Here is a 230,686-nt window from a genome sequence, read left to right on the forward strand (position 1 = left end):
GAACAAGCACGAAATAGTTAAGGCGCTTTAAGGATTTGATAAATTGCACTCCATACGGAGTGCGACGAACCTTCTTGGCTTTGTCTTTGAACTTGTCCAAATTTCAATCCACGCACTCCATACGGAGTGCGACTCCAAACGGATGCTTGCGTTCCCCAACAGATAGTTATTTCAATCCACGCACTCCATACGGAGTGCGACAAGATCCGTTGCAGATCGTTATCAATGCCATCAAATTTCAATCCACGCACTCCATACGGAGTGCGACTATTAGTGGATGCTTATCATCGTGGTCATGAGGTATTTCAATCCACGCACTCCATACGGAGTGCGACCCGTATGGGTTTTGGTTAAGTCCTCAAAACAAAATATTTCAATCCACGCACTCCATACGGAGTGCGACAGCGAAAGCACACGTAATAACGTCATCAAGTTCAAACATTATCACGTATTCTCAATCATTATACCAAATTATAGAAACATTTGTGATAAAAAACATCCTTCAACGAACACAAGTGTTGCCAAAAGGTCACGAAAACGATGTTTTCGACAAAATTCGAGGTGCGAATCCCCCAGGGAAATCATGTGAGCTTGGGGTTCGCACCTGTATTTCCACCCTCACTCTACCGCCGTTCCACAAGACGTGTTGTCTGCTTCAGATCTTCAATCTGCCCTGCACCAATACCAAACATCACAGTACGCAGTTCAAACTCAACCTGTTCCAGCCGCTCATTCAGCGCATCATCGGAAGCTACTGCGGATTCGAGCAGAGATCGGCCAAAACCAGCCAGGTCCGCACCGAGCGCGAGGGCTTTGGCCGCATCCACGCCAGTGTACAGTCCACCGCTGCCAATCAGGGCACCAGTAGGATTCAGCGCTCGTACTTCCTGTATACACTCCGTTGTGGGAATGCCCCAGTCGGCAAAAGCTTCAGCAGCTGCCCGGCGTACCGGGTTATTGTTGCGGTACTTCTCTACCTGCACCCAGCTTGTGCCCCCTGCTCCGGCTACATCAATGAACGCGACACCCGCTTCATATAGGCGTTGAGCCGTCACGCCATCGATGCCAAAACCTACTTCTTTCACACCAACAGGTACGTCTAGCTCACGACACAAGTTTTCAATCCGTTGAAATAATCCACTGAAGTTGGTGTTACCTTCCGGCTGGAAAACTTCCTGCAACGTGTTCAGGTGAAGGACGAGCATGTCCGCACCCGCAATATCTACCGCACGCTGGAAATCAGCTGTGGTGAAGCCATAGTTCAGCTGCACCGCACCCAGGTTGGCAATGACCGGGATGTCCGGTGCCCAGCGCCGCACATCGAAGGTACTCGCAAGTTCCGGCTGTTCTACGGCAGCCCGGATCGAACCTACGCCGAGCGCCCAGCCTCTGGCGTTTGCTACTCGGGCGAGGCGCTCATTGATCGCGCCCGTTGTTTTGCTTCCACCCGTCATCGAACTGATGAGCAAGGGTGTACGTACTTTTTTGCCAATAAACGAAGTCTCCAGATGCACCTCTTCAAAATCCAGTTCCGGCAGTGGGTGATGGCGAAACGCAAACCGCTCCATACCGCTGGTTACCCCTTCTCCTGCCACATTCTCCTCAAGACAGAGGCGCACGTGCTCTAGCTTCCGTTCTCCCGTAGCCACTTCGGGAAGCAGCCGTTCGCCGGCTCGCTCTTGTTCATTCATGATGAGACCTCCTATGTGAGAATCGTGCGGATCGACAGGATAACCTGCCCGTTCCTTACTTCTATGTATATACGTCTTTTGCAAAAGACAAAAACATTAATCCTATAAGCATTGCAGCTCAGCAGTTTAACTCTATCCAGTATAACGTTCCAAACCGGCTATTGAAAGGATGCCCCGACACCAAATGTCTCACTTAAATCCCGGAGCACCACTATCTCATACCTACTCAACAGCACGGATCATCCGTAGCAACTTCAAAGTTAATTAGCAGAGACGATACACACGCACATAGATCAACAAAACACATTTTCACTCCATCATCTGCACAACAAACTTATCTCAAGATTTCCGATGCCAATTGCTCACCAACAAGCTGTCCGGACAACGTCACTATCGGGGTTCCGCCGCCTGGATGTGTCGTTCCGCCGACGTACCAGAGTCCTTGTACATCTTTGCTTCGGTTGCCTGGTCGCATAAAGGTCTGCTTCACCGAGTTGGACGAGATGCCGTAGATCGACCCTTGATGCGCCAAGGTATCCCGTTCGATATCTCGCGGTGTGTACCGGATCAGCACATCGGATTCATTCAACCCGGTGATTCCCCGTCCTGCCAACTGTTCCAGCACAAACGCTCCATAACGTTCCGTCTGTTGCTCCCAATTCCATGAATCCGACAAGTAGGGAGCATTGACCAGAATGAACAGGTTACTGGCTCCCGCCGGAGCCATGCCCGCTTCCGAATAACCGGAATAACAGATGTAGATCGTCGGATCTTCGGGCATTTTACGATCACGGAAAATATGGTCAAACTCCGGTTCATACCGTTCCGGGAAAAAGACCGTATGGTGTAACAACGCATCATATTGCCTTCGCACACCCGCTAGCGTCACAAATCCCGAAATGGACGGCTCATACTTCCGTATGCGCGCATCGCTCATCTCTTTCCGATGTTCCGGTGCGAGCAGCAGTCGATTTACGCTAAGCACATCTCCATTCGCAACCACTTGATCTGCTTCGCGGAAGCCTTGATCCGTATCCACGCCAGCCACTTTTCCATTCCGAACAACAATCTGCCGGACCTCTGTGCCGGTAATGATCTGTACACCTTTTTCCCGAGCCAGCCGGGTCATACCTTCGATCAGTTGATAGGTTCCACCTTTGACCCCGTAGATGCCCACTTCTGCTTCCACATGACCCATCATGGCAAAGATGGAAGGCGATTGATACGGCGATGATCCCACATAGGTCGCGTACCGTCCGAACATAGCGAGCGTATGCGGATGTTGGAAATACGAGCGTAGCAGCTTATCCAGCTTCACCGTTGGCCGCACGCGGAGCAAGCTGCGCAGCATTTGGAGATTGTATTTGTCAGAAGGAGACAGCAGCAACTTACCCAGAAAATGACGATTGGCTTCCGCATACAGTGCAGCAGACTCATCCATAAATGCATCATAACGAGTTGCATCCTCCGGACTGTACGCAGCGATCTGCTCCTTCATCCACCCGCGATTACCTGACAAATCTACCACTGTGCCATCTGCAAATATATTACGCGTGCGCGGCTCTAACTCATATAACTGTACGTAATCTTCCATTGCTACTCCAGCATGGTCGAAGACTGAACGAAAGGTCGATGGCATCGTGATTGTGCTCGGTCCACGGTCAAAATGATACCCGTCCCGCTCAATCTGCTGCAGCTTGCCACCTACATGTTGCTGCCGTTCCAAAATGGTTACCTGCACACCTTGAGAAGCCAGTCGGATCGCACACGACAGACCTCCAAATCCTGCACCGATTATAATGACGTTACCTCTCAACTGTACCGCCTACCTTTCCATACATACCCCTTGCCGGAGCGGCCTGCCTGCCAGGAAGCAAGTCCGATGGCAATGACACAGACCATGCTGACCGGTTGCAGAAGGGCGAGCCACCAGGGTTGTCCGCCAGCATGATCCGCTACTCTTTTCACAGCCATACCAAGTAATGTTCCTAACAATCCATACAGAACGGATATCGAACTGCCCATAAGGAGTCCAATAATCAATCCTAGTGGAGGCACAATATACATCAGTGTATACATTAACATCGTGCCAAGCAGCAGCACGTCTTTGCGCCCCATACCTTCGTACATGTTTTTCTTATATCCGTTCCATACTTCTGCACCGTTCTGATACATGCGGGTATTCGTTACGTCATGCACGTCTGTCAGCATCACCGGATGACCTGCACGCTTAACCGCTTTGGCGAGACTCATGTCATCCACCAGATGCGCCTGAATGGCAGCATGACCACCGGAAGCCTCGTAACTGGAGCGATGAATCAGCAAAAAAGCCCCCGTAGCGGCCACAAACATCGGACTGGATGATCTGCGTATCATAAAAATGGGCAGATGACTGATGATGGTGAAGACCATCATCGGTACAACAAGCTTTTCCATCCATGTCTTTGTTACCTGATAAGGAAAACCGGTTACCAGACCCCCGCTCTGCTCACACCCTGCCGCAAGCGTCTGCCGAATGGCACTTGGCTCCAGACGCACATCCGCATCCACGAACATATACCATTCTCCCTTGGCCTCCTGAACCAGCCTGTGACACGCATGGGATTTCCCCATCCAGCCCTCGGGAAGATCAACACCATGAAGTAGACGCACACGTGCATCGCGATCCGCAATCGCTTGTACCATGGCCGCTGTCTCATCTTCGGAGCGATCATCCAGCACCAATACTTCCATCCGGAATCCTGTTGTATCACTCGCGAGTACACTTTCAAGACATCCTTCGATATGTAGTCTTTCATTTCTGGCTGGAATCAGTACCGAGACCAGCAGGTCTGGTGGTTGTATCTTGTCTGCCCGGAATGAACGTACTTTGGGCAGACAGGAGACATTCCATAGAGCGAACAGCAACTGTATGCCCAATATGCAGGTAAGCACAATCCAGAAGATTTCAGATGCATTCATGCTAACGGTTCACCCGCTTTCGTGCCGCATCGTATTTTTCACTTGTCGAACGTACATGACGAATCAGTGGAATCGCATCTGGCAAACTTCCCTGCCCCATCCGTATAAGCTCTGATCTATGATCGTCTAACTGCTGTTCCAGCACATGGCCGAGTCTGGCGGCAATCTCTTCACTCTTCAACGCCTTCCAGTCTTCCATCACAGCCGGGCCCGCCTGCATCGATATTTCCGGTAAATCATGCTGGACCATCCCATGGCACAAGGTTACCGGTACAGCAATGGCATTTGGAGAACGACGAAGTAACAATCCGATGCCTGGACGGAACTGAATCGGTCTGGCCTCCTGATGCAATATTTCTCCTTGGGGAAAAATCCAGACCCTTTTACCTGAATCCAATAATTCACTGGTGTACTGTAGAGAGGTCCGAATACCGGACGCACTCTCCTTATTGATCGAATACGCACCCAATTTACGAAAAAAAGCATATTGCTGAAGCTGTTGCTCCTCCATCATCACATAATGATCACCCCGCGATGTCTGCCTGGCCGCATGATAGAGCAGCAGACCATCCCACCAGGAGCTGTGGTTCATGAAATAGATCACGGGACGAGTCGGTTCAATCGGGGAGTTGTCCCTGATGTCCACCTGCGGGTCCAGTGACCCTGTGAGCGTGAAGGAGCGGAAGCGCCGACGTAGCAGATAATAGTGATTGTATAAGGCAAAAATACGATTAAACGGTTTTGATTTTACGGCGCGAATCATAGAGCCAGCTCCCTTCGGCAAGAAGCACACCAGCAATGGCGATGATAAAACTGCCTGTAATCCCTTCCTTTAGAGCAAGCAGGCCGAACAGAAGAATAAACAGCTGATACAACCATTTTGCACGCAGCAATGAGCTACGGTCATTAGGCATGGCCGGAAGGAAAAGGGACAAGAATGCACCCATGATAAACCAGCTTATGTAATTGGTCCACGGAACACCGTAGAAACCACCTGGAGCCTGCCATTCCCAGAATCCTCTCGCATGTGCAACAGGGTCGAGTACCAGATCAAGAACAATCGCCCAGAACCCGGTCTTCACTGCTCGAAGCAGTCTGTCAGTCCACGTTGAACCACCGCCACTTAACAGCGCCGAGTTACCCACCACTGCGATCCAGGCGAAACCCAGCGTAACTGGCACACTGAACAGATGAATCCCGAAGAAGTCTGAGTAAGCATACTCACCGAAGGGCCAATGCGTATGAACGCCTACCCACTCTACGCCCATACCTCCAAGCCAGATAATCACAGAGGATATCCAGAGTCCGGGTTTCAGCCAGATGACTGACTGGTCGGACAGGCCTGTCCGATTACGCCCTTGATAGATCAGATCCAGCACATACAATGCGTAGAAGATTAGAAATAAACCATTCGAAAAAGATAATACGTCAGGCACACCGATCGTTAGCATCAAGGTTGCTCCAATGACATACCACGCCCAGTAAAGCCACTGAATCATCAGGATACCGCCGTTCGGGAGGCTTGATAGGCCAGCATCGGGTAACGTTTCACAATCGCACCCAGCATCTCCAGTTTCAATTCATCGCTAACATATGCCCGTTTGGTATATACGTCATAATCGTTGCGTTCAACCGCGTGTAGAATGGTGGAGTAAAAGGCTGCTGCCAGCTCGATGGAAAATGCACTTTCCGTTGGGTACGTATCCAGACGATCCATGCCAATACGGAACCAGTTCAATGCTGCAGCTTTTAATTCATGAACAATGGCAATAAAACGTTCGTCCACGACCCCGTCTTCAAAGTCCTGCTCGGTGTAACCATGCTTCTCCATGATCTCCAGCGGAACATACCGGCGCACTCTGGCCCGATCTTCACCAACATCCCGAATAATATTAACGATCTGCATTCCTTTACCCAAAGCAATCCCGTTCACGGCTACTTCTGCGCCATTATCATCTCTCAATACAGGCAACAACATCTCGCCTACGGTTCCGGCCACCAGATAACAATAATGCTCCAGTTCCTGCATCGTTGTATAATGCGTTACTTTAAGATCTGTGAGTTGCCCTTCCATCTGACGGAAAAATGGCCCCTTATCCAGATGAGGGAAACTGCTGAACAACCATCTCAGTGCGGGCCAGATAAAATGTCCTTCCGCGTCGTCTAGCCGATCAAACAAATCATGGATCTCGTGAATCGTATAAGGCGAATGTTCCGGCTCGTCTACACTGTCATCAATCATGCGGCAGAAGGCATAAATGACATATACCGCTTCCCGACGTGGACTAGGCAGCCCTCTAAAGGCCTGATAAAAAGAGGAAGAACCCTTTTGCATCAACTCTTCACACCTGCTCAAAATCGCTTCATTCATGTTCCCATCTCCTTCATGAGTTGATTGACGGCCATACGTGCACTCTGCATTACAATCGGCACTCCGCCACCTGGATGTACAGATGCTCCTGCGGCATATAATCCCTGTATATTGGGAAATGGTTTGGGTTGCGGTCGGTATACACCGGACTGGAACAATACAGGTGCTATACCAAAGCTTCCGCCCCCATAGAGCCCGTCTCGCTCTGCGTCAGCGGGTGTACGTACCTTTTTCCACTTGATCGCTGCACGAAGTCCCGGGAATCCACGTTGCTCCGCTTCTTCCAGTACACGTTCTGCCAATGCTTCACTCTCCTGATCCCAGTCGACACCTTCGGCATCTGGTACGGGAATGAGGAAATATAATACACTCTGTCCTTGAGGTGCTGCAGTTTCATCCAATGCGACCGGATTAAATACGTAAAATGAGGACTTTGCCGGAATGCGTCGCTGATTGAACACTTCCTGCAAACTGCCTTCAAGACTCGGTGGCAGGAAGAACTGGTGCGTCGTTGCATCTTCCCAGGTTTTGTCCACGCCCACATAGAGCAATACACATCCGGAAGAGGGACGATACGGTTTTCTTTTACGTGCTACCTCTGGTGATTGTCCAAGCAAACCTGATAGATGGGGGAAATCACCATTGTAGATAACTGCATCCACATTTTCTGCGCCTGCTGCCGTTTCTATACCTTCACACACACCATTTTTAATCTTGAGTCCGGTCACTTCCGAATTCAGCACGACACGCCCACCACGTGATATCAGTTCCTGTTCCAGAATAGCCGGCAATGCTGCATATCCACCTTTGACCATCCAGATGCCATATTCATGCTCTGCGTAAGGCAAAAGGGAATAGATACCTGGCGTTCCAAACGGTGATCCACCGATGTATAAACTTTGCAGAGAGTACGCATCAAGCAATTCCTCATGCTCAAAATAATCGCCTACCGCTTTCCGGACACTTTTGTGTGCACGCAATCTGCCCATGAGTGACATGAGCGAAGGGGTGAAGAAATCCCTTTTGCGCGGAAAAGCCCTTTCCAGAAACGCTGCCCGGCCTGCCGGAAACAACGTGTCCATATCTTTCATGAATCGTGTGAATCCCCGGCTCTCTCCCGGGAACAAACGTTCAATCTCCGCCGTCTGTTCTTCACGTGAGGTCATCTTGGTCATGACACGACCACTGTGGTAATGCACTCTGTATAACGGATCACAGCGAAGTAACTCAATCTTCGAACGATCTACGCCTGCTTCCTCCATTATGCCAAGTAACATCTCCGGCAGCAGTACGATCGTTGGCCCCTGATCGATCCGATACTCGCCTTCCTGCTCATATCCAATGCGTCCGCCAACGCGGGAACCCCGTTCATACACGGTGACATCCCAGCCTTGACGGTTCAATAACAGTGCCGAAGTAAGTCCGCCAATCCCTGCGCCTACAATAGCGGCCCGCTTCATGAATGCCCTCTGGCTTCTGCCGTCTTCACATAAGAGGATGGCTTGGAACGTGTGCGTGCGTCCTCTTCCTGAATCAGTCTGACACTGATCCGTGCCGATTCGAAAATCGTGGGCAACCCGCTACCCGGATGTGTTCCGCCGCCTACCAGCCATACACTTTTCAACTCTTCAAACTGGTTATGGGGACGCAGATACATCATCTGACCCAGATTGTGTGCCATATTAAACGTTGCTCCGCGATACACATCCAGTTCAGTCTCCCAATCAAGTGGAGTGAACAGCATACATTCTTCAATACGGCTGCGTATGTCTGCCAGCTCAGGAATGCCTTCCATGCGTTTCATCATGGCCTCCTGCACATTCTCCCGTTCTGCCTCCCAATCAATGTCTGCGGTAAGGTTAGGCGTAGGCATAAGAACATACAAAGCGGATTTCCCTTCCGGTGCCAGCGTCGAATCAAGTCTGGAAGGGTTATGAATATATAGAGATGGATCGGCTGATAACATTTTATGCTTTGTAATCTCATCAACGTTTAACCGGTAGTCCTCGGGAAAATAGATCGAGTGATGCGGCAGGTCCACATCACCATCCACGCCCAGATACAGCATTGCTGTAGAGCAGGAATACTTTTTGCGTTTCATTTTCTCCGGGGTATATTTCTTAAGCACGCCTGGTTCAAACAGATGGTTAACCGCATGTGCAAAGTCGGCGTTCACCACCACATGGTCTGCTTCGATGCGTTCACCGTTCTCAAGCAACACACCTTCTGCACGACCATTGCGAACGATGACCTGTTTCACCGGGGTGGAAGTATGTATGCGTCCTCCGTATTCTTCCACGACATCGGCCATGGCTTGGAAGATCCGATTCACGCCGCCAATGGGGTGGAACAATCCGTAGTGATGCTCAATAAACGATAATATGGTAAAGGTACCCGGACAATCCCAGGCAGACATGCCAAGGTATTTGGATTGAAATGTAAATGCCCAGCGCAGACGCTCGTCTGTAAAATAGCGGGACAAGATTCCATAGACTGTATTGTGGACATCAAGCTTAGGTAGAGCTGTTACCGCATCCTTGCGTAGATAGTCAGTCAGCTTGCCAAAAGGACGACGGAGCAGAGGCATGACTTTGCCAAACTTCACTTCTTCTTCTTGCATGAACCGAAGGTAATTGTCTTCATTGCCCGGAAACAATTCCTTAATCTGTGCAGCTGTATCTTCCCGATTACGAGAAGGCGTGAACACCTTATCACCAAAGTTCAGTGCGTACAGCGGAGTTAGCTCTTTCATATCCACATAATCGGATAATTTGCGTCCCACCACATCGAACATCTCTTCGATCAGCTGTGGCATCATCAAAAATGTAGCACCCCGGTCGAATCGATATTCACCCAGTTCCAATCTGGCAGAACGCCCCCCGATGACTGGCTGTTTCTCATACACATCTACCTCGTACCCCTGACCGGACAATAACATCGCTGCTGCAAGTCCACCCGGACCTGCGCCAATGACAGCTGCACGTTTGCGTTGTTGATTCGGTATCATGCCACTCACCTTTCTATGTAGGGAATTACTATAGTTCTCAAGCCCCTAACCTATTATTAAACCGCCCAAGAACACTTTAAGCGGTAACTAGTAAAAACATTATACAAATATAATACAAATATTATACGACCTTGTAAACCAAAAAATGACCCGTCGGTCAAAATACCTGGTAATCCATTTATAAATACAAAAAACACCCTTTGATCACTTTCGTCAAAGGATGTCCTTTATACACTAACCTATTCATATCATTTGAGATTATGTTTAATTATTGGCCTGTCCAAACCGTGCACCAGGTGACCGCTCGGAGAGATATTCACGCTCCATCCACGACTGCCAGTCCGCAGAACTCTCCGGCATAATCCATTGCGGATAACGTGCATGCTCTGCACGCTCATAGCCTTTACCTCCAAGTACAAAGCGAATATGCGGGAACTCGTTCATAATCCGCTCGACGAGCTGATCACACCGTTCAAGAAGCCCTGGACTTGTGATCGACAGGCAGACCAACTTGATCTTCTGCTCCCGGATAATCGGGAAGATGCCTTCCTCTGGCGTGTTCGCACCCAGATACAGTACTTCCGCTCCATTTTTGCGCATAAAGAGAGAGAACAGCAGCAATCCGACCTGATGATGCTCCCCCTCCGGACACAACGCCAGAACTTTGGGCAGATGCGGATAGATCGGGAACAGATGGAAAAACTGATAAAACCGCTGTGATATCAGCTGTGTCATGAAGTGTTCCTGAGCCACCGAAGCCCTACCTTGCTCCCATGCATCTCCAACCCGAACCAGAATGGGCACCAACACATGATAGAACATCGAGTCATACCCATACATGGTGAACCCAAAATCAATCAAACCATTGGCACGTTCACCCTGAAAGTTGTAGAGCGAGTCATAGATCTGATCTGCCATGCGTGCGTAGGCTTCTTCCATCGTAGGCACCGGAGCCATGATCGGCGTGGGTACAGCCTCGGGCGGATTTAATTTGTTTACTTTCAACATCCGTACCGCTTCCGAAATATTGGTCTGATGTAGCTCAACCTGTTCTTTCAACCAGCGCAGATCCGCAACATTCTCTTCGGTATACATTCGATAACCCGATTCCGTCCGTTCAGGGGTGACCGCACTATACCGATTCTCCCAAGCCCGGAGCGTCACCGTCGGGATACCGAGCATGGCAGCGACTTGTTTGATGGAATACACCTTATTACCCACTTTCTTTCCTAAATGTCCAGATTTCAAAGGTTATATCATTGGTTCCCCGTCCTTGTCAGGCATATGAAAACCCTAACATTCTACAAAAATAATACACTCATTATACACAACGCTCAGACACCTGTCGATTGCATAATGCCAATTTTGCCATATGCGTTTTACTGCTACATTCGTTATGCTAGCGGGTTCTCCTGCGTCAACGTTATCATCCGTGTGGTAATAGAAGTCAGCAAGTACAGAAGGGGGAGTCCACCGTTGGTCTCATTACGCCGCCATACATCAGACCGCAAGTCTTCACGCGGCAAATTTCCATACATACGAACAGGACTTGTCCTATTAGTCCTATGGCTCATCGCCGTCATGCTCTATCAGACCTACAAACCATTACCAGCGGGCATTTCCTACGAAAGTCCGGAGTATCGTGTGGATCAAGTCGAGTTCCTGCATGACCTCACTTATCCTTCCTCCGACGGACAGATGCAGCATGAACAACAGATATTCCAGCGCATGATGCAGATTGTCGAGGAAGCAGAGCAGTTTGTCCTGGTGGATATGTTCTTGTTCAATAATTATCAACATAAGGGACAGAACTTTCCTCCCGTGAGTACTGAATTCACCGAAGCGCTGGTCACCAAAAAAAATCAGCATCCTGATATGGACATCTGGTTCATTACAGATGAAGTAAATACCAACTATAACTCAGCACCCAATCCGTTGCTGGAACAAATGAAACAAGCAGGCATTCATGTGGTCATCACGGATGTGGACCCTTTGCGTGATTCAACTCCAGTATACTCTGCGGTCTGGCGGACCTTCTTCCAATGGTTTGGCCAATCCGGAGATGGCTGGATCAAAAACCTGATGGCCACGGATGGTCCGGATGTAACGGTCCGTTCCTATCTCAAGCTGCTCAACGTGAAGGCCAATCATCGCAAAGTTGTTGTTAGTGAGAAGACAGCGATTGTCTCTTCTGGCAATATCCATGATGCGAGTGCCTATCACTCAAATATTGCATTTGAAGTAACAGGTCCAATCATTGGCGATATTCTTCAGTCCGAGCAAGCTGTTCTCGACATCTCAGGCGGAGGCAAGGTTCCTGCCTACACAGCTCCTTCCTCGAATTCAAACACGGGAGATATACGAATACGCTATTTAACTGAAGGCAAAGTGAATGACGCTGTACTCCATGAGATCAATCAGGCTGGCAAAGGTGACACCTTATGGATGGGCATGTTCTATGTGGCCTCTCCGAAAGTATTGGAAGCCCTGCTGGAAGCGGCAAAACGAGGAACCGAGATCCGGCTTGTACTAGATCCAAATGAAAATGCTTTTGGTCAGGAAAAGATCGGGATTCCGAACCGTCCTGTCGCTGCTGAATTGCATGATAAATCGGACGGTAAAATACAGATCCGCTGGTATAACACCACCAAGGAGCAATACCATACCAAGATGATCTATCTTGCCAAAGCAACCGGAGATCATATTGTCCTAGGGGGTTCAACCAATTTCACCCCCCGAAACATGAATGACTACAATCTGGAGAATGATCTATGGGTTGCTGCACCTCCAGACAATAAGTTCACACTCGATATCGCGAATTATTTTGAGCGCATATGGAATAATAATGATGCCGAGTTCACGTTAGACCTGGATGAGTTCCAGGAGAAGACTACGTTTTTGAAAGGTATCCTATATAAGCTGCAACTGATTCTGGGTCTTACGACCTTTTGATCAGAAACCACATCCATACCTGTTATATCCGCCTGTACTCTACTGTGCAGGCGGATATTTTCATCTTGACAGGTGATGTAAAGTGTGGAAATATAATTACCTAACGACCGTTAGGAAGGTGATTGAATGACTGCACAATCCATTCGGGATGCAGCCCTGTTCCATTTTGCCAGAGATGGCTATGAGGGAGCTTCTCTGAGAGCAATTGCTGATGAAGTCGGGATTAAAAAACCGTCCATATATGCGCATTTTAGCTGCAAGGATGACTTGTTTTTACACACACTGGACTTTGCATTTCACGAGGTAACACGGCACACACTGGAATATTTCCGTGATCATGCGGATCTGCCATTGGAGCAGAGGCTGAAAGGCTTGTTGATCTGGTTCGAACAAGAATACAATGCCCATGCTTCGGCTCGTTTGATGTTGCGTAATTGTTTTTACCCCCCCCTTTCTCTGTATGGCGAAGTGATGGATCAAGTGTATCCGTTTATCGATGGTATGGAACGTGCACTGACTCGTTTGCTGCAAAGGGCAATGCGTAATGGAGATATTCCGGCCATTCCCGCGGAACAGGCTGCCATTGCATTCATGACGTTTCTGGACGGTATTACCGTGGAAATTATCTATGGAAGTTCCCGTCGGTACAAGAGACGGTTGGAAGCAGCCTGGCCTGTATTTTGGCATGGCATTCATCATTTGAACGACGAGGCGCACAGCGTTGTGCCGGAAGGAGATTTAACAACATGAATCGCAACTGGTTATATGTATTTATCGGCGGAATTATTGAGATTGTCTGGGTAAGCGGGCTGAAACATGCCTCGAATGCCTGGGAGTGGACTTTAACGGGGATTGCCATCGTGATCAGCTTTGGACTGATCATTGCCGCTTCCAAAAGGCTACCTGTGGGTACGGTGTATGCCGTCTTTACGGGAATTGGTACGGCGGGTACCGTCCTTACGGAAATGGTATTGTTTGGTGAGCCGTTCCGCTTGGCCAAAGTATTGCTCATCGGGTTGCTGCTCTGCGGCGTAATTGGACTGAAGCTGGTAACGGATCAGCAAGAAGCCAAAGGAGGTGCAGTATAATGGCTTGGATGGCAATTGTAGGTGCAGGGATATGTGAAATTTTCGGCGTAATCGGTATTAATGGTGCTTCCACCAAAAAAGGATGGCCATACATCGTACTTATGCTGGTGTCGTTTGTGTTCAGCTTCTCGTTGTTGTCCTACGCCATGACGTCCATTCCGATGGGCACAGCATATGCCGTGTGGACGGGAATCGGGACGGTCGGCAGTACGTTAACAGGCATGTTCCTGTTCGGTGAACGGAAAGAAGCGAAGCGTATCCTGTTTATCGCGATGATTTTGGTGGCAGCCGTTGGTTTGAAACTGATCACATAATGGAACGAAATGAAGTTACACTTTATATCTCCGGTGATAGCATACGCTTCCGAAGAAGCTTTCTTACAGAAAGCTTTAAGGCGAACACTTCGTTTCTTCAAGTCAGTTCTGCAATCTCCGTTATCGTGTAATTCTTAGCTTCCATTATGATATCTATTAAATTCTGTAATATAAAAAAGACGACTTCGATCAGAAAGTCGTCTTTTTTGGGGAATGATATAAATAGGGAACCTCTTTATACTTTGCCACGTAAGAAAGGATGTCGTAAATCATGAAAAAGTTATTGGCACGCATGGGCTCTTATACAGGGTATACCCTTCTGATCGGCATGGCCATTTTCTATCTCATCGCTCTAGTCGCCATTATTATACTCGCCTTGTACGCCTTCACTGGAGGAAACTAACTTAAACGTTCTTGATACCTTATCCATATCGTACATACAAGCTACGCCTTGTTACTTGCCGTCTCTCCTTCCCTTTGATCAGCCACTTTTCCCCATATACATTTTCCAATTTACTCCCATTTGAATTCCTTTAACCAGATCGTTTATACTTATTTTGACCTTAAAGTCAATTCAAGAACTCACAAGTTCCCTGATGAGGTGAATGTATCTCTAATGAACCCTATACATGAGATGAATGAGAAGAAAAAGCTCATCATTACTACAGCACTCAAGTTATTCTCATCCAAAGGCAGTGCTGCAACATCCATGCAAGAGATTGCAGAATTATGCGGGATGTCCAAAGGTAGCCTCTACATCATGTTCAAATCCAAAGAGGAATTAGAAGCCAGTACTCTGGAGTACTGCATGTACACGCTCATGGACGAGATGACACAGATTGAGCATGAAACCAGCCTTACCTCGCGTGAACGTCTTCACAAGCAAATTGAGACACTGTTGATCCATGTTGCCGAGCTCAAGGAATTTTTGCGAGTACAGATGCGCAGCATGATGATGGATGATGAACAGCAACGCAAGGAACAATGCCATCCGCTGCAAAGAGATCTGGAAGTCCGTACCTTACATTGGTTTAAGGATAAGCTGGAGGAGCAGTACGGATCGGAGATTGAACCTTATACGATTGACCTTATTTTGCTGACACAGGGGCTATTCCTTTCCTACGTCAAGATCTGGTTTACAGAGATGCCGTCCCTTACTGTTACCAAAATGGCAACAAATTTACTGCAAATGATGGATTATGCAGCGCACGGATTCCTTAAGCAGCGACCTTTGCCTTTGATTCCTTTGGAGGACTGGCCTGCATGGATTACCGAACCCCATCCGGATTCCACGGTGATGCGGCATCCTATTCATATTATCAAGCAAATGCAGGATATTGCTGCCTCCGAATTGCCTGCTGGGCAACCAAAGAATGATGTACTTGAGACCATTGCCATTCTACGGCAGGAGATGATGGAATTCACACCGCGGCGTGCCATTATTCTGGGCATGATGCACAATCTGGAGAACGTAACTGCCATTCAATCTTTGCACTCCGAGCTTCAGCATATTCTGGATGCCATGTATAGCCGGTTCATCCAAGCTGACTCGTCACACACATAAACAGGAGAAACAGAGAGGAGAAGAAACCATCGTATGAAAGGTATTATTAATTTTTCACTGAACAACAAGTTTGCGATTTGGATTCTGACGATTATCATCTCTTTCGCAGGTTTGTACAGCGGATTGACGATGAAACAAGAGACAATTCCGAACATCAACGTACCGTTTCTGAATGTCACTGCCATTGATCCGGGGGCTGCACCGGAGGGAATTGTTGAGGATGTCACGAAGCCGCTGGAAGTAAAACTACGCAATGTAGATGGCGTGAAGACGGTGACCTCCACTTCCATGGAGAACGCAGCATCGATCACACTCGAATTTGATTATGGAACAGATCTGACCAACGCAACTGCAACCGTTCGTGAGGCACTGAATGAAGTTCAACTGCCTGACAGTGTGCAGAAGCCGACCATTTCCAAGTTCAGCATTAACTCTTTCCCGGTTGTATCTCTGAGCCTGTCCGACAAGGACGGCGGTGACCTGGAACAATTGACACGACTGGTTGAATCGGATATTCAGCCTGCACTCGAAGACATTGACGGTGTAGCTCAAGTTCAGGTGTCCGGTCAATATGTGAAAGAAGTTCAATTGAAGTTTAACCAAGCCAAAATGGCCGAGCTGGGCCTAACGGAAGATACGGTAAACGGCATCGTTCAAGGTTCATCCATTCGTGTGCCCCTTGGACTGTTTGAACTGGATAAATCCCAGAAAGCCGTTGTTGTAGATGGTAACATCATCGACATCGATGATCTGAAAAACCTTACCATTCCAGTTGTACCCGGCGGTGCCGGTGCTTCCGCAGGCAATGGTTCAAACGTAGCCCCACAAGGCTCTGGAGCACCAACTGGTGAAGCTGGTCAAGGTACCGCTCCAGGTGCTTCACAAGGAACGGACCAAGCCGCTGGTGGTAATGCCGGTGTAGGTAGCCCTTCAGGTGCTGCCAACGCAGCTGGTATCCCGACAGTGAAATTAAGTGAAATTGCCAAGATCGAAGTCATCGGTCAAGCGGAATCCATTTCCCGGACAGACGGCAAGGAATCGATTGGTATTTCCATTGTAAAATCCAACGATGCCAACACGGTTGATGTCGTTAACGCAGTCAAAGATAAAGCGGAAGAGTTGCAATCGCAGTTCAAAAATGCTGATTTGACTGTCCTGCTCGACCAAGGTAAACCGATTCAGGACTCGGTGAACACGATGTTGGGCAAAGCCATTTTTGGCGCTTTGTTTGCCATCCTGATCATCCTGCTCTTCCTGCGTAATATTCGTTCAACCATTATCTCCATTATCTCGATCCCGCTCTCCTTGCTCATGGCATTGACTGCGCTCAATATGATGGATATTACTCTGAACATGATGACGCTGGGTGCGATGACAGTTGCCATCGGACGGGTTGTCGATGACTCCATCGTTGTTATCGAGAACATCTACCGCAGATTAACACTCAAAGGTGAGAAACTGAAAGGCCGTGAACTGGTTCGTGAAGCAACGCGCGAGATGTTCATTCCAATTCTTTCTTCCACCATCGTAACGATTGCTGTATTCCTGCCACTGGCATTGGTAAGCGGTATGGTCGGTGAGTTATTCACGCCATTTGCACTGACCATGGTATTCGCTTTGCTGGCATCCCTGATCGTTGCCATTACCATTGTGCCGATGCTTGCGCACACCCTGTTCCGTGGAGGGTTGAAGAACAAACAGAATCACGAAGAAAAACCAGGCAAAATGGCGGAAGGTTACAAACGCCTGCTGAACTGGACTCTGTCACACAAACTCATCACGGTCAGTATTGCAGTGATCCTGCTGGTCGGCAGTTTGTTCCTGTACCCGTTCATCGGTGCAAGCTTCTTGCCTGAACAACAAGATAAATATGTGACCATTACGTACAGCCCACAAACAGGAGCTTTGCGTGAAGATGTAGAAAAAGAAGCACTTGTTGCCGAGAAGTGGTTGCTGGAACAACCGGGTCTGGAGAAAATGCAATATTCCATCGGCGGAAGTAATCCACTGAGCAGCATGGGTGGCGGTGGTTCCAACTCGGCTCTATTCTATATTGAATATAACGAAGACACGAAAGACTTTACCAAAGTGAAGGAACAGCTTGTAGAAGGTCTGAAGAAAGAAGTTACCGTAGGTACCTGGAATGAGCTCGACATGTCCGGCGGTCTGGGTGGTAGCGGCCTGAGTCTCTCCATCTATGGCGATAATGTAGAGCAACTCAAACCTGTATCGGATGAAATTCTGAAACTGGTTGAAGCGGATAAGGATAATTTTGAAAAAGCAGATACAACACTTGCTGACACCTACGGGCAGTATACGCTCGTGGCGGATCAGGAGAAATTAAGTTCCCTGGGCCTGACTGCAGGCCAACTGGCGATGACGCTGAGCCCGGCACGGGAACGTCCTGTGCTTACGGAAGTCGATATTGATAACAAAACGTACAAAGTATATGTAGAGACAGACAACAAATCATTCAGCAGCATTAAAGAGATTGAGGATGAAACCGTCACTTCACCGCTTGGCATTGAAGTACCAATCAAAGATGTTGCCAAAGTGGAAGAAGGTACGTCCCCGAACTCCATTATGCAAATTGATGGTAAAGTTGTTGTACAAGTTACAGCCAACATCCTGGCTTCGGATGTAACGAAAGCTTCGAGTAACCTACAGGCTGAGATCGACAAACTGGATCTGCCTGATGGCGTTGAAGTGAAGTTCGGCGGTACAACCGAACAGATTAATGATACCTTTACTCAACTGGGTCTCGCCATGCTGGCGGCCATCGCCATTGTATACTTCGTGCTCGTTGTTACATTCGGCGGCGGATTGGCACCATTCGCAATCCTGTTCTCCCTGCCATTTACGGTCATTGGTATTATGGTAGGTCTGTTCATCGCTGGTGGTACGCTCGACGTCTCCGCCATGATGGGTGGACTGATGCTCATCGGTATCGTGGTCACCAACGCTATCGTGTTGATCGACCGTGTTATTCACAAGGAAAAAGAGGGTATGCCTACCCGTGAAGCCTTGCTGGAAGCCGGTGCAACTCGTCTGCGTCCAATCCTGATGACCGCTCTCGCGACCATTGGTGCCCTGTTGCCGCTGGTAACGGGTCTCGAAGAGAGTGCGGGTATCATCTCCAAAGGACTCGGAATCACTGTAATCGGCGGTCTGATCAGCTCCACGCTGCTCACACTGGTTATCGTACCGATTGTGTATGAGTTCCTGATGAAATTTAAAAAGAAAAGAATCGAAGATTAAGAAGTCGTTGATTGTACTCATGTAACGGTTCGAGTACAACTTAAATACAGACTATAATATTAGCTTCTCGCCCCTTAGCGCATATTGGAATGATTGAATTCCGATGTGATGTTAAGGGGCTTTTTTTTATGTAATTCACACGAGACATAGACTGACATATAAATTCTTTATTTTAATCAAAATCACAAAAAGAACAGTCCCATTTGTCATTTGAAACAAATGAACGTTAGATTTCAGCCCATTGGCTGTAAATAGACTTATAATATGGATTAATTATGTAAGTTGACGGATTCCAGACTCCAGATAGATCACATGTGATTGGGGAAGGATGGTGGTTGTGTGGGGGAGACAACGCTTCATATTCAAGTCAGAGACATGTTAAAACGTCCTGTGTTTCGCAAGGCAGAAGTCCTGGCCAGTGATCGTGCGCTGGAGCGGTATGTTCGCTGGGTTCATATCATGGAGGTTCCCGAGGTGGGGGACTTGCTCAATGGCGGGGAATTGGTGCTGACAACAGGCATTGGCTGGCAGGAGGGTGAGCAGCAAGGCCTGTCTTTTTTGCGTCAGTTAATTGCACGTGGGGCTGCCGGACTCTGTATGGAACTGGGGGATCACACCAAGTTACAGCTCGGGGCTATGAAAGAAATTGCAGTAGCAGCTGATTTTCCGTTGATCTGGTTTCACGAACAAGTCCGTTATATCGATATTACGCAAGACTTGCATTTCACCTTGATTCGCAGTCATCAGCGGATGATCGCTGAACTCGATAGTCTCACCACCTCATTTAACCAACTTCTTCTGAATGGAGACGGGGTACAACCCCTTCTTCGATTATTGTCACGAACAACCGGATATGCCGTGGCGTTATACCCACTTGAAGGGGAAGCAAGTGCCGTTCCCTACTGCCCTCCAGAGCAGCTGGAGACTCGTCGGCAGGATTGGTTTTTGCAGCGGAGTTTGGCCGGAGAGGATATTCCGAATGTAATGCAGCTGTCAGATAACACATTGGATGTGATCAGCATGCCTGTTCAGGCGTTGGACTACACCTTTGCCGACCTTGTGCTGATGCATCAAATGCTGACGGATCAAGATTCAAGCATACCGATCAAACCTTCGGATGAATTCGTCATTCAGGCACTGGAACGATGCGCGGCCGCGATTGCTCAGGACTGGATGCGAACCAAATACATGGAAGAGAAACGCCGCTACAAAGAAGATATGTGGGTCATTGATTGGCTTAACGGACATCACTACACGAAGGAAATCCATGAATATGTATCCACCGTTAATCCCCTTCTCGCAACGAGCAAAGCCACCATTATCTTATTCGACAGCAACCCCGCATACACAGACAGCCTCAGACTTCAGAAATTATTGATCCAACGCAACATCGTCGCCCGTTCCGTGTTCGCTCGGGAGAACTTCACCCTCTACAGCACCGTTCTGAACCACCAGATCATTCTTATCATTCTCGACCCACTACCTGGATCTCAGCGCAAAAGTAGTCTCTGGCGCTGCATCGAACAGCTACAGCAGCACGAGCAGGAACAGACCCACTGCCTCTTCTCAGGCTTGATCGGTATCAGTCATAACTGCACAGACCTCTCCCGTCTCAAGGATAGTCTGGAATCCGCGAAGGAGACACTGCGAATTCAGAAGGACATCGGTGTGATGCAGCAGCCCTTTTACAGTAATCTTCATTGTTACCGCATCATCGCTAGTATGAAGCAGAGTGGCAATCTGGATGATTTCATCGAAGAATATTTGGGGCCGCTCATTCGTTACGATGTGGAGAAAGGAGGTCAGCTGCTGCGGACCCTCAAGCAATATTTGGTCCTGTGCTGCTCCAAGCAAGAGACGGCCACCGCACTATATATCGTCAGACAGACACTGTATCACCGTTTGGACAAAATCGAAGCCCTTTTGGGAGAAGACTATATCCTCCCCGAGAAAAGGGTCGCGATCGAACTTGCCATCTACGCTTATGAGTACGTACACGGCCCGATCGCATGAAGAGCTTCAGTATGGTCTACGCTCCCCGTTGCTCCTGAAGCTGGCGAATCAGGATGTGACTGAACCACTTCCGTCCAGACGCCGTGCCTACGTATTGCTCTTGTTTCTCTTCGGGAAGATCCGGGTGCCCCCATATGACGTGAGCACCCTCCAGATGTTCCCGTACCGCATAGATCCGATAACCCTGTGCAACCATTCGCTCTATGGCGATCCTCTCGGTCTCAAACACATCATGATCCGACATCAGCTTCTCCCTCCATTCACTGCCGTCACAGGATGTTTCATCGGTATGGGCGCGCCTGCATCATACTTGTTGCGCTTCACATATTGGCCTGCCCCTGCTGTTCCGGTATACTGCCGATCTCGAATGACATACTCCCCGCGGCACAACACCGTCACCGGACATCCCTGTACCTGCATACCTTCAAATGCACTGTAATCCACGTTCATATGATGCGTATCTGCCGAGATCACCCTGTTTACAGAGGGGTCAAAAATAACGATATCCGCATCTGTCCCTACAGCCAGAGTCCCTTTCTGCGGGAATAATCCAAATAACTTGCTCGCTCTTGTCGAACATAGATCGACCCACTGATTGAGCGTAATCCGCCCCTTGACTACGCCTTCCGAATACAGAATACTGAGGCGATCTTCGATGACAGGCCCCCCGTTAGGAATTTTGCTAAAATCATCCTTGCCCAAGTCCTTCTGCCCCTTGAAATTAAACGAGCAATGATCGGAGCCAATCGTCTGCAACTGACCACTTTTCAATGCATTCCACAACACTTCCTGATGCGCTACTTCCCGCAGCGGAGGTGACCAAACATACTTTGCACCCTCAAAGTCCGGCTGATCCATGATCGATTGATCCAGTGTCAAATACTGAGGACAGGTCTCCCCCCAGATCCGGTAGCCCATTTCACGCATACGCGCGATCTGCTCCACCGCTTCCGCACAGGTCACATGCACGACATACAGCTGCGAATCCGCAAGTGCAGCCAGACGCGCCGCACGCCCTGTCGCTTCTCCCTCCAGCATGGATGGACGAGTCAGCGCATGATGAATCGGTTCCCTTCGCCCTTCGGCGAGCGCCTGTCGAACCAGCAGGTCAATGACATCCCCGTTCTCGGCATGAACCATGACGAGTGCACCGTACTCTTTTGCCTTTTGCAACGTCTGGAAGAGAATCCCGTCATCCGCCTGAAACTGGTTTTTATACGCCATGAACACCTTGAAGGATGACACACCCTCTTCTTCAATGATCTGCGGCAGCTCTTCCAGCACCTGATCGTTCATCTCGCCGATCATGAGATGGAAACCGTAGTCGATGGCGGCTTTATCCTTGGCTTTGGCATGCCACTCCTGGAGAGATTCCATTAATGGACGGCCTTTTTGTGTCAGACAAAAATCAATGATCGTTGTTGTTCCTCCAAAAGCTGCAGCTGTCGTTCCCGTCGCAAAATCATCCGCCGTTACCGTCCCACCGAAGGGCATATCCAGATGCGTATGCGGGTCGATCCCGCCCGGAATGACGTAACAGCCCGTTGCATCCACGACTTCCATTCGTTCGTCAGGGATGAGCCCAATGCCAATCTGTGTGATTTTACCCTTTTCGATCAAAATATCTGCTTCAAAGGTATCCGACGCCGTGACCAACACACCATTACGAATCAATTTGCGGGTACTCATGATATCGCCTCCTTGGTTGATTGATCTCTAACGGATTGCAACATCGCAATCGCAGACTGCCGTTCATTCCAGGTTACAGGTTCCTGCTCAGGTACAAGTTCAACCATCTCAATCGCCCCATCCACCGGGCAAACGATCGAACACAGATTACAGCCAACACAGTCCTCTTCCACCACTTCCAGATAGGAGCCAGACGGGTCGGTCAACATATCAATACATTGATGCGAGGTGTCCTCACAAGCAATATGGCATTTGTTGCAATTGATGCAGACATCGCGGTTGATGCGGGCGACCACTTTGTAGTTCAGATCGAGATTGCCCCAATCCGAGTAACGTGGAACCGTCTGACCTACCAGTTCTGCTACACTGCTCAGACCCTTTTCATCCAAATAATCGTTCAGCCCATCAATCATGTCCTCCACAATACGGAATCCATGATGCATCGCTGCGGTACATACCTGAACCCCTGTAGCGCCCATGAGCAGAAACTCTGCGGTATCCCGCCAATCAGATATGCCGCCTATGCCAGAGATCGGCACACCCACCTCCGGATTACGTGCACACTCCGCAACCATGTTCAGTGCAATTGGCTTCACAGCTGGGCCACAGTATCCACCATGCGCTCCTTTGCCGCCCACATGGGGCACGGTATTCCACGAATCCAGATCCACACCTGCCAGGGAGTTAATTGTATTGATCAGGGAGATCGCATCCGCGCCACCTCGTACAGCTGCCCGGGCTGTCGCCGTAATATCCGTGATATTCGGCGTGAGCTTCACAATCACCGGTGTGGTCGCCACTTCCTTCACCCACATCGTCTGTAGTTCGACCAGGTCAGGTTGCTGACCGGAGGCAGCTCCCATGCCACGTTCGGCCATGCCATGCGGGCAACCAAAGTTCAGCTCCAGGCCATCGACGCCGACAGCCTCCACCTTTTTCACAATCTCATGCCACTTCTCCCGCGTAGGTTCCACCATCAGTGAAGCGATAACCGCACGGTCCGGGAAGCGTTTCTTGGTCTCGGTGATCTCCCGCAGATTCACTTCCAGCGGACGATCGGATATCAACTCAATATTATTAAACCCCGCCACCCGTTGTCCGCCAAAATGGACCGCCGCGAAACGGGAGGATGTATTGATAATTGGCTCACCCAGTGTCTTCCACACCGCGCCACCCCAGCCCGCTTCGAACGCACGCTGAACCTGATATCCCGTATTGGTCGGTGGTGCAGAAGCCAGCCAGAATGGATTGGGTGATCGAATACCTGCCAGATTAATGGATAAGTCAGCCATAACGATCCCTCCTTGGTGTTGTTTGAACTTACTAGTTACACTGGACATTTGGTCGTGCTCAGGATCTCTGCGTAGTAATGGTGTTTCTAGATAGTACGCACCTAAATTCTAACGAACTGTACAGCTCTTATTGGGCTCATTATCGGCAATTTCAAAATCTAACGAATCGTAAAAGTCTTATTTGGCTGTAGTAGCTCATTTCGGCTTCATTTCAACAGGTGTTCGTCAACATAAGACGTGTGAGATTCGTTAGATTTTCCAATCCTCGGTAATTGCCACTATAAGGTGTGTAGGGTTCGTTAGCGTGTCAGGTACACGAGAATTTGATGTACCCACACTTCTTGCTCAGATCTGATCTACACCTATATCACTCTAGCAGTCCCTTGCGCCCTCCCACCCTCGCCTCTCCTTGTACTCTCTTCTTACACCCTTTCATTGCACGGTTTCCGTGTACTCTCCACTTTTCCTTGTCTCGCTCACAATTCACGCCGTCTCTTCCACCTGTCCAGGCAACGCCTTCATGACTGCGGCGGCAGCCAGCTTACCCTGCTGTGCAGCCGAGACAACCATCGCCTCACCCTGGCCCTGACCAAAAATGACATCTCCTGCCGCATAGATCTGAGGATGCGAGGTACGATACGTATGCGGTTCGATCTCAACGACGCCCCATTGGTGACGCAGCCCAAACGCTTCGATTAATGGTAATAACCGATGCTGCCCAATCGCCCGGATGACCGTATCACATTCAATCATGAACTCCGATCCCTCGACAGGCGCAGGCAACGCGCGCCCACCACCAGACGGGGTAATTAGCTCCATTTTCACACATTCCACAGCCTGAACCCGACCGTTCTCGTCTCCAATGATACGCTGCGGCATCGTAAACCAGCGGAACTCCACACCCTCCTGCTTGGCAAACGTATATTCAAACGCATACGCCGTCATCTGGCTTTCCCCGCGCCGATATAACATCTGCACCCGCTCGGCACCAAGACGTACCGAACAGGTTGCTGCATCTATCGCCGTATTGCCCGCGCCAATAACGGCGACCTTCAGACCATTCAGCGCGGGCGGAACACCTTGCTTGGTAGACTCCACCAGTTCAATCGCATCATAGACACCTTCGAGTGTCTCCCCTTCAATGCCCAGCATAGGTACTGAACCCATGCCACAGGCTAGAATGACCGCTTCATGTTGCTCCAGCAACTGCGAAGCAGGAATATCCACACCGATGCGCACCCCATAACGAATCTGCACACCAATTGCCTCCACCTGCTCCACTTCCCATAGCGCAACCGATTCGGGCAAACGGAAAGATACGATGCCGTACGTATTCAGCCCACCGCCTTTGGGTTTGGCCTCGTAGATCGTCACCTCATAACCCACACGCCCTAGTTCACGTGCCGCCGACAGTCCTGCTGGCCCCGCTCCCACAACAGCAACGGTTCTCCCATTGGCAGGTGCTGCCTGGAATAACGGCTCATTCTTCGCCCGCGCCCAGTCAGTGGCGTAACGCTGCAAGTCACCAATGCGAATCGGCTTCGACGATTCGTTCAGAACACATGCACCTTCACACAATTCCTCTGTGGGACAGACACGTGCGCAGCTGGCTCCAACCGGATTTGCATCCATGATGGTGCGGGCCGATCCTTTCAGGTGCCCTGTTGATATTTTGCTAATAAAAGAAGGGATATTAATGTCGGTTGGACAGGCTTTGATACAAGGTGCATCGTAACAGTACAGACAGCGGTTTGATTCCTCCATCGCTTCCTTGCCTGTCATGGCGGGTTTCATCTCGGCAAAACGACTCTCCCACCCATAATCGGATAACGTTGTTCCTGAGCTGTTCATCAATGTCATGCACCTCCTGAAGTTTGATCCGCGCAGCTTCCAGCTACTTTTACAGACTAACCAGATGTTCGTACGTTTCCGGCCTGCGATCGCGGTAGAACTGCCACACATTACGCACCTCACGAATCATCTCCGTATCCATCTCGCCAATGACGACCTCATCCTGATCCCGGCTGCCGATCGCTACCATTCTGCCTCGCGGGTCCACCAAGTACGACTGTCCATAAAATTCACCCATATTCCATGGCGCTTCCACGCCAACCCGGTTGATGGCCGCTACATAATAGCCGTTAGCTACCGCGTGAGCAGGCTGTTCCAGTTTCCACAGATATTCCGATGTACCCGCAACCGTAGCGGACGGATTGAAAACAATCTCTGCCCCCGCCAACCCGAGCAATCGTGCGCCTTCCGGAAAATGACGATCATAACAGATGTACACGCCGACTCTGGCGTAGGCCGTATCAAATACCGGAAACCCAAGGTTACCTGGTTTGAAATAATACTTTTCCCAGAACCCATTCGTGCCCTCACCTGCTTCCACATGCGGGATATGATGTTTGCGGTATTTGCCCAGATACGTACCATCCGCATCTATAACGGCTGCCGTATTGTAATACGAAGCAATGCCCTCCACCTCGTATACAGGTAAAATAATCACCACCGCAAGCTCCTTCGCCAGTTCCTGAAAACGTCTGGTCGTCGGTCCTTCCGGCACCGGTTCAGCGGATGCATACCATTTGGGATTCTGCTCTGTGCAAAAGTACGGCCCATAGAATACTTCCTGCAACCCGATGATCTTGGCGCCTCTTGTAGCCGCTTCACGGACCAGCGCAATGTGTTTCTGAACCGCAGCTTCTTTGTGTACCTCAACGGGAGCCGAACCTTCAATTTCATGAGAAGCCTGGATTAATCCGATGCTGATTTTGCTCATAACGTCACAACGCCTCCTCAGGTAAAATGATTGGTTGGTTCACTCCACTACACATCCTCCGAATGGTGCGATATAACACTTCCGTGCCGAGTCCAATATCCTCCGGGGAGGAATATTCGCTGGGATGATGACTGATGCCGTCCTTGCTGCGGACAAAAATCATGCCATAATCACACACAAGCGATAGGGCCAACGCATCATGGAACGGACCACTCATCAGTTCTGGCAAAGTAACCCCGATCTCTTCCGCGGATGAACGAATCACCGACTTGATTGGCTCTGCACAATACCGCGGCTCACTATTCGTATCCTCTGTCAGCGAGTAGGTTAGACCATATCGGAAACTCACGTCATCCAAAATGTTCATCAATCGGGCTTCAAGCCGGTTCCTGCGCTCCATCTCCATGTCTCGTAAATCAACCGTGAAGCTGACTTCCTCCGGGATGATGTTCCGTGAGTCTGGAAACACCCTCAAACTTCCCACCGTACCTACGGTTGGAGCTTCCGGGTCTTCTCTCACCATATCGTCAAAAGCCGCAATGACTTTGGCGCTGCCTACCAAAGCATCATGCCGCATCCCCATCGGAACGGAGCCCGCATGACCCGCCATGCCTTTCATTGTCACCGTAAGCCACAACGGACCCGAGATGCCCGTCACCAGACCTACTGGTGCATTCAACGCTTCCAGCACCGGCCCCTGCTCAATGTGCAACTCCAGATAACTGCCTATGGAACCTGGCGGATAGATCGCCTCTTCAAAATCCGAAGGAGAACAGCCAAAGGCTTCCAGCGCCTCCCGACGGGTCACTCCGTTTTTATCCTGCCGCTCCAGTTCGCCTTCTTCCAACTGACCGGTTATACCACGTGAGCCGAACAGGCCTTTGTTAAAACGGGAACCCTCTTCATCGCAAAAGGCAATTATCTCAATTGGCATATGGGGCTGAATGCCATTTTCGATCAGGCACTGCACGGCTTCGAGCGCGCCTAGCACACCAATCGCTCCATCATATCGACCGCCATAAGGCTGAGAGTCGATGTGGGAACCAATCATGAGGATCGGCAACGACTGATCCGCACCTTCCAGACGACCTATCAGATTACCGAAGGCATCAAGTCGTGTCGTCAGACCGGCATTTTCCATCCAGAGACGAACTTGTATGATGCCATCCATATCTTCCGGGGTCAGGGCAAGTCGGCAAACACCCGTCTCCGCGATTCGGCCAATCTGTGACAACTGCTCAATTCGCTCATTCAGCCGAAGCTGATTAATGACTTTGCCTGTTGTGGTCTGCATCCTTCCTCGCCTCCTTGCGCTTATTTTCGCGTAATGATATGAAAATTTTCATTTTGCTTGCTAAACCGTAAACGTCTGTCGTACCTGTGTATGGCAACTAACCTGCGTCCAGACTACGTAGCGCAATGAGCAAACTTCCAGCGATCAGATCCAACTCATCCTCGGTCGTGACAAATGGCGGAGAGATCGTCAAAATGTTTGCAAACCCCGGCACGGTATCGCCGTTCTTGCCAATCAGGATGCCATCCCTTTTACAACTGGCGAGTACCTTCATTACTTTGTCCGCCTCCGCAGGAGACCCGTCTGCTTCAATCAATTCAATGCCACAGGCGAACCCGAATGAACGGATATCCCCCACAATGGACAGCTCCAGCAATGGCTCCAGCTTCTCACGAAGCAGATGTCCCAGTTCTTCCGCGCGGCTGACCAGATTCTCTCGTTCCAGAATCTCCAGATTCGCCAGTGCAACTCGGCAGGACACCGGATTACCACCAAAGGTATTCACATGGCGAAAATGGGCATCCGGTCCGGGTTCGCGGAACGTGTCATACAGATCGGCTCGCACGGCCGTTGCCGATAGCGGCGAATAGGCACTGGTCATGCCTTTTGCCATCGTCACAATATCTGGCTGTACACCATAGTTCTGATGACCAAACTTCTGCCCGGAGCGGCCAAAACCACAGATTACCTCATCTACAATGAGCAGCACGCCATAGCGCTGACAGATCTCTTGCACGGTGCGCATATAATCCGGCGGGGGCACAATCATGCCGCCTCCTGTAATCACTGGCTCCATAATTACTGCGGCAACCGTCTCAGGACCTTCCCAACGAATCACCTCTTCATAGATGGTTGCACATTCGAGTCCGCATCCATCCTTGTTTCGTCCAAACGGACAGCGGTAACAATACGGTGGTGGAACATGAGAGAAACCTACGCCGAGTGGCTCGTATTTGATCTTGCGAGCGGCTTGCCCGGTGGCGCCCAGTGCGCCCATGGAGTTGCCGTGATACGCACGGTGACGGGAGATGAATTTATGCCGTGTAGGCTCACCATTCTGATGGTGATACTGACGGGCTATTTTGAAAGCCACCTCATTCGCATCTGAACCTGAGTTGGAGAAGAATATTCGATACTCCCCCTCCAGCCATTCATTCAGCTTCTCCGCCAGCAAAATCGCTGGTTCGTGACTCTGTGTCATCGGTACATAAGCGAGTGCTTTCATCTGTTCATAGGCACTCCGCGCAATCTCCTCACGGCCATGCCCCACATTCACACACCACAGTCCCGACATCGCATCCAGATAACGCGTACCATCCTGATCGGTAATCCAGCTACCCTCCCCACTCACTGCAATCATCGGATGATCGTTATGAGGCGAGATGTGATGCCATACGTATTTGCGATCCTTCTCCAGCCATTCTTCCTTCGTACTGCCAAGCGGCTGAGGCTGCTGATCCACAGAACTCATTCGTCATCCTCCTCCACGCGCTTATTTCACAGCTTCTTCATAGATGCTTTTCTCCAGCGCTTCATCCAGGTTGGCGGCTTTTTTGATCAAGCCATAGTTCAGTGCAATATCCGCAGTTCGGGTAAATGACTCATCCACAAAGCTGCCGACTTGCTGTTCCGTAAATCCTTCCGGGCGGATCAGCTTTGCAATCTCTTCGAGCATCGTGACCTGATGTTCACGGGTGGTGCTGCCATCCGTCACATTACTCATCACGATATCCACCGTCTCATCCTGTTGATCAATGGCGTAGTTCCAGCCTTTCAAAATGGCACGGGTCACTTTGACCGCAAGCTCACGGTTGCTGTCTACCCAATCCTTTTTGGCAATCAGCGTATCCTCCAGCATCCCAACACCGGCATCTTCAATATTGAATACATCCAGATCGGATTCTTTCATCCCACTTTCCAGCACCACGTGAAATTCGTTATAGATTGTTGCCGTCGCCACATCTACCTGATCGTTGAAAAACTGATCCATCGTGAACCCCTGCTTCACCAGTTCAATATCCTTCTTCGGATCCAGGCCATTCTTCTCCATAAACGCGAGCACCTGAAACTGCTGACTGCCAAACCAGGTACTGACCTTCTTGCCTTTCATCTGAGCCGGATCAGTAATACCTAAGGACTTCTTGGCAATCAAGCGATAGCTACTCTTCTGTGAGATCTGGGCGAGCGAGACAAGCGGCAGACCGTTATCCCGGCTGACCAGCAAACTGTCTACACCCGTAATGCCCACATCGGCCGCACCATTGACCACCTGCTGCTCTATCACGATATCCGGACCACCCGGAATAATCTCGGCATCAATGCCTTCATCTGCAAAAAAACCTTTTTCCTTCGCTGCATAGATCCCGGCAAATTGCGCCTGCGGCACCCATTTCAGCTGAATTTTCACTTTGGTTAACGGTTGATCTGCTTCTCCCGTCCCTCCTGAACTCGCAGCGGCAGGTTCAGCCGCCGGCTCGGACTTCGTAGAACATGCGCTCAGCATCATAACAACCAACAGGACCAATACCAGCAAACCCGGCTTCAACGTTTTGTACATGTACAGAACAACCCCCTGTTTATATACGATTTATCAAGCATCAGTCCGTGTTCAAAAAGTCTGCTTTTCAGTACCGTGGACTTTTTGAACAACCTCTATCAGGTATTACGATCTATGAATCTATGGTTGGTACCCTGATGTAAGTTAAGGATTTATGCGTGCACGATTCCACGGAATGAGTCGTTTTTCTGCCAGGACAACCGCTTCATACAACACAATGCCGAGCGCGGCTGCGATGACAATGCAGGACCAAGCCAAAGGCATGTTCGCCAGTCGAATCTGATCCGAGAGCAAGTACCCGAGCCCCTGAGAGGCGATGAAAAATTCACCCACAATGGCCCCGATAATACTGGTCGACATGTTGATCTTCAGACCGGCGAATAGGGAAGGCAGCGCGTGAGGCAGTCTCAGTTTCCAAAAAAACTGCATCCTGCTCGCGGCAAGGCCACTCAGCAAATCACTGTACTGCGGCTGAATGGAAGTCAGGCCTTTGAACAGGCTGACGGCCATGGCGGCCATTGTAATCACCGTGACAACAGCAATACGGGACCAGATCCCATCACCGAACCAATTATTCATAATCGGGGCAAGGGCCACGATCGGAACAGCATTAAGTGCAGACAGAACCGTAACCGCGGCCCTGCCGCTTGTTGGAAAGAACGATGCACCCGCTGCCGCCAGAGCACCCAACAATGAACCGAGCAAAAAGCCTCCCAGCATTTCGGTTCCGCTGTACATCGCATATCGAAAGAGCATATTGGCATTTTCCTGAATGGATGCCGCAATGGCGGAAGGCACGGGCAGTTGGTAGCTTTCCAACGAAAATATCCAATGAAACACCCTGAGCTGCCAGAGGGTGAGAAACAACACACCCGCACCCCAAGGAAGCATACTCAGTACAATTGAGCGCCTGCGAACGCTGGTACCCAATTTGGCCTTTTCGGCTTGTCCCTGTTGTCCGTGAATTTCTGATCCTGGAGCAGATGTTATCTGTGAACCCGTGAGGGGCGTAGCCGCGCCAGTTACAGCAGCAATAGCCACACCTTCATCACGCTTCCGTTGCAAAACTCTACCTTCACTCATGTGGCATCGCCTCCTTTGGCCCTGAATTCAGGCTGCCAGGGGGTTAGCCAACGTTCAGCCAGACTGATGGCCAGATACGAGATCAGGCCAATGCCAATGCTAAGCATGATGGTGGCCCAGAACATGCCAACTTGGGCATGGCCGTAATATAACGAACTGACCATCAGGACGCCGAGCCCGTCGGGGGCGCCCATCAATTCCACAACGATGGAGGAGGTCACCGCCAGCGGAGCGGCTATTTTCATACCAGAAAATAGTCCCGGCAGTGCTGAGGGTAGCAGACATTTGATATATCGTGCAGTCAGTGAAGCTCCACAGGAACGCATAAGTTCCAGATGCTCTGGTGCTGCACTTTTCAATCCTTTTAATGTATGGATGATGATCGGGAAGAAAGTGACATACGCGGCCATAACAATTCGGGCCCACTCCGCATTGTGGATGATCCCGTACACAATTGGTGCGAGACCAATAACCGGAACCATCTGTGAGGAGACAACATATGGAGATAACGTGCGCTCTAGCCAGACAGCCCCGCTCATGAGTAGAGCCAGACCCAGACCAAGCAACGTTCCCCCTCCAAAACCAATGGCTGCATTGCCAAACGTGACAGCCCCCTGCTCTGCGAGCGTACTCGAGTAACGAAACAAGGCTGCAAGGACTTCGTGCAGATAAGGAAGGCGAGACGCCGCCTGCTGGGGTGACAAGAACAGTTGGAGTATCCAGGCGATTCCTTCCCATAGCACCAATATGGTCATAATCCAGATGACAACCCAGGATCGATATCCCGGTTTAAAGAACCGCAGGGACATGAGATTCATCACGCTCCTCGTAGAAGCAGTTGCGAATGGTTGTAATCATGTGGTAGAAGGCTTCCGTTTCTCTCAGTTCACTATGACGTTCGGAAGGCAGATTGACGGAATGAATGGAATGTACTTGCCCCGGATGTGCCGAGAGCACGATGATCCGGTCGGACAGAAATACGGCTTCGGGGATGCTGTGTGTGACAAAGAGGAAGGTCTTGCCTGTTGAGCGCTTGATCTCAAGCAGCTCCAATTGAAGCTTTTCTTTCGTGAATTCGTCCAAGGCGGAAAAGGGTTCATCCATGAGCAGCAATGGCGGATCAAGTGCAAGTGCACGTGCAATGGATACACGTTGCTGCATCCCGCCACTGAGCTGCCATGGATAATGGTCTGCGAAGCGGGTTAACCCCACCATTTCAAGTAGTTCACCGCTAATGCGGCGGCACTCCTTCCGGCGGGTACCCAGCAGTTCCAAGGGCAATTCCACATTGTGACGAACGGTGCGCCAATCGAACAAGGCGGGTGTCTGAAAGACAATGCCGAACTGTCGCTGTAGTCGAGCCCGCTCAGGCTCCTGACCTGCGATGCGAACGGTGCCTGAGGTAGGTTGAAGTAGATCACCCACCAGCCGGAGCAAGGTCGACTTGCCACAGCCGGAAGGGCCCAGCAGAGAGACAAACTCATTAGACTGGATCTGGAATGTAACATCCGACAAGGCAGTCACTTGTTGTGTACCTGTACCAAAAACAACGGACACATGATCTACATCAATATGGCAGGCTTCGGGGACTGTGGCTGAGGATATGGAGGACATGGGCATTCTCCTTTGTGGGAAGTTGTTTTCATTACACACCAAGGCTGAATGGGAGGTTTATATACACAAACGTAACAGGTTTTGCTTGTTAGATAATACTATATCGCTTTGGGCGGGGATTACATTATACAGTGTGTTTTGAGTATGGACCTGTTCATGTTACACAATGTAAAATGAGACGGATTCTCAGATACATACATGTGAGTTTTCTTCGTAGATAGCTAACATTCATTTCACCTAACAACAAGCGCACAATCATTTGTATTTATTGATTAAATATTCGGAAAATATGACATATCCCCTCGTATTCTTGTTCGTTTTCTTGTATAAAGATTGAATATAGAATCCAGAAATCGGGGTGGTCATGATGTTTGATTGGCTGGGATGGAGAAAAGGATTGCCGCTGTGGCGATCCTATCGGTTGAACGCACATATAAAGGAAGATGTGGAACAGATTTTTGAGGGGATTGCCGAAACGAGACGACAGCTTATGATGGACTGGGCAGATGAACAATGGAATCACCTGGATCGTTTGCTTCAACAGATACAGTCGGTCCAATTACAGGATGTATTACAAGGTTCACAGCAACTAAGCAAACTAGATGCATGGTTTCAATCCAGTTATATTCGAGCCGTAGACAGTGCGGAGCTATTCATGCTGAACGAACAGAATCAGGTGGTATTCTCTACATATAAGAAACATATTGGACAGATCTATGAAGATTACGAAGCTTTAATTGGACCAGGATTGAAATACTCCAGAGCAGATCGTCATGGCAAAAAATGCTTATATGGCCCATATTCTGATCCACTGACGTTGGATATTGGTCCACGCTCGTCCGCTTTTCACGATGATGTCACCTTGCTGTTTATCTCCCCAATCCTGCAGGAAGGTCGATATGTCGGTTCATTATGCAGCCGTGTTCCCGGGGATGTACTCGGTGACCTGATCCAACGAGAATCTGGTCATATCTATCCTGATTCTGGTGACAATTACCTCTTTATGGCTGAGTCAATATTACGGCCCCATCTGCAACCAGGCACCGCCTTATCCCGAAGCCGCTTCGAGGACCGTACTTTTACACATGGGGAAAATCTCAAAGATGGTGTCACCACCGAATGGGGTATCGTTTCCGTTAAGGAGCATACCGAGTTGGAACTCATGTTCACTGACCCGTCGACCGGAGAACTACACCCCGGAGTAGCAAACACCATTCAGAATGGTTCCAATCTGTTCGTAGCCTTTCCCGGCTACTCGGATTACCGCCATATTTCTGTGATCGGCAAAGGCATCACCTTCCAGCTGCCACACTGTCCTGATCGCTGGGGCATGATGTGTGAAGGGGATCTGGAGGAAGTGTATCGGATACGAAGCATCGGCTGGCGCCAGTTCAAGCAACACAGTCTCTTCACGCTTTTGTCAGGCGTTGCAGGAGCAGCTCTTGTCTATGCCTTCACTGGTAGTGGTTGGAGCGCGGCAGCAATGGCCGCTTTTAACGTGTTATTTGGATTCTTCACTGCACTACAGCTGCATCGTAGCCAATATCAACGAGTTCATGAAGACTTGCGTCGCATCAGCCGATTTATTCGAATTAACGCCGAAGGCAGGGGTGATCTGACCCAGCGCCTGAACACGTCTGCTTTTGCCCAAGATGAATCAGGTGAACTGGCGAAGTGGATCAACAACATGATTGATTCTCTCGAAGGCATTATGCTGAAGGTACAACTTGCCACGGTAGACGTTATGGACAACCAGTATCAGATGCGAACCTCAACAGAGACAACCCAAGGCACGACTGAACGTGTGAACCACAAGCTTGGTTCGATGATTCAGGCCATTCGCACCCAACTGGAAGATCTCGACCAGGCCAAGATCGCTGCTGATCACATGCGCATAACGCTGCAACAACTGGAGACCTCTGCTACCGAACAGATCAGCGTGGCCCAGCAGGAAGTGGAACGAATCGGCGATAAAATGACCCAAATTTCAGGAGCGGTATCCGATACTAACCGTACCATCCTGTCCTTCATGGATACCATGAAAGAGATTTACCGTGCACTGGCTGTCATTGATGAAATTTCAGCTCAGACCAACCTGCTGGCTCTGAATGCTACCATTGAAGCCGCACGCGTGGGCGAACATGGCCAAGGGTTCTCGGTCGTGGCAGGGGAAATCCGCAAGCTAGCCGAGTTATCCCGCTCTTCAACTGAAAATATTCATCAGATTCTGGACCGAATCTCAACGGCAGCAGGAGCTGCATCTCAATTGATCACAGAGGGTGATCAGGTACTGGCTGAAGGAACAACACTGGTTCAGGCCGCTTCGCAACTTCTGCAAAATGCTACCGCCGAAGAACCTGAACGCACTCAAGTCGTGGATCAAGTGGTCATGTTGATGGAGAATATTGCTGCAATCAGCCATCAGAATCGGGCGACTTCCGCCGAGGTAGAAGCAGAGATGATGGAGCTGATCCGGGATATGTTGCAGGTTCAGCATTCTTCGCATAACGTGGAAGCCATTACGGTTTTTCTGCAACAACTCGTGGGACAATTCCATCTGAATCACCCCGCCAAAAATGCTGTCATCTGACGTCATCGTTGACGCGGATTGGAGAAATAGCTAAAATTTGATGCAACTGTTCCTTTTGAAATTGTCGTATCATTTATAATAGAAGATTTCCAATCTGAACCGATGAAAGGGTGGTCTGCATGGAACTGCTTCAGGATTCATTTGGCCGGATACATGACTACATCCGTATTTCTGTTACGGACCGCTGTAATTTACGCTGTGTGTATTGCATGCCCGCAGAGGGTATGGAGTTTGCTCCACATGATGAGATTATGAGCTACGAAGAGATTGCACAGGTGCTGAAAGTGCTTGCTCCGATGGGCATGCGTAAAGTTCGGCTCACGGGGGGCGAACCGCTGGTACGGAAGGATCTGCACAAGCTCGTCAGCATGATCTCGGCAATTGACGGGATTGACGATATTGCCCTGACTACCAACGCTCTTCTGCTGGACAAACAAGCTCAGGCGTTGAAAGATGCTGGGTTGAACCGGATTAACATCAGTCTGGATTCCCTGCGCGCTGATCGCTTCTCCATGATTACCCGCGGCGGAGATGTGAACAAGGTACTGAAAGGCATTGAAGCTGCAACAGCTACTGGCCTTGCTCCGATCAAGCTGAATGTTGTGCTGATGAAGGGTATCAACGATGATGAAATCAAGGATTTTATTGCAATGACGATTGATCAACCTCTTCATGTGCGTTTTATTGAATATATGCCGATTGGACAGGCTTCGGATTCATGGCGCAAATCCTATTTGCCGCTGGAAGCCGTGACTGATGTATGTGCTGAAGCAGGCTGGACGGTAGAAAATACAAAAGGCCCTGCGGGCAATGGCCCATCACGAAATATGAAAATTGTGGGCTCCGAAGGCACATTTGGATTGATTCATCCCGTAAGCGATCACTTCTGTGACAATTGCAACCGACTTCGGCTGACCGCTGACGGACATATCAAAGCCTGCCTCTACTGGTCGGATGAGTATAATGTTCGCCGCTTCGTGGATGATCCGAATGCCATGGCGGCACTTTTCCTCAAAGCGCTGGGTACGAAACCAAAGAATCATGAGATGGCTCTGGCTTTGGAACAAAAAATGCAATCGCACACGCCGACGGTACGCCGCATGTCCCAGATTGGCGGATAACAACAGTACGCAATATAACTCAACCGCGTATTCCTGCATATGGATATATATCTTTACCGTCAGGATGACCTCTTCACGCAACGGATGAGGTAACGCTGGCGCGGTGATCCCTTACGTAAATCAGTTTTCATAACGTGAAGTGGAGCGTGTCATAAGGCATAGGTGGATAGCCAAAGCAGACAAGAACATCATGTTCTTGTCTGCTTTTTCGTTATATTTTCATAAATTTCTGAAAATCATCAATTCCCCTGTTTCATTTGTTAAAAATTTAATTAATATACGTTATGCCCTTATCAGGCCTTCAAGATCAACCTCATTCTGACGATGTATACAATACATCTAGATGATACACATACATTATAGGAGCTGAACCTTATTGAACATCGTTGAAGCACTCGTTGCAGCAAGTCCACATTTTAAAATTATGCTGAAAGAACACGATATCATGATTGCAGTAACCGATACCGAGAAGTTCTGGTATTATGTACCGAGCAATGAACTCGATCTGGGCATCAAGGCAGGAGACCCCGTTTCCCTCGATGACCCTACACTACGCCGGGCACTTATACATGGGGAAACTTCAGCGAACCGTATTGATGCGAAATTCTATGGCACATCAATCAACTCGGCGGCCACCCCACTTCGAGATGAACAAGGAAATATCGTGGGCACACTTGCCATTGGTTTCTCTCTTCAGAACGAGGAAAAACTGGAGTACTTCACTGAATTGATCGGTGGTATCAGCGGAAAATTAACAGATATGGTGCAGACGGTAGCCGCCCAATCCGAGCAATTGACGGCATCTTCCACACAGATTTTGGATAATACCCGCATGGCTGTGCAGAACTCAGGCGAAGTGAACAAAGTCGCCGCATTCATCCGTGAAATCTCAGAACAGACCAATCTGCTCGGCCTGAATGCAGCCATCGAAGCGGCCCGAGCAGGTGAAGCAGGCGCAGGATTCAGCGTCGTTGCATCTGAAGTGCGTAAACTTTCTACAGGTACCAAAGAAGCTACGGTGAATATCGAACGTTCCTTGAAAGATGTTCAGCATTCCATTCAGCAGATGGAGCAGGAGATCACATCCATCTCACAGTCTAGCAACCAACAAGCGGTGCTGGTAACCGAGTTCAGCGAGGTCATTGATCAGTTGAACAGTGTAAGCCGTGATCTGAAAGTGTTTATTGAATCCATGTTGCTGAAGGCGGAATAGATCCGATTACGATGACCCTAATTCAAATGACCAACCATATATAAGAGACGCAATACCGATGCATTATCGAGCACTACATATTCCTACTCAATAACTAATTCAACAGGCTATGCTGATTACCAAATTCAGCATCCACATTGAACTCTCCGTGCGATTAACGTCACGGGGATTTTTTTTATTTTAACAAGTTGTGCCAGCCACATCACGGTCCTTCTATGAATAGATGAGCTTCCACAGCATCATACACGCAAGCCCAACCATGACCACAGCGGACAACCGATTAAACACCAGACTGATGCGTCCAGTTCGATCCGTTCTGCCAATCACCCTGCCTGCGCCTGCAAGTCCCAAGAACCATATCCACGATACAGCCGCGGCTGTTAGGGCAAAATAAATGCGCTCCACCCCTTCATACTGAAGTGAACTGGTGCCAATCACGGCAACCGTGTCCAGCAGAGCATGGGGATTGAGTAAAGATACGGATGCGGCGAACGCAATCTGTCTCCCTGCTGACATTACCGTCTGCGAACCTTCCACAGATTCGGACGACCTCCAAATACTCCATGCCATATATAGCAGAAACAGGCTTCCTACTGCATACAACACATTCGCCAGAAATGCCCATTGCAGCAAAATGAGCGACACACCTCCAACGGCTACCCCGATTAACAACGTATCACAGACCCCTGCCGTTATTACAGCAGGCAGGGCATGTATATAACGCCTCTGGCTCATGCCTTGGTTAAAAATAAATACATTCTGCACACCCAGTGGCAAGATCAGGCCAAACGCCAGAACCACTGCGTGAATAACAACCTCCATCGCGCTTCCCCCTTATCTCTGTATTCCATAGTAGGGCAGATGATGGCTGACGTAACCAACCACTTGGATGGCATCAGACCCAACCAAATGATATAGTGTTCGTTACAAAGAAAAACGGAGGTGATTCTGCCAGTTATGGAACGTTCTGATTCTCGGCTAAGCATGGGGTGGAAGCCGAACCCTTCTCTCGACTTGCCCTTATATCGCCAGATTGAAGCCTATATCCGGCAGAAAATCACAACGGGCGAATGGTCCGCAGGATATCGTCTCCCCTCACAGCGATTATGGGCTAAGTCCATGGGCGTAAACCGCAGTACATTGGTCACCGCCCTGGATAATCTGGCCGCCGCTGGTCTGATTGAAGGCAGGCATGGCGGTGGAACATATATTTCCGGCTCCGGTTGGCATGGCATGGCTCACGGAGCGATGCCCAACTGGAACGAAGCCATCGAGGAGGGCTGGTATTATCCCAACCTGCCCGAGATCCAGCAGATTAATCAGGCTGAATTCCGGCCTGGCATCATACGTCTTGGTACAGGGGAGCTTGCCCCGGAACTGATGCCTCAGGATGCTTTTAACGACATTCTGCACTCCCTGTCCCATCGTTCTCGTACACTCAACTACCTGGAACCTCAAGGAAGCCTGGCGCTTCGTGAGGCTTTATCCGTCCATTTGCAGACGAATGGCATTCAAGCCTCTCCAGATTCCATACTGATCGTATCGGGCTCTCTTCAGGCACTGCATTTGATTTCGGTCGGACTGCTCCCTCGCGGATCAGCGGTTCTGCTGGAAAAACCGTCGTATCTCTATTCGATTCACGCCTTTCAGTCAGCAGGGTTGAAAATGAGTGGTATCCCGATGGATAACGAAGGCGTACACATTGCACGTCTGGAGGACGCGGCGCAACATGTCAAAGATCAAGACCACATCTCGCTTCTCTACACGATCCCGAGCTTTCACAATCCCACCGGCTATGTCATGAGTGATCACCGCCGGGAAGAACTGATGACCACGGCTCGAACACTAGGCATCTCCATACTGGAGGATGCCGCCTACAGTGATCTGTGGATGGATACTCCTCCTCCCTCATCGCTGAAGGCGCGTGACCAGGAAGGACGGGTGCTGCATATGGGCACCCTGTCAAAGGCAGTCAGTCCTGGACTGCGCCTCGGATGGCTGGTTGGGCCAGAGCCGGTCATTCGCCGTCTCGCAGATATCAAGATGCAGACCGATTACGGCACCAGTTCACTCGCCCAAGAAGCTGCTGCCCTATGGTTCGCCGAAGGACATCACGCTGGACATATGGAACGCCTTCGCCCTGAACTACGCAGACGCAGAGACTTCATGCTGGAGCTGCTTCAACGTCGCTTCCATGGGATTGCGGAGTGGGAAATACCCGCTGGCGGGTTTTACATCTGGCTGCAATTCACTGTCTCTCCGCTCTCTATCCGCCAATTGTTCCATACCTGTCTGGAGCAAAATGTACTTATCCACCCGGGTTATCTGTATGACCGGTTAGATGCGAGTCATATTCGGCTGTCTTACGCTTATGCATCCCCCGATGAGATGGAGCGTGGATTACAATGCCTGGCAGAGGCTGTCCACAGGCTTATGGATTCTGGCTCCTGACTTCGACGAATGCTTTTTCCTGATTTCACAATCAAAAAAAAACAGCCTTGACCTTGAAGGACCACGTCCTTCAGATCAAGGCTATTTGCGTAAGTTTCGAAAGTTTGGCCGAATAACAGAACGGGCAAACACCAGATGCGCTGCGGGATTCCTTTGAACGTTCTATCCTTTGACCGCACCCTCTGCAATACCCTCCATGATGAACTTCTGGAAGAACGCATAGATCAGAATAACCGGAATCGCAGTCAGTACCAGGGAGGACAGAATCAATGGCCATTCCTTATTATATTCACCAAACAGCATGTTTGTGGACAGAATCAGCGTATAACGATTCACATCGGTCAGCATGAGCAGTGGCAACAAGAAGTCATTCCAGATCCACAGGAAGTCCAGAATCGCGATGGTGACTGTGATCGGCAGCAAGAGTGGGAAGATAATCTGGAAGAATGTCTGGAACTCATTACATCCGTCCATCTGAGCTGATTCTTCCAATTCACGCGGAATGGACTTCACAAACCCGTGATAGAGGAAGATTGCCATGTTCACGCCAAGTCCGATATAGATCAGGGCCAATCCGTACGTGCTTCCTTGCACCCCCATGCCTTTGGCTACCCGTGTCAGCGGAATCATGATCGAGTGGAACGGCACCAGCATGGATGCAACAAACAGGAAGAAGATCAGGTTACTCAAACGGCCGGAGGTACGTGACAACTTGTATCCCGCAAGTGAGGCACAGAAGACGATTCCCCCGATCCCCAGAAAGGATACAATTGCCGAGTTCATGGAACTGCCCAACAGATTGATTTTGTTAAACGCGTCCGAATAATTCTCCCAGTGCAACGTTGTTGGCAGCGCGAGAAAGGATTGGAACATCTCACCCTGTGTTTTGAAAGAGTTCACAACCGCCATGTAGATCGGCAGCATGGCGACGAGAGAGCCCAGAATCAGCAGCAGTCGAATCAGATAACTGTTCAGTCGTTGCATCCTCATGCTTCCACCTCTTTCTTCTTCATGACGGTGATCTGGATGAGTGTAAAGATGAGTACGATGATGAACAGCACAACCGATTTGGCACTCGCATAGCCGTATCTGAAGTTGTTGGAGAATGCTTCTTCATAGATGTTCATCGTGATCACCTGCGTGGCCCGACCCGGTCCGCCACCAGTCAGTCCATATACCACTTCAAACACTTTGAATGCTCCGTTCAGCGTCAGGAAGAAACAGATGGTCACGGCATGAGTTATCATCGGCAACACTACATTACGCAGTACCTGGAATGCGTTGGCCCCATCAATAACAGCCGCTTCTTTGAGACTTTTCGGCACACCCTGGAGAGCAGCCAGATAGATGATCATCATATACCCTACACCGTTCCAGAGCGATACGATCAGAATGGAGTAAAATGAAAACTTCGGATCACCCAGCCATTGCTGGTCGAGGAACGAAAAGGCCAGTTTCTCTGCGAGCTGTGGTAGCACCTGAGAGAAGATGAAGGTCCACATGAAAGCACTGATGATTGTACTGATCATGTTAGGCATGAAGAACAGCGTCCGGAAAAGCCCTTTGCTGCGCGTTCGTGACTCAATCAACACAGCGAGCAGCAAGGCAATTCCATTTTGCAGAATCAGCATAAATATTACATATTTCATCGTGAACCACAGAGAGTTCAGAAAGTCTGGATCTTCTTTGAACAATTCCACAAAGTTGCCCAGACCGATAAAGCTGTAATCCTGATTAAGTCCGTTCCAATCCGTCAGACTATAGAACATGCCAGTAAACGTGGGATACAGCAGGAAAATCGCATAGATGACAAAGGCAGGCGCAGTGAACGCGAGCAGTGACAGATACTTCTTGAACACATTCGTAGCCATTGGTTCTCCCCCTTTTCACTCGAAGCGGATGATTGTAAACGAGGGAACGAAGAACGTTCTGCCTGCCGTATCATCTGCTTGGAGACTGCGACGAAACAAAGTACCGCTAATTTGTTGACAAAACTCTCAGACCGTTGAGATTTGCCAACAAAAGCGGATACTCCATTCCTCACAGCTCCTTACTTGTTGACTTTGTTGTAGGATTTCCACGCCTTGTCGAGCGCATCGATAACCTGCTGTTGATTTAATTGCCCAGAGTAGTAGCCTTGCAACGCTTTGCCTGACTCGTCTTTCACCGCTTGAGGGAGGGATGGGTCCTCATAAGCTTTACCTTCACTCACATATTTCTGGGCATCGTCTACCCACGGGAAGCTCTTGAAGTCATGGATCTTGGCAATCGGATTGAATTTGAGCGCTTCGAAGAATGCACTTGAATCCTTGTCATCGAGAATGTAGTTCACGAAATCGAGTGCCACTTCTTTGTTTTTGCTAGATGACGATACTGCCAGTGAAGTGGAGGTGCTCAGATTGATTTTGGTATCATCCGGATTGTCATTGATCGGCATTGGTGCTACACCAAAGTTCAAGTCCGGGTTGGACTTCAGAATGGTTTCGGCAAACCATGGTCCCTGAATCCACATCGCGGCGCTTCCAGATGCGAAGGCTGCTGAACCATCATCTCCGCCCACTTCCAGCGCTTTGTCCGTTCCATTGGCATTGACGAGATCGAAGATATCGAACAATGCTTTCATATCGGAGAAGGAGCCCTGATCCTGATTCATCTTCTCCACGAAGTCTTTGTGCTCAGACTGAGTTAATGCACCCACGGTAAGTGGCAGGAATAATTGCGGAATCCAGGCTTCTTTGTAGGACAGTTCAAACGGTGTAATGTTGGCTGCTTTGAGTTTCTCCACGACCGCTTTCATTTCCGTTAACGTCGTTGGCACTTCCAGCCCTTGCTCTTCAAAAATATCTTTATTGTACAGATAGCCCCATGATACTGTTTCCAATGGAATAGCTACGATTTTACCCTCTGCATCCGTTATGGAAGGTTTAACCGAATCCAGCAGCTTATCAACAAAAGGTTGGCCCGAGAGGTCTTCCAGATATCCAGCTTTGCTGAACGGTGGGATCTCATTGACCGCATGCAAGGCGAACACATCCGGTGCATCATTGGAGGCGAGTCGTGTCTTCAGAATCTGAGGGGCATTGTCCGCTGGCGGCATCTCCAGTTGCACGTTCACCTCAATGTTTTTCTCTGCTTTCTCCTTGGCTTTGAACTGTTCTATATATTTATCGTAATGTTCTTTCAGCCGAGGTTGTGCAACGAATACTTTGAGTGATACCGTGCTGCCTGATGCGGATTCCTCCTGCCCATTGTCCGTTCCTGCATTGGAACCGCAACCTGCGAGCAGAACACTGACCAGTACCGCACTTGCTACGCTTTTCCATACTTTCATCTCTTATGACCTCCCGGTGTGTAACTGGTTTGTCTTTCATAGGCTCATTATATATCAGTAAATGAAAGCGCTTCATTGGACAAAATTAGACTTGTGTATTGGATTATTTTAAACCTTAATCCTGCCGCAAATGCTCTATCAAACGACTCATTCCGTGCTACTGGCTGAATTGCCTGACATACGAGGCTGTCCCTTACGCATCTCCCCTGGGGAAACTCCGAAATGCTTTTTGAAAACACGATAGAAGTAGGACACATCTTCATAACCCGCCATCTCGGCAACATGCTTGAACGGAATCTGTTCATCCATCACCCATTCTTTCGCTCTCGTCATACGTAATTGGACAACATAGTCGGTCACATTCACCTCATACTCTTTCTTGAATACCTTGCTGAGATATTCCTTACTAACAAAAAAGATCTGGGCGAGCTGCTCCAGCGTAATCATCTCCATACAGTGTTGCTCAATGTATTGCTTCACCTCATTCAGGTTCAGCTTGTTCTTGAATTTACGCTGCGCAATCAGCTGCTCCAAAGCTTGATAGTACGGACTCGAAATCCATGCGATCGTGGATTCAATGGAAGCCAGTGCAGCCGCAGGAGGTAGCGCCGTTGCTTCGGGCCGCTCGTACAAGCCATTGGAGACGCACAGTTCGTCCAGCAAAGCCTGTAATTCATGAGCCACCCTTCCAAGCTGCCGAGGTCTGTTAATCTCGCATCGTTCCAGCTTCTGCTGTAATTGCTGGAACCACTCCCGCAGACTCTGAACGTTTAGGTCATTAAACCGCAAGCGAGCCTGCTGCTGAAACAGGGAGAACTCACCTGCGAACGAAGATGGGTACGATTCCCACGATTCAGGTGCTGATTCAACCTTTTCCAACTCCTTTGCACATTTAGCAAGTACACCATTCAGTTCATCCGGATTCACCGGTTTGAGCAGATAATCTGCAGCCCGATGCCGGATCGCATGTTTTGCATAATTGAAGTCATCATATCCGCTCACCACGATCACCTTGATCTGTGGGTATTGTCCGCTAAGCGTCTGCAACAGCTCCACACCGTCTGTGCCGGGCATGCGCATGTCCGTAATGATAATGTGAGGCTGATGCTGCTTGACCAGTTGTATGGCCTGCTCACCATCCTCTGCCTCACCTGCAACGGTCAAGCCGAGTTCATTCCAATCTCCCAGGTTGCGCAAAATATCCCGGTTCCACGGTTCATCGTCCACCAACAGCACTCTGTACAGTTCCTTGTTCACAAGGCTTCGCCTCCTGTATTGCAGGGGATTCGTACCGTAACGCTTGTCCCCTGTCCGTATTCACTTTCTATGCTCATCCCATATTCAGGTCCAAAATGCATTACCATTCGTGAGGCCGCATTGACCAGTCCAATACTTGTACCTGAACTCCACACCCGATCAGCCTGCCGGGTAAGCCGCTCCAGTCTGGACTGCATCTCCGTTAGTTTCTCAGCATCCATACCCACGCCGTTATCACAAATTCGAATGGTTACATCTCTAGGTTCACAGACCACCTCAATGCCCAGCTTCCATTCGCCCTGTTTCTTCTCCAGACCATGCAAAAATGCATTCTCCACAATGGGTTGCAAAGACAACTTGGGGATATAACACGCCCGAAGTTCTCCGGTGATCTCCAGTGTATATTCAAGCCTGCCGGCAAAACGCTGCTTCTGAATCAGCATATAATGCTCCAGCTGGTCCAGTTCAGACTGTAGGGGTACAAGTCCATCCGGCGCTCGCACAATATAACGAAACATCTCGCTTAAGGCTCGAATGACCTTGTAACTGTCTGCCGGTTTTTGCGAGTAGACCATGCCGCCAATCATCTGCAACGTATTTTGCAGGAAATGCGGATGGATCTGGGATTGCAGTGCTTTGAGCTCGGCCGTCTGCTTCTCCAGATTCATCAGGTAGTTGTCGCGAATATGTTCCCGAATACGACTAGCCATGCCGTGCAGATTTTTCTCCAGCAGACCAATCTCATCTACCCGGCCGCTTCGCACCACTTCCCTGTCCTTGATCAGTTGAATACCCTTCATGGAATTCGCCAGTCTGACAATGGGTTTCGATGTACGCCAGGCTACGAGCGCAGCTAGTCCTACAGAAATGACGGTTGCCAGACCACCCACAACCAATCCGTATTTCATCGTTTCCAAGGCACTTTCGTTAATGACATGGGCAGGTACAATCTTGATCACACGCAGTCCTGACGGCTCAATGGAATGAAAAAATACGTATTCCTTGGCTGTACGAATGAAACCCGAACTTTCTTTTGTGCTTGCCAATTTCTCCAGTGCTTCCGCTGAAGGCTGAATATCCTGGTTTGGCTGATAGACCGGACTCCCCGTGCTGTCAGCAATGTATACCGCATAGTCACCCCGGCTATCCAGCAGCTCCAGGGTCTGGTTGAACTCAGCCCACTTGACCTCCAGACTGATGGCCCCGATCTGTGCCTGATCCTCGAAGCGGTTCATGCTGCGGGTCATGTGAAACTTTTGCGGATCGTCCGGATCATTGATAATCGTAAAATCTTTATGTTGTGCAAAAAGCTCATGATATCCTTCCGGTATTTCCGATACCGCTTTGATGCGAGAATCCATCGAGTTGAAGGTGAACAAGGTGTCCAATTCCTTCAGGTACAGTTCAACGCCAAATACATAATTGCCAGCAGAATAGTATACACTGTTCAGCATATTGAACATGGCCTTCTGTTCATCGAATCGACTGGCCGCCGGCGCTTCCTCGTTCAACGCCAGATATTGATGCAATTCGTCACTGATCTGAATCGAATAGATAATGTTGTTCATGCGCGCGAACTGTTCACCCAGATAGATGGAGGCCCAGTTCATATTGGCTCGGTTGGTCTCCATAATCTCCTCTTCCATGGAAGAGCGGGTATTCTCAGCAGCCATAGCGGTCATGGCAATGACGGGCAGAACGGCCAGCAGCGTCATGGTAAGAATCAATTTATTGCGAATGCTGCGTTTGAAAGGATCTATCAGCTTCCGATAACATTCGGTAAACACAGCGCATCCACTCCTGAGCTAAAATAGACAAACGCCCCAGCATGGAAGCTGAGGGCGCTTTGGTCTTTATATTCGTTTAGAAATGTTAAAATATCACGTTATACAATAGAATGAATGGTTACACGAGATCACTACGTGGTCAGAACAACCCTCTGATCGCTGTTATCACCGGATTTTTTTGATTCCCTTTTCTAAGGGGAAAATCCGTTGATAAAGGCGAACGCTCCGCTTCCTCAGGTTTCTTCTGCCCTCTCCGTTAACGTGTACTTGTTGAATTCAACTTATATACCTATATTTATTATTTCCTATTATTGTTCGATAATCCGTATGCCCCAAGGCTCCAACTCGATCTTCTCTCCCGTAGCAATCGGGGTTCCTGCCAGAAGTTCAGTTCCTTTTCGATAAGCATTCACGAAGGATGTTGCCTCATCTGCATAATTGAAATAATAGCGAATCGTGTTCCCCTGATCGTTCACACCTGTCTTCACAATGATCGGAAAAGCCAGCTCCTGATCAGCTCCCCATACGCCCGCTTCCTTCATGACACGTTCCAACACCTTACGGATCACCGCAGAACTGGTGTAACAGCCGACATAGGTTGCTTTGCCTTTTCCATAGGCATTCTGGGTAATTGCCGCATATTCACCCCAATGTGGATGATCATACCAAGCGAGTACTTCAGCCGTTGTTGGTGTAATCAGTTCCATCCAGGTGTGAATCTGGTTCTGCTCTTCACCAACTACAAATGGATCATCGCGCAGCGAAACATGTTTTGGCTCTACAAAAAGGTTATAACTGATCCCGCATGCCTCACTAATTAGCCCGGGCTGGCGGGTAGAGCGTACCTTGATATGCTCATTTGCAAATCCACTTTTGAACGAGTAGACGATATGTCCGCCATCCTCTACGAATTGATTCAATTTTTCCAGCAATGCATCCGAAGCAGCATACAGAGCAGGTACAACGAGCACATCATATTCCGCATAACTCTCAACCGATGGGTCGATGAGGTCACAGCCAATGTTCATCTTGTACAATTCATCGTACATCCAACGCACCACGTCATTGTAGTTCTTGTCACTGATGAAGTTAAAACCAAACCACTTGATGGATGTCAGTGCCTCATTGCTGAACAGCACAGCCACCCGATTCTTTTTCTTCAGATTCACAAGCTTAGGACTCAGTCTTGCAAAATCCCTGCCAATGGTCTTCGCTTCGTTGTACACCGGATTCGGTTCAAAGTCATGACTGAGCAATCCTTTCCAGTACGTCTCAAACGAATTGTGCAACGAATGCCAGTGCCAGTAAGCGACCATGTTAGCACCCGATGCCAGATGACTGAATGCCTGCAAACGCAGTTGTCCCGGATACGGAACCCAATGCCAGAACGCCTGCGCTTCGGTCTCCAGCACCAGATAGTTCGATTGTTTGGTTGAACGTGCCACATCCCCGCCGAATGAAATTTCAATGCCCGTCAGATCATCCTGGGAAGGATGGTAGATGTCCACACTGGTGATGTCAAAAGGTTTCGATGCGGCAAAATGGTCCACATCCCCTTGAATGCCGTAGGAATATCCACGCCAATCAAAGTCAAAATTCTGGGTAACAAACTGTCCTTCCTGTTTGTATTCATTCACGATCCCCACTTGCCAAGCCAAAAAGTTGGTTACCAGCTGCCGCTGGAACTTGGCAAATTCAGCGCCAAGACTACCGTTGATCGTTCCTACAACAGACGGGAAGTCTTCCCAGCTATTGATTCGATTGCTCCAGTAGTCGAGGCCAAATTCCTTGTTGAGTTCATCCAGAGAACTGAACTTGTTCCGCATGTATTTGACGAATTGCAGTTGTACATTATCTCCGGCCGTATTGTAATGCTTCGTCTCGTTATCTGTCTGATAACCGATGACCGCTGGATGTGTGCTTACCCGAGAGATCAGCTTGCGGATGATCCGTTCAGCATAGAATAGATAGGTTGGGTGTGTAATGTCCATGATCTGTCTTGCGCCATATTTGCCAGGTCCCTGTGAGGTTGTAGCCAGAACGTCCGGATGTTCCTTGACCATCCACGTTGGAACAGCATACGTTGGTGTGCCAACGATAATCTGAATCCCTGCCTCATGCATGGCATCCAACACACGGTCTACGGAAGAGAAGTCAAATACACCATTCTGCGGTTCATGGGTACTCCAGGTTGATTCTGCAATGCGGACCACGTTAATCCCTGCATCCTTCATCATCTGAATGTCTTTGTCCAATCTTTCGTAAGGCATATATTCATCATAGTAAGCTACGCCATATAATAATTTGTCCATGATTTAATCTCCTTTTTAGGTGGAAAATATAATGATCTTGACGTGTGCAAGAGTTGACATATTCCAATCCATAATGGTAGCGTTTACATTAATGTCGGTTGAAGAACTTGGATTGTTCAGCAACCATTTCAAACGCTGATGTGTTAAATGGATAAACCATGCTTACGTTAAACTGATTATAATGAAGTATACTACGGGTGCCGATTGTATAAGGCAAGTTGTTTTTACCCTTTTCCGAGGTGAATATGATGGATATCCGATCACAGCTCCGAGAAATGCCTCACCATACGCTGGCCCACTGGCTGCCTATTATCGACAGTAACATCAAATTCTATGGTGCGCACAGTCAACAAGTACCCTGTGGATGGACGATGCCGGAGGAATCACATCCGGGCTTTGAGATTATGTTGATCATCGAAGGTACGCAGGAGAGTGTGATTCATGGTTATACCTATACCGTGGAGGAAGGTTCCATTCTTCTCATTCCTCCCGGGTTCAAACATACAAATCAATGTGTATCCACGGAAGGCATGACTTATTTTAGCGCTCACTTTAATGTGGATGATCCCGTCTTCACCCTGAAGCTGATGTCACAGCATAGCCAAATCTACGCAGCAGGTACGGCAGATAATAGGAAGATGCGCGTTGTGCTGGAGAGTTGGATGGGGATGATTAACGTATCTGAAGCCTACACGTCCACTGACAAAATGATCATGCAGGCCCGCATGTTTGAACTATTCGCCCTGTTGTCCCAAGCCGCTGACAATGAACCGGAGTCCACCACTTCCGTTGCTGCTTCACATGCACCAGCTCCAACAGCCATGCATTATGCGGGAGCTATAGCGGAGGCGATCAAGCAGGCATTCCATGCCCAGCTTCGAACCAAGGAAAGCAGTGTATCCACGGTCAAAGTAGAGCAGATTATATCCTCGTTTGGCATCAGCCCGGGATATGGTTTGCAGGTCTTTCGCAAGGTGTATGGGCGATCGCCCAGGGCTTACCTGTCCAGCTTGAAGTTGCAGGAGGCCAAAGTGCTGATCGAACAGCCAGAGCTGTCGCTCGGGGAAATTGCGTGGAAGCTCGGTTACACCCATCTGTCCCATTTCAGCAGACAATTCAAACGTTGGACAGGCCAAAGCCCGCTTCAATATCGCAATCATCATGCAGATGCATCAGGTGATCCTGTATCCTACAGATCGGAATCGAGTCCAGAATCTTGATTACGGATACGTGCGTACTCTTCCGGCGTGTTCATATTACTCATTTGCATCGCTACTTGATGAACGCCAGCTCTCTCAAGCTCTTCCGCTTCGACATAACAGCATCCGATCTCTTCAAGCCATCGCATGACTCGAAGATGATCCTGTATCAGACGCTGCTCCAGATCAGGGAGCACTCGTATGTGGTAAGCCCCTGCAAGAGGGTGGACATGTCCATCCACGCGTGGAACGATAGCAGAATAAGAGTTATGCGATTCGACCAGTTTTTTTATTCCATCAAAGAAAGACGTTTGCATGAGCGGCATATCGCAGGCGCATACCAGATTCCAGTCTGTATCGGAAGCTTCCAGCGCCGCGTGAAGACCGGCGAGTGGCCCCTTCCCCGGATAGTGATCCTGAACGCAGTCGTAGCCCATTGCACTGTAGGTTGTCACATTGGGTCCGGCAGCCACGATGATACGGGATACGGCGGGTCTCATGGCTTTTGTGACATGTTGCAGTACAACGGAACCATTCAGTTCCAGCATGGCCTTGTTGGTCCCCATGCGACTGGATAATCCTCCTGCCAATATGATGCCTGTCCATTCACGCGTGTTCATGTTGTTATCCTCCCTCCTGGTAACGATATGTGTTTGACTACATCAATTTCAAAACGTTCGCTATGCATTGAATCCCCTTTCAACAAATGATACATTGAACAATATGCATTTGAAAGGAATGGCTTAATTGGACAGACCTGCACCCTCAAGAGGCAATCCCTCATTGGTTTCTCTGAAACTATATAACTTTTTCATATATGGAGCCATCTCCATCTTCGCCGGATTCCTGCAGCTTTACCTGCAAGAGATTGGTATGACCAAACTGGAGATTGGCAGTCTGATAGCGATTGGACCCTTTGTATCCTTGTTTGCCAACCCGTTCTGGGGTTTCTGGAGCGATAAATCTCGCAACATTCGCATCATTCTGATGATTATGATGGGAGGCACATTTGTGCTCGCCCAAGGTGTATTCTATGCGCCCACGTATACGTGGATCTATGTAGCCATGATTTTCTTTTATTTTTTTCAAAGCCCATTATTTGCTCAAACGAACAGTCTGATTCTCGGATATATCGATGGTACAACCCAAAAATTTGGGTCATTCCGGCTCTGGGGTTCACTCGGTTGGGCGCTGACTGCCGTCGCAGCCGGACCGCTCATTGACCGTTTTGGCATCGGCAGTGTATCCATTATATTTGCGTGCATGATTGCCACCGCCTTTGTATTATCCGTATTTCTACCCAGACAGCCGATCGCTTCGGATACACCGGTGGTTACTTTTCGGCGGTTTGGCAAAGTCATGTTCAATCCGTATTTTATGGCATTTATCGGCCTGGGTGTACTCGTATCGGTGCCTAATGCCATGAACAGTACGTTTATGTCACTATACATAGTAGAAATGGGTGGCGACAAACAGATGGTCGGCTGGGCCATCTTCACCTCATCCATTCTCGAAGTCGGCGTATTCCTGTTGCTCGATCGCTTACTCAAACGCAAAATGAGCATGCTCCTGGCATCTCTCATTCTGATCAGTGTGCTGTTTGCACTTCGCTGGCAGCTCATGGCACTGGCTAACAACCCACTGGAGATTGTATTCATTCAGTTGATGCACTCCATTACGTTTGGTGGGTACTTCTATGTGGGTACGCAACTGACCATGCTGTTCATTCCAAGACCTTATCGTTCTTCCGGTCAAGCGGTCTATACGATGGCCTGGGGAGGTCTCTCCGGCGTGATTGCCGGTCTGTTCGGCGGCTGGTTGTTCCAGAGCTTCGGTGCAGAAATCATGTATAGCATTGGCGTATTCTTCTCGCTCATCGGCGCTGTTGGATTTAGCATCATGTGGTTATCGAATCGACGTAACGGCTATCAGCCAGTTGTATTGACAGAGATGGGTAGTATAGATGAGGGCTAAGACTAGTGTTTATCTTGTAACTTTCGCACCCAGAATATCAACCTAAACCCTTGAAGGGTATCGAAATTCAATCATGATACTATCAATGACAAAAGAACCTTTCTTGTTAGGCTCCTGAAAGTGTGCCAACGAGAAAGGTTCTTAATGCTGCAATAAAATTGAATACCTAGACAATCTCAACTTCCAAACTTTTGCGACCCATCACATTCTGAAAGCCATCCTAGCCTGATTGCACCAAGATTTTATTCATTTATGATTAAAAACTATCCTTCCCTAAGATTGTTATCTTCAACATGAATGATACGATTAACAAATTCTTTGATATAGTTATCATGTGTGGCTATAATGACTGTCATCCTGTTCTCTTTCTGAATACGAGTTATCATCCTCATAACATCCTCAGAGGAAGCACTATCCAAATTTCCCGTTGGTTCATCTGCGATCAGTAACTTAGGCTTGTTAACAAGAGCCCTAGCGATTGCAACTCGCTGCTTTTGCCCGCCCGACAGCTCTTCAGGAAAAGCATTTCCCTTGCCCTCAAGACCTAAATCTTTCAATAAATTAGTTATGCGCACATTCCTCTCAGTAGTGGGTAGCTTTTCTTTGGAAAAAAGTAGTGGCACTTCTATGTTTTCATAAACTGTCATATCTTCGACCAATTTAAAGTCCTGGAATATATATCCTACATATTTATTACGGATAAACGCGTATTGTTCATCGTCCAATGAGCGGAGTTTCTTTCCTTCTAAGGTGATTTCACCTGATGTTGGTAAGTCAACAAGGCCAATCATATTCAGTAATGTACTCTTACCAGAGCCGGATCTTCCATAAATACCGATATACTCCCCCTCTTCAATTGTTAAATTTATGGAACGAAATACGACAGAATCAACTTTACGCCCAATATACGTTTTATTGATATCATGTAATTCCAATAGACTCATTTAGAATACTCCAATCAAATAGTTTTAGCATTAATCGTCACCGATGGAAGTGTCATAAATATTAAGATCACAATCAATAGGCCAATACTTATAAAAAATGAGATTACCCATGCCATTGCATTGAATAAAAACCATCCAACAAGCATAGAGAGAATTACAGCTAAGATATAAGATGGTCCTGTAAGATACACATTAATCAGAATAAATATTTTTAATATGTCTCTTTTCGTAGCACCAAAATGCCTGAACAAATTCACCCTTGCCACTTGATACTGATTTTGTAGTAAAATAAAGCTAATGATACAAGTCAAAATTAGCAGAAGTGATATTGTTGTAAAAAAGAGTAAGGACTTGGTATATATTAGATTAATCTCAGTTTTTTGCTCTTTATACTTGATTACCTGTCTTATATCGTAGTAATAGCCGGAGTTTAATTCACTCAACTCATTGCTTAAAGTTTTGATTTGAATTTGCGCTTCCTCAACACCAATTAAAAAAACTAATGGACTTCCAGATAAGTTATTTAAGGTATCCATCTCAATAATTTTTGTACCAGACTCTACAGATTCATTCAAAAGATACCCTAGGAGTTCAGTTGATGGATTTTTTCCATCTTGTACAAGAAATTTATGAATGACATCATTAACATATATTTGATTTAATGCTTCCTGATGTTTGGAAAGATAAATTAGTCCTACTTGGTCAGCATATTCCTCTTTCAACCAATTAATCTGTTCTTCTGTCCATTGGATATTAGAGGTTTTACTATTTTTAATAGTAGGACTGATCACCCAGCTTCCTCTTCCTATTTCTTCATTTAATACTTTTTTTTGCGATTGATTTTCAAATAGGATACTGCATAAAATTAATGTTAAGAGAAACATGAAAAAAAATTGAACACGTATTAACCAAATCATCCTTCGATTGCTCCGAAGCATACTTACAGCAACTTTCCATAGATCAAGCATGCTATACCTCACTTCAATAAGTTTCTTCTTAACTTGCGAAGAGTCATCTCTACGCTAAATAAGACCATAATAAGCAAAATTACCACGATCACAGATAAAATTGTATAATTGAATAAAAATGTAATTCCATCTACATTTAGAAATTTCACAATTGTTACGACACCGATAGCTGAGATTATTAATGCAACAATAGTCACAATCCCTGTTTCAATATATAAATAGGATTTTAAATCTTTACGAGTAGCACCATGAAGAAACAATATATCCCACTTGTCTTTTTCTTTATTGACTTTATAGCTGAACAACTGGACAAAATTAATAATCGAATAAAATATCAAGAATATAGTTATTATGCTGGCCAACACAAGAAAACTAATAAAACTTTGATATTTGGATTGAGAGCTTTGAGACATTATCTTCGGTTTGAATGACTCTAGATCTTTAAGAATTACTTTTGATGAAGTTTGATCTACCGATAACGAACCAACAACAACATCTCCCAAGTCTTCGTAAGCCTTGCGAAAATCAGCTAATGGTATATACACTCTATCCACAAGGCTCTTCTGTTCTATTGCTTTCACAAAATATTCTTTTCCTAGGATCTCAATCTTTTGATTATAAATATCCTTAGAAGCTACACTTGGAAAAATTCGTTTTGTAGCATTCACTGTTAACACCACTTCTCCTTCTTTAAGCCCATCAGAGGGAAACCCAAAGAAATAAGGATAGTCTCTATTAACAGCGAAAATTGGTAGGACAACCTCATCTAGCTCTGATTTGATTAGATCATCTGTAGAAACAATATATGAAAACCTGACCAATTCGCCTTTACTTCTCCATTCGTCTTCATATTTCACCAATTTCCCAAATGAAATTGGCATGCCAAGCAAAATTTCAGAATTCCCAACACTTCTATTCACTTGATCCTTAATTGTATGATATCCTGCATTTAAAAATGAAACAATGATACTGACAAGTATCAAAGAGATAGCCATTTGTAAAGTGAGTATACTGGTAACCGTTTTGTTTCTAATTAACGATGTAGACAGCAGCTTAAAATATATTTTCAATTTCATCAGCTATCCCCTTGATCAAATATATATATGGGATAAGAATCTATATCTTCTCCGTCGATCATCAAATCCATGGTGAAATTACCAGTATTTGTTATAACAACCTTCATTTTTATACTGGAATCTACTCCTGGCACTTGTTTATTTCCTCTTCTGTTATAAAGTATAAACTTGTCGGTATACCCAACAACTGTTCTATCCTCATTCCTGAATTGCACCTCCACCTCATAACTTTTATCTATTTCTATTCCTGATAACTTAATAAGTACATATATTTCTAATACCTTAGGTCTAGTAGAGATTTCAATTCGATTAATAACTTCTCCGAGTGTGTGACATAACCTGTCTTTGTTAAAATCTAAGTTCTTACAGCATATAAGATTCCCTCTCATTCACGCACCTCACCTAATGTAGTTTTAGAGCCAATACTGTCTACATAAAATGTGATGTCATCAGCATAGTTTATAATTCCTTTACTAAGCAAACTTCCTTCTTTACTGTAAATTTGTATTGTTGGTGTCTCAAAAACCTTGAAATACTCTCCCATATCATTATTATTTAAAGAAATTAAAGGAATATCCCATCCAAAGTGATCTGAAATGTCACGATTTTCCTCAACTTCACCATTCGTAACTACTATTAGTAGTAACCCATGTTGCTTTACTTTCTCTAAATCAGGTAACAACTCAATGCAGCGCTTACAGTATAGAGATAGAAAAACAATTAAAAGTTCTTTTCCACTCCAGGCCTCTATCGTCTTTATTGAATGACCATCTTGATTTAGAAGTTCTATATCGGGAAGCTTATCCATATGCAACCTCTCTTCCTTCTAATTGAAATGGACTGGACTGTCTATCCCAAAGTCTTTTATATATTCCGTTTTCATTTGACAGAAGTAGTTCGTGAGATCCTGCCTCTACAATATTTCCATCTTTCATGAATATAATATAATCAGCTAGACAAGCAATATTAATGCGATGGGTAATAACAACAACCGTTTTATTGACCTCTTTGAAAAGATTTTCAAGGTAAAGAACTTCGCTCTCGGCATCTATAGCTGCTGTTGGTTCATCTAATAATAATAGATCAGCTCCCTTATATAGAGCCCTAGCAAGAGCTAACTTTTGCCACTGTCCCCCCGATAAATTGACCGAATCTGATGTCAAATAACCTAAACGAGTGTCTATACCATTTGGCAAATTTCTGTAATCCTTAAAAGAGGCTATATTAAAAGCTTCCAGCATAAGTTCATCATTTAAATGATCACTGTTATTACCTAAAATAACATTCTCTTTTACTGTAATCATATATTTAGTAAAATCTTGAAATACTGTAGTTATTCCCTTAAACAAAGAGCTTTTGTCTAGGAGATGCTGGCTTGTGCCGTCATAAAAAATTGTATTCTCAGGAGCGGAATATAAACCACCAATCAATTTTAACAATGTTGTTTTCCCAGATCCGTTTTCCCCTAATATAACCAACTTTTGTCCTTTCTCTATACGAAAGCTAATATCGTTTAATACATTTTTTGTCGAGTTAGGATATTTAAAATAAAGATTTTTAATATCAATGCCATCTCTAAATTGATAAGGATAGGTCGTTCCATTTTCACTCTTTCTTCTCGGACGGACAAATTTATTAAAATCGTCAATATAGTACGTATCCTCAGCTCCTTGTGTAATATTTCGAACTAATGATGTAATATTGCTTTCAGCGAGATTCAAGGCTAATGTCAGAGCAAAATAGTCGCCCACGGTTAGACTTTGTTTACTCACTAAGATAATAATCATAACTATGACAGCAGCTAAACTTAATTGTGAAAATAAATTTTGACTAACATTATTTTTCAATTGCATTACAAGTAATTTCTTTCTTATACTATACATTTTGTTATTAGCTTGATTCCATTTCTCAAGGAAATAATCAGTGATACCATAAGATTTCAATTCTTTTTGTACCGGCACATCTATAAGTAAATTATAAAAATAATCCGGCTCACGTTGATGCTGTTGCAACTCCCTATTTAAATCAACCTTTTTATTAATAATTTTACTGATAATAATCAACTTAAAAAGTGATATTAAAATTACAGACAACCCAAGATAAATGGAATAGTTAACTAAAAAAAACAAAGAACTCACCGAAATAAGGAGACTCTCGATCAATTGAATGGAAAGACGAAAGTATCCGAAATACATTGTTATTCCTCTAGTAGCAATATTTTGTTTACTTTGAAAATCTGAATGTTCTTTTTCATATAATTCATACTCATCCAAACCTTTGATTAGACGTTTCTGATTAAATATTGAAATTTGAAAGGAGAATTCCTCATTTTTAAGTTGTTGATAGTCGTTCATTATGTTTTTAATCAAATTAAGAAAAGTAACTAACAGAAAAATTTGAATACAACTTTTAAAATCTGCACTATTCAAACTATTTATTAACCATTTAGAGGTATGTACCATGGTTAGTGACACAACAGAAAAATAAAGGCTAAATAATATCCCCATAATAACTATCCATCTGTTATATCGGTAAATAGTCATTATCACTTCTTTGACTGTTAACAGAAAGGTGCATCCAGATTTATAAAGCTTCTTCATAATAAACCTCAAGCAATGGGCGTATTGCCAGCTTCACAGTTTCAATAGAATCGAAAGCTTCTCCTGAAACGATCTGCCCTTCTGAATTTACAGCAATAGCAAAAGGTACTCCAGGCACCGCCAACTGACGAATCACCATAAAGACATTGGCATGTACTACTTTTATTCCGCTAAGTCTTTCTCTTAATTGTTCAACTTGTTCCGTGGTTCCATCCGTAAAAAGAACAAATTGAAAATTAGGAAAGATACCAGCAAGATCACGAGCCACCTCAGCATTACAAACGTTACATGAAAAACTTGTTATCAAAATTACTGAACCATTATATTCTTCACTTGACCAAACTGTATCATCAAAACATCTCTTTTCAATTTCAATCGGTTGCGGGACGTAACGTCCAATGTCCAATTGACTTATGAAACTATTTTTGAGAAACCTCATATGTGGCTTGTCTTTATGTTCATCATCCATAATCGTTTCTCCCTTCTAAGACATAATGTATAGGCTGAATAGGTAAAAGAAACCCCTATCAACCTATACATCGTTACACTAAGTATTAAAATAATTCAACGACTAGCAACATTGATCAAGGTTTTTGGTATTAGCGTATTCGTGAGATATTGCACCTGTACTGTTGTTTTTGCAAACATCGTACACGTGCTGTACTCTCGAACTTGAGCTATCCCACGGATACCAAGTGCACCAGCCGTTATTTGCGCAAAACGGAGTGCCGTATGTAGTATCAATGACCGTGCTTCCACCAGGACATGCCATGAATATCACCTCCTTTCTATGATTTTAATAGCATCTAAAAAAGATAAAACATTATTTATTTTGGTTACTTTTTCTTTTTTTTCAAAAAAAACAAAATTGCTTTTAACATCTTTTAGCCAACCTTTTAAATCAGCATATGGGATTACAATATGGTTGCTCCATTGTTTCTCCTTCATCCTTACATACCATAAAGGAGAATTAAGAATTACAATTAAGGGAATCTCACCTTCACTTAATACCTTTGAAATCTCCTCAAATGAATCCGTTTCCAATGACAAAAAGATTATCGGGAAGTTCGTATCAAAATCAATGTACCCATCTTGTTTTAAACGTAGAAACACTTGTTTTCTTTCAGTATTCAGCATTCTGCTTACTCTTTTTCTAATTAAACCCATCAAAACAAGTAAGCATGAAAGAAAATAGATAAGCATCATAATATCAAGTTTCTTTCACTAGAGTTAACGAAAGTCTGTACAAAATCCAGCAACATAATTATGACAATGATCAAGAGTAATTCTATCAACGATGACCTAATGTCCACACTTCTTTCTGCCATAGGAACTCTAAGCATCAAAAAACAAATAAGAATCAAATTTCTGGTTATAGGCATTTTATTTAACCACGCCACTTTACCAAAACAACTACATTTGTTATTTGCTTTATTATGCTTCTTATACAGTTGAGCGAATACAAAAAAGATAAAAAGCAAAGCTGTGAATAAAGATGCTTGTATTACATACTTCCCAAATATAAAACACATTGCCAAAACAGCTTCAACAATTAGAACAAGAATTAGAAGTCCTCCAGTGTATTTATATGATATAAAGCCATAAGAAAAAACTTCATATCTTGAATCTTGATAGTCAATCGCCTTCATATAAAGAGCCGTTAATAAAATGAAAGAAAATATGACATCAAATATGTACACCATTTAATCCACCTCTATAAATATTATCTTTTTTTACAAAATAGTAATTTTTTATACGTTTAACACCTCATGATGATTATTATACCAATATATCTCATTTTGTAAATAACAATATCACATTTTTATCATATTTTCCCTTTTTTATTTCGTTTTAGAGGCAAAGAATATTGGTTTTAAGAAAGATACTAGATTATCTTACGGAATCATAAAGCCAAAACTGAAGGAGTTTTGAAGATTATTCGGGCTCGGACAAAGAAGTAGTTTAGCAATTTAGAAGAATATACGACCTGAAAATGCATGAAGCATATCTAAAAAAAGTTCTCTCCCTAATTAAATGGGGAGAGAACGACAGTAATCATTTTTATTATCAACATTTTTTGCAGTAATTTCTCTGACTAAAGATAGTTATAGTTTCGTCTCTGTGTCATTAATGGTCGATAAATACGTGCGTTTACCTCGCTTGTATGTTAGATATGTAATATCAGTTAATAACACCGCTCCAGCTTGGGCTGGCTTAAAATTTGCTTATGTAATTTGCTTGGACATGTACGATGCTCTTTCGTTGCTTTTGATTACACGTACTGGATTAGCTTGCGGAATGGGACAGATGATCTCGAATTTCATCATGATCCGGCGAATACGCTTCATGTTTTACATTTTATTCATGTGATGAAAATCCTTAAATTTCAGTTTTGTTGCACTGATTATTTCATTTTCAACATCTACCTTTCTAGTAGATAGAGTTTTTAACAGTTCGTTTTCCGCTCGTAACAGTTGGTTCTTTGCTTCTAATCCTTTAATCTTCTCCTCCAGTGTCCATTCACCTTTGTTTCGCTTGATCCTGAAAGCCCTCTAACGCCGGCTTCCACAATATGAGGCAACCCAACGTTTTCGCAAGAACGGATACGCTCCAAATCAATACATTCAAAATCTAAGCCCGCTTCTTCAAAATTTCTCATGGCAGATTACCATTTCCATTTGAATTTTGTCTCAGTTGCTCTTGTTCTTTCTTAGTCAGTAAACTTTTAGTCAGAGCACTTCCGCTCCAATATCCTTTTATTATCATAAGCAAAATACCCTATAAGATGGTTTTTTTCAAAGTGACCATCTTATAGGGTACATACTAAAAATATACATCTCAAATTACTGTATAAGAAACTTTCCTCATCAGTATTTCATATACTTATTACATCATATTTTAGAGCCACTGGTCACCAAATTGTAAGAGATTACACTAAAAACTTAGCCAAATGCTCAAGGTAAAAAAACTCTTGTAGCCTGTGCGGTTTAATGAATACTAGGCATCTTAAAATATAATCGGAATCCTCCTTCTCACTTCCTTATGCCTTCGGCAGTTGGAATGAGCTTTTCAGGGATACGACCCGGTTAAATACCGGACGTCCTGGTTCGGAATGTTTTGGATCTACACTGAAGTAACCGTGACGGAAGAATTGGAATTTATCCTGAGCATTCGCTTCTTTCATCTCTTGTTCCACATACCCATTAACAATCTCAAGGGAGTTCGGGTTCAATTGATCCAGGAACGTTTTCTCCGGTTGCTCTTCCACAACCTCAGCCTCAGCCCCAGCTACTGCCACTTCGACCTCTGCTTCTGGTGCTTCATCCAGGATCAACGGCTCGTACAGACGGAATTCAGCAGGTACCGCTTGAGTCGCTTCTACCCAGTGGATTGTTCCTTTGACTTTACGACCAGTGAAGCCACTGCCGCTCTTCGTCTCTACATCATAGGTACAATGAATCTCGGTCACATTGCCTGCTGCATCTTTGATCACATCGTTACATTTGATGAAGTATGCATGTTTCAGACGAACTTCGTTGCCAGGGAACAAACGGAAATATTTATTCGGCGGATTTTCCATGAAATCGTCTTGTTCAATATAAATCTCACGGGAGAACGGAATTTGGCGATTACCCATCTCTGGGTTCTCCACATTGTTCTCTGCTTCAAGCCATTCCACTTGTCCTTCAGGATAGTTGGTGATGACCACTTTGAGCGGATGCAGCACAGCCATCGTGCGCGGAGCTTTCAGTTTCAAGTCTTCACGTACAAAGTGCTCCAGCGTTTGCAGGTCGATAACTCCATAGTTTTTGGAAATGCCTGTCTCATATACAAAATCACGAATAGCTTCCGGTGTATAACCCCGGCGGCGCAGACCCGAAATCGTTGGCATGCGAGGATCATCCCATCCATCCACATGGCCTTCATCTACAAGCAGTTTCAGCTTCCGCTTGCTTGTTACCATCTGGGACAGATTCAGGCGACCAAATTCATATTGATGCGGTTGGTTCTCCATCTCACACTCGGCAATAACCCAATCGTAGAATGGACGTTGATCCTCGAACTCCAGAGAGCAGAGGGAATGAGTTACACCTTCAATTGCATCTTCGAGCGGGTGAGCAAAGGCGTACATTGGATAGATACACCATTTGTCGCCCGTGTTATGATGGTGTGCATGTGAAATCCGGTAAATAACCGGATCGCGCAGATTGATATTTGGTGCAGACATATCGATCTTGGCACGCAGCACTTTCTCTCCGTTCTTGAATTCGCCTGCACGCATACGTGTGAACAGGTCGAGATTCTCTTCCACCGAACGATCACGGTACGGGCTGTTCTTACCCGGCTCCGTCAGCGTTCCGCGCATTTCACGGATTTCGTCGGCGCTTTGGTCGTCGATGTAGGCTTTACCTTTTTTAATCAACAAGACAGCACGGTTGTACATCTCGTCAAAATAATCCGAGGCAAAACGTTTCTCGTTCCACTCGTATCCGAGCCATTTCACGTCTTCCTGAATCGATTGAACATACTCTACATCTTCCTTGACCGGGTTTGTGTCATCAAAGCGCAGATTCGTTTTGCCGCCAAATTCGCCGCCCAGCGTAAAGTTAATCCAGATCGCCTTGGCATGGCCGATATGCAGATAACCGTTCGGTTCCGGAGGAAAACGGGTAATAACTTCCTGGACTTTCCCAGACCGGAGATCTTCGGTAATAATATTTTTGATAAAGTTAGGTGGGGTTGTACGATTGTCCACAGGTATCAAACCTTTCATGAATGGATTGGAGCCTTAGGGAATTGCAGCAATTCCGGCTATAATTCCTTAATAACGAAGTCATTTCCTGAAAAAAACTATTTTCTTGGAAAGTTTCGTACGCGTTTCATTTAAATATACCTTTAACGGGGGAGGAGTTCAATAAAGAACGGCACCAAAGTCAGGATTAGCCGTGCATAAATAGGCCCTAAACCATTTTGACGGGTTCGCTCGAATCATGTAGCATGATAGTAAAAACAAATTAAAGGGAGGGTTTCCCATTCCATCGAACTCGCTTAAACTGACCAAAGAACAGCAGGATGAAGCCATTCGCACCATCCAGTCGTATTTCGAAGAGGAACGTGGCGAAGAACTCGGCGATCTGGCCGCTTGGGGTGTCCTCGACCTGTTCATGACACAGCTCGCTCCCTACATATATAATCAGGCACTCCGTGACGCACGCACAACGGTTAATCAACGCATGGCCTCAATGGAAGAAGACCTGTTTGCACTGGAGCAAAAGTTGCCCAAGACCTCACGTTAATCCACTACAAATACGTGTTCAAAAAATCTGGTTTTCATATTCGATGCTAATAATGCCGCTAGGCATAATTCGTAATCAAAAGTGGACTTTTTTGAACAACACTATACAAAGAAAGAAGGTTGCATTCATGTTTACCTATTCATTGGATGAATATACCGAACTCCGGCCACTGGCCATGGAACATACCAAACCACTGTTCGAACTGACGGATCGCTCGCGGGATCAACTGAGACATTGGTTGCCGTGGGTGGATCATGTGACAGAAGTGGAACACACCTCGAACTTTATTACCAACGCGTTAAAACAAGGTGCCGAGAATGGCGGATTCACCGCCGGAGTATGGTCAAAAGGGGATCTAGCCGGCGTCATTGGATTCCACGAAATTAACTGGACCAATCGCTCGGTAAGCATCGGATATTGGCTTGGCAAAGGTTTTGAGGGTCAAGGCTTGATGACAAGCGCTTGTCGCGTTCTGGTTGATTATGCTCTGGTGACCCTGGACCTGAATCGCGTCGAGATTCGCTCAGCAACGAATAACAAACGGAGTCGCGCTATCCCTGAAAGACTCGGATTTGTTCTCGAGGGGGTCATTCGTCAGGCAGAGAAACTGCCTAAAGGTTACGTGAACCATGCGGTGTACGGCATGCTTCAGCATGAATGGGAACTCTTGCGCTAATTCGCCTACATAATGAATCGGGAGTGATCTCTCCCAACATAATGGATCAACACGAATACCCTCGATCTCCACGTAATGTGGTGACAGAGGGTATTTTATTGTATCAATGACTTTTATAGTGCTCGGACCATACCACCATCCACGATCAATGAGGTTCCGGTAATGTACGTATTGGCTCCGGATAACAGGAATACCACCGCTTTGGCAAACTCCTCTGGTTGACCATAACGGCCCAGTGGAATCTCTTTACGGAATTGGTCAGATACCTCTTCCTCACTGATTCCGTTCTGCTCAGCCCGTGCTGCATCAAGCTCACGTATACGGTCTGTTGCAATACGTCCCGGCGCCACCGTGTTGATCAATATTCCGTATGGAGCCAGCTCCTGGGATAACGTCTTCGCCAATCCAAACACGCCAGTACGGAACGTATTGGACAGCACCAGACCCGGAATCGGCTGTTTCACCGAAGTTGAAGCGATATTGACAATGTGTCCTCCGCTTTCTTTCATATAAGGAAGAGCGCCACGAATCAGCCTTACATAACTGAGCACATTTAATTCAAATGCACGTTCCCAATCTTCATCCGTCAGTGACTCAAATGAACCCGATGGCGGGCCACCCGAATTGTTCACCAGAATATCAATCTGTCCAAACATTTCTGCTGTCTTGTGAATCAGAGCCTCAATATCTTCCTTGCGTGTCACATCGGTTGCACAATATTCCACACGTCCGCCACCACCAAGCGCCAGAAGCTCCTGCTTCACTGCTGCGAGCTTTTCTTCGCTCCGGCTGGCAAGCATGACGTCAGCACCTTCTGCTGCCAATTGAGCAGCCACCGCTTTGCCTAGCCCGCGACTGGAAGCCAGCACCAATGCTTTTTTACCCCTAAGTCCCATATCCATCGTTGTTCCTCCTCCTCAGCTAGTTTCTATTTGGTCTGGATAAAATAACCCATAAGAATATCGTCCACATACTTGTCTCCGATATAAAACTCGGACACCAGCCTGCCTTCCGTCACAAATCCACACTGTGTATAAAACGTGATGGCTCCCGGATTGCTGGAAAGTACGCGCAGCCTGAGCTTGCGAACGCCTTGTTGGGCCGCATGCTGCTTAATGGCATCCATCAAAGCTGTGGCAATGCCACAACGCCGATCATGAGGATGAACCGCAATATGAATCTCGTAGACATGACGGTTGACGGGCATACCTGTGGCTGGATTAAAGCCCACATAACCACATACCCGCTCTCCCTGCACCGCAATCAATTGACTGCCTGGCGGGCAATGCTGCAGATATTGTTGTCTGGAACGCCATTGCATCGGTGCAGGAGAGGTGTATTTGTCCCATACCAGGGCATCCAACTCCATTAGCTGGGCTGCATCTTTAATCTCGGATGGACGAATCGTAAATGTATGGCTGGTAAGCATAATGATTCAACCTTTCGTGCTATAGTCGACAACGCTGTGCGTTACAACGTCGGGAAAGTTAAGAGAGTTCAGAACGTTGAGAAACTTAGGAATAGGAAGACATTGTTCGTTTACTCCACTATTTAAGTTTTTTTGTTCTATATATTGTAGCATAGCCTCAGCTTTGACTAAAATTCCACTCGGTATTGAACCTTTTCGCAAAATGAAATAAACACTTAACCTTGCCGTTACGTCATAGTTTATACTCATTCGATAAGGAGGGGGATGCATGATGAACATCAAAGAGGCAGCAAGCAGGCTTGGTATATCGGCGAGAGCCATTCGTTTTTATGAGGAAAAAGGATTAATTCTCCCCGCCAAACAGTCCAGTAACGGGTATCGTACCTATACGGAGAATGATATCTGGCGGCTTCAGACCATTGCTGCGCTGCGTGAGATTGGCATGTCGTTGCAGGATATTACACACGCGCTCGGAGAGATCGATCAGGGGAACCAGCAACGGCTGGAAGAATATCTGGAGCTGCAACAGGCCGTCATGTATGCCCAGTGGATTGAGCTCAAACGTATGATGGATACAACCCAGCGCATGATAGACCTGAATCGTCAGGACGGTCCGCTGGATGTCAGCCATCTACACGATCTCGCGGACAGTGCCCGTCGCCTGCGCGAAGCCCGGCAGAACTGGCATGATCGGTGGAATTATGACACGCAGGCAGCCATCCATGATCAGCGAGTGCAGGCAGAAGGCAGAGTCAGTACTGAACATCCCAATTCAGAGGACAGGCATCATTCGGCCAACCCCTCGCCTATAAGCGATGAGAATGAAGTTTCACATCCAAACCAGGATACAGATCATTCCACGCCGAGCGATTCCAATGATACGGTACAGTCTTCCTTTTATCTGTATCACAACTATGACGAAGCGCTCGAACAGACAGCTCATTGGATCTCTCCCGCCCTTGGTGAGAAAGGACTTGATATTGGTACAGGCACAGGTAATCTGGCTGGGAAACTGCTACAGCACGGCGCAGACATGACTGCAATCGACCAATCCCGGGAGATGCTACGCAGATGTCGTACCAAATATCCTGAGATGCATGTGAAACTTGGTAATTTCCTGGCGCTGCCTTTTGCCGATCATTCCTTCGACTTTGTTGTATCCAGCTTTGCTTTCCATCATCTGAGTCCAGATCAGCAACTATTGGCATTACAGGAGATGCAGCGGGTATTAACCTCGCGCGGACGTATCGGCCTAACCGATCTGATGTTTGTTGATGCGACTCACCGTGATTCCTATATTCGGCAGGCAGAAACCACAGGACACGAGGAACAGCTGCGCGCCTTACGCGAGCGTCACTTCCCTCTGCTGGATGAGCTATGCGGCTGGCTGGAGCAACAGGGCTACGTAACAAAACATGTGCGGCATAATGAGCTGTTGTACACGTTGCTGGCGGTCCCGCTGCGCTAGTGGATTATGAGCATATGCCAAAAAGGCCATCCCGCCTTGAATAAAGGAGGATGACCTTGGTGTACATCATGCTATGAAATTACATATAGATATCAACAACCGTGCGCTCAGTTGCACTGCGTGCTTGTCTGAACTCATCCAGTGAGATGCTGACCCCGCCCTGACGGTAACGGTTCGCTGTACGCTCAGTACGAATGTCTTTGCCATTCACCGCTACACGGCTCACAGCACCTTCGTTCAAGTGATAAATGAACGTCACTGGCTCACCCGCATACTCGAATTCGAATTGCATGCCGTTCAGCTCAGCTGGCAATACCGGGTCAATGACCAGATCGCCGCCCTCTTGACGAATGCCAAGTGCATTGGAGATCAGCTGGTTCATGTAGATTCCAGGGCCGCTGGAGTAGATTCTCCATCCGCCTTTCACTTGTACAGTCCCTTTACGAAGCTGGTCAAAATGCTCCTGTGCCTCGTAACGCGTATTAAACTTACCGTCCGAACTACTGAAGTATGAGTTCGCTTGGCGAATCTCCGCGTTAGGTACAACCTCGCCGATACCAACCGGGTTGATCATCGCGAGACCATTCCACACCTGATCTGTCTTACCCAGCTTCGCCATCGCTTCCACGTAACGGATATGGGCGTGCACATATTGCAAACCAATCTCACGTCCGAAGTTGGACGCTTGCTCTGCACGTTTGAAGTGTGTGCTTACACCACCAGCATATTGAGCTGGACGATTCATCAGACGCACGCCATCCGGGCATAGGAACTGCTCACGGATCAAGGCATAGTGCGATTCTGCTTGCTCCGCATTCAGCAATTCACCGATCATGCTGCGCGTCATTGGCAACAAGCGATATTGAATGCCTGTCTCTGTGTCTGTTGGATGAAGCATCAGCTTCGCTTGGTCCGCTTCTTCCATGTATACAAAACCTGGAATCACATCTGTGCCCAGCATGTAACGGTTAAAGTCCTCACGAATGCCTTGAGCCAGCACATCAAGCTCCTGTGCAAAGTCCGCATCCTTGAATTTCAGCGCTTGCGAGAGCACATTCACGGACTGATACGTCAATGCCACCGTCCAACTGCTTACCATGTATTGCTTCAGCTGTGCATTGGCTGGTTGGAGCGTATCATCCCAGTCGCCATCTCCGTAGGAAGACAGGAACGTATCGTGCAGGAAGTGCGAACGGATATATTCAATCTCTTTTTTCGCGTGATCCAGTACCGTTGCCGTCTCTTCCGTGAACCCGAAGCTATGCTTGACGGTATAAGGTACTTTCTCATCCAGGATTGCATAGTCGCGAGTCGCTGTCAGGTAGTCCGCCAATACTTTCAACGGCCATACGATGATATCGCCATGGCTCTCTTCCTGTTGAATCGCAAAGTATTTATCAAACATGAACCATTGCGGCCAGTTGCCATCATCTTCATATTGGTGGGTATAAACCATTTTGATGATATCGCGAACTTGCTCATATTTTTGCGTTGCCATAAAGTACTCCACCGGACCTTGGCACACATCTCGTGTACCCCAAGCCGCGCCACCGTACTGCTCCAAACCGTGAGGCACAGAATAGTGAACCAGCATATTGTGGGTGTACCACCAAGCCAGCGCATTTACTTTGAACAGATCCTCTGCACTCTGACCTTCTCCACGGGACAAACGGAACCCGTTCATCACACCTGCGAAGAACTCGCGGTATGCCTGCACTTCCTCTTCAAACGTCAGGCTTGAACCTGCTACCACTCCGCTGTCCGCTTGACCTTCCAATACCCCTTGTACCTTCAGCGTCCATTCAGCACTCGCTTCCAGACTAAGCGTAACCAGTGATGCGGAACCACTGCGGATACCACTTGCCAGCAACGTTTCGTCCCCTACATTCACAGCTGCGCCGTCCACCGACATGCGGTATTGCAGATCTGGGTACGTCCCTGCACTAATCGCTTGTGGATCAGCCTTGAAGATCAAAGTATCGCCATCCTGCGTCATATGCAACGGATACTCGTATTCATTCACATTCATCGTAATCTGGTTTGTTACCAGGTAACGGTATGCTGTGCCACTTGTGGAGCGTACGTTCATGCTCACTTCGGTGGTGTGTGCCCCTGTATAGTTCGTCACGATGATCGTATCGGATGCCGTTTTGTAGATCCAACGTACATAGTTGAAGCCAATCTCGAACAGGGAGGGCATCGTCAGCAGACGATATTGTCCGTCCATTTCCACATAGATGCGTTGTCCCGCCGTTTTCGGCACGTTTAATGCATTGCGGGCATTACTGATCATTTTATTAAAATTGGTGTTACCAATAACGAGTTGTGAGTTGAAAATACCGTACATATACGATGTTGTCGTAATAACCTGTGCTCCAAGTTGCACGTTGCCACCACTCATCAGAATGTGACCATGCGGACGCTCCACAAGCAATTCTTTTGCTTTCAGAACGATATGCTCATAGCTGCCTGTGAAGAAGGACAACAGTTCCTCACCACTGTGCTCTTCCTGATGACGATCAGGGAACAGATCATGAATCTCATCTTGCGTCAGATCAAGTGTAACCAGTGGTTCACCCAGGAAGGAGGACAGTTTCACCTGTTCCAACGTATCACCATTTTCCACAGTCAGAGCCTGTACTTCATTCCATGCTGCGGTAACTTCATCTCCGAACTCCAGTGCAGAGGTTCCTTCGGCATGATTAGGCTTCGCCAGTCCATAGAAGACCACCTGAGCTTCTCCGTTCAGATTCAGCAGTTCAGATTGCAATGCCGTATAGGCAAATTCATACTGATACGTCTCATTCGCCAACGTTGGGCGATTCAAGCTCTCTGGTTGATTCGTTTCCTTGTATGACAGACCGAAGAATTGGAATCCATCTGTGGAGTAACCGACTGCTTTGGTCAGGGAACCTTGTTGCATATATGGAAATGCACCGCCCTGAGGCTGGTTTTGACGGGAACAAACGACATAACCTTTCGCCTCATCTTCAAACACCGTATGGTCAATGTATTGTGACAGATAAGCCTCATTACTGCGTACCGCACCTGGATCTGCAAGCCCAACATCCTGTCCGTATACCACATCTACGTTATGTTGTTGTCCTGTGAGCTTCACATCCCAGAACCATACACCTTGAGGTGTAGCTGTAAATACGACCTGATAGCCAATGCCTTTTTCGCTACCTTCCAGCTGGACTGTGCCCTCCCAGATCAACTGGTTGCTGGATTGTGCCTTGCTTGTAATCACCTTGCTGTTCGAACGTACACCGAGCAACGGGAACGAGCTGATATTCTCTCCCTCATGTACACGCAGGTACAGGTTGTTCAATGATCCATCAATCTGGTTGCTGAGCAACTGGTTTAACATCGTTGTACCGGATGTAGCCTGGTATAGGTCGCCACTGTTCAAAAAGGTAAAGGATAACTCTCCGGCACTTAACCGGATCGGTTCATTAATCATCGTTGTCATAAGGTTCACTCCTTGAATTAGTTAAAATCGAAACGTTTCGATAAATTTGAAAAAGAATAGGGGCCTCTTCAAACCGGCTTTTTAAAGCCCGTCCGGACGATAACCCCATCATTAAACTTTTACTTCAGCATGCAGGCAGTTCTTTGTTGTTCAGACTCGGTCTAAACCGAACGTACAGAGCTGCGCTCGATCATATTAATCGTTAACGTATATGAAGGGTCAACCGCTTCGCCATTGAGCATCTGGAATAACAGATGTCCGGCGAGCGACCCGGCTTCATGCTTCGGCTGGCGTATCGTTGTCAGCGGTGGATGCACATATTCGGACAACTGAATATCATCAAAACCGATCACTGAAATATCATTTGGCACCGATACACCACGCTCTTCCAATGCCTTCAGGCCACCAATCGCCATCTCATCGTTACCGTAAAATACCGCTGAGGGAAGATCGCCCTGCATGATCATCATTTTGGTTGCACTGTATCCGCCCTCACGTACAAAATTACCGCTCAGACGCCATTTGGACTTTTCTTCAAGTCCCGCTTCCCGCATCGCTCGCAGATACCCTTGGTAACGGAGCGCGTTGTCATACGAGTTGGATGGACCGCTGATATAAGCAATCTTCTGATGTCCAGCCTGGATCAAGTGGCGGGTTGCAAGGTAACCGCCCTGCTCTCCATCCACCAGCACGTTGACCAGATGGTCACTCGACAGCTGACGATCCATCACAATGATCGGAAAACGATGACCGGCAGATTCTACCAGAATATCATCATGAATGTTATGCGCCAGAATGATGGCTCCATCTACTCTTTTTTCACGCAAAAATCGCACTGCCGTTGAATCCCGTCCACCCATGGAGCTGCAAGCAATCAGGTCATATCCGTTCGCGAGGGCTACATCCTGTACACTACGGATCAACTCCGAGTAATACGGGCCCGACAGATCGGTCAGGATCAAAGCGATCGTGTTTGTCCGGCTCCGTTTCAGGTCCATGGCAAAGCCGTTCTTGCGGTAATTCAGTTCTCGTGCTGCCTCAAGCACTTTAGCCTTGGTTTTGGCACTAACCTTGCTATCCCCGCTCAGCGCATAGGAAGCAGTCGAGAGTGCTACACCTGCCAGCTTTGCCACATCCTTAATCGTTGCCATTCCACGTTCGCTCCTTCTAAACTATATATAAATTGAACTACAGAATATTTACACTGACCACTCCGATGACAGAACAACCTTCCGATCGCTGTTATCCCCAGATTTTTTGTTTCCCTTTTATAAGGGTGAAAATCCGGGGATAAAGGCGAACGCCTTGCTTCTTCAGGTTCTTTCTGCCCTCTCCGTTTTGTGTAAATGTTAGTTCAATTTATATAGAACAAATTCTAAGGTTATCTACATTTTATACGGTACATGGTTAGAACAACCACTAAATCCTTCATTATCGTTTATTAATCTTTATACATATCATAGCGATGGATGTCAATCGAAACGTTTCGAGGTGTTCTCAAAAAAAATCCTCGTTCCCATCCTTATAGGGCCACGGTTGAATGCGTCCCGTTCCAATCCATACCATTAGTGATGGTCATGACACGTCTTTCAATCTGGCGCTCTATAAACAGTTCGTGCCTAATACAATGAAACTGGCAGTAAACGCCAGATTGAAACGTTTCGACATTTTCATTATAGTCGGTGTTGATAGCGATTTCAACCACTTTATCTATTTTTCAAATAAAAAGTTGATTTGTTCAATCTGTCCATCCACGTCACTCCGTTTATAGTATATACTGCATAATAGTCGAGATCCGAGAATTACGCCAGTACACCAGGGGCATGAGACGAATACTGTCCCTGCTGACTTATGTAAGGAGACAGTTATCTAATGAATATTTCCAAGCCTATTTATCATAAAAAATCGCTGTCCCGTCCCATTTCCTTGCAGAAGATTCAGTCCGTACCTGTTGCCCACTTCAAGCCGTGCCATCTGGTGCAGCTTCACGACCGCGAGGCATTCTCCCGCATAGATGAAATGTGGAGCACTCTTCATGTGTTATACGTCATTACTGCTGGCCAGGCCAGGCTGATCAGTACAGAGGGTAAACTGACATTAAATGCAGGCTGTGCAGTCGTTCGGCAAGCTGGAAACCTGCTTCAGCACGAGAACAAGCGCGGCTCCCTGTCGCCAGTACAGGGCATTGCTATTGCTTTTGATTCCACTGAAAATGAACAGCTCTTCTGGCCGTTCGGGATACCAGTTCCCATTGCGAGTCGCACTCTCACCGACAGGGCAGTAGAGCTGGTTCAAGCCAGTACGGCAGGCCGTGATTCCAGCCCCTTCAGGCCACATATGCTTTTTTACGAGTTACTGGATATTTTACGGGATCATGTGGCTCATTCTGCTCATGAAGATCACTCCTGGCTTGATGCCGTGCTTAGACATATCCATCAGATGTATACCCATCCGCTGACCCGCGAACAATTGGCTAGGGATGCAAATGTGAGTCCTGAGCATTTTTCACGGGAGTTCAAGAAACATACAGGTCTTACGTTTGTTGAATATGTGACCCGTCTCAGGATCCGGATGGCTCAGGAGCATCTGTTGTTCGCGAACCCTACGCTACAGGAGATTGCACAACTGACAGGCTACAGGGACACCTTTTATCTAAGCCGCAAATTCAAACAGATGGTTGGATCAGCACCAACACACTACCGGAAAATGCCCAAAAAGATTGTTTCTTTGACTTACAACTATACGGCTTCACTTCTGGCATTGGGTCACACTCCCCACATGGGTGCCATAGCCAGCTGGATGGAAGAGAAACTGGGTGAGCATGTTCAAAATGGTCATCAACCATTCGAGCAACATTCCGAATATGAGCTGGTTAAACATACGGATCTGATTGCAAACGCTCAGCCCGATGTCATTGTCGGGTATGCACCGCATCCCGCTTCCGATGAACTACGTCTGATTGCACCGACCATTCTGATGCCCTTTGAGGAAATCGATTGGCAGGAGCAGCTTCTTCTTTTGGGCAGAATTACCGGGCTTGAGTCCAATGCACAAGCATTGTTAGATCAATATCATCAACTGGAACAAGAAGCCAATCATACGTTAGACCAACAGATGGAAGGAACACGAGGGTCCGCCATTTGCATGTTTATGATTGGAGAAGACGGGGCTTATATCTACGGTCATGGCTGGGGCAGAGCCTCTCATGTGCTGTATCAATCGCTGGGCTTCACTCCACCCTCACGTATGGAGCAGGATGGGCAGTTACTCACGGGATACATTCATGTTCCGTTGTCTGAGATTCACTTGTATGCCGCAGATCACATGTTTGTCTCCTTCCCTGAGGAACCTGCCAAACGAGAAATGCTGGCTAACCTGCTGAATCAGGAATCCTGGGGCACCCTATCCGCCGTTCGTGAAGGACGTGTATACGAGATTGATGCCGACATGTTCTATGGATTTGATCCCTTGTCCGTTATGGAGCAATTGCAGCATATCATGCGTCACCTCACATCATAATTGTCCATGCAGTAGTGATCATAGTTGTCCATGTACAAATATCACATCTTCCTCTATGTTATTAATGAGAATAATAATCATTATTGATTATATACAGGGGGAACAAAAATATGTTTGCTGCAAAAAAACGCTTTTCCGGCTTGCTTCTTATGCTCGCCATCATTATGGTTCTGGCTGCATGTAGTAGCGGAACAGGCTCGACTGCCACTGAACAGACATCGGCAGCGGGAACCGAAACAACAACAGCCTCTTCCGAGACGAACACAGACACGTCGTCCGGTTCAGACAATTCAAATGCTACACGGATCTACAAGTCATTAAGCGGAGATGTTGAAATTCCGGCTGAACCGAAACGAATCGTTACCGATATGTACGTAAGTGATCTGCTCGCACTGGGTGTGAAACCCGTTGGTGCTGTTCAATATTATTTGGAAAACCCGTTCTATGCAGATCAGGTGGAGGGCATCGAAAGTATCGGTGATCGGGCGGCGGTATCCATGGAGAAAGTCATTGCCATGAACCCGGATCTGATCATTACCTACTCCGATCAGGCCAGCGAAATTGAGAGTTATCAAAAAATCGCACCGACCGTGGTCATTCCGTATGGTACTTTCACCAATGTACACGACGAAATCCGGGGATTCGGAGAGCTGATGAACAAATCCGAAGAAGCCGAAGCATGGCTGAAAACGTACGATGAACGGATTGAAGCCGCTCGTGCTAAAGTGAAAACAGTCATCAAACCGGAGGAAACCTTCTCCATCCTTGAAGTATCCGACAAGAGTTATTATGGATATGGAGACAATTTTGGTCGAGGAGGACAAGCGGTCTACAGTGCTTTGCAACTTGCCCCACTCGAAATCACCAAAAAAGAACTGATGGGTGATACCCAATGGAAAGAGATTTCGCGTGAAGTTGTTGGTGATTATGCAGGGGATCATATCTTCTTGACCGTTGGAGAGAACAATAAAAATTACCAAGGTGGTGCCATCTGGCAATCCCTGCCGGCTGTAAAAAACAATCAGGTGTATGAGTTGCTGGAAGACCGTTACTGGTACTTTGACCCGATTGCGATTCAAGGTCAGGCTGAAGAATTCGCCGATATGATCGTAGAACGTGCCGAGCAAAACCGTAAATAACATAAGCATGAATACAGGTGTCCGGAAAGGCTAATCATCCTGCTCGGGCATTTGTGTCATATCGAGGAGGACTTACATATGCTTCGCCGTTTTATGTCTTATTATCGTCCTTACAAAAGGCTCTTTATCTTGGACTTCTCCTGTGCAATCGCTGCCGCTCTGCTGGAGCTGGCCTTTCCACTCGCCGTTAACCGGGTGGTCGATCAACTGCTTCCGGCTGGCAATTGGTCAATGATCTTAGCGGCGTGTGTTGGGTTGCTCGGCATCTACCTGCTCAGTTCCTTTTTCCATTATGCAGTGACCTATTGGGGCCACAAGCTTGGTATTAACATCGAATCCGATATGCGGCGTGAACTGTTCCAGCGAGTACAGAAGCAGTCCTTCCGCTTCTTCGATAACAATAAGACCGGACATCTGGTCTCCCGCATGACCAACGATCTGATGGATATTGGTGAGATCGCGCATCATGGACCCGAGGATCTATTCATTGCCCTCATGACACTCGCTGGAGCTTTCGGGATTATGCTGGGGATCAACTGGCAGCTCGCTGTGATGACGTTCATCATTGTGCCGCTGATGATCTACCTGTCGCTGTATTTCAGTCGCAAAATGTCCAAGGCGTTCAAGCGCATGTTTGCGGATATCGCCGATTATAATGCACGGGTCGAGAACAATGTGAGCGGCATCCGTGTGGTACAAGCTTTTGCCAATGAAAAACATGAAGTAGGACGTTTCGTCGAGAACAACGAACGTTTCAGACTCACTAAACTGATCACCTACCGCATTATGGCTTGGAACTCTTCACTCAGCTTCATTCTGATGAAATTTGTATCCCTGTTTGTACTGGTATGTGGAACCTGGTTTGTCATTCAAGGCAGTATGACCTACGGGGAGTTCATCGCTTTTGTGATGTTATCCAATGTATTCCTTGGACCGATCGAGAAGATTAACTCCGTCATCGAGACGTACCCCAAAGGCATCGCCGGATTCAGACGTTACCTGGAGCTTCTTGAAGCTGTACCGGATGTAGAAGATACACCACAGGCAAAACCGATTCCGGATGTCAAAGGTGATATTGCTTTCCATAACGTTACCTTTTCTTATGGAGAACACAAACCTACGTTGTCTCAGGTCAATCTGGATATTCAGGCAGGCCAGACGGTTGCTCTGGTTGGACCTTCGGGCGGAGGTAAAACGACGTTATGCAGTCTGATCCCACGTTTCTACGATGTGGATGCAGGACATATCTCCATCGATGGCATTCCGGTGAAGGACATGACGCTGGAATCACTGCGCTCCCATATCGGGATTGTGCAGCAGGATATTTTCCTGTTTGATGGAACAATTCGAGAAAATATTGCATACGGCAAACTGAATGCTTCCGATGAGGAAATCTGGCAAGCCATTCGCCGGGCCCAATTGGAAGAGCTGGTACAATCCCAGCCAGATGGACTGGACACCATGATCGGTGAACGTGGCGTGAAATTGTCCGGCGGACAGAAGCAACGTTTATCCATCGCAAGAATGATCCTGAAAAACCCGCCAATTCTCATTCTGGATGAAGCAACATCCGCACTCGATACCGAGACGGAAGCCGCCATTCAGCTGGCCTTATCCGAGCTGGCGCAGGGACGTACGACATTGGTGATCGCCCATCGACTGGCGACCATCAGACACGCCGATCGCATCGTAGTCGTGGAGAACGGCACCGTCGCTGAACAAGGAAGTCATGAAGAACTTCTCGCGCGTCAAGGCTCGTACAGCCGACTGCATCAAGCCCAGTTTGGTTAAATGCAATGACAGAACAACCCTCCCTCTTGTAATAGAGGTGAAGGTTGTTTTGTTCATTTCAGGTATCCTTTGGATTTCCAAAATCGTTTTGCAAATGATTCAGCAGCGTAAGGCAGCTCCCCATTCAGTAAATCCTCATTCGCTTGAATGAGCACTTTGCGTCCATGTTCCAGCAAGTGAACGGCATGCAGTAACTGAGAGCCGCCGATGTAATGAAGTTCAAGCAACAACGGTTCTTCTTCCTCATCCTCGTCCTTCTGAGCCGAGTATTCGATCAACACACTTTCCGAGCCGTCCGCATGTTGGTGCAGGGTATAATAGTATTTCTCCACCTGCGTCTCCCCTTGAGCATCCACATACTCTCTTCCAATACGTAGCATAGCTGGCTGAGGAAAACCATCAGACATCTGACCTGCTTGTCGAAATGCATAATATAACTCTCCAATCCACAGTCCGTGCCGATCATCATCATAATAATCGTCATATGGCTCCACGACAGGCAGTGCTAATAAATCGTGGATCAGTTGGTGCGAAATTAAGGAACGGGCATACTGATAATTCGATACAGACTGCAACAAGGTGCTCCATCCTTGCTCGCTTAACTGCTGAATATCAGCAGGTGAGTTCTCCGAAAATACGTTCCATTCCGACTTCTCATTGTTTAGATAACGATATGCTCCTGAGATCATCCAGACAGGTTCACCCGGTTGTACGATATGTTTATCAGGAGAGTTGGAACCTTGATCTGATGGCTCCATCTTAAGCAACAATGCACAATTGTGGTCATCCTGAAAATACAGACTACGGAAATACCCCTCCGTATGCTCATCTCCATAGACCGATACTCGGCAAAATTGCTCGTCCAACCAAAATTCATAGCTGTTCAGTAACTCATCCTCCTCTCTTACAGGCAACAAAGATGGATGAGTAAGACGCTCTATGTTCTCAGCGGTAATTCGATGATCTTCGAACCAATCCGGCACATCTGGCTCTGATTCATCAGCATGAATGTACTTTCGGTTGATTACAGGTTGTCCTTGCTGCAGCCTCTTTAACATTTCTTCTCGCCAAGGAAACGGCTCTGTATCTTCATCAATCACACATTCAGGAACCAATAACGCCAACATGTCAAAGCCCCGCCATGGTCCGAGATCCTCCCATTCTTCAAGCTGACGCTTCACATTACGCTGTCCTTGAACCTGAATCGTATATTGATCGGTACTTACCAGCAATCCACCTTCTACATTCCCTCTCACTGTCAATTCTCCATGGTTATAATCCCCCCAGAACATATCCTCCACATAGAGATTACCTGTAATATATATTTCCTGCCCACCCACGATCATATAGGGCGTTATGAGATTCCCAAGTACAACCAGATTTGAACTGGCCGCGTCGGAACTTGTATTTCCAATATAACGATCCACTGTCAGATTTCCTTCAACTAAGATCAAAAAGGGTCCTTCATCCAACAACAGTTCACTGATATGAAGATCACCAGAATGTAACCATACTTCCTCGGCTTCAAATTCACCGTTGTGCGCTTCATTCTGAGTGTACATCCAGCTCTCCTGAGGCAACTTCGTTTTCATATCGGCAAAAGACACCTTGTGACCTATCTGATGTATGGACATGTCCTGACACTCCTCATCCATTAATATATGGATAGAATCTATCTAATCTACAGATAGGACAACTACCCATTTTCATTATACTAGAGGAAATATACACCATTCCATAACAAAAACCCTCACCCGAGTAGAATGAAGGTTGAGCTTGTGAACGACAACAGCCCCAAGCCCATTAAATACATATATGATCTAGTCCATTCTTATAACTTCCCACCCAGAATGGCATTCGCCCGTTCACGAAATTCCACCGCCGCCTGCTCAGGCGTAATTTTGCCAAACAACAGGAGATCGTACAACTCACGTAACACCGCAGTGACCTCTGGCGCACCTACAGGATCAGGCGGGTCCATCTGAGTGCTGTTATCCGCAACCCAATCGATATAATCAAACACCTGCGCCAGCTCCGGTTCAACCACCAGCTTCATCCGCTCTTTGACACTGGATGAGACAGGCACACCCCGCTCCCCTTTGAGCAGCAGATTGGCATCCAAATCATTCACAAAAAAGCTGATGAACTTGGCTGCCTCTTCCTTATGTCTGGAATTGCCCGCCATGGAGAAAAACATGCCTGGCTTCAAGAACAATCCATCCTGACTGTTTGGCCCAGGCATTGGGGAGATGGTTAAGGGTTTGCCATAACGCTGAGCGGTGCTGATAAATTGGTTGGAATACCCCCAGCTAAACAAAGCCTCTCCCAGATAAAACGGGTCGTTATCAGGCTGGCCAATGTCTGATGTCCAGATATCCGGTGCAAAAATAAGTTTCTTTTCCGCGAGCTTCTGCATCCTGCCAAAGTACTCAATAAACAGCCCATCATCCTCATATCCCAATCTCTTGCCATCCTCGGCGTATAGCTTGGAACCATACTGTCTCAAGTAATACGCGAAAAACTGTTCCGGCGTGAAATAGGTTCCCAGATAGATGCCTTTCCCGAGCAATTGTTCGCCCATCCGGTCAAAATCCGCCCATGTCCACGTATCCGTTGGCAATTCAATGTCATTGGCCTTTAACACTTCCGGATCATAGATGCTGAGCATGGCGTTAACCCCCAAGCTGAGACCGTAGGTTTTTCCATTCAGGCTACCACTCTCCAGCTGTTCCTTCTCAATATCTGTCGTGTCAATCAGCCCGCTCTGCATGTACGGCGTCATGTCCTCCAATAGTTGCAGCGAACTGTACTGGGACAGATAAGAGATGTCCATCTGGATAATGTCGGGCAACGCATTGCCTGCTGCATGTGGGGCAAGTTTTCTCCAGTACTCATTGAAACTGCTATATTCGTATTCGATGTTCACATGTGGATTCAACTTCTCATACAGGTCGATAACGGCAATCGTTGCATTGTTGCGGAACTCTCCACCCCACCAAGCGATTCGTAGCGTTATCGGCTCTTCTTCCACAATCATGCCTGGCCTTTGATCCAACTGGTTCACGCAGCCAGGAAGAGTCAGCATAAGGCAGAGCATGCCTATCATTCGCATCCATCTTCCCATAACTTCTCCTCCTTACCTGGTGATGGGGGTGGCAGCAGCACTGTTACTCTCGTTCCAAGCCCCGGCTTACTTTCCAGCAGAACATCATATTCTTCGCCAAAAGCCAGACGTACCCGCTCCCTGATATTCAGTAGACCAATACCTGTGCCTCTGGTCTTCACTTCACCGCGCAGCACCTGTTCCACATATTCGGGTTCCATGCCGGGGCCGTGATCCTCCACGATAAGAGCCAGCTTGCCACCTGATATCTCGGCATACACTCGAATCAGACATGATCCAACCTGTGGTTCCAAACCGTATTGAATGGCATTCTCCAGGAGTGGCTGTAGGGTCAACTTTGGAATGGCACACCCCAGATAAGGAGCGGGCACATCCATACGGAAATCCAGCCGTTGCCGGAAACGGTAGGTCTGAATGGTGATGTAATGATTGACGATCTCCAGCTCTTCCGCAATGGTAATGATATTTTGTTTGAAGCTGATGGAGGAACGCAGCAAATATCCGAGTGATAGCACCATACTGGAGATTTGCTCCTGCCTGTTCTTTTTGGCGAGCCAATGGATCGAATCCAGCGCATTATACAGAAAGTGGGGATTGATCTGCGCCTGTAGCGCCTTGAACTCCGTTTCTTTAATGACCAACTGGCTTGCATAATTTTCTTTGATCAATCTATTAATATGTGTAATCATCATTCGATACGTACGCTGTAGTAACCCCAATTCATCCATGTGCTGGTGCGTTGGAATGGAGAGATTGGCGTCTATGTTCTCCAGATCCCCATACTGAACCTCCTTCATCTGACTGATGAGCTGCCTGATCGGCCTTGTCAGACTGCGTGCGAACACCATACCAAGCGCGAGAACAACCAGAATGGCGATAAGATAAACGACGATCAGTATATTTTTCAACCATATAATGCGTTCAAAAATTTCATCATAAGAGGCCATATTATAATACACCCAGTCGGTGTATGCGGATTTCTTCTGGGAAAGAAATATCTCCCTCCCATCCAGATTCTTGATCTCATATCCCCCACTGCCTGGAAGTGGATTCAGTCCGGCGGACACCGCTTCTGGAAGCTGGCGATAAGGATACACCACATCACTACCTGCTTTTAAAATAATGTCACTGTCCTGGCTATCGATGCCCGCATACTCCTCGACGAGTCGCTCGATATTAATACGCAGAAACAGTATGCCTACCGGTTCCAGGGTCATCGGTTCATAGGCTCGCACTTGACGCACCATAACCAGCATCGGGTCATCGTCATCCGGGTATAACCAGCGCACTGCACCATTGGCCTGCTCCGCAGCCGCAATCATCCGATCATATTTTTCCTGAGATACGCTTAGTGTCTCGCCATATTTATTGACTCTTCCCCTGGAATCAATCAGATGAACGGACTGCACATATCGTGCAGCCCCACTAATATGCTCCCATAGCCGATCCGTGATCTTTTTTCGTTCAATAAAGCTTGAATATGCGCTATCGTCATCCAGCAACGACTTCAAGGCTCTTTGAATCTGCGTATCGGAGATCATGTTTAATGATAACGCTTCCAACTTCTGAAGTTCAACATCCACTGTAGACGAAGAAAGGTTCAGAAGTCGGGACGACTTATCAAACAGCTGTTTGTCATACACCGAGTACGTATAATACAAGGACCCAAACGCGAGGATGATGACAAACGCCATCATGAACATAATCATCAGAAACATTTTCATTTTGATGCTGAGTTTGCGGTAGGCTGTCATGACCAAAGCGCTCCTTTGAACCACGTGATACTACTAGGTATATCACATACAGGAAGGTTTCCCCAAAGTTTTAGCGCTCGATTTCTCACGTATTATTTAGACTGATATCGATCATACGCAGCCTGATGAACCTCAATCGCCCGGTCAATATCCATGCTCTTGATTGTTTCGGCCATCTTGTCAAATTCGGTGATCGGTTTCTGTCCGCTAATAATGGCAGTCATCGTCTCATTCAAATACGTATTCACCTGACTCATGATGGATGTACTTGTGGTCACCTCATCTGTTGACAAACGAATTGGAGGAAGCGTTAATGCTGAGCTCGCTTTCATCCATTCCGCATTTGCCGCACGCTGTCCGTCGTCAAATAATAATGCATCCAGATAACGACTATCCTGATTGATCGGACCGTCCATAATGGATAAGGCATAGGAAGCCAGTGCCTGATCATACGTCAGACCGTTCGGATTATTAATGATGGTATCTGTGAATTTGACACCTTCCCCGTCACGAACATAGCTGTCATTTTCGATACCAAAGTTGAACAGATCACTACCCTCTTCGCTATAGTTGTAGTCCATCCACTGTACAATGTATTTCAATTTGTCTTCGTCTGCGGAAGCTGTAATAGCCTCACCATAAGTCAACACTTTAGCGTCCAGATTAAATGTTGCATACGAAGTTCCATCCGGAGATACAGGCCACGGTACACCAGTCACGTTAAAGTTCGGATCCGTATCTCTCATCAGATTGAAGTATTTCCCCATGCCGCTGAACACACCACCCTGATATGCGCCTGCCAGATTGCTGGTGACCTTGTAATCGAAAGCTTTACCGTCATTGGTCATGATCTCGGGATCAATCAGCCCTTCTTTGTACCACTTGGCCATGGTCTCCAAGAAATCACGGTATCCCGGCTGAATCGGTCCAAACTCCACCTTGTCTCCATTCATCTGGAAACCACCAATGACACCAAATGCCGCGGCAAAATCATGGAGCTTGGTCAGGTTTCCCGGTCCCCAGTTTCCGGTGAATGGTAGCTCATCTGGCTTGCCGTTGCCGTTAGGGTCCTGTTCCTTAAATGCCTTAAGCACCGTATACCACTCATCAATGTTGGTAGGTACTTTGAGATTTAATTTATCAAGCCAGTCCTGGCGCATAATTAAACCTGAAGTGGCATTCAGCTTCAATGCATCCAGCTTCAGCAGCGGGAACATATAGATCGTTCCATCGTCGAGTGCAATCTGCTTTTTCACATCCGGATCGGATTCAATAATCCGCTTTAAGTTTGGTGCATAACTGTCGATCAGTTCGTTCAATCGAATGATTCGACCATCCTTGATCATTTTTTCCGGTCCGCCAACGGCATCTGCCCAGTTATAATAAATGACATCCGGTAGCTCTTTCGTGGAGATCAACAGATTGAATTGGTCACGCTGTTGTCCAAGCGGAGGATGTGTAAACTTCACTTTGATGCCTGTCAGCTTCTCCTTTTCCTTATAAGCCGCCATATCGCCAAAATTGTTCAAGGAAGCTGTCAGTTTGGCATCATTGGCGCGCCAGTAATCAATGGTAAATGGCTCACTTGTAATGGGTAGCGGAATCTCGGTCAACGCCTGAACCGCAGGTTCCGTTCCCTCTGCTGGCTCTGCGTTACCTGGTTCATTATCACCCGTACAGCCCGCCAGTAAAGACATGGTAAGTAGCGATGACAACAGGATGGACCCCATTCTTTTTTTCACGTAATTCGCCTCCATAGGATACATTTTTTATTGTTTCACAGCACCGATTAGAGCGCCCTGAACAAAATAACGTTGGATGAACGGATATACCAGCATGATCGGCAGTGTGGAGATAATAATAGTCGCATATTTGATGTTCTCCCCAATGGCAAAGCCGGTATCGGCGCCAGCGCCCATGGCCTCTGTACTGCTGCTGATCAGAATATCACGCATAATAATCTGTATTGGATATAGCTCCTGACTGCGCAGGTAGAGCATAGGTCCGACATAATCATTCCAATGATCAACCGCATAATACAGCATCATGACCGCCAGGATTGGCTTTGACAAAGGCAGTACAATTCGGAACAAAATCAGAAAGTCATTGGCACCATCAAGCTTCGCCGATTCGATCAGACTGATCGGAATGCCCTCAAAGTTTGTTTTCATAATGAGGAAATAGAACGTACTGATGGCACCCGGAATAATAAGCGCAAAACGGGTATCCACCATGCCCAGATTCTGAATCAGCAGAAAAGTTGGAATCATACCCCCGCCGAAGAACATCGTGAACGTAATCAACTTCATCAACGTTTTTCTGCCCATCAGATCACCGCGTGACAGCCCATATGCAGCCAGCGAAGTCATGAGCAGATTGATGGCTGTACCCACCACAACATAGAACAAGGTGTTCATATATCCCGTATAGATGCGAGTATCCTGAAATACCGACTTGTACGCTCCCAGCTGAAAACCTTCAGGAATGAGCATCAGTGAACGGGAACGTAGCATCTGGTCCGGGTCGCTGATTGAAGAATTGAACACGTACAGCATCGGGTACAAGCATAAAACCATGATCACCAAGAGCAGCAGTGTATTAAATACATCAAAAAGTCGTTCCCCTATAGACTGTTTCATCGCTTCACCTTCCGATTACCATAGACTGGTTGAGTTAAGCTTTCTGCTGATCGCGTTTGCGATAATGAGCAGCGCGAAATTAATGACGCCGTTAAATAGTCCGATGGCGGTTGAATACGTATAGTTCCCCTCCAAAATACCGGATCGATAAACAAAGGTGGATATGACATCCGATGTCTCATAGGTCGGTGCTGTTTGCATCAGCAATATTTTCTGAAAATCCGCATTCATGACCGCCCCCATACGCAAAATTAACATGATCACAATCGTGGGCATAATGCCCGGCAGTGTAATATGTAACAGCTGTCTCCAGCGGCCTGCGCCGTCAATTTTGGAAGCTTCATACAACTGAGGATCAATACCACTTAGTGCTGCCAAAAAGATAATCGAGGCCCAGCCTGCGCCCTGCCATATGTTGGACAGGATGTACATCGGACGGAACATATCTTTTTCCGCCAAAAACATGATCGGCTGCAGATCGAAAAAGTCACGAATGACGTTAAATAACCCACCGTCCAGAGATGAGAACGTTTTCAACATTCCAACCACAACGACAACCGAGATGAAATGCGGCATATAACTGATGGTCTGTACTGCACCTCTGAACCACTTCTTCCGGACTTCATTCAGTAGCAGTGCTAGTAGAATCGGAGCCGGGAAACCAAACACAATACTGTAAAAACTTAAAATCAGTGTGTTCTTAATCAGTCGCCAGAAATAATAACTTTCAAAAAACATGGTGAAATTGTCAAATCCAACCCATTCGCCTGCCAAGATTCCTTTGATTGGGTTGTAGGATTCCTGAAATGCCATCAGTAGCCCGTACATTGGCCCATAGCTGAAAATCAGATAGTAGGCTACCACAGGAACGAGCATCAGATAAACGTATCTGTTGCGGACAAGTTCCTTTTTCACCGAACTCCATTTGCCAGCTGGCTTCAAACGCCCAGGTTCAATCCCCCGGCTTCGATTCAGCTCCATCCACTCAACCTCCACTCTCGATGTTCATTCACTAACATGACACTTCTAATGATAGAAGCGAGCGCCTTTTCTTCCCATGCTCATTTCCGATAAATGGATGTTCAAAACCGAGTTCCGTCCGACAAAAAAAGACCCTGCTGCCGATGAATGGCGTACAGGGCCCGATCACAGATTAGATGTAGATCGGATATAAAGATTAGCTATGTAGAAGCGACAGCAACGCTGTCTTAGGGTACTTTTTTATACTCGGAAGGGGAGAAACCCGTGTATTTCTTGAACATTTTGCTGAAATACGGCCAGTTGGCGCCAAAGCCTGTCTGTTCGGCAAGCGAGGATACAGTGCAGTTCCCGTCCTGCTCCAGAAGCTCCAACGCTTTACGGATGCGGTAGCTTAACACATAGTTCGTAAATTTCTCACCCGTTTCTTTTTTGAACATTTTGCCGATGTAGTCTGGATTCATGTATATTTCCCCAGCGATGGACTGGAGTGTTAATGTCTCGTCCTTGTAGCGTTTCTCTACCAACTGTTTCACACTGCCTACCATCTGCGATTGTCTGGAGCGATGTTGATCATAGCGGCGCAAGGTGATTTCTTTGGCGACGGCAAGCAGAAACTGTTGAAAAGAATGCAGGGTGCTGGATTCAATCATGCCTGGCAACTGGTCCATATACCTTTTCATCTCGGCAGAACCACTGAGTCGAATCATCTCCATAAACATCTGAATAAGATAGGACTTCGTTTGGGATATATCGTATCGCAAGCTGGCAAGCAGCTGAAACATCCGGTTCAGCTCTGATCCAACTTCCTGCCAGTGTCCCGCCTTGATTGCAGTAACCATCCGCTCCGGATCGTATTCGAATTCAGGAAGAATGCGTTCTCCGGGAGAGTAAATATCCCGTTCCATAATGAGACTGCCCTCACCGAGGTAAAAGCGGTAATTGAGATAAACCAGCGTCTGCATGTACAAATGGCGTGCCTGCGAAAGGTCTCCTGGCTCGCTTAGCGCTATCGTGAGATCATCATGATAATATCGGGTAAATGTGGCGCGAATCTCATCGATATTATGGAACAACTGCGTTTCAGACAACTTGTCCTCCATGATTAGTAGCACATGCCTTCCAACCGTGGCACTTAATATTGGATTGTGAAAAATATCTTCGGCAATGTTCTTCACCGCGAACAAGTGCAAATACTCATGATCCCCCTCAATCTCTACCAGCAGCAACCGCACACGCTGATCCTGAAACTGTACATCGAATAATTCCTCGAAATACTTCCATTCCTTGACCCCGTATGTTCTGTTCGTGACTAGCTCTTTCAGAAAATATTCCTTGGCATGCGGCAGTACACGCTCCAGATTATATTGGATCGACTGCACAAAACGCTCCTGATCGGTTAACTCTCGCTTCTCACTGACCAATTCACTGATAGCCTGTACAAGATGCTCCTCGCTGCAGGGCTTAAGCAAATAGTGCTTCACCCCATACTGCATGGCCGTTTTCGCATATTCGAACTCCGTAAAACCCGTGAGCATGATAAACGAGATATGCTGATACTTCTCTGCCACAGCTTCAACCAGCTGTAACCCATCCATTCCCGGCATGCGGATGTCCGAGATGATGATATCCGGGCGTTGCCGCTCAATTGAAGCAAGCGCTTCCAATCCATCTTGAGCAATGCCGATCAGTTCTGTTCCTAATCTGGACCAGTTCACCACACTGGAGATCCCGTCCGAGATCATAAATTCATCATCAACCAGCAAAACCTTGTACATCGTATGCATCCTCCTGCCTTTAACCAGTTCCATTCTATTATATGGGCATTATGCACAAATAGAGGGGAGGACATTGAATGACATGGAATTGCACACTAACAAGTCTGATTGTTGAACATTTGTATCACGTGTGATGTTATTGGCTACAGAATCATGGTTTGTGCTGTTCCTTTGATCAAACCAAACAACCTTCACCCTGCCACAGGGTGAAGGTTTGCCGCTACTATGCAAATGCGGGCTATATAGGTGACTTACATGCCCGGATCGATTTATTTTTTTACTGCGTGAATGAAATGTATCGTTTCAAATGCCCTTAGATGATCGATTCGATCCTGGAAAAACTGTTCCTGAATCGCCTCGGGAGTCAGATGCTCATAAATAAGTAGCCCTGCTTCATCAAGCAAGGCCTCCATCTCCACATATGCATAGCCGGATTGCATCGGCTCACCACCCATTGCAGCCAATTTAACCATATTTTCAACCCGATTAAACATTCCTTTTTCCTCAAAAAGATGCTCATCTGCATAATCCAGAACTATAGAGCTTCCGGTTGGCAGGTTCGCAAACACATGACGAATCACGTTAAACAGATCATTTTGGGGCAAATAATACGAAACACCCAAGAGACTAGCCAACGTCTTCCGTTTCTTCAAACCTTCAATAGTCAAGCTGTCATTCGAAAGCTCACGCGTAAAATCCATGGGTACAAAGTGAAGATTGTCCGGAATAGTCAGCTCGGCCTGATTCAGCCGCTCTTTCTTGAATTGCTGTGTAGCCGGATAATCCACTTCAATGATATCCAGCGTGTCCTCCAATTCCGGATGCCTCAAAGCAAACGTATCCATCCCGGCGCCAAGAATGACTACCTGCTCCAATCCCAACGCGACTTCATGCAAAAGTACATGCTCACAGTAAGCGGCCCGAGCCAGAGTTATTGGAGATAACTGTACCTGGGTAATCCATTTTAGAACCTTTTCCGGGTCGTCCTTGAGCTCGTGAGCCATATCCGGGTTGAAAAAATGAATGCCTCTAACCATGTTATTGCTGATATCTGAAAACTCTTGAGGAGAGATCAGCAATTTCGCCATAAAATCATCGAAAATGAGGGGTGTGTCATGTTGGCTGTGATAGGCTCGGCCAAAAGTCGAAATCAATGATGTGATACTGGATTCATTTTGCTTCATACTTATTCCTCCCGTACAAACAAAAATAAGATTCCCCTGGCCAGGAGAATCTTATTATATACGGAATATTTTTATATGTAAATTATAGCATAAATATATTTTTTTGTCAACTATAATTTACGAATGAGCAGACAGATTACAGTGGATTTACCGTCCACTCCAACTCGTTCTTCCTTCCGCATCCTATCCAACCCGATGAGATCTGTTAGGCGTCCATTCCATACTCCTTCACTTCACGATTACGGTTCAACACCGCATGCAACACAAAACCAAGTACCGCAATAACTGCTGTGCCTGTTGCCAGCCACGCTACCGGAATAAGTCCCTGTTTGTCATACATGACCCCCATCGCATAGGGGCCGATAACCCGTCCAACCGCACCGATCCCACCCGATATCCCGATGTAAAAAGGTGCCGCCCTGCCCGCATGCTCCGAGATAAACGCAGGTGTTGCAGGGGAGATCAACATCTCTCCAAACGTGGCCAGTACCATTGCAAGCACCATGCCTGGATAGCTGTACATGGTAATCATCACAATGTAGGCCATGCCATAGAATACCGCACTCGCCGTCATCTGGGCAGTGGAGGTACGGGCCATGGTCCGTTTCATCCAGCTGGTAAAAGGTTGGCCCACAAAGATCAGCACCCCGTTCAGGGTCCAGAGCAGACCGTACATTCTTTTTTCCATACCCTCAGAGATGATATACGGGGAAACACCTGTGTTCCAGATGGAGTTGCCGAATAACAGGAAGAGTACGCCCAAGCTCATAAACAGATATAGTCGGGTATTCCCCAGCAATGCCCAGACGCCCGGCCCATCGGGGACGGTTTTCCGTTTGGTCAGATGTACTTCCCCCTGATCCGGTTCAACCCGCGACAGATAATACCAGAAGAAAATTGCAAATCCGGCTGAGGTCACCCCGTTCAGTACAAAGCTGAGGTGATAGGAAAAGTCAGCCAGAAAACCGCTCAACGCCGTACCAATCGCCACCCCGATATTGTTCGCCACATAGATAATATTGAATAATTCACCGCGTCGCTCCGCAAACCGGAAGCCAATAAAGGCTTGAATCGCTGGTAGCGACAATGAACTGAACAGCCCAATCCAGCCCATGGCACATATAAATACGACCCAATACGCACTAATCCACGGCAACGCAAACAAACCTAACGCATTAAGCGCCAGTGAACCAATGATCAGCTTCTTCACGCCCACCCGATGGTACAACGAACCACCAAGCAATTGTCCAAAGATGCCACCCAGTGACTGAATGAGGATTACAAAACCCGCGTTGGCCATCGTCCGTCCAAGTTCATCAAATACATACATGGTGGTCAGCGGCCACATCAGTGCACTGCCGGTTGCGTTAACCAGACTTGCTAACAAAAATATTCTCACTTCTTTTGGATAGTTATCCAGCCATCTCATCATCTCTAGTTCATTCTCCTTAGTACCTCTGCACATACAAATGGCCATAAAAAATAGACCTTTGCCCTGACGGCATAACCATAACCAGCCAGAGCGAAGGTTTTATGAAGTGTTACATCAATTGCTCTTTAATCCTGCTCAAATTCTAGCCTTTGTTCATCTTACCTCAAAAAAATCACGCCGCAAGCACACTCATTGACGCTTCACTTCAACAGTGGCCGAGAAGAAGGTAGCCCCGTTCCCCATGTCCGACAACCGATTGGACGTCAGTGAATTCGCTCGCTGCTTCTTGCCGTCACCATCCCACCATAAGCCTTGGCTAATCACTGTTCCCGGCAGCATGGCTTCACTCACCTTGGCGGTAAGTTCAATGCGCCCACGATCATTCCATACGACCACTGCATCTCCATCCTCTAGGTTTCTACGGATGGCGTCCTCGGGGTGTATCTGCAATAGAGGCATCTTTTCCAAACGCTGATGTTTGGCTGAATTACCAAAGGTGGAGTTCAGGAAATTATGGTTTGGCGGCGACAGGAACATCAATGGATACGTATCGGCAGGTCCAGCCGGATTCTCCCCATCGTATCCTTCAACCAGAGCACTATAGGTAGGGAGCGGCGGAAGCCCTCTCTGTTCCATCGTCTCGGAATACAATTCAATTTTGCCTGAAGGTGTGGGCAGCTGATCCAGATATGCAGCATGTGGCGTCATATCCAGCTTCACGAATCGATGTTCCTTCAGTCCTTCCAACGTGACCCCATTCATGTAGGGGTTGCCTGTGCCCTGAAGTGCGTTCTCAATCATCTGTTCCGGTGTTTCTCCGAAGATTGCAGGATCGTACCCCATAGCCTGCCCAAGCAGTGAGAACAGTTCCACATTGCTCTTGCTCTCCCCAATCGGTGCAATCACCGGCTCTTGCAGATGAACGTACTGATGCCAATAAGAGGTGTACAGGTCCGTCGCTTCAAATGAAGATGTGGCTGGCAATACGATATCTGCATACTTCGCCGTATCCGTCATGAACAGATCATGCACAACCGTGAACAGATCCTCCCGTGCAAAACCTCGCTCCACCCGCTCGGTATCCGGTGCCACCACCAGTGGATTGCTGCAGTAAACCATCATCGCTCGGATTGGCTGCGCTGCTTCCAGCAACGCTTCACCAATCCGGTTCATGTTTACCACTCGCGGCTCCGGATTCTGCCGCAGCTCCGGACGTTCGAGCGCGTCGCTATTTGTGCTCGCGTAGCTGTTAGTGCGAACGGCACCGCCGCCTTGCTTCAGCCACTGCCCTGTAATGGCAGGCAGACATGCAACGCTACGCACGTTCATCCCCCCATTATCATGGTGCTGGAGGCCATTGCCGATGTGAATATGAGCTGCTTGTGCGTTGCCGTATAGTTCGGCCAGCTCCACAATGGTTTCCTCCGGCACGCCCGTAATGCGTGCAACACGTTCAGGGGTGTAACTGCGGACATGATCACGTAGTGCCTCATGACCTATCGTATACTTTTGCATAAACGCTTCATCCGTTAGTCCCCGTTCGAACAACACATGCATTAATCCTAGCGCCAGTGCACTGTCCGTGCCCGGAAACAGCGGAATAAACCAGTCGCCCCATTGGGCCGTGCGATTGCGATGAACATCGATTACGACGATCTTGGCGCCTTTCTTGCGTGCTTTCTCAGCCAAAACGACCTGATGCATATTGGTACTGACGATATTGCCACCCCACACCAGGATGAGATCTGCATGCTCCGTATCTTCCGGCACTGTTCCCCGATTGGCGCCCATCGTATATTTCCAGCCGGTATTTCCAGCGGAGTTACAGATCGTCTGCTCCAGTACACTCGCACCAAGCGCATTGAAGAAACGCCGATCCATGCCGTCTACGCCGAGAATACCCATGTTACCGTAAAAGCTGTAGGGCAGGATGCTCTCCGGGCCGTAGGTTTCGGACAATGCAGTGAATTTGGTCGTAATCTCACGAATCGCTTCATCCCAACTGATTCGTTCAAACTTGCCTTCGCCTTTGGCTCCTACACGTTTCATCGGATATTGTAGACGCTCGGGGTGATATACCCGCTCGGTCATATTTCTGACTTTATTACAAATGGCACCCTTGGTGATCGGATGATCCGGATTGCCTGCCACCTTCACAATTTTGCCGTTCTCTTTATGTAATAACAGACCACAAGTGTCCGGACAGTCGAGCGGGCACACCGCCGCAAATACACCATTCTCCTGATCGATCATCGTAAGGCTCCCCTCTTTAAAAGCTATCCCTATATCATATCTTCTTCGAGGTTATCGCGCAAAGAGAACAGTATGTTTTTGCTTCATATTCGCCGCTATGGCGGCTTTAAATTATTTTCAAAAAAATGTTTTTGAGTTTGATTCAACTTCAGAATTCAGGGGTAAATTAAAAATAAGGCATTAGGCTAGTGTTTCCCCACTTCCTCCTCATGCCATATCATGGACCACTCCCGAAATTCGCCATGAACAGGTTTCGTTCCCCCGAACCTTGTCATGGCGAATTTATTTTGCGTTAAACTCCAACAAGAACCCCATACAAAAAAACGATCCCACCCTGCTCCATCACAGCATATTCGCCATGAACCGAGCAAGATCAGAATCGTCTTCACTTCTAATATACGTGTATCCATACCTCGCTGTGCCCTCTATGCTTGTTTGCTCAACATTACTCTAGCCTCCGTCTCCATAGGTTCGATCGACGTCGCCATCTCTGGTTTCACTTTTGGCTCGGCTTGGCGCAGGTACACCACCCAATAGGCTGCAGCTACAAACAGAGCACCACCAGTCAGATTCCCGAGCCATACCGGAATGAAATTCATCACATATTGACCCCACGAATAATGTCCTTCGAAAATTGCCGCCGGGATGAGGAACATATTGGCCACAACGTGCTGGAATCCAATCGCCACAAATGCCATCGTTGGAAACCAAATGCCCAGTACTTTGCCACTCATCGTATCGGATGCATAAGATAACCACACGGCCAGCGCGACCAGCCAGTTACAGCCGATGCCAGAGATGAAAGCTTGCAGGAAGCCGTCATGCAGCTTATGCCCAGCCATATCCACCACTTTTGCCAGATATACACCCTCTCCGGTCAGACCAAGCACATGTCCAAACGCGTACGCGACAAACAAAGCTCCAACAAAATTACCAATCGTCACTAAGGTTAGATTTTTCAACATACTACCCACAGATAATTTTCGTGCAATCGTTGCAAGTGGAACTGCCATCATGTTGCCCGTCAGCAGCTCGCCACCACCTATGAGTACCAAGATTAATCCAACCGGGAACACTGCTGCTCCAATCAGATTGACCAGACTCCCCCACTCTGCTGGCGCAGAAGCAATTACCCGAATATCCAATAGAAAACCCAGCGCAATAAAAGCCCCTGCCAGAAAACTAAGCACCAGTACAGAAGACACCGGATATTGAGCCTTCTTCTTGCCTGTTTGCGCCGTATATTGTGCAACCTCAAGAGGTGTTTTTGCTGCCATATCATTCATCCTCTCCTTCATTGTTCATCATTGGATAAAACCATCTGAAATTCATTAGTTATGCGTTGAATACCACATCCTAATTGTATCTCGGTCCTAAACATAACTTTGTGCAAATTATCACAATGTTACTTAAAAAGATACTTTAAGAGTGTCTTGGAATAGTTATGACAGCAAGAGTGTAGTAAGGCCTTTTGTAGCTAAAACAACAAAAAAGAAGACTGACGATATACTCGCCAGTCTTCTCTTTCCTTTATAATCGTCCGCCTTGTTTCGTAATCTTGGCAGTTATCGTACACCTCTTATTTACGGACAAGCATGACTTATCTTTGTATGGCGTTTATCAAGATCGCTGTTAAACCATCTATTCTGCTTCCTTACACCATTGCTGGTGCTTTTACTTCAATTGGAGGCAGTGCTTGCAGACCCGCCGTGTTCAGGAAGTTCCACGGTTTGTTGTAATGTGGCTGGAAGAAAAAGTCGATGAAGGCCAGCTCATCTACGGTCATGTTGTTTTGGATGCAGACCGAGATCGTATTAATCGATTGGGTCAGATCAACCTGAGACATCACCTGTGCTCCGACAATTCGACGAGTAGCCTGCTCATATACCACTTTAAGCAACAGTTTCTCAGCCGTTGGCATAAACTCCGGACGGTAGCTGTCTTCCAGTACGACAGATTCAACAATCAGGCCTTCGTCAGCAGCAGACATTTCCGTCATCCCTGTACCCGCGATATTTTGCTCATAAATTTTGATACCCGATGTGCCTTGTGTACCCATATACGGTGTTGTAGGACGAACTAGGTTACGGGCTACAAGTGTACCCATCCGCACGGCGTTGGTTGCCAGTGGAATGTACGCTGCTTTGCCTGTTGGGTTGTAATGAATAGCACAGCTGTCACCCGCAGCGAAGACGTCTTTTTGACTCGTTTGCATATATTTATCCACGATGATTGCGCCGTTTGGCAGCATATCCACTTGGCCTTTGAGCAGCTCTGTATTTGGACGGAAACCAATGCACAGAATAACCAGATCGGTTTCGAACTCTCCTTTGGACGTGATCACCTTAGTTACTTTGCCATCTTCACCAGTAAACTTCTGTACCGTTTGACCAAGAGCCAGCTTGATGCCGCGTCCAGTCAACGTATCTTCAATCGCATCCGTGAATTCAGGGTCCAAGTATTTGTTCAAAATACGGTCCACACTGTCGATCAGGGTAACTTCCTTGCCGTTCATCTGGAAAGCCTCAACCAGTTCTACGCCGATATATCCTGCACCTACAACGGTAACACGTTTGGCATCTTTGGCTTTTTCAATAATCGTGTTGGAATGATTGTAGTTTTTGCAAAGTAAAATGTTGTCCATCTCGATGCCTTCAAGCTTCGGAACGACAGGCCATGACCCCGTTGTCACGATCAGTTTGTCAAACGTATCTTCAAATTCTTCCCCGGTTTGCAGGTTTTTAGCCTGAAGGGTATGGCCCTTGGCATCTACTGCTGTTACTTCATGAAGCATCTTGGTTTCAACACCAAGCTCTGCCAGTTGATTAGGCGAAGAATAGAACAAACCGTCAGGGTCTTTCACAACCCCACCTACGTAGAGCGCAATGCCACAAGATAGGAAGGAGATATTGTCATTGCGCTCATACACCGTGATGGTAGCATCCGGGTACAATTTGGCGGTATTTACGATGGCTGCGGTTCCTGCGTGTGTACATCCGATAACTGCGATTTTCATTAAAAGTTCCTCCTCGAAATATATAAATGAGTTTGAATATAAGGTTGTTATGGTTGTGAAACATTTCACTTCTTGTTCGAAACTGTGTATGTGATTTATTTCACTTTATACACTCATTATAATGTGATATTTTTCACATTGCAATAGGTTGAGCAAAAAAAGTTTGTCGAAGGAGGTCATTTCCCTGTATTTAAGCCTTTCTTCCCTTCATTGTATTGATTTCATTGTCCCCGGATTTGGGCGGGTTTATGCTATGTAATGGCTTCCGTGATCCCTGTATGAACACAGTGTGGACGTATAAAGTTAGAGGCGTCTCCTGCCTTCATGTTTGACTTATACAAAATTAAATACTTCAAATTTCAATACAGGGTTGATTTCATGGATCCAACTCCTACCTGTGAAGAGAAAAAGCAACGTATATAAAATAATCAAAGAAGCCTATCCTTGTTTATGCAAGGACAGGCTTCTCAAACGTTCATGTATTAACCGAGCAATTTCTCGATATCTGCAATCATTGTCTCCGGAGATTCTTTCGGTTCAACACGACCTACCACTTCACCTTCACGGTTAACAAGGAACTTGGTGAAGTTCCATTGGATGTCGCTTGTTTCACCTACGCCAGGTTGTTGCTCCTTCAGGTATTGGAACAGGGGATGAGTGTCCTCACCATTCACATCTACCTTGGCAAACACCGGGAAATTCACACCATAGTTAATCTGGCAAAATGATTCCGCTTCCTCACTTGTACCTGGCTCCTGCCCTCCAAACTGGTTACAAGGGAAACCCAGTACAACCAAGCCTTGATCACGATAACGATCATAAAGCTTTTGCAATTCACCGTATTGCGGGGTCAGCCCACACTTGCTGGCTGTATTGGCAATGACCAATACCTTACCTTGATACAGATCCAGTGAGACTTCTTGGTTCGCGGTGGTTACCGCCTGATATGAATATACGGACATGACTGATTCCTCCCATGACATATGTTGGTTTGGGCTGTTGCGAGCACGTTGGCATAACCAACGGGCTCACAGCCTGTCCTATTATTATAGACCTGATCCAATGCGATTACCAAATCCCGGGTCTACCCCTTCCCTTTGCTCCCATGCATTGCAAATCCCCCATGAATGCAAAAGAGCCGCGTGCGATAGCGCACAGCGGCTTCATTCTATAATGTAAGGACCACATATGGCCCATTTCGTTAACTTCCTGTCGCTTGAACACGTGGTTCTGCCCGTCCTCCAGCATGAACCATCGCACTGTTCATGACCAGCTGCTCTGGCGTCTTCGATTGCTGGCGTTCGCCTGCAAGAGCGTAAGGCAAGCAGAGCGGTACACCGGAACGCGGATCAATCACGATATCTGCTTCAATGTTGAATACTTCACGAAGTACATCTGAGTTCATAACTTCCACAGGTGAACCATGAGCGATGGCTTTACCTTTTTTGATACCAATCATGTGATGTGCGTAGCGGGAAGCATGATTCAAGTCATGCACAACCATAACAATGGTACGGTTGGCTGTGGCATTCAGTTGCTCCAGTAATTGCAATACTTCGAGCTGGTGAGCCATATCCAGGAATGTAGTCGGCTCGTCCAGGAAAAGGATATCTGTTTCTTGTGCAAGTGCCATGGCAATCCAGGCACGTTGACGCTGTCCACCGGACAGTTGATCAATCGGACGATCATGGAATTCAGTCATGGCTGTCACTTCGATAGCCCATTCAATCATACGTTTGTCTTCCGCACGCATGGAGCCAAATCCTTTTTGATAAGGAAAGCGACCATACGATACCAATTCAGTAACGGTAAGACCTTCAGGGGCTGTTGGATTCTGTGGCAAAATCGCAAGTTGCTTGGCAACTTCACGCGTGGACTGTTTATGGATGGACTTCCCGTCGAGCAATACATTACCTGCTTTTGGAGCCATAATGCGTGCCATCGTTTTCAGGATGGTTGACTTCCCTGAACCATTGGCTCCAACAAGTGCTGTAATTTTTCCTTGGGGAATCTGAATATTCAGATCCTCTACAATTAGTCTTTCCTCATAAGCGATATCCAGCTTGGTCGTCTCCAGACGAAACATGCGATCATCCCTCTCTCATTTATCCCGGTTATGTAATCCGGCTATGACAACAAAAACGAAATTGTAATTCTGTGATTTCCGACGCAAATATCTTCTACACTAAAGATACTGATAATCATTATCATTTGTCAACATAAAAAACCAAATTTTCTTCTCTTTTCGTGCTTTATTTGGTCTTTCTGTAGCAGAAATCCTGCTCTTTTCCCAAGTACACATGAGATCTTTTCTCATTCATTCCGCGCACTTTATCACTTCTGACTGTCTTTCAAACTCTTGAATCGCAAATTTTGTGTCTGAATTGTGAATGTGGCCACTCCGATGACAGAACAACCTTCTGATCGCTGTTATCCCCAGATTTTTTTATCCTTTCTTAGAGGGTAAATCCGGGGATAGCATATGCTTCCGATGTAGCTTTCCTTTAGAAAGCTTTTAGGCGAACGCTTCACTTCTTAAGGTTATTTCTGTCCTCTCCGTTTTTGTGTAAATGTTAGTTCAATCTATTCAGCCGCCATATCAAATAAAAAAAAGATGACCTTGAAATCTAAAGTTCAAGGTCATCTCACATACGCTCGTTTAATAAGGTATGAAGTCAGCATTTTCTATTGGATCAAAAGACACTTAATGAATCTATGCAACATGCTCATATAAAATAACTTACAGCTTCGGCTGAGGAATCAATTGGATTACCGTCATACTGCCCTGCATACTCTTCACACTGGCAATACTCTCGGCATCCATATTCGCTGGAAGATCGATCTGCAATCCATACGGATAGAGACGATCTACCTCTCCAATAGACATCTGTGCAGGAGTGTTCGCATCCTGTTCATTGGATACTGATGTGTCAGGCGATGTCGATCCTGTAGCCTGATCTGAATCGGTCCCTTGATCCGTGTCTCCACTCGCAGCATTAGACGATGCATTCGTCCCTGTATCCGTTGTTGTATCGGTAGCAGGATCTGAAGTGGAATCACCCGATGTTGAAGGATCGGCCTGCTGATCGCCATCCTCCGTCTGCTCTATGTTTCCCGCTGAAGAACCATCCGTGCTTCCTTCGGAAGTACTTCCTGAACCACCATCGGAAGGAACTTGGTTATCTGGCTCCTCATTCCGATTAAAACTCTCCCACTTACCTGTAGCATCCAACTCCTGCGTGTTGCCATCTTTCATCGTCAATTGCAGCGGGCCTTGCTCAAACTCAGTGCTTCCCGTATCATTCCTGAAACGGATCACCAGTTGGGCAGGTGATTGCGTACCCTCCTGTTCACTCGCAGGAATCATATAAGCAATCTGCTCCGCGAGCTGCACCTCCGGTTCAGCCGGTATGACAGGCTCCTGGGTAGAAGGAGGGGATGCCGCTGGCGGCTCTACAGAATCTTTCATCCATGCATATGTACCGCCAGCAATACCCAGAACCAGGATCAAGAGGATTAATCCAAACAGATTTTTCCTTTTACCCGTTAGCATCCGCACCAGTGGAGAGGACAATTCCGTCTTCGCACGGTCATAGACCGGCTTCATTGTCTTGCTGGCTCTCACATAATACGGTTTGAAAGCTGACTTCGACTTGAAAGCTTCACGGTCATGGGCTTTGAAATACGCCACGATGGCATCCGCATATCCTTTATGCGCATTGGAACCCCGGACAAACATCCGATGATCTCCTGACCATTCGAAGAATGGATACAGCCCTTCAGCACGACTTGCATTGGTGCGGATGAATTCAATCAGGCCAGGATAATCCAACCGATTGCTACCGCTTCCTCCCCGATAAAAAGCCATCGGCAAAGCTTCATATGCCGCTATCCCCGGATGAGCCTGCAGCTCTCCGGCAAGCCAGCGACGCGTCCAGCGTTGAAGTTCATTGCGTTCTGCCAGGGAAAGTGCCTCCAATGCCTCTTCTTCATTCCCCTCGCCACTAAGCCACACTCTCGCAGCCAGCATCATGTTCGTTCGAGCAGATACATCAGAGCCCTGACGTGCCGCCCAATCCCGAACCTCATTGCCATGCTGTAAAATATCAATGCTTAATAGCTGTTCACGGTTAACCCGTTCCAGATCCAGATCCTGAATCATAAACAGGTTAATGACATAAGCTAGCTTGTCTGCAAGGCGGGTTAACTCTTCCTGATATGCCGGATCTTGACTGGCAGACGGAGATCCCTCTTTGCGATTAGGGCGGGCTGTAGCTTCAGATTGACCAATTCGTGCCGTAATGCCTGTATCATAGGTGAAATCAGCGGATACTCGATCCAGTATGTTAACACGCTGAAGCGCTTCATTCGCAGACTGTACCGGATTAGGCGCAGAACATAACCGTTCACGCAGCTCATTGGCTGTCCGCTCCTGCAAGAAGCTGTAGTGGATCGCAGATGGATGGGACGTTACCCATCTTCGGATCACTTCCACAACGTTCGCTGCCGATTCCGTGCGTTTCAGCTGATTGTCCAGATAAGGCTCGAACAACAGCTTAGTGAGCGATTCATTGGCCAGCACTTTATCAAAGAAAGCCCGATTCAGCTGCGGATCCCGATCCAGCACAGCATACAATTCCTGCACAGCACGCATACGCTTCTGGGCGCGGGCATTATTCACACCGTAGATAAAATAGTCCACTATCCGGGATTGCACCACGGGCGCGGCAACACTGAAATATTCGCCAATGCGAGCTGCGACGTCTTCTTCGGGTACGTTCTCACGCTTCACGCTGTCCAGTTCCCTGCTGAGCAAGGTCAGGAACAGCTCGTTCAGACGGGAACGTTGCTGTAATCCACCATCCGGCTTCAAATAGGTCAGCAAGCCACTCAGGACATGACTTTTGTTATCCAGATACAGGTCTTCCATGCCTTGTTCAAGACCGTAGAACACCGCAAGTTCGCCATAGGCTTCAATGGAAAGTTCCCGCCCAGGTTCCATGCCGGACAACATTTCATCCGCAAACGTATAGAACGCATCCGCCGCCGCAGGTTCCTGCAATAAGGCCCAAGCGAATTCTGCATAAGGTAACTTCGCCACAGATGCATCCGCATGTGTCACTCTGCCTGATACGAGATCAAAGGTGAAATCCTTCTCCGTATTCCGGTCTTTCGGACGTAACGTTCCTCGCTCAACAAACTGGACGTGGATGCCCTTCTTGGCCTGTGGCTCCTTGGCAAACGTCATGAATCCCAGCTGCCGCCGGAATGCGTAGGGTAAAGCCGTGTACAGCAAACGTAACAATCCTTTGGCCCCTGCGGTCACTTCCTCTGCGGGAAGGTCCAGAGCAATGTATACTTTTCTGCGTGTCGCTACAGACTGCATTACCGCATAGAGCAGGCGCTTGAACAGCACTTCGTTCATCTTCAAGGTGCTCAGCACTTGGGTGGGTGATCCTACGCCAGCATCGGTCGCCCCACCCTGTCCGCTCCTAGGTGATATAGGCAATTCAGCAAGTGCTGGCAGAACTGTACCTTGTTCGATGTCATAGGACGTGGCGAACACGGCATCCAGCCAGCCGCCTTGTTTCATCTGCTCTTCCGAGCGTTCGGGAGACAAGACGTAATTATGTGCAAAAAAGGCACTGCGCAGCCCGGTGAAGTCCGCAGACTGGTACACATTTTGCCCAAGGATTGTCTCCCCACTCTCCAGATGAAGCAGGTGAATGGCAGCCGGAAACTTCGTCTCGTCCTTCTCGCTACGGCCTGTTAGCTCCGCTGGAGCATCATAGACACAGTAGGGGTGAAGCACTTTTTTGATAAAAGAAGGGTCCAGTCCCGGCGATGCCGCAACCGTATCAAACCCCTCTGTTGTGCGAAACACCCCGCGCCGCTCTCGGGTATACAACTGTTGTTCAATGGGCGGGGTTACGGAAGAACGCATCATCCCACTCTCCCCTCAATGTACTTCAGCTTGTACAATAGCCATAAGAAGGGTTCATCCACGCGAATCGGACTAACCACACCCTGCAATTTCATATCCACCGGATTGCTACCCAGCGCAGAGACTGCGAAATAGGCTGTATCCTTGAAGTACACATCCATCGTGCCCTTGAATGGGCGATCCACCTTCTCGATAAAACGCCGGATCTCCCCGTCTATATTCTCGAACTCGGTTAAGTCGAACCAATCGCGGTGCACCATGTTGCGGAAGACATTGCTGTTGGATTTGATATAATCCCCCTCTTCATCCTTGAGGGAATGCAGCATGTCGCTTTTGGTGAGCACAACAGCCGTTGGAATATTGGTCTTGGCTTTGTCCTGGTACGCGATAAAATCTCCAAACATCGTCAGCACCACATCTCGAGGTTCATCGTATCGTGGTGTCCACTCTCCCGGCTCGTTGCCCAGGTTAATGCGGATTTTGTCCCGAATCGAACGAATTTGAAGCGGGTCCACCATAAACAGGATACCTGCCGAGTTCTTGATGTGCTGCCCATGAAGTCCGAGATAGTCCTGCTCCACCATACCTTCACCCGCAACGTCAAAGAACACCAGTGTCAGCGGCGCTTTATCTTCGTCCTTGAACACAAACTGGAAGATAAACGGCTCCTGCAACTTTTCCTTCTGCGTGGAATCCAGCAGGTCGCCCCGTTCGAACAACGGTTCTTCATAATCCGCACGGAACCGGCGGCTGATCTCCGCATTCAATGGCATGCAAGCCGCGTCAAAATGATCGGCCGTATAATGCTGCAATGTATGAATTAATGAAGTCATGTAGACGGATTTCCCCACCTGGGATGCACCAATAATGGAAATGATATTGCTCGGTGCTTTACCTGCCGTAACAGGCAGCTCGTTATGACATTGCGGACACAACCGGCGACGTGTAACGACACCATACCGATCGTTCAGCCCCATCACGATGTTATCGGAATAAATACGATGTTCCTCCGGTACATCATGCGGAGCCAATACGGCCTCCATATCAAATACCGTGTCGAGTCCGAACCTTTCGCGATACCGATTCAACTTTGCATCTTCCCCGAGTGCGTAGTCCTCATCATCATCGCGGTGATGTGCGGCGCGGAACACCACCTCTTCCGGTGAAAACTTGCTGAAACAATAAGGGCATACAATATCATAAAACAGCGGACGTTCCTCCGGCTGTTGTCTCTTCAAAAACCGACTAAAAAAGCTCATAGCCACTCCCCTCCCCTGATCAGTCAGACTAAGGTGATATACACTTGCACTACGATGACAGAGTAACCTTCCAATCGCTAGTGCAACTATCTAGTCTGATATAAGCCGATAGGCGGCTCCATATTTCGGTCCGTCCGTGAAGAATAATCGCACATAATCATCCTTAGCAACTTCAACGGGCGGCATCTCATTTCTTCCGGGAGCAAAATCACTCACAAAAGGATACACCGTACCATCTTCCTTATTCAGCGGAACCCCGCCCTGTTTGCGAACATAACAGAGGGCTTCCTTTGGAACAGGTACTTCCGCTGTGACGGTGATCAATACACTTTTTCGTTTCTGAAAAAAACCGCTCTTGTAGCGAATGGAAAAGCGGATATCCGCCTTCCCTGCGCTTGCAATCACCATGTTGTCCTCGTCTCGTTGACGGATCAGTACAGGTCCCTCTTCCTCCATCTGACACACATACACGGTGTACTTGATGGCACCAAAACCTGTAATCCGATCCGTGTAACCATTGCTCGCCTTATATTCCTCTCTCGTGTACAGCTTCAGCTTGCCCTGTGCAGGCTCTTCCCCGGTACGATCATCGCTCATCATATCCAGCTCCAGCCGTTCCACATACACAGCTTCTACCCGTTCCGGCCAGAGCCAGCGAAGTGTACAACGCCCTTCGTCCACCGCAAGTGTCAGTTTTCGAATCAAGGGTGTCGAAGGGTCTGCATCCGTAAACCGCATTTCCATTGACCTCCCGACGTTAGAATCCTTTGCTGCGTGTATCTCTTGGTCTCTGACCAAACCCTTCGGCAGAAGAAGTTCCGCCGCCAGCTTCACGACGACCCCTGCTCTTCCGCGGCGTGTTCTCCTTAATCGGAACAATCCAGGAGAAGAGGGTCAATACGCCAGACAAAATGAGCATCGCACCAAGACGTACGAATGTATCCCCCACGTTCGAACCGTCGAGTCCCCACTCCAGCAGAAGCCCTGCCAGTAGACCCGACACCGCACCACCAATACCAAAGCTGAGGGCGAGATGACGGTTATCAAACACGAGTCCGAGTGACACACCCAGCGCCACGCCAATCAGTAACACTGCTGCTACACGGAAAATCGCCAGATAAACGCTGTGCTCCATCATGCCTGTACGCTCCGTTACCAGCGTCCGTTCATCAATCGTATCGTAGATCTGCTGGAATGCCAGATTCAGACCACCGGAATCTGGTACATCATAGTACATGCCGCCCGTTTGCTGAGCAATATTACGTAGCAGATCCGTACCTGATGGGTCCACCAGGCTTAGTCCGACTGTATTAATAGAGATCTGTTCGTTGTTATATTGGGACAAAATATCGGTCGTGTCCGCTTCACTGAAGCCATCGGATAACAAGATGACAACGGTACCGCGTTTCGGGTCCTGTTTGCCCTGAATCTGCTCCATGCCTTCCCGCAGCACGGCATCAAAATTGGTGCCGCCCGAAGTCGTGACAATGCCATCGATTTTGCTATAAACCTCATTCTTGGCCGCTTCACTATCCAGCGCAATAAACGGCTGTAACAACTGCGGTTGGTCATCAAACGTAATGACAGCTACCTGTTTGTCACTCTCCATCTGGCTGATTAGTGTCTTGGCGGCTTCAAAACGTCCGTTATCCGGATCTGTCTCGCTCATGCTGCCCGAGTTATCGATCATCAGTACGATGTCCTTCACTTGCTTCACACCGCCCGGATTGATCTGATACAACAATTGCAGGGCGAGTCCAACAACAAATAACAGAGCCAGTGTTGCCGGAACAAGCAATTTCCACGACAGTCCCAGATACCGGAGCTTCCATGAAGCGCCATTCAGCTTGGGTGAGATCATCTCTGCGATCAAACAGAACAATCCAACGCTCAGCGCCAGTACGCCAAAGTATAATCCCATCAGCAACAGACGTGGCATCTCCCCAAGCCATTGACGCAGCATGATTTCTCCTGCCGCAAAGCCCACTGCCCCGCCAATCAGGCTGAACAGGACCAGGAGAAGATTGATTTTTCGCTGCATGTCTACATGCATCCTTTCCATACCAGCCGTAAACAGGCTGAGTTAATACAAGATTGGTGCTGGGTGTCAGGACACTTCCGGCGTCTTAACGAATGGGTGACAACTTTTCCACCAGACCAGCGGGGTGAAGTTCATAGCCATTCTCCGTGTACGAGTCATAATATACCTTGCCGTTCCGATACACCATGAGATCCTCCAGATGGAAACCGCCCATCAGATTCAGCTTCTCCACGCCACTACTGCGTTCTTCGTACACCACACCTAACTTGTAGATACGTGACGTCTCTTCGGCATGTGCCGCGTAGTCCATGAAAGCACTATGATGGTCACCAAAGAAATACTTCTCTTCATATCGATGTTCCTGCGTATAATCGAATACCCGGATCCGAACAACCGCCTGATCCTCCAGCGTGTGGTACAACCTGCGGAACAGATCATCGCGGGTTAATACATCTTTATCTCCGTAGGCAATCGTGACATTCGCCCGTTGCAACAGTTCTTCTTCAAATGGCAATCGCAATGGCTCGGCCGTAAGCAGCAACGAGTGACATACCTCCATCAGTCGTTTCAACAGACGGTCATCGCCTTCTGTGGCAAGCCGGTTCATGTCTCCCATGTAACGGTCCTCAAACCATACATCCCGTCCGCGTTTGGCTTCCAGGTCGATGATTAGCTCTTCCGTCACTTTGCCGTAGTACTCCATCACGTTCTGGCCGATGTATTCATCGGCAGCAGCGATACTTTGGGCAGCTGTCTCTCGCAGTGTGCGTTCCAGCGCTTCAAGTGCTGCTGTGACGTGACGACTAAAACGATGAAGTTCTTCCATCTCCGTATCGTAGATACGCAGCAGATGTAATTCATTTTCCAGTCGCAGTAATTCTACCTTTGGTACATACACTCGCTCCAGCATGCAGTCAATCAGATTGCGCACATTCTGTTTATCACGGAACAACGCTCGTTTGAACGACTGATCTTCCACTCGCTCTTGCTGACGTTGCTCCAGCAGAGCACGTGCCGATTCAAGCTGCATCGATTTATCCCGAATCAGTCCGAGCAGCGCTTCACGTACACTGCCAGGCTCACTGTCACTCCAGGCCGCCCACTGGAAGTAGCCAACCTCTGGATGCTCCGCGCGGGATTGTTCGGCCTGACGGCGCAGAGAGCCGCCAGAGCTGCGCTCACGCACACGCTCTTCGACAAGACGGACAACGTTATCGCGGAAGTACGCTTCAGCTCCTTGTCCAAACAACGCTCTCTCCGCTTCACGAAGTGAGAGCGGCTTCAGATCAGAGAAACTGACGTTATGCGTCATGATGCCACTCATGCCACTAACCAGATCTTCATTGGGCAGCAGGCCTTCGACTTTGCGTTCCACTGAGGCTGCGTCCAGTCCAAAGAAAGCGAGCTTGTCCTTAATGCTCCAATCCGGCTCCTGCCGCATGCGTGCGAGCAGATACCGATACAGGTGATATAACACCGCCAGTGCAATCGGCTTGTTTGGCCGCCTGATCTCGGCAAAACCCGCGCTGGCATAACCATGCTGATCAGAGGTGGTACGAATATTGTTTTTAAAGGATGTATTGTTGTAGGTGTTCGCTCCCGTGCTTGAAACGCTACCCGAGTGATCTACATCCTGCTTCCTGTTCTTCAGCAGGCAGATCCGGCAGATGATCTCAGCATTTTCGATCCAGCCACCGGGAACGCCGGTTCCACGCTCATTTTTGTCGGACAACAGATATACCAGATCAAACAACGGTGACGCGGGATGTGTAACCGGAATGGAGATCCCATCCTCCGTCACCAGCAGTTTACCGCTGAACGTGTAGTCCAGCGACTGCATATAATCCAGTTCCCGTAGAAAAGCAAGACCTGCTGCGCTGGCATACCCGAAGGAATCCACCTGTTCCATCTCACTGACCAATACATGCAGATCCGTCTGCACCGACTTGAAGGCTTGGGACAGAATGGTCTCCGTCAGCTTGGTGAGCTCCGGCAACAATACATTCAACGGATCATCCGCTCTGGTTACCACCGTAACGTAAATCCGATCAAATGACGAGTATAACCGTCCATATTCGGCAATTCGGTTACTGACCCGACGAAGCGTACGATTCAGATCGTAGAGCGCCTGATCCGATTCGTGGAAACTGCGGTGTACATCCTTGCGCCGTGTTTTGGACGGTCGCTCCGTCTGCCCAACGGACAAAGGCAAGCGGTGACGAGTCACCTGACCATCATCGGACGAGCCACCATTCCTCTTTTCACCCGGATGCTCTTTCTGATCTTCTGTACCAATCTGAACGTAGACCACACCGTCTCCGTTATCCCATTTCAGCCGATTGATCTCCTGCACAGCAGACACTGCAGGTGCAACCAGATCACCCACAAACATGAACAGCGCCGGGTAATGGATACTGCTGCGTCCATCACCCAGGCTGCCTTGACGCTCCTGCTCTATTGCATACTGCGCTGCATACTTCTCCAGATCACGCTTCAGGGTATTGTTCGAATTGAACTCCATCCCGGCCGCCATCTTACTTCAGCCTTCTGCGAATGTCGTTCAGCTTGGACGACATTGTTCTGTAGAACTGATAGATGTCTTCTCCGTTAGCCAGTTCTACCCGCTCGTATTCGAGACGATCGCGCGATTCCATGAACAGCGCAGCCAGATCATCCAGCTTTGTCAGCAGTGGGGTGATATCTTCTGAAGCCGTCAGATCATTATCCCGACGGGAGGCTTTGCGCAGCAATGTACTGCGATCCTTCTCCGCCAGACCGCGGAAGTTGCCAAACACTTCATACTCGGCAAAGTTACGGCTCTTCATCAAGTTTGCGAACGGCTCCCATGCGTCTTCTTCCGGGTCACGGTCATAGACGTAGAGGGCACCTTTTTTGACGATGGTGTCAGTATATAACGCTTCGATGAAGCGGTCATACCACTGCTCTTCGTCCTGGTACTGGGCAAGAATGCCTTCGAGTTCGGCAACTTTGGCCGAGATGGCATTCATCTTTGCCAGTTCCTCACGGACACGTGCGATCAGCTGCGGAGAGCGTACCAGGTTTTCTTTGGCCATATCTTCATTAATACTTCCGAAAATATCCTTAACGCCTACACGCGGCAACCCTTCGGTTTGCAGACGCTTCAGCTCGATCACGGCCCGCTTCACTTCGCCGAGGTTCGGCGTGGTGGACGTCAGACGCATGTCGTAGGCTCCCAGTTTGGCAGACAGATCAAACGCTTCTGTTGTCACAATCGCATACCGATTGCTTGTATTCTCATCAATGGATTTGGCTGTCACAATGTTGTATCCAAGCGCCTGCTCAAATTCGTTACGCACACGGGCGTTATACTGCTTCACGCGGGCGTTCTCGTACACATCTCCCCATGATTTCTCCGGAATCGGAGACGGCAGATAGGTCCAGTTGTTTTTCTCCGTTTGCACCAAGTGACGACCAATGCCTTCTTTGTCCAAAATGGTACGTTCATAACTTTCCTCATATACTTTGAGCGGTGTATACACAAAGAGGGGTACCCCGTTGCGGGTGTTCAGCCAGAATATCCGGTTACGCACTTCACTTTCCTTAACGGTAAAATGAGATTTGCCTACCGCATTGTTCTGATAATTGCGAATCCCTTTCAAGATGCCTGGCGCCTGTGCCGGTACCGATACAAATCCCCATGAAGGGAAATGCAGACTGCCTGTACTGTTGCTCAGATTGAACACCGGAACCGCCTCATCATCCAACTTGCCAGCAATGAAACGTTCCACGAATTTCTCGACTGACTCATCCTGACCATATTTGATCACCAGGAAATCTTCCATGGAACGGGTAATCAGATCACCGAATTTCTCACTCAGGAAGTCGGAGATGGAGCTGACGATATCAATCTCGTTTTCTTTCACCCACTGGCTGGAGTTTTCTAGCAATTCACGAGAGAAGTCACGGATCAGATCATCTGTATCACGTTTATCCAACAGCCCGTCCACCACACTGACGATATCCGGTACACTCACAACGTTCCAGTAATATGTTTTGTTGCCTTTGTGATCGGCTTGTTCCTCGCCGCGTGTCAGCAGATCACCGTTCTTGGCGAATATCGAGCTAAGGGCGTTCAGCGTTTCGGTAAATACGTTATAAATGCGGCTGTTCTCTTGGTTCAGCAACTCATACAGATCTTCATAGAACTCGATCATCTGATCGTTGCGTTCCACGTCGGCGTGCAGCCAGTACTCATGAATTTTTGCTTCAATATAAGCATTCTTTTTCTTCTCTTTGGAGACAAAAGCACTCTTCGCATCGCCCAGTTTCTCTTCGGACTGCTCCTGAGCTGCTTCAATATCACGTGGAATGCGGAAGGCATTCTCACGCAACGTTTCGATGTACGACTGAATCATCTTCAGTACACAGAAACCTTTTTCCGTATAAATCAGACGGGAGACATAGAACGGACCTTGTTCGGGATGCAAAAACATACGCCGGATCTGTTCGGTGAACTGACCGGCAATCTCGCCTGGCAGTTGTTTCTTCGCCTTGATATATTCTTCACGGGCACGAGCCAGGAAGTTCTGTTCCAGTTCGGTGTCCATATTCACAACCTGTGATTTCACCACGTTGCCATAGGATAAACGCTCACTGTTCTGATACCCAGGCAGTGGCTCTGGCACGCGCGCTTCAAAGGACTTGACCACACTTTCGAGATCAATACCCAGCTTGCGGGCAAACTTCTCGGTATCCTCCTGGTTTGGTGCTTTGGAGAACATGGTGTTCATTTTATCGAACATGCGATACGCCAGATAAGTGGTCATCTCTTCAATCGGCAGGACAGCCGAAGATGCACCGATGATGTTGTAATCATAGTTAGCCGGGTACACCTTGTTCATCTGTGCAATGTTGGTGCGAATGTTGCTGATATAGTCATGGATCGCAAACTCCTCACCCGACTGCTTCTCCTCACTTGCCATGAAGTTGGTAATGTTCTCGGCCGTGACGTTCATGCAGTAATCGTAGGCGTTCTCCAGCAATTTGCCTTCGGTATTCGTAGCAGAGATTAGATGACACAGGTTAAATGGAGGCAGTGGTGAGTTCACGGTTAAAATATTGCCGTACTTCTGTGTAAACCGCTCACCGCGGCTATCCACGTTCATCCAGTAATCCAGCTCTTTGAGCGCAGCATATCCGTTTTTACGAATGTATTCACGAGTGTGTTCACTCAAGCTTTTGTTGGACAGGTTCACATCTGGCGTGAACAGATATCCCAGCGTATTCACGCGGTCAATCCCGGCAGAGCCGTGATCACGTTCGATAATGCCGCGCACGATATAGGAAATATCGAGGAAACAGCCGCTGCCTGTACCGCCGGACAGACCTGTCAGCAGGAACACCATCAGTTTTTTGTTGGTGCCTACGGATAAGGTTTTGATCTTTTTGTCGATAGCCTGTACGACCTGATTAATCTTGGTGAACAGGAGCAGACGTCCAGCCTGACGCACCCCTGCGGCGCCGTTCATGCCGTCCGTAATGCTCAGTTCGGGAGACAGCCAGTCCGTAATATACGGTTCAAGCACGCTACGGTTCTGTAGAAGTCCGCCAATTTCGGCATTGGACAGCAATACGAATTCATTGATCGGATCAAGTCCGATCCCTTTATACTTTTTGGCACGATCCTGTTCGTTTGTCTCAAAAGCCAGAAACTCCACATTGTCCGGCTTGTCCATTTTTTTCTTGGATACCGGGTCCTGTGGCAGCTTGAAACGACGGTTGATTTGATATTTGAGACGCAGCAACGCATCAATTCCCGTTCCTCCCAGACCAATAATCAGAATGGGATTATCAATCGTATCAACTCTGATCTTCTCACTGACAATACCTCCGCCAAGTGATACATCCAGTTGCTGAATATGTTCTCTAACAATCGGTTTCATTCCATGTCCTCCCTTTAGTTAGACCAGTTGGGCACAAACTCATTACACTTGCCACTCCGATGACAGAGTAACCTTCCGATCGCTGTTATCCTCAGATTTTTTTGGTTCCCTTTTCTAAAGGGAAAAATCTGAGGATAAAGGCGAACGCTTCGCTTCTTCAGGTTTTCTCTGTCCTCTCCGTTCTCGTGTAAACAATTATATCCAACTTAAATTTGCATTCCTTTTAAACCAAACAATCAACTTACACCAGATACTCAATTAAAATGGTCTTGTCCGCCTGTTGCAGCGGGATGCTCAGTCGGTCACCGTTCTTCAGTTCAACGCCTGAGCTTGCATCGACTGCACGACCGGATTTCTCCAACGTACCGCCTGCGCTGTTACGGATTATAATTCGATCCCCATTGCTGGGCGTAAATACATATTTTTCGGTTTCCTTCAGCTCAGGGTCCAGTTGCAACAACTGATGTAGATGGAATCTGCCCCGGAAGGATACCAGCTTTTTATATTGCGGATAAGACTTGTCTCCCGTGTTCTCATCACGAATCTCCACAACCATCTGACCTACAAATCCCCGGTTTTTGCGTTTCAGCCAGCCCATCAGGAACCAGGCACCAACACCAACCACGATCAGGGCTATAACACCCAGGATGACAGGCAACCAAGGAAACGGCTTGTCCTGTTCACCGCCTGACGTTGTTGGTTGAGATCCACTTCCGGCTGATCCACTCGCGTTGATCGTGATTGGCTCACTTTCACGGTAGAAGCTGTCTTCTTCCGCACGGATGACTAATTCATAGTTATGATTGTCCGGTACTTCAAACGTTCCGGCAAAACCAGAACCTGTGTTTTCCAGCGGTTGTTCTTCACTTTTGCCTGTATCTACATCTTTCACCACCAGCGTCGCCTTCATATCTGTATACAGATCATTATCCTGAAGTGGCTGACCGCCATTCTCCAGTTTGGCTGCAAGATCTACCTTGTCCCCTTTGGTATAGGACTTGGTCTTAATTGGGTCCACAACGAGCTGAAGATCATAGTTGAACAACAGGTTGATATCGATGCTGTCTTTCGGAGCCCCTTTTACCCGAAGTTTCCAGTCACCTTCTTGGGGTTTCAACAGCTTCACGAGTGAATAACTCTTCGACGTCGAGAGCTTGGCTGCGTCCGATTTCAGGTCCACAGCTTGTCCGGAAGGGTCCGTCAATTGCACTTCCACCGGCTTCGAAGACATGATCGAAATGTTTGCTTCCAATACACTGTCATTCGGTACATTCACGGTAACTTCCTGATAACTGCCGTTTCCCGTTACAGAGGGCAGCTTCACCACATTCAGTTTGGCATGATCGGCGAAGATTTCACTCAGAATCTGTGGCAGATCATCCGGCGTATCGGTAATGAATGATTTACCTCCAGTCTGCTGAGCCAGATCTGCAAGTGCATTCTTGTTCAGCTTGCCATCGGCGTTCAATCCAATCGTATACACCGGAATACCCTGATCCTGTGCTTCCTTCACGGCTTTTGCCAGGTCAGCATCAGATTGTGCCTGTGTACGGCCTTTGGTTTTGTTAAAGTCATTGTTGCCATCCGCCAGTAGCACGATCATTGGCGAGTGGGCTGGGTCTGCACCATGATTCAGTATGTTGACGGCTTCGGCGACACCAACTGAGACATCGGTATATGGCCCCCGGCCAAGCTGATCAATAAAATCCTTCAGGCTGCTCTTGTCCGCATCGGACTGAATCTCCAGCATAGCCTTTTCCCGCTCCACCTGATCGGTATAAGCGACAATCCCTACCTTGTCCCCCTGGACGGGCAGCATATCAATAAACATTTTCATGGCTTCATTACTGATCTTGTCACGGTCACTTGTATTCATTGAGTTACTTACATCGGCTACAAGTACCGCATCGATTCCGCTTGTCTGTGCCTGAGCCGCTGCAGCTTGTGGCAGCAACGCTTGAGGTAACAGTAGCGTTAGAATTGTCAGCAGAACCATCGTTCCACTAAGCCAGCGTATTTTGCGTGTCCGCAGCATTGGATGTACTCCTTCACGTTTGAGATTAAAATGGGAATAGTTTATTATAGGCGTCAAGCCTTAAGGAAATCTTAACAGTCTACTAACAAATTCTGAAAAGCACCCCTATCTTGAGTTACAGTTTTGTAATGACTGACAAAAATCGACGATTTCATGCCTTGAACTGGCACAAAAGTACCAACTATGGAAATATGATATAGTTATTGCCAGCAAACTGCAATATAACAACGCTTGTTCACCAAGCCATAGAAGGGAACGGATTATGGTTACATACGGATGCCTCGCCATATTGTTTCTTTTTGTCATCATAAAGGTAATTGCACTCCAGCTTCATCGGAGGAAACCAATTTCCCGCGAAGACACGGATCGTACCCTCTACACTATTCTGAATGGTGAGCGTGATTAAGCATGAGTACTAAACTAGTTGTATCCATACGACCATTTCATCGAACGACCTATGCCTATGAAAAGTTGCAAGTCTGCTCACGTTGTGGACAGTACACCTGCCTGTGGGAAGAGGAGTGCACGGCCTGTGGCCGGGGTACCCTGAACTCCGTTCAGTCGAAGGCGACTTCCCGTGTGAAACGCCGCATTGCACGCGACCTGTTCATTACCATATTGTTCGGTGCTGCTGCCACCTATTTTGGTGAAACCATAGATCAGACCATGGCGGCAGCCAGCGTTTCCCTGCTGCTTCTGGCCTTACTCATCTTCATGCAGAAACGTTCGTTCGAGGTAGAGCAGCAGCGCGAGTTGAAGCGCACGTTGCAACAGGATGAGGAACTCATCCGCCAGGGTATTAACCGCAACTGGGCTCTGGTCGCCGAAGCTCGAAAGCAGGATGAAGCACTTGCCTATGAGATGCTCCGCGAGATCGGCTCACTCGTCTACAATGACCGGATTCGACTGCAACAGGTTGCGCTGTTACAATCCTTTGTCCTACGCAGTGATATGGATCTGCAGCTCAAGCCCTTGCTCTTACGCAGCTTCGAGCGGCTGCTGGCTGAATATATTGGTGAGATTGCTCGGCTTAAGCCGGATTTGATCCGTGAAGATGCGATTCGTTATATCGCGACCTATGAAGTGAACATTTTACAGCTCCACAATGGAATTCAGATACTTACAGCCGTAGCTGCTGCTGCCGTGCGCAAGAGCAAATATATTGAGTTATTCCCTAGTCTTATTACCCGCTACGCCCGCTTTATGCCCAAGGATCGCTTCATGAGACTTTATCACACGATTGAACGCTATCCGAGCAAGGCACGAGGGGGATTGGCAGAGTCGGTAGGTCGGGTTTATAACGAGAAATATCGGGATCAATATGCAGATGTTCAGCTGTAGGGATGATATATTGAGAAAGAAAAACGTAGTTTAGTGCAAACTCACTCCCTGTATATAGACGAATGCAATTTCATCCATCCCTGCATGCGCGTCAGCACCACAGATCGAAGGTTATGCTTCTAATGATATAAGAATTAATCCAAAAACACCCCATCCTTAGGTCTAGGATGAGGTGTTTTGAATTTTATGGCAGTCTGCCACGTGCTATGCGAAGTACACGGACAGAAAGAAAAACTAGATGAGGAATATCTAAATGGCATCTTCCATGGATCAAGCAGGCGCGCCAACAGGCACTCGAAGATGACAAAAAGAATAAGCGGAAATGAGCATCTGTCCTGGTGAAAAAGGGCCGCGACGTGGTTCCGTCGCGACCCTTGATCTGAAGGTTCGGTACATCTGTACCCGAACCCTCTAATATGTGCCATGCCAAACCCTGTGGCATGGCATGGTGCCCGCGCAATTGCGGCTGTATCGCCGCTTGCGCCAAGGCTTTACCGTCCGCGACGAGAATCGCGACGGTCACCCTTCGCCTGTCCGCGTCCTGCGGATTCCGGACGGCGAGAGCCTTCGCTACTTCGCCCGGAGGTGCGCTTGTCGGCACTACGGCCAGCCCAGCCGCTACTAGCTGCGCGGCCGCTTTGACCCGTTGCTCCGCGACTGCTGTCGCTGCTACGCGCGGAACCACGACCTGCGCTGCGCTCGTCGCCACTGCGACCCGCACCGCGTCCACCTTGACCCGCTGCACCACGACTGCTGTCGCTACTGCGCCCACCGCTACGACCACCACTGCGTCCGCCTTCACTGCGGCCACCTTCGCCACCGCGGGAACCACGCCCCCCACGTCCGCCATCTCTGCGATCGTTACGGCCTGCACCGCGACGGGCACTACCAGTTCCGGAAGAGCGTCCGCCTGAACGTTCGTCATCCCCTTGACTGTTGATGGAACGTCTAGCTGCTCCAGTTGAAGCAATTGGACCTTCGCTTGTCCACTGGATACGGGACAGCTTTTGGTCAATACCTTGTTCAATACGTGCAAGTTCCGGTCTGTCGTGCTCTGTTGCAAACGTTACAGCAAGACCTGTACCGCCTGCACGGCCCGTACGACCAATCCGGTGGATATAACTTTCCGCATCATGCGGCATATCGTAGTTAAATACATGCGTAACGCCTTCAACATCAAGTCCACGTGCAGCTACATCTGTAGCAACCAGCACTTGCAGTTTGGCATCGCGGAACGCTTTCATTACGTTCTCACGCTTGGATTGGGACAGATCTCCATGAAGTTCATCACTTGCATAACCTGCTTCACGCAGATCTTGGTTCAGCTTGGATGCACGACGTTTGGTCCGACAGAAAATAATCGCCAAGTATGGGCGATACGTATCAATCATGCCGCGAAGCGCTTCTAATTTACCACGATCCGTACATTCCAGCACTTGCTGGCGAATTTGTTTGATCGGGATAACAGATTGGGAAGATACTTTTACATCTTCCGGATCTTTCATGTAGGTCTTCGCCAGGTTACGAATGCCCTTAGGCATCGTTGCTGAGAACAGCATTGTCTGACGTTTATGTGGTAGCTCGCTAAGAATCGTCTCCACATCGTCCAGGAAGCCCATGTGCAACATTTGGTCGGCTTCATCCAGCACCAGTTTTTTCACATTATCCAGCTTCAACGTGCCACGGCGCAGGTGATCCAGCAGACGACCCGGTGTACCAATAACGATCTGGGTACCGTTCTGCAATTTACGCAGTTGTTTATCCACATCCTGCCCACCGTATACGGCAAGCACGTGCAGTTTATCGTCATTTGCCGTGAGCTTCTTCGCTTCTTCCGTAATTTGCAGCGCAAGCTCACGCGTAGGCGCGATAATCAGCGCTTGCGGAGAACGGTCGGATACGTTAATTTTCTGAATAATCGGCAGCAAAAATGCCAGCGTTTTCCCTGTCCCTGTCTGTGCCTCAGCGATAATATCGCGTCCACCCAACAGTACCGGAATCGAACGCTCCTGTACCGGAGTCGGCACGGCGATGCCCTGATGTTTCAGGATCTCGCACCATTCCGGGCGAATGCCCAGTTGTTCAAAGTTTGCCAATCGTTACACCTCTGTATATTCATTTAGATAAGTCCATTTCATAATGACCTTAGTATCAGTATCTGCCATCAAGACTAGTTTTCCTTATATCAATCATGATTATGAAATGAATTTTTTAAAAAGCAATCCACTCGTTGCTCTTCTTCTCCATACCCTGTAGTTTACACGTTAGTCAAGCAAAACAAAAGGGGATACAGCGTTACACCCCCAACTTGTAGCACAAAACCCCAAGATCAGCGTAACTTGTATCGACCAAGTGAGTTTGAGGACGGTTATGAGAGAGTGTGTGAGGTTGGTTTTGAGAGTAACTATAGGAGCCCCTCTGAGAATGATGATGAGTGGAGTAAGCTAAAGCGCTAGCTCGAAGTATGACCCTGACTCTGTAGAATGGGGTTGAGGATTGAACTGCACATGGTCAGGCGGAGGTTATGCGGGCTACAGTGTCTGATGGCGCTCCTTGAGAAAGATGTATTGGATCGTTATGTTCATAATCCTTGGATAGTTTAGAGATTTCGTTGAGATTGAGATAGCTGCTATGATTCTATAAATTGTTGTACAGGATATTCTGAAACAGATCAAAAGGAAGCTATTTTGCAAAAGTTTCAGGAATTGAAAGAGTACCTCACATAACTCCGTACATTGAGATCAAGATTCAAGATTTCTCGTGGTTCAAAAATAGCTCTAACGCTGAACCTCCCACGTACCACTGATTCTAACGAATCCAGGGCACCCTATTACGCCAATTAAAGCCGTTTGGATTTTCTAACGAACTCCAGTCACTTAATTACTCGGAAATACCCGCGAAACGACATCAGTATAGGTGGAATCAGCAAAATAAGATGTCTAAGATTCGTTAGAATAACGAAAACATGAAATAACCCCATATAAGACGTGCTAAGTTCGTTAGAATTTACACATAGGGAAGGACACAAGCATCAACACAGTAACATCACCTACAGCAATAACAACATATACTAGAACCAGAACACCAACTACAAATACTAGAACTAGGAACAACAACAAGCACTACCTATACTTCTACTAGAACTACTACTACAACTGCTACTACAACTACAACTTCTACTAGAACTACTACTACAACTGCTACTACAACTACAACTACAACTACAACTACAACTACAACTTCTACTAGAACTACCACTACCACCATTAGAACTACTACTACTTCTTCTTCGTTCTTTTTCTGTTCTCTTCTTCACTGTACACACCACACACTCTAATAAAAAAAAACAACGACGCCCTCTCCCAGACTTACATTGGGAAAAAGTGCGCCGCTGATAAGAAGTATATTTTTATGTTATCTACTACATAGGGCTGTCACATGTCTGCTCAACACTACTTTAGGACAGTAGCCTTCATAACTTTATTACTTGTTTAGATCCTTAATTCCAGATTTAATAAACTGTTCATTTTTCACCTTGTCCGCGTAACTATAATCAGACATTGCACCTTTGGACAACAACCTTCGTTGCAACCAAGTTACGAACCGTGCCCTCCAGCTGTAGCAAACCCACTCCGTTCAAGAATGCGAGTGCTCTCCTCGTTCAACCCGCGCAGGTGCACGGTTTTGCCAAGCTTCGCGTATTTGAACTTCACTTTGCCAATAGCCACAACCGCAGTGTTATCCCAGATATGTGAACCTCCGAAATCAATCGTGATCTCCTCCGGATCGGCCTCTGCATCGAACTCATCCACGAATCGGGACGAAGAACCGAAGAAGAACGGTCCGTGAACCCAATATACTTTCTGCCCTTGTTCCTGGCTCGCCTGTACGCGAATCTTGGTCTGTTTCCAGCCAAAATGCAGCACACTGAGCACAACGCCGACCATAACCCCGATCGACAGATCGTGGGTATAGACCACAATCGCCACCGTCACGATCATGACAAAGGCTTCCGCGCGCGGCACGCGAGTTATATTTTTGATAGAACTCCAGTCGAATGTTCCGATACACACCATAAACATCACACCGACGAGTGCCCCCATCGGTACCTGTTTCACCACACCGCTAAACAGCAACAACAGGATCGCGAGAAACGCACCCGCAGTAAACGTAGATAATCTTCCACGTCCACCAGACTTCACATTAATGACCGACTGCCCAATCATCGCACAGCCGCCCATGCCGCCAAACAAACCGTTCACGAAATTCGCAATACCCTGACCACGCACTTCACGGTTCTTGCTGCTCTTGGTCTCGGTCATCTCATCCACGATGGTTGCGGTCAGCAGAGATTCCAGCAATCCAACCAGTGCCATGGTGAATGAATAAGGTAGCAGAATCATCAGCGTGTCCCAAGTCCACGCAATATTTGGCAAGTGGAACATCGGCAGAGTGCTCGTTATATTTCCCATGTTTCCTACCGTTCTTACGTCCAGGTGAAACACCACGGTAATAATCGTCATTACGACGATTGCAATCAGTGGAGCTGGAATGCCTTTGAAAAACCGTGGCAAAATATAAACGATCGCCAGCGTGCCCGCTACCATCGCATACATGATCCAGTTCGCTCCCGTGAAATGGGTTAACTGCGCCATAAAGATCAGGATAGCCAGTGCGTTAACGAATCCGGTCAGTACCGAATGAGGCACAAACGTAATAAATCTCCCAACTTTAAATATGCCCAGTAAAAACTGGATAATGCCAGTCAAAATCGTAGCCGCAAAAAGATATTCCACGCCATAATCCTTGACGAGTCCAACCATCAGTACCGCCATGGCACCTGTTGCCGCCGAGATCATGCCTGGTCTTCCACCAGCAATCGAGATCACAATCGCAATCGTAATCGAAGCGTATAATCCGACCATCGGATCAACACCTGCAATGATGGAGAACGCAATGGCTTCCGGAATTAACGCCAGCGCTACCGTAATGCCTGCCAGCACGTCTCCGCGAATGTTGCCAAACCATTGTTGTTTTAAAGTATTCATATGTTCTTGCCGTTCCTCCTACGTGTATTCCTTATAATGGACAATCCTGCTGATGAGTAACGGAAGCCGTTCACACTAACCAACTACCCAGGACAGCACAAAACAACGGATTCCTCTCCGCGTCATTCACCTATGCTCATCCCTGAGTTGCATCATTATTTACCATCCATATAGCCTTGACGGGTTAATATGCACTCATGTCTTTTCCGTTCCAGTGTGTACCGCTGGTGTTCCATTACTGCCTCAGTTGTCTTACTCGTGCGACATCAGGAGCTGATCCTGACGCCCATAGGTTTTCCCCTCTCAGAAAAACCGGGTCCGTTAATGTACTGACCTATTATTATAGTCACAGGACCGGATATGTACTAATACAGTTAAGACGAAAAAACAGAACCTTTTCTTCTATTATCTTAATCTTTCTATAATTTACTCACCAATTCTCTATTCACAAAAAATAACCCGCAAAGATCCTTTGAAGAAAGTCTCTTTACGGGTATTCTTGTGATGTAATGCTGTTGCTAGAACCTTCCCGATTTGAATATCGAATAGAGCAGGAAAGCCACCATCAAAATCGCCACCAGGAAACCAATCTCAATGACCGGAATATCCCACAGCATCGTGGACTGATGACTGATCGACGAACCGATAATCAGGCCCACCATGATGATACAGAAGGCAAGTAACACAATACTGAAAGACAGCCGATTGCTGATCTGGTCCATTCTGCGCATGAGTGCATCCAGTTCAGGGACACTAATCTCCAGCCTCAGCTTGCCTTTGCTAATAATGGATGATAATTGCCTTAACTGCCCTGGCAGACCAATGACACTCTCGGCCATATCGGCCGCACTGCGGAACAAGCGATTCTTGATTCTTCCAGCGCTAAAACGTTCCTTGATCAGCTTCCGCCCAAAAGGCTCGGCCATATCTACAATGCTCAGGGAAGGATCGAGATGTTCAATTACACCTTCCATCGTTAGCAACGATTTACCGAGCAGCAGAATATCCGCAGGCATGACAACCCGGTGCCTCTGGGCTACGCCGAACAAGTCATTCAACGCCTGACCCACACTAATCTTGGAAAAGGGAATATCGTAATATTTGCTACGCAACTTGTCCAAATCCACATGAAGACCACGCAGGTCCATGTCATCTGGCATCATGCCGAGTTTCTCAATCGCCCGGATCATACTGTCGGTATCTTTGCGCATTAACCCAATAATAAGCGAAGCGAGCTGTTGTTTCATCTCATCACTCAGACTGCCCACCATACCGAAGTCTATAAAAGCAAGACGTCCATCCTTTAATACCATCAGGTTGCCCGGATGTGGGTCAGCGTGAAAGAATCCCTGAATAAAGATCTGATTCAATAATGAATCCACCAACCGCTCGGCAATGTTATTCAGATCATGACCGCGTCTGACCAGTTCTTCACGATCATTGAGCTTGATACCTTCGATATACTCCATAGTGAGCACACGGGACGAAGTCTGATCCCAGTAGATTGTCGGGATTTTCACCTTGTTGTCCTGTTGGTATTGCTGTGCAATCTTTTCCGTATTTCGGCCTTCGACCGTATAATCCAGCTCGGCCATCAACGCCTGAGCATATTCTTCGACCATTTGCGGAATCTGATATTGCTTCACCCAGTCCCAGCGCTTCTCGGCCATGGCTGTCAGTTCACGCAAGATATCCAGGTCACGCTGCACAATACGCGATATGCCCGGCCGCTGAATCTTGATGGCTACCGACTCACCGCTTCGAAGTTTGCCCAGATGCACCTGTCCAATGCTGGCCGCAGCTACAGGGGTATCCTCGAACCGGGAAAAGATCTCCTCCAGCGGTGTATCCAATTCCTGTTCCAAAATACCCCGTGCCGTCTCGGAAGAGAACGGTGGGACCTGATCCTGCAACTTCACCAGCTCGCGAATGACAGACTCAGGCAACAGATCTGCCCTTGTGCTTGCGAGTTGCCCCAGCTTGACGAAAGCTGGCCCCAGCTCCTGCAGCACAAGCCTGATACGTTCACTCAGCGTTTTGGTGGTGTGTGCTTCACGCGACATCCACCGTCTGGGCAGAGCCAGCAGCTGGAACAAGCCCAGCTCCTCGACCATATAACCGAAGCCATGACGCACGAGCGCCATGGCAATTTCACGGTATCTGCCGACATGTTTGATTCGCACTGCCATCTACTCGATCTCGTTTCCTTTGAGAGGAGGAGGAACTTCAAGTGGAGCTGGGGATTCATCAGGTTGAAGCTGTGGTGAGTGGCCCAGTTCGGCAAGTTTTTTCTCCAGAACGGCAACGCGCTGTTCCAGACTGGTTACATCACTTTCGGATGCCACACCAGCTTCCTGAAGCACACGCTTGACCTGTTCTTGAATCACTCTCTTGAACTGGCCTTGCTCTTCATCGCCCCGTTCCAGCAGACGTTCAACCAAAGCTTTGGATTCACCGGGCGCAAGTTCCCCGCGCTTGACCAAATCATCCACGGTTTTCTCAATTTTTTCTTTGCTTACGACAGTAAGACCAAGCCCTAACGAGATCGCCTTTTTGAACAAATCGCTCATTTTTGTCATCCTCCTCTTCGTTGATCTCTATATTATACCCCTTATACTCTGCATGCAAAAATGTCAGTCCGATCAGACGTAACGCGCAGCCCATTTGCCTGCTTGCAGAAGTAACTTGCGGTACGTTTCGTGTGCAAAAGACGGCACATGGTGACCCGGCATCAGATAAACAATACGCCCAACACCATATCGATGAGCCCAAACCGCAGGCTTTGGTCCTTCTTCGGATTGATATTCAAGCAATATTTTCGTTTCGGCAAAAGAACCAAATTCGAACTGATAAGGCTCTTCTTCCATTGTGAAATTCGTAATGCCCTCCGTCACGGGATGGCTTTCCGCCGTTACAGTGAATTCAAGCGGTGCATACGCCGGATGATGCAGGAACTTGGCACCGATCATCTGTTTGAGCTCATAACGATTTTGGAGCGAAATGCCGTTATGTATAATGACCAGTCCACCCCCATTACTTACATAGGACAACAAACCTGCTGTCTGCTGTGGAGAGACTTTACCCTTCCAATCGTCCATGTATGAGATACATACATCAAACCCGGTTATATTTTCTTGCAGCAACATATTCCGATTCTCACTGCACTGCACAGTCATAGTATCATGGAAAATTCGGCTAATCTCCGCATCCACCCCCTGAAGCGGGTGCCAATCCGGATGTGTATAATCGCCAAGTAATAGTGCTTTTTTACGATGATCCATTCAATTAATCTCCTTTCTTGTTCACCTCACTGTATAAAACCAACTACCAGGGGAGCTTCTCTCCCTTGTAGTCCACATATGCGGGCTGATCTCCTTTAAACTGTTCATGGCGGTCGATAAGTACTGCGATATGCTGTGCAGATTGCTCGGGCGTGAGATCCGCAGCAACATCCAATTCGCCCCTCATATAACTCTGTACCCAACCGGGATGCACAAGCATCACTTGTCCGCCTTCATCCTTCAGACCATTGTGCACAAGACGGGCCTGTATGTTCAAAGCAGCTTTGGACATACAATAGGCATACCACCCATCCCGACTGCATTGTTCTATACTTCCAGCCTCGGAAGAGATATCAACAATCAGCTTGACCTGTCCTTGAAGAAGGAGGGGTAACAGGGAATGAGTCACACGCAGTGTACCTAAGGTGTTCACATTAAATACTTCAGCCATCTCCGCCATATTCAACGGCCCGCGGATATGATCCGTAATACTTCCTAGTATAGCCGCATTATTGATCAGCATATCCAAATGATTCGTATCCAGCTTCAATGTCTCCGTGAACAGAGCTACCGACAGGTCGTCCGCGATATCCAGTTCGATGGCGCGCAGATGGTCAGGATATCCTTCTGCAAGCATACGAATTCCCTCGGAATCTTCCACGTCCAGACCGGCCGCATACACGAGATACCCTCTCTTCAGCATCTGTGCCGTCAAAGCCAATCCCAATCCACGAGCAGCTCCCGTTACACATACGGTTCTCATCATGATGTCCCTCCCTCGCATAATGATTCTGTCTTTTATTCATTCCACATATTCATCTGAAAACCTTTAATTCAGAATAGGATTGCCAACTTCACGACCAAAGACTCAGGAGGTAAAAGCAAGATTAGAGCCATTTTGCTTATTGAATTCAGCTATCTATTTGAGCTATAAATAGCTGTTATTATCTCTGCATATCTCGCTCCTGCCGATAGGCTAAACAATGTTCCACCCATCTTCGAGCAGCTGCCGGATAAGAGCCCAGATGAACGTGCGTATACCCCGCCACGATGTTGCCTGCGGCATATCCCTCTTGCTTCAAGCCACGCATCCCCTTGGTCTCATACGCATAAGGAATCGTTTCTTCATCACGATAGGTCATTGTCGAATAATGAAATTCATGACCCCGAAGTACTTCACCCTTTTTCAGCAAAAAGGAATCCCGAACGCTACTTGCTTCACGGTAGCCAAGCGCAGCGCGCTTCTTCTGCATCTGCACCTGTGCGGGGATAATGCCCGCCATGTCGAAAGTAACTCCCTTTCGGTCGATCAACGTTTCTCCAAGCACCATGTAACCACCACACTCGGCAAATAAAGGCATGTTGGATTGTACTGCCTGTCGAAGTCCTTCCAAGAACTCTTGGTTACCGGCAATCTCTGCTGCAAATTCCTCTGGAAACCCGCCACCCAAATAGATGCCATCCACATCCGTTGGAATACCTTCACCAGCGAGCGGACTGAAGTAATGTAATCGGGCCCCGGCTGCTTCGAGCAATTCCAGATTATCGGGATAATAGAAATTAAATGCCGCATCGCGCGCAACGGCAATGACAGGCTGTACTGCATATGATACATGTCGATTATTAACGTGGATCACTGAATTGGAAAGTGAATCGTAATTAGAGCCTGATTCATCATTAGCCGAATCAGCGTGGGCAGTAGTTGCAGAACTCACTTCTTCTGCATTCAAAGGCGGGGCGCTTGTCGCCAGTTCCAGCAGAAGATCCAGATCGGTGCCCTCCATCAACACATCGGCAGCCCGCTGAAATAAGGGTTCCAGTTCACCGCGCTCAATGGCAGGCACCAGCCCCAGATGTCTCTCGGGGATGGACATGTCTTCATCCCGCTTCAGCCAGCCAACCACCGGAATGCCGCACATCTGCTTAATGGCTTTTTGCACAATGGTATAATGACCCGCACTTCCACAACGGTTGACGATTACTCCGGCAATATTTAATTCAGGCTCCAGCTGTTGAAAACCCAAGACAATCGCGGCCGCACTGCGAGCCATGCTGCGTACGTCCACAACCAGAATCACAGGGGTCTGCGTGACCAGAGCAATCTCTGCAGTTGAGCCTGTATTGCTGAGCGGATCTTTGCCATCGTAAAGGCCCATAACGCCTTCTATAATGGAAATATCATGTCCCGCCGATGCCTTCTCGAACGTATCTCTCACGTATTCAGGCGATGTCATCCATGCATCCAGATTACGTGACGGTCTGCCCGTGACGGCGGTATGATATGTCGGATCAATAAAGTCCGGGCCACATTTGAACCCTTGTACACTCAAGCCACGCTGAGCGAGTGCTCTCATTAGCCCCAAAGTTACTGTCGTTTTCCCTGCACCACTTCCGGTCCCTGCAATGATAAGTCGAGGCCTGGCGTTACGATCTGCAATGGTCATCGTCATTTCCACCTTTTCTTCGAGATAAGAAAAGCTTCTGATCGAAGCACTATCAAGGATGTACATTCGTATTTTAGTTGTAACGTATAAATTCTATAATCTAAACAAAACCGCATCATATAGCGATGCGGTTAAGATTAATGCACACTTTTTATTCATGAAGCGACGCCAAAAGCTTTTTATCGAACTGATCTAAAAGCAGGCCACTAATCTCTAATCTTGGCCGCACGCCCTGCTGCAAAGTAACGTCCAAGCTCAACGATGAGTGCTCCCATCTTCTCTTCCTCCGGAATGACCAGTGCCTCAATGCCTTCTTCACGCATGGAGTTTGCGGTAACTTTACCTACAGACGCAGGAATTACACCTTGTCTGAAGGCTGCAAGCATCGGCTCAAGCTTGTCCTGGGAGGCCGCATATTGCGTCAGAAACCTAACCTGCGGTCCACTTGTGAACGCAACAGCATCTACTTCGAAATTTAGAATTTCATTTAATAACTGTTCCAACTCTACCTCTTCTGGCGGTACATGGCGGTAAGGAAGCACTTGTCTGACGATGGCACCTTGTTCTTCCAACCATGCAACGAGTTTGGGAGCTGTCTCCCCATGAAGCTGCAACATAACCTTTTTCCCTGCGAGATCATGTGGGGCGAATTCTCGAATAAGCCCGTCCGTGCTACCGTCATCATCTCGTACCAGCGGTGTTAACTTGCGCTTTTTGAGCGCATTCACCGTCTTGTATCCCCTTGCCGCAATTGAGGATTCCGATAACACATCCAACAATTGGCCTGCCACTTCCATATCCTCAGCCATTTCAAATAATGCATCCAATCCCATACCCGTAGTTAATACCGCCCAGTCTGGCGGGTCTGAGATCCACGATACCAGCCCATCCCTGATACTCCGATCATCCAGGAATACGGTCCCCTGTGCCGGTCGCACAAGCGGGATTCCACCCATTTTTTCAACCAGTATGGACATTTCTTTTGATTTTCGTGGTCCTGTCAATGCTACACGCACACCTGCCAAATGTTGAGCCATTCATGTTCCCCCCGTTAGTTCAGCCGAATGTTCATCAGTCTGACTACAGTATACAGGGTACTTCTGTGAAGGGAAACTGTGCTTTCCCTCTTTTTGCCCGTTCATCTATAAGGATTTTTGATGGAATGCATCAGGAAGGCTGGAGTTCTCCGCCATGAGAATCTTTCCGTCTTTTCTCTCCGTCCTTTTCCGAATCAGCCGATTTTTGTTCCGGCTCATGCTTCTCTTTCTTTGGCTGGTCTCCCGCTCTCTGTTGGGTAGATTCTTTTTTATCCTTTTTGCGAGGACGAAGGAAAAGAAACAGCACGATAGGGAACATTACTTCAAAAACAATGGCAATCCATGTCCATTCCCGAGTAAAACGATTGAGCTGAATGGCATTTCGGAAGAACCAGAATGCACAGACAAATCCGACGAGAGCAATCGGACCTGTCAACACCTTTCCCGATACGTTCGGAATGATTCGCTTCAATCCCCAGCAGACAAAGTACAGGTCAAATGCAATCTTCGTGATCATGGTAGGCAAGGTTGCCGCTGCCAGGGCAAGGTCAAACCGATCCAAGAAATCACTGATTTGCAATTGTCTTGCCAGTTCATAGGAGGGATACACCAACCTTGAAGCGATAGGAACTCCAATGGAGGTAATGGTCTCCACAAGGATTAACATCATCAGGAGTGCAGAGAGGATAATACCTGACACAACCGATTTATATCGAAAATCACTGCCTTTGATAACAAAAGGTAATGCAATCATCTCTCCGTAAAACGAAAATATGTACCAACTCCCCTTGCCCACTCCCGTAACATCAACGTGAAAATACGGCATCAAATTATCCATATTGATCTGTTGAATGAGCATGAAAGGCACAATCACGGAGTTTAAGAGAAACAATGTCACATACAACTCCGACATACCGATTAAGGAGCCGAGCCCACCTCTAACGATAAAAACTCCCATAACGATCAGAGATAACACAATGATGGAGATGGGCGTGGTCTCTAACAAAGTTATGCTGATATAATCCCCCGTTAACCGGATATCCCTCGCAAACACAAAGAAAAAAAACAAAATGTACATCAATCCTGCGAGCCTTCCCAAAAAGGGGAATCGCCCAGCAAGGGCTTGAAATAGATCCTGATCTGGAAATCTCCGCTGGACCCGACTTAACATCCACATGGATGCAAGCATCACTACGACTACAGGTATATACGAGAGATAAGCGTGTTGTTCCGCATAGTAGATAGCTTGCGCGTGAGGCTGAATTAACGTTCCTGAAATACTGAGCAGTAGCACGAGCAGGATCATCTGACGGTGTGTCACTCTCTGATTCATGATATACCTCCTTTCCCTCTCGCGATCTCGCAAACTTAATGCATCCTGTCCACAACCTAGGGCAGTGGCAGTAAGCGCTGGATAACGTGGCTTATCCATACCGACACAAATAAGGTTTTGCTTAGATTAGTCACATAGAACCAAATGCCTGTAGCCACTGCTATCAAACTATAGGATAGCCAGCGATTAATGGCAGCTGCCTGTTTCAAATGTCTGAAATCCATCAAAATGACCACGATTACCATGGCCAGGAAGGTAAATAAGAGTGGTTTAATCATGTACAACTTCATCCTCTCCGACGCCAATTGGTTTATTGCTCACCCCAACGTTTTCAATAAGGACATGGGGGGTAACCGTCACCTCAACTTCAGGGTATATGTCATCCCAACGATCCTTCATCGTGTCCCACTTGGCCGGCAGATGTTGATGAATGGATCGACCGATTCCAAGGATGTCCGCATGGTATTTTCCCTGAACCAACCGGACACCTTCCTCGATATCCAATTTTATTTTCTCGTGAATGGCTTCATGTAACTTCAGAATCTCATTCTCACGCCGGTCGCCATAATTGGATTCGTTATCTACGAGAACTCCCTTGGCATATAATTCAATATTCACGGTGACCTTATCAGCCTTGATACTGGGATGTAGTGAAGCGTTGTTCTCGTTCAACTTGATGAACATATTTCCATCTCCGCCAGGAGCTTTAACCATAATCTCCGGTGCATTGGCTTCGCCCATAGCAAGAATGAGCGCATCGGCTGGAGCTTTGTCAATCATGCCAACCAGCTTATCTTTCTTGAAAATGGCCAACCCATCCAGCTTTATGTTTGTTTTGGCGTCCTTCCACCCTTTTGGAACATTGCTCACTTTCGAAGCGACCGGCAGGAATGGATCGACACCTTCACTCAGAATGGCATCTATAAACGTTTTAAGTGAACGTGGATTACGCATATTGAGGAAGCACAGTTCCCGCACCATCTCGGATGGAAACTTCTCTATAGGTGCATCCGTATCCATGACCTCATATGCTGCACCTTTTGTGACCACTGGCAATGCAGAGAGTCGGTTCAGCGGATACCGTGTAAACAGATCGAGCATGGGGGCCACGCCATCCCGGGCAAGCTCCTCACCAATAAGCATCGTACGGCGATGCGCGTAATAGATTGTTCGTGAAAGTTCCTTTTGACCTTCAATAGACGTACCATGCACAGATTTGGCTGTATTGGATAACATGAACCAGGATTTATCCCCACTCGTGCCGCCTCCGCCTCCTTCACTACCGGAAGAACCGGATTGTCCTGGCAGAGCAATCTGAAGACTGGATCTGTAATTGTCCCCCTCCTTATCAACAGCAATACCAATCACAAAGGCAACATCGTTAATCTCCTTACGATCCCAGCAACCTGAAATAAAAGTGGTACATAACAACAGCGCTATCACTGCCCGGTACTTATATATGATCTGCATGGGTTCACCACCCTTCCTCAGCTTCAGGGGAACCGTTGATCTTTTCGGTCATCCGTTTCTGATCCCGATGTACCGTAGAAGGACGATTGATCATTTTCCACCATGGCACACGAATGAGAATGTCTTTGGTATCTGTTTTACTGTACGGGCTAAGACCGGAAAGATATGGGACACCGAACGAAGTCATCTGTGTCAGATGCACCGAAATCAGGACCAAACCGATTACAATCCCGTATAGTCCGAGCATACCTGCCAGTAACATGATCGGAAATCGCAGCAGACGCACCGTAATCGCGAAGTTAAATCGCGGAATCGTGAAGGAAGCTATACCTGTCATGGATACGATAATAACCATCGGTGCGGATACAATCCCAGCTTGAACTGCGGCCTGTCCGATCACGAGTGCACCGAGGATACTGACAGCCTGACCCACTGTCTTGGGTAACCTGACCCCCGCTTCCCGGAGAGCTTCGAACGACAGCTCCATGATGAGGGCTTCCACCAAAGCCGGAAAAGGTATAGCCTCCCGTGCACCCGCAATACTCAGAATCAGCGTAGTTGGTAGCATGTCCTGATGAAATGTTGTAATAGAGATATACAAGGCTGGCAGGAACAGAGCGATGGCTACGAATAGGAAGCGAATCCACCGCACCAGATTACTGATGAAGAATCGCTCGTAATAATCCTCGCTGGCTTGCAGCATCTGCCACATCGTGACTGGAGCAATCAGCGAGAATGGGGTTCCATCTACCATAATGGCAAAGCGTCCTTCCAACAGATTGCCTGCAACGGTATCCGGCCGCTCCGAATAGTGCATCTGAGGGAAAGGGGAATACGGATGATCTTCAATCAGTTCCTCGATATAACCCGTCTCCAGGATGCCATCAATATTGATTTTTTCCAGACGTTTCTTGACATCTTGAATCGTTTTTGGGTCAGCAATACCTTCCAGGTAGGTCAGCACAATATCTGTCTTGGTATCTGTGCCAAGAGTCATACTCACCATCTTGAGAGCAGGTGTTTTCAGCTTGAACCGCAATAAGGCCGTATTCACACGGAGCGTTTCGGTAAATCCCTCCCGCGGACCCCGAATGACGGATTCTGTCTGCGGTTCCTCCACACCACGTCTGACGCCACCTTTGACATTGAACATCCAGGCTTTGTTACTTCCATCGACCACCAGAAGGGCAGAGGATGCCAGCACCCCTTCTGTCGCAGCAGCCCAGGTATCCACTCGCTTCACCTGTGTTAGCTCAACGGTTGTATCATCCAGTGGAACATCAGGTTCATCTGTACGTTGCTGCACCAGCCCTCGAATAATCGGTCGCAGCATGTGTTCCTGGATATCAGCCGAATTGACAATACCTTCAATATAGACGAGAAGTCCTTTCACTTCAGGCGTAATCATGACGTTGCGAAAAACCACATCCGAGCATTCGGAGAATATCTCCTTTACCGCCTTAATCTGAATTTCATGTACTGCACTAATTGGCTGCCGAAGAAAAGGCGGGGACGGCAGTCCCAAAGGAATATGTTTTTTTTCTTCTGAAGCTCGTCCCGGTTGTCGGGACTTGTCTTTCCCAGATGTTTTGTCCGCCATATGCCGCCCCTCCATTCTTGTTTTTTATACAAGGTAGCTTGTGCCAGACAGCGGGGAATTATGTGGTCTTTTTTGTAAAGTTACGATTAAATTCTCTGAGTTCAGACAGCAAAAAGGCCTCTGTATTTAACAGAGACCTCCTTAACTATTCGAAAACCTGTTCAAGCTATTTTAGTTAATCCGCAAAATAATCTTCAGGCACATAACGAATCTCCGACTTCGCATAGATGCTTAGCGTGTGACTCTCCCTGTCGTATACTACCCGTTCACCATCGGCGTAGTACCAGTGTTTCAAAAGGGGCTGGTCCTTGCGTTGGACGAAGCGAAATACGTTCAGTTCCTGTCTAAGCTCCATAATCTGTTCCACAATCTGCTCGTCCAGACCCGTAACGGTAAACATGAAGCCTGTACCCTCCTGTTGGAACCGATAGGACAGGGAATCTGTTTTGCTATTAGCTAATCCTCGCCCGGTCACCGCATGTTTGACCATAAACCATTCCTGTTGCGCCATACGTGTATATCCTCCTTCATCTTGGAGTTCATTTCATCAGCCATCTACGGCAAATCAATAATCATATAGAACGTATCTTCGTTTCCTTGCAGTTCGATTGAATCCTGCTGTTCCACACGAGCCGTGTCGCCTTTGTTCAACAGGTACTCTGCGTCCAATCCCAGCTTGCCTTCGATGGAGAAAATGTACATTCGGCGGCCTGCATCCTGATTAAAGGTTAACGTTTCGTCTTTGGCTAATCGGCCAAGGTAGATCGTCATATCCTGATGAATGGTCGCAACTCTTGGTCCCCCATCTGGGGATACAATCGGCACGAGTGCTCCTGCCAATGCCGCTGGATCAAATGATGTCGTCTCATAGGAGGGCTCCAACCCTTTTGTCTGTGGCATGAACCAGAGCTGAAGCAAACGTACTTCTTCGGTATCGGATGCATTATGTTCGGTATGAATCATGCCACTGCCTGCTGACATCCGCTGGATACCGCCAAAGCCTGTAACGGCTACATTCCCAAGGTTATCTTCATGTCGCAACTTGCCGTTCAGTACGATGGATACAATCTCCATATCACTATGCGGGTGAGCCCCAAAACCGCGACCAGGCGCGATCACATCGTCGTTCGCTACCCGCATCGGTCCAAACGCCGTATTCTCCGGGTCTTGGTATTCTCCGAAAGAAAAGCTGTGACTACCACGGAGCCAGCCTCGATCGAAGCTGGAGCGGGCATCGGATGGAATGACGTTAATCATAAAATGCATCCTCCTTATTTTTTCTTAGTAGCATACTTATTCTCATTGTAACAAACCACAGGCATGTCGTCCAAACGAAAAAAGTTCTCTACTGATCAGCCCGGTTCGCAAATCAATTCCCGAACCGGCCTGGCCAATAAAGAACCTCGTTACAGGACTCATCCTGCACTTCATAATTTTTTAGCGATCGTTAGTCAATTCAAGCACTCACATTTTGGCGAGCATTCCCCTGTCTGGAGAACAGATAATCCACGGCCAGGAGGCGGCTTCCTGTGAAGAGCAGTGTCAGGGAACCCGCAAGTAGCAGGTAATCTAACTCGGTACCACTCAGGAACGGCTCACCCACTTTGGCTGTAAACAGAACGCCAACCATCACGATTGCAAACAGGGCAGCAAACACACGTGTTCCCAGGCCCAGAATCATCGCTACACCACCTACCAACTCAATGATGGCTACAACGGATGCAAGAAATCCGGGAATACCAATGCTTTCGAAAAAACCTACCGTACCGCTGATTCCATCTTCGAATTTACTCCAGCCGTGCAATACAAAGATCAAACCGATCATAATCCTTGAGAAAAGTAATCCAATCTCTACACTTTTATTATTCATGTTCATCTTCCTTCCTCATTATATTCGACTTCACATGTAGCCCAATTAATCTATCCGATGGACCAAACAAACAAGATAGACAGCAATAGAAAAACAGTAGCCGACATCAGAACAGCATAACGTGGCAACCTCAGCGTCACGTCCTGTTCCGGGTCCAGCAGACGTGAAATGCGGACATTCACCGACGTATCCGCAAATGAGGATTGAACGGTCAGTTCTTTGGCCCCCCAAGGTTCAGGACAAGCACGGAGCAACTTGAGCAAAGCACTGCCAATGCCTGCCACATTGCCTGTACGCTCAATGGCCTCATTGTCTGCCAGAATTTCTCTAACAATATTGTAATGTTTCGAAGTATGCTTCAATACAGGAATATACGGCATCATGATTGCAAATACCGATAACAGTGTTGTCTTCAGTGGGTCACGGTGCCACAGATGATGGACTTCGTGGTACACAACTGCAGTCTCCTCTTCTGCATCCAGCATCGTCAGAAGCCCCGTGGAGAGTACGATGCAAGGTCTCCATAAACCAATTGTAAATGCAACTGGAGAATGCTTGTCCACCACAATGAATCCCGGCTGTCCGAGATGGTGATACTTGGACTCCAGTTCGCGAGACAATGCACGCACCTCCATGGAGCGAAGTTTACGTACGGCTGCTCTGGTTTTCATCATACGCACCATTAACAACCAACCTGTTCCCGCAAATGTCAGCAATACCAGTGCCAGCAGGAAATGTCCCACAGATAACCATCCCAGTCGACTCATCCAATGATTGCAGAGCCAGAGCAGGTTAAACGGGATATCCCAGCCAAAAATTTTGTACATCGCGTACATGAACATCTGCATGAACACGAGTAACGGAATGCCAAACCCGACGGTAAACAAAAGTTTCGAGCGGGTCTTCCACATCTTAATCGCTATCCTTTTTCCATTGTTTGATCTTCTGTTCCAAGCGTTCAATCAGACCCGCATCTGCTTCGTCCAGCGCATCCAGCATATGATTCAATGCCAAAGCTCCGAATTCATCTACCAACTCATGTGACAGTTCCTTGGATTGGTCGTTCATAAACTCCTCCTTGCTCTGTACCGGTTGGTACAAAGATGTTCTGCCCTTTTGTGACTTTCCGAGAAGTCCCTTGTCTACGAGCCGGTTCATCACGGTCATGACTGTATTAAAATTGACGTCTTTGTCTTGTTCAAGTGCGGTCTGCACTTCACGGATGCTGCTGCCAGGACGAGCCCATAAAATGTCCATAATCTTGGCTTCCAGCGGACCGAAAAATCGGTTGAGCCCACGCTCACCCACTTTGAAATTGTGTATTCTCATTTTCTGACACCCCTCACACTACCCATTGTAGTGCCATCAAATGAGAAGTCAACCTCTATGTCAGCTATTTTATGTAAATGATTTGTAAATTTGTTTTCCATTTCAGTAAAAAAGGCCAAAGACCGGGAAATTCCGCACGTTCGCGGTTTTCCCGGTCTTCAACGAATATCAGTCCGTATGATGTTGTAGAATATGATCAAAATGTGCTTTATTTTCCATCCTGTGACGGCATATGTGCAGAAATATCCACGCCGAGTCCATGAGCCAAACGTCCGCCAAGCTGTCCATCCGCTCGGAAGAAGTGGCACAGGGCACGCATTTGAATATCAACAGATACGCCCTTAAGGTCATTGATCAGATTATCAAGCAAATGCTGCTGCTCTACAGGAGTAAATGAACGGAAAAGCTCCCCTGACTGCGTATAATCATCCGTCTTCTCGATTTTCTCTCTTGTAACATGCCCTTGCAACGGAACCTGACTGTCCCGGTATGCCGGATCTTCTTGCGGGCTGTTTCCTGAACTGTTGGGTTCATAGTTCACCGGAGATGGGTCCTGATTCACATTCATGAGTCCATCACGCTGATGATTACGAACGGGTGCGTACGGGCAATTCACCGGAATTTGCAAATAGTTCGGTCCAAGCCGGTGACGCTGTGTATCTGGATAGGAGAATAGGCGTCCTTGCAGCAATTTGTCTTCGGAAGGCTCAATTCCGGGTACAAGCGCACTAGGAGAAAAGGCCGCCTGTTCCACTTCAGCAAAGAAGTTTTGCGGATTCCGATTCAGGGTCATGGTCCCTACCGTATGGAACGGCAATACATCTTCAGGCCATGTTTTGGTTGGATCGAGCGGATCAAAAGCAAAATCATCCATTTGCTCAGGCTTCAAGAGCTGTACCTGAAGCTTCCACTGTGGGTACTGCCCGTTCTTGATATGTTCATGCAGGTCCCGGGTAGCATGATTAAAGTCTTGCCCCTGTACCTCGGCAGCTTCCTGACGAGAGAAGCCTCGCACGCCTTGTGCAGACTCCCATTTGTATTTCACATAGTGGACCTGTCCCTGTGCATTAATCCATTTGAAAGCATGTACGCTGAAACCATCCATCTCCCGATAACTTGCTGGTGTGCCCAGATCAGAGAACAACCAGGTCATCATATGTGTTGATTCCGGTGAGAGGGTCATAAAGTCCCAATATCGAGCAGGTTCCTGAATGTTTGTATCCGGAGCCGGCTTCAAGGAATGCACCATATCAGGGAACTTCATCCCATCACGAATGAAGAAAACGGGCAGATGATTACCGACAATATCATAGTTGCCTTCCCGTGTGTAAAATTTGACGGAAAATCCACGTGGATCTCGTGCAGTCTCTGGTGATCCCGTACCATGAATAACGGTTGAAAAACGAACCAGCACATCCGTCTCCGTACCTGGATCTTGTAGGAAGTCAGCTGTTGTATAAGCCTTCATACTCTGCTCCAGCGTGAATACACCATGAGCTCCGGCACCTCTCGCATGTACGACTCTTTCGGGAATACGTTCACGGTCAAAGTGGGCTATTTTCTCAATGAGATGGTAGTCTTCAAGCAGTGTCGGCCCTCTTCTGCCTGCTGTGCGGGAATTCTGGTTGTCACCTACAGGTGCTCCCTGATTCGTTGTCATACGTTCTGTCATCATGTCGTCCTCCTCTAATGGGTCTCACGGCTGTTATATATCTACTATTAAAATCATATTCGGCTTCGGTTTAAATATACATTTAGACTTGATCTAACTGTTAAATTGATTCTAACATGTCCCACTCTACTCTTGCATGAGGTTCACATGAGATTAAGATGAGGTTCTTCAACATTCATGAATGAACTATGAACATGTTTTAAGGGAATGATTCAGATCTGCCTCTCTATTAGGTAGTACCCGAAAAAGCATGAAGTGAAAGATAAAATTTGGGCAAAAAAAAGCGGACTAATCCGCCAGGCGGTAGCCCACTCCTCTTACTGTTACAATATATTGCGGCGAAGACGCATTATCGCCCAATTTTTTGCGCAAGCTTTTGATATGAACATCGACCACATTACTTCCACCCGTAAAGTCCGTCTCCCAGATATCGCTGAGCATTTCCTCACGGGAAATGACTGCACCTTTGGCATCAATCAGTTTGAGTAACAGATCATATTCGGTCTTGGTTAGATGAATCCGGTTATTATCGCGCTGTACACTCATCCGTTCACGATCAAGCCACAGATCTTTGAATCCGATACGGTGCCCTTCCTCAGGTAAAAAACCACGGTTGGGCAGAGCAGGGCTGTTGCCAATCATGCGCTGCACTCGGTAAAGTGCTTCCTGCGGGCGTGCAGGCCACACCAGCAATTCCTCCTGAAGCATCGGTCCACTTGCACTGCCAATCATCTTCTCACCAACCAGATACAAACAAGGGGTTGTATGCTCAGCCTCACGATTCAATCGGCTGCTAATGCCGGCAAATGCATCGATAGTTCCAGCAACAGACAGATCATAGATCAACAGATCAAAGACAAGGCGCTCATGCAGATCCGGTTCCCAGCGATGGAAAACCAGTACATCAAAGCAGCTATCCGTTAAGGCCTTTACCAGTTCATGAACCTGCCCCGGCATCGGGCTGATCAGAATAACACGCCGTGTAACCGGACAATTGTCCACAAGAGGTGTTGAGTCAGACAAGGCTGGTTTAACCCTTAGGGGTAAACGGCGGCCAGGCAATTTTATTTTTACTTGATCCGTTTGTTTCTGCATTCCCCGCAGACACCTCCAAAGACCACATGAGCATGATCGATTGCATATCCGGTTTCTTCAGCTACCTGTTTCATCCATTGTGGAGGAACCTCTGTCATCACCTCGTCCACTTTGCCGCACACTTCACACATAATATGCTGATGATCATCCATACGGGCATCGTACCGGCTTGCTGTCTCTCCGAGTTTAAGTTCCCGTATCAACTCTTTGTCCGTCAAATAACGAAGAGAATTATACACCGTACCATAGGCCAGATTATATCCTTGTTCCACGAGTCGATTCATGACATCAGCAGCTGTCGGGTGATCCTCTGAATGGCGCACCACATCATATACTGCTTGTCGTTGTATCGTCAGATTTAAAGTTCTCACAACCATTTCTCCTTTATTATTGATCCATTTTATATGAAATCAGACACTGATCTTCTACTTATGATGGTCTTCCCAAAAAGAAGGAATACATTTTGATTTAGATTAAGTATAAATCTCATTGTATATTGAAGTCAATATCACTCTAACATCCTGTATATGCAAATAAAACATCTTTCCCAGCAATCCCCTCATAAATTTGGGATAATATGGTTCGCTACAGCACCAATTTTCAGATAAAATATAGGGATGTGCGTAAAAAGGGGGGAATGTCGGTTGTTTAGCACTTTTTTCATTAATATCTGTGTCATGATTACGTTTATGTATGTGTCCGGGATCATCGCAAAGTTCTATAGTATCCGATTGCCTTTTCCCTCGTTACGTGTTCAGTTGATCGGCGGCTTATTGTTCGGTATATATGGCACAGTACTCATGAACTATTCATTCCCTCTGAACGAAACTACGATTGTAGATCTACGGCATCTGGCCATCGTTACCGCAGCGGTATATATGGGAGGATTGGCTTCGGTCGTTACGGGACTCATGATCTCGATCATTCGTATTCTGATGTTCGGCTTATCATCCTCTGCCATAGATGCAGGTTTTGTCATGACTCTGATCGGACTGTCCGGTGTATACTTCGCCTATGCTCCTTGGTCCAGACTGACCAAAATAATTACAATGAATCTGCTTGGCATGACATTAATCTTTATCATCCTTATGTTGAACACGGACAGCATGAATTCATTAATGAAGATATATCCGTTACAAATGACCATTTCTTTTGCCGGTGGAATATTTATCTATTTCATTGCAGAATTCATTAATAAATCCAATGAAATGTTATTTCTATTGGAAAAAAGAGCTTCTACCGATCATCTTACCAACCTGAGCAATCGACGACAGTTCGAAAAATCACTTCAACTGGAACTCCAGCGTGCGCGGGATTACCAACAGAAGCTTTCCTTGCTTGCCATTGATATTGACCGATTCAAAAAGGTAAACGACACCTATGGTCATTCCGCTGGCGATGCGGTCCTGAAGCAACTTGGACAACTGCTTGTTGAGCATGCACGTTCTGCTGATATCGTGTCACGAAATGGTGGGGAGGAATTCGCCATTCTCTTGCTCGACTGTGGACACCGTCAGGCCGTGGCTACCGCCGAATCTATACGACAGGCTGTAGAGAAATACCATTTTGCTCTGCCCGACGGGCACACGACACGTCTAACCATCTCCATTGGTGTAGCCGTATATCCCGATCATTGTGATGATCATGACGATGACGACTTCTTCGAACAGGCCGATCGTGCTTTATATGAAGCCAAGAATACAGGGCGTAACCGTGTATGTGCCTTAACTTTTCGCTCCTTTCCTCTTACACTTTAAAGTAAGATCTAACCTTTCAATAAACTAACCTTTCAACGTTCTCCAAAAAGAGGGATGTCTCGTTCGCCTATTCAGGCGCACAGGACATCCCTTTCTTTATAGATCATTAGATATCATCTCAGCTTGTGTGCTGACAGGAGATCAAGCAAGGATACTCTCAATCTCCTCCACAATGGCAGCATCCAGCTTCACGCCAGATGCAGCCGCGTTCTCTTTTACCTGCTCGGGACGACTCGCCCCTACAAGTGCACTGGATACATTGTTCTGGCGCAGAATCCAGGCAAGGGCCAGTTGGCCAACCTTCAGATCCAGCTTGTCCGCCACTTCAATCAGTTGACGAACTTTCCCGATACGATCCGCATTGATCTTTCCTTCGTCCCATCCTAGCTTGGCAGCACGGCTATTCTCTGGGATATCGGAAACGGACGTATATTTCCCGGTCAATAGACCTTGAGCAAGCGGGGAGTATACAACTTGTCCGATGCCTTTACGCTCACCGAGCGGGATAATCTCATTTTCGATATAACGGTCAAACATGTTGTACACCGGCTGATTGACCACGATACGATCCAGGAGCAGACGGTCTGCTGTACCCAACGCAGCTTCCATCTGAGCCGCAGTCCATTGGCTGACGCCCACATATAACACTTTGCCTTGGCGTACCAGATCATCGAGCGCGCGGAGTGTTTCTTCAATTGGTGTTTCGGTATGATAACGATGGCAGTAATAGATATCCACATATTCAACGCCCAGGCGCTTCAAGCTGGCTTCACATTGCTCCTTGATATGTTTGCGAGACAACCCCTGGTCATTCGGACCATCACCCATTTTGCCAAATACTTTGGTTGCAAGTACATAAGAGTCACGGGAATATGCTTTGAGCGTCTGCCCCAGCAGTTCTTCTGCTGCACCCCGTTCATATACATTGGCAGTATCAAAAAAGTTAATGCCTTCATCAAATGCAGTTTCAATTGATTTCACCGCATTCTCACGTTCCACATACCCTCCGTACGTCAGCCAGCTTCCCAGACTGATCTCGCTTACTTTCAGTCCGCTTCCACCTAATCTGCGATAATCCATTGATTGCATATCCTCCTCTGTTGGTTATAAAGATGAAGTTCACTTTCTATTGTAACGTAACCAGCTCGGAATAAAAGGGCTTTGGCTCAGAAAATGGAAAATGAAAAAAAGCGCACCTATAAGGTGCGCCGAATAAAGATCTATGATCATGATCTAAGGCAAAGTAATGCTCAAAGCATTCAACAGATCAGCCTGTCTGACCGGCTTGGTCAGAACAGCATCAAAGGCTTCTGCTTCATGCAATTCAATGTGCATACCATAAGGAACAAGAACAATGACGGGCAGATTCTCCAGTCGCTGTTTCAGTTCATGTACAAAATCAACCGCGCCGCCTTCCATTAATCCCATATCCACAACGGCTACATCCGGCATGAATCCTTCCTTGATCCAATCATGCGCTAATGTCACACCCGAGGTCATGTGTACCTCCATCTCCCACCTACGCATCAGGGAAGAGACACCTTGCAAAATATCAGGGTCCTTGGCAAGCAACACCTTTTTCCCTTTTAACCGTTGCTGAACACTTGCGAGTTGAGGTAACTCCCAGTATCTGCGCAATGGAAGGGAGATGTTGAATTCCGTCTCATTTTCCTTCACACTGCTCACCTGAATACGGCCATGCATGAGAATGGCAAGATTCTGGCTTACAGCTAAACCCAGATTGCTTCCAATCAGTTTTTGGATATTCAAATTTTCATCTTGGCTGTTAAAGGTTGGTGTCTTCTTGTCCGATAACATCTGACCCGTGTACTTCACCTTGAGCTGAAGTGTACCGTTCTCCTCCAATTCTTCTCCGTTCACCACTGCTGTGATCAGAACGGAACCTTCACGCGTTGAATCGAGAGCATACTGAATGACGTGTGCAAGCAACTGTCCAATCTTGACTTCATCACCAACGAACACTTGAGATACATTCAGTTCAAGATTTAATCCCAGCTCAATGTTCTTGCCCGTCGCAATCCCGGCATAGAGATACACGGTATTCTCAATGGTGCCTACCAGATCAAACGGATCATCATGTATAACCGTTTTACCTGCTTCATTAATGTTGAAATTCATCATATTATTCAGCAAGGAAAGCAGAATATTGCCGCTTGTCTCAATCATGTTCACATATTCGGACTGCTCCTCAGGCATATCCGGTGTGCGCATCAGATCTGTCAGTCCCAAAATACCGTTCAAAGGATTGCGAATCTCGTGACTCATTAGCTTCAACATCTGTGTTTTGGTCATAGCCTCAGATTCGGCACGTTCTTTCTCTGCCTGGAGCTGTTCTTGCATTTGTTCCGAATCACTCAGTTTCCGCTCCTGAACATGCAACGTGCTTTCCAGATCAACAACATAACCCAGGAATACAGCCATCGCCTTCAGTGTCTTCATATCGGTTTCGCTGATCACATAACCAGGATCATCCATCAGACAGATGGTGCCAAATGTTTCGCCCGATCTTCTCATAATAGGCACGCCCACGAAGAAGCGATTGCCAAGTCCGCTCGTAACGCCCATGGATCGTGTCATCGGATGTTCACATGTATCCGGGATCGTAAGAACGCTACCGTTGTCTCTTAATACCAGGCTGCAATATGAATCCGTAAATGGAAGTGCACTGCCTTTAACAACTAACTCTTCCGTACGATTAAAGGCCTCCAAAATGACATTGGTCACCCCGTCATTCGTGGCAACAAAGATGGTATTGACCTTCAATATACCACTTAATACGTCTACGATATGAGCCGCAGCTTCCTTTATATCTTCATAGAAGCCTCTTGTAATGCCTTCTGCCGTCCCCATGATTCACCCCTCTTATCTTAGCTGCACTTTCAAATCTGTATTTCAGAATGTTTAATCACGTACAGGGGTCATCAAAAATCCGAATAGCTGTCACAATCTATACTTATATGATTAACACCGTAGAAGTATAAGAGAATCATACTCCCTGCCTATTGCCCATTTGTGGACAAAAACAGGTCTTAAACGGATGGTTTAACGACCGCGAATTCATTGCAACTCGCCTTTTCAGCTTGATTAAAGTCCATCTTGTCCGACTTCGGATATTATACTTGCAGAATAACTAGAAATTATACGCTTCCGCTCAGACTTTGGGAACCTTTATCCGTAGCAATTAAAGGAAAGTCCACTTTGTTCAGTAAGCTGTGTGATCATTATCACACCCAAAAAACCACATATAGTTTATAAATGGATAAGACGAATCTACATATAGTATTTAACGTGAATTGAATGATAACCAAAATCATTTTAGGAGGAACCTTACATGAACATGCTTGAGTATGCCACCCCACCGGCATCCGATCTATTATCCGACCTGGGAAGACGAATTATTGGCGCAGAAGACGCCGATACGCTGAGGGAAAATGCGAATCTGAACGGGGATTCCTTCAGTGGTAAGATGAGCAGGCTCGGTTCGGAGACCGCCAAGTGGCATGCTCTGCGTCATGTGTTGCCGAAAGAGCTTGCCCAAGCTGTGGAGAATGGGGATCTGTATGTACACGATCTGGATCAGTATGCACTTGGAACGACCAACTGTATCTTTATCCCGTTTGACCGTCTCCTTGCTGCGGGTTTCAACACAGGTAACGGATCGGTTCGCACACCTCAGACGATCATGTCTGCCATGGCTCTGGTTGCGATCATCTTCCAATCCCAGCAGAACAGTCAATATGGCGGTGTATCGGCCAATAAAATTGACTGGGATCTGGCCCCTTATGTACAGCGATCGTTCCGCAAACACTACCGCAAAGGGCAACGGCTCTTTGGTGAAAATGTTCTGATCGGGGATGAACAGCTTCATCTGGATAGCATCGAAGCGAAGAATCAATGTCCGCGGGCATATGCCTTCGCCTATGAAGAGACTGAATTGGAGACAGGACAAGCTGCTGAATCACTGATTCATAACCTGAATACGATGAGCAGCCGGGCGGGTGGTCAGATTCCATTTACTTCACTGAACTATGGATTATGTACTTCTGCGGAAGGACGGTTGGTATCACGCTCGTTGCTGGAAGCAACCATTCGTGGCCTGGGCAACGGGGAGACTCCCGTGTTCCCTCAACATATTTTCCAATGTAAACAGGGGATCAATCAGGCTCAAGGAGAGCCGAACTATGATCTGTTCCGGCTCGCAGTCACCTGTTCATCCCGGCGGATGTATCCTAACTTTGTCAATGTGGATGCCTCTTTCAATCTGCCTTTCTATCATCCGGAAGATCCGGATACGATCATCGCAACCATGGGATGCCGCACACGTACACTGGCTGACCGGTTTGGTCGCAATCGTCAAAGTGGTAAAGGTAATCTGTCCTTCAACACCATTAACCTCGTGAAGCTCGGCATCCGGTTTGGCATCTGCCAAGGTGCAAGAGCTGTCGCTGACCGAGCCGGATTCTATACTGCTTTGGAGTCAGTTATGCATAATGCCGCTTCCGGCCTGTTGCACCGCTACCGAATTCAGACATTGCAGCCTGCCAAGGCATCGGACTTCATGATGCGGGAGGGTGTATGGGAAGGTGGAGAACAGCTTGGCCCGAACGAGCCGGTTGCCGAGCTTTTAAAGCATGGAACATTATCTCTTGGTTTTATCGGACTCGCGGAATGTATGACAGCTCTCTATGGGCGCCATCATGGGCAGGACCCTCATGTACATCGCGAAGCGCTCAACATTATTCGGACCATGAGAGAGTTCTGTGACCGGATGAGCGAGCAGCATAACTTGAATATCACCCTGTTTGCCACACCTGCTGAAGGGTTGTCCGGCAAATTCACGAAGATCGACAGAGAGCGTTATGGCATTATTCCCGGAGTGAATGATCGGGAGTATTATACGAATTCATTCCATATCCCGGTCTACCACACGCTTCCAGCATATCGGAAGATTGAACTGGAGGCCCCATTCCACACTTTATGTAACGCGGGTGCGATCTCCTATGTGGAGCTTGACGGAAACGTTCGGGCCAACACCGCAGCTTTCCTGCGAATTGTACAGTATGCACTGGCGCAGGATATCGGTTATTTCTCCATTAATCATCCAATTGATCGCTGCCCTGCATGTGGTTATGAAGGCGTCATTGGGGATGTATGCCCAAGCTGTGAAGCCCATGAGAACCATGTACACTTCCAGCGGTTACGCCGCGTAACTGGCTATCTGACCGGGGATTACAAAGTACGCTTCAATGCTGCGAAGCAAGCCGAAGTGCGGGATCGGGTGAAACACCGGTGAATCTATATGGTTACATCCCGGAATCGGTGAATGAAGGAATCGGCCTGCGTGCCGTGTTGTTCATCAGCGGATGCCGTCACGCCTGTCCGGGCTGCTTCAGTCCGGATTCATGGAGCTTTCGAGCGGGGGAGCCCTTTACAGAGGAGCGGCAGCAGCAGATTCTGCATGAAGTGACGACCCATCCATTGCTGGATGGCGTTACGTTGTGTGGTGGTGATCCCTTTTTCTCGGCAGCAGAATGTACGTCTTGGGTCCAGCAGCTCCGCGCTGCACGTCCTGATCTGACGGTATGGGCCTACACGGGATTCGAATATGAAGAACTGATTACCGACCCTGCAAGAGCGGAGCTTGCCCGGTTGTGCGATGTGATTATTGACGGTCGATACGTTGAAGCGGAGCGTGATGTTTCCCTTCCCTTCCGCGGCAGCCGGAATCAGCGTTTGATTGATGTCAGTGCAACACTAGCCACTCGAACCATCGTTACAATGCAGCTCAGTATGCTGTAACATTGGTTTTATTCCCCTCACCAACTAACAAGGCACGGGTCCCCAGCGGACTCGTGTCTTGTTGGCGTATAGCGGTCTTCTTTAAGAAATAGGTTTTATCCATTCTCTCTATTTTCTTCTCTATTGCATGACGATATATAATATAGGTAGTTATTAAGTTAGCATTTAAAATTTAACCGTTTACATAAGGTAACCAGGGAGGAATCATCTTTTATATGGATATTGTTCAAGCATTAATTACATGTATGCCTTTCTTTCGAGATACGATTCGTCAGGATGTAACCCTCTCCGTGATTGATCATGAGAAATTCCTATATTTCTCAGCAGGGGAATCGTTAAAACAACTGAATTATCAACCCGGCGACCCTCTATTGGATGGAAATCGAAATTTTGCTGATCTCAACGGCGGTACAGTCAAACGATTCGATCACTACCCTAAAGATTTATTCGGTGTTCCTTTTGACGTGGCTTTTATCCCCATTAAAAATGAAAAAGGTGAAGTCATCGCCCTGTTTAATCTGCTCTACAGTATGGATGACAAAGACCAGTTGCAACAGCTCATGGATGCTACCGAAAATCTGACTAACCAGTTAATTGACAGTGTACAGCATGTAGCTGCACACTCCGAGGAACTCAGTGCCACAACCGAAGAGATCCGGAACAATTCCAAACAAGCCGTACAGAAATCAGGCAATGTCACTCAGGTCGCCAGTTTCATTCGTGAAATCTCCGAACAAACCAATCTGCTTGGCTTGAATGCTGCCATTGAAGCTGCTCGTGTAGGGGAAGCTGGTGCAGGTTTTGGCGTTGTTGCCAAAGAAATTCGCAAACTGTCTGTCGATACCAAAGAAGCGACGGCACGTATTGAAGATTCTCTTCTCTCAGTTCGGCAATCCATTCAAGGCATGGAGAATGAACTTGGTGAGATCACTGCAAGCTCCCAAGAGCAGGCTGAACTCGTAAACAATTTTATGAGCACAATTGAGCAACTGAATGAAACCAACAAACAATTGAAGCAATTTGTGCAAAAAATGATTACGTTTGACGGAAAATAAAAATACGTTTAATGGACAATACAAGCACGGTTTCATATCATAGAAATTTGTATAATTCGTTTCCTACCGCTCAGGGGATTTATGCAAAATGGTCATTAAACAACAAACTAAGCCTCCGAATAAGTTCAGAGGCTTTTTCATGAGCTATTTGACTTAACGAATCTCAAAGTGACTGATGCGCACACCCGCAGACAACACAATGTATACATCCTGTGCACCTGATGCACCTGTGAGTTCCGCCTTCACGTTAGACCACTGCTGGGCTTCACCTTGTGCCAGTTCCACACGTCCTGCGAGCGTACCGTCTGGTGAACCGAGTCGAATTTCCAACACAGCGCCTGCTTTTTCCGCGGATACACGAGCTTCAATTGCTGCTGCCCCACTACCCAGATCGGCATCCTTAAAGGCAATCCATCCTTGCTCACCAACTACACGGACAGCACTTCCGCCCTCTTTGCTCTCATCCAGATCAACACCCAGGTAAGCATCATAATTCTCGGCACGAGTAGCCACACCCAGATTACGGGCAGGGATCGTCTCTCCTTCTACCGTCAGGTCTGCAACCAGCTGAACATCGGAGGATGACTTGGCAACCATAATAGAGTAAGTTCCACCTTCCACGACATACCGATCACGAGTTACATCCCAGATTGCCAGTTCCTGAACAGGCAAAGTAAAGCTGACCTTCGCTGTAGCTCCCGCTTCGATATGAAGACGACGGAATCCTTTTAACGTTTTGAGTGGACGTTTCACCCGGGATTTGCCTGCACGAACGTACAACTGAACAACCTCCTCACTGGCAATTGAACCTGTATTGGTTACATCTACAGTTACCGTAACGCTGCCCTCTGTACCCACTTGAGCTGGGCTAAGTTCCAAATTGCTGTATTTAAACGTTGCATACGTCAGACCATGTCCAAACGGATACAATACATTACCTTCAAAATATTGATACGTACGACCGGATTGAATGATATCGTAATCCTTGATGTCGGTCAGTTGATCTGCTGATTGTACCCATGTCATGTTCAAACGGCCTGCTGGCGCATAGTCGCCATAGAGTACGTCTGCTACTGCGTTACCCAGTTCCTGTCCTGCGTGTGAAGTATACAATACCGCCGGGATGTTCTCCTGGACCCAATTCGATGTGAATGGATAACTGCCCACGATGACAACTACCGTGTTCGGGTTCGCGGCATAGACCGCCTCAACCAGACGTTGCTGGGATTCGGCGAGATCCAGACTTGGACGGTCAATCTCTTCTTTACCATTTACAAGCGGATTATTACCAACAAAGACAATCGCCGTTTCCGCAGCCTTAGCTGCTGCTACCGCTTCTTCAAGTCCGTTCACAATCACATCCTGCTTGAACGTCTCTGTGGCACCAAAGGTTTTCATTTCTTCGGACACTACTAATGCATCGTTTCCACCATTAGGTGCAGTCACCGTTTTGCCATTCCAAGTAGTCAGACCTACACTGCCATCCTCTTGTGGCAACAGGTGGAATACTTCCTTCACGAACCAGCCGTATACTTCATCAGCGGAAGCCGTTACGGTCTCTTCATCTGTGGTCAGATATTTGCCGTTGCTTTCGGCCTGCAAGGTATAACTTCCGAAGCCCCAGTCGGACACCATAAACGTCTCCGCTTCTCCCGAAGCAATCACAGGTGATTTTTCACCTTCTGCCAGTCCAATTTTCTTCCCACTGGCTACGGAAGTTAACGTAATACGGTCATTACCATCCTTAAACGATACTTTATCGTTGCCTACTTTGCCACGGATCGCCTCAAGCGGGGATACGTTATACGGCATGGTGCCTGCATACCAGTCACGATAGACCGTTCCACCCAACTGACCAATCACAGCCACTTTACCAGCTTTTGTTTTGTCCAGCGGGAGCGTGCCTTTGTCGTTTTTGAGCAATACCACTTGTTCTCTTGCAGCTCTGAGCGACAGTTCTTTTGCTTTCTCTGTCATCATGGACTCTTCACCAATAGAAGCGTACGGGTTGCCTTCTTCCGGATCGAACTCGCCCAGACGGAAACGCACACGGAACGTATTGAACAACGCCTTATCGATGTCATCCATCGTGAGTGTACCTTGTTCCAATCCTTCACGCAGTGCCTGTTTGGACAGCTCAGCATCATCGGTGATGCTATCAATTCCGGCCTTCACGGATTCTACGGTACCTGGTGTGTGGGAATCATAGTATTTATGATCATTCTTGATGCCCATCACATCACCTGCATCACTGACAACGAAACCATCCATGCCCCATTCACCTTTGACAATCTCGTTCACAAAAGGATGCAACAACGCTGGTGTACCATTAATGGAGTTGTACGCCGTCATCATCGACTGTGCGCCGCCTTCTTTGAACGGCTTCTCGAACGCTTTCAGATAATATTCACGCATGTTACGTGGATCAATGCTGGACGAACCGCTTCCGCGATCCACTTCGTTATTATTGGCGAGGAAATGCTTCAAGGTAGCAACCGCTTTGTAATACTTCGGATGGTCGCCCTGAATTCCTTTGACCAATGCTGTTGTCAGCTCGGCTGTCAGTTCCGGATCTTCACCATAGGCCTCTTCATTCCGTCCCCAGCGCGGGTCACGTTCCATATCTACTGTAGGTGCCCACAGGGTAAGACCGTTCACTGCCGGATTGCGTTTATAAAATACACGCGCCTCGTCTCCAAGCACGGAGCCAATCTCTTTCATCAGATCCGCATCCCATGTGCATGCCAGCCCCACCGGTTGTGGGAAAGATGTTGCTTCTCCAAGCCAGGCCAAGCCGTGGGCCGCTTCTGTTCCGTGTTTGTATGCAGGTACACCCAAACGGTCTACTGCCGGTTGATATTGCAACATGGATTCAATTTTTTCATCTTCCGTCAAGCGGGATACAAGGTCCTTCACACGCATGTCTAACTCTAGTGCTGTATCTTGAAACGGATATTTCGTTTGGTTGGTCGTCATATAGAATCTCCTTTGGTTATCGGTAGTTAATAAAAATGATAGCGAATACATATCTCATAAAAAATCGGGGGTTAATTCGGATAAAATCTTTCTTCCGATGGATCAATTAATCCTTTTATAATCAACGTTTATAGGTGTAAATCTTGATCTCTTTTTCAAAACCTAAAACGATTTCGGTAATCTTATCATATAGCATGTTTAACAAAAAAAACAGAGGTTCTGCGCAGGAAATTGTGAACATCCCCTCTGCAAAATCTAAACAACACCGTTTTTTCCTGGCATAGTCTGGCAATCATGAATAAGAGTACAACGATGTGCGCTGAACAACACCCCATACGATAGATTGAAGATAATCAAGGAGGAAAAAAAATGAGCGACAATCAGCAGCCCAAGACGGGTCTGCCCCCGGTCCCCGAATCGCTGTGGCGTGCTACGCACCAATTCGATGCCTATCCAAAACTGACCGAAGATATCACCGCGGATGTAGCGATTATTGGTGCCGGTATTGCCGGCATTACTACAGCCTATTTGCTGGCGCAGACGGGTATGCGTGTAGTCGTGCTAGAGGCTGGAAAAGTATTGGATGGCACGACCGGTCATACCACTGCCAAGGTATCTGCACAGCACGGCGTCATATTTGATGAAATTATGCATCACTTCGGACAAGAACAGGCTCGGATGTACTATGAAGGCAATGCCGATGCCGCGAAGTGGATGCGTAATCTCGTGAAGGAAAAACAGATTGATTGCCAGTGGGCAGAGGAAGATGCCTACGTCTACATTCAATCGGAAGAAAACATCAAAAAACTGGAAATCGAGCTGACCGCCTATGGCAAACTCAATATCCCTGGTGAGTGGGTAGACCCACTCCCTATTCCAGTTCCCGCAAGGGCAGGTATTCGCATGCCGGGTCAGGCACGGTTTGATCCGTTGGCCTACCTGCACTACTTGCTCGATTCCGCTGTGAAACAAGGGGTTCGTATCTATGAGCATACCACCGTAACCGATGTGGAGGAGGATGCTTCCCTGCATGTCAGAACCTATGGAGATGGCCCATCCGTAACAGCGGAACATATTGTCGTGGCTTCTCATTTTCCCGTCTATGATCCCGGATTTTATTTCACACGATTACACGCCGAACGATCCTACGCTGTATTAGTCGAACCGGAGAAAGCCTATGCGGGTGGCATGTACATCTCGGACGATACACCGTACCGCTCCTTGCGTACCGTCTTACATGATGGTAAGGAACTTATCCTCTTTGGCGGTGAAAATCATAAAACTGGACAAGGCATCTGTACCTTTGGTCATTATGAACGCCTAGAGCAGTTCGCAGCGGAGACATTTGGCATTCGCAACATTCCTTTTCGCTGGTCAGCCCAGGATCTGATCTCCATTGACAAGGTGCCTTACATCGGACCGATTACCGGAAGACATGAACGAGTCTATGTGGCGACCGGGTTTGCCAAATGGGGAATGACAACTGGCACGATGGCAGGACACCTTCTTGCGGATCGCATCACTGGACGTGACAACCCTCATGCTGCCATATTCGATCCGGCAAGATTCAAGGCCGATCCTGGTATGAAACACTTTATTGTGGAAAATGTGAATGTAGCCAAGGAATTAATCTCCGGTAAAGTAGGCATTGTGCACAAAAAGGTTAGCGATATTGGTGAAGACGAAGGAGCCGTCGTTCGTCATAATGGCAAACGTGCTGGCGCCTACAAGGACACCAGTGGCAAGCTGTTTCTGGTGGATACCACCTGTACTCATCTGGGGTGCGAAGTCGAATGGAACGAGGGCGAGCGTTCGTGGGATTGCCCATGCCATGGTTCCCGCTTCGATTATGCAGGCCATGTCATTGAGGGCCCTGCTGTGGAAGACCTTAAAGTTCTGGATGCACAAGGATAACCGACATTTAGCGATTAACCTGTAAACCAAAGAAACAAAAGTTCATCTCACAGACCGGATCGGAATCCGCCTCCAGACGGAAGTAACCGATCCGGTTTTTGCGTATGCTGAATTATAGCTAAACAGACAGCTTCAGCTAAGCATCAGTATTAAACGAACTTATTATCGATCAATCGTGATACGGAACTATTTTAAAGTCACTACCTTGCATTAAACAGTACTGGATGCTATGATGACTTCACCACTACTGAACAATATACAATAGCTATAAATGAAGCTACGAAGGAGGAACCTGTGTGAATGTGAACATCCAGTTCAAAAAAGGAGTATTGGAGCTGTGCGTCCTGGTATTAATAAACCGCCAGGATCGGTATGGCTACGAACTGGCTCAGGCTGTCTCCAAACATATCGAAGTTGCTGAAGGTGCACTGTATCCCTTGCTTCGCCGGCTTGTAAATGACGGTTACTGCACCACCTACCTGCAAGAATCAAGCGAAGGACCGCCGCGCAAGTATTACCGACTATCCGATACAGGTCGCGACTACATGACGGCACTGACGACAGAATGGAATGAATTTGTGCGCAATGTCGCAAATCTGATTGAGGAAGGAATCCCCAATGAATAGACAACAATTTATGAAAGCCATGGAAATTCATCTACGGCCGATGGACCCATTCGAACGGGCTGAGTTGCTCGCCGACTATGATCAACATTTCGAGCTCGGACTACGAGAAGGCAGGCTGGAAGAAGAGATCGCTCGGGAACTCGGACAGCCGGAAGAAATCGCCAAGGAAGCACTCGGTGATCGTTATGACATTCATACGCCGGGTTCAGATGCGTTCTATGCACCGACGTATCGCGAGATGCGGTCACCCAGGAACAACACCAGCGCCACTCGCAAATTTTTCACAGCCATCGGCCTGTTATTCCTGAATCTGATCCTTGGCATTCCTCTTGGTCTCACGCTATGGTCAGTATGGCTTACGCTCGCCAGCCTGTCCTTACTGGTATTGGCTCCTGTGGCAGCAGTTGTGGACTTTGTATTCCTTGGCCAACTCGATAAACCGGAAATTTTCGTTGCGATTGGCGCTTTCGGTGTCGGCATTTTGTTTGCCATCGCATCGAAGTATGTCTTTAGAGCCTTCAAAAACACTACTCTTCAATACATTCAATGGAATAAAAATATGATGAAAGGAGATATTTCCGCATGAGTACCAAGAAATGGCTTGCGCTCGCCGTGATATGTATCGGAATAGGTTTACTTGGGACATCCATCTATGGCGTTCAGTTCGGAGATGAACGGGAGCATTATTCCAAACGATGGGATTTCAAAACAGATGAATTGCAGAACATTATTATGAATGCTAATTTCAGTGCAGATATTGAATTTGTCATAAGCCCCGATTCGAATGGTTATATCGAAGTGGATGGTAAATGGGACCCTGCCGTAGTCAAAAGCTTCGAACAAGCCACCTTATCCAAAGGCACATTCCAACTGGCTCAGACAGCACGTGAACGATTGCAATTTTTCACCTTGTACTGGAATGATCAAGACTCCACAATAACCGTTGCTCTGCCTGAAGGACACCAATTAAATGAGGTTAAGCTGGACTCCTCTTCAAGTGAATGGGATCTGACAGGTCTAAATGCCAATCAGCTTGAGCTGAACAACACCTCAGGTTCCATACGTCTGGAAAACATCAAGGCGCCCAATATTGAATTGGTTCTAACTTCTGGCGACATTAACGCTTCCATGATTAATGGAGACATGACCGTGAAACAGACATCCGGAAGTTTTACGGCAGATCAGATTGCCGGTCATGTAAACAGTAAGATTAAATCAGGAGATATTGAGATTACTGAATTAAACGGCGCAGCTGATGTTCAATTCACTTCGGGTAGCATTCATATTGAACAGTCCCATTCCGCCCCGATTAATGCGTCTGGAACATCAGGAGATATTTTCATTCAAGTTGCACCTGATTTTGACGGAATCTACGACGCTAAGGCTACTTCCGGAAGTGTCGATGTACCTGAATCGCCAATGGTGAGCCGGGAAGTGATCAAGGCCCGTACTTCTTCTGGCAGCATCGAGATTACCAAATAGTGATGAAGCCAATTTCCGAACTGTGGGTAATAATAGTATAATTGAATGCTAGTCCATTTCTAAGGAGGAATTACCCACATGGAACTTAAAAATAAAACAGCGATCATCACAGGTGCCGGAAAAGGTATCGGCCGTGCGATCGCTGAAGCTCTTGCCAAAGAAGGAGTGCACCTCGGCCTTATTGCACGTACCGCTTCCGATCTTCAGGCTCTGCAACAGTCTCTGAGTCAAGAATACGGTGTGAAAGTAACCAGTGCAGTAGCAGATATCTCGGATCGCACGCAGGCCGAAGCCGCTGTAGCAGCCATCGAGATGGAACTCGGTGCGGTGGATATCCTTATCAATAATGCGGGGATCGGAAAGTTCGGAACGTTCATGGAGATGGAGCCGGAAGAGTGGGAGCGCATCCTGCATGTTAACGTTATGGGTACATATTACGTTACACGCGCTGTCCTTCCGAGCATGATCAAGGAAAGTAGCGGCAGCATTATCAATATTGCTTCCACTGCAGGTGAGCGCGGATTCGCTACAGGTTCGGCATACTGCGCGTCCAAGTTTGCATTGCTTGGCATGACCGAATCTCTGATGCAGGAAGTGCGCAAGTCCAACATTCGTGTAACGGCACTGACTCCAAGCACCGTTAATACGGAGCTTGCGACCAATGCCGGACTGAAAATTGGCGACGAAGATCGCATGATGCAAGCGGAAGATGTAGCTGAACTTGCACTCGCAACGCTCAAGCTGTCCGACCGTGTCTTCGTTAAAACAGCAGGCATCTGGACAACTAATCCACAATAGACAGGTGCTTCTGACCTTTCTAAGGAATCTCTCGCACCTTATTGTACTCTTTTGCAGGAAATGAGAAACGTAACGAATCACTGTGAGGTTATCTCGCCAGAATTCTGTGGAATGTAGCCAAATTACACACACAGCAGTGAAATAAAGCGCCTGAGATTCGTTACATCTCGAGATCTGCTTAGAATCATCTAATAGGGTTCGCTCAGTTCGTTAGAAATATAAAAGGACGTTTCCCATTGTACATGTATGCAGGTTCGCATGTTCATGACTTGGGAGCCGTCCTTTTTGTATTTTACAGATGATCCAGACCCAATTCTTTGGACACCGCAATGAGCACCACCGCAGGTTCCTCACCGATATTGGTCACTTCATGGGGCACGATTGCATTCCAGGTAAACGAATCCCCCACTTCAAGAACTTCCACATCTTCACCTTGTTGCGCACGAATCATGCCTTGCAATAAAAGATGACTCTCTTCTCCCGCGTGTTTGCTCACCCCGGTCGATGCACCTGGCGGCAACTCTACAATGGACATACGCATCGCACCTTTGGCTGTAAGATGCTGCACTTTGATCTGTCCGCTTCCGGCTGTCGTCTCCTTGCGCTCGTTCTTGCGTACCACATTCATCCGTTGCTCCGGTGTCAGCAGCAAATAGGGAAGTGGCACTTCCAGATAATCCGCAATACTTTCAAGCGTAGCAATGGAAGGTGACGTTTTGTTATTTTCCACGTTGCTGATAAAACCTTTGGACAACCCCGTGCCCTCACACATCTGCATGATCGTAATCTGTTTCTGTTTGCGGATCGTACGAATAGCCAAGCCAATATCCATATGGCGTCCCTCCCCTTCTATTGATCTATTTAAGACACCAGTCGTACGCGTCGCTTCTTCAGGTTATCTATTCGGCACTTGTCTCAACAAATATAATTCGGTTTCCGAACGGATCTGTCACGGTCATTTCCCTTGATTGCCAAGGTGTTTCCTCTATACCGGGTCTCGCATTTTTGTACTTTTTCTGACGAAGTGCACCATGGAATGTATCCAAGTTATCTGTTTCCACGCGCAAGGCAGCTCCAGGTGTACAATCTCCATGATGTTCGGAGAGATGAATCACGATGGAATCGAGCGAAACCTGCATATATAAGGGCATTTCTTGCTCAAATCGATGTTCCCAATCCAATTGGAAACCCAGGTATTCAAGGTAAAACTCTCTAGCTTTATTTTCATCAAATATTCTCAAAATAGGCACGATACTCTTTAACATCCTGATCACGTCCTCGGGAATAAAATATGAACCACGCGCAACGGCATTTATTGTAGAACCATTCAAGGTCTCTTATAAACAACATATATTCATCATACAAAAAAAGTATTGACCCTACAATGAAACCATGATAAATTTTGTTTATAAATAAGAATATTTATTTCATATTGGTGAACTTTATTGTCGGAACGATATATTTAACTCATTCCTCTTCAGGTGGTGGTTTCAATGAATTCTCCTTATATACATGAAGTCCGATTACCGTCTCATTACAATCCAGATCAACGTTATCCCGTAATTTTCGCCTTACATGGTATGGGATCAGATGAGCAAGATATGCTTCGTTTGATGGAGCCTATGCAGTCTGATTTCATTATCGTCGCCATCCGTGGACCTATCGTTCAGGGTAGTGGTTATGCTTATTTTCAGATCAAAAGCATTGGCAACCCTATCCGTGAATTGTATGATGCCTCCGTGTTGGGACTGCAACAGTTGATTGTTGATCTGTCCGCCAAATATGCTATTGATCCCACGCGGCGTTATATCGCCGGATTCAGCCAGGGCGCCATTATGTCAATGACCCTATCGCTGGTGATGGGAGATGCAATTAAAGGAATTGTAGCGATGAGTGGGTACATCCCGCAATTTGTGAAAGCCGAGTACATGCTGCACCCCGATTCGGAGCTGTCTGTGTTCATCTCGCATGGAGATCAGGATCATCTATTCCCGCTGCAACTGGGCGAAGATAACGCCAATTTCTTCCGTCAACACACCAATCACGTCACATATGTACCTTACAACGGTGGACACCAGGTGACCCCCGAACTATATCAACAATTCCAACACTGGCTTCGGACGGATGCAAATCTGACTACCGAAGACCCGAAAGGACTGAATTCATAATGATGCCATCTCTTTTTATTGCTCACGGTGCCCCATCACTGGCACTGGAGGAGAATGTGTACACCGAATTTTTGCAAAAACTTGGACAGGAACTGCCGAAACCCAAAGCAATTGTATTGTTCTCTGCTCACTGGGAATCCACAACTCAGCTTGTATCCTCGGTAGCCAACTATGAGACCATTTATGATTTCGGAGGTTTCCAGCCCGAGCTGTATCAGATCAAGTACCCGGCTCAAGGACAGGCAGAAACCACTGCGGAAGTGGAGCGCCTATTCGCAGAAGCTGGGATCCCGGTACAAACGGATGATGTTCGTGGCCTGGATCACGGCGCCTGGGTCGTTCTACGCCTACTCTACCCGGATGCGGATATTCCTGTAATTGCCTTGTCCGTGAATCGCTATCTGACAGGTGAGCAGCAATATCAGGTTGGACAGGCACTCGCTTCCTTGCGTGAGCAAGACATTCTGGTCATTGGTAGCGGCGGAACCGTCCACAATCTACGTCGATTGAACTGGGAAAGTGACGGCGTTGACCCGTGGGCATCAGAGTTCGACAACTGGCTACATGACAAGCTGGTGAGTTGGGATACGGAGTCCCTCTTCTCCTATGATAAACTGGCACCTTCAGCTCAAGCTGCCGTGCCTACGCCGGAGCATTTTGTACCGCTGTTACTCGCCATGGGTGCGGGAGATCAGAACAAGCGGGCAACGCTCCTATTCAAAGCCTATCAGTATGGCAACCTGAGCTTGTCCTGTTGGAAGTTTGATTAAAGAGAACTATGTAAAACGAACTAAAGTATTTACACTCGCTACTCCGATGACAGAACAACCTTCCGATCGCTGTTATCCCCAGATTTTTTTATTTACTTTATATAAAGGTGAAAATCTGGTGATAAGCTTATGCTTCCGATGTAGCTTTCTTGCAGAAAGCTTTTAGGCGAACACTTCGCTTCTTCAGGTTATTTCTGTCCTCTACGTTTTCGTGTAAAAGATAGTTTCATTTATAAAGTAGATAAATAATTAGCGTGGGTTACAGGGATTGCCCCTGTAACCCACGCTTTATTTTTTGTTAGGAGTGACTTTCATGATGGTTGTACGTAATCGATTGGAATGGAGACAGGTGTGCTGATATGCAACAACCGCCCTTTAAATAATGAGACCATTGTAGTACGTAAGCAAGGACTTCGGTTTCTTGTGTGCTTTTCCGGATTATAACTATAATATGAGGTGAAATTAGGCACAGTTTGCTCGCATATCACTCACCATATTATCTGAATAGCTCATACGGAGGGAATTGGATGCCAGAACAGCGTATATATGAATTGATGGAAGAACTGGATATGTTGCTGGAGGAGAAGGTACAGGATGAGGAGAACCGGGAGCTCTTGGAGGCGTATCGCGAGTTTGAAGGCGTGACGGATGAGCAGCTCGACGCATTCGAGCAGGAACAAGGTATTCGATTACCTGCTGATTTTCGTGCGTTTTATAAACGTAAAAATGGGAGTGGTTATGGCTTTCACGTCTTGTACCCAAGCCTTGAGGAAGGACGGGAATCCGAGCCATTTTACCTGTTATCCCTGGAAAAAATTCAAAAGGAGCAGTCCACGCTGGTGGAGAACCGCATGGATGATTATTTTACCGAAGAAGAGATCAGTGAGCTTGATCCCCGAATCAAACCCTACCTTTTTCAAAAGAAATGGATCACGTTTGGCATGCTTGGAGGTGGTTCGCTGTATCTGATGTTCGACTTTGATCCGACAGAGCAAGGAACGGTTGGACAGATTATTATGTACGTGCATGACCCGGATTTTGTATATTATGTCGCTGGGACGTTTACGGAACTATTGGAACAATCCAACCGCAATTTACGTGCCTTGGAAGCCATTGAGTACTGAAATGCGCATGATGATATGACCTTTTTTGCATAATGCTGGGATATGTCAAAGCGGTTATAATAACATTTAGTGGAAATGCACATGCTGTATAGATAAGACTGCCTTTTCTACACCTAATACATTAATCTGGGAGGAACATACGAAGTGGCTGAACAACCGAAGTCTGAGAGCTTTATGTCTCTCGTCAAAAAAGGAAATACATCCTCCGCCGTAGCGATGGCAGGTAATGCCGTACTTGCTGTGTGCAAAGGGGGAGCCTTCCTATTCAGTGGCAGTGGTGCCATGTTCGCTTCGGCGATGCATTCACTCGCTGATGCCATTAACCAAGGGTTTGTCTTTGTCGGAAGTGTGTTGTCCGAGAAAAAACCTACACGCCGCTTCCCGACCGGATTCGGACGGGTCATTAACATTTTCTGCATGATCGCCGTGATTGTTGTTACCATTATGGCCTATGAGACAATCCATGAAGGCATCCATCTGTTGCAGCATCCTGTTGGTCATACCGGCGGTCTATGGATTAACATCGGAGTGCTTGTTCTGAACATTCTGATCGACGGGGCCATTCTGATCAAAGCCATGAAGGAAATTCTAAAAGAAGCACGCGCACCCAAAGCCGCCGGATTTGCCTTGGTCCCTGCTGCCATTAAAAATGTAGGCCGTGCTGCACCGCCAACCCGTCTCGTGTTCTACGAAGATGTTGTCGCTGTACTCGGTGCCCTGCTTGCGCTGATTTCCGTCGTGGTGATTGCCTTGACCAACTTTGCATTGCTCGATGGCATTGTGACAACGATTATTGGATGTCTGATGATCGCTGTAGCCTTCCGTGTCGGTTACGATAATATGATCGGATTGATCGGTGTTGCGGCTCCGCAGGATATTGAGGACAAAGTGTCCCAGACTATTCTCGCAGACACACACGTTGCTGACATTCAGATGATGCGTATCATTCAGGAAGGCCGTTATTATCATGTCGAAGGTCTGATTGAACTGACCAAAGGACTCAGTCTTGCCGATGCGGATGACATCAAGTTCCGTATTCAGGAGAAACTGATGACAAACCCCGACATCGCCGACGCTGCCATCTCCATTATTGAGGATGACGGTGTGAACAGCTGGGGCAAGAAACATTCGGATGTGGTGAAATAACAAGTTTCGTTTTGTATAAAAAAATGACAGAACCCACTCTTCAACAGAGTGGGTTTTTAGTATGTTCAACTACACCCTCATCTAGGGAGAGGTAGTTGCCCAAAATGCTTACCTAGACTTTGGTCTAGGTTCATTTTAACTCCAAAGACGGAGGATAGAGTTTTCCAGTTCATGGTATGCTGTGAATAACGAAAGTAATTGCTCTACATACAACCGTTCGGAAAATTGATCTTGTATTAAGAAGGAGAGATATTATGGCTAAACGTACGATCCTTGCGCCTGTTCTCATTTTGCTGGGCGTGTACCTGATTCTGAACCAGGGAGGTTCACTCGGTCCGGGTACGATCTTTGCGACTTTCTGGCCCACGTTATTCGTGATTCCACTAGGACTGTTCTTCCACTGGCTCTACTTCTCCATGATTGGCAGAGGGGTTGGACTACTGGTTCCTGGTGGCTTGTTGCTCACGGTTGGTATCGTCTGTCAGATCGCCATGCTGTTCAACAACTGGAGTACAATGTGGCCGGGCTTCATTCTTGCTGTTGCTGTTGGTTTATTCGAATTGTATTGGTTCGGTGGTCGCAACAAATGGTTGCTGATCCCCATCAACATTCTTACGGTGATATCGTTGCTATTCTTCGCTGTGATGTCAATTGGCACGATGCTGAGCAGCTTGAGCTTTATCCAACCGTTCGTGGCGATTGTGCTGATTATGGGTGGGGCATGGATCATGGTGGGTCGCAAAAAACGCATGTAGTGGCAATTATATAAGATGAATGGGGTGCGATTAACTGAGTCACTGCGGTGACAGCACAACTTCGGATCGCTGTTATCCCCGGATTTTTTTGAATCCCATCTAGCAATGGGAAAATCCGTTGATAAAGGCGACCGCTTCGCTTCCTTCGTTTGTTCTGTCCCCTCCGTTAACGTGTGATCTTAAATGTTCATCTTATATGGCACTTCAAGCGCTATTGCTCTGAAGTAAGTAATAAAAAAGGGGTCTTGCTCGTCATTCAAATGAAATGACGAGCAAGACCCCTTTTGTTTTTTTTGCAAATCTAACGAACTGTGCACACGTTATTGGCGGTTATTTACTGTGCATTTTAAACTCCAGGAACAGGTCGTTATAATGCGAGAGCATTTTTTTGCCCAGATTATCGTAGACCTCCAGCTTGCCTGTCAGTGTCTCGTCTGGATAGAAACGTTCATCCTCCGAGATGTCCTCTGGCAGCAGCTTAAGTGCCTCGGCGTTTGGTGTGGAATACCCGACATACTCCGCATTGCGAGCGGCATGATCCGGGTCCAACATGAAGTTGATAAACTGGTGAGCCCCTTCAATATTACTCGCTGTCTTCGGAATTACCATGTTATCGAACCAGAGGTTCGAGCCTTCTTCCGGCACCATGTAATCCAGCTTGTCGTTCTCATCCATAATCTCGGATGCATCTCCGGACCATACAAGTCCAACTGCAGCTTCCTCATTGGCGAGTAACATTTTGATCTCATCTCCGACAATTGCTCTGACGTTTGGTGTCAATGTAGACAGCTTCTTCAGCGCTTCTTGCAGATGGTCTTCGTTGGTATCATTCAGAGAATACCCAAGACTGTTTAATCCCATCCCAATAACTTCGCGTGCGCCATCAAGGAGCAGGATTTGGTTTTTCAGACGCGGGTCCCACAGGTCGTTCCAGCTATCAAACGTCAATCCATCCACCAGTTCGGGATTGAACACAACCCCCACTGTTCCCCAGAAATAAGGGATCGAGTACTTGTTGCCTTCGTCAAAGGACAAGTCCAAGAACCGCGGATCGATGTTGCTCAGGTTAGTCAATTTGCTGTGATCAATTGGAACGAGCAGGTCTTCCTCTTTCATTTTGCTAATCGCATATTCGGAAGGAATCGCCACATCAAACGTAGTACCGCCCTGCTCAATCTTGGTCAGCATCGCTTCATTGGAGTCAAACGTCTGATAGATGACCTTAATGCCCGTCTCGTCCTCAAATTCCTTGAGCAGATCGGGGTCGATATAATCGCCCCAGTTATAGATGGTCAGTGTGTTGCCGCCAGAATACCCCTGACTCTTATTCAGATACGAAGCCAGGATCATCAGGGCAAAGGCGGCCACAAAAACAATCGCAAATGTCCGTACCAGTTGCTTCATGGACGTAGCCCCTTTCCTCCGGGTGGTATCCGTGTTGCACGGCGGTTAATGAAGTAATATCCAACCACCAGCAACACCGTGAGCAGGAACAATAGGGTGGACAAAGCGTTGATGGACAACGAAACGCCCTGCCTTGCTCTGGAGTATATCTCTACCGAGAGTGTGGAGTATCCATTACCCGTGACGAAGAATGTTACTGCAAAATCATCGAGCGAGTACGTCAATGCCATGAAGAATCCGGCAAAAATACCCGGTTTCACGTATGGCAACACCACACGCGTCAGAATCTGCCATGAACCAGCACCCAGATCGCGTGCCGCATCCATCAGAGTTGGACTCATCTCCTGCAGCTTCGGCAGTACCATGATCACGACAATTGGTACGCTGAATGCAATATGAGACAGCAGAACCGAAGTGAAGCCCAGTTTGATACCAATCATGGTGAACAGAATCAGGAACGATGCACCAATGATGACATCCGGACTAACGATGAGCACGTTATTGAGTGACAGTAGCGTGTTCTTGGTCCGTTTGCGACGCACATGGTAGATCGCCAGTGCTCCTGCTACACCAAGAATCGTCGAGAGCGCTGATGACAGGAGCGCTATGATAAATGTATTCAGCACAATGATGAGCAGCCGAGTATCAGCGAACACCTCTTTGTACCATTCAAGCGTGAATCCTTCGAAGCTGCGCATGTGGCCGCCACTATTGAAGGAATAGAAGATCAGATACGCAATCGGTGCGTACAATATGGCGAATACAACGGCTAGATAGACGTTAGACAGCTTTCCGTTTCTTCCCATTACGCACCTCCTTCTTGCCTGATCCAGTCAGGAACATAATAATCGCCATCGCAATAATTAAAAAGACGGCAATCGTTGAACCCATCCCCCAGTCCTGGGTGACGAGAAAATGCTGTTCGATCGCTGTTCCCAGTGTAATTACACGGTTTCCCGCAATGAGGCGGGTAATCATGAACAGAGACAGCGCAGGAATAAATACAGCCTGACAGCCTGATTTTATTCCACTAATCGTCAGTGGAAAGATAACTCGGCGGAATGTCAGCCACGATGAGGCTCCCAGATCACGCGCCGCATAGATCAACGATGGATTCATCTCTTCCAGCGCATTGAAGATCGGCAGGATCATGAATGGAATGAAGATGTACACCGAGACAAAAATAAAGCTGAAATCGGTGAACAAAATCTGCTGTGTACCAATACCCACCACTTCAAGCAGGGAGTTGGTCAGACCGTACGTTCCGAACAGGCCGATGAAGGCGTACGCTTTTAGCAAAAGATTGATCCAGCTTGGCAGAATGATCAGTAGCAACCATAGCTGCTTGTGCTTCGTCCGGGTCAGCATATACGCCGTTGGATACGAGATCAGCAGTGAGAACGCCGTAATCAGAAATGCATACCAGAACGAACTGAGCGTCATCTGCAAGTACACCGGTGTGAAGAATCTGGCGTAGTTGCCAAACGTGAAGTTACCCTCCACATCGAAGAACGAATAATAGATGACCAGCAGAACCGGCGCCACAACAAACAACACCATCCATAATACATATGGAATCAGATACGCATTGCGTGTGCTGGCCTTAGTCTGCATGAGCGGCCTCTTGGTAGGCTTCGAGTCGTTTGTCGAACTCTTCTTCGGTCTCGTTAAAGCGCATGACGTGTACTGCTTCCGGGTCAAAATACAGTCCAATCCGTGCGCCGACAACGGCTTTCTTGGTTGAATGAACAAGCCACTCATTGCCCGCATCATCGTACGTGGATATCTCGTAATGCACCCCGCGGAATAACTGGGAATCCACATTGACCTTGAGTTTGCCTTGGTCTTCGGTTGTAATCTCCAGATCCTCTGGGCGAATGACAATCTCTACCGGCTCGTCCCGCTGGAGACCCTGATCAACACACTCGTGCTGTGCGCCAGCGAATTCCACCACAAAGTCCTGCTTCATTTTGCCCGATACAATGTTCGATTCACCGATAAAGTCTGCTACAAAGCGGTTAATCGGCTCATCATAGATATCATTCGGTGTACCGCTCTGTTGAATCACGCCGCCATTCAGGACAAAAATCTCGTCGGACATCGCCAAGGCTTCTTCCTGATCATGCGTAACAAAGATAAACGTGATGCCCAGTCGCTGTTGCAGCTCCCGTAGCTCGTACTGCATTTCGGTCCGTAATTTCAGATCAAGTGCCGAAAGCGGCTCGTCCAGTAGCAGAATTTCAGGTTCGTTCACAATCGCGCGTGCAATCGCGACACGTTGTCGTTGTCCGCCGGACATTTCGCCAATTTCCCGGTTTTCATACCCGGATAGATTGACGAATTTGAGGGCTTCCAACACTTTGCTGCGAATTTCAGCCGTTTTCATCTTTTTGATTCGCAAACCAAAGGCTACGTTCTCAAATACATTCAAATGTGGAAATAACGCATAATCCTGAAATACGGTATTCACCTGCCGCTGGTGGGCAGGCACTCGGTTGATGAGCGCACCGTTAAAATAAATACTGCCCTGTGTCGGCTCCGCAAAACCGGCAATCAGCCGCAATATCGTTGTTTTCCCGCAGCCCGATGGGCCAAGAAGCGTATAAAATTTACCCCGCTCAATCTCAAAGCTGACCGCCTTCAATACGGCTTCATCCTGGTCGTATTGCTGAGTCACCGCTTCGAAGCGGATAATCGGTTGTTGTTCTGACATGCTTCACATCGCCCCCTTATACTTGAGGTACCTCTTAAGTCTGTACACTTTTCGTTCATGCATCCTTATAGATAACCCATCTATTATATATGATTCAGGTATATCCGCAATGGTTTTGATGTAAACGCCGCGTGTCATTTCTTCTTATTTTCAAAAATTCTGCATACATTACGGGTAATGTCGATAATACGTACCCATATGGAGTAAATGAAGGATTTTAGGATTCCATTTTATGTGTGAGAGGAGTCTTGGCTCTTGGATATTCGTCGTAACCTGCCTTTGCTGATGACCATTTGTTTCTTAAGTCAGATGGGCGGATTCATGATCCTGCCCCTATTTCCTTTGTTTATTGAGGAATTCGGCCTGTCCGGCTGGATGATGGGGGTTATTTTTGCACTCTTTTATGTGGGGAAAGTAATTGGTGGCGTTCCAGCAGCGGCAATTTATAAGAAACTAGGTGGTAAAAAGGCTCTCATCCTGATGCTGATCCTGCTGGCTGTCTGTATGGGCGGCTTCGCGCTGTCTACTGCTGCGGTGTTATTCGGCCTGCTCCGACTTCTACAGGGGCTCGCTTCCACGGGCCTTACCGTGGTCGTACGTTCCATCATCGGAGATGAGGGTAATGTAGACAACCGCGGCCTGTACAATGGATATATCAGCAGTAGTGAGGGCGGCGGCATGGTGCTCGGTCCGGTCATAAGTGGCTGGCTCGCGCTGCACTGGCCATTGTCGGTGCCTTTTTTACTCGTTACCGTATGTTGTCTGATGGCCGTGGTTGCTGCGATGGGGATGAAGACAACGGCACAAGCTAGAGCTAATCTTAAATCCGGTGATACGTTAAGTGATCATCTATTAGAAGATCCTTCGGGTGTTGTTAAGCAGGAACCTCTGGTCAACTCAGCACACCCGGTGCTCCACACGGATGACACCCCTCCTTTACCTTCAACAACATCTGATGCACTGCATACGCAAGCTGCGGATACCTCCTTAACCTCCCAATCCAACCAAGCTCCCGAATCAACAACAACTGGCCCATACACAGGGTTCACCAGGCGGCAACAGCTTGTTGGCTACGGTACGGTACATTTTCTGGAGATGAGCGCCTATGCCGTATTTCTCACCTATTTTGCACTGTATGCAGCTCACATCATGCATTGGGACCCGTTTGCCACCAGTCTCGCCTTCACCGTCTCCGGGATTTCTACGCTTGCCGCTGCTCCCTTTGTTGGTTATCTCTCTGACCGGATGGGCGATCGTCTGTTGCTTTGCATGCTCGGCATGTTCCTGATTGGAATCGAAGTTGTTGTATTTCTAAGCACGTCCTCCCATCTATGGGTCTACGTTGGCATGTTGATTGGCGGGGTTGGCGGTGCATGTTACATGGATTCGTTCTTTGCTCATATTGGTGATCATATCCCGGACGAGAGTCGAAGTTCTGTCATAGGCAAAATTGTCTCTGCTGCCGAGATCGGCTCCATCGTGTCTCCACTGGTTGCAGCGCTACTTATGGAAGTTGGCTCGCTGTACTCCGTGTTTGTGTTCAATCTGGTGCTGATTGCTGTTGCCATTGTAGTTCAGGCTGTGATGCGCAGTCGGTACAAGACAAGGCGAGTGTAAATGCAAAAGGGAGATGTCCCACAAGTCATGAATATGACGGAGGCATCCCTTTATTGGCGTATTTATTTTCTAACGAACTACACAAGTGTTATTCGCTTCAATTTCCACAGGGCGGTATTTTAACGAATCACAGAAGTACTATTTCCCCGAAATGGTGCTCCCTCATCGGTTTCAGGCAGGTTAATGCCGATATATCGCCACTGAAGTTCGTTAAATTACAATTCCACAATTAATCCGCCCTGTAAGGCGCGCTCGGTTCGTAAGCTTTACAAACTCGTGAGATAAACCGTTTCGGTGGCAACCTCTCGATTATATTTTTCCCAATAATGTTGCTATGTGTACTGCATTTTCTTGAATTTTTCTTTTTAAGTAAGGGTCGGTCCTTTCAGGCAATTCCGTTGGTTTGAAAAATTCTGCTTCAAGAACTTCAACCCCATCTGGCTTCAGTTCTCCCTCATACTCCGTGCAAATATAACCAATGACCACATTGTAGTATTCATGCCCATTTCTTAATTTCGTGTACAACTCTTTTCCTGAGAAGACGCCATACAGATGAAGTTTCTTGATCTCTATCCCAATCTCTTCTCTGACCTCTCTTATTGCTGACTCTTCCACCGATTCGCCGAGCTCCATGTTTCCACCTGGTACTCCCCACGTATCATCCAGATGTCGAACTAATAGAATCTCACCTGTCTTGTTCAAGATCAATATACTCGGTCTCACCAAAATAACAGGAGCATTGCCAACCATTCCTCGCAACATTTCAATATAACCCATGGATTGTCCCCTCCCCTATGTGAAGTCAAAGTCATGGCTTCATTATAGGGGTGTTATATATTTCCATATAGAGAAAGAATATTTTCATTTTTTTCCTATTTTAAAGCCCTTCGTTTGATAAAAAAGGATCACAAAAAATAACCCGTCTGCACAATTTAGTGTGCAAACGGGCATTTCATTGGTGCATCTCCGGCCTGCGGCTGGTGATTCTCTACCTGTGCATTCTGCTGCTCACTGCTTCGCAGTTCTGCGGCAGATGCCACGCCATCTTTCAGGGTATACGCCTGATCCTGACGGAAAAAGTTCGGCTTCACGATCTCATTGCGATAGGAGCTGTGGAAAATATGCGTTGTCGCCGGGGACACTGGCGGAATCAGCCACACCCAATCTCCGGTTAGCTCACGTCCAGCCTTTTCCTCCCGCTGTTCAAATAAATCGAACTGCGTTGCCGCCGTGTGGTGATCCACAATGCTCACACCTGCTTTTTTGAACGAATGCAGCACAGCCACATTCAGCTCAACTAACGCACGATCCTTCCACAGCGTCGTTTCACTCGACGTATTCAATCCAAACGCTTCCGCCACCGCAGGCAGCTTGTTATACCGGAACGTATCCGCCAGGTTACGGGCGCCAATCTCAGTACCCATATACCAACCATTAAACGGCGCTGCCGGGTAGGATATACCACCAATCTCCAGCCGCATATCGGCAATCATCGGTACACCGTACCAGCGCATGCCAAGCTCCGCAATCTCTTCCCGCTCCGGGTGTTCAATCATCACTTCCACAATCTCTTCTTCTGGCACAACATACCACTCTGGAGCTTGTCCCTGTGCCTGAATAATAAGCGGTAACACATCATATGAGGTACCTGCCCCCTGCCAGCCAAGTGACATCGCCGCCTTGGTCAGTTCCACCGAAGCAGGATCTCCAATAATGCCTTGCTCCGTCTCATATCCTGCATATCGAATAAGCTGATGATTCCAAAGTCGTACCGGAGCACCATTCGGCCCATCCGCTGGAAGGATAGTAATCATCGGAATTACTTTGCCTCCGTTGGATGCCACATGGATATGATTTAGCACAGCATCCGCTGCCGTTCCTGCCGTATCGGCGTGACGGGCGTCCACGATCCGAAGTTTATCCCAGAACAGCCGCCCGATACAGCGGTTGCTGTTCCGCCATGCCATTTTGCAACCCTGCTCCAACTCTTCTGTGGTATGCACATAGGTACCCGTTACTTCGATCTCGCCCATAACGGCAACAAGCCGGGCCTTTGCGTCTTCGCGCGAATGGCCCAGCTCTTCATAACATGTATATATAAACCGTTCAGCTTCTTCCTGCAATTGTTCCAGGTCTGACCGCATCGTTCATTCCACCATTCTGTACATCTTGAATGCCATCATTATACGGCAAGCACACCGGTTTTGTAAGCGAACGGACACTTTGTTCACGGACTCTACATATCGTTGTCAGGATGTAGGGTGACTTTGCTTATTTGCCCAGAAATGCGCTTAACATCCAGACCTCTTTATCCAGGGCAGCGGTGAATCCAATCAGCATATCTTCTGTTGCATTATCTTCCGCTTCTCCTGCTTCGTGAATGCCTTGACGAATCACTTCCACCATTGTGCGCAGATCAGCAACTACCGACTCTACCATACGCTCAGCAGACAACTGTCCTTGTGCCTCTTCAATTGGAGACAGACGCAGCTGTTCAGCCATTGTAGCCACCGGACGTCCACCAATAGCAAGCAAACGTTCTGCAACTTCGTCCATATTTGCCGTAGCCAAGTTGTACAGTTCTTCGAATTTGGCATGCAGTGTGAAGAAATGAGGTCCTTGAACATACCAGTGGAAGTTATGCAGTTTCGTGTACAACACGGACCAACCTGCGATCTGACGGTTCAGGACCTCTTGAAGTGCTGTGGCGTTGTTAGTAAAAGTGTTGTTTCTAGTTTGGATTGTGCTCATGGAATTTATCCCCTCTCGAATATAAAAATAGAATTTGAATTTTATAATGGATTGCTTTGATTCGCTTCTTTTTAATTTAGACTTAATCTAAATCTTGTTTTAATTATAACACCGCATATCCTGTTTGGGAAGGCTCTGAACTACTCTTTCAAATGAAGATTTCATGAAGCACAGCTTCATAGAAACATTGGCGCAGGCTAATAAAAAAGATGATTTTAAGCAAACTCTCCCCAACCTATTGGAGTTATGATAGACTCATCTGATCGGATTATCCATAAATTAGTGAAATAGGATGATACCCATCATAAAGATAGTTACCATTATAGGAAGTTAACTTAGTCACTATTGCGGAGGTAAACATGAGGATATTTCAATTTAAACAAGAGTCAGGGAAGAAGATTACCAAATTCGATTCTAATTTCGTAATGTCACGTATAACGCAGACCAACAAAGCAGCTCATATCGGATGTATGCATTTAGCTGAGGGTGGGGTCATAGGTTATCACCAAGCTGTAGTTCCTCAACTCCTTTTAATCGTAAGTGGAGAGGGTTGGGTTAGAGGGGAAGCAAATGAATACATCAAAGTTCGTTGTGGCGAAGCGGTTCTCTGGGATAAACATGAATGGCACGAAACCAAAACAGAAGCTGGACTCATGGCAATTGTAATTGAAAGCGAAGAGTTAGACACCTCATTAATGATGCCTTTATAGAAGGTATATTATAAAAAAGCAGACCTGTACCTAAGACGGTAACAAGACTGCTCCTCTAAACATAAATCTACTTAAGCTTGAACAAACTCAAAAGTCAGAATACGACTGATCTCTTCATAGCTTGATGCTACAAAATGAGGTTGATGATCAGATTCCGGCAGCGCCTCCCGATGGTTGAACCAGATGACTTTCCAGCCTGCATCCACTGCACCTACCACATCATTACGCCACGAGTCTCCGATGTAATAGCTGGAACGGGCATCACTCCCTGTCTGCTTACTCACATATTCGAACAACCTGCGATCCGGCTTCGCATAACCAGTCGTTCCGGAGATGAAGACCAGATGCTCGTCCACGAGACTGAGCACATCCAGTGCTTCAAGCTTGCGCCGCTGATGTGCTCCTTCTCCGTTTGTGATTAGACCAACGGTATGGCCTTCTGCCTGAAGCCTTCTGATCAGCTCATACGCTCCTTCAAAAGGTACAATCTCAAACTGTCTGCTCAGATACTGTGCTTGTAGTTCTTCAGCCTGTCCCGATTTTAGGGGGAGTCCCAACTCTTCCATCGTCAACTCAAACCTCCGACGGCGCATTCGCTCTACTGCATCCGCTTCTGGTACAGCGGACAGATCTTCTTGTGCAGACAGCCAGTCACTATAATAACGAAAACGATGATAGGCCTCAGCATAAGGGAACTCATCGGGCAGGCCGAGAACGTCCTGCAACGCGCCACGAAGTGGCTGCAAGTGATCATATAACGTATCATCTACGTCGAAAAATATGGTTTTAGCATTATTTATTTCACTCATAATGGTTGTCTATCCTCCTGCTTTTGCGTCCAAACACTCTTTTCTTACTACTATATATGTATTCCTATGCCTCGTCCAAAAGGGATTTGTTGCGTGATCATCTCTACTCCAGAACAGTACCCATAATAACGCTTAGACCAGAATTGATCGGACGGCTTTATATGTTAAAATAAGGATGATTAAATCTGAGGTGATGACGATGTTCAACCCAAAATTCTTCTTCTATTAGTTGTGCTCAAGGCACTGGCTACTCAAGCCAAAATCTAGCCCGGTACAACGGGGATGAAGATGTTCACACAGGAAGAGATTCAATCATGGGAAAATGAAACAGCTTTTGCACAGAGACACAACAAGAAGTTCATTGATCCAAGAAAAGAAAAGCTGAAAGATCACCGTAAAGGAATCAAGAGCACGCATTACAACAAAGAAAGTAAACCCGATCGTAAACATGATTATCGTCTGTATAGAACCAAAATGAAGCGTCTCATGCACCACGAGCAATACGATCTTCTGCACAACTATAAACGAACGAGCGGTTGGCTAACTTGGTAAACTGGAGTTAGAAGAGTAGTCCTTACATAACATTACTGCGCTACATCAAAATCAGTAGCCTTTTAAGTTAAGAAGGACTTCTTTTTTCAATCAATTACATACCGTTTCATTCGTTACTGACAGTTAGAATATATCGAGGAGGCCTTTATTCATGTGGAAAGAGCATCTTCATAGCATTTCGAAGGAGTATACGTTCAGTCCCCCTGCATCTGGTGATGACATTGCAAAGGTGGAAGACTCCTTACAGGTTACGCTCCCTCGTGAATTAAAAGAAATATTGCTCGAAACCAATGGAGTCAGAGCTATTTACGATTTGGGACTTATCTGGTCAGAAGATCGAATTAAGAATGAAAACAGACATTATCGGGATGACCACTCCCAAGATTACTACATGCCCTTTGATCACCTGCTCTTCTTCGGGGAAAGTGGGATTGGGGATTTATTTGCTTTTCCTGTGACAGGGGATGGAACGTGTAGAGATGACGTGTTTGTGTGGAATCATGAAAATGACAGCCGAAAATGGGTCGCACCTTCAGTGTCCAAATATTTGGAGTGGACTTTAGAAGGCAAAATAAAAATTTAGGTTACACGGACTAACGGACCCTAATCTACGATGGATAATTAGATAATTTTGTATTTCCATTTAATGAATATTATATTAATGAACACATTACAAATGAATAAAAGGTGGAATGAACTTATGAGTATATCAGAAAAGAAATGTCATGATTGCGGAGGAACATCTTTCGTAGAAGCATCGGATTACATCAACCTTCGTCCATTGGATAAGAAAATGACTCTCGGTGTGGAAAAAATGTACACGGTTTGTCTGGATTGCGGCGAAGTTGTCTCCATTAAAGTGAAGAACCCAGAGAAGTTGCTAAAATAATAATTCCAACAAGCACAGACAAAAACACCCTAGCTCACAATTGTGAAATAGGGTGTTTTTTCACGACATATGTGTCTTCAGTCTATACAATCAACGATACAACCTTACCTGCATTCACATCAATCAGGCCATAGTCCGTAATCTTCAGCGCGGGACTTACCGCAAGGGAGTGCGTGCTAATCGACATGATCGGATTGTAATGCACGTACCCAAGAGACAACATCGCTGCTCTCAGTTCCTTCACTTGATGGGATACCACTGCAAGTGGTTCCTCCGTCAAAATGCCACCTACGGGAAGTTCCAGATGGGACAACACCTTGCCGTCTTCCACCACACAGAACCCACCCTGGCTCGAAATCACTGTGTTAGCTGCCAATATCATATCTTCACGATTACGTCCTACAACCAGCAGGTTGTGATTGTCGTGTGAATATGTCGTTGCAATAGCACCACGTTTGATAGTGTCTCCACCGATCAGACCATGTGCACGATTGCCGTTCACACCATAACGTTCAAAGGTCGCGATCTGCGCATATCCGCTTTCTTCCCAGCGTAATTCACCATCCGAGGACTGAACCGGTGCAATATGCTCTTCCACAAAGGTAGAACCATCCTTCACCATCATGACACGGCACTGGTGCTCACCTTCACCAGCGAGATCAATACCTGATCCATTGACTTTCGGGTCTGACAACTGAATTGCAAAATCTGTTACGCCCAGCTTCTCCAACTGTACACTCTTATAGAAGTGAGGTGGGAACTGCCCGGTTATGCGTTCCTGCTTATACGGTTCGTAATCGTCATAAGCTTTGCGGCCGTTTTTGTACACCTGATCAATAGCGAGCTCCTCCAGGTTAGATAACAACACATAATCGGCTACTTTGCCTGGGGCAACGCTGCCACGATCGGTCATTTTCATCCGGGAAGCAGGGGTTGATGTTGCTGCATAAATCGCGTCTTCCGGACGCATCCCCATTTGAATTGCCTTGCGTACGATATGATCCAGATGACCACGCTCCACCAGTGAATCCGGCATTACATCATCTGTTACGAAGCAGAAATGCTGCGCCACATCATGTTGAATCAGGTACTCCATGACTTCCGGGGTCATTGATTTCTCTTGAATTTCAATAAACATACCTGCCGCAATCCGCGCCTGTAATCCCTCAATGCTCTGATGAGTATGATCGGAATCGATACCTGCGTAGATCAGTCGATGCAGATCAAGTCCAAGCAGTTTCGGTGTGTGACCTTCGATCACCAGATCGGGATAGTTTTTGCGAATATGCTGTAAAATCTGGTTTGTCTTGCACTCCGGATCACGAATGACATCGACATAGTTCATGATCTCGCCCAGACAGATGATCTCGCCAGTGGCTAGCAACACGTCCATATCTTCAATCTCGATCGAACCGCCAGTTGTCTCCATCGGGGTTGCCGGAACGGAACTTGGGATCGCATAGAACATATCCACGGTGGTGTCCCGACTCACAGCCATCATCTCCTGCACACCTTCCAGCCCGAACACATTTGCCATCTCATGCGGTTCTGCGACAATCGATGTTACCCCGCAGCCAATCAGACCATGAGAAAAGGTTTCCGGTGTCACCATCGTACTTTCGATATGCAGATGGATATCAATCAAGCCAGGAATCATGTATCTTCCCCGCGCATCAATGACTTCGTCTGCCTGAATCAACTCAGGTCCACCGGGTCCAACATACAGGAATCTGCCGCCCAACACAGCAACGTTGTTCATTTCAAACCGTTTATAATAACTGTTATACACATGTACATTTACAATTAGTTGATCTGCACGCATGGGGCATAATCTCCTTCTTCACAAGCATTTCACCATGTTGCGAACCGGACAATGAACCTGCACTTTAATCTGCTGTACTGCACATGACTGCGCACCGCTGCCATCGTCCGGGAATCATCGCATGAAATGCCTTCTTTGTTGCTCTTATTTCTTAATACTGTTCCTTACATTCACGACTACTCCACCAGTACAAGCTTGTCCTGTGGGAAGATCAGGCTAACACGTTGCCCGCTAAGGTATGGTGTTTCCATCTCTTGATTTGCTGTAAAGTCACCGAGTTCCGTCTCGATCACATACTGATAACTACGTCCCAGATAGGTGCTAACTTTGATAATGCCCGGCAAGGCGTTCATCACATTCGCAGAGGTATCTCCACTAACGATCAGATCATCCGGACGAATTGCGCCTTTACGAGCACCGGGACGTGCTGTTCCGGGATGCGCAGTTGCTGTAAATGTGCGTCCACCTGCGCTCAGTGTGATTAATTCACCTGCATCACTGCGCTCCGCGAATTCAATGAAATTATGGAACCCGATGAATCGTGCTACAAACTCCGTTGCCGGATATTTGAAAATGGTTTCCGGGCGGTCGAGCTGCTCAACCACGCCTTTGTTCATAATCGCTACCTGATCCGAGATCGAGAAACACTCTTCCTGGTCATGAGAGACATACAGCGTTGTGATGCCCAGCTCTTGCTGAATGCGGCGAATCTCCACCCGCATGTTGAGGCGCAGGTTGGCATCCAGGTTACTGAGCGGTTCGTCGAACAAGAGCAGGTCAGGTTCAATGACCAACGCACGAGCAATGGCTACACGCTGACGCTGTCCACCGGACAGTTCTTGTGGAAAACGTTTCTCAAATCCATTCAGGTTAACGACTTCCAGGATTCGCATCACACGGGAAGAGATATCCTTGTCTTTCACCTTGCGCATCCGCAGGCCAAAGGCCACGTTGTCATAGACAGATAGATGCGGGAATAACGCATAACTCTGAAATACAAATCCGAAGTTCCGCTTGTTCGCCGGAACCTTCGTATAATCCTTGCCGCCGAACATAAACTTGCCCTGTGATGCTTCCAGAAATCCGGCGATGAGGCGCAGCGTAGTTGTTTTGCCGCAACCGCTCGGTCCGAGCAGGGAGAGCAGTTTACCTTTTTCCAGCTCCAACTGAAAATCCTTCAGGATTGTCTGCTTATCGTATGCCACGGATACGTGGTCTAATGTCAGCAATGCCATAGCGTTCTGCGCCTCCAATTAACGTTTAGTAAAGTATGAAAATCCGCCCATGATCCGTTCGATCACGAACATTAAGAGTCCGGTCAGTACCATCAACAGCACGGAAATCGCTGCAATCGTTGGGTCAAAATAATTCTCCACATACGTCAGCATCTGGATCGGTAATGTGCTTACCCCTGGTCCGGTCATGAACACCGAGATGTCCACGTTGTTGAAGGACTCCAGGAAAGCAATCAGCACGGCAGCGATAATTCCTGAGCGGATGTTGGGAAGCACGATCGTGAAGAACGTTCTTACCCGTCCCGCACCAAGACTCAGCGCAGCTTCTTCCACTGCAAAGTCAAAGCTCGACAGACTCGACGCGATAACCCGAATGATGAATGGAAGCATGATAATCGTATGACCGATCAACAGTCCGAGATACATCGGCAGATGGTAGATTACGATCAGGTATTTCATCAATGTAAAACCAAGCACGATTCCCGGGATCAGTACCGGGGACAGGAACAGTGCGTTCAGCACGGACTTGCCTTTGAAATCGTAACGACTAAGTGCATACGCAGCCGGAACTCCGAGCACCAGTGCCAACAAGTTTCCCAGTAAGGAAATGATGATGGACGTCTGGAATGTGCGGAGGAAACCGCCTGTGTTGAAAATATTCTCATACCAGCGGAAGGAGAACCCTTCCGGCGGAAATTTGAGTACCGTTCCCGGTTCAAACGAAGTGACCGATATGATCAGAAGCGGGCCCAGCAGAAAGATAAAGACCAGCAGACTGAACAGGCCCAGCCCGATATGTTTCTCCCGCATATGTCTACCCCTTCGGATTTAAAGTTTTAGCCATTTTGTTCATGACACCAACCACGACAAATGTAATTACAATCATAATCGCGGCAACAACCGAGGCCAGATACCAGTCGTTGAGGGTCATGGCGTTCTGATACAGGAACGTAGCAATCACGCGTTGCTTGCCTCCAAGGAGGGCAGGTGTGGTATACGCCGTCAGGCTTCCGACAAAAACAAGCACAGCTCCGATCACAAGTCCTGGCACAGCCAGTGGGAACACGACCCGGCGGAATGCCGTAATGCGCGATGCACCCAGACTTTGTGCTGCTTTGAGCAGGTCACCGTCAATGTTCTCCAGCACGCCCACCAGAGAGATAATCATCAATGGCAGGAACAGGTGTGTCAGGCCGATCATCATCGCTGCTGGTGTATACAGAATATCCAGCGGTTTGTCCACGATACCCAGACCAACAAGGGTGTTATTGATCAACCCTTTGCGTCCAAGAATGATCATCCAGCTAAACGAGCGCACGACCGGGCTCGTCAGCAGTGGGAAGATCGCCAGTGCCAGCAAAATGCCTTTGCGACGCGGCGCTTTCTGCGAAATATAATAAGCTGTCGGGAATCCGAGCACCACACAGACGATGGTGGTGACCACGCTGACTTGCAGCGTCGTAAGCAATATTTTCAAAAAGTATGGGTCTCTGAAAAAATGCATGTATCCTTCAAACGTGAAGGAGTTTTCTTGGAAAAACGTCGACCCGATCGTCAGGACAATCGGAATGATCATAAATGCCGCCAAAAACACGAATCCCGGCAGCAATAGCCAGTAGATTACTGATTTCTTCATCGCGATACTCCTGACTTGTAATTTAATTCGAGATTGATACTTGAGTACTCCGACTGCAGTACCGTCCTTCGATCCCTGTTATCCCCCGATTTTTTGATTCATTCTCATAGGTGAAATTCGGGGAATAAAGGGGAACGCTTCGCTTCTCCAGATCGGTTCTGCACTCTCCGCAATCGTATAAATATCTTATTGGGCAGAGCAACTACGCGTTTAATGCGTTGATAAACAGTTCAAGGAATGCTTTCGCGTCTACAGTTTCGCAGACGAGCGTATTGGGCTGCTCGCCCAAACGGTTTTGGAAGTCACATACCATCTGGCCATCGCACAGGCGGCTGGCGGTTTCGACATCGACATAATACGATTTACGTCCTACCAGTTCCGGGGCAAGGGCTACGCCCACGGCTAGTGGATCATGTAAAGCGCAAGCGCGGACGCCGTTCATTTGTTCGTAACGGTTGATGTAAATCTCCGTGCTTTGAGCAACGTATGCGCGCAGTGCAGGATCAGTGAGACGCTCAATCGTTGCTTCATTCAGCAATGTTTGACGCGTCACATCCAATCCGACTTGGGTAAGCTTCTCGATGCCTGCGTGCAGTACGATGCGTGCGGCCTCTGGATCAGCGTAGGTGTTGTACTCGGCGGTTGGTGTGATGTTGCCATGTCCACTAACTACGCCACCCATGAAGATGACTTCCTTCAATAAAGAAGGCAATTCAGGACACTTCATCAGCGCGAGTGCCAAGTTCGTTAAGGGTGCGGTCATGATTAATGTCAGTTCGCCCGGATATTGCTTGGCTTGTTCCACGATAAAGTCTGGCGCAAAACCTTCCTCGGCTTTCTTAGACACGGCCGGATCAGGCAGCGCACCGCCCAATCCGTCCTGTCCATGTACCCGGTGTTCATAATGAGACTTGCGAGTGAGTGGTCCAGCTGCTCCGGCAATGACCGGGATCGTTGGTGCACCCGCGAGTTCAAGAATTTTGCACGTATTCTCTGTTGCCTGCTGGAGTGATACGTTCCCACAGACTGTGGTGATGCCGAGAATGTCCAACTTCCGACTTTTGACGGCCAGCAAAATCGCCAGTGCATCGTCAATCCCCGTGTCCACGTCCAGAATGATGCGATTTTGCGCTTCACTCATCCGTTCTCAACTCCTATGCGGTGATATGGTTGCTTGCTGCAAATGATATAAGTTAAACATGTTGACCAAAGATAACTTTTAAGTCAGTCGGTTACTTGTTTATTGTGCAATCTCACGGTTCCAGCGATCTGTCCAGCCTTTAACCTGTTGATTCACGAATTCCATATCCAGCTTGTTCAGCTTCTCAACAACTTCAGCGCCGTATGTTACGCCTTCTGCTTCTTCAGCAGTCAGTTCAACCTTTGTGTTAACCGGGGAATCGACTTTGGCTTTGGCAGATTTCGCTTGTACATCCTGGCTCAGCTGCCAGTTGATGAACTCTTCAGCGAGCTCTTTGTTTTTGCTGCCCTTCACGACATTGATTGTGTTCATCACGGCATATGCACCTTCGCTAGGTGTAACAAACTTTGCATTAGGCACCGCTGCTTTCAGATCTTTGAAATACATTTCCATGATCGGTCCGCCCGCAATTTCTTCTTGGGAGAACATGTTCACGAATTCGGATGTTTGACTGTAGAATTTCACCACATTGCCGCTCAGTTTTTTCAGTTCAGCAAATGCCGCATCTTCATTAAACGTATCGTTTCCAGCTACACGGGAAGCTGCATCCACAACCATTGGGCCTGCTGTTGCCGTAATATTCGGGATGGTCAGGTTACCTTCGAACGCTGGGTCCCACAGGTCACTCCATGAAGTCACTTCTTTGGATACAAGATCCGGGTTATAAGCGATACCGAGCTGTCCAACCGTGTAGGCCGGGCCATAATCTTCACCAAGTGGTGCTTTGGCAATATCATAAATGTCATTTACATTTGGAATTTTGGAGCGGTCAATTTTCTCAAACAGACCTTCATCGATACCTTGTTGTGCATAGTAATCAGACAGGTAGATAACATCGACATTTGATGTTCCTTGACGAATTTTATTCAGACGTTCAGCATTATTGCCTACTTCGAGCACGATGTCTACATTATGTTCTTTTTCGAATGGACCAAATACTTCTTCATTGAAGAAATCTTCGGAGAAGCCCCAAGTGGAGATAACCAATTTGTTCGCTGCGGTTCCCCCACTGCCTGATCCGCCTGTTGCATCATCCGTGCTGCTGCCACAACCTGCAAGTAATAATGATGTCATTGCCACTGCTGCCAAACCGCTAATCCACTTTTTCATCATGATCCTGATTCCCCCTGATATATGTGATGTGTATGAAAAAACAAAAAGAAAAGTGCTCTTGTATAAACAAGAACACTTTTCTTCGTAAACAAAGGAAAGCGACACCCGCTGCCGGTACATCATCGGTTTCTGCTTCAGAATCAATCCAAAGACAGACGCCATCATATGAAATTTGTACGGAACCTAATCCTGAATCCGGGCCATGACCTCTGCATACATCAACAAGAATCAATCCTGCCGATCCACCCTTAGGCCTGTTCCAGAATCACATTTGTGATTGCCCACTGAGTGGACGCATCATAATCCCGCAATATAGCTTCAATTGGCAAACCCATGTGTTGCTCGAGCTTCTCCCGGAATTTCTTCTTATATAAGACAGACATGCGGAAGTCCACTTCCAGCTTCAAGCCGGGGGCCTCCCCTTCCAGGGCGTCAGAGCGCGGTGAACGTCGGTGCTTCGCGTAGAAGGTCACAATATTCTGGTCAATGGTCACTCTCAGGAGAGTGGTGCCAAATCCGAACAGTTCCTTCGAGATTTCGTTATAATACTGGCACATCTTCTTCTTGCTCTCATTGCTGTCCAGTAGTTCCATGAACTCACCCACATCTCTTACTACCGTACATTCGACGTGTTAACACGATTGATTATACATAAATATACGATCATAGGCAACCCAAAAGATATAGTTAACATGAGAATAACACATAAAAGCGAACGATGAGACATTAACAGCCAAAAACAATTCGTCTTAAACCACAGTGAATTTACATTAATATACCTGCATGTCATTCCTATACTATTGTTGCTTCTATACTCCGTTTTCATACACACGATTCGAGGCTTTGTTTCAACTTTCCCTAAATGGGTACTAATTCCTGCGAAACATAGACAAACTTCGTCATTAACCGTTAAAATGAGACACAATGTTGACATGTTTTTATTTTCTAGAAATTGGAGGCTTATACCATGAAATGTCCAGTATGTAATCACGAAAATGGAGATGCCCATTTTTGCGAGAGGTGCGGCTCTAATCTAACGCAAACAACCTCATCACCAACTCCTGTACCGAACTCGGAATCTGCTGCTTCCGAACCCGAATATACCCGTTGGTCCAGCACGCAGGCTACCTCTTCCCAGGCATCCGTTCCATCCAACACACCATCCGTCTCCATTCACAAGGAACAGGCGAGAGAATCAACAGGTACCAATGACCATGCTTCTGCAGGAGACAATAGCTCCAATCAGTGGAATAATATTGTGCAGAATGAGAAAGTTCAGCAAGCCAAAGAAGTAAGCAAACAGTATCTATCCTATTTCCTCAGTGTATTGGCCCGTCCTTATCAGACGATGAAAACCGTTGGCGACCAGCATTCCCTAAACGGATGGCTAACGATGGCGCTAATTGCAGTTCTATCTTCTACATACTTCTTAATTACCTTTAGTCGCATAGGCATGGACGGCTTGTTCATTGGTGGATTTTTAAGACCGTTGTTGTTCACCGTCATTATCCTGATTGCCTCTATTGCACTGATGTACGCTATTCTGAAGATTGAAAAAATAACCTTCCGTCCCAAAACACTGGTTGCCCAGTTTGGTACATTGCTTGTTCCTGCTGTCGTATCCCTTGTTCTGGCGAATCTGTTTATTATCATCTCGTATTCCATCGCGATCTCATTGCTTGCTGTCTCGTATATTATTATCTTTGTTGCGCTAAACGCGGTGCTGTTCCAATATCCACTGAATCGTACCAAAGCAGCCATCGACAGCATGTACAGCGTGCTGATCGCCAATGTGGTAGTGTTCTTTATTCTGTATCGATTGTTGGGTGAGATTATCATTGGGCTGATCCGCTTGATGCTTTCGCCGTTTGGACGTCTGTAAACTATATCAGTTGGAATAAAGCTGTTTACACTCGTTACTTCGATGACAGAACAACCTTCCGATCGCTGTTATCTCCAGATTTTTTTATTCACTTTTACAAAGGTGAAAATCTGGAGATAAAGGCGAACGCTTCCGCTTCTTCAGGTTCTTTCTGTCCTCTACGTTTCGTGTAAAGTTATTTCAATAAATATAAATCTTACTGACTCTTTGGATTTATATTAAGGCCTTCCTTGCTCATGCCGGGAAGGCCTTTTTTTGGTTTTCCAAGGCATCATTGCGCTAGGCATGTTTCATACACTATAATGTGTAGTGCAAGAGGTATGTTCTTATTTACGTAACAAACACAAAACTAGCAACTCCCGTTACGTAATGAGTGGATTCACCATTGCCACAAACACTACATTGTGTAGTGTATTAATCACTCATTTTACAAAGAAAGCAGGGGAACTCTCTATGGACATGACTCATATGAATCATATGCAAATGGAGCACGAGGCAGGTACATCCTACCTGTGGCTCATCGTAGGTGTAATTGTATTGCTGTTCTCCATCGCCACCTATATCTGGGCATCACGCACACAGGGAAAAATCCTGGGCCACATGAAAAAGAAAGAGCGGGCGGACATCCAGAAAAAAAGTCGATCCCTTCGGCTGGCTGCACATGTAATGATGGCAGTGTCGATTATTACGTTTGGTCTGTTCTTCATGCAAGGGGCAGGTAAAACATATAATGTAGCCGATCTGAAGTCCAACGCGACAATCGACGTGACGGACGATAAATATTACGGGGCAGACCATACGGAGGACCCCATTCAGTATGAGATGACAATTCCAACATCGGGACCGCATAATCCGCATGATATCAAGTTTGGATTTTACACCGACTTCCCGGGCTATAATTATCTGGTACACAATCTGGAGCACGGGGACATCATCATCTATTATCGTGAGAACGCCAGCGAGGATTTGAAGGAACATCTGAAATACCTAGCCAAATTCCGCGAAGCCGGAGCAGGTATTCTGGCTGTACCCAACAAGGATATTCCCGAAGGCAGTGAAGTCGTGGTGACCGCATGGACCAAAACGATGAAGCTCGACCAATTCGACGATGCCAAAGTAGGTACTTTTATCAATAAATATATTAATCAGGGACCTGAAAAGATTCCTGCCTCTGTTCGCCAGGGCGGCGGAACGATGTAATGACGTAATCACCCAGTCATGTGAAGCCCCTCTATGTAGTGACAATGAGGTGTGTTCCAATGATGAGCATGGTCAATATAGGATTGAAACAAAACCAGCTCCCGGATCAAATTGACTCGGGAGCTAATTCTTTATGGACCGGATGCCGATATTTCAAGTAGAAAACTGTATATTTGATATACAATACATACGAACCAAAGAAAAACGACAAACACCAAGTAAAGAGACAAAGAGACGATTGATTCAACAGATCAAGGGGGAACACTTTTACCAATGAACAGTTTGTTTATGAGGATCTTTTTATTTTTTTCCTGTCTGATGCTAGCCGCGGGTGCGGTTCTTGGCATTACCATGTACCGTTCATCGGCCCAACTGGTCGAGCAATCCATGGGGATGCAGGCACAGGCTGTGGGTGAACGGGCAGCTGCATTAATTGACACCTCTCTGTATGCACCACTCAGTACCGGACAGGACGAGACAGCGTATTACGGCATATTGCGTGAGCAGCTCAGTCAGTTGCGCGAGGCCAATGGACTCAAGTATCTGTATACCCTTGGTACACGCGAAGAAAATGGAACAAATACATATTTCTACGTTGTGGATGGGGCAGCTGCCGATGTGGCAGAGGATGACTTCTCCCCTTACGGTTCCGCAGAAGAGACCCATTATGAAGGAATGCTACAAGCTTTTGAACAGAATGAGCCTATTCGGGGCGAACTCACACAGGATGAATATGGCGCTACCATTACAGCATATGTGCCGATCCATGGGGCTGACGGGAAAGTACTAGGATTGGTCGGTGCGGATCTGGACTCTACTGCAGTCTATGAACTGATGTCCCGCAACCGTATGACCATGATCTGGACAGCCTTGGCTATTGTTCTGCTGAGTGTCTTGCTGGTGTATGGATTTGCCCATTACTTGACCCGACCATTGGTGAAGTTGAAGAAGTTAATTACCCAGGTAGGAAAAGGCGATCTGACCGTCAACGTTGAACTTAGTCGCAAGGACGAGGTGGGACAGCTCGCTTCCGAGTTCAAACATCTGGTTACAGGTACCCGTGATGTCATGACGGGCATCCGTCAAAGCTCCGACTCTCTGCTACAAGCTGCAGAAGGAGTATCGAAACATTCACAGGCGACTGCTGAAGCCAGCCAGCGCATTGCCGAGCATACCAATCATACGGCCAGTGGAGCTGCTGAACAGGTGGCTCGTGCTGGCGAAGTTACGGTAGCCATGGAAGAGATCACACGCAGCATGCAGCACATTGCGAATTCTTCTTCTATAGTCGCGGATGTATCACAGGAAACGACCAATAACGCGGTGCAAGGTCAAGCCAACATCAACACGGCGATGGACAGTATGGACAAAATTCATCAGGCGAATGTGCAGATGGTAGCCTCCACCTCCCAGCTGGAGCAGTACTCAGGTAAAATTGAGTCGGTGGCACATCTGATGAAAGGTATCGCTTCACAGACCAATCTGCTCGCACTTAATGCAAGTATTGAAGCCGCTCGTGCAGGAGAGTATGGCAGCGGGTTTGCGGTGGTTGCCTCAGAGGTTCGCAAGCTTGCGGGGGAATCAGAGCAATCGTCCCAGCATGTAACCGAACTGATCGCCGAGATGACACGCCAGACTGCCCTGTTGTCAGAACATATGTCTGCCAGCACATCAGCAGTCCAATCCGGTCTCGTTGTTGTTCAGGAGGCAGGCCGTTCATTCACATCCATTCATACCGGGATTGAGACGATGAATGAACGTCTGCACGAAGTATCCGCAGCATCTGAGCAGCTGTCTGCCAGTGCAGAAGAAGTGTCCGCTTCCGTGGAGGATATGGAACATATCTCACGCGAATCCTCTTCAAGTATCCAGAAGGTATCGCACGCTACCGGTAGCCAGTTGCAATCCATGGATGAGATGAGTGCATCCGCCGAATCCCTGCGGGTATTGTCCAGTGAGCTGAACGGATTGATTGGTCGATTTAAAATATAGCGGGCAGCTAGATTACTATATAGTTGGACTAAAGAATATTCGCACTTGCCACTTCGATGACAGAACAACCTTCCGATCGCTGTTATCAATCTATATAAATCAGCATAAAACAAAAAGCCGCACGGCAGGGAAGGGATCATGGGGGTCAACCCCATATCCAGACCACTGCCTGCAGCTTTATTTTTGTACCTTTAATGTTGGCACGCCCTATGGCTGCCTGAATTAATAGCGCTGCGGAGCAGCTTTTTTACCCAAATCCGTCATGTACGTAAAGAACGCTTCCGGATCGGTATCATACACCAGTTGTACTGGACGTCCGTCTGCTTGCTCCACCGTGCGGCCTTGGCTAGGACCATCCGGGATGACAATACAGTTTACGGTTTTTTTCTTCACGATGTCCTCGCGTCCAACGGAAGCCGTTGTCAGCACATCCCACAGATAGTATGTGGAATTCGTCTCACTGTACACCAGTGGCGGACAACCTGCGTAACAGTTACCCAGGAAGTCAACGCCTTCGAAGCGACGCTCTGCTGCCCAGCGGTTACGAACGGCTGGAGTCAGAGGTACTTTGTTCGTGCTTTCCAGTGCAACCAGATCGATCTGGATACCACTCTGCCATACACGGTAAGCCGCTTCCGGGTCCCAGAATACGTTCCACTCTGCTGTGCCATCATGCTCAGGTTCTTCTACGTTACCACGCTCAAATGTACCGCCCATCCATACCAGCTTGTCGATTTTCTCTTCAATGTCTGGTGCTTCGTCCAGTGCACGCGCAAGGTCTGTCAGTGGGCCTGTGAACAGGAGCAACGTTTTGCCTTCGGTATTGCGCACTTTCTCGATCAGATGCTGGTGTGCCGGAATGGCAGAGAGTGGTGCTTCCATTTTGCCGGACTCGTTCAGTACAGGAAGTGCATCTACATAGAAGGAATGCAGTCTCCACGCCGCAGGAAATGGATTTTTCCCTCTGGAGTTGGATTTGGATACCTCTACGGAATATGTACCGAAACGATCGATAATTTTACGGCTGGCATCTGTTGCTGGCTCCAGATATCCGTCTGCCGGAATAACCGATACGCCGGTTACATGTACATTGTCCATTTGCAGAAGCATGAACAGCGATACGAGGTCATCCACGCCGCCGTCATGGTTAAAATACACATTAAGTTGGTTCGTCATGCTTGCTTTCATCCTTCCCCTGGTTGTCCCATTGATGTTGATCATCCGTCTGCCCAAGGCCGACGCTCTCTCTATTATGTCCCATAACCCTTGGTTACGTAAACCTTCCCCATACAAAGAAAACAAAGGATCACGCCTCATCCTGCGGATATTTTACAGTTCCACCATTCCATCTCAGGAGGACAACTGGTAGAGGTCATCATCGTTCGGAAAATAAAGAAATGGACAGCAGGCTTGAAGCCCCGCCGTCCATCTCACCCAATCCATGCATTACATGGACTGGTTCTGTTTCTCCTCATTCTTTTCAGCAATCGGAACATACTTGCCTGGCCAGAAGGCCCATTTCCCCAGCAATGCTGTGATAGCCGGTACCATGAACGGGCGAACCAGGAAGGTATCCAACATCACACCAACGGCTGTGATTATACCAAACTGCACCAACACCTGAATTGGCAATGTAGCAAGTACCGCAAACGTTCCTGCCAAGATTAGACCTGCAGATGTAATAACAGAGCTTGTCTCGCCAACACCTTCTCTGATCGCTTGACGAAGCGGCATCGTTTTGCGTTTCTGCCAGATGCTAGAGATCATGAAGATGTTGTAGTCTTCACCCAGTGCCACGAGGAATACGAAGGAATACAGCGGAATCGCTCCCTGAATGGCATCTGCGCCAAGTCCGTAGTGAATGATGATCCAACCCAGACCCAGTGCAGAGAAATACGACAGAACAACCGTTGCAATCAGGTATGCTGTGGCTACGATTGAACGCAAGTACAACAGTAGTAACAATGTAATCATGCCGATGACCACCGGAATAATGATCTTGGCATCCCGTTCTCCAGTCACTTCAATGTCATACTGTTCAGCCGTCTGACCATCGATCCATACCTGACTGTCCACATTAGCTACACCAGCGTCTTGAAGCGCCTGTTCCGCAGTAGCTCGCAGATCTGGAATATGCTGCATTGCCTCCATGGAATATGGATTCAGATTAAATTCCACATCAAAGGCGGTAATGTTGGCATTCTCGGCACCCTGCTGAGCATCGCCTACTTTGCTAATGTAATCCAGCGATTCGAGACGTTGCTTCAGATCAGTTTCTTTGCCTTCGGCATCAACGATCACTTTGACTGGAGCCAGCTCACCTTGGGAGAATTGTTCACCGATGACGGTGAAACCTTCGCGGGAAGGCACATCCTCCGGGAAGGAAGACAACAGATCATACGTGAATTTAACCTGAGTAGAGAATGCCGCCAGTCCTCCCAGCAATACCAACGTAATTGCAAGAACGGTCCATGGCTTTGTTACTACAACACGGCCAATCCAGCTTTCCTTCACTTTGCGCGGGGCAGGAGCCGGTTTGCCTTTTTTCTTAGCACGCCCCACTTCCATCTCATGTGTACGTGGTACGAACGGATAGAATGAACCCCGACCGAAGATCGCCAGAAGCGCCGGAACCAGTGTCAGACTTGCAATAAACATGATAAAGATGGACAGACTGAATGGTACGGCAAAGCGATGATATGCACCGTATTCAGCCAGCAACAGTACCAGTAGTGCTGCAACGACCGTGAATCCACTCATGGCAATGGCGCCAGATGATCCGGTAATTGCCTGGAAAATGGCTTTCTTTTTGTCCGGCTCATGATAGAGAATCTGGCGGTATCTGGAGATCATGAACAGGCAGTAATCCGTTCCTGCTCCAAATAACAACACGGTCATGATCGAAATGGACTGTGCATCCACCGTAATCCAGCCCTGATCCGCCATGAATCCGAGAATGGGGCTTGTCACCATATACGCGAATCCAACGGCAATGATCGGGATAATCGCCAATACCGGCGAGCGGTAGATCAACAGCAACAGTACTAATACCAGTACAACCGTAGCGATCAGCAAGGATACATCGGCGGAGGAGAATAACCCGCTCGCATCAATGGATATCCCTACTGGCCCTGTCACACGGGCAATCAGAGTATTGGTATCATCTATGGCTACATCGAACGGATTTGCCCCGAAGATGTCTTGTGTTTTTTGCTCAAGTGCTTCAATAGCTTCCTTCAATTGTTCTGAATCGGCACCTTCATTGAAGAAAAGTGGCATAACCAAAGTACTTCCATCTTCCGAAAGCTGGCCTTTCAATGCCTGTGGTGGCAATTGATAGAGTGGCACAACGGACTGTTGTTGTTCTACCGGATCTTGATCCAGTCGCTCCGTTAATGCCTGAATGTTCTGAATCTGCTCATCTGTCAGACCGCCGGCTTGACGCCATACGATCAGCGCGGGCAATCCTTCACCGCCAGGGAATTCCTTCTCGGCAAGTGCAGCTGCCTGAACCGATGGTTTGGATTCACTCAGATCCTGTGCGTTATTGGTTTCACGATCACCTACAGCAGGCCATACCATGCCAAGCACAACGGCGATAATGATCCATACCAACAGCGTAATCCATTTGCTTCGTTTGCCGGCAACCCAGCGGCCGTAACCCGAACCTTCCTGCATTGTCTCTTCATCTCCCTATTCTGTTTCTATGAAGCCCTAATATATATGATGGTGTAGTAATGAACCACGGGTCATAGTATAATCGAGTTAATTATATATACCGGAAGGTTAATTTTGCAATGCCTAATTTTGTGAACACTTCTAACAAGCAATTAAATACGTAAAGAGGTATGTACTTATGAGCAAAAAAACAAACATTCCCCGTTCACCGGGTAGACCCAAAACTGGTGTGGATCAAGCATCTGTGCAATCAAACATATTGATGACCGCGTCACGTCTGTTTATGGAATACGGGTATGAACCCGTCTCTCTCCAGCAGATCGCTTCGTTATGTAATGTGACCAAAGCATCAATTTATTATCATTTCACCAGCAAAGCCGACCTGTTCACCGTTGCCATCACCCGCATGATGGCGATGGGCATGCAGCAGACTTCGCTCCGTCTGGATGAACCTGATACGTTGCAAGAACGACTGGTTAAGGTTGCCGAAGCCAAGATGCAGCATTCCCATATTGAAACGGAGACCATGATGCGAGAAGCCGAGAAACATCTGGACACGGAGCAGCTCGCTCAGATTCGGGAAGCAGAGGTTCGCATATTCGAGGTACTAGCTACCCATTTTCAGAAGGAGATGGATAATGGTTATTTGCGGGTCGGCAACCCTATGCTGCTTGCCCATGCATTTACGTCACTGCTAATGCTCGCGAACCGCGAAGATGTACGCAACATGAATGGCGGCAGCATTGAGGAACTCGCGCAGGAACTGGTGGCGCTGTTTCTGGATGGAGCGGTTAAGCGGAACTGATGCTAGCTCCAGATTCTAGCCAATGCGGCAATACCCGGGTCAATGCGTTCCGGCTCTATTCCGGCAAAACCGATAATGAACTCTCTTTTGCCGTCTGCTGGTCTGCTCCCGTTCGCCCACAAATATTCCGTTGAACTGATCTGTATCCCTGCCTCTATCGCTGCGGTTACCAATTCTGTGGCTGACTGTTTGGTTACCATTCGCAATACCAGATGGAATCCGGAATGTTGACCCCTTATTTCAACCCGATCTCCAAAATGCATCTGAATGGCCTGAACGATCAGGTCATGCTTTCGTTTGTAGACATTACGCATTTTACGGATATGCTTGCCCAGTTCTCCTTCACCCATGAACATCTCCAATGTTCGCTGATGGAGTCGGGAGGCTGATTGCTCGAATAGAACATTCTTATACATTTCGCGAAAATCTTCCATTAATTCTCTCGGAAGCACCATGTAATGGATACAAAGAGCAGGTGCGAGCACCTGCGAGAAACCACCCATATAGATTACGCGACTTCTCTCGCGTAGCCCCTGCATTGATGGGATTGGTCTTCCATGATACCGGAACTCTCCATCGTAATCATCTTCGATAATGTATGCCTTTGTTCGTTCCGCCCATTCGAGCAACGCCAATCTGCGAGTGATCGGCATGGTCATACCTAGTGGAAATTGGTGAGAGGGTGACACACCCGCCAATTTTACCCCGGCCTGTTCCAGCTCCGTTAAGTTTATGCCATCAGGATCCAGAGAGATCGGGACAACCCGATAACCATAATTGCGGAATGTACCAGGTAACAGTCGGTATCCAGGATTCTCTACACCGATGGAATGCGTTGATTCTCCTTTGTGAAGAAGGGTCTGTGCTAATAGAGACATTAGCAGATGCTGTTCAGCACCCACAACAATCTGCTCGGGAGAACAGCTGACTCCCCTGAACTGCGCAAGATAGACAGCAATCTCACATCGTAGTCCCCATTCTCCCTGAGGGTCTCCATAGAACAACAACTCCTTCGCTTCTTCCCGCCAGATTCGATTAACATATTGGTGCCACTTGGCAATTGGAAACAGGCTGAAATCATTGCGTGACATATGAAAATCATATTGAACTGCTCGGGCAGGGCGTATTGCCTGATGGTCTGACCACGTCGTTTGGGCCACGGGAGCTTGTCCGGCTGTCTGTTTATCTGTTTGCCCAATCTGCATGACATGATCGCTGTCCACCATGGCACGAACATGATAGCCACGACGTGGCTGACTGTATATATATCCTTCGGCGATCAATTGCTGATAGGCCCATTCCACCGGAGTAGTGCTTATTCCAAGCATCTCGGCAAGTTTTCGCACCGAAGGCAATCGGCTATGTTCAGCCCAATCCCCGTGAATGATTTCCCTTTTGATATGATCCGAGAGCTGTACATAGATTGGCGCACTATCGTTCTCGTCTAGCTTCGGTAATGTAATCATCATGATGCACCTCATCTGTCCTGCAAAATTAATTAAAACTGTATATTTGGAAGTATACAGTATTGGGATATACTCATGTCATCATCAATGTGTAACGCCAACTTTAAGAGGCAGGGCCATCTCGATCAGTCCCGCCTTGAACCTATAGGAGGAACAACTAATGTCACATTCAAAACCTTCCCCACGTATCCCACGTCTGCTGGAAACGTCGCGCATATATCTGCGTCCCTTCGAGATTACAGATGTGGATGCATACTTCCCCGGTCTGTTTGACGCCGAGATGCGTAGGCTGACGGGAACACAGAACAGTTTCACACGCGCTCAGGTCGAACGTTATGTTGAGAGCGCTGCACAAGATGACACCAGACTCATGCTACTTATTGCTTTACAGGAAAATGACCAGATCATCGGAGATGTCGTCCTGATGGACATGCATGCCAAGAATCGCAGTGCACATATCCGGGTTGCCATCGATCAGGCGGAGCATCAAGGAAAAGGTTACGGTAGCGAGGCGTTGTTACTTATGCTGGACTACGGCTTCGGAATCTGTAACCTGCATCGAATCGAGCTTGAGGTGTACGCCTTCAACGAACGAGCCATTCGCACGTATGAGAAGCTTGGATTCCAGCGCGAGGGTGTGAAGCGGGATGTCTTGTTCTACAATCATCAATACCATGATGCCATTCAGATGAGCATGCTTGAGGATGAGTTCAGGCAACGTGATATGAGAGATCAGCCAGGGAATGTTTAAGTTTTCGATCAACTAAAATCAAACTAAAAAACCGGGGGATTTAATAACCCTCCCCGGTTAGAAACTTCAGATGACCCGTCAGCACCGACAGCTCGGCGGGTGTCTTCATATACAATTCGCCGTCCGTGTCAGCTGACATCGGCGCATCCGTCTTCACTTTTAACGTAGATGCCTTGAAGTATGAAATACTCTCACTCTGAGGTTGCCATTCTCCCTCTGGCTTGTGCGACAGAATCTCTCGCAGCAGCGGAATGCCTGTCTCATGAATAATGAGCACGTCCAGTTCGCCATCCTGCAACGCATCCGGTGCAAAGGGCAATGCATTTGTTCCCAGAAAACGGCCATTGGCTGCATAGATCATCACCGCTTCGCCTTCCATCTCTTTCCCATCCGCCTCCAGTTGGTAACGAAACGGCTCTGTATGACTAATTGTCTGTAAAGTGCTGATAAAATAACTGAGCTTACCCAGCGCGCCTTTCAAATTCTCGTTAATATTCTGCGAAGCATCACTGATCAAGCCAATGCCAAAAAAGTTCGTGAACACCCGATCATTAGCTCGTCCAACATCAATGGATACCACCCGACCTGCCAGCATTTCTTGTGCCGCAGTCTCTGCATCCGGTGAAATCCCGAGTGAACGGGCAAAGTCATTACAGGTGCCTCCAGGCAATATACCAATCAACGGAGGATGTTGCAGATCAGCCAGTCCATTCACGCATTCATGCACCGTGCCATCCCCACCCAGGATAAACACCACATCGAATTGCTCCCCGCGTTCACGACACAACTTCTCTCCTTCACCAGCTTCATCCGTACGCACAATGACGAGTTCATGGACAGCGGGAGCCAGCACACCAGCCACAAGGCCCACTGTATTCTCACGACTGGCCTTGCCCGAATGATGATGATGAATTAACAACGCTTTGTTAAACTCCATCCCTCTTCCTCCATTCCAATGCTTGTTACCCTTTACCCACAAAGGTTGAAGCCGTAAACAAGCCCTTCGCTAAGTACTCATCATGATTCCAAATAGGTTTCCCAATCAGGTATGCATCCTAATCCTCATTCATTCGTAATAGCTATATAAGTTCAACTTAAGAATATTCACACATGCCACTCCGATGCCAGAATAACCTTCCGATCGCTGTTATCCCCAGATTTTTCTGATTTACTTTTACAAAGGTGAAAATCTGGTGATAAGCGTATGCTTCCGATGTAGCTTTCTTTCAGAAAGCTTTTAGGCCAACACTTCGCTTCTTCAGGCTATTTCTGTCCTCTACGTTCTCGTGTAAATGTATAGTTAAACTTAAATAGATAACCCTTTTATCTAACTAGCCAATTCCTTTTTTAACCAGATGTATGCATGAGAAAAAGGGTTTCTCGGCACCTTAATGTCATAAGGTTGCAAATTTTGCTGGTGAGAACCCATTCAAATTGAGTCAAAACGGTTATATCTATACCATATACGAATGGAGGGATTCCCTATGATTCCGGCAACGTTGGAACAATTGGAGCAAGTTCGCAAGGAATGCCGTACCATGGTTCGCAAAAGAGCTACCGCTTCTGCCGGTACAACACTCGTTCCGCTGCCCGGTACAGACGTACTGGCTGATGTGGGGATGCTGATGCAGCTGTTGCCTGCCATTAACAATAAATTCGGATTATCACAAAAACAGCTGGACGGCATGGACCCCGAGACCAAATCCATGATCTATGGATTCGTGATGTCCATCGGAAGCAAAGTCATTGGTCGTATGATCACCAAGGAATTGGTTGTCCAGGTTCTGACAAGAGTCGGCGTACGCGTAGCCACCAAATCCGTTGCCAAATTTATTCCTTTTGCAGGACAGGGATTGGCTGCCGCACTCAGCTTCACAGCCATGCGCTATGTAGGTAACAAACATGTGAATGACTGTTATGAGGTTGTCAAACGCATGATTGAGCAGCGCGAATTAATCCCGGGCGAACCCGCTCCGTCTGCGCTGGAGGAAGCTAACAGCGACGACGCAAAAGTAGAAGTGAACTCGATCTCTAGCAACGGGGCAGATGAACCTGCAAAGGAGACTAAGGATCAGTAAAATGCGGGTCATGCTATGCCCAAACTGAGGCTTACAAAGTATCTCATGACTAATCTGGATGTCCCACTCGGTCAGCTTATGCTCGTATGCTTGTATCTAGATTGATGTACAATGAATTCAAAATATAAATAAACGGGACAAAGCAGTGTAGTTACACCGCTTCGTCCCGTTTTTATTTTTGCACGCATGGCATATGTAAGACAATTATGACTAAGGTTTATTAGAATATTTTAACGAACTCAGCACACTCTAATAGGCACAATTCCACAATACCGGCGTTCTAACGAATCATAGACACTTTATTTCCGCATTCTGCAGTTTATTTTACCGCTTTGTGTTGCTTATCAGAGAAATAACATGTCTCAAGTTCGTTAGAATTGGGAGTGCTTGATAATCCTCCATATAAGGTGTCTACGATTCGTTAGCATGGACGAAGGATGAACCCTCATCCTGTCTGCACCTCACGCAAACAACTGAAAGGCTGACGAGCACCACAACCCAATTACCATGCCAACGTTCCTTCATATCTTATAGATCCATCGTATCCAAACGAATCCAATCTGCTCCACATTAGAATCGACTCCTCTGGATACACGACAAATAGCCGGGAGCACCCCTAAGAGTGCTCCCGGCTATTCTAGTTAGTTACAGTGTAATCAGATCGCCTGCGGTTGTTGCTCCGCAAACTGACTATTGTACAGATCGGCGTAGAAGCCCTGACTTGCCATCAATTCATCATGATTACCCTGTTCAATCACGTTACCATGATCCATAACCAGGATCAGATCGGCGCCGCGAATGGTAGACAAACGGTGTGCAATGACAAAGCTTGTGCGATCCTTCATCAGATCATTCATTGCTTTCTGGATAAATACTTCGGTCCGTGTATCCACGCTACTCGTCGCTTCATCCAGAATGAGGATGGCCGGGTTCGCCAGAATCGCTCTTGCAATGGTCAGCAACTGTTTCTGCCCTTGAGAGATGTTCGACGCCTCTTCATTCAGCACCGTATCATAACCATCAGGCAGTGTACGGATAAAGTGATCCGCATGTGCCGCAACGGCTGCCTTGATTACATCCTCTTCCGTAGAACCTTCTCGACCATAGGCGATGTTGTCCCGAATCGTTCCGTTGAACAACCAGGTATCCTGAAGCACCATGCCGAACAGACTGCGCAGCTTACCACGCTCCATGTCCTTAATGTCTGCACCGTCAATCGTAATCCGACCATCCTGAATTTCGTAGAAACGCATTAACAGGTTGATCAGAGTGGTTTTACCGGCTCCCGTTGGTCCAACAATGGCTACCGTCTGTCCCGGTTTTACATCAATATTCATGTTATGAATGAGCAGTTCATTTTCTTTATATCCAAAATTAACACCTTGGAATGCAACCGCACCTTTAGGCTGCTGTAGTTGCACGGGTTGTTTGGACTCTGGAACTTCTTCCTCTTCATCCAGCAACTCGAATACCCGTTCTGCCGAAGCAATCGTTGATTGAATAATATTGGAGATATTTGCAATCTGGTTAATCGGTTGTGTAAATTGACGGGAATATTGTGTAAAGGCCAGAATATCCCCGATGGAGATAGAACCACGTGTAACGAAGATCCCACCGACCACACAGATCAGTACATAACCCAAGTTACCCACAAAACTCATGAGCGGCATAATAATACCCGAGATAAACTGGGCTTTCCAGCCAGATTCATACAGTTCTTCATTGACCTTCTCAAATTGCTGTACGGATTGTTCTTCACGTCCAAATGCTTTGACAACCTTGTGTCCGGTGTACATCTCTTCGACATGACCATTCAGTTCCCCAAGGGATTTCTGTTGACCCGCAAAGTGTTTTTGCGAACGAGATGCAACCAGCATGACAACAACTACACTGAGTGGCAACGTCAAAATCGTGATCAGCGTCATCCATGGACTAATCGTCAGCATCATGATAATTACGCCGACAATTGTGACGATGGACGTAATGAACTGTGCCAAACTTTGCTGAAGTGTATTACTGATATTGTCCACGTCATTCGTGGCACGGCTAAGTGTCTCCCCAGTTGTGCGGGAGTCAAAATATTTCAAAGGAAGACGTCCAACCTTCGCACTGATCTGCTCACGCATGTCATACACAACACGTTGGGCCACACCGGCCATCAGGTATTGCTGAACATACATAAATGCAGCACTGAACAGATAGAGTCCGCCAAGCAGGTATAATACTTTTATTAATGCAGGAAAATCAATCCCGGCTCCCTGTACACCCTGAAGGATGGCGATGGCGCCTTTACTGAGAATATCCGTTCCTTCGGCCATAATTTTTGGACTGATGATGCTGAATACGGTACTCAAAATGGCTGCAACCAGCACACCTAGCAGACGAGAACTATGGGGCTGGAGATAACGAATCAAGCGACGCAGTGTGCCTTTGAAATCTTTTGCTTTCTCAGCGGGAGGTCGCATGCCCATTCCGGGACCTGGACCCGGCCCACCATGGGGACGAGGCGACTTACGTTCTGTACGTTCACTCATGCGATCTCCTCCTCTGTCAGCTGGGAGGATACAATCTCGCGATACACTTCATTGTGCTCCAGCAGCTCTTTATGTGTTCCTGAACCGACAATTCGGCCCTCATCCATAACTAAAATGCGATCGGCATCCATTACTGTACTTACGCGTTGCGCAACAATCAGCACAGCCGCTTCTGTCGTTTCGGACTTCAGCGCAGCACGAAGTTTAGCATCCGTTTTGAAATCGAGAGCAGAGAAACTGTCATCAAAGATATAAACTTCCGGACGGCGAACAAGTGCGCGAGCGATGGACAGACGTTGCTTTTGTCCACCAGATACGTTGTTACCACCTTGTGCGATAAGGCTGTCATATCCCTCTTTCATCTCGGTAATGAAGTTCTCCGCCTGAGCTGTACGGGCCGCGTGAACAACTTCATCCATTGTGGCATCATCTTTCCCGTGACGAATATTCTCCGTAATCGTACCCGTAAAGAGGACTGCCTTTTGTGGTACAAAGCCAATTTTGGCACGCAGATCTTCCTGCCGAATTTCACGCACATCCGTACCATTTACCCGAACACTGCCTTCGGTCACATCATAAAATCGTGGAATAAGGCTGAGCAATGTCGATTTCCCAGAACCCGTACCACCGATAATAGCTGTTGTCTCACCTGAGCGAGCTGTGAAGGAGATATTGGACAAAGCTGGATTCTCTGCGCCCGGATAACGGAAAGTTACATTGTCAAACTCAATCATACCCTGCATGGATTTCATACCACGAGGCTGCTCGGGATTGCTAAGATCCGGCTGCATATCAAGCACTTCGTTAATCCGTTCTGCCGATGCTGAAGCTCTTGGAATCATGACAAAGATCATCGAAACCATAATAAGTGAGAACATGATCTGCATTGCATATTGGATGAAGGCAATCAATGCACCGATGTTCATATTGCCGCTGTCGATCCGCATTCCACCAAAATAAAGGATGGCAATCATCGAAAAGTTCATAACCAGCATCATCACAGGCATGATGGTCGCCATGAGCACATTAACTTTGATCGATGAATCTCTCAGTTCTGTATTGGCCCCGTTAAAGCGCACTTTCTCATGCTCCCCACGGTTAAAGGAACGAACAACCCGAATCCCTGTTAACTGCTCACGCAGCACCAGGTTGAGTCGGTCCAGCTTTTTCTGAATGGTTTTGAACAAAGGTAAACCCTTGGCACCAATCAGCGCAATAGCTCCACCGAGTACCGGAAGCACGACCAGGAAAATCGTAGATAATTTGGCGTCCTGAGATACCGCCATGAAGATACCCCCGATACACATGAGCGGAGCCATAATCATCATGCGCAGCATCATTGTAAGTACATTCTGTACCTGTGTGATGTCATTCGTCGTACGCGTAATCAGCGAAGCAGTACCCATCTTATCGAACTCTTGGAGAGAGAAGTTCTCCACATGGCGGAATACTCTGCTACGCAGTTGTTTGGCAAATCCACCCGCTGTTCGAGATGAGAGATAACTGGCAATCACCGAACACGCTGTTCCGCCAATCGCGATGACCAACATCCATCCACCAATCTGCCAGATATACGGGATATCCCCTTTAATGATGCCGTCATTCACAATATCTGCCATTAACGTAGGCAGGTACAATTCAGCAAGCGACTGAAACAGTACCAACACCAGAATAAAAATAATCGGAATTTGGTATGGCTTCAGCATGCGAAACAGTTTCATCATGGCTTATCATCTCCTCTTGTCGAATCATCCTTTTGCAAGGAAGTTAATGTATCAAAAAAGGTGTATACCTTTGTCAACAACTCAGCCAGCTGAGTACTGTCTTGCTCACCCAAATGCTCAACTAACTTATTGAATATTTCCATGCGTTCTTGGTGAGCAGCCCGAATAATTTCACGACCTGCTTCAGTAATCGTGATGCGGACAGCACGGCGATCCTCCGGGTCCATCGTCCGTTTGACCAGCCCCTCATCTTCAAGGCCACGAATAACAGGTGTAATGGTCGGTGACTTCACTCGTAGCAATGCGCTGATTTCCGAGACTTTCATCCCGGGATGGTTGGATTCGATCGTGTCATTGAAATCAGGCGGATTGTCCTGCCAGTTCAATTGTTCTCCCGGATGCATCCCGTGGAGTAAACAACCCAGCACCATAATTTCATTGTGATTGCGCCCATGAGGTTTATGTTGCCTCCATTTGCCTTTATTAAACTGCATAATGGAGTACAAAAGCTTCTGAGCGACCGGATCTATACCAGTCATAATGGGTCCCTCCTTCTTTCTTTATCATTCCATAGACATCCAACATCATAGGACATCTATTAAATAGTAATACAATTAAATAGATGCACAATTAATTAGGTGTACTAAGTATATTATCGCAAGAAGCCATTGTCAAACATCTAAAAATAACCAACATAAACCCATAACCAAGAGCATACACGCGCTTGATTATGGGTTTTGTCATATGGCCTCCATTGGAGCCCACTATAGTTATTATGTACAATTCCATGAATTCAACTTATAAAGAAACTCCCGTTCATTACTCCGGTGGATGATGGCCCGGAGGTAAGGAAGGGGAGCATTTTATTACGATTGAAAAGTAGACACAAAAGAATCTTCTTATTGTATAAATTGCATGATTAGGTGCGTTTGTTACTCATCAGGACTGTGAAGCAGAGACTGTTTTAGGCACTGAGGCAAACGGGAAATACTCTTTTGCATTGTTGTAGGCAATACCCTGTACGATCTGACCGAGCAACTCCATATCCTGCGGTGCCTCCCCTTGTTCGGCCCATTCACCAATTAGGTTGCAGACCAGACGACGGAAATACTCATGCCGGGTATAGGACAGGAAGCTGCGTGAATCGGTCAGCATACCGACAAATCGGCTGAGCAGACCAACATTCGCCAAGGCTTTCATCTGAGCGAGCATGCCATCCTTCGTATCATTGAACCACCAGGCGGCACCAAGCTGGATTTTGCCCGGAATGCCCCCGCCCTGGAAGCTGCCGATGATCGCCGCGAGCACTTCGTTGTCCCTTGGATTCAGAGAATACAGAATCGTTTTGGGCAGTGCTTGTTGCTGCTCCAACGCGTCGAGCAATCCAATCATCGCTGCGGAAAGCGGCGTATCATTCACGGCATCGTAACCAGTATCCGGCCCAAGTTTGGCAAACATCCGTGTGTTGTTGTTACGGGCTGCATTAATGTGGAACTGCATCACCCAGCCCCGATCTGCATACAGTTTGCCAAGGAACGTCAGCGTTACCGTCTTGTACTTGTCCTCTTCCTCACGAGTTACCTTCTGACCCGCAAGTACCTTTGCAAAGATGGCAGCTGCTTCTTCGCGTGTAGCCACGCCGTAAGGAACATAATCAAGTGCATGGTCAGAGACTCTGCCGCCGACGGAATGGAAAAATTCCACACGTGACTCCAGCGCAGCAAGGAAGGATTCATAATCTGAAATGGCAGTGCCAGATGCCTGCGACAGCTTGCCCACCCATTCCACGAAGGTATCCCGGTTCAATTCCAAGCCTTTATCCGGGCGGAAAGAAGGTAATACCGCCGTATCAAAGCCTTCGATTTCCTGAATTTTCAGATGATACTCCAGAGAATCCGTTGGATCATCGGTTGTGCACACAACAGTGACATTGGATTTGGTAATCAGATCGCGTGCACCGAATCCGTCACTGTTCAGTTTGGCATTTACTTTTTCCCAGATGGCCGGTGCGCTTGTCTCATTCAATACTTCGTAGACGCCGAAATATCGCTGTAATTCCAGATGAGACCAGGCGTACAGTGGATTACCAATCATCATCGGTACCGTTTTGGCATAAGCCAGGAAACGATCGTAATCGGTTACTCCCTCGCCGCCGGTCACATATTGCTCTTCAATTCCGTTTGCGCGCATGAGCCGCCACTTATAGTGATCACCGTATAACCAAGCCTCTGTAAGATTGCCAAAGGTTTTGTTCTCGTAGATCTCCTGAGGACTGAGGTGGCAATGATAATCAATAATCGGCATGTCTTTGGCATAATCCTCATATAACTTGATCGCCGTTTCATTGTGCAGCAAAAATTGTTCATCCAGAAAAGATTTCATTCGCCTCGCACGCTCCCTTTAGGTGAGTTTACGTTCATATGGGTTCACTTCCCATCTTTACGCTACACTGTTTATCATCAAAGTTCAATATAAAATGATAGCGTTATCAAAAAAGGTTGATTTAGGCATATATTCGGGAACAAGGTATACTGGATTTAACGCAAGGATGCTGATCTGAAGATCACACAAGGAGATGAAATGAATTGAAAGTTACTTTTCTCGGCACTGGAGATATGTTCAGCGTGGAGCAGCACCACAATAGTATGTTGGCTGAATTCGGAGACACGCATCTGGTCATTGATTTTCCAGAATCAAATGCTAAAGCACTCAAGGAATATGGATTCGCCATGACCGATATCCACAACGTGTTCATTACTCATTTGCATGAAGATCATATTAATGGTGTACAGATGCTGGGTTATTACGCACAGATCGTAGGCGACCGCAAACCCCGTCTGTTCATCCACGAACAATTGGTAGAGCAACTCTGGAACATTCTATCTCCCGGCATGCGCTACACAACGGATGGTGAACGTACCATGAGTGATTACTACGATGTCGTTCCCCTGCCAGATGGAGGCACATTCGAACTGGGCAGCGTGACGTTTGAGACGTTTCGGACACAGCATGTTCCCGGTATGGTCAGCAATGGGCTACTCGCCAAGCCTTACTTCTATTACAGTGCTGACAGTACACTCGACCAGGAACGGGTGGAGCAAGTTGCCGCTGATGTGCAGCTGATTTTCCATGAATGTCATATGCATGATCTGGTGATCAAGTCACACACTTCACTGAACGATTTGGAACAACTGCCTGCCGAAGTGAGACAGAAAACCGTACTGATGCATTATCATGACGAGTACGCGGATGCGGACAAACGGAAACAATTCAACCGCGAGCATGATCTGCGGATGGTTGGCACGTTGGAATCATTTGAACTGGAGTAGGTAAACGGAGAGAGGGCATCGGATATTATCGTATTTGGACCTATATTCTAATGGAGGTCATTGCTATGGAATATCGAATTGAACAAGGTTACTTTCTGATATATTCTCCTGCAAGAAGCACCAGTAGTGGAGACATCATGGTGGTTAAATTACTGGAAAGACCCTTTAAGGACAGAATTGAATTCCTCATTAACAGCAAAAACTATGAGTGTACTACACACCATGAATACTTAAACTTTGAGCCAACTTCTCATCATAAACCTGAGAAGCCTGGAGCATTTTCAATGGAACGAAGTGAGTTCAAGCGAATGTGGGATACGATGAATCAGTATTTTGAAGAGTAATAATCTTATCCTGCTGTTAAATCTAAGCTGATTCCTTTCTCATTTCATGTTTTTAATTGTAGCAGTGATTCGTTTGCGTATGGCGGCGACACTTAACCCACGTTAAGCTAACGAATCTGAGAGACCTTATTCGGCTGAAATCCGAGTTACCAGTATTCTAACGAATCTCAAACGCGTTAATCTGGTGATGTTGCTCCAATTGGCGCTATTTCAATCGTTTTTGAGAGTAATAAGGTTACTGAGATTCGTTAGAATTCCAATAACGCTAATTCAGTGCAAATAAGGTGCCCTCGGTTCGTTAGGATGGAGTTTTATTTGTACCTAGATAAATGCAAAAAACCACCTGGACACAGGTATACTCGCTCTCCTGTTCAGATGGTTTAACGATAACGATCTATCTATATACTGTTTTTATGCGGTCGGTGTACCTTTTCTTATCCTGCCTGGCACATGCCGTTACTCAGCGTCAGCACAGTCCTCATTCTGTTCAGGAAGAGCCCATACCGAGACGCCTCCACCGCACACATGGAAGGTGGCCCAGCCGTCTTCCTCAATGGTAATCTGATCATCACAGCTCTTCGTCAGATCCACCCAGACTTCACCAGCACGATGCTCTCCGATGAACATTCTCTTCTCACCGTCATCCCCGTTGGAGATGACCACTGCACAACCGGAACCTTCGATTTCCTCTACGCCACGACGTACCCAGCCAATCGTATTGGCGTGATCGAAGTAATCTTCCTGCTCTCCATACGCTTTGTTGCAACGGGCAGACAGCAGAATGTCCAGAATTTCTTTTTTGCCATCCACAGGTTCAGGACCACCAATGCCATAATAATCCCCGTAAAATACAACCGGATAACCATCGCGACGTAATAGCGTCAACGCATAGGCGCTTGGCTTAAACCAGTCTCCAATCCATGATTCCAACGCTTCATGAGGTTGGGAGTCATGGTTATCTACAAAAGTTACCGCATGGGTAGGATGTGTCTGAACCAAGGTATCATCAAAAATTTTGGAGAGATCAAAGTCTCTGCCTGCAAGCGAAGCCTCATGCAACTTGTAGTGAAGAGACACGTCAAACAGGTCGATCTGATAGTCTACCGTATCGAGGAATTCACGACATGCATCCAGGTTTGAATTCCAGAACTCGCCTACGATGTAGAAATCCTGACCGCGTTTGCGGATCATCTCTGCTGCGAATTCCTTAATGAATTCATGGTTGATATGCTTAATCGCATCCAGCCGGAACCCACCACACTGGAGGGTATCGATCAACCATTTCCCCCAATCGATCATCTCGCGCCGAACATCCGGGTGGTTATAATCTATATTGGCGAACATCAGATAGTCATAGTTACCAAACTCATCATCGACATTCTCATTCCATTTTTTATTCTCTCCTGCGATGCGGAATACACCTGTTCGTTCTCCCTTGGCATCAAAGTCCGTGCCGTTGAAGTGTTCAGAGTTCCATTTAAAAGAGGAGTATTGATCCCCGCGACCCGGGAATGTGAATTTGGTCCAGCCCTCAATCTCAAACGGCTCAGAAATTTCCTTCGTTCGATCATTGGGATCAACCTCGATCACTTTGAACACTTCCGTCTCATCTGCTCCGGCCTTGTGATTCATAACCAGATCCACATAGACGGCAATGCCGTTCTTCTGACACTCAGCAATGGCCTCCACCAGTTCCTGCTTGGTGCCATATTTGGTCCGTACGGTACCCTTTTGATCAAATTCGCCCAGATCGTACAGATCATATACACCATAACCTGTATCTTCTGCTGACACTGCCTTGGTTACGGGTGGCACCCATACCGAGTCAATGCCTTTGGCTTTCAGTTCCGGGGCCATTTCAGCCAGTCGCTTCCAATGATCTCCGTCTGCAGCCAGGTGCCATTCAAAAAACTGCATCATGGTATGATTCCTCTTCATTATAACCGACCTCCTTGATTGCTTTCGAAGCGGACCGCGGAACGGATAGGGTAATCGCCGTTGTTCGTTCGTTGCTAACCAAGTTATAACCCTTTCACCCTACCCTTCAATCATATAAAGGAAAGAAATTTGAGAAAAATGTTAAACTTCTTGGTTCAGCATTTGCCTGATTCCATTGAAAATTACTGTGGAGATGCATCATATTCAAATTCGTTTATAGTCCCGCCACTCCTCGGGCAACAGGGAACGATAAGGTTCCTGGATAAACCGATCGTCGACCAGCACCAGCACACCCCTGTCTTCCTCCGTCCGAATCAGCCGTCCACCCGCCTGCAGCACCTTGTTCATACCCGGGAAAATATAGGCGTAATTGAATCCGTTGCGTCCTGTCCGATCATAGTAATCACGTAATACGTTGTTCTCCAGACCAATCTGCGGCAGCCCCGCACCTACCACAACGACGCCATTCAAGCGGTCTCCCGGCAGATCGACACCCTCCGAGAATACGCCACCCATGACGGCAAATACCAAGCGTGTTCGTTCAGGATTCGGCTGAAATCCATCCAAAAACTGCTCCCGTTCCAGTTCGTTCATGCCTTGCTTTTGTATGACCGTATCCGCTTCATTCGGAAGTTGTGCATAGGTTTCATATATCTCGCGCATATAAGGATAGGAAGGGAAGAATACCATCAGATTACTGCGCGGCCATTCACTTACCAGCTGTTGCAGCATCTCCGCAATGGGTCGCCGGGACTGTTCCCTGTCCTTATAACGCACGGATAAGGGCAGGAGTCTCACATCCAATTGTTCGCGCTGAAATGGAGAGGGAATCTGCAATGTATAATCCTCTTCCTCTGCACCCAGCATATCCCGATAATAGCGAAGGGGTGACAATGTGGCCGAAAAATGAATGAGGGAGCGGAATCCTTTGGCCGTCTGACGAAGCAGTACCGAAGGATCGAGACAAAATAACTTCACTCTCACTTCACTTCGAACACACTCTGCATACGTAATAAAACGTTCATCATACAGCTTGGCAATACGCAGGAAATTCTGTGCCGTGAAGTAGGCATCCAACAGCAACTGATCCGTCTCGGCATTCCCTGAACCACCTTCAACAAGACATTGCTCCGCAACCATGACAAAAGGCTCCAGTCGTTCAATCAGTTCCTCCGGTGCTTCCTGCTGGATGATCTTTCCTTCTTCTCCACCGTTTTTCCGAAGGGTAATCAGATACTTATCAATGGCCCCGGTGTAGTCAACAATGGCTTTGGCAGCAGGCACACTGCTGTCCAGCGACTGGAACTCTCTTTTCACATCCAGAAATACTGCCTTCTCCAGCTCAGCGGAAAACATCATTCGGCCACGATCCACCAGATTATGAGCCTCGTCCACCAATAACACCGTCTTGCGTTTCTGCTCCTCCAACATTCTTTTCAGAGAGATCCTCGGATCGAAAATATAGTTATAATCACAGATCACCGCATCGGCAGCATATGCCGCATCCAGAGAAAACTCAAAGGGACACACCCGATGTTTGCGCGCATACTGCTCGATGACCGGACGTGTCATCAACGTCTCATGTTCCAGCATGTCCAGCACGGCCCCGTTAATACGGTCATAATATCCTTCACACATGCCGCATTGCCCCGTATCACAAGCTTCCTCTTCTTTAAAACATATCTTGTCCTTCGCGGTCAGACTGATCACATGCATCTTCAATCCTTCCGATTGCATCCGGGCAAAAGCTTCTTCCGCCGCCACCCGTGTCGTCGTCCTCGCGGTCAGATAGAACAATCGGCTTGCTTCGCCTTCGCCAATCGCTTTGACCGTGGGGAACAGTACGGACATCGTTTTACCAATGCCTGTTGGTGCTTTGGCCATCAATCCCTGACCCTCACGGATTGTTTTGTAAACGGCTCCTGCCAGCTTTCGCTGTCCCTCCCTGTATTTGCGAAAAGGAAACGGCAGCTCTTTCACACTGATATCACGCTTTTCTTCATATGCAGCGATCATCTCTGCATATGGCGCATAACCGGCAATCACTTCTGCCGCAAACTGCTCCAGTTCCTGTCGTTCTGCCATTCGGCGAAACCGTCTTTCTTCATGGGTAACCGAATGCACATACGTCAACTGAACTTGCATACGTGGTTCGTCTTGCTGAACGGCGTACATATAGGCATACATCATCGCCTGCGCCCAGTGTACGGGAAGACCTTCTCCCAGATCATCCAGATTGCCCGCAGTTGATTTGATCTCATCCACCGTCAACTGACCCTCCAACCGGATCAGACCATCACATCGTCCCTCCACCACATAGGTCAGATCCCCATGTTGAATCTCAGCTTCGAGCACAATCTCTTTGAGATCCTCTTCCGTGTACTCCTTCTGTACCCGCTGATGAATTCGAGTTCCCTCCTGCATCGAGGCATTGGTCCGGAACCCTGGACGTATGCTGCCACTGCGGTACACATACTCCACCAAAGGTCTAACCGATATCCGAATTGTTGTTGTCATACGATCACCCGTTCTGTTTGTAGTGATTATACTTTATCATGAAATATGCTTTTGGACACAGCACCACCTCGAAGAAGTGGAAAATATTATAAAGAGAGATTGACATTCCATCGTCGCATAAGTAAAGTTAACTTTACGTAAAGCGAACTTTACTTATGGGAGGATATACTTGCAAAATCTAATCAGAGACAAACGAATACATATGCACATCACACAGGAAGAACTGTCTCAACGGCTAAAGGTCTCCAGGCAGACCATCATATCGTTGGAATCCGGAAAGTACAAACCTTCTCTTGTGCTTGCTCACAAGCTTGCCCAATTATTTGGCTGTCAGATCGAGGAATTATTTATTTTTGAAGGAGATGAGAATATTGAGTTCTGAATTACTGAATCGGATGATCGGGATCGGTGGAATTGTAGCTGGTTTGTTATTTGCAATACTCATTATTTTTTTCACAAGGTTGATTGCAAAAAAGCAAAACGGACTGGATGAGCGGTACCTCTATTGTATCACGAGAGCAAAAGCCTTCTCCTGGAATGCGACCACTATCAGTCTTGCTCTGGCTTGGATCCTCGTAGTTATGCTAGACGGAATATCGCTTTCCTTTTTCATTATTACTGCAGTGTTTGTCATTCATTGTTTATCTTCTATTGCGGCAAACCTATACTACTCAGCTCGGAATTAGCCCACCTGTCCGATACATGTGAACCGATTGGACTCGCACAATCCCATATGCTATGTTGAAGTGGATTGTATTTATATGAGGAGGCAGCTTCTATGTATATCTATTTGGTTCCTTCACCGATTCCGGATGCACTTGCTGCATACCCGCATCTGACTTTGCGAAGCGAAGAGCACGTGCGTCTGGCTATTGAATCCGCAGAACGCCTGATGAATATTGAGTCTGATGATAAAGTAGCGGCATATGAAGCTTTTGATGCCGCAGGCTCCTGGACTGGCGGTGGTTACGCTGTTCTCAACAATATCCCTGTCACAGAGGATGGTCGTAACGACTTCGAAGAACGGTTCAAGAACCGTGCCCGCAAGGTAGAAGACGAGCCTGGCTTTGTTGGTATTCGTGTGCTTCGTCCTCTGAAGGATGACACGTATGTCGTACTTACACTCTGGCAGTCGGAAGAACACTTCAAAGGCTGGCAGGAATCCCAAGCATATAGTCACGCTCACCGTAACCGCAGTACAAGCGAAGGCCTGACCGCACAGAAGCCTACCATGTTCCCCAGACCTTCTTACGTCACAACGTACACTATAGAATAACGAAATTGGGTCGCATCTGGCTTTTATCGCAGTGGCCCATGTTTTTCAAACCTCTTCCTGCATGGAAGAGGTTTTTTGCCGTCAATTGTAGAAGGCTCTCATTTTTGACACAGCCATGCTGAGATAGGATAATACTTGTTAAATGAAACTTCGGAAGGGAAGGCGGTACCTTGTCACGCAGTTCACTCACCCGATTTCTAAGCGGACCGTTTATATTCTTTACCATTATCATGATGATCAAAAGTTCACTGGCCTGGATTGTTATCTTCGATGACATCCCTGTCTGGAAACCACTGCTGACCGAATTGCCGCTCATCTGGATCGGCTTCTGTCTAATTGAGTGGTTTGCTGCCAAGCGGCGAATGTGGATATACCTTGCCATGAATTTGCTGCTCTCAGGGATTTTCTTTGCAGCCATCATGTACTACAAATACTATGGCGTAATCGTTAACTATCATGCGTTGGCACAAGTGAATCAGGTGACCTCGGTCAAGAGCAGCATGTTTTCTTTGCTTGACCCCTATTATTTGTTTATTTTTGCAGACGTTCTGATCATTGGGGGGATACTCATTCGTCGTCGGATCAAGCTCGGGAGTACAGAACGTCCGAACCGCATTCCGCTTGAACGACGTGCCAGAAGAAGGGTTGCCTCGGTCATTCTGACCTTGTCCATGATCCTGTGCATGCTTAACATCTATCCCAATCGGGCCAGCATGAGTGAGCTTACACAAGCAGAACAGATGGGCATCCTCGGTTACGAGGCGTATACCATCCTGGATCGACCTGATAAACCTGTGCCCATCGCTCACATTGATCAGACTGACATCGACCAGCTGAAACAAACGACCGAACTTCCTGCGATTGTGGAGAAGGGTGCCGCGAGCGGACGCAACGTGATTATGCTCCAGTTGGAATCGTTCCAGAACTTTCTGATTGGATTAGAGGTAGATGGACAGGAAATTACGCCTAATCTGAATCAATTGGCTAGACAGAGCCTGTATTTTCCGAACTTTTATCAGCAAGTGGGACAGGGAAATACATCGGATGCAGAATTTGTTGTGAACACATCGTTCTACACCCCGCCGAACGGGGCAGCAACAACTGTATATGCGGATAAAGCTCTGCCGAGTCTACCCAAGCTGATGTCAGCAAACGGATATCAGACAGCTACATTCCATACAAATGATGTTCGTTTCTGGAATCGGGATCAGTTATACAAGGCACTTGGATTCGACCAGTATTATGATATTAATTATTTCGGCACACAGGACTCTATCGCCTTTTCGGCCTCGGATGAAGTCCTATATTCCAAAACACTGGATAAGCTGGAATCCATGCAGTCTTCGGGTGATCCCTTCTATGCCCATATCATCTCCATGTCAGCCCACCACCCGTACACTTTGCCTAAAAACAAGGTGAAGCTGACGCTGCCAGAGCGTTACAAGGATACGTTGCCCGGTAATTATCTGATATCACAGCATTATGCGGATGAGGCAGTTGGACAGTTGATTGCTGGATTGAAAGAACGGGGATTATGGGAAAATAGTTTGTTTGTCTTGTACGGGGATCACCTGGGACTTCCCATCTATTCACTGGATCGGGATGACAAAGTCCTTATGAAAGAGTTGTATGGTCGGGAATACACATCAGCAGATATGATTAATATTCCACTCATTATCTCAGCCCCGGGTGCTACTCCGGGTGTACAGCTGGAGCAGATCGGAGGCCAGGTGGACATTCTGCCAACGATTGCGGGATTCACCGGAGTATCGCTGAAGGACCAATTACACTTCGGACAGGATTTGTTGCATGAAGGTGGAAATCTCCTACCCGAACGATATTATCTTCCTTCCGGTTCCGTGCTAAACGATGCTTCTCTCTTCATACCGGCGAAAGGATACGGGGACGGAACGCATTATTCCCTAGCTGATGCGGGCAGACAAGATGCCGAGCAACAGCAGACGGGTATTCCTTCAGAAGAGATATCGAAGATTTCGGCGGAAAAGGTACCTTCAGTATTCTCCACACCCAATAACAGTGGGGTGTCTCCTTCGCGGTTTATAACCAAGGAACAATATGATAGGGCATTGGATCTTGCACACTTGTCCAACAGTTATTTGAGCCAGCTCCCGGATCGAAAGGGCGCGAACTGATTTTATTTTTTTAATATTCTAAAAAGAGCTTCATAGTGAATCACCAAGTACTGAAGTTTCTTCAAGATTACACATCTATAACGTACAAGATCAATCCTGCAAGGATGAACATGTGCGTTATTTGAATTACACACAATCTTCATTCAACCCTTTACCATTTCAGAAGGCTACAAGAGCTGATGGATCAACATTCTTTAAAATATTTCAGTAGTTCCGATTGGAAACTTTCAGCAGTAAAACTACGCTCTCGATTTTTATGAACAATCAGACCATGCGTAAAGCTTATTTTAGAAGTAAAAGGAAGAATTTTTAATCTACCCATCTTTAGTTCGTTTTTGATCGCTATTTTAGGGACCAAGGCAAAACCTTTTCCACAGCATACAAGTTCCTTGATCATCTCAAGACTTGAAAGCTCTAACGCATCCTTAACCACAATCCCTTCATTCTTTAGAACATCTACAGCAGTCGTATGATACAAACAAGATGTGCCGTTACTGATAAACACCTCGTCATTTAGAATCTGCGCCCCTACACTTTCCACTTTCCGAACCAAATCCTCAGATGCAACAAAAACAATAGTCTCTTCCATAATCGGATAAAAGAGAATGTCATGTCGCTCAGGGTTTTGAGGAACAATGCCAAAATCCAGGGCATAATCCAGCACACTTTTTAGAATATCTTGATGCGCCCCTTGTTCAACACGTAAATTTACGCTTGGAAAGTTTCTCGTATATTCCTGTACAAATGGAAGCATGCGTGTAAGAAAAAAGGATTCCTGTAGTCTAATATTTATTGTTCCGCACGGTTGATTCATATCATTCATACTTTCTTTAAGGGATTCACTTAAGTGGACATACTGATAAGCATATTTGGAAAATACTTTTCCAGCTTCCGTAGGTTCCACCCCTCGTGGAAATCGATGAAACAACTTCTGTCCGCAGATCTTCTCCAGCTGTTGAATATGAGTTGTTACTGTGGACTGGACATAACCTAAGCGCTCCCCAGCTCGGCTGAAACTCTTCTCTTCAAGCAAAGCAATAAATGCCTGAAAATAACGACCCTCTAAGGAATTTATCATATCTTTCACCCTTTTGTATTTCGATTTAGAATAGCTAGCATTCAATCTATTCATTATTCAAATAAATATATTAATTATACAATAAAAACACGTCATCACCAGTTCTACAAGTAAGTAAGAGAAATAATATTGGACTTCTTAATGAATCCAGAAGGAGATGTAAAAAATGAAGATTAGTTATCAGCACCAGAAAGTTGGAGATGTCGAAGTTTTTTATCGTGAAGCCGGGCCTAAGGATGGCCAAGTTATTTTACTATTACACGGGTTTCCATCCTCTAGTCATATGTTTCGCGACCTTATCCCCAAACTGGCAGAACAATACCGTGTCATTGCCCCTGATCTTGCTGGGTTTGGTCGCACAACAACTCCACCCCGTAGTCAGTTTGACTTCACATTTGACAGCCTGTTTCGAGTTATTGAAGGTTTCACTGAAGCATTAGCTCTTAAGAAATATGTAATGTATGTGTTTGATTATGGGGCACCTGTCGGTTATCGCTTGGCAGTGGCTCACCCGGAACAAGTTCAAGCCATTATTAGTCAGAATGGCAACGCATATGTCGAAGGGTTTAGTGACGCATGGGGACCTTGGGAGATGTATTGGCACTCTCCAACACCTGAAAATCGTGAAGCATGTCGTGATTCCTTAACCCCCGAAACTATCCGTAACTTTCAGTATCTTCATGGAACTGATGCTAGCCTTGTTTCACCAGACGGATATTCACTGGATATTGCCTACATGTCACGCCCGGAAGCCGAAGAAATCCAACTGGATTTAATCCTCGATTATAGAACAAACGTGGATCTTTATCCTGAATTTCAGACTTATTTCCGCAATTATCAACCTCCTCTTCTAGCTGTATGGGGTAAAAATGATCCTGCTTTTCTTCCTGCTGGAGCTTTAGCTTATAAGCGTGATATCCCATCTGCAGAAGTGCATTTACTTGATACTGGGCATTTTGCTCTCGAAACACATGTGACAGAGATCCATGAGCTCATTCACCACTTCTTAAAGAAAATATTTTAAATCCATCGTACATTGGCTCAATCTCAACCTTGAACTAAATAGAAAAAGCCCGTAGAAAGCAGGTCCAATAATGGCCTGTTCTACGGGCTTTTTGCATCTGTCATCATTCTTCAAGGTACTTGCAACGCCACTATGATTTAATGTTCTATCCCGTCCAGTTTACAACGGCAGTAGCGCAACCGACTTGCGAGCAGTCAATTGATCTACCATGGCAAGCCATTCTTGTGGTTTGTTAGGAAGCACTGCATAATATCGATTCAGGAAATCAGCCACTAGGCTTGCTGGCAGTTCACCAAGCGACTCATCACCTGGCATGAAGCACAGGTCCAATCCGCCAACCGCTTCACCGTCACCTTGCCAAGATGGATGAACATATGGGAAGTCCAGACGCTGATATCCCAGATGGGACAGAACTTCGCGACGCACATACGGGTCCATCGGCTTGATGCCGCCAAACTCGTGATCCTGACTCAGATAAGGGTTATAGATTTCGGCAAACATACCGAACAATTCTTTCCCGTTTGCTGCAGCCAGCTTTTGCAGATCACGCTTGCGGTGATTCGCCAGGAAACTGCCGATCCCCAGACCTTCACGCCCAATAATCGTAAAGTCCGTCATGGCTACGTTCCAATCCTCGTAATAACGGTACTCTGTCGCTCCAACAACCTGTCCCTCATGCACAGCCACGAACACCCGAATACCCGGATCTTCCAGCGGTTCTTCCCAAAGGGGGAAGTCCAGCACTTCTTCCCGCGGGAAAATCTCCTGCATCAACTTGTGCATTTGGGCAAACAATGGATCTTTAATAGATATAATACGCGTGAATTCCATGGATAAATACCCCCTCGATTGATAATGTATTTCATTTAACATTTCTTTATCTGAACGGATTCTGCCACTCCATCAGGGCTGCATAGTTGCAGGATTCCTCATCATCCAGATAGTCTGCGGTCACACCAACAGGCATGCGGCCACAGCGAAGCAGGAACGATATCACCGGGTCACGCCTCTCTCCCGCTGCTACCTGATCCAGATATTCCTGCGCAGACAGTTGGTCTGCAACCAAATGATAACCGGGCATTCTACCAGCACCCAGTAACCGATCCATCCCCTGAGCGATGACAAGGTGGTACATCGCCTGCATCATAAGCTGAGCCAGTCCCCATTTGCGGTACTTTGGACGAACACAGAGATCAACAATATACAGCGTGTTGCCATCCGGCTGGTGGTTACGAATATAACCGTCATCCGTTACTTGGGCCCAGGTATGACTTGCTGGATGTGCAGGGTCCCACTGCATCCGTAGCGAGGTCATTGATCCGGCCAACTCTCCATCGACTTCAATACAGATGGCACCCTCCGGGTAATGCTGTACATGACTGGTGAGCTGCTCGTGACTCCAGAGCAGTTCTTCCGGATAAGGAGGAGGGAAACTCTCCGCCTGAATGCGAATGAGTTCCTCAAAGTCGGCAGTAACATAATTGCGAACGACTGCCTTTACCCTTTTACCACTTCGCTCCGGATCGGTGATCAGCATTTCTTTGGTATACATGTTGCCTGTTCACCCCTTTCCACTGACAATATGAATTCCCTACTCTGTTTCGCTTCGGTTTTAATTATGTGTTCACAAAGGTCGGTTTTCAGTACCGAGAAGATGGGATGAAGCTAGAAATGGAGTAGCGGAGCGTAGGGAAGACTACGTGAGCAACGGACATTTCGGCTGAATTCCATATTCGATGCTGATGATGCCACTAGGCATCCTTCGTAATCAAAAGCGGGCTTTTTGAACAACCTCTATAAGGTTGCCTACTCCCAATCGGTATATAGATCAGTACGGCGGTCACGCCAGGTCGTTACCGATCCACGTTCACGTACCTCATACAACAAGTCCAGATCCAGATCGGCTGTCACGATCATATCGTTGTTAATCTCACCCTCGGCCAGAATGCCACGTGGCGGGAACGGAATATCATTTGGCGTAATGATCGCAGCCTGTCCATAGTTGGCCCGCATGAAATCAACGGTCGGCAGATTACCCACTGTTCCGGTTAACACAACATACACCTGATTCTCTACCGCGCGGGCATGACTCGTATAACGCACACGGTAGAATCCATGACGATCGTCCGTGCAGGAAGGACAGAAAATTACGTCTGCGCCTTTGGCTTTGGCCATCCGTACAATTTCCGGGAATTCAATATCGTAACAGGTCAGCATCGCAATACGGCCTTTGTCCGTGTCGAACACCTCAAGTCCCTCTCCGGGAGCCATGTTCCATTCCTGGACTTCGGTTGGTGTAATGTGAATCTTGTCCTGCCGCGCGATGCGACCATCCGGGTAGAACATGTGGGCTGTATTATACAGCTTCCCTTCACGTCGAATGACGTGGGTTCCCCCGATGACGTGCATGCCGTACTTGGTAGCAAGAGACGTGAATAGTTGTTCATATTGCTCCGTAAAGTTTGGCAGCTCCTCAATTGTCAGTGCATTGCCTTGTTTGTCCCCAATGGACATTAACTGCGTTGTGAAAAATTCCGGGAACAGGACAAATTCGGTTCCGTATTCACTCGCTGTCCGTATGTAATGCTCAGCCTGAGCGGCGAACTGCTCAAACGAGCTGATTGTTTGTAGCTGGTATTGTACAGCGGATACCCGCAATTTCATGTTCGTACACCTCCATCATGATTATGCTTCCATTGTAACAACGATCCGGGGTCAACAAAAGAGTATTTACACTGGGCACTAGAATGGAACAACCTTCCGATCGCTTCCCTTACTCACCCAGCATCGACTGAGTGAATCCAATCCACTCTCTCGTGGCAAATGAAAGATAACGATCCTTCCGCCAGATCATGCCGAGCTGCCATGGAATCACCGGTTCCACCACGGGTATAATGCGCACGCGCATATGGTCTACCTCACGACAGATCGTCTCCGGCAGTAAGGCTACCCCCAAATTGGCAGCAACCATCGCGCTGAGCAGATCCCACTGGGAGCTCTCATATACCACACGGGGCTGGAAGCCAGCATGCTGACAGGCCACAATAATCCGGTCATGCAATGCAAAATCCTCCCTAAACAGCACAAAGGCGTCGTTTTCCAGTTCATGCAGCGCGACCGATTCTTTTCCAGCAAGTGGATGTGAAGGGTGTACGAGCAGGTTCAGCTTCTCTTTCACAAACACAAAATGATCCAACAGCTCATCCACGGTTGGCAGTACGGCAACGCCAATATCCAGTGCACCACTGATCACATCGGCCTCCACTTTTTTGGCGCCATCCTCAAACAGCTGAATGGTCACCTGCGGGTAGGCTTTGTGAAATTCGCCAATGATCATGGGGAAAAAGCTTGATCCTACCATCGGCGGCAAACCAATCCGCAGATGGCCTTTCTTCAAATTCATCAGATCGTCCAATTCGGACGACAGACTGCGGAATGATTTTTCAATCTCAAGTGCCTGCCGAAAAAACACATGGCCTGCATCGGTTAGTTCAACTTTCTTCCCATAACGGTCCAGTAAAGTGATACCCAATTCCTCTTCAAGACTCTTGACCGTCTTGCTGATCGTGGGCTGGGTGATATACAGGACTTCGGCGGCTTTAGTAAAGCTCTGCTGCCGGGCAACTTCCAGAAAATATTGCAAATGGCGGATATCCATCGGTTGATACTCACCTCTCATAGACAAATGGAATAGTAAACATTCTTAATATGCATTTTACTCATGAAAGAATGCCATGTAAAATTTGTGATATCAAATGAATCATTTTCATTTTCATAATAACTTAAACGATTACGTTGATTATACAAGGAGGGATTGAAGTGAAAAAATGGGGCCTTGGTATTGCACAGGTTGCGCTCTTAATGGTTTTTTCACTGCTCATGGACCTACTGGCCCGTACTCTCCATCTTCCTGTACCAGGTTCAATACTCGGTATGGTTGTGTTATTCATTCTGCTTCAGACTCGTGTCGTGAAGTTGCGCTGGATTGAAGTTGGAGCTGCCTGGTTGCTCGGTGAACTATTGTTATTTTTTATCCCGTCAGCCGTTGGCATTATGAACTATATGCCCATGCTGGAGCATGACGGATTGCAGATTTTATTCATCGTACTACTTAGTACATTCCTGGTCATGTCCTGCACAGGCCTGGTGGCTACACGAATTGCCAAACGAAAGGAGCGTCACACCGGATGATTGGATTCCTCTGCCTGTTGTTAACCGTCGGTATCTATTGGGTTACCAAACGAATGTATCGCAATCTGCCTAAAGTATATCTGTCTCCGTTGCTCATTACACCGCTTCTTGTTGTTGGCATATTGCTTGCAACCGGAACGGATTATGCCACGTATAGCAGTGGTGGCAAATGGCTGAGTCTGCTTCTTCAACCGGCCACGGTGGCTTTTGCCGTACCGCTCTATACCTTTTTCCATGTACTCAAAAAACATATTTCCGAGATTGTCTTCAGTGTCATGACCGGTTCGGTCGTTGCCGTACTTTCTTCTGCCCTGCTCGCCAAATGGTTGCGCCTGGATTCCGGTCTCATTCATAGTCTGATCCCAAGATCGATCACCACCCCAATTGCCATGAACGTATCCGCCACTATCGGTGGCATACCCGCAGTGACAGCTGTTTTTGTTATTATGACTGGTCTGCTCGGAGTAATTATGGGCCCTTCCATCGTCAAAATGCTGCGCATCGATGGGGAGATTGCACGAGGCACACTGTTTGGAACCGGTGCCCATGGCACAGGGACATCCAAGGCGTTTGAACTGAGTTCCCTGACCGGTACCATCTCCAGCATCTCCATGGTGCTCGCTGCATTGTTCACTTTAGCGGTTGCACCCGTGCTTTCTAAACTTATTTTCCCATAATGGATGGAATTATCCACTTTTTTGAAATATTATTGTTGTATTAAAGCCCTTTCTTCCTTACAATAAGGACAGGTTTTTAATTGTGAATATTGCGGGGGAGATGCGATGAAAAGAACCGGAATGAAGAGATCTCTGGACCGTCTTGGACGAATTGTCCTTCCCAAAGAAATGCGGGATACGATGGAAATCCATATCGGCGATCCGCTTGAGTTTTTCATTGAAGGAAAAGAGTTGATTTTAAGAAAGTACAAATCAACATTATGTATTTTTTGCGGTGATGTAGATACGGAAATGTATTTCAAAGAACAATTCATCTGCCGGACTTGTGCAATTCAATTAAAACACCCGGATGACTCTCCCGACTGGTTCGTACCTCAGAACAAACAGGCTCCTGCACCCGTGGAGCGTCCTGCTTCCAAATCCGCCCCAGTCTCATCTCCCGCTAGGGAAGAAGGGACCACAGCTGACAACCAAGAATACCCGGACCTGCGGCCAAAGACGGCACGTATGCTGCAACAGATGAAAGAAATTGTTGAACAGAATCCCGGTTTGGCTCAACAGCAAATTGCGGAAAAGCTTGGCATCAGCCAAGGACGCGTCTCTCAATTAAAAAAGTTACTATAATCAAAATGGCATTTGATCATTTATAGTCAGAAGACCTTCCGATCAGGAAGTCCCGCTGCAAGAGAACCCGTTGTTTTTCGTGGGTTCTTCTTTTTTTTATATTCATATTGTAATGGAAAGGAGTTCTATGGATAAAATTCTGTATTTATCACAATTCGACCTCATGTCCTCCTTATCCGAGGCAGACCTGATTGAAATGGATGGGATGACTTCTATTACGACCATACCTAAAAACAGACAGATCCAGACACCCGATACGTTTACAGAAGGTTTCTATTTTGTAAAACGGGGAAAGGTTCGTTTATATACATTAAATCCAGAGGGCAAGCAGTTCACTCTCGATATTTTGACGGAAGGTAACGTGTTTGGAGAAATGAACGGAATCTCACTCGGAACACGCGCCGTTTATATCGAAACGATGGAGGAGTGTGATATTTGCCTGATGAACAAACAACGTTTTGAACAGTTTCTGATTGAACATCCAGAATTTATGATGAGACTGATGAACGTACTAAGCGAGCGGATCAAACGAATGAGCGAGTTGACACAGACGCTCGCACTCGGAAACCTGCATGAAAAGGTGTTACATAATCTCTTCCGGCTGGCTGAACAGATGGGATGGATCGAAGAAGATGAATACTGCCGGATTCAACTCGGGCTTACCCATCAGGAGATTGCCTGGATGGCAGGAGCCACACGGGAATCGGTTACGATTGTCATGCAAGACTTGGCAAAATCTGGACTTATTCGTACCGGATTCAAATCAGTCTCCCTTCATCGTGACGAAATCGCTAACCTCCGGAAAATCACTGACCACTTGTAAGATGCCTTACATCCCTGTTCTCCAGCAAGTTGTACTGTATAACTCATGATGTTATACAACCAAGGAGGAGTATACCGTTGGATGCTAAGCCAAATCTATTTATCCCTGAAGACATTTTTCTTCGCAAAGGTGCCCGTAAAGCAACGGAAATTCCTGAGCATATCCGCAATTGGCTACAAGCAGGACATATCGAATCGGTCAATCTGACCGAATGGCTGGCTGTAGATCATGTTTCTCTTTTTCAGAAGGTTACCCATGAATGGGGAATGGATGCCGAAACCAGAGCAATTACAGAGCAGTTAACACAGATGGATGAGCAGCGGATCATGAAAATCATCCCGGCCATAGCCATGCAATGGCTTGATCTGTTGAAACGTCCATCAGTCAATGAAAAAACGAATCTCTTTTGTTCCATTGCAGAGCATCGTTCAGACAGTGTTCGCTGCTGGGCGGCTTATATCATTGGGCTAGATTCCGGTCTGAACCTGACTGAAAAGTTGGAGCATATTCGGCCCTTTGCAGCAGATCATCACTTTGGTGTAAGAGAAATCGCCTGGATGGCTGTACGGGAGTCCATCTCTGCCGAATTATCCTTAGCCTTGCAGCAGTTAATCCCATGGAGCGTTGACCCTGATCCACTGATCCGTCGATTTGCCATAGAATCAATCAGACCTCGTGGCGTCTGGGCCAAGCATATTCAGGAGTTAAAAGAAAATCCGGCCATGGCCCTTCCCTTGCTTGACGCAGTAAAATCCGATGCCCATAAGTATGTACAGGATTCGGTAAGTAACTGGCTGAACGACGCCAGCAAAACCAATCCAGAGTGGGTGCGGCAGGTCTGTGCCACTTGGACTCAGCAGTCGGATACCAAACATACGCGGCGAATCGTTACACGTGCCACGCGAAGTCTGACATAAAAAAAGATGACCACCGCTTACTGGCAGTGGTCATCTTCTGCATAGGCATCCGCGTTTACATTCCTTTTGACAGGAATACCTTTTCCACGTTGAACAGCCCAATTACGTTCCCTCTTATCTTTAACTTACGCCTGAATCGCGTCCATCTGGCCTTCTTCTTCCGCTTCCAATCTGCGCATGCCCACAACCAAAACAATAATGTTAGCTACCAACAACACAGCCGGGAACGGAACAGCAGCGTATTGTGCATAGATCAGATGACTTCCCACGGCCCCAATCAGAATGAAGGTCAGTATGCCAGAAGCCAGGATGCGAGTCCGTGGAATCAGCAGTCCTACAGCACTAAGCAACTCCGCAGCGCCCAGCAGATACATCGTCCATGTCGGATAAGAGAAACTTTCGAATGTCTGAATCATCATATCTGCCCCACTAATCTTGTTAAACCCCGTCATGACGAAGACACCTGCTAACACAACCAGAAAAACGTAACCCAAAATCTTGTTCATATGTAGATCCTCCTGTAACAAATTATATGTTCCTACTATGTAATGATTATTTTTGCTGCACATTGTAAAAAAAAAATCTATGTAAAAGTTCCCAAAGGTCACTCTGTTTTCAACCGTTCAGCCCAGTTCAATTTTCAGAATAGTACGCGTTCATATTATACGTATTATTTATCACCAACTTACTTTTGTGAAGTTAGTATATAATAATAATATAATTTCTTCAAGTAATTTTTCACTGTATGATGTATAATACATACAAAAGGTATGTTACAGTATATTTTGTAGTAACCCTCATTTACTTGGATGTCCTATATTCTTAAAGCGGCAGAAATCATGTCCTTTCATATACAACTTTGAAGAAAATCATTATGAATCGAGGTGAACACGTTGAAGCTGAAAAAAGTAAAATCACCAAGTCCCTGTATGATCACTCAAGCCATAGACATCATAGGCAAGAAGTGGGTACTGTTAATCATGTACCAACTGTTGTCCGGACCCAAGCGGTTTACGGAACTTGAAGCAGAGATGGCGATCAGTGGACGACTTTTATCGGAGAGATTGAAGGAAATGGAGACGGAAGGTATCGTAACCCGACACATGTTTCCCGAGATACCTCCCCGTGTAGAGTATGAATTGACACCGAAAGGCAGAGCCATTGAACCTGTCATTGATCAGATCTACAGTTGGTCATCCGACTGGTTGAAACAGCAGAAATCCGAGTAGTTGAATTGCTACTTAATAATCTCTACTCAACACAAATACGCCTGAATCAGGCTGATCTGCGGATCATTCCCTGATTCAGGCGTATTTATATTACCTTCAACCTTTTAATGAGAGAGATGTTTTGAAGGCTGAAGCTGTACCGGCAGACCGGAATCTGCCGATGCCAGCGCCGCCGTCGTAATCTCCTGTGTACGGCAGGCATCCGCATAATCGGACAGAATTCGTGAACGGTCTCCCGTACGCAGGGCGTGAATGAACGCTTCATTCTCACGCTCGTATGGGTTATGTCCTGCCGGAATCTCCAGACCTGCCATCGCATGTTTTGCGGCACTTGGCAGAAGCAAACGTTCTGGCGTCCAATCCCACACACCTGCATCCGTGTAGAACTGGAGTCCTGCGCCGCCCTCTCCGTCTGGCAACAGACATGTATTGGCGATACTGGCAATCGCTCCACTTTCCAGCTTGAGCGTCACATTTGCCACATCGGCTACGGTCACATGCTCATGCTTCTCATGCATGCTTCGCTGAGCTGCTACAGCATATACCTCCGTAACTTCTCCTGCACAATACCGAAGCAAGTCTACAATATGTGTAGTCTGCTCTACGAATTGCCCTCCTGAACCGTCCTGACGCCGCCACCAGGCGACCCCTGGCATTCCGCCCATCCAGCGGCCAAGAGCCATGCCGACCGTCTGTTCTTTCATCGCTTGCTGCAGGACCTGCGCAGCCTCCTGATAACGGAAATGGTATCCTACAGAGGTTAACAACCCACTCTTTTGCACCTGATCCAACACCTGACGCGGAACATCCATTCCGGTGCTCAACGGTTTCTCCACCAGGAATGGAATACCGCGGCGGATTAATTCGGACTCCATCGATCCATGAGACATCGGAGGCACACAGATATACACCGCATCCAGCTTCTCACCATCCAGCATATGTTCAAGTTCCCCGTAACCAACAGCATCATAAACGGAGGCCATAGCCTCTGCCTTTTCGAGCGATGTTCCACAGACACTCGCAACACGAACACCTTCCATCCGTGCGAGAATATCCGCGTGTACCTTACTGAACCAGCCTGTTCCAATGATTCCGATCTGTAATGTCATGGATGTAATCCCCTCTCTATGTTACACGCTTACATGTTCCATTCGACTCTCGATCTTGAAATCCTGCCTTAGATTTTGCCGGATGCTTCCAGCAACAGCTGATCCAGTTCCTCTGTATGTTTAACCTCTTGCTCTTCAGACCAGTCCAAACGACCTGCCATATACGAGATAACTGCTGCTTTATAGCGACGAACTTCATCAATACGGAAGAATAAATCACCTGTTCTTCGTACCAAAAAGTCAGATGGGGTTGCAGCCATCTCTTCATCAATCGCGTAATGTAGCATCAGCAATAACTCCTGTGGCATGCCATGAAGCTCGGACTTGGTGCGTGGATCGGGCATTCGCTCATACAGTGCCTCCACATTGGAACCATACGTGCGAACCAGCCGCTCCGCAGCCGGTCGGGCAAGCCCGAGGGCAACACCGTCCTTGATCTTGCGCTCCGCATACGATACAAATCCAGCCGATCCCCCTACATCACCGCCGGAGATGGGCATCTTCTTCGTTACACAAGGGCCTATGGAATGCCCACTCTCCTGCTCCATCTGGCGTGCGACCAGATCAACAACCATCTCGGCCATTTTACGGTATCCAGTTAACTTGCCCCCGGCAATCGTAATCAGATTGGATTCGGATACCCAGACTTCATCTTTACGTGATATTTCGGAAGGATTCTTGCCTTCCTCATGAATTAGTGGACGTACACCCGCCCATCCGGATTCCACGTCCTCGGTACCAATGTGTACATCTGGAAACATGCCATTAACTGCATCAATCACATAATCGCGATCCGAGTCGGAAATTTGCGGGTGTGCAGGATCATCCTGATATACAGTGTCGGTTGTGCCTACATAGGTTTTTCCATCACGTGGGACAGCAAAGACCATTCGACCATCTGGTGTATCAAAATAGACGGCCTGTCTTAATGGGAATCGTTCACCATCAAAGACCAAATGAATGCCTTTGGTCATCTGCAGTGTTTTCCCATGGCGTGAACCGTCCAATTCCCGCAGACCGTCCACCCATGGACCGGAAGCGTTGATCACCTTGCTTGCTTTTAGCGTATAGATCTGCCCATCGATCTGATCCACGGCTTCAATACCTGTAATCTTGCCATTCTCCTTCAGGAAACCTTTCGCCTTAACGTAGTTCACTGCCTGTGCCCCACGTTTGACAGCTTCTTTCATAACCTCTATGGTGAGCCTGGCATCATCAGTCCGGTACTCCACATAGATTCCACCACCCAACAACCCCTGTTTGCGTAACAGAGGTTCACTGTCTGACACTGCTCCAGCATTCAACATTTGGCGCCGTTCACTGCGCTTCACCCCGGCGAGCCGGTCATACACCATCAGTCCAATGGATGTGCTGAAGCGGCCGAACGTGCCAGCCGTATAGATCGGTAACAACATCGGTTCCGGTGTGGTCACATGTGGCCCATTTTCATAAACTACAGCCCGCTCCCGTCCTACCTCAGCAACCATCTTCACTTCATATTGCTTCAAATAACGTAATCCGCCATGGACAAGCTTGGTCGAACGACTGGATGTACCTGCTGCAAAATCCTGCATTTCTACAAGCGCCGTCTTCAACCCACGCGAAGCCGCATCCAATGCAATCCCTGCGCCTGTAATCCCGCCGCCAATAATCAATACGTCAAAATGTGCATTCGCCATATTTTGCAAATATTCGGTCCGTTGTGCTGACGAGAACGTTTCTGTCATTCTTGAACCTCCCATGATTTCCTTAATATTTCCGTAAAAAAAACAAAAAAAGGACCACGTCATTCGCTCAGCAATTGCTGAGCGGCACGTGGTCCCTCCCGATCTCCAGACATCATTTTTTTAACTTGTGCCTTTATCCTATCACAGATTTTTGACGGCGTGAAGTCCTGAAATGATACATTATTCAAAAAAAATTCAAAAAGTTGTTCTGCCAAAGGATGGAATTTCAAATGAATCCACTAACCTTGTTTTTTTCCTTATAGTGGATATATATTTTGCCTTCTCCAGGAAGAATAACCCTGTAAATCATGCATCATTTTCCACCAGTAAATATCATTTATAACATATGTTTAGTTAAAAAGTACAAATACCCACACCAAGAAATATTCATTTCATTTCTTTTATTTAAAAGCCATTGCTGCGTTCACTGCACGCTTCCAACCTGCATACAATTCTGTCCGCAGTTCCTCAGCCATAACAGGCTGGAAGACACGCTCCGTATTTTCATGATCCGTCAATTCATCCGCACTCGTCCAATATCCTACCGCCAATCCTGCCAGATAAGCCGCACCCAATGCAGTCGTTTCATTCACCGTTGGGCGTTCGACAGGAATGCCCAGAATATCACTCTGGAACTGCATGAGAAAATCATTGGCCGCCGCTCCTCCATCCACACGCAGAGCATGCACGGGAATACCCGAGTCGGATTCCATTGCCTCCAGTACATCTTTGGTCTGATACGCCAACGCCTCAAGCGTAGCACGGATAAAGTGTTCCTTTGTCGTGCCTCGGGTCAGGCCAAACACCGCACCCTTAACCTCACTATCCCAATACGGACTGCCCAGTCCCACAAATGCAGGTACCATATAAACGCCGTCTGTCGAAGGCACACGTGAGGCGTAATCCTCGCTATCTTTTGAAGAGCGAAGCATTCTTAATCCGTCACGCAGCCACTGAACCGCTGAACCTGCAACAAAAATACTGCCTTCGAGTGCATATTCAACCTTGCCATTCATCCCCCAGGCAATCGTTGTAATCAGTCCGTGATTGGATTGTACCGGGTTCTCTCCCGTGTTCATAAGCATGAAACAACCGGTACCATATGTATTTTTCATACTACCCTTGGTGTAACAACCCTGACCAAACATCGCTGCCTGTTGATCTCCTGCCGCTCCCGCAATCGGAATCCGATGACCGAAGAAATGATAGTCTGTTGTGTGTGCATACACCTCGGATGAACCTCGCACTTCTGGTAGCATAGCCTTGGGAATGTCGAGGATATCCAACAATTCGTCATCCCATTGTAGATCATAGATGTTATAGATCAGAGTACGTGAGGCATTGGATATATCCGTGACATGTGTACCCCCGCTCAGTTTCCAGATCAGCCAGCTATCAATCGTACCAAACAGCAGTTCACCCTTCTCTGCCCGCTCCCGGGCACCAGGGACATGATCCAGAATCCACTTCACCTTTGTTCCCGAGAAGTAGGGATCGATCAGTAATCCTGTTTTACGGCGGAAAAGGTCCCCGAGACCCTGTGTCTTCAGTTCTTCACAGATATCTGCGGTCTGTCTGGATTGCCATACCACTGCATTATAGATGGGTCTGCCTGTTTCTTTGTCCCATACCACAACGGTCTCACGTTGATTCGTAATTCCAATTCCGGCAATCTGAACAGGTTTAATTCCGCTCTCTGCCAGACATGAAGCCATCACGGCAAGAATGGAACTCCAGATTTCGTTGGCATTCTGCTCTACCCAGCCCGGTTTGGGAAAATATTGAGGGAATTCCTGCTGTGCAATGTGCACAATCTCCCCGCCACGGTTAAATAGAATAGCTCGGGAGCTTGTTGTTCCCTGATCCAGAGCCAATATATATTTTTCCATACAGACAACCTCCTGTTGTGGGTTCTTTTTAAGGTGTAAGCGATTTCTCGAAATGTCGGATCAGATCTGTGTTGGATGTGGTCACTGCCGTAGCCCCGACGCCAAGCGCAAGTTCAACCTCTTCCGGTGAACGAATCAATCCCCCCGCAATAATGGGTATCCCTGTACGCACAGATACTTCCGCAATAATATGCGGAATGACGCCAGGTAATACTTCAATATAATCAGGTTGGGTTTTGGCCAGCAACAGATAACTTTTCTCCAGTGCATGGGTATCCAGCAGAAAAATACGTTGAATCGCTGTAATGCCTTTCTGCTTTGCCTTCTGAATGACACTCGCTCGCGTAGAGATCAGTCCTGCCGGGCGAATGTGCTGACACAGATACTCTGCCGCATACTCATCGTTTTTTAAACCCTGAACCAAATCTGCATGCAAAAGTATCTTTTTGTCGTACCGCCGAGCCTCGTCCATTACACTCTGAAGCTGTGCAATATGCGTTTCCAGCATCACCCCATAGGTATAAGGGCCTTCAATCATCGCTTCAAACTGCTTCATGCTCTTTGCAGCCGGCAATATACGTTGTCCCTCAAATGGCACCTTGGTTCCTCCCGCATTCATCAGATGCCTATATTGTATAATCCGCACTGCGGGAACGGCAAGCCATTCCGTGAATCAGGAAAACCTGATCGCTACCCTATCATCTATAGCAAAAAGCCGCTGTTGTACTTCTCCATAACAGAGAGTACATCAACGGCTAGCCATCTATTCGTATACGTCTATAAATAATGATTAACCCTGCGCATGCGGAAGTAGCGTCTCTGCCCCAGCCCAACCATCACTTTCTGCCAAATGACCGGAACGGTTCACTTTCGTTTGCAGATATTTCTCGTTGAAAGCAGAGCGATCTCCCCATAGTGGCACACGTCCGCCCACATTCAATCCCGCTTCCTGCAAAGCAGCCAGCTTCCGTGGATTGTTGGTGATCAATGTAACCGGTGCGGAGCGAAGCGCACGCAATACGGCAATCGCATCGTCATAATTGCGGGCATCGTCTGTGAATCCGAGTTGCAAGTTTGCATCTACCGTATCCAGACCTTCTTCTTGCAAAATGTACGCCATCGCTTTGCTGAACAGACCAATGCCACGTCCCTCATGGTTCGCAAGATAGAATAGTGCGCCTGCTCCGTGAGCGGCGATCATTTTCATGGATTGCTCCAATTGGAAGCCGCAATCACAGCGTTTGCTGCCAAAGATGTCGCCTGTATGACAGATACTGTGCATGCGAATGAGCGCATCCTGTGCTTCGGCAAAGTCACCATACACCAGAACACTGGATTGTTGACGCTCTGCCAGTTCAGCCTCAGCAAGAGATTCGATTAACTCGCCGCTCTCCATCGCTTTGTCCGATTTCATCCAGCTGTACCACTGGAATGTCTTGGTCTCCCCATCGAGGTTAACCGGAAGCTTGATGGGTCCCACCAGGTATATGAACTCTTTTCCACTCGGAAAAGTCTGGATTTTGGGGGCAAGCAGTTGAATAATATGTGAATTGATCATTGTCGTTCCTCCTGTTTAGGCCAACTTGTCTGTTGATTGATTCGCATCCAGCGTGAAATTGGATCACTTGGATGTTATATAGTACGTATCTATATTATTCTCATCATCATTAGTTACTTTATGTAAGTTAGTTTAGAATAAAAATTATAATGTGTCAAGTAACTTTTATTTTTAAAGTAACTACCCAATTTATGTTACGCAATCGACACAAATATGTGTTTCATTTTAGGAATATTGGGTATGAGTTTATAAACTGCTCATACACTAATGTTGTAGTCCAAAGCACTTCATGCCTCGAACTTAATGATGAGGGGGTAATACACATGATCCGCCGGAAAAGAACATGCTGGACAGCCATACTGATGGTCTGCGTCCTGCTCATAAGCGGATGCTCCATCTGGCCCGGACAGGACGATTCAGCGAACAACAAAAAGGTAGCGCTTACATTATGGTACTGGAATCGTTCCATCGATGATAAGTTGATTGCCAGGGCTAAGGAAAAGTTCCCCAATATCGAACTGACAGCTCAGAAAATCGGCGGTGATTTCAAAGCAAAACTCAAAACAACACTCGCTGCACGCTCAGGTGAACCAGACATTGTAGCATTGAACGACTGGATCATGGAGCTATTCCCCAGTGAGGACCGTTTCTATAATCTGTATGATCTCGGTGCAGGAGATATTGAAGACCAATATCTACCGTGGAAATGGAAGCAAGGCGTTACGCCAAGCGGACAGATGATTGGTTTCCCGATGGATACGGGCCCAACAGCCCTCTTCTACCGAGAAGATCTGTTCAAGGAGGCCGGATTGCCATCTGATCCCGAAGACGTTACACGCCAGATCAACAGTTGGGATGCATATGCTGCTGCCGGAGAACAGCTCAAGGAAAAATTCGGTGGCAAGGTTTTTCTAACCGACAATATTGCAACCGTTTACAATCAAGTCATATCGCAGTCTGCGGAGCGTTATTTCCGGCCAGATGGGTCCTTTATCGGCATGGATTCCCCTATTGTGGGCAAGAGCTGGGATACGGCCGTTGCTTTCAAAGAGAAGGGACTGCTAGCCAATGCAGATGGCTGGACTCCAAGCTGGAACGCCGCAATGAATAATGGCGAAATCGCCTCTTTCGTGGGCGCTGTCTGGATGAAACAAGTTCTTCAGGAAGCCGCTCCGGATACATCCGGGAAGTGGCGGGTCGCTCGGGCACCAGGGGGAGATGGCAACAACGGAGGATCATTCCTGTCCATCCTGAAGTCGAGTGAACATCCTCAGGAAGCCTTTGAACTGGTTCGCTGGCTGCAAAGTCCCGAAAATCAACTGGAGCAATATCAGACATTGAACCTTTTCCCTTCTGCACCAGGTGTGTTTGATGATCCTGCCATGAAAGAAAAAGAACCTTTCTTCGGTGGACAGGCGACAGGGCCTGTATTTGCCGAATCGGCACAGGATGTGCCAGATGCTTTCTTTGGCGAACGATATCCATCCGTACACAACATTATCACCCGCCGGCTGAATGATGTCGCGAAGCAAAATGCCGATCCACAGCAGGTCTGGACAGATACGGTACACCGCGTCGAGCGGGAATTGCAACGTTAACCTGAACAACGTGTGGTTTCGTTATCCGCAAAGGAGGAATTCATATGGCTGTAACTGAACCTCGTCTTACTCCCGATCCCGGAAATGCAAGACCTGATCTGGATCGGCAGAAGTCACTGTGGTCCAGGATGTGGGAGCATCGTGCACTTTATGTCGCGATATCGCCGTTTTATATTCTGTTTGCGGTATTTGGGCTGTTCCCAATCGGATTCTCACTCTATCTGGCTTTTCATAAATGGGATGGCATCGGTGTCATGACGTTTAACGGGTTCAACAACTTCAAATACATGCTGACCGATGCCGAGTTCTGGCAAGCCGTGGGCAACACGTTCATGATCTGGATCTATTCGACGATTCCGATGCTCTTCTTCGCCCTGATTATTGCCTTTTTGCTGCATGCACCATTTGTGAAGTTTCGTACCCTGTTTCGGGTCGGTTATTTTCTGCCAAACGTCACATCCATTGTAGCGGTAGCCATTATCTTCGGTGCTTTATTTGCCAACAATTATGGCTTTCTCAATTATCTGTTGCAGTCGGTCGGGCTACCTGTTGTGGAGTGGCTTAATGCACCATGGGGCATTAAAGTCGCAATCTCCTCCATGGTGATCTGGCGCTGGACCGGATATAACGCCGTCATCTATCTGGCCGGACTTCAGAGTATTCCGCAGACGTTATACGAAGCGGCCAAGATTGATGGCGCATCAGCGATACAGTCCTTTTTCCGAATTACAATTCCGATGTTGCGTCCTGTGATCCTGTTTACGGTCATTACATCAACGATTGGCGGTATGCAACTGTTCACCGAGCCACAAGTATTGGTAGGCAATGACGGTGGCGCAGGTGCAGCTGGCATGACGATTGTACTGTACCTCTACCGTGAATCCTTCATTAACAATTACTTCGGATATGGCGCTGCCGTTGGTTGGGGCATGTTCCTCATTATCGCCCTGTTCTCGATTGTGAACTGGAAGCTTGTTCAAGGCAAATCATCCTGATGTAATAAGGGGGAGCGCACATGGCGACCAAACACCTCAAATCGCTGGTGTTGTATACCGGTCTTATCGGGGGCATGCTCATATCCATGTTCCCGTTCTATTGGCTGATTGTAATGTCTACCCGGACAACGTCCGATATCTACAAGTTTCCACCCCAGCTCTGGTTCGGGGGCGAATTGTGGAATAATATCACGCGGGTGTTGCAGCAGATTGACTTCTGGGGAGCTTTTTTGAATACGTTGTTTGTGTCGGGCCTCGTGACCATACTTGTACTGTTTTTTGACTCACTGGCGGGATTTGCGTTTGCGAAGTTTGAATTTCCCGGCAAAAAGTGGCTCTTCATCCTGCTCCTCGCGACCATGATGGTACCTTCTCAGCTGTCGCTGGTGCCTTCCTTCGTACTCATGGCTACGTTCGGTTGGGTCGGTTCCTTCAAAGCTCTCATTATTCCGGGCATGGTGAACGCCTTCGGCATCTTCTGGATTCGCCAGTATGCAACAGAGTCCATTCCCAACGATCTGCTGGATGCGGGCCGCATCGACGGCTGTAATTTCTTCCGACTCTATTGGAACGTGGCGCTGCCAATTCTGCGACCTGCCTTTGCTTTCCTCGGCGCGTTCACCTTTATCGGCGTATGGAATGATTATCTGTGGCCTTTGATCGTCCTGACAGATGAACGCAAATACACGTTGCAGATTGCGTTGTCTCAATTAAACGGGCTGTATAACACAGACTATGCCATGGTTATCGCTGGTACGTTGCTTGCCGTCATTCCGCTCATCGTTATGTTCCTGTTCATCAGCCGCCAGTTTATTTCGGATATTGCCGCAGGGGCGGTGAAGGACTAAGATTGTGGCATTTTGATCCATCCCTCAAGTCTGATATTCTTATCTATAGATGAAATAACAGATGCCATATAAGTTGGATGAATAGCGCCACCTTATATATTTAAGAAAGAGGGATGACAAAATGGCTTCTTCACCCTATATGATCGGCGTAGATATCGGCACGACCTCCACCAAGGCCGTCTTGTTCGAACAGAACGGAACCATTGTGGCTCAAGGCAGTGCCGATTATCCGCTACACACCCCTACACCTGCGATTGCGGAGCAGGATGCGGAAGATATTTTCAAAGCAGTCATCGAGTCCGTTAAACAGGCCACTTCCAAAGCGGGAGTGAAGCCAGAGGACATCCTGTTTGTATCCTTCAGTTCGGCCATGCACAGTATTCTGCCAGTCGATCAACACGGCAAACCGCTGATGCGGGCCATGACTTGGGCAGATAATCGCAGTGCCGAGTGGACGGAAGTACTCAAATCCGAGATGAATGGTCACGAAATCTATCTGAGAACAGGTACGCCGATTCATCCGATGTCCCCTCTCACCAAGATCATGTGGCTCACCCGGGATCAGCCTGAATTGTTCAGACAGACGCACAAATTCATATCCATGAAAGAATATGTTTTCTATAAATTATTTTCTGAATACGTCATTGATCACTCCATGGCCTCCGCCACCGGACTCATGAATCTGGAGAAACTCGACTGGGATGCAGAAGCACTGCATGTGGCGGGCATCACGCCGGAACACTTGTCCCGATTGGTCCCAACCACACATGTGCTGAAACATGGGTTGCACCCGGAGTACGCCAAGGAGATGGGCATTGCGGTCACCACACCGTTTGTCATCGGTGCAAGTGATGGTGTGCTCTCCAATCTGGGCGTGAACGCCATTGATCCGGGCGTCGTGGCCGTGACCATTGGTACCAGTGGAGCGATTCGTACAGTCGTAGATAAACCGGTGACCGATCCCAAAGGACGCTTCTTCTGTTATGCGCTCACGGAGGATGCCTGGGTCATTGGCGGACCGGTGAACAATGGCGGTGTTATTTTCCGCTGGATTCGGGACGAGTTTGCAGCTTCCGAGGTGGAGACTGCGAAACGACTTGGCATCGATCCATATGAAGTGCTCACTCGTGTTGCTGAGAACGTACCTCCGGGTTCGGAAGGTCTCTTGTTCCATCCGTACATGACAGGTGAGCGGGCTCCGCTCTGGAATCCGAACGCACGCGGCTCGTTCTTCGGCCTGACGCTGCATCATAAGAAAGAACATATGATTCGCGCTGCGCTCGAAGGTGTATTGTTCAACCTTTATACCGTCATGCTGGCGATTGAAGAAAAGATCGGTCGGCCGAAAAAAATCCAAGCAACAGGCGGCTTCGCCCGCTCTGAGTTGTGGCGTCAGATGATGGCCGATATTTTCGATCAGGATGTCATCATCCCCGAAAGTATTGAAAGCTCCTGTCTCGGCGCTGCTGTACTGGGCTTGTACGCTCTTGGCCGCATCGATTCCCTGAGCGCTGTCTCCGGCATGATCGGATCAACGCATCGGCACCAACCAGACCCGGACAGTGTCCGCGTGTACCGTGAACTGCTGCCGATCTTCATCCGCATCTCCCGCAAATTCGAAGAAGAGTATGCGGATATCGCTGCCTTTCAGAATAAGACGATGCAGGGGTAGGGAAGGCGTGGGATGTTACACGTCGGAGATTCAAAAAGTCGAACATGGAATACGCTAACGAATCGTAGACGTCTTATTTGAAGCTTTTAGCATGTTTTCAAAATCTAACGAACCTGAGCCACCTTATATCGGCTTACATGGGCAAAAACCTGCACAAGAACTGAAAATTTAGCCTATTAACTTGTCTGTGGTTCGTTAGAAAATCACTTTTGCCAAATACCCTCCAATAGCATGTGTACAGTTCGTTAGAATTAATACGAGATACCGTAAGTTAAAGAGACCCACCCCGCCATGGTTATGTCCATATGGGAATGGGCTTTTTTTCATGCACAGACTATATAAACTCTATTTAGATTGGATCAAATTTATCTCTCATCATACTTGGAGCTTCCCTTTATGTTCTATTAAAGTATCCAGGGGCCGCCACAGCAACCGTCCTAAAATAGAAAAACCTCTTTTCCAGTTCCTGATTCTCTGGCGTAAACTCGGTCAGAAACTCAACTGAATTCATCATTTCTTCGGTCATCACGCTAGGTCTCCACAAAGCCAATTGGATGTCTTTGAAAATAAAAGAAAATCCCAACTCCGCATCGATGTCTCGAGTATATGGTGTCTTACTATCTATTAGCTTAACGAGATCATCAGCCTTTGTTCGAAAAACATCAATATTATCATATGTAAGGACAACATCAGATTCATCAGGTGGATAATCGTGTGGATTAGTTACTTCAATGAAATAGAGTTTATGTTCCGAATCATACTCCATTTGGTTGTAGAGCTGACTAATCTCCGGGGTGATGCACTCAATGATCTCTTCTACCTCTGATTTACTCATTCCCAACTTAAATGGTCCAATACCGACCATCGGTATGACCTCTAAAGGTTCCATGGCGTTTCGGTTCCCAACTTCGTTCATGTAGTTCACTCCTCTGTATTCCAACAAATAAGAATTATAACGTTCATCCCTTTATTCTAATCCTACCCTAAAAAGAATGATTGAGCATGTTGGGTATAACAAAACCCCACAGCATGAAAAAGCGGTGGAGTTAAGGTTTCCTATCTTTTATTGATTCAGATTTCTAACAACTATAGAACTGAAATCCTAGATTTTAATTACTGATTATACTTGCTGAACGCATTCTGATCGGCCTGTACATTCTCCAGATATACAATATGCCCCGCATCATTTACACGCGCGATATCGATGCCTGCTTTGGCATATACCGTTCCGTCTGCCGCTTGTCCGCATACCGCCCAGTTGGTCTGGTAGCTGCCGTCAGGCTGTTGCACCCACGCGTCCCACATATGTTTTACATCCTTATTGTACTCGTAGAAAGCTTTCATGAAACCATCGAATCCTGATCTGCTGGTGCCGTTAAGCACAATCTCTGCGTCAGGTGTAAACAGGGACAATAAATCCTGCATGGCGCGCTCATCTGTACGTGAAGCATCAAATAAACGGAAATAGTTGTTCAACAGTGTAGTGGTACTCATAGTACTCATTTATATTCCTCCTAGAATAAAAATCCATTTTCCAATCTTTCAGTTCGAATATTTTCGAACTATTGAAAAGAAATGTATCACACTTCTTATACTGCCTGCAAGAAATATATAAGTTGAGACCGACTTTTACACTAACACGGAGAGTGCAGAACCAATCTGAAGAAGCGAAGCGTTCGCCTTTATCACCGGATTTTTCCCTTGGACCAAGGGAATAAAGAAAATCTGGGGATAAGAGCGATCGAAAGATGGTACCGCAATCGGAGTAAACAAGTGTAATAGTTACAGTTCAACTTCTATAGTTCGAAATTCTTCAAACATTGAAAGAGAAAGCCGAATATGCTAACGTCATAGATATGAGAATTCCAACGATACCTATGGCTTCGGAATTGAAGCTGACCACGGTCTGCAATGCATTGGGTGATCCGATCCGCATGAAAATTGCACACTGTTTGGCCAGTTCTGGCGAGAAAAACTGTTCCGCTTTCGAAATAGACCATATTTCCAAATCCACGTTGTCCCATCACATCAAAATTTTACGTGGAGCTGGCGTAATCCAGCCACGCATTGAAGGTAAACAGCACTTTTATTCCCTACGAAAGGAAGAGCTAAACACACGTTTTCCAGGCCTCGTCGAGATGATTCTGAATACAACCGAGGAATACGTAACATAGGCCCTAGATAAATTGAAT

At 47.3% G+C, this 230,686-nt stretch carries 190 protein-coding genes and 1 CRISPR repeat array; of the genes, 64 read left to right on the top strand and 126 right to left on the bottom strand.

Features of this window, described 5'->3' with window-relative positions; genetic code table 11:
• The first annotated feature begins 33 nt into the window (after positions 1 to 33).
• A CRISPR array of direct repeats spans positions 34 to 403; the repeat unit is 33 nt; unit sequence ATTTCAATCCACGCACTCCATACGGAGTGCGAC.
• A 220-nt stretch (positions 404 to 623) separates the two neighbouring features.
• From fni to MKY01_RS29170, 9 genes are all read right to left on the bottom strand, one after another.
• Positions 624 to 1,691, bottom strand: coding sequence for a type 2 isopentenyl-diphosphate Delta-isomerase (gene fni, locus MKY01_RS29130; protein WP_339284496.1), 1,068 nt, complete (start codon positions 1,689 to 1,691; stop codon positions 624 to 626).
• Positions 1,692 to 2,025: 334 nt separating this feature from the next.
• The gene (gene crtI, locus MKY01_RS29135) at positions 2,026 to 3,507 is read right to left on the bottom strand and encodes a phytoene desaturase family protein (protein ID WP_339284497.1); all 1,482 of its coding nucleotides are present in this window, start codon (positions 3,505 to 3,507) and stop codon (positions 2,026 to 2,028) included.
• Positions 3,504 to 4,652: a glycosyltransferase family 2 protein gene (locus MKY01_RS29140; RefSeq protein ID WP_339284499.1), complete on the bottom strand. Its 1,149-nt coding sequence runs from the start codon at positions 4,650 to 4,652 to the stop codon at positions 3,504 to 3,506. Before MKY01_RS29140 ends, crtI (MKY01_RS29135) begins: the two co-directional genes overlap by 4 nt.
• A 1-nt stretch (position 4,653) precedes the next feature.
• The gene (locus tag MKY01_RS29145) at positions 4,654 to 5,415 is read right to left on the bottom strand and encodes a lysophospholipid acyltransferase family protein (protein WP_076328725.1); all 762 of its coding nucleotides are present in this window, start codon (positions 5,413 to 5,415) and stop codon (positions 4,654 to 4,656) included.
• On the bottom strand, positions 5,384 to 6,151 hold the full coding sequence (locus MKY01_RS29150; RefSeq protein WP_339284501.1) for a carotenoid biosynthesis protein: 768 nt from the start codon (positions 6,149 to 6,151) through the stop codon (positions 5,384 to 5,386). Before MKY01_RS29150 ends, MKY01_RS29145 begins: the two co-directional genes overlap by 32 nt.
• On the bottom strand, positions 6,151 to 7,023 hold the full coding sequence (locus MKY01_RS29155; protein WP_076253630.1) for a phytoene/squalene synthase family protein: 873 nt from the start codon (positions 7,021 to 7,023) through the stop codon (positions 6,151 to 6,153). Before MKY01_RS29155 ends, MKY01_RS29150 begins: the two co-directional genes overlap by 1 nt.
• Positions 7,020 to 8,483: a phytoene desaturase family protein gene (crtI, locus tag MKY01_RS29160; RefSeq protein ID WP_339284502.1), complete on the bottom strand. Its 1,464-nt coding sequence runs from the start codon at positions 8,481 to 8,483 to the stop codon at positions 7,020 to 7,022. Before crtI (MKY01_RS29160) ends, MKY01_RS29155 begins: the two co-directional genes overlap by 4 nt.
• The gene (gene crtI, locus MKY01_RS29165; RefSeq protein ID WP_036612615.1) at positions 8,480 to 10,030 is read right to left on the bottom strand and encodes a phytoene desaturase family protein; all 1,551 of its coding nucleotides are present in this window, start codon (positions 10,028 to 10,030) and stop codon (positions 8,480 to 8,482) included. Before crtI (MKY01_RS29165) ends, crtI (MKY01_RS29160) begins: the two co-directional genes overlap by 4 nt.
• A gap of 264 nt (positions 10,031 to 10,294) precedes the next feature.
• A complete protein-coding gene (locus MKY01_RS29170) occupies positions 10,295 to 11,239 on the bottom strand; it encodes a MerR family transcriptional regulator (protein ID WP_100528386.1) in 945 nt (314 codons plus the stop codon).
• 267 nt (positions 11,240 to 11,506) lie between these two features.
• Between MKY01_RS29170 and MKY01_RS29175 the strand changes: the two genes are divergently transcribed.
• From MKY01_RS29175 to MKY01_RS29210, 8 genes are all read left to right on the top strand, one after another.
• On the top strand, positions 11,507 to 12,982 hold the full coding sequence (locus tag MKY01_RS29175) for a phospholipase D family protein (RefSeq protein ID WP_339284505.1): 1,476 nt from the start codon (positions 11,507 to 11,509) through the stop codon (positions 12,980 to 12,982).
• 126 nt (positions 12,983 to 13,108) lie between these two features.
• Positions 13,109 to 13,732: a TetR/AcrR family transcriptional regulator gene (locus MKY01_RS29180; protein ID WP_047840721.1), complete on the top strand. Its 624-nt coding sequence runs from the start codon at positions 13,109 to 13,111 to the stop codon at positions 13,730 to 13,732.
• Positions 13,729 to 14,070, top strand: coding sequence for a multidrug efflux SMR transporter (locus MKY01_RS29185; protein WP_017691902.1), 342 nt, complete (start codon positions 13,729 to 13,731; stop codon positions 14,068 to 14,070). The genes MKY01_RS29180 and MKY01_RS29185 overlap by 4 nt, the downstream gene beginning before the upstream one ends.
• Positions 14,070 to 14,384: a multidrug efflux SMR transporter gene (locus tag MKY01_RS29190; protein ID WP_017691901.1), complete on the top strand. Its 315-nt coding sequence runs from the start codon at positions 14,070 to 14,072 to the stop codon at positions 14,382 to 14,384. The genes MKY01_RS29185 and MKY01_RS29190 overlap by 1 nt, the downstream gene beginning before the upstream one ends.
• A 271-nt stretch (positions 14,385 to 14,655) precedes the next feature.
• Positions 14,656 to 14,787 (top strand): hypothetical protein, encoded by a 132-nt coding sequence (locus MKY01_RS29195; protein ID WP_280523080.1) that lies wholly within the window; start codon positions 14,656 to 14,658, stop codon positions 14,785 to 14,787.
• A 213-nt stretch (positions 14,788 to 15,000) separates the two neighbouring features.
• Entirely contained in the window at positions 15,001 to 15,948 is a 948-nt protein-coding gene (locus tag MKY01_RS29200; RefSeq protein ID WP_036612627.1) for a TetR/AcrR family transcriptional regulator, read from the top strand.
• A gap of 33 nt (positions 15,949 to 15,981) precedes the next feature.
• Positions 15,982 to 19,206, top strand: coding sequence for an efflux RND transporter permease subunit (locus MKY01_RS29205; RefSeq protein WP_339284507.1), 3,225 nt, complete (start codon positions 15,982 to 15,984; stop codon positions 19,204 to 19,206).
• A 339-nt stretch (positions 19,207 to 19,545) separates the two neighbouring features.
• The gene (locus MKY01_RS29210; RefSeq protein ID WP_339284508.1) at positions 19,546 to 21,219 is read left to right on the top strand and encodes a PucR family transcriptional regulator ligand-binding domain-containing protein; all 1,674 of its coding nucleotides are present in this window, start codon (positions 19,546 to 19,548) and stop codon (positions 21,217 to 21,219) included.
• 16 nt (positions 21,220 to 21,235) lie between these two features.
• On the opposite strand, the gene MKY01_RS29215 is transcribed toward MKY01_RS29210, so the two are convergent.
• The 11 genes from MKY01_RS29215 to MKY01_RS29265 form a co-directional block, all read right to left on the bottom strand.
• On the bottom strand, positions 21,236 to 21,463 hold the full coding sequence (locus MKY01_RS29215; protein WP_047840726.1) for a hypothetical protein: 228 nt from the start codon (positions 21,461 to 21,463) through the stop codon (positions 21,236 to 21,238).
• Entirely contained in the window at positions 21,463 to 22,908 is a 1,446-nt protein-coding gene (hydA, locus tag MKY01_RS29220; RefSeq protein ID WP_339284509.1) for a dihydropyrimidinase, read from the bottom strand. Before hydA ends, MKY01_RS29215 begins: the two co-directional genes overlap by 1 nt.
• Positions 22,905 to 24,200: an NAD-dependent dihydropyrimidine dehydrogenase subunit PreA gene (gene preA / locus MKY01_RS29225; protein WP_339284510.1), complete on the bottom strand. Its 1,296-nt coding sequence runs from the start codon at positions 24,198 to 24,200 to the stop codon at positions 22,905 to 22,907. Before preA ends, hydA begins: the two co-directional genes overlap by 4 nt.
• A 483-nt stretch (positions 24,201 to 24,683) precedes the next feature.
• Positions 24,684 to 26,051, bottom strand: a complete 1,368-nt coding sequence (locus MKY01_RS29230) for an NAD(P)-dependent oxidoreductase (RefSeq protein ID WP_339287286.1) — start codon at positions 26,049 to 26,051, stop codon at positions 24,684 to 24,686.
• A 49-nt stretch (positions 26,052 to 26,100) separates the two neighbouring features.
• Entirely contained in the window at positions 26,101 to 26,982 is an 882-nt protein-coding gene (locus MKY01_RS29235) for a nitrilase-related carbon-nitrogen hydrolase (protein WP_339284511.1), read from the bottom strand.
• Positions 26,983 to 26,986: 4 nt separating this feature from the next.
• Entirely contained in the window at positions 26,987 to 28,276 is a 1,290-nt protein-coding gene (locus MKY01_RS29240) for a M20 family metallo-hydrolase (protein ID WP_339284512.1), read from the bottom strand.
• Positions 28,277 to 28,373: 97 nt separating this feature from the next.
• Positions 28,374 to 29,747: an aspartate aminotransferase family protein gene (locus MKY01_RS29245; protein ID WP_339284514.1), complete on the bottom strand. Its 1,374-nt coding sequence runs from the start codon at positions 29,745 to 29,747 to the stop codon at positions 28,374 to 28,376.
• Positions 29,748 to 29,768: 21 nt separating this feature from the next.
• Positions 29,769 to 30,833, bottom strand: coding sequence for an ABC transporter substrate-binding protein (locus MKY01_RS29250; protein ID WP_339284516.1), 1,065 nt, complete (start codon positions 30,831 to 30,833; stop codon positions 29,769 to 29,771).
• 144 nt (positions 30,834 to 30,977) lie between these two features.
• Positions 30,978 to 31,916, bottom strand: a complete 939-nt coding sequence (locus tag MKY01_RS29255) for an ABC transporter permease (RefSeq protein WP_339284518.1) — start codon at positions 31,914 to 31,916, stop codon at positions 30,978 to 30,980.
• The gene (locus MKY01_RS29260; protein WP_100528373.1) at positions 31,913 to 32,725 is read right to left on the bottom strand and encodes an ABC transporter permease subunit; all 813 of its coding nucleotides are present in this window, start codon (positions 32,723 to 32,725) and stop codon (positions 31,913 to 31,915) included. The genes MKY01_RS29255 and MKY01_RS29260 overlap by 4 nt, the downstream gene beginning before the upstream one ends.
• Positions 32,706 to 33,530 (bottom strand): ABC transporter ATP-binding protein, encoded by an 825-nt coding sequence (locus MKY01_RS29265; RefSeq protein ID WP_100528372.1) that lies wholly within the window; start codon positions 33,528 to 33,530, stop codon positions 32,706 to 32,708. The genes MKY01_RS29260 and MKY01_RS29265 overlap by 20 nt, the downstream gene beginning before the upstream one ends.
• Positions 33,531 to 33,894: 364 nt before the next feature.
• Here MKY01_RS29265 and MKY01_RS29270 point away from each other — a divergent pair, with 364 nt between their 5' ends.
• From MKY01_RS29270 to MKY01_RS29280, 3 genes are all read left to right on the top strand, one after another.
• Positions 33,895 to 36,120: a methyl-accepting chemotaxis protein gene (locus MKY01_RS29270; RefSeq protein ID WP_339284520.1), complete on the top strand. Its 2,226-nt coding sequence runs from the start codon at positions 33,895 to 33,897 to the stop codon at positions 36,118 to 36,120.
• Positions 36,121 to 36,239: 119 nt separating this feature from the next.
• A complete protein-coding gene (moaA, locus tag MKY01_RS29275) occupies positions 36,240 to 37,241 on the top strand; it encodes a GTP 3',8-cyclase MoaA (protein ID WP_253503755.1) in 1,002 nt (333 codons plus the stop codon).
• Positions 37,242 to 37,617: 376 nt separating this feature from the next.
• Positions 37,618 to 38,454, top strand: coding sequence for a methyl-accepting chemotaxis protein (locus MKY01_RS29280; protein ID WP_282320060.1), 837 nt, complete (start codon positions 37,618 to 37,620; stop codon positions 38,452 to 38,454).
• Positions 38,455 to 38,667: 213 nt separating this feature from the next.
• Here MKY01_RS29280 and MKY01_RS29285 read toward each other — a convergent pair whose 3' ends face one another.
• Positions 38,668 to 39,276: a LysE/ArgO family amino acid transporter gene (locus MKY01_RS29285; RefSeq protein ID WP_253503758.1), complete on the bottom strand. Its 609-nt coding sequence runs from the start codon at positions 39,274 to 39,276 to the stop codon at positions 38,668 to 38,670.
• A gap of 135 nt (positions 39,277 to 39,411) precedes the next feature.
• On the opposite strand from MKY01_RS29285, the gene MKY01_RS29290 reads away from it, so the two are divergent.
• On the top strand, positions 39,412 to 40,905 hold the full coding sequence (locus MKY01_RS29290) for a PLP-dependent aminotransferase family protein (protein ID WP_253503760.1): 1,494 nt from the start codon (positions 39,412 to 39,414) through the stop codon (positions 40,903 to 40,905).
• Positions 40,906 to 41,067: 162 nt separating this feature from the next.
• Here the strand turns inward: MKY01_RS29290 and MKY01_RS29295 are convergent, their stop codons facing one another.
• The 6 genes from MKY01_RS29295 to MKY01_RS29320 form a co-directional block, all read right to left on the bottom strand.
• Positions 41,068 to 41,895: a carbohydrate ABC transporter permease gene (locus tag MKY01_RS29295; RefSeq protein ID WP_047840740.1), complete on the bottom strand. Its 828-nt coding sequence runs from the start codon at positions 41,893 to 41,895 to the stop codon at positions 41,068 to 41,070.
• A complete protein-coding gene (locus MKY01_RS29300; RefSeq protein ID WP_282320059.1) occupies positions 41,892 to 42,776 on the bottom strand; it encodes a sugar ABC transporter permease in 885 nt (294 codons plus the stop codon). Before MKY01_RS29300 ends, MKY01_RS29295 begins: the two co-directional genes overlap by 4 nt.
• A gap of 179 nt (positions 42,777 to 42,955) precedes the next feature.
• Positions 42,956 to 44,236 (bottom strand): extracellular solute-binding protein, encoded by a 1,281-nt coding sequence (locus MKY01_RS29305; RefSeq protein WP_047840742.1) that lies wholly within the window; start codon positions 44,234 to 44,236, stop codon positions 42,956 to 42,958.
• A gap of 147 nt (positions 44,237 to 44,383) precedes the next feature.
• The gene (locus MKY01_RS29310) at positions 44,384 to 45,493 is read right to left on the bottom strand and encodes a response regulator (protein ID WP_282320058.1); all 1,110 of its coding nucleotides are present in this window, start codon (positions 45,491 to 45,493) and stop codon (positions 44,384 to 44,386) included.
• Entirely contained in the window at positions 45,490 to 47,280 is a 1,791-nt protein-coding gene (locus tag MKY01_RS29315; RefSeq protein ID WP_282320057.1) for a sensor histidine kinase, read from the bottom strand. Before MKY01_RS29315 ends, MKY01_RS29310 begins: the two co-directional genes overlap by 4 nt.
• 308 nt (positions 47,281 to 47,588) lie before the next feature.
• Positions 47,589 to 49,592 carry a beta-galactosidase gene (locus MKY01_RS29320; protein ID WP_339284525.1) on the bottom strand — a complete coding sequence of 668 codons (2,004 nt, stop codon included), beginning with the start codon at positions 49,590 to 49,592 and terminating at the stop codon, positions 47,589 to 47,591.
• Between the two features lie 245 nt (positions 49,593 to 49,837).
• Between MKY01_RS29320 and MKY01_RS29325 the strand changes: the two genes are divergently transcribed.
• A complete protein-coding gene (locus MKY01_RS29325; protein WP_339284526.1) occupies positions 49,838 to 50,812 on the top strand; it encodes an AraC family transcriptional regulator in 975 nt (324 codons plus the stop codon).
• On the opposite strand, the gene MKY01_RS29330 is transcribed toward MKY01_RS29325, so the two are convergent.
• Positions 50,782 to 51,411, bottom strand: a complete 630-nt coding sequence (locus tag MKY01_RS29330; protein WP_339284527.1) for a molybdenum cofactor guanylyltransferase — start codon at positions 51,409 to 51,411, stop codon at positions 50,782 to 50,784. The genes MKY01_RS29325 and MKY01_RS29330 overlap by 31 nt on opposite strands.
• Before the next feature lie 163 nt (positions 51,412 to 51,574).
• On the opposite strand from MKY01_RS29330, the gene MKY01_RS29335 reads away from it, so the two are divergent.
• Complete coding sequence (locus MKY01_RS29335) at positions 51,575 to 52,765, top strand: MFS transporter (RefSeq protein WP_339284528.1); 1,191 nt, start codon at positions 51,575 to 51,577, stop codon at positions 52,763 to 52,765.
• A 263-nt stretch (positions 52,766 to 53,028) separates the two neighbouring features.
• On the opposite strand, the gene MKY01_RS29340 is transcribed toward MKY01_RS29335, so the two are convergent.
• The 9 genes from MKY01_RS29340 to MKY01_RS29380 all read right to left on the bottom strand — a co-directional run bounded on the left by MKY01_RS29340 (position 53,029) and on the right by MKY01_RS29380 (position 63,127).
• Positions 53,029 to 53,709: an ABC transporter ATP-binding protein gene (locus tag MKY01_RS29340; protein WP_017691882.1), complete on the bottom strand. Its 681-nt coding sequence runs from the start codon at positions 53,707 to 53,709 to the stop codon at positions 53,029 to 53,031.
• A 14-nt stretch (positions 53,710 to 53,723) separates the two neighbouring features.
• Entirely contained in the window at positions 53,724 to 54,626 is a 903-nt protein-coding gene (locus tag MKY01_RS29345) for a hypothetical protein (protein WP_339284530.1), read from the bottom strand.
• Between the two features lie 59 nt (positions 54,627 to 54,685).
• The gene (locus MKY01_RS29350; protein ID WP_339284532.1) at positions 54,686 to 55,753 is read right to left on the bottom strand and encodes an FtsX-like permease family protein; all 1,068 of its coding nucleotides are present in this window, start codon (positions 55,751 to 55,753) and stop codon (positions 54,686 to 54,688) included.
• Positions 55,753 to 56,142 (bottom strand): hypothetical protein, encoded by a 390-nt coding sequence (locus MKY01_RS29355; protein ID WP_017691879.1) that lies wholly within the window; start codon positions 56,140 to 56,142, stop codon positions 55,753 to 55,755. The genes MKY01_RS29350 and MKY01_RS29355 overlap by 1 nt, the downstream gene beginning before the upstream one ends.
• Positions 56,139 to 56,561: a redoxin domain-containing protein gene (locus MKY01_RS29360; protein ID WP_127548972.1), complete on the bottom strand. Its 423-nt coding sequence runs from the start codon at positions 56,559 to 56,561 to the stop codon at positions 56,139 to 56,141. Before MKY01_RS29360 ends, MKY01_RS29355 begins: the two co-directional genes overlap by 4 nt.
• On the bottom strand, positions 56,554 to 58,353 hold the full coding sequence (locus MKY01_RS29365; RefSeq protein WP_127548970.1) for an ABC transporter ATP-binding protein: 1,800 nt from the start codon (positions 58,351 to 58,353) through the stop codon (positions 56,554 to 56,556). Before MKY01_RS29365 ends, MKY01_RS29360 begins: the two co-directional genes overlap by 8 nt.
• A complete protein-coding gene (locus tag MKY01_RS29370) occupies positions 58,337 to 58,822 on the bottom strand; it encodes a hypothetical protein (RefSeq protein WP_282320052.1) in 486 nt (161 codons plus the stop codon). The genes MKY01_RS29365 and MKY01_RS29370 overlap by 17 nt, the downstream gene beginning before the upstream one ends.
• Positions 58,823 to 59,130: 308 nt before the next feature.
• The gene (locus MKY01_RS29375) at positions 59,131 to 59,490 is read right to left on the bottom strand and encodes a hypothetical protein (protein WP_017691875.1); all 360 of its coding nucleotides are present in this window, start codon (positions 59,488 to 59,490) and stop codon (positions 59,131 to 59,133) included.
• Positions 59,491 to 61,393: 1,903 nt separating this feature from the next.
• On the bottom strand, positions 61,394 to 63,127 hold the full coding sequence (locus MKY01_RS29380; RefSeq protein ID WP_282320049.1) for a glutamine--tRNA ligase/YqeY domain fusion protein: 1,734 nt from the start codon (positions 63,125 to 63,127) through the stop codon (positions 61,394 to 61,396).
• A gap of 280 nt (positions 63,128 to 63,407) precedes the next feature.
• Here MKY01_RS29380 and MKY01_RS29385 point away from each other — a divergent pair, with 280 nt between their 5' ends.
• Complete coding sequence (locus MKY01_RS29385; RefSeq protein WP_244988428.1) at positions 63,408 to 63,650, top strand: DUF2164 domain-containing protein; 243 nt, start codon at positions 63,408 to 63,410, stop codon at positions 63,648 to 63,650.
• Between the two features lie 127 nt (positions 63,651 to 63,777).
• Positions 63,778 to 64,326 (top strand): GNAT family protein, encoded by a 549-nt coding sequence (locus tag MKY01_RS29390; protein ID WP_036612698.1) that lies wholly within the window; start codon positions 63,778 to 63,780, stop codon positions 64,324 to 64,326.
• 113 nt (positions 64,327 to 64,439) lie between these two features.
• Here MKY01_RS29390 and MKY01_RS29395 read toward each other — a convergent pair whose 3' ends face one another.
• Together MKY01_RS29395 and MKY01_RS29400 are read right to left on the bottom strand one after the other, a co-directional pair.
• The gene (locus tag MKY01_RS29395) at positions 64,440 to 65,228 is read right to left on the bottom strand and encodes an SDR family oxidoreductase (RefSeq protein WP_076209748.1); all 789 of its coding nucleotides are present in this window, start codon (positions 65,226 to 65,228) and stop codon (positions 64,440 to 64,442) included.
• 26 nt (positions 65,229 to 65,254) lie between these two features.
• Positions 65,255 to 65,755 (bottom strand): GNAT family N-acetyltransferase, encoded by a 501-nt coding sequence (locus MKY01_RS29400; RefSeq protein WP_339284535.1) that lies wholly within the window; start codon positions 65,753 to 65,755, stop codon positions 65,255 to 65,257.
• 268 nt (positions 65,756 to 66,023) lie between these two features.
• Here MKY01_RS29400 and MKY01_RS29405 point away from each other — a divergent pair, with 268 nt between their 5' ends.
• Positions 66,024 to 67,223: a methyltransferase domain-containing protein gene (locus tag MKY01_RS29405; RefSeq protein ID WP_339284536.1), complete on the top strand. Its 1,200-nt coding sequence runs from the start codon at positions 66,024 to 66,026 to the stop codon at positions 67,221 to 67,223.
• 79 nt (positions 67,224 to 67,302) lie between these two features.
• Here the strand turns inward: MKY01_RS29405 and MKY01_RS29410 are convergent, their stop codons facing one another.
• Both MKY01_RS29410 and MKY01_RS29415 read right to left on the bottom strand, forming a co-directional pair.
• On the bottom strand, positions 67,303 to 70,695 hold the full coding sequence (locus MKY01_RS29410; RefSeq protein WP_339284538.1) for a cellobiose phosphorylase: 3,393 nt from the start codon (positions 70,693 to 70,695) through the stop codon (positions 67,303 to 67,305).
• Positions 70,696 to 70,856: 161 nt separating this feature from the next.
• Complete coding sequence (locus MKY01_RS29415; RefSeq protein ID WP_127548952.1) at positions 70,857 to 71,846, bottom strand: LacI family DNA-binding transcriptional regulator; 990 nt, start codon at positions 71,844 to 71,846, stop codon at positions 70,857 to 70,859.
• Positions 71,847 to 72,567: 721 nt separating this feature from the next.
• On the opposite strand from MKY01_RS29415, the gene MKY01_RS29420 reads away from it, so the two are divergent.
• From MKY01_RS29420 to MKY01_RS29430, 3 genes are all read left to right on the top strand, one after another.
• Positions 72,568 to 74,214, top strand: coding sequence for an AraC family transcriptional regulator (locus MKY01_RS29420; RefSeq protein WP_339284540.1), 1,647 nt, complete (start codon positions 72,568 to 72,570; stop codon positions 74,212 to 74,214).
• Positions 74,215 to 74,324: 110 nt separating this feature from the next.
• Positions 74,325 to 75,353 carry an ABC transporter substrate-binding protein gene (locus MKY01_RS29425; RefSeq protein WP_339284542.1) on the top strand — a complete coding sequence of 343 codons (1,029 nt, stop codon included), beginning with the start codon at positions 74,325 to 74,327 and terminating at the stop codon, positions 75,351 to 75,353.
• A 78-nt stretch (positions 75,354 to 75,431) separates the two neighbouring features.
• The gene (locus MKY01_RS29430) at positions 75,432 to 77,144 is read left to right on the top strand and encodes an ABC transporter ATP-binding protein (protein ID WP_127548945.1); all 1,713 of its coding nucleotides are present in this window, start codon (positions 75,432 to 75,434) and stop codon (positions 77,142 to 77,144) included.
• Between the two features lie 53 nt (positions 77,145 to 77,197).
• Here MKY01_RS29430 and MKY01_RS29435 read toward each other — a convergent pair whose 3' ends face one another.
• The 22 genes from MKY01_RS29435 to MKY01_RS29540 all read right to left on the bottom strand — a co-directional run bounded on the left by MKY01_RS29435 (position 77,198) and on the right by MKY01_RS29540 (position 112,505).
• Positions 77,198 to 78,778 carry a hypothetical protein gene (locus MKY01_RS29435; RefSeq protein ID WP_339284544.1) on the bottom strand — a complete coding sequence of 527 codons (1,581 nt, stop codon included), beginning with the start codon at positions 78,776 to 78,778 and terminating at the stop codon, positions 77,198 to 77,200.
• Positions 78,779 to 78,975: 197 nt separating this feature from the next.
• A complete protein-coding gene (locus tag MKY01_RS29440) occupies positions 78,976 to 80,268 on the bottom strand; it encodes an ABC transporter substrate-binding protein (RefSeq protein WP_339284546.1) in 1,293 nt (430 codons plus the stop codon).
• Complete coding sequence (locus MKY01_RS29445) at positions 80,247 to 82,022, bottom strand: sensor histidine kinase (RefSeq protein ID WP_339284548.1); 1,776 nt, start codon at positions 82,020 to 82,022, stop codon at positions 80,247 to 80,249. The genes MKY01_RS29440 and MKY01_RS29445 overlap by 22 nt, the downstream gene beginning before the upstream one ends.
• 92 nt (positions 82,023 to 82,114) lie before the next feature.
• On the bottom strand, positions 82,115 to 83,764 hold the full coding sequence (locus tag MKY01_RS29450) for an ABC transporter substrate-binding protein (protein ID WP_339284550.1): 1,650 nt from the start codon (positions 83,762 to 83,764) through the stop codon (positions 82,115 to 82,117).
• A gap of 27 nt (positions 83,765 to 83,791) precedes the next feature.
• Positions 83,792 to 84,661 (bottom strand): carbohydrate ABC transporter permease, encoded by an 870-nt coding sequence (locus MKY01_RS29455; RefSeq protein ID WP_036667808.1) that lies wholly within the window; start codon positions 84,659 to 84,661, stop codon positions 83,792 to 83,794.
• 15 nt (positions 84,662 to 84,676) lie between these two features.
• Entirely contained in the window at positions 84,677 to 85,642 is a 966-nt protein-coding gene (locus MKY01_RS29460) for an ABC transporter permease subunit (RefSeq protein ID WP_017691858.1), read from the bottom strand.
• A gap of 227 nt (positions 85,643 to 85,869) precedes the next feature.
• Positions 85,870 to 87,417, bottom strand: coding sequence for a response regulator (locus MKY01_RS29465; RefSeq protein ID WP_047840759.1), 1,548 nt, complete (start codon positions 87,415 to 87,417; stop codon positions 85,870 to 85,872).
• Between the two features lie 269 nt (positions 87,418 to 87,686).
• Positions 87,687 to 88,601 carry a class I SAM-dependent methyltransferase gene (locus MKY01_RS29470; RefSeq protein ID WP_339284553.1) on the bottom strand — a complete coding sequence of 305 codons (915 nt, stop codon included), beginning with the start codon at positions 88,599 to 88,601 and terminating at the stop codon, positions 87,687 to 87,689.
• 205 nt (positions 88,602 to 88,806) lie between these two features.
• Complete coding sequence (locus tag MKY01_RS29475) at positions 88,807 to 90,030, bottom strand: MFS transporter (RefSeq protein ID WP_339287288.1); 1,224 nt, start codon at positions 90,028 to 90,030, stop codon at positions 88,807 to 88,809.
• Positions 90,031 to 90,222: 192 nt separating this feature from the next.
• Entirely contained in the window at positions 90,223 to 92,286 is a 2,064-nt protein-coding gene (locus MKY01_RS29480; protein WP_339284554.1) for a molybdopterin oxidoreductase family protein, read from the bottom strand.
• 185 nt (positions 92,287 to 92,471) lie between these two features.
• Positions 92,472 to 92,696, bottom strand: a complete 225-nt coding sequence (locus tag MKY01_RS29485) for a hypothetical protein (RefSeq protein WP_127548928.1) — start codon at positions 92,694 to 92,696, stop codon at positions 92,472 to 92,474.
• A 15-nt stretch (positions 92,697 to 92,711) separates the two neighbouring features.
• A complete protein-coding gene (locus MKY01_RS29490; protein WP_036667815.1) occupies positions 92,712 to 93,563 on the bottom strand; it encodes a formate/nitrite transporter family protein in 852 nt (283 codons plus the stop codon).
• A 377-nt stretch (positions 93,564 to 93,940) separates the two neighbouring features.
• Entirely contained in the window at positions 93,941 to 95,302 is a 1,362-nt protein-coding gene (locus MKY01_RS29495) for an FAD-dependent oxidoreductase (RefSeq protein WP_036612744.1), read from the bottom strand.
• A 482-nt stretch (positions 95,303 to 95,784) separates the two neighbouring features.
• Entirely contained in the window at positions 95,785 to 96,264 is a 480-nt protein-coding gene (locus MKY01_RS29500; RefSeq protein ID WP_047840764.1) for a glutathione peroxidase, read from the bottom strand.
• 239 nt (positions 96,265 to 96,503) lie between these two features.
• Positions 96,504 to 97,388, bottom strand: coding sequence for an ABC transporter ATP-binding protein (locus tag MKY01_RS29505; RefSeq protein ID WP_036612750.1), 885 nt, complete (start codon positions 97,386 to 97,388; stop codon positions 96,504 to 96,506).
• A 654-nt stretch (positions 97,389 to 98,042) separates the two neighbouring features.
• Positions 98,043 to 101,249 (bottom strand): hypothetical protein, encoded by a 3,207-nt coding sequence (locus tag MKY01_RS29510; protein WP_339284559.1) that lies wholly within the window; start codon positions 101,247 to 101,249, stop codon positions 98,043 to 98,045.
• Entirely contained in the window at positions 101,246 to 102,505 is a 1,260-nt protein-coding gene (locus MKY01_RS29515; protein WP_024632789.1) for a hypothetical protein, read from the bottom strand. The genes MKY01_RS29510 and MKY01_RS29515 overlap by 4 nt, the downstream gene beginning before the upstream one ends.
• A gap of 90 nt (positions 102,506 to 102,595) precedes the next feature.
• The gene (locus MKY01_RS29520; RefSeq protein ID WP_076209731.1) at positions 102,596 to 103,243 is read right to left on the bottom strand and encodes a beta-mannanase; all 648 of its coding nucleotides are present in this window, start codon (positions 103,241 to 103,243) and stop codon (positions 102,596 to 102,598) included.
• A 19-nt stretch (positions 103,244 to 103,262) separates the two neighbouring features.
• Positions 103,263 to 104,546: a vWA domain-containing protein gene (locus MKY01_RS29525; RefSeq protein WP_017691845.1), complete on the bottom strand. Its 1,284-nt coding sequence runs from the start codon at positions 104,544 to 104,546 to the stop codon at positions 103,263 to 103,265.
• A gap of 85 nt (positions 104,547 to 104,631) precedes the next feature.
• Entirely contained in the window at positions 104,632 to 107,079 is a 2,448-nt protein-coding gene (locus MKY01_RS29530; RefSeq protein ID WP_339284561.1) for a transcription initiation factor TFIID, read from the bottom strand.
• Between the two features lies 1 nt (position 107,080).
• Positions 107,081 to 110,470, bottom strand: coding sequence for a tubulin-like doman-containing protein (locus MKY01_RS29535; RefSeq protein WP_076253675.1), 3,390 nt, complete (start codon positions 110,468 to 110,470; stop codon positions 107,081 to 107,083).
• Positions 110,471 to 110,711: 241 nt separating this feature from the next.
• Positions 110,712 to 112,505, bottom strand: coding sequence for a VWA domain-containing protein (locus MKY01_RS29540; RefSeq protein WP_339284563.1), 1,794 nt, complete (start codon positions 112,503 to 112,505; stop codon positions 110,712 to 110,714).
• 408 nt (positions 112,506 to 112,913) lie between these two features.
• Here MKY01_RS29540 and MKY01_RS29545 point away from each other — a divergent pair, with 408 nt between their 5' ends.
• Entirely contained in the window at positions 112,914 to 113,846 is a 933-nt protein-coding gene (locus tag MKY01_RS29545; protein WP_076209727.1) for a hypothetical protein, read from the top strand.
• A 491-nt stretch (positions 113,847 to 114,337) separates the two neighbouring features.
• Here the strand turns inward: MKY01_RS29545 and MKY01_RS29550 are convergent, their stop codons facing one another.
• The 20 genes from MKY01_RS29550 to MKY01_RS29645 all read right to left on the bottom strand — a co-directional run bounded on the left by MKY01_RS29550 (position 114,338) and on the right by MKY01_RS29645 (position 136,396).
• Complete coding sequence (locus MKY01_RS29550; RefSeq protein WP_339284566.1) at positions 114,338 to 115,942, bottom strand: DEAD/DEAH box helicase; 1,605 nt, start codon at positions 115,940 to 115,942, stop codon at positions 114,338 to 114,340.
• Between the two features lie 1,500 nt (positions 115,943 to 117,442).
• Positions 117,443 to 118,894 carry a SulP family inorganic anion transporter gene (locus MKY01_RS29555; RefSeq protein ID WP_339284568.1) on the bottom strand — a complete coding sequence of 484 codons (1,452 nt, stop codon included), beginning with the start codon at positions 118,892 to 118,894 and terminating at the stop codon, positions 117,443 to 117,445.
• 518 nt (positions 118,895 to 119,412) lie between these two features.
• A complete protein-coding gene (locus tag MKY01_RS29560) occupies positions 119,413 to 121,083 on the bottom strand; it encodes an AarF/ABC1/UbiB kinase family protein (RefSeq protein ID WP_076332465.1) in 1,671 nt (556 codons plus the stop codon).
• Complete coding sequence (locus MKY01_RS29565) at positions 121,084 to 121,464, bottom strand: phasin family protein (protein WP_036612779.1); 381 nt, start codon at positions 121,462 to 121,464, stop codon at positions 121,084 to 121,086.
• Positions 121,465 to 121,536: 72 nt separating this feature from the next.
• Positions 121,537 to 122,175, bottom strand: a complete 639-nt coding sequence (locus tag MKY01_RS29570; RefSeq protein WP_339284570.1) for a ThuA domain-containing protein — start codon at positions 122,173 to 122,175, stop codon at positions 121,537 to 121,539.
• 43 nt (positions 122,176 to 122,218) lie between these two features.
• Positions 122,219 to 122,941, bottom strand: a complete 723-nt coding sequence (locus MKY01_RS29575; RefSeq protein ID WP_339284572.1) for an SDR family oxidoreductase — start codon at positions 122,939 to 122,941, stop codon at positions 122,219 to 122,221.
• A 178-nt stretch (positions 122,942 to 123,119) separates the two neighbouring features.
• Positions 123,120 to 124,619, bottom strand: coding sequence for a cobyrinate a,c-diamide synthase (locus MKY01_RS29580; RefSeq protein WP_339284574.1), 1,500 nt, complete (start codon positions 124,617 to 124,619; stop codon positions 123,120 to 123,122).
• Positions 124,620 to 124,825: 206 nt separating this feature from the next.
• Positions 124,826 to 125,656: a uroporphyrinogen-III synthase gene (locus MKY01_RS29585; RefSeq protein ID WP_339190910.1), complete on the bottom strand. Its 831-nt coding sequence runs from the start codon at positions 125,654 to 125,656 to the stop codon at positions 124,826 to 124,828.
• A gap of 130 nt (positions 125,657 to 125,786) precedes the next feature.
• Positions 125,787 to 126,989, bottom strand: a complete 1,203-nt coding sequence (locus MKY01_RS29590; RefSeq protein ID WP_339284576.1) for an endospore germination permease — start codon at positions 126,987 to 126,989, stop codon at positions 125,787 to 125,789.
• 56 nt (positions 126,990 to 127,045) lie between these two features.
• A complete protein-coding gene (locus MKY01_RS29595) occupies positions 127,046 to 127,267 on the bottom strand; it encodes a hypothetical protein (protein WP_036612790.1) in 222 nt (73 codons plus the stop codon).
• Positions 127,260 to 128,459, bottom strand: coding sequence for a Ger(x)C family spore germination protein (locus tag MKY01_RS29600; RefSeq protein ID WP_076253682.1), 1,200 nt, complete (start codon positions 128,457 to 128,459; stop codon positions 127,260 to 127,262). The genes MKY01_RS29595 and MKY01_RS29600 overlap by 8 nt, the downstream gene beginning before the upstream one ends.
• 4 nt (positions 128,460 to 128,463) lie before the next feature.
• A complete protein-coding gene (locus MKY01_RS29605) occupies positions 128,464 to 130,059 on the bottom strand; it encodes a spore germination protein (RefSeq protein WP_339284578.1) in 1,596 nt (531 codons plus the stop codon).
• A 175-nt stretch (positions 130,060 to 130,234) separates the two neighbouring features.
• The gene (locus MKY01_RS29610; protein ID WP_339284580.1) at positions 130,235 to 130,570 is read right to left on the bottom strand and encodes a hypothetical protein; all 336 of its coding nucleotides are present in this window, start codon (positions 130,568 to 130,570) and stop codon (positions 130,235 to 130,237) included.
• A gap of 44 nt (positions 130,571 to 130,614) precedes the next feature.
• On the bottom strand, positions 130,615 to 131,316 hold the full coding sequence (locus tag MKY01_RS29615) for a pirin family protein (protein ID WP_339284582.1): 702 nt from the start codon (positions 131,314 to 131,316) through the stop codon (positions 130,615 to 130,617).
• A gap of 199 nt (positions 131,317 to 131,515) precedes the next feature.
• On the bottom strand, positions 131,516 to 131,929 hold the full coding sequence (locus MKY01_RS29620) for a DoxX family protein (protein WP_339284583.1): 414 nt from the start codon (positions 131,927 to 131,929) through the stop codon (positions 131,516 to 131,518).
• A 50-nt stretch (positions 131,930 to 131,979) separates the two neighbouring features.
• Complete coding sequence (locus MKY01_RS29625) at positions 131,980 to 132,840, bottom strand: M56 family metallopeptidase (RefSeq protein ID WP_036667841.1); 861 nt, start codon at positions 132,838 to 132,840, stop codon at positions 131,980 to 131,982.
• Between the two features lies 1 nt (position 132,841).
• Complete coding sequence (locus MKY01_RS29630; protein ID WP_017691824.1) at positions 132,842 to 133,258, bottom strand: BlaI/MecI/CopY family transcriptional regulator; 417 nt, start codon at positions 133,256 to 133,258, stop codon at positions 132,842 to 132,844.
• Between the two features lie 208 nt (positions 133,259 to 133,466).
• Complete coding sequence (locus MKY01_RS29635) at positions 133,467 to 134,930, bottom strand: catalase (RefSeq protein ID WP_339287290.1); 1,464 nt, start codon at positions 134,928 to 134,930, stop codon at positions 133,467 to 133,469.
• A 288-nt stretch (positions 134,931 to 135,218) separates the two neighbouring features.
• Positions 135,219 to 136,025: a winged-helix domain-containing protein gene (locus tag MKY01_RS29640; protein ID WP_036612804.1), complete on the bottom strand. Its 807-nt coding sequence runs from the start codon at positions 136,023 to 136,025 to the stop codon at positions 135,219 to 135,221.
• Positions 136,001 to 136,396 carry a transcriptional repressor gene (locus MKY01_RS29645; RefSeq protein WP_036612807.1) on the bottom strand — a complete coding sequence of 132 codons (396 nt, stop codon included), beginning with the start codon at positions 136,394 to 136,396 and terminating at the stop codon, positions 136,001 to 136,003. The genes MKY01_RS29640 and MKY01_RS29645 overlap by 25 nt, the downstream gene beginning before the upstream one ends.
• A gap of 273 nt (positions 136,397 to 136,669) precedes the next feature.
• On the opposite strand from MKY01_RS29645, the gene MKY01_RS29650 reads away from it, so the two are divergent.
• Entirely contained in the window at positions 136,670 to 137,782 is a 1,113-nt protein-coding gene (locus MKY01_RS29650) for a diguanylate cyclase (protein WP_339284584.1), read from the top strand.
• A 141-nt stretch (positions 137,783 to 137,923) separates the two neighbouring features.
• Here MKY01_RS29650 and MKY01_RS29655 read toward each other — a convergent pair whose 3' ends face one another.
• Complete coding sequence (locus tag MKY01_RS29655) at positions 137,924 to 138,862, bottom strand: aldo/keto reductase family protein (protein ID WP_047840782.1); 939 nt, start codon at positions 138,860 to 138,862, stop codon at positions 137,924 to 137,926.
• Between the two features lie 153 nt (positions 138,863 to 139,015).
• Positions 139,016 to 140,653 carry a histidine kinase dimerization/phospho-acceptor domain-containing protein gene (locus MKY01_RS29660; RefSeq protein ID WP_339190897.1) on the bottom strand — a complete coding sequence of 546 codons (1,638 nt, stop codon included), beginning with the start codon at positions 140,651 to 140,653 and terminating at the stop codon, positions 139,016 to 139,018.
• A gap of 481 nt (positions 140,654 to 141,134) precedes the next feature.
• On the opposite strand from MKY01_RS29660, the gene MKY01_RS29665 reads away from it, so the two are divergent.
• From MKY01_RS29665 to MKY01_RS29675, 3 genes are all read left to right on the top strand, one after another.
• Positions 141,135 to 143,096: an anaerobic ribonucleoside triphosphate reductase gene (locus MKY01_RS29665; protein WP_315370647.1), complete on the top strand. Its 1,962-nt coding sequence runs from the start codon at positions 141,135 to 141,137 to the stop codon at positions 143,094 to 143,096.
• Positions 143,093 to 143,602: an anaerobic ribonucleoside-triphosphate reductase activating protein gene (gene nrdG / locus MKY01_RS29670; protein WP_315370646.1), complete on the top strand. Its 510-nt coding sequence runs from the start codon at positions 143,093 to 143,095 to the stop codon at positions 143,600 to 143,602. The genes MKY01_RS29665 and nrdG overlap by 4 nt, the downstream gene beginning before the upstream one ends.
• A 215-nt stretch (positions 143,603 to 143,817) precedes the next feature.
• Positions 143,818 to 144,657 carry a methyl-accepting chemotaxis protein gene (locus MKY01_RS29675; RefSeq protein WP_339284585.1) on the top strand — a complete coding sequence of 280 codons (840 nt, stop codon included), beginning with the start codon at positions 143,818 to 143,820 and terminating at the stop codon, positions 144,655 to 144,657.
• A 153-nt stretch (positions 144,658 to 144,810) separates the two neighbouring features.
• Here MKY01_RS29675 and MKY01_RS29680 read toward each other — a convergent pair whose 3' ends face one another.
• Positions 144,811 to 147,633, bottom strand: a complete 2,823-nt coding sequence (locus MKY01_RS29680) for a glycoside hydrolase family 3 C-terminal domain-containing protein (protein ID WP_339284587.1) — start codon at positions 147,631 to 147,633, stop codon at positions 144,811 to 144,813.
• A gap of 369 nt (positions 147,634 to 148,002) precedes the next feature.
• On the opposite strand from MKY01_RS29680, the gene MKY01_RS29685 reads away from it, so the two are divergent.
• The 5 genes from MKY01_RS29685 to MKY01_RS29705 all read left to right on the top strand — a co-directional run bounded on the left by MKY01_RS29685 (position 148,003) and on the right by MKY01_RS29705 (position 152,453).
• Complete coding sequence (locus tag MKY01_RS29685) at positions 148,003 to 149,547, top strand: FAD-dependent oxidoreductase (protein WP_339284589.1); 1,545 nt, start codon at positions 148,003 to 148,005, stop codon at positions 149,545 to 149,547.
• Positions 149,548 to 149,843: 296 nt separating this feature from the next.
• Positions 149,844 to 150,173 carry a PadR family transcriptional regulator gene (locus MKY01_RS29690; protein WP_036667851.1) on the top strand — a complete coding sequence of 110 codons (330 nt, stop codon included), beginning with the start codon at positions 149,844 to 149,846 and terminating at the stop codon, positions 150,171 to 150,173.
• A complete protein-coding gene (locus MKY01_RS29695) occupies positions 150,166 to 150,759 on the top strand; it encodes a DUF1700 domain-containing protein (protein ID WP_339284591.1) in 594 nt (197 codons plus the stop codon). Before MKY01_RS29690 ends, MKY01_RS29695 begins: the two co-directional genes overlap by 8 nt.
• On the top strand, positions 150,756 to 151,655 hold the full coding sequence (locus tag MKY01_RS29700; RefSeq protein ID WP_339284593.1) for a DUF4097 family beta strand repeat-containing protein: 900 nt from the start codon (positions 150,756 to 150,758) through the stop codon (positions 151,653 to 151,655). Before MKY01_RS29695 ends, MKY01_RS29700 begins: the two co-directional genes overlap by 4 nt.
• 78 nt (positions 151,656 to 151,733) lie before the next feature.
• On the top strand, positions 151,734 to 152,453 hold the full coding sequence (locus MKY01_RS29705; protein ID WP_036612827.1) for a 3-ketoacyl-ACP reductase: 720 nt from the start codon (positions 151,734 to 151,736) through the stop codon (positions 152,451 to 152,453).
• 292 nt (positions 152,454 to 152,745) lie between these two features.
• Here the strand turns inward: MKY01_RS29705 and MKY01_RS29710 are convergent, their stop codons facing one another.
• Positions 152,746 to 153,285 (bottom strand): XRE family transcriptional regulator, encoded by a 540-nt coding sequence (locus MKY01_RS29710; protein WP_339195950.1) that lies wholly within the window; start codon positions 153,283 to 153,285, stop codon positions 152,746 to 152,748.
• A gap of 67 nt (positions 153,286 to 153,352) precedes the next feature.
• Positions 153,353 to 153,718 carry a glyoxalase superfamily protein gene (locus MKY01_RS29715; protein WP_339284595.1) on the bottom strand — a complete coding sequence of 122 codons (366 nt, stop codon included), beginning with the start codon at positions 153,716 to 153,718 and terminating at the stop codon, positions 153,353 to 153,355.
• Between the two features lie 228 nt (positions 153,719 to 153,946).
• Here MKY01_RS29715 and MKY01_RS29720 point away from each other — a divergent pair, with 228 nt between their 5' ends.
• The 5 genes from MKY01_RS29720 (at position 153,947) to MKY01_RS29740 (ending at position 158,416) form a co-directional block, all read left to right on the top strand.
• Positions 153,947 to 154,621 (top strand): alpha/beta hydrolase-fold protein, encoded by a 675-nt coding sequence (locus MKY01_RS29720; protein WP_339284597.1) that lies wholly within the window; start codon positions 153,947 to 153,949, stop codon positions 154,619 to 154,621.
• Positions 154,621 to 155,391, top strand: coding sequence for a class III extradiol ring-cleavage dioxygenase (locus tag MKY01_RS29725; protein ID WP_339284599.1), 771 nt, complete (start codon positions 154,621 to 154,623; stop codon positions 155,389 to 155,391). Before MKY01_RS29720 ends, MKY01_RS29725 begins: the two co-directional genes overlap by 1 nt.
• 527 nt (positions 155,392 to 155,918) lie before the next feature.
• A complete protein-coding gene (locus tag MKY01_RS29730) occupies positions 155,919 to 156,515 on the top strand; it encodes an SMI1/KNR4 family protein (RefSeq protein WP_339190883.1) in 597 nt (198 codons plus the stop codon).
• A gap of 144 nt (positions 156,516 to 156,659) precedes the next feature.
• A complete protein-coding gene (locus MKY01_RS29735; RefSeq protein WP_143781454.1) occupies positions 156,660 to 157,661 on the top strand; it encodes a cation diffusion facilitator family transporter in 1,002 nt (333 codons plus the stop codon).
• Positions 157,662 to 157,915: 254 nt separating this feature from the next.
• Entirely contained in the window at positions 157,916 to 158,416 is a 501-nt protein-coding gene (locus MKY01_RS29740; RefSeq protein WP_036667859.1) for a hypothetical protein, read from the top strand.
• A gap of 330 nt (positions 158,417 to 158,746) precedes the next feature.
• Here the strand turns inward: MKY01_RS29740 and MKY01_RS29745 are convergent, their stop codons facing one another.
• Genes MKY01_RS29745 through MKY01_RS29760 form a run of 4 tightly spaced genes read right to left on the bottom strand, consistent with a single transcriptional unit; the run spans position 158,747 to position 162,533 of the window.
• Positions 158,747 to 159,820, bottom strand: a complete 1,074-nt coding sequence (locus tag MKY01_RS29745) for an ABC transporter substrate-binding protein (RefSeq protein WP_036667861.1) — start codon at positions 159,818 to 159,820, stop codon at positions 158,747 to 158,749.
• Complete coding sequence (locus MKY01_RS29750; RefSeq protein WP_315371113.1) at positions 159,817 to 160,626, bottom strand: ABC transporter permease; 810 nt, start codon at positions 160,624 to 160,626, stop codon at positions 159,817 to 159,819. Before MKY01_RS29750 ends, MKY01_RS29745 begins: the two co-directional genes overlap by 4 nt.
• Complete coding sequence (locus MKY01_RS29755) at positions 160,601 to 161,434, bottom strand: ABC transporter permease (RefSeq protein ID WP_339284600.1); 834 nt, start codon at positions 161,432 to 161,434, stop codon at positions 160,601 to 160,603. Before MKY01_RS29755 ends, MKY01_RS29750 begins: the two co-directional genes overlap by 26 nt.
• On the bottom strand, positions 161,424 to 162,533 hold the full coding sequence (locus MKY01_RS29760; protein WP_036612848.1) for an ABC transporter ATP-binding protein: 1,110 nt from the start codon (positions 162,531 to 162,533) through the stop codon (positions 161,424 to 161,426). The genes MKY01_RS29755 and MKY01_RS29760 overlap by 11 nt, the downstream gene beginning before the upstream one ends.
• Positions 162,534 to 162,788: 255 nt before the next feature.
• Between MKY01_RS29760 and MKY01_RS29765 the strand changes: the two genes are divergently transcribed.
• Positions 162,789 to 164,150: an MFS transporter gene (locus MKY01_RS29765; RefSeq protein WP_339284601.1), complete on the top strand. Its 1,362-nt coding sequence runs from the start codon at positions 162,789 to 162,791 to the stop codon at positions 164,148 to 164,150.
• 309 nt (positions 164,151 to 164,459) lie between these two features.
• Here the strand turns inward: MKY01_RS29765 and MKY01_RS29770 are convergent, their stop codons facing one another.
• The 3 genes from MKY01_RS29770 to MKY01_RS29780 form a co-directional block, all read right to left on the bottom strand.
• The gene (locus tag MKY01_RS29770; protein ID WP_253503897.1) at positions 164,460 to 164,927 is read right to left on the bottom strand and encodes an NUDIX domain-containing protein; all 468 of its coding nucleotides are present in this window, start codon (positions 164,925 to 164,927) and stop codon (positions 164,460 to 164,462) included.
• A gap of 155 nt (positions 164,928 to 165,082) precedes the next feature.
• A complete protein-coding gene (locus MKY01_RS29775) occupies positions 165,083 to 166,294 on the bottom strand; it encodes a nitric oxide synthase oxygenase (protein ID WP_339284604.1) in 1,212 nt (403 codons plus the stop codon).
• 127 nt (positions 166,295 to 166,421) lie between these two features.
• Entirely contained in the window at positions 166,422 to 166,901 is a 480-nt protein-coding gene (locus tag MKY01_RS29780; RefSeq protein WP_339284606.1) for a DNA starvation/stationary phase protection protein, read from the bottom strand.
• A 359-nt stretch (positions 166,902 to 167,260) separates the two neighbouring features.
• Here MKY01_RS29780 and MKY01_RS29785 point away from each other — a divergent pair, with 359 nt between their 5' ends.
• On the top strand, positions 167,261 to 167,611 hold the full coding sequence (locus MKY01_RS29785) for a cupin (protein ID WP_127548865.1): 351 nt from the start codon (positions 167,261 to 167,263) through the stop codon (positions 167,609 to 167,611).
• Between the two features lie 71 nt (positions 167,612 to 167,682).
• On the opposite strand, the gene MKY01_RS29790 is transcribed toward MKY01_RS29785, so the two are convergent.
• Entirely contained in the window at positions 167,683 to 168,420 is a 738-nt protein-coding gene (locus MKY01_RS29790) for an HAD family hydrolase (RefSeq protein ID WP_339284608.1), read from the bottom strand.
• Between the two features lie 288 nt (positions 168,421 to 168,708).
• Here MKY01_RS29790 and MKY01_RS29795 point away from each other — a divergent pair, with 288 nt between their 5' ends.
• The 3 genes from MKY01_RS29795 (at position 168,709) to MKY01_RS29805 (ending at position 169,861) form a co-directional block, all read left to right on the top strand.
• On the top strand, positions 168,709 to 168,972 hold the full coding sequence (locus tag MKY01_RS29795; protein WP_051447285.1) for a hypothetical protein: 264 nt from the start codon (positions 168,709 to 168,711) through the stop codon (positions 168,970 to 168,972).
• Between the two features lie 151 nt (positions 168,973 to 169,123).
• Complete coding sequence (locus tag MKY01_RS29800) at positions 169,124 to 169,555, top strand: SMI1/KNR4 family protein (RefSeq protein WP_036612858.1); 432 nt, start codon at positions 169,124 to 169,126, stop codon at positions 169,553 to 169,555.
• Between the two features lie 117 nt (positions 169,556 to 169,672).
• Positions 169,673 to 169,861 carry a hypothetical protein gene (locus MKY01_RS29805; protein WP_036612861.1) on the top strand — a complete coding sequence of 63 codons (189 nt, stop codon included), beginning with the start codon at positions 169,673 to 169,675 and terminating at the stop codon, positions 169,859 to 169,861.
• 82 nt (positions 169,862 to 169,943) lie between these two features.
• Here the strand turns inward: MKY01_RS29805 and MKY01_RS29810 are convergent, their stop codons facing one another.
• The 7 genes from MKY01_RS29810 to MKY01_RS29840 all read right to left on the bottom strand — a co-directional run bounded on the left by MKY01_RS29810 (position 169,944) and on the right by MKY01_RS29840 (position 177,461).
• Complete coding sequence (locus tag MKY01_RS29810) at positions 169,944 to 171,683, bottom strand: adenine deaminase C-terminal domain-containing protein (RefSeq protein ID WP_339284610.1); 1,740 nt, start codon at positions 171,681 to 171,683, stop codon at positions 169,944 to 169,946.
• 176 nt (positions 171,684 to 171,859) lie between these two features.
• Positions 171,860 to 172,918, bottom strand: a complete 1,059-nt coding sequence (locus tag MKY01_RS29815; RefSeq protein ID WP_339284612.1) for an ABC transporter ATP-binding protein — start codon at positions 172,916 to 172,918, stop codon at positions 171,860 to 171,862.
• An 18-nt stretch (positions 172,919 to 172,936) separates the two neighbouring features.
• Positions 172,937 to 173,728, bottom strand: coding sequence for an ABC transporter permease (locus tag MKY01_RS29820; protein ID WP_017691790.1), 792 nt, complete (start codon positions 173,726 to 173,728; stop codon positions 172,937 to 172,939).
• 4 nt (positions 173,729 to 173,732) lie between these two features.
• A complete protein-coding gene (locus MKY01_RS29825) occupies positions 173,733 to 174,554 on the bottom strand; it encodes an ABC transporter permease (protein WP_036612869.1) in 822 nt (273 codons plus the stop codon).
• A 202-nt stretch (positions 174,555 to 174,756) separates the two neighbouring features.
• Positions 174,757 to 175,695 (bottom strand): nucleoside hydrolase, encoded by a 939-nt coding sequence (locus tag MKY01_RS29830; protein WP_339284613.1) that lies wholly within the window; start codon positions 175,693 to 175,695, stop codon positions 174,757 to 174,759.
• Between the two features lie 99 nt (positions 175,696 to 175,794).
• Positions 175,795 to 176,865, bottom strand: coding sequence for an ABC transporter substrate-binding protein (locus tag MKY01_RS29835; protein ID WP_127549099.1), 1,071 nt, complete (start codon positions 176,863 to 176,865; stop codon positions 175,795 to 175,797).
• Between the two features lie 251 nt (positions 176,866 to 177,116).
• Complete coding sequence (locus MKY01_RS29840; RefSeq protein WP_017691786.1) at positions 177,117 to 177,461, bottom strand: Na-translocating system protein MpsC family protein; 345 nt, start codon at positions 177,459 to 177,461, stop codon at positions 177,117 to 177,119.
• Between the two features lie 374 nt (positions 177,462 to 177,835).
• Between MKY01_RS29840 and MKY01_RS29845 the strand changes: the two genes are divergently transcribed.
• The 3 genes from MKY01_RS29845 (at position 177,836) to MKY01_RS29855 (ending at position 181,942) form a co-directional block, all read left to right on the top strand.
• Positions 177,836 to 178,750: a zinc ribbon domain-containing protein gene (locus tag MKY01_RS29845; protein ID WP_127548857.1), complete on the top strand. Its 915-nt coding sequence runs from the start codon at positions 177,836 to 177,838 to the stop codon at positions 178,748 to 178,750.
• Positions 178,751 to 179,203: 453 nt separating this feature from the next.
• Positions 179,204 to 179,950 (top strand): DUF3105 domain-containing protein, encoded by a 747-nt coding sequence (locus MKY01_RS29850; RefSeq protein WP_076253709.1) that lies wholly within the window; start codon positions 179,204 to 179,206, stop codon positions 179,948 to 179,950.
• Positions 179,951 to 180,223: 273 nt separating this feature from the next.
• On the top strand, positions 180,224 to 181,942 hold the full coding sequence (locus MKY01_RS29855) for a methyl-accepting chemotaxis protein (protein ID WP_127548853.1): 1,719 nt from the start codon (positions 180,224 to 180,226) through the stop codon (positions 181,940 to 181,942).
• Between the two features lie 222 nt (positions 181,943 to 182,164).
• On the opposite strand, the gene MKY01_RS29860 is transcribed toward MKY01_RS29855, so the two are convergent.
• Both MKY01_RS29860 and MKY01_RS29865 read right to left on the bottom strand, forming a co-directional pair.
• Positions 182,165 to 183,118, bottom strand: coding sequence for a nucleoside hydrolase (locus MKY01_RS29860; protein WP_127548851.1), 954 nt, complete (start codon positions 183,116 to 183,118; stop codon positions 182,165 to 182,167).
• A gap of 270 nt (positions 183,119 to 183,388) precedes the next feature.
• Positions 183,389 to 185,620: an MMPL family transporter gene (locus MKY01_RS29865; RefSeq protein WP_339284616.1), complete on the bottom strand. Its 2,232-nt coding sequence runs from the start codon at positions 185,618 to 185,620 to the stop codon at positions 183,389 to 183,391.
• A gap of 178 nt (positions 185,621 to 185,798) precedes the next feature.
• On the opposite strand from MKY01_RS29865, the gene MKY01_RS29870 reads away from it, so the two are divergent.
• Positions 185,799 to 186,425 (top strand): TetR/AcrR family transcriptional regulator, encoded by a 627-nt coding sequence (locus tag MKY01_RS29870; RefSeq protein ID WP_339284618.1) that lies wholly within the window; start codon positions 185,799 to 185,801, stop codon positions 186,423 to 186,425.
• 2 nt (positions 186,426 to 186,427) lie between these two features.
• Here MKY01_RS29870 and MKY01_RS29875 read toward each other — a convergent pair whose 3' ends face one another.
• The gene (locus MKY01_RS29875; RefSeq protein ID WP_339284620.1) at positions 186,428 to 187,894 is read right to left on the bottom strand and encodes a PLP-dependent aminotransferase family protein; all 1,467 of its coding nucleotides are present in this window, start codon (positions 187,892 to 187,894) and stop codon (positions 186,428 to 186,430) included.
• A gap of 157 nt (positions 187,895 to 188,051) precedes the next feature.
• On the opposite strand from MKY01_RS29875, the gene MKY01_RS29880 reads away from it, so the two are divergent.
• Positions 188,052 to 188,642: a GNAT family protein gene (locus MKY01_RS29880; RefSeq protein WP_339284622.1), complete on the top strand. Its 591-nt coding sequence runs from the start codon at positions 188,052 to 188,054 to the stop codon at positions 188,640 to 188,642.
• A 40-nt stretch (positions 188,643 to 188,682) separates the two neighbouring features.
• Here the strand turns inward: MKY01_RS29880 and MKY01_RS29885 are convergent, their stop codons facing one another.
• Positions 188,683 to 189,579, bottom strand: coding sequence for a diacylglycerol kinase family protein (locus MKY01_RS29885; RefSeq protein WP_047840805.1), 897 nt, complete (start codon positions 189,577 to 189,579; stop codon positions 188,683 to 188,685).
• A 547-nt stretch (positions 189,580 to 190,126) separates the two neighbouring features.
• Here MKY01_RS29885 and MKY01_RS29890 point away from each other — a divergent pair.
• Positions 190,127 to 190,720: a hypothetical protein gene (locus MKY01_RS29890; protein ID WP_339284624.1), complete on the top strand. Its 594-nt coding sequence runs from the start codon at positions 190,127 to 190,129 to the stop codon at positions 190,718 to 190,720.
• A 656-nt stretch (positions 190,721 to 191,376) separates the two neighbouring features.
• On the opposite strand, the gene MKY01_RS29895 is transcribed toward MKY01_RS29890, so the two are convergent.
• The 4 genes from MKY01_RS29895 to uxaC all read right to left on the bottom strand — a co-directional run bounded on the left by MKY01_RS29895 (position 191,377) and on the right by uxaC (position 197,360).
• Complete coding sequence (locus MKY01_RS29895) at positions 191,377 to 193,254, bottom strand: ABC transporter ATP-binding protein (RefSeq protein ID WP_036667884.1); 1,878 nt, start codon at positions 193,252 to 193,254, stop codon at positions 191,377 to 191,379.
• Positions 193,251 to 194,978 (bottom strand): ABC transporter ATP-binding protein, encoded by a 1,728-nt coding sequence (locus MKY01_RS29900; protein ID WP_211085268.1) that lies wholly within the window; start codon positions 194,976 to 194,978, stop codon positions 193,251 to 193,253. Before MKY01_RS29900 ends, MKY01_RS29895 begins: the two co-directional genes overlap by 4 nt.
• Positions 194,975 to 195,517: a MarR family transcriptional regulator gene (locus MKY01_RS29905; RefSeq protein ID WP_036612904.1), complete on the bottom strand. Its 543-nt coding sequence runs from the start codon at positions 195,515 to 195,517 to the stop codon at positions 194,975 to 194,977. The genes MKY01_RS29900 and MKY01_RS29905 overlap by 4 nt, the downstream gene beginning before the upstream one ends.
• A 400-nt stretch (positions 195,518 to 195,917) precedes the next feature.
• Positions 195,918 to 197,360 (bottom strand): glucuronate isomerase, encoded by a 1,443-nt coding sequence (gene uxaC, locus MKY01_RS29910; RefSeq protein WP_339284627.1) that lies wholly within the window; start codon positions 197,358 to 197,360, stop codon positions 195,918 to 195,920.
• A 203-nt stretch (positions 197,361 to 197,563) separates the two neighbouring features.
• Between uxaC and MKY01_RS29915 the strand changes: the two genes are divergently transcribed.
• Positions 197,564 to 198,307 (top strand): MBL fold metallo-hydrolase, encoded by a 744-nt coding sequence (locus tag MKY01_RS29915; RefSeq protein ID WP_339284629.1) that lies wholly within the window; start codon positions 197,564 to 197,566, stop codon positions 198,305 to 198,307.
• 65 nt (positions 198,308 to 198,372) lie between these two features.
• On the top strand, positions 198,373 to 198,651 hold the full coding sequence (locus MKY01_RS29920) for a hypothetical protein (protein ID WP_339284631.1): 279 nt from the start codon (positions 198,373 to 198,375) through the stop codon (positions 198,649 to 198,651).
• Between the two features lie 456 nt (positions 198,652 to 199,107).
• Here MKY01_RS29920 and MKY01_RS29925 read toward each other — a convergent pair whose 3' ends face one another.
• Both MKY01_RS29925 and MKY01_RS29930 read right to left on the bottom strand, forming a co-directional pair.
• Positions 199,108 to 200,589 (bottom strand): alpha-amylase, encoded by a 1,482-nt coding sequence (locus MKY01_RS29925; RefSeq protein WP_076328674.1) that lies wholly within the window; start codon positions 200,587 to 200,589, stop codon positions 199,108 to 199,110.
• Between the two features lie 204 nt (positions 200,590 to 200,793).
• Positions 200,794 to 203,106, bottom strand: a complete 2,313-nt coding sequence (locus MKY01_RS29930; RefSeq protein WP_036667896.1) for an ATP-dependent DNA helicase — start codon at positions 203,104 to 203,106, stop codon at positions 200,794 to 200,796.
• 169 nt (positions 203,107 to 203,275) lie between these two features.
• On the opposite strand from MKY01_RS29930, the gene MKY01_RS29935 reads away from it, so the two are divergent.
• From MKY01_RS29935 to MKY01_RS29950, 4 genes are all read left to right on the top strand, one after another.
• Positions 203,276 to 203,488: a helix-turn-helix transcriptional regulator gene (locus tag MKY01_RS29935; protein WP_036612923.1), complete on the top strand. Its 213-nt coding sequence runs from the start codon at positions 203,276 to 203,278 to the stop codon at positions 203,486 to 203,488.
• Positions 203,478 to 203,792 carry a hypothetical protein gene (locus MKY01_RS29940; RefSeq protein WP_051447287.1) on the top strand — a complete coding sequence of 105 codons (315 nt, stop codon included), beginning with the start codon at positions 203,478 to 203,480 and terminating at the stop codon, positions 203,790 to 203,792. Before MKY01_RS29935 ends, MKY01_RS29940 begins: the two co-directional genes overlap by 11 nt.
• Positions 203,793 to 203,884: 92 nt before the next feature.
• On the top strand, positions 203,885 to 204,382 hold the full coding sequence (locus MKY01_RS29945) for an antibiotic biosynthesis monooxygenase (protein WP_036612926.1): 498 nt from the start codon (positions 203,885 to 203,887) through the stop codon (positions 204,380 to 204,382).
• Between the two features lie 170 nt (positions 204,383 to 204,552).
• Positions 204,553 to 206,535: an LTA synthase family protein gene (locus MKY01_RS29950; RefSeq protein WP_339284633.1), complete on the top strand. Its 1,983-nt coding sequence runs from the start codon at positions 204,553 to 204,555 to the stop codon at positions 206,533 to 206,535.
• A gap of 184 nt (positions 206,536 to 206,719) precedes the next feature.
• Here MKY01_RS29950 and MKY01_RS29955 read toward each other — a convergent pair whose 3' ends face one another.
• Entirely contained in the window at positions 206,720 to 207,613 is an 894-nt protein-coding gene (locus MKY01_RS29955; protein ID WP_339284635.1) for a LysR family transcriptional regulator, read from the bottom strand.
• Between the two features lie 166 nt (positions 207,614 to 207,779).
• Here MKY01_RS29955 and MKY01_RS29960 point away from each other — a divergent pair, with 166 nt between their 5' ends.
• Positions 207,780 to 208,637 carry an alpha/beta hydrolase gene (locus MKY01_RS29960; protein ID WP_076319308.1) on the top strand — a complete coding sequence of 286 codons (858 nt, stop codon included), beginning with the start codon at positions 207,780 to 207,782 and terminating at the stop codon, positions 208,635 to 208,637.
• A gap of 159 nt (positions 208,638 to 208,796) precedes the next feature.
• Here MKY01_RS29960 and MKY01_RS29965 read toward each other — a convergent pair whose 3' ends face one another.
• The 4 genes from MKY01_RS29965 to MKY01_RS29980 form a co-directional block, all read right to left on the bottom strand.
• Complete coding sequence (locus MKY01_RS29965; protein WP_339284637.1) at positions 208,797 to 209,468, bottom strand: GNAT family N-acetyltransferase; 672 nt, start codon at positions 209,466 to 209,468, stop codon at positions 208,797 to 208,799.
• Between the two features lie 46 nt (positions 209,469 to 209,514).
• Complete coding sequence (locus MKY01_RS29970) at positions 209,515 to 210,189, bottom strand: GNAT family N-acetyltransferase (RefSeq protein WP_339284639.1); 675 nt, start codon at positions 210,187 to 210,189, stop codon at positions 209,515 to 209,517.
• Between the two features lie 254 nt (positions 210,190 to 210,443).
• Positions 210,444 to 211,301 carry a carbon-nitrogen hydrolase family protein gene (locus MKY01_RS29975; RefSeq protein WP_127551468.1) on the bottom strand — a complete coding sequence of 286 codons (858 nt, stop codon included), beginning with the start codon at positions 211,299 to 211,301 and terminating at the stop codon, positions 210,444 to 210,446.
• A 109-nt stretch (positions 211,302 to 211,410) separates the two neighbouring features.
• Positions 211,411 to 212,295, bottom strand: a complete 885-nt coding sequence (locus tag MKY01_RS29980; protein ID WP_047840818.1) for a LysR family transcriptional regulator — start codon at positions 212,293 to 212,295, stop codon at positions 211,411 to 211,413.
• A gap of 161 nt (positions 212,296 to 212,456) precedes the next feature.
• Between MKY01_RS29980 and MKY01_RS29985 the strand changes: the two genes are divergently transcribed.
• The 5 genes from MKY01_RS29985 (at position 212,457) to MKY01_RS30005 (ending at position 215,869) form a co-directional block, all read left to right on the top strand.
• Positions 212,457 to 212,828 carry a CidA/LrgA family holin-like protein gene (locus MKY01_RS29985; RefSeq protein ID WP_017691758.1) on the top strand — a complete coding sequence of 124 codons (372 nt, stop codon included), beginning with the start codon at positions 212,457 to 212,459 and terminating at the stop codon, positions 212,826 to 212,828.
• Complete coding sequence (locus MKY01_RS29990) at positions 212,825 to 213,505, top strand: CidB/LrgB family autolysis modulator (RefSeq protein WP_076251772.1); 681 nt, start codon at positions 212,825 to 212,827, stop codon at positions 213,503 to 213,505. The genes MKY01_RS29985 and MKY01_RS29990 overlap by 4 nt, the downstream gene beginning before the upstream one ends.
• A gap of 105 nt (positions 213,506 to 213,610) precedes the next feature.
• Positions 213,611 to 214,129: an AbrB/MazE/SpoVT family DNA-binding domain-containing protein gene (locus MKY01_RS29995; RefSeq protein WP_047840820.1), complete on the top strand. Its 519-nt coding sequence runs from the start codon at positions 213,611 to 213,613 to the stop codon at positions 214,127 to 214,129.
• Between the two features lie 127 nt (positions 214,130 to 214,256).
• A complete protein-coding gene (locus MKY01_RS30000; protein ID WP_315372401.1) occupies positions 214,257 to 214,952 on the top strand; it encodes a Crp/Fnr family transcriptional regulator in 696 nt (231 codons plus the stop codon).
• A gap of 77 nt (positions 214,953 to 215,029) precedes the next feature.
• Positions 215,030 to 215,869, top strand: a complete 840-nt coding sequence (locus MKY01_RS30005; RefSeq protein ID WP_255319949.1) for a DNA alkylation repair protein — start codon at positions 215,030 to 215,032, stop codon at positions 215,867 to 215,869.
• 125 nt (positions 215,870 to 215,994) lie between these two features.
• Here the strand turns inward: MKY01_RS30005 and MKY01_RS30010 are convergent, their stop codons facing one another.
• Positions 215,995 to 216,375 carry a DoxX family protein gene (locus MKY01_RS30010; RefSeq protein WP_051447288.1) on the bottom strand — a complete coding sequence of 127 codons (381 nt, stop codon included), beginning with the start codon at positions 216,373 to 216,375 and terminating at the stop codon, positions 215,995 to 215,997.
• Positions 216,376 to 216,798: 423 nt separating this feature from the next.
• On the opposite strand from MKY01_RS30010, the gene MKY01_RS30015 reads away from it, so the two are divergent.
• A complete protein-coding gene (locus tag MKY01_RS30015; RefSeq protein WP_026081419.1) occupies positions 216,799 to 217,098 on the top strand; it encodes a helix-turn-helix domain-containing protein in 300 nt (99 codons plus the stop codon).
• A gap of 104 nt (positions 217,099 to 217,202) precedes the next feature.
• Here the strand turns inward: MKY01_RS30015 and MKY01_RS30020 are convergent, their stop codons facing one another.
• The 5 genes from MKY01_RS30020 to MKY01_RS30040 form a co-directional block, all read right to left on the bottom strand.
• Positions 217,203 to 218,207, bottom strand: a complete 1,005-nt coding sequence (locus MKY01_RS30020) for a Gfo/Idh/MocA family oxidoreductase (RefSeq protein WP_339284643.1) — start codon at positions 218,205 to 218,207, stop codon at positions 217,203 to 217,205.
• A gap of 68 nt (positions 218,208 to 218,275) precedes the next feature.
• The gene (locus MKY01_RS30025; RefSeq protein WP_282319983.1) at positions 218,276 to 219,934 is read right to left on the bottom strand and encodes an FAD-dependent oxidoreductase; all 1,659 of its coding nucleotides are present in this window, start codon (positions 219,932 to 219,934) and stop codon (positions 218,276 to 218,278) included.
• A gap of 401 nt (positions 219,935 to 220,335) precedes the next feature.
• Entirely contained in the window at positions 220,336 to 221,823 is a 1,488-nt protein-coding gene (gene glpK, locus MKY01_RS30030) for a glycerol kinase GlpK (protein WP_282319982.1), read from the bottom strand.
• A 28-nt stretch (positions 221,824 to 221,851) separates the two neighbouring features.
• Positions 221,852 to 222,421, bottom strand: coding sequence for a glycerol-3-phosphate responsive antiterminator (locus tag MKY01_RS30035; protein ID WP_074092664.1), 570 nt, complete (start codon positions 222,419 to 222,421; stop codon positions 221,852 to 221,854).
• A 192-nt stretch (positions 222,422 to 222,613) separates the two neighbouring features.
• Entirely contained in the window at positions 222,614 to 223,381 is a 768-nt protein-coding gene (locus MKY01_RS30040) for a GTP cyclohydrolase II (RefSeq protein ID WP_036667921.1), read from the bottom strand.
• Positions 223,382 to 223,743: 362 nt separating this feature from the next.
• On the opposite strand from MKY01_RS30040, the gene MKY01_RS30045 reads away from it, so the two are divergent.
• From MKY01_RS30045 to gntK, 4 genes are all read left to right on the top strand, one after another.
• Positions 223,744 to 224,979: an ABC transporter substrate-binding protein gene (locus MKY01_RS30045; protein ID WP_047841063.1), complete on the top strand. Its 1,236-nt coding sequence runs from the start codon at positions 223,744 to 223,746 to the stop codon at positions 224,977 to 224,979.
• A 116-nt stretch (positions 224,980 to 225,095) separates the two neighbouring features.
• The gene (locus tag MKY01_RS30050) at positions 225,096 to 225,974 is read left to right on the top strand and encodes a sugar ABC transporter permease (RefSeq protein WP_339287293.1); all 879 of its coding nucleotides are present in this window, start codon (positions 225,096 to 225,098) and stop codon (positions 225,972 to 225,974) included.
• 20 nt (positions 225,975 to 225,994) lie between these two features.
• Positions 225,995 to 226,822 (top strand): carbohydrate ABC transporter permease, encoded by an 828-nt coding sequence (locus MKY01_RS30055; RefSeq protein WP_036612996.1) that lies wholly within the window; start codon positions 225,995 to 225,997, stop codon positions 226,820 to 226,822.
• Between the two features lie 121 nt (positions 226,823 to 226,943).
• Positions 226,944 to 228,494 (top strand): gluconokinase, encoded by a 1,551-nt coding sequence (gene gntK, locus MKY01_RS30060; RefSeq protein ID WP_282319980.1) that lies wholly within the window; start codon positions 226,944 to 226,946, stop codon positions 228,492 to 228,494.
• A gap of 394 nt (positions 228,495 to 228,888) precedes the next feature.
• On the opposite strand, the gene MKY01_RS30065 is transcribed toward gntK, so the two are convergent.
• Both MKY01_RS30065 and MKY01_RS30070 read right to left on the bottom strand, forming a co-directional pair.
• The gene (locus tag MKY01_RS30065) at positions 228,889 to 229,410 is read right to left on the bottom strand and encodes a hypothetical protein (RefSeq protein WP_339284646.1); all 522 of its coding nucleotides are present in this window, start codon (positions 229,408 to 229,410) and stop codon (positions 228,889 to 228,891) included.
• A 197-nt stretch (positions 229,411 to 229,607) separates the two neighbouring features.
• The gene (locus MKY01_RS30070; RefSeq protein ID WP_339284648.1) at positions 229,608 to 229,997 is read right to left on the bottom strand and encodes a nuclear transport factor 2 family protein; all 390 of its coding nucleotides are present in this window, start codon (positions 229,995 to 229,997) and stop codon (positions 229,608 to 229,610) included.
• Positions 229,998 to 230,350: 353 nt separating this feature from the next.
• On the opposite strand from MKY01_RS30070, the gene MKY01_RS30075 reads away from it, so the two are divergent.
• Positions 230,351 to 230,668: a metalloregulator ArsR/SmtB family transcription factor gene (locus MKY01_RS30075; protein ID WP_339287295.1), complete on the top strand. Its 318-nt coding sequence runs from the start codon at positions 230,351 to 230,353 to the stop codon at positions 230,666 to 230,668.
• Positions 230,669 to 230,686: the final 18 nt, after the last annotated feature.

The organism is Paenibacillus sp. FSL R5-0486 (assembly GCF_037975155.1).
In the GTDB taxonomy this organism is placed as follows: Bacteria; Bacillota; Bacilli; order Paenibacillales; family Paenibacillaceae; genus Paenibacillus; species Paenibacillus amylolyticus.

Excerpts from the sequence above, each read along its gene's own strand:
- fni (WP_339284496.1), bottom strand. The coding sequence starts at position 1,691 with ATGAATGAACAAGAGCGAGCCGGCGAACGGCTGCTTCCCGAAGTGGCT.
- MKY01_RS29140 (WP_339284499.1), bottom strand. The coding sequence starts at position 4,652 with ATGAATGCATCTGAAATCTTCTGGATTGTGCTTACCTGCATATTGGGC.
- MKY01_RS29145 (WP_076328725.1), bottom strand. The coding sequence starts at position 5,415 with ATGATTCGCGCCGTAAAATCAAAACCGTTTAATCGTATTTTTGCCTTA.
- MKY01_RS29150 (WP_339284501.1), bottom strand. The coding sequence starts at position 6,151 with ATGATTCAGTGGCTTTACTGGGCGTGGTATGTCATTGGAGCAACCTTG.
- MKY01_RS29155 (WP_076253630.1), bottom strand. The coding sequence starts at position 7,023 with ATGAATGAAGCGATTTTGAGCAGGTGTGAAGAGTTGATGCAAAAGGGT.
- crtI (WP_339284502.1), bottom strand. The coding sequence starts at position 8,483 with ATGAAGCGGGCCGCTATTGTAGGCGCAGGGATTGGCGGACTTACTTCG.
- crtI (WP_036612615.1), bottom strand. The coding sequence starts at position 10,030 with ATGATACCGAATCAACAACGCAAACGTGCAGCTGTCATTGGCGCAGGT.
- MKY01_RS29180 (WP_047840721.1), top strand. The coding sequence starts at position 13,109 with ATGACTGCACAATCCATTCGGGATGCAGCCCTGTTCCATTTTGCCAGA.
- MKY01_RS29185 (WP_017691902.1), top strand. The coding sequence starts at position 13,729 with ATGAATCGCAACTGGTTATATGTATTTATCGGCGGAATTATTGAGATT.
- MKY01_RS29190 (WP_017691901.1), top strand. The coding sequence starts at position 14,070 with ATGGCTTGGATGGCAATTGTAGGTGCAGGGATATGTGAAATTTTCGGC.
- MKY01_RS29195 (WP_280523080.1), top strand. The coding sequence starts at position 14,656 with ATGAAAAAGTTATTGGCACGCATGGGCTCTTATACAGGGTATACCCTT.
- MKY01_RS29200 (WP_036612627.1), top strand. The coding sequence starts at position 15,001 with ATGAACCCTATACATGAGATGAATGAGAAGAAAAAGCTCATCATTACT.
- MKY01_RS29205 (WP_339284507.1), top strand. The coding sequence starts at position 15,982 with ATGAAAGGTATTATTAATTTTTCACTGAACAACAAGTTTGCGATTTGG.
- MKY01_RS29215 (WP_047840726.1), bottom strand. The coding sequence starts at position 21,463 with ATGTCGGATCATGATGTGTTTGAGACCGAGAGGATCGCCATAGAGCGA.
- hydA (WP_339284509.1), bottom strand. The coding sequence starts at position 22,908 with ATGAGTACCCGCAAATTGATTCGTAATGGTGTGTTGGTCACGGCGTCG.
- preA (WP_339284510.1), bottom strand. The coding sequence starts at position 24,200 with ATGGCTGACTTATCCATTAATCTGGCAGGTATTCGATCACCCAATCCA.
- MKY01_RS29230 (WP_339287286.1), bottom strand. The coding sequence starts at position 26,051 with ATGAACAGCTCAGGAACAACGTTATCCGATTATGGGTGGGAGAGTCGT.
- MKY01_RS29235 (WP_339284511.1), bottom strand. The coding sequence starts at position 26,982 with ATGAGCAAAATCAGCATCGGATTAATCCAGGCTTCTCATGAAATTGAA.
- MKY01_RS29240 (WP_339284512.1), bottom strand. The coding sequence starts at position 28,276 with ATGCAGACCACAACAGGCAAAGTCATTAATCAGCTTCGGCTGAATGAG.
- MKY01_RS29245 (WP_339284514.1), bottom strand. The coding sequence starts at position 29,747 with ATGAGTTCTGTGGATCAGCAGCCTCAGCCGCTTGGCAGTACGAAGGAA.
- MKY01_RS29250 (WP_339284516.1), bottom strand. The coding sequence starts at position 30,833 with ATGTACAAAACGTTGAAGCCGGGTTTGCTGGTATTGGTCCTGTTGGTT.
- MKY01_RS29255 (WP_339284518.1), bottom strand. The coding sequence starts at position 31,916 with ATGAGTGAAGGTAGAGTTTTGCAACGGAAGCGTGATGAAGGTGTGGCT.
- MKY01_RS29260 (WP_100528373.1), bottom strand. The coding sequence starts at position 32,725 with ATGTCCCTGCGGTTCTTTAAACCGGGATATCGATCCTGGGTTGTCATC.
- MKY01_RS29265 (WP_100528372.1), bottom strand. The coding sequence starts at position 33,530 with ATGTCCTCCATATCCTCAGCCACAGTCCCCGAAGCCTGCCATATTGAT.
- MKY01_RS29270 (WP_339284520.1), top strand. The coding sequence starts at position 33,895 with ATGATGTTTGATTGGCTGGGATGGAGAAAAGGATTGCCGCTGTGGCGA.
- moaA (WP_253503755.1), top strand. The coding sequence starts at position 36,240 with ATGGAACTGCTTCAGGATTCATTTGGCCGGATACATGACTACATCCGT.
- MKY01_RS29285 (WP_253503758.1), bottom strand. The coding sequence starts at position 39,276 with ATGGAGGTTGTTATTCACGCAGTGGTTCTGGCGTTTGGCCTGATCTTG.
- MKY01_RS29290 (WP_253503760.1), top strand. The coding sequence starts at position 39,412 with ATGGAACGTTCTGATTCTCGGCTAAGCATGGGGTGGAAGCCGAACCCT.
- MKY01_RS29295 (WP_047840740.1), bottom strand. The coding sequence starts at position 41,895 with ATGAGGATGCAACGACTGAACAGTTATCTGATTCGACTGCTGCTGATT.
- MKY01_RS29300 (WP_282320059.1), bottom strand. The coding sequence starts at position 42,776 with ATGGCTACGAATGTGTTCAAGAAGTATCTGTCACTGCTCGCGTTCACT.
- MKY01_RS29305 (WP_047840742.1), bottom strand. The coding sequence starts at position 44,236 with ATGAAAGTATGGAAAAGCGTAGCAAGTGCGGTACTGGTCAGTGTTCTG.
- MKY01_RS29320 (WP_339284525.1), bottom strand. The coding sequence starts at position 49,592 with ATGGACAAATTATTATATGGCGTAGCTTACTATGATGAATATATGCCT.
- MKY01_RS29325 (WP_339284526.1), top strand. The coding sequence starts at position 49,838 with ATGATGGATATCCGATCACAGCTCCGAGAAATGCCTCACCATACGCTG.
- MKY01_RS29330 (WP_339284527.1), bottom strand. The coding sequence starts at position 51,411 with ATGAACACGCGTGAATGGACAGGCATCATATTGGCAGGAGGATTATCC.
- MKY01_RS29340 (WP_017691882.1), bottom strand. The coding sequence starts at position 53,709 with ATGAGTCTATTGGAATTACATGATATCAATAAAACGTATATTGGGCGT.
- MKY01_RS29345 (WP_339284530.1), bottom strand. The coding sequence starts at position 54,626 with ATGATTTGGTTAATACGTGTTCAATTTTTTTTCATGTTTCTCTTAACA.
- MKY01_RS29350 (WP_339284532.1), bottom strand. The coding sequence starts at position 55,753 with ATGAAATTGAAAATATATTTTAAGCTGCTGTCTACATCGTTAATTAGA.
- MKY01_RS29355 (WP_017691879.1), bottom strand. The coding sequence starts at position 56,142 with ATGAGAGGGAATCTTATATGCTGTAAGAACTTAGATTTTAACAAAGAC.
- MKY01_RS29360 (WP_127548972.1), bottom strand. The coding sequence starts at position 56,561 with ATGGATAAGCTTCCCGATATAGAACTTCTAAATCAAGATGGTCATTCA.
- MKY01_RS29365 (WP_127548970.1), bottom strand. The coding sequence starts at position 58,353 with ATGAAGAAGCTTTATAAATCTGGATGCACCTTTCTGTTAACAGTCAAA.
- MKY01_RS29370 (WP_282320052.1), bottom strand. The coding sequence starts at position 58,822 with ATGGATGATGAACATAAAGACAAGCCACATATGAGGTTTCTCAAAAAT.
- MKY01_RS29375 (WP_017691875.1), bottom strand. The coding sequence starts at position 59,490 with ATGCTGAATACTGAAAGAAAACAAGTGTTTCTACGTTTAAAACAAGAT.
- MKY01_RS29380 (WP_282320049.1), bottom strand. The coding sequence starts at position 63,127 with ATGAAAGGTTTGATACCTGTGGACAATCGTACAACCCCACCTAACTTT.
- MKY01_RS29390 (WP_036612698.1), top strand. The coding sequence starts at position 63,778 with ATGTTTACCTATTCATTGGATGAATATACCGAACTCCGGCCACTGGCC.
- MKY01_RS29395 (WP_076209748.1), bottom strand. The coding sequence starts at position 65,228 with ATGGATATGGGACTTAGGGGTAAAAAAGCATTGGTGCTGGCTTCCAGT.
- MKY01_RS29400 (WP_339284535.1), bottom strand. The coding sequence starts at position 65,755 with ATGCTTACCAGCCATACATTTACGATTCGTCCATCCGAGATTAAAGAT.
- MKY01_RS29405 (WP_339284536.1), top strand. The coding sequence starts at position 66,024 with ATGATGAACATCAAAGAGGCAGCAAGCAGGCTTGGTATATCGGCGAGA.
- MKY01_RS29410 (WP_339284538.1), bottom strand. The coding sequence starts at position 70,695 with ATGACAACGATGATTAATGAACCGATCCGGTTAAGTGCCGGAGAGTTA.
- MKY01_RS29415 (WP_127548952.1), bottom strand. The coding sequence starts at position 71,846 with ATGGCAACGATTAAGGATGTGGCAAAGCTGGCAGGTGTAGCACTCTCG.
- MKY01_RS29420 (WP_339284540.1), top strand. The coding sequence starts at position 72,568 with ATGAATATTTCCAAGCCTATTTATCATAAAAAATCGCTGTCCCGTCCC.
- MKY01_RS29425 (WP_339284542.1), top strand. The coding sequence starts at position 74,325 with ATGTTTGCTGCAAAAAAACGCTTTTCCGGCTTGCTTCTTATGCTCGCC.
- MKY01_RS29430 (WP_127548945.1), top strand. The coding sequence starts at position 75,432 with ATGCTTCGCCGTTTTATGTCTTATTATCGTCCTTACAAAAGGCTCTTT.
- MKY01_RS29435 (WP_339284544.1), bottom strand. The coding sequence starts at position 78,778 with ATGTCCATACATCAGATAGGTCACAAGGTGTCTTTTGCCGATATGAAA.
- MKY01_RS29440 (WP_339284546.1), bottom strand. The coding sequence starts at position 80,268 with ATGGGAAGATGGATGCGAATGATAGGCATGCTCTGCCTTATGCTGACT.
- MKY01_RS29445 (WP_339284548.1), bottom strand. The coding sequence starts at position 82,022 with ATGACAGCCTACCGCAAACTCAGCATCAAAATGAAAATGTTTCTGATG.
- MKY01_RS29455 (WP_036667808.1), bottom strand. The coding sequence starts at position 84,661 with ATGAAACAGTCTATAGGGGAACGACTTTTTGATGTATTTAATACACTG.
- MKY01_RS29460 (WP_017691858.1), bottom strand. The coding sequence starts at position 85,642 with ATGGAGCTGAATCGAAGCCGGGGGATTGAACCTGGGCGTTTGAAGCCA.
- MKY01_RS29465 (WP_047840759.1), bottom strand. The coding sequence starts at position 87,417 with ATGTACAAGGTTTTGCTGGTTGATGATGAATTTATGATCTCGGACGGG.
- MKY01_RS29470 (WP_339284553.1), bottom strand. The coding sequence starts at position 88,601 with ATGAAGCAAAATGAATCCAGTATCACATCATTGATTTCGACTTTTGGC.
- MKY01_RS29475 (WP_339287288.1), bottom strand. The coding sequence starts at position 90,030 with ATGAGATGGCTGGATAACTATCCAAAAGAAGTGAGAATATTTTTGTTA.
- MKY01_RS29480 (WP_339284554.1), bottom strand. The coding sequence starts at position 92,286 with ATGATCGATCAGGAGAATGGTGTATTTGCGGCGGTGTGCCCGCTCGAC.
- MKY01_RS29485 (WP_127548928.1), bottom strand. The coding sequence starts at position 92,696 with ATGGATACACGTATATTAGAAGTGAAGACGATTCTGATCTTGCTCGGT.
- MKY01_RS29490 (WP_036667815.1), bottom strand. The coding sequence starts at position 93,563 with ATGGCAGCAAAAACACCTCTTGAGGTTGCACAATATACGGCGCAAACA.
- MKY01_RS29495 (WP_036612744.1), bottom strand. The coding sequence starts at position 95,302 with ATGAAAATCGCAGTTATCGGATGTACACACGCAGGAACCGCAGCCATC.
- MKY01_RS29500 (WP_047840764.1), bottom strand. The coding sequence starts at position 96,264 with ATGTCCGTATATTCATATCAGGCGGTAACCACCGCGAACCAAGAAGTC.
- MKY01_RS29505 (WP_036612750.1), bottom strand. The coding sequence starts at position 97,388 with ATGTTTCGTCTGGAGACGACCAAGCTGGATATCGCTTATGAGGAAAGA.
- MKY01_RS29510 (WP_339284559.1), bottom strand. The coding sequence starts at position 101,249 with ATGATGCGTTCTTCCGTAACCCCGCCCATTGAACAACAGTTGTATACC.
- MKY01_RS29515 (WP_024632789.1), bottom strand. The coding sequence starts at position 102,505 with ATGAGCTTTTTTAGTCGGTTTTTGAAGAGACAACAGCCGGAGGAACGT.
- MKY01_RS29520 (WP_076209731.1), bottom strand. The coding sequence starts at position 103,243 with ATGCGGTTTACGGATGCAGACCCTTCGACACCCTTGATTCGAAAACTG.
- MKY01_RS29525 (WP_017691845.1), bottom strand. The coding sequence starts at position 104,546 with ATGCAGCGAAAAATCAATCTTCTCCTGGTCCTGTTCAGCCTGATTGGC.
- MKY01_RS29530 (WP_339284561.1), bottom strand. The coding sequence starts at position 107,079 with ATGGCGGCCGGGATGGAGTTCAATTCGAACAATACCCTGAAGCGTGAT.
- MKY01_RS29535 (WP_076253675.1), bottom strand. The coding sequence starts at position 110,470 with ATGAAACCGATTGTTAGAGAACATATTCAGCAACTGGATGTATCACTT.
- MKY01_RS29540 (WP_339284563.1), bottom strand. The coding sequence starts at position 112,505 with ATGCTGCGGACACGCAAAATACGCTGGCTTAGTGGAACGATGGTTCTG.
- MKY01_RS29545 (WP_076209727.1), top strand. The coding sequence starts at position 112,914 with ATGAGTACTAAACTAGTTGTATCCATACGACCATTTCATCGAACGACC.
- MKY01_RS29555 (WP_339284568.1), bottom strand. The coding sequence starts at position 118,894 with ATGAATACTTTAAAACAACAATGGTTTGGCAACATTCGCGGAGACGTG.
- MKY01_RS29560 (WP_076332465.1), bottom strand. The coding sequence starts at position 121,083 with ATGGCAGTGCGAATCAAACATGTCGGCAGATACCGTGAAATTGCCATG.
- MKY01_RS29565 (WP_036612779.1), bottom strand. The coding sequence starts at position 121,464 with ATGAGCGATTTGTTCAAAAAGGCGATCTCGTTAGGGCTTGGTCTTACT.
- MKY01_RS29570 (WP_339284570.1), bottom strand. The coding sequence starts at position 122,175 with ATGGATCATCGTAAAAAAGCACTATTACTTGGCGATTATACACATCCG.
- MKY01_RS29575 (WP_339284572.1), bottom strand. The coding sequence starts at position 122,941 with ATGATGAGAACCGTATGTGTAACGGGAGCTGCTCGTGGATTGGGATTG.
- MKY01_RS29580 (WP_339284574.1), bottom strand. The coding sequence starts at position 124,619 with ATGACCATTGCAGATCGTAACGCCAGGCCTCGACTTATCATTGCAGGG.
- MKY01_RS29585 (WP_339190910.1), bottom strand. The coding sequence starts at position 125,656 with ATGGCTCAACATTTGGCAGGTGTGCGTGTAGCATTGACAGGACCACGA.
- MKY01_RS29590 (WP_339284576.1), bottom strand. The coding sequence starts at position 126,989 with ATGAATCAGAGAGTGACACACCGTCAGATGATCCTGCTCGTGCTACTG.
- MKY01_RS29595 (WP_036612790.1), bottom strand. The coding sequence starts at position 127,267 with ATGATTAAACCACTCTTATTTACCTTCCTGGCCATGGTAATCGTGGTC.
- MKY01_RS29600 (WP_076253682.1), bottom strand. The coding sequence starts at position 128,459 with ATGCAGATCATATATAAGTACCGGGCAGTGATAGCGCTGTTGTTATGT.
- MKY01_RS29605 (WP_339284578.1), bottom strand. The coding sequence starts at position 130,059 with ATGGCGGACAAAACATCTGGGAAAGACAAGTCCCGACAACCGGGACGA.
- MKY01_RS29610 (WP_339284580.1), bottom strand. The coding sequence starts at position 130,570 with ATGGCGCAACAGGAATGGTTTATGGTCAAACATGCGGTGACCGGGCGA.
- MKY01_RS29615 (WP_339284582.1), bottom strand. The coding sequence starts at position 131,316 with ATGATTAACGTCATTCCATCCGATGCCCGCTCCAGCTTCGATCGAGGC.
- MKY01_RS29620 (WP_339284583.1), bottom strand. The coding sequence starts at position 131,929 with ATGAATAATAAAAGTGTAGAGATTGGATTACTTTTCTCAAGGATTATG.
- MKY01_RS29625 (WP_036667841.1), bottom strand. The coding sequence starts at position 132,840 with ATGTGGAAGACCCGCTCGAAACTTTTGTTTACCGTCGGGTTTGGCATT.
- MKY01_RS29630 (WP_017691824.1), bottom strand. The coding sequence starts at position 133,258 with ATGAGAATACACAATTTCAAAGTGGGTGAGCGTGGGCTCAACCGATTT.
- MKY01_RS29635 (WP_339287290.1), bottom strand. The coding sequence starts at position 134,930 with ATGACAGAACGTATGACAACGAATCAGGGAGCACCTGTAGGTGACAAC.
- MKY01_RS29640 (WP_036612804.1), bottom strand. The coding sequence starts at position 136,025 with ATGCAGAAACAAACGGATCAAGTAAAAATAAAATTGCCTGGCCGCCGT.
- MKY01_RS29655 (WP_047840782.1), bottom strand. The coding sequence starts at position 138,862 with ATGGATTATCGCAGATTAGGTGGAAGCGGACTGAAAGTAAGCGAGATC.
- MKY01_RS29660 (WP_339190897.1), bottom strand. The coding sequence starts at position 140,653 with ATGGGGACGGCAGAAGGCATTACAAGAGGCTTCTATGAAGATATAAAG.
- MKY01_RS29665 (WP_315370647.1), top strand. The coding sequence starts at position 141,135 with ATGAACATGCTTGAGTATGCCACCCCACCGGCATCCGATCTATTATCC.
- MKY01_RS29675 (WP_339284585.1), top strand. The coding sequence starts at position 143,818 with ATGGATATTGTTCAAGCATTAATTACATGTATGCCTTTCTTTCGAGAT.
- MKY01_RS29680 (WP_339284587.1), bottom strand. The coding sequence starts at position 147,633 with ATGACGACCAACCAAACGAAATATCCGTTTCAAGATACAGCACTAGAG.
- MKY01_RS29685 (WP_339284589.1), top strand. The coding sequence starts at position 148,003 with ATGAGCGACAATCAGCAGCCCAAGACGGGTCTGCCCCCGGTCCCCGAA.
- MKY01_RS29695 (WP_339284591.1), top strand. The coding sequence starts at position 150,166 with ATGAATAGACAACAATTTATGAAAGCCATGGAAATTCATCTACGGCCG.
- MKY01_RS29700 (WP_339284593.1), top strand. The coding sequence starts at position 150,756 with ATGAGTACCAAGAAATGGCTTGCGCTCGCCGTGATATGTATCGGAATA.
- MKY01_RS29705 (WP_036612827.1), top strand. The coding sequence starts at position 151,734 with ATGGAACTTAAAAATAAAACAGCGATCATCACAGGTGCCGGAAAAGGT.
- MKY01_RS29710 (WP_339195950.1), bottom strand. The coding sequence starts at position 153,285 with ATGGATATTGGCTTGGCTATTCGTACGATCCGCAAACAGAAACAGATT.
- MKY01_RS29715 (WP_339284595.1), bottom strand. The coding sequence starts at position 153,718 with ATGTTAAAGAGTATCGTGCCTATTTTGAGAATATTTGATGAAAATAAA.
- MKY01_RS29720 (WP_339284597.1), top strand. The coding sequence starts at position 153,947 with ATGAATTCTCCTTATATACATGAAGTCCGATTACCGTCTCATTACAAT.
- MKY01_RS29725 (WP_339284599.1), top strand. The coding sequence starts at position 154,621 with ATGATGCCATCTCTTTTTATTGCTCACGGTGCCCCATCACTGGCACTG.
- MKY01_RS29730 (WP_339190883.1), top strand. The coding sequence starts at position 155,919 with ATGCCAGAACAGCGTATATATGAATTGATGGAAGAACTGGATATGTTG.
- MKY01_RS29740 (WP_036667859.1), top strand. The coding sequence starts at position 157,916 with ATGGCTAAACGTACGATCCTTGCGCCTGTTCTCATTTTGCTGGGCGTG.
- MKY01_RS29745 (WP_036667861.1), bottom strand. The coding sequence starts at position 159,820 with ATGAAGCAACTGGTACGGACATTTGCGATTGTTTTTGTGGCCGCCTTT.
- MKY01_RS29750 (WP_315371113.1), bottom strand. The coding sequence starts at position 160,626 with ATGGGAAGAAACGGAAAGCTGTCTAACGTCTATCTAGCCGTTGTATTC.
- MKY01_RS29755 (WP_339284600.1), bottom strand. The coding sequence starts at position 161,434 with ATGCAGACTAAGGCCAGCACACGCAATGCGTATCTGATTCCATATGTA.
- MKY01_RS29760 (WP_036612848.1), bottom strand. The coding sequence starts at position 162,533 with ATGTCAGAACAACAACCGATTATCCGCTTCGAAGCGGTGACTCAGCAA.
- MKY01_RS29770 (WP_253503897.1), bottom strand. The coding sequence starts at position 164,927 with ATGGGTTATATTGAAATGTTGCGAGGAATGGTTGGCAATGCTCCTGTT.
- MKY01_RS29775 (WP_339284604.1), bottom strand. The coding sequence starts at position 166,294 with ATGCGGTCAGACCTGGAACAATTGCAGGAAGAAGCTGAACGGTTTATA.
- MKY01_RS29780 (WP_339284606.1), bottom strand. The coding sequence starts at position 166,901 with ATGAGCACAATCCAAACTAGAAACAACACTTTTACTAACAACGCCACA.
- MKY01_RS29785 (WP_127548865.1), top strand. The coding sequence starts at position 167,261 with ATGAGGATATTTCAATTTAAACAAGAGTCAGGGAAGAAGATTACCAAA.
- MKY01_RS29790 (WP_339284608.1), bottom strand. The coding sequence starts at position 168,420 with ATGAGTGAAATAAATAATGCTAAAACCATATTTTTCGACGTAGATGAT.
- MKY01_RS29795 (WP_051447285.1), top strand. The coding sequence starts at position 168,709 with ATGTTCACACAGGAAGAGATTCAATCATGGGAAAATGAAACAGCTTTT.
- MKY01_RS29800 (WP_036612858.1), top strand. The coding sequence starts at position 169,124 with ATGTGGAAAGAGCATCTTCATAGCATTTCGAAGGAGTATACGTTCAGT.
- MKY01_RS29805 (WP_036612861.1), top strand. The coding sequence starts at position 169,673 with ATGAGTATATCAGAAAAGAAATGTCATGATTGCGGAGGAACATCTTTC.
- MKY01_RS29810 (WP_339284610.1), bottom strand. The coding sequence starts at position 171,683 with ATGCGTGCAGATCAACTAATTGTAAATGTACATGTGTATAACAGTTAT.
- MKY01_RS29815 (WP_339284612.1), bottom strand. The coding sequence starts at position 172,918 with ATGGCATTGCTGACATTAGACCACGTATCCGTGGCATACGATAAGCAG.
- MKY01_RS29820 (WP_017691790.1), bottom strand. The coding sequence starts at position 173,728 with ATGCGGGAGAAACATATCGGGCTGGGCCTGTTCAGTCTGCTGGTCTTT.
- MKY01_RS29825 (WP_036612869.1), bottom strand. The coding sequence starts at position 174,554 with ATGAAGAAATCAGTAATCTACTGGCTATTGCTGCCGGGATTCGTGTTT.
- MKY01_RS29830 (WP_339284613.1), bottom strand. The coding sequence starts at position 175,695 with ATGAGTGAAGCGCAAAATCGCATCATTCTGGACGTGGACACGGGGATT.
- MKY01_RS29835 (WP_127549099.1), bottom strand. The coding sequence starts at position 176,865 with ATGAAAAAGTGGATTAGCGGTTTGGCAGCAGTGGCAATGACATCATTA.
- MKY01_RS29840 (WP_017691786.1), bottom strand. The coding sequence starts at position 177,461 with ATGGAACTACTGGACAGCAATGAGAGCAAGAAGAAGATGTGCCAGTAT.
- MKY01_RS29845 (WP_127548857.1), top strand. The coding sequence starts at position 177,836 with ATGAAATGTCCAGTATGTAATCACGAAAATGGAGATGCCCATTTTTGC.
- MKY01_RS29850 (WP_076253709.1), top strand. The coding sequence starts at position 179,204 with ATGGACATGACTCATATGAATCATATGCAAATGGAGCACGAGGCAGGT.
- MKY01_RS29855 (WP_127548853.1), top strand. The coding sequence starts at position 180,224 with ATGAACAGTTTGTTTATGAGGATCTTTTTATTTTTTTCCTGTCTGATG.
- MKY01_RS29860 (WP_127548851.1), bottom strand. The coding sequence starts at position 183,118 with ATGACGAACCAACTTAATGTGTATTTTAACCATGACGGCGGCGTGGAT.
- MKY01_RS29865 (WP_339284616.1), bottom strand. The coding sequence starts at position 185,620 with ATGCAGGAAGGTTCGGGTTACGGCCGCTGGGTTGCCGGCAAACGAAGC.
- MKY01_RS29870 (WP_339284618.1), top strand. The coding sequence starts at position 185,799 with ATGAGCAAAAAAACAAACATTCCCCGTTCACCGGGTAGACCCAAAACT.
- MKY01_RS29875 (WP_339284620.1), bottom strand. The coding sequence starts at position 187,894 with ATGATGATTACATTACCGAAGCTAGACGAGAACGATAGTGCGCCAATC.
- MKY01_RS29880 (WP_339284622.1), top strand. The coding sequence starts at position 188,052 with ATGTCACATTCAAAACCTTCCCCACGTATCCCACGTCTGCTGGAAACG.
- MKY01_RS29885 (WP_047840805.1), bottom strand. The coding sequence starts at position 189,579 with ATGGAGTTTAACAAAGCGTTGTTAATTCATCATCATCATTCGGGCAAG.
- MKY01_RS29890 (WP_339284624.1), top strand. The coding sequence starts at position 190,127 with ATGATTCCGGCAACGTTGGAACAATTGGAGCAAGTTCGCAAGGAATGC.
- MKY01_RS29895 (WP_036667884.1), bottom strand. The coding sequence starts at position 193,254 with ATGAGTGAACGTACAGAACGTAAGTCGCCTCGTCCCCATGGTGGGCCG.
- MKY01_RS29900 (WP_211085268.1), bottom strand. The coding sequence starts at position 194,978 with ATGATGAAACTGTTTCGCATGCTGAAGCCATACCAAATTCCGATTATT.
- MKY01_RS29905 (WP_036612904.1), bottom strand. The coding sequence starts at position 195,517 with ATGACTGGTATAGATCCGGTCGCTCAGAAGCTTTTGTACTCCATTATG.
- uxaC (WP_339284627.1), bottom strand. The coding sequence starts at position 197,360 with ATGAAATCTTTTCTGGATGAACAATTTTTGCTGCACAATGAAACGGCG.
- MKY01_RS29920 (WP_339284631.1), top strand. The coding sequence starts at position 198,373 with ATGGAATATCGAATTGAACAAGGTTACTTTCTGATATATTCTCCTGCA.
- MKY01_RS29925 (WP_076328674.1), bottom strand. The coding sequence starts at position 200,589 with ATGAAGAGGAATCATACCATGATGCAGTTTTTTGAATGGCACCTGGCT.
- MKY01_RS29930 (WP_036667896.1), bottom strand. The coding sequence starts at position 203,106 with ATGACAACAACAATTCGGATATCGGTTAGACCTTTGGTGGAGTATGTG.
- MKY01_RS29945 (WP_036612926.1), top strand. The coding sequence starts at position 203,885 with ATGTATATCTATTTGGTTCCTTCACCGATTCCGGATGCACTTGCTGCA.
- MKY01_RS29955 (WP_339284635.1), bottom strand. The coding sequence starts at position 207,613 with ATGATAAATTCCTTAGAGGGTCGTTATTTTCAGGCATTTATTGCTTTG.
- MKY01_RS29960 (WP_076319308.1), top strand. The coding sequence starts at position 207,780 with ATGAAGATTAGTTATCAGCACCAGAAAGTTGGAGATGTCGAAGTTTTT.
- MKY01_RS29965 (WP_339284637.1), bottom strand. The coding sequence starts at position 209,468 with ATGGAATTCACGCGTATTATATCTATTAAAGATCCATTGTTTGCCCAA.
- MKY01_RS29970 (WP_339284639.1), bottom strand. The coding sequence starts at position 210,189 with ATGTATACCAAAGAAATGCTGATCACCGATCCGGAGCGAAGTGGTAAA.
- MKY01_RS29975 (WP_127551468.1), bottom strand. The coding sequence starts at position 211,301 with ATGAAATTGCGGGTATCCGCTGTACAATACCAGCTACAAACAATCAGC.
- MKY01_RS29980 (WP_047840818.1), bottom strand. The coding sequence starts at position 212,295 with ATGGATATCCGCCATTTGCAATATTTTCTGGAAGTTGCCCGGCAGCAG.
- MKY01_RS29990 (WP_076251772.1), top strand. The coding sequence starts at position 212,825 with ATGATTGGATTCCTCTGCCTGTTGTTAACCGTCGGTATCTATTGGGTT.
- MKY01_RS29995 (WP_047840820.1), top strand. The coding sequence starts at position 213,611 with ATGAAAAGAACCGGAATGAAGAGATCTCTGGACCGTCTTGGACGAATT.
- MKY01_RS30000 (WP_315372401.1), top strand. The coding sequence starts at position 214,257 with ATGGATAAAATTCTGTATTTATCACAATTCGACCTCATGTCCTCCTTA.
- MKY01_RS30010 (WP_051447288.1), bottom strand. The coding sequence starts at position 216,375 with ATGAACAAGATTTTGGGTTACGTTTTTCTGGTTGTGTTAGCAGGTGTC.
- MKY01_RS30015 (WP_026081419.1), top strand. The coding sequence starts at position 216,799 with ATGATCACTCAAGCCATAGACATCATAGGCAAGAAGTGGGTACTGTTA.
- MKY01_RS30020 (WP_339284643.1), bottom strand. The coding sequence starts at position 218,207 with ATGACATTACAGATCGGAATCATTGGAACAGGCTGGTTCAGTAAGGTA.
- MKY01_RS30025 (WP_282319983.1), bottom strand. The coding sequence starts at position 219,934 with ATGACAGAAACGTTCTCGTCAGCACAACGGACCGAATATTTGCAAAAT.
- glpK (WP_282319982.1), bottom strand. The coding sequence starts at position 221,823 with ATGGAAAAATATATATTGGCTCTGGATCAGGGAACAACAAGCTCCCGA.
- MKY01_RS30040 (WP_036667921.1), bottom strand. The coding sequence starts at position 223,381 with ATGATCAATTCACATATTATTCAACTGCTTGCCCCCAAAATCCAGACT.
- MKY01_RS30045 (WP_047841063.1), top strand. The coding sequence starts at position 223,744 with ATGGTCTGCGTCCTGCTCATAAGCGGATGCTCCATCTGGCCCGGACAG.
- MKY01_RS30055 (WP_036612996.1), top strand. The coding sequence starts at position 225,995 with ATGGCGACCAAACACCTCAAATCGCTGGTGTTGTATACCGGTCTTATC.
- gntK (WP_282319980.1), top strand. The coding sequence starts at position 226,944 with ATGGCTTCTTCACCCTATATGATCGGCGTAGATATCGGCACGACCTCC.
- MKY01_RS30065 (WP_339284646.1), bottom strand. The coding sequence starts at position 229,410 with ATGAACGAAGTTGGGAACCGAAACGCCATGGAACCTTTAGAGGTCATA.
- MKY01_RS30070 (WP_339284648.1), bottom strand. The coding sequence starts at position 229,997 with ATGAGTACTATGAGTACCACTACACTGTTGAACAACTATTTCCGTTTA.
- MKY01_RS30075 (WP_339287295.1), top strand. The coding sequence starts at position 230,351 with ATGAGAATTCCAACGATACCTATGGCTTCGGAATTGAAGCTGACCACG.